Source organism: Bradyrhizobium dasycarpum (genome assembly GCF_042019905.1).
Classification (GTDB): Bacteria; Pseudomonadota; Alphaproteobacteria; order Rhizobiales; family Xanthobacteraceae; genus Bradyrhizobium; species Bradyrhizobium japonicum_B.
Genome location: NZ_CP169574.1, coordinates 1,635,687 through 1,863,980, shown reverse-complemented (window position 1 = coordinate 1,863,980; position 228,294 = coordinate 1,635,687). Strand labels below are relative to the sequence as shown.

Here is a 228,294-nt window from a genome sequence, read left to right as displayed (position 1 = left end):
GGGGCGCGAGACCTTTTAATCCCACCTTAAGCGACCTGCGCGCATCATCGCCCGCGCTTGGGGGACTGAACATGCGGTTGCGGCTGAAGGCGGACGGACGGGTCGTCGAGTTGCGGGACGGACAGGAATTTCCGGTCCAGCCGTCTGCGGTCCAGCCCACGGCCGCGCCGGCCGACACCTCTTCGCTCGCGGTGCGCGATCTGCGCCGCCGCGCCTGCCTGACCCAGATGGAGTTCGCTGCCAAGCTCGGCGTTCCCGTCGAGACCATCCGCAACTGGGAGCAGGGCAAGCGGGCTCCGCGGGGGCCCGCACGCGCACTGCTCGCGGTGATCGCGCACGCCCCGGAAACGGTGTTTCAGGCGCTTGCCAAAGCCTGACGTGACGGCCTGACGGACCGACCAGTCCTGACGCGAACCTCCCGTTAGTCTTGCGGCAAATATCCCGCCGAACTGCCACGGCTTCCGTTGGCAGCGTCCAGGGCCGGGTCCATAATGCCTCTGATGGCGATTGGGGCTGCCGCAACGAAAGAGGAGTCCTCATGCTGTTCGTCGAGGCCAATGGCGCACGAATCCCGGCGATCGGACTCGGGACCTGGGAGCTGAGCGGAAGGCTTGCCGCGCGCGTGGTCGAGCAGGCGCTGCGGCTCGGCTATCGCCACATCGACACCGCGCAGGTCTATGACAATGAGCGGGAGATCGGCGACGGCTTGCGCGCCTCGGGCGTGCGGCGCGACGACGTCTTTCTCACCACCAAGGTCTGGACCAACCATTTCGCGCCTCACGATCCTCGAGCGCTCGGTCAAGGAGAGCCTGGCGCGCTTGCGGCTTCCCTCCGTCGACCTGTTGCTGCTGCACTGGCCCAATTCGCACGTGCCGCTGGCGGAGACGCTTGGCGCACTGTCGCATGCCAAGACGATGGGCCTGACCCGTCACATCGGCGTCTCCAATTTCACGGTGGCGCTGATCGAACAGGCGGTGGCGGCTTCGCCCGAGCCGCTCGTCTGCAACCAGGTCGAATTCCACCCCTATCTCGACCAGGCGAAGGTGAGGGCGGCCTGCGACCAGCATGGCCTTGCCCTGGTCGCCTACAGCCCGATCGCCAAGGGGCGCATCAAGACCGACCAGACGCTGGCCGAGATCGGGCGCGCCCACCACAAGACGCCGGCGCAGGTCTGCCTGCGCTGGCTGGTGCAACAGAATGTCGCTGCGATCCCGCGCACCTCGCGCATCGAGCGCCTGTCCGAAAACATCGAGATCTTCGATTTCGAGCTGTCGGAGGACGAGATGAGCCAGATCGCCGCGCTCGCCAGTCCGAAGGGCCGCCTGACCGATTTCGGCTTCGCCCCGAAATGGGATTGAGGGGAGACCGCGGTATGCTAACAGCAGGGCGGCAATCCAAGATCTGGCGATGGAACTGCGGACAATCATACGGACGGACGTTGCTGCGTCGGCGATCGCCCATCTGACGCTGGTGGCGCTGATCATCCTGATCAGCGAAGTCCATCCGTTCCGCGCGACGCCGCCCGAAACCGTCACGGTAGACATCGTCACGCCCGAGGAGGTGAAGCGGGAGGAGGCCAGAGCGGAGGAGAACGTCAAGGAAGAGGTCAAGGAGAAGACCCCGGAGCCGCTTTCCGATCTGAAGCTGCCGAAGCTGGATTTCACCGACAAGGACAAGGCCCCCGAGGCGTCGAAGCCTGCGACCCCGCAGCCGGCCGCATCGCCGACGCCCGAACCGCAACGGCCGGCTCAGCCGCAACCGCAGCAACAGCCTTCGCCGAAGCCGCGCGAGGCCAACGCGCAGCCGCAAGCCCAGCCAATGCCGCCGCCGCCACAGCCACAGGCCGCGCCGCCGCCGGCCTATCAGGCGCCGCAGCCTGACGTCACCGTCAGGTACGGCGTCATGCTGGGGCTGCCGCCTGAATTGCCGCTGCCGCTGTCGAAAGACGGCCCCAAGGACGATGGCGGCGGCGCCACGGACTCGATCGCCGCGAAGCTTCCGGCCGAGGTCATTGCCGCGCTTCGCAGCCATTTGCGCAGCTGTGCCAAATTGCCGGCCGGGCTTGCGTCTACCGACAACGTTCACATCAAGCTGCGCACGGTGTTCGCGACCGACGGCACGCTGGCGCGTGAACCGATCCTGCTCGAAGCCCCGCCCTCCGCAAAAGGGGTCGCCCTCGTGAAGTCCGCAACGAGCGCGCTTCAGAACTGTCAACCTTACAAGATGCTGCCCGCCAATTTGTACCAGGAATGGAAGGTGCTCGACCTGCCGTTCAGCCCGCGGGATTTGGGAAGCTAGCTTTCGTAGCTCCTGTAGCCCGGATGGAGCGAAGCGTAATCCGGGGGCGCTCCCCCCGCATCCTCCACTTCCCCGGATTACGCTTCGCTCCATCCGGGCTACGACACCTTGCTGTGTCGCTCCGCTGTCAATCCCTTCAACAATAATATTCCACTTTACCGAAATTCGGAAATGGCGTATGTGTCGACCATCCCGGCTCAACCAGGAGGGGCGATCTCGAGGTCGTCTTGATCGCGGGCCGGGCTTGCGGTGGACGCGGCAGCGTCGGCACGAGAGGTGCGGGCAGGGCGGGTCGTCCCTGTGAGCCCGTGGCCGCGTGCGGACGAGCGGCGCTGCTAGGCTTCGTCTCGCCTGTAAGTTTCCGGCTTCGTCGACAGGGCTGGGAATACTGCGGCGATAGGGCGGGCCGTGCGTACGGCAAAACCGTGTGGTCCTGGCCGTCGTTGCTACGGTCAAGCCGGATCGAAGATGTGCGCGAGCCCGACCGGGCGGACGGCATCGCCAATTCGAACGGCGAGGGAGACCAGAAGGAAAGTTCGGCTCCCGGGAGAGCACGGCATAAGCCGTCCGACCATCGCGCAGGGAAGGCCGAGTGATCGGCACCACCTGTATGCTGCTGTGCGGTTCTTCCTGCGTGTGCATTTTCGCGCAGCGGACCGCGGGTGCGATGTCGGCACCCGGCCTTCCCTGCGCCCTCTTGGATTTAGAGGGACGAAGATGAAGCAAAAGCTCGGGCGGACAAGCCGCGAGGCCGCAAAGGCGTGTCTACGAGCGAGATGCGAACTGGAAGAGTGATGCTCTCGTGCCCCGGACGCAGCGCAGCGCTTCTTTAGCGGTGCGCTGCAGAGCCGGGCCCATGTCGCCGCATCGTGCCGCGTCGCCCTGGGTCCCGGCTCTGCGCTGCAACGCCAAGAGGCGTTGCATCTTGTCCGGGACACGGGAGTGCCTCAGTGACCCCGCTTCATCGCCCCATCGCCATCCGCCACCTCCGGCGCCATTGCGGCCCAGGCGCTGGATGCGAACTGGCGGCGCCAGGTCACGACCACCACGGCGGCGGTGGTGACGAACAGCACCCAGGGGCTGACGAACCAGCCGAGATAGCCGAGCGCGAAGAAGAACGCGCGCTGGCCGCGGTTGAAATGGCGGCCGGCGGATTCGAACAGGCGCGAGGTGCGGATGACATGGGCTTCGGCCGCCGGCGTGTCGCGCTGGTCCGCCGCCGGCATGCCGCCGAACAGGATCGCGACATAGTTGAACAGGCGATAGGCCCAGGCGAACTTGAAGAAGGCGTAGACGCAGATCAGCACGAGGCCGACGCATTTCAGCTCCCACATCGCCGGCGAGGTGCTGAGATCGATCGGCAGCTTGCTCAGAATCGTGATGGCGTCGTCGGTGGCGTGCAGCAGCGCCAGCGCGCCGCCGAGCGCGATCAGGCTGGTGGAGGCGAAGAAGGCGGTGCCGTTCTGCAGCGAGGTCATGATCTGCATGTCGACCATGCGGGTGTCGCGGTCGAGCATCCGGCGGACCCAGACCTCGCGATAGCGGTTCATGCGCGCCGACAGGCTGTCGCGGCCGTAGGCCGAACGTTCCAGCGTCAGGGCATAGGCCAGCCATTCGATGACGAAGAAGCCGACGGCGGCGATGTCGACCCAATGCCTGCTCATGTCTGTCTCCTGGCGCGGGCTGCAACGATTGCCACGCGTGAGCCGGCGCGGCAACGATTGATTGGCGGCAGGCGATGGCGTTAAAAGCGGCTCGCCTCGAGCACATCTCTGGAAGGACTGATGACATGGCTGCGCTGAAACTCGCCATCGGCAACAAGAACTACTCGTCATGGTCGATGCGGCCCTGGCTCGCGCTTCGCGCCAACGACATTCCGTTCGTGGAGACGCTGATTCCGCTCTACACCGACAATCCCGCGGACAAGGAGCAGATCCTGTCCTTCAGCCGCGCCGGCAAGGTGCCGGTGCTGGTCGACGGCGACGTCACCGTGTGGGATTCGCTCGCCATCATCGAATACGTCGCCGAGCGCTATCCGGAAGTGAAGCTGTGGCCCGACGACATCGCCGCGCGTGCGCATGCCAGGTCGGTGTGTGCCGAGATGCATTCCGGCTTCGTGGCGCTGCGCAACGAATGCGGCATGAACCTGCATCGGCCGATCCGCCCCGTGGCGCTGTCGGCGGACGCCAAGGCCAACATCGCACGCATCGAGGAGATCTGGCGCGAGTGCCGCACGCGGTACGGCGCGAAGGGTCCGTTCCTGTTCGGCCGCTTCGGCGCGGCGGACGCGATGTATGCGCCGGTCGTGCACCGCCTGCGCACCTACGCGATCGAGGTCGCGCCGGATACCAAGGCCTACATGGAGACGATGATGGCGCTGCCGGCGTTCCAGGAATGGACCCGGGACGGGCTCGCCGAGACGCTCGTCATCGCCAAGTTCGAGGACGCCTGACCGCCGGGCTGTCCGAGGCCGCCGGCCGGCCCTGAGAGTCGGCCGGCAGCGCCCGGCTGGAAATGGCGCCCCGGGGTGCGACAAGCTGTCTGACCGAACGGCCCACGCCGGTATCATCGGCCGCCGGTTCCGCCTCTATCATTCTGAAAAGACTGTCAAATATGCGTGTTTGCCATGCTGGCATGGCGCTGGCCAAAACCAAGGGTCGCGTGCTATACAGCGCTCGGGTTTCCGGCCGGCCGTCGTAGTGGGACCATGGACGAGGCAGGCGCTGTTTGAGTGATGGAGAGGGTGTTGAAGCACAAATTCCCGATTGGAACGCGCGTATTGTTCACGGCCAGCAACGTCGCGCGCCCGGCCGCCAGCGGCGCGTATGAGATCATCCGTCTGCTGCCGACCGATGGCGACGACTGCCAGTATCGGATCAAGAGCTCGACCGAAGCCTTCGAACGCGTTGCCAAGGAAAGCCAGCTCGCGCTGTCCTAAGCCGCTCGCGCTCCTGAAGGCTGACGCACCCCGCATTGCTGCCATCAGGGAATAGTATCCTGCCGCCGTCAAAAGGCCCGCTTCACCTTCAAAAGGTGGGCCGGGGCAGTTGCCGACTCGCGGTGCTCGCTTGACCATTCGCTCTCTGCTCGCGTGAGGGGACGTCGCGCATGAACTGGGCATGGGCTGCTTCGCTCGACCAAATCTGGCGCTCGCCGGCCTTTCCGATGTGGATGACGCTGGCCGCTGCGGGATTCTTCGGATTGATCCTGCTGATCACGCTGCTGCGCGCCGATAGATCGGTCGCCAACGGCGCCCTGACGGTGATCACGCTGCTCTCCATGGCGATCGCCGGAGCTGCCACCGTGCGCGTCTATGGCCCGGCCGCGCCGACCGAGACGCGCGCGCAAGGTCAAGGCGCGGTCGTCGCCAGCCTGCCGGCGCTGTCCTGCCTTGACGACCTCGCCGGCGATGCGGTCGCCATCGGCTGCGAGAAGGCGTTGTTCGGCTCGCCGGATGCGGTGGCGGCCTCCGTGTCCTACACCGCGGCCCGGATCGACCGGCTGACGGCGCTCGGCGATGCCGCGACCGCCGAGAAGAGCCTGACGGCGGACATGAAAGCGCTGCGCAAGGCGCTGGAGCGCGATCGCTACGGTTTCGTGGCGCAGGTGCTGGTCGTGCGCGACGGCTGCACCCAGTTCGACTGCGCCGCGTTCCGCTCGCTGACCGACCAGCAGCAGGTCGCTGCCAACATGGATTTCCATCTCTACGACACGCTGGTCGCGCGCCATGCGCCGACCTGGAACGCGCCGGCGATGGCGACGGCGCCAGCGGCGCTGCCACCGACTGCGACGCTTGCGGGTCTGCCGCCATCGATGCCGACGGGCAAGCCGACCAATGCTGAGTTTCCGAGCGCCTCGTCGACGCCGCCGGTCAGCATCATGAATCCGGAGCCCGCGGCGACGACGCGGCAGGCGGCCCCGGCCGCGAGCACGGCGGCAGCGCCGGCAGCTTCGCGCGCCCCGGCAGCTGCCGCGGCTCAGGCTTCCGCGCCCGCGGCACCTGCTGCGAAAAGGCCGCCGCCGCCGAAGGCTGCGCGTGCCCCCGCAGCACCGGTTCCGCTCGCGCCCCCGCCGTCGACCGCGGCGGCTCCCGCAGCTGCGGATAACGAGTAGTTCGGCATTCCAAATGCGGTGCCGCCCGGCTAATGCTGGGTCATGCCGCTACATCTGATCAAGCTCGCCGTCGGCTGCGACTCCGTCAAGGAATTGAAGGAGTGGATCGCCGAACGGATGCAGACCGCCAGGAAGAAAGGTCTGCCGCAACGTCACGTCCACATCACCCGCATGGTCCCCAAGCGCGACGCCGAGATCCTCGCCGGCGGGTCGCTGTACTGGGTGATCAAGGGCGAGATCGCCGCGCGGGAAAAGATCATCGGCATCGAGCCGTTCCGCGACAAGGACGGTATCGGGCGCTGCCGCATCGTGATGCAGCCGAAGGTGATCTCGGTCTCGCCGCGGCCGATGCGCCCGTTCCAGGGCTGGCGCTATTTCACGGAGGATTCCGTGCCGCCCGATCTCGGCAGGTCCGCCGCCGGCTCGATCGCGGCGATGCCGGAGCCGATGCGGCGGGAATTGCGCGATCTCGGGCTGCTCTAGGCAGCGATTCTAGACAGCGATATTGTCGATCAGCCGGGTGCTGCCGAGCTTGGCCGCGACCAGGATCCGCAACGGGCCGTCCTTGCGCGAGGCGACCTCCGCCAGCGTCTCGGCATGGCGGACCTCGTAATAATCCAGCGCAAAGCCCGCCGCCTTGATCATCTCGGCGCCGCCGGCCATCGCAGGCGCGATGGCATCGCCAGCCTTGATCCGCCGCGCGCTCTCCTTCATGGCCCGGTAGAGGATGGGGGCGGTCTGCCGCTCCTCGGGCGACAGGTAGACGTTGCGCGAGGACATCGCGAGCCCGTCGCGCTCGCGCACGGTGCGCGAGCCGATCACCTTGACGCCGAGGTCGAGGTCGCGCGCCATCTGCGTCACCACCCGCAGCTGCTGAAAGTCCTTCTCGCCGAAGATCGCGAAGTCCGGCCGGACTTGCGTGAACAGCTTGCCGACCACGGTGGCGACGCCGCCGAAGAAATGCGGGCGGAAGCGATCCTCGAGCCCGGCGAGCGCCGGCCCCTCCGGCACGATTCGGGTGGCGAAGCCCTCTGGATACATCGCCTTGACGTCCGGATGCCAGACGACGTCGACGTCCTCGGCCGCGAGCTTGGCGATGTCGGCTTTCCAGGTGCGCGGATAGGCGCCGAAATCCTCGGTCGGGGCGAACTGGGTCGGATTGACGAAGATCGAGACCACGACGCGGCTGGCGCGCCGCTTGGCGAGGCGGACGAGCGACACGTGCCCGTCATGGAGCGCCCCCATGGTTGGGACCAGCGCGATCGTGGCCTTTCGCTTGCGAAGATTGTCGGCGGCGCGGCGCAAGGTCGGGACCGTGCGGGCGATCAAGGGGCTTGATGACATCAGGACTCGGCAGGGTTGGGAATCGGCGCAGCGCGATCTGCGCCCGGTGCGGCTAACCTTAACAAGCGGCGATCATGGACGCCATGCACCCGGATGCGGCACAGCATCCCGCGCAAGGCCGCGCATGACATCGCGACATTGTGGGCTGGATCACAGACGAAGATTGGCGCCGCCATTCATGATGAAGATCGGCGCAATACGATTTGCAAGACCTGTCACGCATTTCACTTGACCGCAGACGCGGCCAACTCGAAGATATTCATCAGGGGTGTTGAGGATTGCCATGCTTGTGCAGGCTAGCCAAGGCCAATCCGGCTCGGCGCATGTGGTCGTGCTCGGCAACGAAAAGGGCGGCTCCGGCAAGTCGACCACCGCCCTGCACATCGCCGTTGCGCTCCTGAAAGCCGGCCAGCGCGTCGCCACCATCGACCTCGACTGCCGTCAGCAGAGCTTCACCCACTACATCAACAACCGCGCCGCCTGGGCGCGCCGCACCAAGCTCGACCTCGAACTGCCGGTGCATCGCTGCATCAAGCTCGGCGAGACCATGCAGATCGCCGACAACGAGAATTCCGAGTTCCAGCAGTTCATGGAGGCGGTCTCGGCGGTCGAGAGCAGCTTCGACTTCATCGTGATCGATACGCCGGGCACCGACAGCTACCTGATGCGGCTTGCGCATTCGATGGCCGACACGCTGGTCACGCCGATCAACGACAGCTTCCTCGATTTCGACGTGCTCGGCACCGTCGATCCCGCCAGCTACGCGGTGACCGGCGAGAGCCACTACGCCGAGATGGTGCGCGACGTCCGGCGCAAGCGCCGCCAGCTCGACGGCTCGACCACCGACTGGATCGTCGTGCGCAACCGCCTGTCGATGCTCGGCTCCCGCAACAAGCAGCTGGTCGCCGAGGGGCTGAAGGACCTGTCGCTGCGGCTCGGCTTCCGCTACGTCGACGGCTTCGCCGAGCGCGTCGTCTATCGCGAATTCTTCCCGCGCGGCCTGACCGCCCTCGACGAGATCGACGAGACCACGCTCGGCATGCGGCCCAATCTCGGCCATCTCACCGCTCGGGAAGAGGTGACGAGCCTGCTGCGTCAGCTCAAGCTGCCGCTCGACGAGCGCGGCCGCCGCCGCGCCGCCAACAGGGCCGAATGGTTCAACCAGATCGACAAGCCGCTCGAGGTCCACGACATCCTCGGCGCCTGAGGCGGTATATCGCTACTTTCGATCGATCTGACCGCAGGGTTCCTCCTGGAACTGTCACCGCGTTCAGCCGTTTTTAGTTGACGTTTACCGTGAAATTGAACCCGACCGAATCCGGCTGCGTCGGATGGTGAGCTGCGTCCGATGCGGCCGCTGGATACAGGTGCTCAGAAAACGTGTGCGCCGCACAACGAAAGGGCTGCCGGTTCACAATATTTGGCCTTCCTGTCACGCGCCTGTGACATATATTAGCGAATAGGCGACGAGGGGACGGAGAGCCCCGGAGAACACGATTTTCAACAGGGATTCAGGCCACAAGCGCCTGAGGCTGAGGACGAAAATGAAGCGTGGAATTGCCGTTCTGGTTTCGGTCAGCGCCCTCTGCGGCATCGCCTATTTCACGGCGAGCAAGTGGGCGATCAAGCACGAGACCATCACCTTCTACGACGCCTCGCGCGACAACCGCCCGGTGCCCGTCTACGTCGCGGTGCGCCGCGACAAGGAAATGCAGGCCAATGCCGGCATGATCACGCTGCCGGTGGCAGTGATCAACCACGGCAATACCGTCAAGAACACCGAATACGGCTTCCTCGCCAACATCTTCGCTGCGCGCGGCTACATGGTCGTCAGCCCGCAGCACGATTTGCCAACCGATCCTCCGATGGTCACCAAGCCCGGTGAGCTCTATGTCGGCCGGCTGCCGCAGATCCTGCGCGGCGTTGCCAACATCCATTACGCCATGCAGGAGTTGAAGAAGCTTCAGCCCAATGCCGACTACGCCAAGGTGACGATGGTCGGCCACTCCATGGGCGGCGACATCACGATGTATTTCGCCAAGCACTATCCGGACGAGGTCAAGAAGGTGGTCACGCTCGACAATCTGCGCGTGCCCTTCGTCACCGCCGGCAAGTTCAAGATCCTCTCGTTCCGCTCGCAGGATCCGCAGTTCAAGGCCGATGCGGGCGTGATCCCGACCGACGAGGAATGCGAGAAGGCGGGCATCCAGGTCGTGAAGACCGAATTCCAGCATAACGACATGCGCGACACTGGTCCGGATGTTGCCAAGAGCTCGATCCAGAGCATGCTCGACAAATTCCTGAGCGCGACCGATAGCGAGATCGCGCCGGTCGATACGCAATCATCGCCGCCCAATGTGCTCGAGCCTGGTCCGGTCGCGCTGATGGCGCCTGCCAAGAGCTGATGCGTTAGCGCTCATCGTCCGCCGCATTCGCAAAGCCCCCGCTGGCTCCGTCCGCGGGGGCTTTGCACATTGACCGGGCCGCCCGCGCTGACCACATTAACTGCCCACGCAAGGGTCAAGGGATGTCGGGCGAACCCATCAAGCCGCGCGGCGGCGATGCCGTCTCGGCAGACGCCGGCGGCGCACTGCCGCGGGCCGGAACGTCGACCGCGGATGACATCGCCGCTTTCGTCGCCAAGGCGCGGGCGCTGTCACCCCATGCGCCGGGCGCGAAGGGGCGGCTGATCTTCGCATTGGATGCGACGATGAGCCGGCAGCCCACCTGGGACATGGCCTGCGCGCTTCAGGCCGACATGTTTCGCGAGACCGCAGCGCTCGGCAGCCTGGATATCCGGCTGGTCTATTATCGCGGCCTGAACGAGTGCCGCGCCACGGGCTGGATCTCCGAGAGCGCCAGGCTGGCGGCTTTGATGAGCAGGATCGATTGCCGCGGCGGCGATACCCAGATCGGCAAGGTGTTGACGGAGGTGCGACGCGAAGCGATTGCGTCGGGCGTGCGGGCTGTCGTCTTCGTCGGCGATGCCATGGAGGAGAACGTCGACGAGCTCTGCGCCAAGGCCGGCGAGCTCGGCATGCTCAAGGTGCCCGTGTTCGTGTTTCAGGAAGGTCATGACGCGGTCGCCGAACAGGCCTTTCGCGAGATCGCGCGCCTGACCGGCGGTGCCTGGTGCCGGTTCGATCCGGGCGCGGCGGCGCAGTTGCGCGAGCTGCTGCGGGCAGCCGCGGCCTATGCCGCCGGCGGCCGCGAGGCCTTGTTGAGATTGGCGGCGTCCGCAAGCGGCGCGGCCAGGCTGATCAGTCAGATGAAGTAGCGTTCGGTCGTCCCGGCTCGTGGCGGCGTGTGCCATGCATTTTGCCGCGAGGGCGACTATATTCCTGCCATGACTCTGCTCGCCGGCGCTGTCGCCGTTATCACGCTCTACCTGCTGCTCCAGATGTTCCGCGCCGCCAACCCGGCGGTGCTGGCGCGCGCCGTCAGATTCGGTGGCGGCGTGCTGGCGCTAGCGGTCGCGGCGTTCACAGGCCTGCGCGGCGAGCTGGCGGTAGCGATTCCGCTGGGGATTTTCGGCGCCGGGCTGTTGGGCTGGACCCCGCTGGCAAACACCGGCTTCGGCAATATCGGCGGGCTGTTCGGCGGCGGCGGGGCCGCGCCCTCATCAGGGCAGACCTCGCGCGTGCGCTCGCAGTTTCTGGATATGCGGCTTGACCACGATTCCGGCCAGCTCGGCGGACAGATCGTCGCCGGCCCTCATGCCGGGCGCGATCTCGGCGAGTTCGATCTTGCGAGCCTGCTGGCGATGGTCCCGAGCTTCGACGCCGAGAGCGTGGCCTTACTTGAAAGCTATCTGGACCGCCGGTTTCCCGCCTGGCGTCAGAACGCGCAGGGCGATGCGGCAGGGGGCAGCGCCGCACGGCGGCGAGCGGCAAAATGACGGCGGAGGAGGCCTATCAGATCCTTGGCCTGCAGCCGGGGGCGGGGCGTGACGACATCACCCGGGCGCACAAGTCCCTGATGAAGAAACTCCATCCCGACCAGGGGGGCTCGAACTATCTCGCTGCCCGGGTAAACGAGGCCAAGGATACTCTGCTTCGTACGCATAACGGCTAACTCCGGCACCACGCCACAAACGTCCGTACCGTGTGAGCTCCGCTTGCTCCGTTTGCCGTCGCCCCGATGCCCGCCATTCCGGCGTGGTCGATCCCTTGAGCAAAGTTTTAACCGTAAATTCTTGACGAGAGGTTGTCGCGGAACGGCCTTGTCGCGATTGCGCGATCATCTCCGCATCACGAACGCCTCCCCAAAATGAAAATGCCCGCGCAAGGCGCGGGCATTTCGTTTGGAACGGGAACCGAGATCAGTTGCGGACGGTGATGCAGGAGATCTCGGCGCGCTTTAGGGTGCGGCAGACCGCCTCGGCCTGGTCGCGCTCCAGCCCGGCGAAACGGGCGCGATAGAGCTTGCGATTGTCCTTGGCGACAACGGGCTCGGTGAACGGATCGGCCTTGCTGAGCAGGCCGCGGGCCGAGCTGCGCGCGGCGTCGATACGCTGCTGGGCTTCGTTCTCGCTCTCGAGGCGCTCCGACCTGGACGATCCAGCCGCTGTGGGTGACGGCAGGCTTGGTGGTGGCGCTCATCTGGACCGGCATCGGATCGGCCGAGGCGAGCTTCGGAGCGGCCGGGGCGGGCGCGGCGGCCGTTGCGGCCGGCAGCACGCCAAGGATCCCGTTGCCGGTGCCGAAGCCGGCCGGCTGCCGCGGCAGCTCGGTGCGGGGGATCTCGGCCTTCGGCGCTTCCGGTTGGCTGGCGATCTCGGGCTTGTTGATGAGGTCGGCCCGGGCGACGACGGCGCCGGAGGTTTCCGCGACGTCGGAGCGGGACGCAATGGTATTGGTGACGGGCGGGCCGACCTGGACCGGGGCGGCGGAGGCGACCTTCACCGGGCCGGCCTTGACCTGAACCGTCTTGACCCGGACCGGCTTCATCGGCTCGGACGAGCCGGGAATGATGGAGAGCGGCTGGCTCGAGATCACGCCATTGGTGAGCGGCGCAGGCTCGACCCTGGATTCCATCGGCCGAACCTCAGGCTTGCTGGTTTCCGGCCTGGTCGGGGCCGGCGGCACCGCGGCCGTCGCGGCGGCCAGCGTCGCGAGGCGAGCAGCGAGACGAGACGGGGCAGGCTCGGGAGCAGGGGCCGCTGCCTGGACCGGCAGTGCGGGACGGGCCGGCTGTGTATCCGAAGCGGCGGCAACAGCGGTCGCGGTGTCGGCGCCGTTGCGCTCGGTGACCGCGGCAACGGTGTGGACCGTCGCACCCTTCTCGAGATTCTCCGCGAGCAGGTTGCGCATGATGGCATCGCGCGAGCCGCCACTGCGGCCGCCGAGCACGACGCCGATCAGATGGCGGTTGCCGCGGCGCATCGAGGTGACGAGGTTGAAGCCGGAGGCGCGGGTGTAGCCGGTCTTGATGCCGTCCACGCCCTCGACGCTGCCGAGCAGGTGATTGTGATTGCGGATCGACTGTCCACGCCAGTTGAACGTGGAGGTCGCGAAATAGCGATAATAGCGCGGGAAGCGTTCCTGGATGGCACGGCCGAGCGTGGCTTGATCGCGTGCGGTCGTGACCTGCTCGTCGTTGGGAAGGCCGTTGGCGTTGCGGTACACCGTCTTGGACATGCCGAGCGCGCGCGCCTTGCGCGTCATCATCTGGGCGAAGTCGTCCTCGTCGCCGGCGATCGCTTCCGCGATCACCACCGCGGCGTCGTTGGCGGAGCGGGTGACGAGACCCTTGATCGCGTCCTCGACACGAATGGTCTGGCCGGCACGCAGGTTCAGCTTGGTCGGATCCTGGTCGGCCGCGTGCTTGGACACCGGCATCTCGGTGTCGAGCTTCATCTTGCCGGACTCAAGGCGCTCGAACAGCAGATAGAGCGTCATGATCTTGGTCAGCGAGGCGGGGTGGCGGATTGCGTCGGGGCTGGTTGCCTGCAGCACCGCACCGGAATTGCCGTCGACGATGATGGACGCGAATTTCGAGCTGGAGCTCTCGGATACATCGCGCTGCACCCGATGGTGCACGTAGTGCCGGCGATGGCGCCGTGCCTCGGCGGCATCGATGGTGAAGATGACCGCGCTGGTGATGGTGAGAAGCCCAAAAACGCCAACCCGCGCCAAGCGCGAGGCAGACAAGTTTTTACGAAGCATGGAACCCCGTCCCCGTTTCTGACTAGATCACCGGCCCGTGAGGCGAAATTGTGCCCAACGGACCCGGGATCACTACCTGCTCAGGCTGTCCCTCCGCTGGTGTTCGCCGCGGGGGACCTTGGACCTGAACCGCTATTCTGGCTAAGGTGATGTTCTCAAACGGCTTTCGACCGTCTTCGGAAGCTGACCACGTCCGGGAATCAGGGTAGGGGCCCGCGGTTTCCAAAAGCTTAAGGAAACCTTGCGGGAAACCCCGGGAATTTGCGCGAATGACGCCAAATTTTGTGCGTCGCACAAATATTCTTGACTTATTTGTGCGCTGCACTAATTATGAGCAGAGTCAGGGAGCCGGGGCTTCCGACCAAAGCCAGGGAAAAGGATTCCGGAATGTTCAAGGTTGAAGACTTTCAGAGCTACGGGAAAGAGCAGTTCGAGCAGTGCGTCGCTTCCGCGACCTCGGTGCAGCACGGCCTCCAGGCGATCGCCAGTGCCTATGGCGACTACACGAAGAAGTCGTTCGAAGACACCAAGTCCTTCGTCGAGAAGCTTTCCGGCGTGAAGTCGCTGGACAAGGCCATGGAAGCGCAGACCGATTTCGCCCGTTCCGCCTACGAGACCTTCGTTGCGGAATCGCAGAAGATCGCCGGCCTCTACAGCGACCTCGCCAAGCAGGCGTTCAAGCCGGTCGAGACCATCGTGTCGAAGTTTACCCCGGCCGCCCAGTAACGCTTTCAGGACATCTTGGAATCGAAAGCCCGGCTGGATCAGCCGGGCTTTTTGTTTGCTGGCGGTCAATAGGTCAGCGCGCCACGCGCAGCTTCGACAGCGAGGTGCCGATGTCCTTGAACACCGATACGGTCTGGCTGGGCGACGTGACCAGGTAGAACTTGTCGGTGCCGCTGGCGCAATATTGCAGCACGCTCGAGGTCGGATCGCTGCCGGTGTTCACCTGCACTGTGTAGATCGTGATGTTGGAAGGCTGGGCCTTGGCGTTGTCGCACAGCTTCTTCTGCCGCGCGTCGATCTGCGCGGCGTTGTTATACCAGCGGTTCTGCGTATTGAGGCCGTCGGAAAGCAGCACGATGGCGTCCTTGTAGGTGTAGTTGGTATCCTTAGCCGGCGCGTTCATGGGATCGCCGGTCGACAGCGTCATCCATCCCCAGGCGAGGCCGATGCCCTGGTTGGTGTTGCCCGTGGGCTTCATGGCATCGATCCGGCCCTTGAGCGCAGTCCAGTCGTAGCTCAAAGGCATGATCGGTTGCAGGTAGGACCAGCTGGCCGTGTTGCAGTAGGAGTACTGATCGGCCGGGAACAGCGTCCCCACATTGCCGCTCGTCGGCGTGGTGTTCTTGGTATCGTAGTCCTGATCGCGATCGGTCACGCAACCGGTCCAGGTATCGCGGTTCGCCGGCGTCCATTTCCATTTGTTGCAATTGTTGGAATTGCCCGACGTGCAGCTCCAGCTGCCGTTGGCAGCATCCCAATCGCTGAAATCGATCCAGCTCTTGTTATAATTGCTGGCGCCGACGTTGACGTCCTTGGCGAACGGAACGATCGAGATGTAGACGTCGCCAGGATTCTTGGCGAGCGCGCTGAGTTGATCGACCAGGTTCTTCGCGGCCGTCTGCATCGCCCCCATCTTGCCGTCGCTGGCCATCGAGCCGGTGTTGTCGAGCACCAGGGCCACGCGCATGCGGACGTTGCCCCAGGCGCTGGTGGACGTGGTGCCGACGTCGAGCGTCGGAAAGCCGGCGATCTTCATGAAGGTGGTCGTATAGGTGCCGGTTCCGGTGAGCTGGATCGTCGAGCCCATGCTGCTGCTCGCCGCATAGGTGGCCGCGACGCTGACCGAGGGCAGGGCGGACTTCGCTGTAAACATCGCGTTGAAATAGGCCTGCGCCGCCGTGCCGAGCTGCGAGGCGGTGATGGTGCCGTTCGACAGATCCTTGGAGAGCATCAGAGCGGCGGAGTCGAGGGCCGCCTGCATGGACGTGCGGGCCTGGACGGCGCGGCTGTAGTCTATCGCCGCACCGATGAAGCTCAGCACCGGGACCAGGGCGATCGCGAAAATCATGGCGATATTGCCTTGCTCGGCCGCCGCGAAGCGGGCGAACTGTCGACCAATCAGGCGGACGAGCGGCGAGCGAAACATGACAGACCCCGAAATCGGTGGTTTTGCCCGATTTCGCGCCACGCCACTGAATGCTTGGTAAATCGCACCGTAGAAGACCGGGGCATCCCCGGGAAAACGTCGCAATCGTGTTAAATGGCTTGGTTCCTGGTCAACAGATTCTAGGCGATATGGGCATAAATTTTTGTCAAATCGGTCCGGATTGATTAACCTTGGCCCGGATCGCCCGGACCGGGAATCGGGACTGCCGCGGCCATCGGTCGGACCTTTGCACGCTTGCGGCGAGCCGGGGGCAGGCCCATATTGCTGGCGAACGATCCGGCCTCGACTGGATCTGTCGGGAGCGGCGATCCAACAAGGCGGCGCGCCTGCGCCAGGCTCCGAAGGGCGGGGTCGCGCGGTGACCGCCATTCGCTTCCGTGGGGAATTTGAACGCCTGAGCCATGCCGCAATTGACTTCCAGACTCGACCTGTCCGCGCCAGCCGCTGCCTCCGCTCCTCGCATGAGCAATGACGAGAACCGTTCGGGCAGCCCGTCGGGCCCGAACACGTCGGTCATCACCAAGGTCAAGCCCAAGACCAAGCGGCCGAACCTCTACCGCGTGCTGATCCTGAACGACGACTACACGCCGATGGAATTCGTCGTCCACGTGCTGGAGAAGTTCTTCAACAAGGATGTCGAGGCCGCGACCAAGATCATGCTTCACGTCCACCATCACGGCATCGGGGAGTGCGGTGTGTTCACCTACGAGATCGCCGAGACCAAGGTGACGCAGGTGATGGATTTCGCCCGCAAGCACCAGCATCCTCTGCAATGCGTGATGGAAAAGAAGTAGACGGTGCGTTCGATGCCGGCCCTTGTGTCGGTCGCCGTATGAGCGTCGCGTGACGCCGGTGCACACCACGTGTGTCGCAGTCGGCAAAACTACGGAATTCCGCGCCGGCCCCGCTCCCGCCCGATCGGAACGGGTTTTGCATCAAAAAATGCCTCAAGTGTGAGTCGCCCGAGTCGCGGAACCGGTCTTTCGCCGCGATCTTGTATAACTATATGTGACAAAGGTTGTTGTTGCCTGACCGGGCGATCACGACCATGATGGTGGGGGCCATAGAGGACGCGAATGCCGACTTTTTCCCAAAGCCTTGAACAATCCCTGCATCGTGCGCTGGCGATCGCAAACGAGCGTCATCACCAATACGCGACGCTCGAGCATCTCTTGCTCTCCCTGATCGACGATTCCGATGCAGCCGCCGTCATGCGCGCCTGTAGCGTCGATCTCGACAAGCTCCGCACGAGCCTCGTCAATTATCTTGAGACCGAATTCGAGAATCTGGTGACCGATGGCGCCGACGACGCCAAGCCGACCGCCGGTTTCCAGCGCGTGATTCAGCGCGCGGTCATCCACGTGCAGTCCTCCGGCCGCGAAGAGGTGACCGGCGCCAACGTGCTGATCGCGATCTTCGCCGAGCGCGAGAGCCATGCCGCGTATTTCCTGCAGGAGCAGGACATGACGCGCTATGACGCCGTCAACTACATCAGCCACGGCATCGCCAAGCGGCCGGGCGTCTCCGAGGCGCGCCCGGTTCGCGGCGTCGACGAGGAGACCGAGGCCAAGGGCAACGAGGACGCCAAGAAGAAGGGCGAGGCGCTCGAGACCTATTGCGTCAACCTCAACAAGAAGGCGCGCGACGGCAAGATCGATCCGGTGATCGGACGCAATTCCGAGATCAACCGTGCGATCCAGGTGCTGTGCCGCCGGCAGAAGAACAACCCGCTGTTCGTCGGCGAAGCCGGTGTCGGCAAGACCGCGATCGCCGAAGGCCTCGCCAAGCGTATCGTCGACAGCGAAGTGCCTGAAGTGCTTGCAGCCGCCACCGTGTTCTCGCTGGACATGGGTACGCTGCTCGCGGGCACGCGCTATCGCGGCGACTTCGAGGAGCGCCTGAAGCAGGTGCTGAAGGAGCCTCGAGGCGCATCCCAACGCGATCCTGTTCATCGACGAAATCCACACCGTGATCGGTGCGGGTGCGACGTCGGGCGGGGCGATGGATGCCTCGAACCTGCTCAAGCCCGCGCTCGCCTCGGGCACGATCCGCTGCATGGGCTCGACCACCTACAAGGAATATCGCCAGCACTTCGAGAAGGACCGTGCGCTGGTGCGACGCTTCCAGAAGATCGACATCAACGAGCCGACGGTCGAGGACGCGATCGCGATCCTCAAGGGTCTCAAGCCGTACTTCGAGGACTATCATCGGCTGAAGTACACCAATGAGGCGATCGAAGCTGCCGTTCAGCTCTCCTCGCGCTACATCCACGACCGCAAGCTGCCCGACAAGGCGATCGACGTGATCGACGAATCCGGTGCGGCGCAGATGCTGGTGGCCGAGAACAAGCGCAAGAAGACCATCGGCATCAAGGAGATCGAGACCACGATCGCCTCGATGGCGCGGATCCCGCCGAAGAGCGTGTCGAAGGACGATGCCGAGGTGCTCAAGCATCTCGAGCAGACGCTGAAGCGCACCGTGTTCGGCCAGGACAAGGCGATCGAGTCGCTCGCCGCTTCGATCAAGCTGGCGCGCGCCGGCCTGCGCGAGCCGGAGAAGCCGATCGGCTGCTATCTGTTCTCGGGCCCGACCGGCGTCGGCAAGACCGAGGTCGCCAAGCAGCTCGCGGCGTCGCTCGGCGTCGAGCTCTTGCGCTTCGACATGTCCGAATACATGGAGCGACACACCGTGTCGCGCCTGATCGGCGCGCCTCCCGGCTATGTCGGCTTCGACCAGGGCGGCCTCTTGACCGACGGCGTCGACCAGCATCCGCATTGCGTGGTGCTGCTCGACGAGATCGAGAAGGCGCATCCCGATCTCTACAATGTGCTGCTCCAGATCATGGATCACGGCCGGCTCACCGACCACAACGGCAAGCAGGTCAACTTCCGCAACGTGATCCTGATCATGACCACGAATGCGGGTGCGTCCGATCTTGCCAAGCAGGCATTCGGCTTCACGCGCTCGAAGCGGGAAGGCGACGACCACGAGGCGATCAACCGGCAGTTCGCGCCGGAATTCCGCAACCGTCTCGATGCTATCGTCTCGTTCGGTCATCTCAGCGTCGAGGTGATCGGCACCGTGGTCGAGAAGTTCGTGCTTCAGCTTGAAGCGCAGCTCGGCGATCGCGACGTCACCATCGAGCTGTCCGAGCCCGCCAAGGCCTGGCTGGTCCAGCATGGTTACGACGAGCAGATGGGCGCGCGGCCCATGGCCCGCGTGATCCAGGAGCACATCAAGAAGCCGCTGGCCGACGAGGTGCTGTTCGGCAAGCTCAAGGGCGGTGGTCACGTTCGGGTCGTTCTGGTCAAGGACGAGGCCGACGAGACCAAGGAGAAGATTGGCTTCGAATTCGTCGAGGGCCCGGTCACGCCGAAGCAGGAGAAGCTGCCCGGCGCCCGCAAGCGCCCGCCGGGCAAGTCCAAGCCGGGCGGTCCCGGCGGCTCGAAGGGGCCGACCAAGGGTCCGCTGGTCAAGGCTTGATCTGGCTGCATCATGAATCGAAAGGCCGGCTGCGAAGCCGGCCTTTTTGTTTCTGAGGCGGTGCGTAGGCCTACGTTCCGGCTTCGGGCGTCGCCGCTGGCGGACGCGGCTTGCGCGGGCCGGCTGGCCGTGGGCCGCGGGCAGGGGCCGACGGCTGCATCGTTACGATGACCGGGTTGGGCTTGTGATCGGTTGCGGCGCCCGTTGCGGCATCGACGCCCATGCCGACGACGCCACCCAGCAGAAGATTGCCGGCAAAGCCGGCGGCTCCACCGGTCTGGATGTCCCGGCTGAGTGGCACGATCTGCGGTTCATAGCCTTCCTTTTGGAAGGTAATCGAAATGTCGGCGTTCCGCTTGACGACCACGGAGCAGGGCGTCGTGCAGGTGGTCGGAACCTCCATTCCGCTCACGACGGCTTCCACGCCCGAAGGTGTCGATGAAATGCTGATGTTCTCGGTCGTGCCGCGCGTGACAGACGCGCAGCCGCCCAGCATGACGCTGAGCGCCACAATTCCCAATAAGCGCATGAACTGCCCCCATATTCCCCGCGTCTATCAAGCGCAACCGGAGCGTGAGGGCAATAGGTCATTGGTCCGGATAGTTAAGCCACGCAGGGGTTGTGCACGGGAATGGCAGGGACCTGAAGGTGGACGCCGTCAGTCGCCGCGCAGGCGCTGATCGTCCTGCACGCGGACATGCTCGGCGCCGCGCGCGCCGGCCGGAGACAGCCGCAGCATGCTCAGCACCGCGCCGCAGAGCGCAAAGCCGACGCCGGCGAGCAGGGCGTATCGGGTGCCGTCGACCGGATAGCGGCCGAGCAGCAGCGCCACCAGCGCTGCTCCGGTGGTCTGGCCGAGCAGGCGCGCCGTGCCGAGCATGCCGCTGGCCCCGCCGGCGCGCTCGCGCGGGGCGGCGGCGATCATGGTGCGGTTGTTGGGGGTCTGGAACAGGCCGAAGCCTGCGCCCGCCAGCGCCATGCGCCAGATCACGTCGAACGGCGTCGGGTCTGCCGGGAGCAAGGCGAGCGCGGCAAGGCCGCAGGCAAACAGCGTGAGCCCGATGCCGCCGAGCAGGCCGGCCGGATAGCGCTCGACCAGGCGGCCGGCGAGCGGCGCCGCGAACGCCACCGCGATCGGCCATGGCGTGATCAGGAGCCCCATATGCACCGCCGAATAGCCGAAGCGGCTCTGGAGATAGAAGGGGATCGCGACGAAGGCGAGCATCTGTCCGCAGAACGAGGCGATCGAGGTCGCGATCGACAGGGCGAACACCGGGATGCGCAGCAGATCGACCGGCAGCAGCGGCGAGGTCATGTGGGTTTCGCGCCAGATCAAGAGCGCCCCGGCGACGATGGCGATGGCGAACTGGATCAGGCAGACGATCGCCGCCTCGCCATGACCGACGCTGTCGATCGCTGCGATGCCGACGCCGAACGTGATCGCAGAAAGTCCCGCGCTCTGCCAGTCGAAGGAACGGCCGGCGGGCCTGGTATGCGGCAGGCTGCGCAAGCCGATCAGCAGCGTCACCGCGCCGAGCGGCACGTTGATGGCGAACAGCCAGGGCCAGCTTCCGACCGCGAGGATGCCTGCGGCGAGCGTCGGGCCGGCCGCAGCGGAGAAAGCGACGACGAGCGCGTTGAGCCCGATGCCGCGGCCGAGCAGATGGCGCGGATAAGTGAAGCGCACCAGCGCGGCGTTGACGCTCATGATGCCGGCCGCGCCAAAGCCCTGGAGGATGCGCGCGGCCGTCAGCAGCGGCAGCGTGTACGCCAGTGCGCAGAGGGCGGACGCCAGCGTGAACAGCACCAGCCCGACCAGATAGACGCGGCGATAGCCGACGATCTCGCCGAGCGAGGCCAGCGGCAGCAGCGAGATCGTGATCGCGAGCTGGTAGCCGTTGACGATCCAGATCGAGAAGGCCGGACTCGCGTCCAAGTCGGCCGCGATCGTCGGCAGCGCGACATTGGCGATGGCGCTGTCGACCACCGCCATGACGATGCCGAGCGCGATCGTCAGCACCGCCTGGTTGCGCTGCGGCTGCGGCAGGCCGTCGACATGCTCGATCGTGGTGGACGACATCGTGACGCGCGTTCGGTTGAGATGCGGTTGCTGGTCGCAACTTGGTCCGGCCCGGGATGGTTCCGGCCAGAGCGGCAGCCGCTTCAGCGCCTATTTCGGCTTCCGCGGCTCCTGAATCGCCCTGAGATAGCTTACCACGGCCTCGGCGTCGTCGCGGCCGAATCGGGCCGTCGGCATGGCGCGGTGAATGCTGCTGTAGCCGTCCTGGAGGCGCTGCGCGAAGTCGGGATCGTAAAGCTTATTCTCGCCCAGCGTCCGGAAAGGCGGTGCCAGCTCATTTGGGCTCGCGCCGCTTCTGCCGACCGCATGGCAGTCCGCGCACATCCGCTGCAGCATTGCTTCTGCGCGCCGCTGCTCGGCGTCCAGGGCTTGACTCGCTGTGCTCCACAGAACGCCAACGACCAGCCACGCCGGTGCGGCGCGGCTAAGACTGAGGGTCGTGAACAGAGCCTTCATGGCAAATTGACGCATCGGGGCCTCGCGATGGCCGCAGAATGCCACGGCCGAGGCCGGCGCGCTTGACGCAGCTCAACGGTCCCTAGACCGCCGGCGGGTTGCGGTCGATGAACGTCGTCCTCTGGTGCCAGTAGGGATAGGGCAGCGTCACCTTGCTCGCTGCGTCGAGTTTTGCGACCTGGTCCTCGGTCAGGGACCAGCCGACCGCGCCGAGATTTTCGCGGAGCTGCGTCTCGTTGCGCGCGCCGATGATCAGCGTCGACACCGTGGGGCGCTGCAGCAGCCAGTTCAGCGCGATCTGCGATACGCTCTTTCCCGTTTCCTTCGCGACCTCGTCGATCGCCTCGACGACGCGATAGACGTGCTCGTCCGGCACGGGCGGGCCGAACTCGGCGGTCTTGGGCAGGCGGCTTACCTCGGGCTTCGGCTGATTCCGGCGGATCTTGCCGGTGAGGCGCCCCCATCCGAGCGGCGACCAGACCACGGCGCCGAGGCCCTGGTCGAGGCCGAGCGGCATCAGCTCCCATTCGTAGTCGCGCCCGATCAGTGAATAATAGGTCTGGTTGGCGACGTAGCGCGGAAAGCCGTGCTTGTCGGCAAGTGCGAGCGACTTCATCAGGTGCCAGCCCGAGAAATTCGAAACGCCGACGTAGCGGATCTTGCCGGCGCGCACCAGCACGTCGAGCGTTGATAGCACCTCCTCGGGCGGCGTGAAGGCGTCGAAGCCGTGGAGCTGGAACAGATCGATGTAGTCGGTGCCGAGCCGGCGCAGCGAACCGTCGATGGCGGCGAGCAGATGCTGCCGCGACGAGCCGATGTCGTTGGGACCGTCGCCGAAGCGGAACGTGGCCTTGGTCGAGATCAGCACCTTGTCGCGGCGGCCCTTGATGGCTTCGCCGAGCACGCGCTCGGATCTGCCCAGCGAATAGACGTTCGCGGTGTCGAACATCGACACGCCGGCTTCGAGGCAGATATCCAGGAGACGCCGCGCTTCGGTCGCGTCCGTGCTCCCCCACGCAGCGAGGCGGCCGACGCCGCCGAAGGTGCCGGTGCCAAGGCTGAGAACTGGCACCATGAGGCCTGACCGGCCCAAGCGTCGGTGTTCCATCGATATGCTCCTCGGCTGACTGCTGATTGATGTGCGCGGCCCTGGTATCAACGTTAGCGCAAGCAGGCGCCTTGTCCTATCACGCCCTCACATACCGGACTTGCTTGGCGCAGCCGACTAGAACCAGCACCGCGAGCCGGAGCGCGACGTCTCCCAGCGAGCGCAGGCCCCGGCCGATGGCTGCGGATCAGTGCCGCAACTGGCTGTGCCGGAAGTCGCGCGGCGACATGCCGAAATGCGCGCGGAACGCGCGGCCGAAATGCGAGAGGTCGTTGAAGCCCCAGGCGAAGGCGATCTCGCTGATATGGCGGTGACCGAGCAGGGGCGAGGCGAGGTCGCGCCGGCATTGGGCGAGCCGTTCGGCAAGGACGAAACGTTGGAACGAGGTCTCCTCGTCGGCTAGCAGGTCGTTGACGTAGCGCGGCGAGATGCCGAGCGCGGCCGCGGTATCCGACAATGAAAGGTCGGGATCGGCGAGGTGGGCGCGGACGTGCGCCTTGAGCCGGTAGAGCAATGCAGAGCGGTGGGTCGAGGACGGCAGCGATGTCTTTCGAAGCCGTTCGCTCAGCGCCATCGCGAGCAGATCGACGGCTTGCTCCGACAATGCGGCGGCGCCGTCGGACGCGAGCCGGTCGGCGCTCTGGCAAAGCCGGAAGATGAAATCATAGGCGAGCCGCTCGAGCGGCGCCTCGCCGCCGAACGACATCGCGGTCAGCGTCTCGGTGCCGCCGAGCCGGCGCTGCAACATCTCCCGCGGCATCTTGAAGATGGACTGCGTGAAAGGATCGTTGAACTTCAGCTCATAGGGGCGCGTGGTGTCGTAGAGCGCGAACTCGCCGGGATGGATCACGGTCTCGCGGCCGTCCTGCACCACGCCGCCGTCGCCGCGATGGCCGAGCGCGACCAGGACGAAATCCTGATCCGAGCGCGCAATGCGCGAGGGTGTACGGAACACGTGCTGGCGATCGGAGCAGACCTCGGAGCATACGGCCTTGCCGAGCGCAGCTTGCGTGACCGAGCCGCGAAAGGCGCTGCCGAGATCGGACCTGCAGTCGAGCCCGACGAAGACGTCGCAGACGATGTCCTGCCAGAGCGCGAGCCGCCGATGGGCCGGGCTGCCGTCCGTCGTGAACTGGATTGGCATCTGGAAGCCTCCCTTGTCCCGTCCAGCAAAACTGCCAATGGACAGACCCAGCCTGACCGGAGGCAAATCCCGTACCCGGCAGGAATTCCGCCCGGTCGAGTTTTTGTTCCGTCGCGGTCGAGCGCTCGATCGCCCGCCTTGGTCCAATAGACTGCATCGGAGATGGCTTCCGATCAACCGGCTAGGGAGGCGGCAATGGGCATCGAACATCCGAAATACAAGGTGGCGGTGGTGCAGGCTGCGCCGGCCTGGCTCGACCTCGACGCCTCGATCGACAAGTCGGTCGCGCTGATCAGGGAGGCCGCCGAGAAAGGTGCCAAGCTGATCGCCTTCCCGGAGGCCTTCATTCCCGGCTACCCCTGGCACATCTGGATGGACTCGCCGGCCTGGGCGATCGGCCGCGGCTTCGTGCAGCGCTATTTCGACAATTCGCTGGCCTATGACAGCCCGCAGGCCGAACGGCTGCGCGATGCCGTGCGCAAGGCCAAGCTCACCGCCGTGATCGGCCTGTCCGAGCGCGATGGCGGCAGCCTCTATCTGGCGCAATGGCTGATCGGGCCCGATGGCGAGACCATCGCCAAGCGCCGCAAGCTGCGGCCGACCCATGCCGAGCGCACCGTTTATGGCGAGGGCGACGGCAGCGACCTTGCCGTGCACGCGCGGCCCGACATCGGCCGGCTCGGCGCGCTGTGCTGCTGGGAGCATCTGCAGCCGCTGTCGAAATACGCGATGTATGCCCAGAACGAGCAGGTGCATGTTGCGGCCTGGCCGAGCTTCTCGCTCTACGATCCCTTCGCGCCGGCGCTCGGAGCCGAGGTCAACAATGCCGCCTCGCGCGTCTATGCGGTGGAAGGCTCATGCTTCGTGCTGGCGCCTTGCGCGACGGTGTCGCAGGCGATGATCGATGAGCTCTGCGACCGACCGGACAAGCACGCGCTGCTCCATGTCGGCGGCGGCTTCGCCGCGATCTACGGCCCCGACGGCAGCCAGATCGGCGACAAGCTCGCGCCGGACCAGGAGGGGCTGCTGATTGCCGAGATCGACCTCGGCGCCATCGGCGTCGCCAAGAACGCGGCAGACCCGGCCGGGCATTATTCGCGACCGGACGTGACGCGGCTGTTGCTGAACAACAAGCCCTACAAGCGCGTCGAGCAGTTCGCGTTGCCGGCCGATAGCGTCGAGCCCACGGACATTGCCGCCGCGGCGAGCTGATCGCGGTGATCGAGGGGAGGGTACGGCCATGGAATCCGCAATTCCTCTGCATCTCGAAACCACGCGCACGCGCCACAAGCGCGTGCCGGACGATTACCAGCCGCCTTATCCGTCTTTCGTGGCGCGCTACAAGCCCGGCGTGAGCCGGGTCGTGATGGCCTATTTCGGCGTGCAGTATCGCGGTGCTGCGCCGGTGGCCGCGGCGGAGGCGCTTGTCGAGATCGCGGCGCGGTTCGCCGCGGCAGGCGGGCCCTCGCATTGGGACCGCGCGCACCATGTCGATCAGGCCGGATACGAGACCATCGTCTCGGTTGGCTATTGGGACGACATCGTGCGCTTCGACGCCTGGTTCGAACCGGTGCGCGCGGCCTGGACCGGGCGGCAGCGCGAGGGCGTCGGCACGTTCATCGAGGTGCTGCGTCCGACAGTGGCGCGGCACGAGACGCTGTTCTCATCGCCCGACCGGACCGAGGGCGTCGCGGCGGTTGCCGAGGGGATGAGCGGCGAGGTGCAGGAGCATGCCTATTGGGGTGGCATGCGCGACCGCATCCCGCTGTCGCAAACCGACGCGATGGCGCCCGGCGGCACGCTGAAGCTGGTCCGCGACGGCGCTCGGCTGCGGATCGTGGCGCACGACAATCTCTGCCTGATCCGGTCCGGGCAGGACTGGAGCGATACCGAAGCGTCCGAACGAAAGCTCTATCTCGACGACGTCGAGCCGGTGCTGCGCGAGGGCATGGATTTCCTGCGCGATGACGGTCTTGCGATCGGCTGCTATGCCAACCGCTACATGCGCCTGCTCTCGGCTGACGGCAGCGTGTGCGAAAAGTCCTACGGCCAGAGCTGGTGGAAGAGTCTGGCGGCGCTGGAGCGCTGGGCGGAGTCGCATCCGACCCACGTCAGGATCTTTGGCGCGGCGATGAAGTATCTGTCGACGCTTGGACCGTCAGCCAGGCTGCGACTGTATCACGAGGTCACGGTGGCCGCTGCGGACGAGCAGTTCTTCGAATATCTGAACTGCCACGACAGAACCGGCATGCTGGCCTCGGTGGAAGCGGCCAGCGCTTAAGCGACGCAATGCCCGAGCAGTTCGGGATGCGCGGCGCAGATGTGATGTGCGCCGGCATCCTTCAGCTCGGCCTCGCTGCCATAGCCGTAGAGCACGCCGATCGCGGTCATGCCGTTGGTGCGGGCGCCAACGACGTCATGGCTGCGGTCCCCGATCATGATCGCGCTCCCGGCATCGACTTTCGCCTCGTCCAGCGCGTAGCGCAGCAGATCGCGCTTGTCGACGCGCGTGCCGTCGAGCTCGGAGCCGAACACGTGCTCGAAGTAGGGTTTCAGGCCGAAATGATCGACGATGCGCCTGGCATAGACCGCGGGCTTGCTGGTCGCGACGAACATGCGCTGGCTGGTCGCGGCGAGCGCCGTCAGGGTGTCTGCGATACCGGCATAGGCCTCGTTCTCGAACAGGCCGATGTCGGAAAAGCGCTCGCGATAGAGCAGCAGGGCGCGGTCGGCGAGCTCGTCGGTTCCGGTGAGCTTCTTCAGGCTGGCATGCAGCGGCGGCCCGATGCACCAGGTCAGCTCGTCCTCGCTCGGCACCGCGAGGTCCAGCCGCGCCAGCGCGTACTGGATCGAGCGCGTGATCCCCGGCTTCGGGTCCGTGAGGGTGCCGTCGAGATCAAAAAAGATTGTCACCATCAGGCCGGACCTGCGTTGATACTGCCGTGTGTTGCTAGTTGGCTGGGGTTCCAAGTCAAGGTCCGATTTGTCCCGTTACGTCGATGCCATGCGAATAGCTCGGGTTATCGCTGTCTTGTGCCAGGCTCTCGTGCTGTCGCCGGCGCTGGCAGAGGAGACGCCGGCCCCGGATGGGCCTCCGAAGGCCGAGGAACCGGCGAAGCCGCCGGAGACGCCGAAGGATGCCCGCGAGAGCGATACACGGGAGTCGATCTGCCTGATCGTGGAGGCGGCGGCGCGCGATGCCGATCTCCCATTGGAATTCTTCGCCCGGGTGATCTGGCAGGAAAGCCGCTTCCAGGCCGATGCGGTCGGCCCCATGACGCGCAGCGGCGAGCACGCACGGGGCATCGCGCAGTTCATGCCGGGCACCGCGAGCGAGCGCGGGCTGCTCGATCCGTTCAATCCAGTGCAGGCGCTGCCGAAGTCGGCGGAATTTCTGAGCGAGCTGCGCAGCCAATTCGGCAATCTCGGCCTTGCCGCGGCGGCCTACAATGCCGGCCCGCGGCGCGTGCGGGAATGGCTCGCCGGGACCGGTGGAATGCCGGAGCAGACCCGCAACTACGTCTACGCCATCACCGGCACCAGCGTCGATGCCTGGGCCAAGGCAGGAGCGACCGGCAAGGGACCGCCGAGCTCACCGCCGACGAGCTGCCGCGATCTGATGGCGCTATTGAAGCGCGCACCGAATGCCTTCGTTGCCGAGCTCGAGCAGCACGTGGAGCTTGCGGCCGCCAAGGCCTGGGGCGTCCAGCTCGCCGCCGGCTTCGACCGCAACCGGGCGCTGGCGATGTACTCGCGTGCCGTCACGCGGCTGAGCGCGGTGATCGGCGAGCGCGACCCGAGCCTGCTGTCCTCGGTGATGCGCAGCCGCGGCACGCGCGCGTTCTACCAGGTCCGCATCGGCACCGAGACGCGCAACGAGGCGGATGAGCTGTGCAACCGGATCAGGAAGGCGGGCGGCGCCTGCTTCGTGCTGAGGAACAGGGGTGTGAGCGGGTAAGGCCGCATCCGCTTGGGCCGTCATTCCGGGGCGATGCGAAGCATCGAACCCGGGATCCATCGTAAGGCAATCTCTGTGGCCCGATGGATTCCGGGCTCGCGACTTCGTCGCGCCCCGGAATGACAGCGGTGGGTGGGTCGCGCATGCCAGCCCCGCCGCGTGTTTCCTTGACGCAGAACACTGCATCCCCCGTTATGCAGGCCCGATTCCACAACCCGGCCAATCCTTCCGTGGCGCTTCCCCCGCTCGATTCCCCGCAATGGAATAGCTCCTGGCTTGCCTTCGGCTGGGGCCTGCGCTCGATCACGCAGACGATCCTCACCATCGTGCTGTTCGTGACCTATCTCGGCATCGGCGCGCTCGCGCACGACACCCATTTCAGCCTGCTCTGGGCGCTCGCCTCGACGCTGTTCGTCTGGGCGGGGCCGGCGCAGATCATCCTGATCACCACGCTCGGCTCCGGCGCCACCATCATCCAGTCGGCGATCGCCGTCACCGTCAGCGCTATCAGGCTATTTCCGATGGTGGTCTCGGTGCTGCCGCTGATGCGCACGCCGACGACCAGACGGCGCGAGCTGGTCTTTGCGGCGCATCTCACCGCGGTCACGCTGTGGGTCGAGTGCCACCGCTTCCTGCCCCAAGTGCCGCGTGAGCGGCGCATCGCCTTCGTTCACGGGCTCGGCTGCGGCCTCGTCTCGGTCTGTCTCGTTGCCAACACGGTCGGTTATTTCCTCGCCGCCAATCTGACGCAGACGCTCGGCGCGGCGATCCTGCTGCTCACCCCGCTGTCGTTCCTGTTCTCGACGGCGCGCAACAGCCGCGAAATTGCCGATGTGGTCGCGCTCGTGCTCGGCGTGTTGCTGTATCCGCTGGCCGCGAAGCTGAGCTCGGGCGTCGATATCCTGGTCAGCGGGGTGGTGGCCGGCACCGTGGCCTATGGCGTGCATTGGTGGCGGGAGGTGCGCGCATGAGCTCGGCGCAGCTGATCGGCGACTGGCATGCGCTGGCGGTGCTGTTCGTCGCCGGCGTCGTTCCGAACCAGATCTGGCGCATGCTCGGCCTGTGGTTCGGCGGCGGCATCGACGAAGGCTCGGAGCTGCTGGTCTGGGTGCGGGCGGTCGCCACCGCCATCCTCGCCGGCGTGATCGCCCAGATCGTGGTCGAGCCGCCGGGCGCGCTCGCCGGCGTGCCGGATATCCTGCGCTACGGCGCGGTGGCCGCCGGCCTCGTCGTGTTCCTGCTGGCGCGCCGCTCGATCTTTGCGGGCGTCGTGACCGGCGAAGCCTTCATGCTGGCCGGCCAGTGGTGGTTGGGCTAAAACACGGCTCGACAGCAAGGATTTGGAAATATGGTTCGCAAGAACGAGCTCCGCGAGGGCGAGGTCGCCATCGAGCTGCCGCCCGCGGAAGATGCCGGCCTGATCTTCATCGGCCGCATCCGCACGCCCTGGACCTCGCGGCTGGAGACGCCGCGGCAAGGGCGTCAGGATGGCCCGATCTGCCGTCTCGAGATCTTCGAGCCGTTTGTGCCAGCCATCAAGGGCGTCGACTTCTACAGCAATCTCGAAGTGCTCTACTGGCTCGACCAGTCGCGCCGCGACATCATCCTGCAGAGCCCGAAGAACAACGACAAGACCCGCGGCACCTTCTCGCTGCGCTCGCCGGTGCGGCCGAACCCGATCGGCACGTCGATCGTGAAGCTGGTCGGCATCGAGGGCAATGCGATCCTGGTGCGCGGTCTCGACTGCCTCGACAACACGCCGCTGATCGACGTCAAGCCGGATCGGTGCGAGTTCACCCCGCTGGCCGCGCCGCAGAAGGGCGATTTCGAGACGGAGTGAGGTCCGTCATTCCGGGCGCGCGCGAAGCGCGAGCCCGGAATCCATTCCACCACCATCTCTGCCGCCCGATGGATTCTCAGGTGCGCAATCGCGCACCATAGTTCGCGCCAAGAGGCGCGCCCCGTAATGACGATCAGCCTTTCAACGCCGCGATCAGCTTCGCCGCGTTCTCCTGCAGCACCTTGTCGTCTTCCTTGCGGCTGGCCGGCGGCAGCATGGCGACGCCGTCGTGGCGCGGCATCACGTGCATGTGCAGGTGAAACACCACCTGTCCGCCGGCGGGCTCGTTGAACTGCTGCACGGTGATGCCGTCGGCCTTGAAGGCTTTCATGGCGGCGGCTGCGATCTTGTGCGCGCCGCGGGCGACATGGGCGTAATCGTCGGGCTTAATGTCGAGAATATTGCGGGCAGGGGCCTTCGGGATCACCAGCGTGTGACCGGGGACGCGCGGCATGATGTCGAGGAAGGCGAACACGTGGTCGTCCTCGTAGACCTTGTAGCAAGGCAGCTCGCCGCGCAGGATTTTCGCAAAGATGTTGTTGGTGTCGTAGGCGGTCATATTGGCGGCTCCCGAGAACTTTGCGCCTGGAATTTTGCGCTTACTGTCACCAGCAACGGCAAACCGTCAAGGCGCCTCGTCGGCGCCCTTGCGGAACGGGCCGAGCTCGGCGAGCTCCCGTCCGGCCTCGGCGACATAGGCGCGCTCGCGCTTGAGGTAATCGTCGATGGCACGGCGCAGGCCCGGATCGGCGATGAAGTGGGCGGAATGGGTGGTGCGCGGCAGGTAGCCGCGGGCGATCTTGTGCTCGCCTTGTGCGCCGGCCTCGACATGCCTGAGGCCGCGTTTGATGGCGAAGTCGATCGCCTGGTAATAGCAGACCTCGAAATGCAGGAACGGATGATGCTCGACTGCACCCCAGTTGCGGCCGAACAGCGTGTCCGAGCCGATGAAGTTGATCGCGCCGGCGATCCAGCGGTCGTTGCGGCGGGCCATCACCAGCAGCACGTCCTCAGCCATAGTCTCGCCGATCAACGAGAAGAATTCCCGCGTCAGATAAGGCCGGCCCCATTTGCGTGAGCCGGTCTCCATGTAGAATTCGAAGAAGGCGTCCCAGGCCTCCTCGGTGATATCCTTGCCGGTGAGCCAGTGGATGGTGATGCCCGCGGCCAGCGCATCGCGTCGCTCGCGCTTGATCGATTTGCGGTGCCGCGAGTTCAGCGTCGCCAGGAAATCGTCGAAGCTGGCAAAGCCTTCATTGTGCCAGTGGAACTGCTGGTCGGTGCGCTGCAGGAAGCCGTGCTCGGCGAGCAGCTTCCATTCCGCCTCCCGCGCGAAGGTGACGTGGACCGAGGAGGCCTTGCTGACGCCACACAACGCCACCAGCCCGCCAGCCAGCGCATCCATGATCCGCTCGCGGTCGACGCCGTCGCGGACCAGGAGCCGCGGCCCGGTCGCCGGGGTGAAGGGAACCGAAACCTGGAGCTTGGGATAATAGCGCCCGCCGGCGCGCTCATAGGCGTCCGCCCAGCCGCGGTCGAACACGTACTCGCCTTGGGAATGCGATTTCAGGTAGCAGGGCACGATGCCGGCGACGCGGCCGTCTATCTTGGCCACGAGATGCCGCGGGCCCCAGCCGGTGCGGATGGTCGCCGAACCCGATTTCTCAATTGCCGAAAGAAAGGCGTGGGAGACGAAAGGGTTATAGGCAGGTCTTGAGAGCCCGAGGGAATCGCCTGAAAGGGAAGATGAGGTTCCGTTGCCGGCCCCGGGGCACCGTCCGCCGGGATTGGCGCAGGCGTCCCAATCCTCCGGTGACACGTTGTCAATCGAAGGTACGGCCTCGAGCGTGATTTCGGATGATGCCATCGACCCCCAAGATCGTGCATTGCAGCAGCGACTTCAAGAGGGCGGAGGGAGGCTCGCTTGCCCCGGACGCTGCGCAGCACGCAGTGGTGCGTTGCTGAGCCGGGGCCCATTTCTCCGCATTGTCCTGTGCGGCTTGCTGGGTCCCGGCTCTGCGCAGCAGCGTTTCACGCTGCAGCGCGTCCGGGACATGGGCGAGGCCCTACGGCACGAATCCCTCGAAAATCATCTGGTCCGCGTATTGGCCGACCCGGGTCCGCTGCTCCGGCGTGCGGACGGTCCAGCCGAGCAGGGCGCAGCCGAAGATGTTGCGGGCGATCCAGGGGGCGGGGGCCGGGAGGTCGTCGACCCGAAAGGCCACGAAGTGGGGTTGGGTGCGAAAGCCGTGGCGCAGGTACAGCATGCTGTCGCGCTGCTCCCGCGTGAGCCTCGCCCAGTAATCGTCCTCATAGGTCCGCTGCGCGACGATGCCGCGCGGACGGGAGGGCAGCAGCTCGCGCAGCGCCAGCACCTGGTCGGGATCGAAGGACATGCCGACGGCTGGTCCGTCATAGGACGCCAGCACCTCGGCCATCCGCTTCACCAGCTTGCGGTCGCCGCCAAAATGGCTCTTCACCTCGATCACCAGCGGCACGCGACCGGCGACGAGGCTGCAGAGGTCGGACAGCGACATCATCCGCTCGGGCGTGTCCTTGAACCTGATCGCCTTCAGCTCGGCCGCCGTCTTCGAGATCACGTCGCCGGTGGCCTCGGTGAGGCGGCCGAGGGCATGGTCGTGATGCACCATGGCCTCGCCGTCTGCGGAGAGCTGGATGTCGACCTCGATCGCGAAATTGCCCGCGATCGCGGCTTGCACCGCGCCGGGCATGTTTTCGACGATGCCACGGGAGATGTCATGCAGGCCGCGATGGGCGACCGGCCGGGCTGTCAGCCAATCGGGCGCGCGCATGTCGCGTCAGGCGACCTCGAACACGCCGTCGACCTCGACCGCGGCATCGGCGGGCAGCGAGGCGACGCCGACAGTGGTGCGGGCATGGCGGCCCTTGTCGCCGAAGGCGGCGACCATCAGGTCGGAGGCGCCGTTGAGCACCTTCGGCCCGTCCAGGAAGTCCGGCGCCGAGTTGATGAAGCCGCCGAGCCGCACCACGCGCACCACCTTGTCGAGATCGCCGAGCGCCGCCTTGACCTGGGCCAGCAGGTTCACCGCACAGCCGCGTGCGGCCGCAGCGCCGTCCTCGATGGAGACGCCGGCACCCAGCTTACCCTTGGCGATCAGCTTGCCGGCGGGATCGAAACAGACCTGGCCGGAGACGAACAGCAGGTTGCCGGTGCGCACGAACGGGACGTAATTGGCGACGGGCGTAGGGGCCTCGTGCAGCTTGATGCCCTGTTCCGCCAGCTTCTGCTCGACCGTGCCCGCCATGTCCGACCTCGTTGTCCAAAAATCATTCGCCCCGGCGCGTCCGCAAAAGTGGCCGGGCGCGCCCTGTTTCGCCCATCGGGCCGCCACATGCAAGCAACCGCACGGGGCCTGTATTTGTTGAGATCGGACAGCAGGTTCAGCGCCAAGGGGGCAACTTTACGTGAAACGGCCTCAGTTGCGACGCAATGGAACGGTCATTAAAATGTCGAATCTGCGCTTTGCAGGGACGCGCCCCCAAGGAATAGACATGGTGCACCTTTTCCGGACTTCGCTCGGTGTGATGGCGCTCGCGGCGGCCAGCTTCGGCCTCGGCGAGGGCGCGCAAGCCGCCAACGGTCCGTTCCTGCCGCACCAGGCGCTCTATGACCTCAGCCTGGTGAAATCGCGCTCCAACTCGGTCAACAGCGCGCGCGGCCGCATTCTCTACAACTTCACCGGCAACGCGTGCGAGGGCTACACCTCCGAATTCCGCCAGGTCTCCGAGCTCGACAGCGGCGAGGGCAAGGTCACGCTCAGCGACCTCCGTTCCAATTCCTGGGAGGATGCCGCCGGCAAGAGCTACCGCTTCAAGATCGAGACGCGCATGAACGAGGCCGATGCCGGCCGGGTCGACGGCATGGCCGAGCGCGACGGCGACCACATCAACGTCAAGTTGAAGCTGCCGGCGCCGAAGAGTTTTACCCTCGACGGCAGCATCGTGTTCCCGACCGAGCAGATCCAGCGCATCATCGCCGCCGCCAGGGACGGCAAATCGCTGCTTGAGCTCTCGGTCTATGACGGCTCCGACGACGGCCAGAAGGTCTACAACACGCTGACCGTGATCGGCCAGCCGGTTCCCGCCGACCGCGCCACCTCCGCCGATCCCTCGACGTCGGACGAGCACATGAAGTCGCTCAAGCGCTGGCCGGTCACCGTCAGCTATTTCGACCGTGACGCCCAGCAGAAGGAGGGCGAGCAGACGCCGGTCTATGCGATGGCGTTCGAGCTGTACGAGAACGGCGTCTCGCGCCAGCTCGTGCTCGACTACAACGACTTCGTCATTTCAGGCGCGATGGGCAAGTTCGACGTCAAGGACAGCAAGCCCTGCAATTGAGGGCGATTTCCGCGCGCGGTGCCGTAGGGTTGGCAAAGCGTAGCGTGCCCACCATCTGTTGCCATTGAGAAAGATCGTGGGCACGGCGCTGCGCGTCTTTGCCCACCCTGTACCCTTCTGGCGTTCGGAGGCCAGTCGGTTTGGTGTAGGCTGGTCGGCCGGGCCGATCCGCCGGGAGCCGCCTTGCCCACCTGTGCCTTTGAGCACCGACGTAGGACCCGCGCCCCGGCGGAGCGGCTGCGATCGAGATCCACTAGGAGGTTTGCGCCGCGAGCGCCGGTACAGGGATTGATCAGGATCGCAGTTGGCCCGCCTTTTGGAAGCGAAGGAGGTCCATCAATGGTCGAGAATGTGCACTGGTTTGTCGGGATCGACTGGGCGAGGCAAAGCCATCGTGTTTGCTTGCTCGATGCTGAAGGAAGACGGCTGGGCGAGCGAGAGTTCGTCCATGGCGGAGCCGGTCTGGTGGAGCTGCGCGACTGGCTGCTCGAGAAGACGAAGGCTGCACCGGCGCAGATCGCGGTGGCGATAGAGATGCCACATGGTCCTGTGGTGGAGATGCTGCTCGAGCATGGGTTCCTGGTCTTTGCCATCAATCCTAAGCAGCTTGATCGCTTCCGTGATCGCTTCACGGTCGCAGGTGCCAAGGATGACAGTCGTGATGCTCTTGTCCTGGGCGGTTCCTTGCGTACCGATCGCAAGGCCTTCCGGCAGCTTGCCATCGACGATCCGGCGGTGATCAAGTTGCGCGAATGGTCGCGCTTGCTGGATGAACTGCAGCAGGAACGGACGCGTCTGTCTAACCGTCTGCGTCATCAGTTGTGGCGTTATTACCCGCAAGCGGCCGAGCTGGCCGATGATGTCGCAGACGACTGGTTCCTGAGCTTGTGGCAGAAGGTGCCGACACCTGCTGCGGCCGCCAAGGCCTCGGAGAAGACGATTGCGCGCATCCTCAAGGAGCACCGTATCCGCCGTCTCGACGCCGCCACCGTGCTGCAGACCCTGCGCAAGACGGCCTTGTTCGTCGCCCCAGGTACCACGGAGGCCGCCTGCGTCCATATCCGCAGCCTTGTCGCGCGCATGCGCCTGGTCAATCGGCAGATCAAGGAGGCCGGCGCTGCCCTGGACGGCCTTTGCGATAGTCTGGCGGCACAGGACGAGGAGAACTCGTCGGGGCAGAGCGATGAGCAGCGTGACGTGGCAATCCTTCGCTCCTGGCCGGGAATCGGCAGGATTGTTCTCGCCACGCTGCTCACCGAGGCAGCGCAACCGCTGCGCGCCCGAGATTACCACGCCTTGCGGGCTCTGGCAGGGGCCGCCCCGGTCACACGGCAAAGCGGCAAGCAACGCTTCGTGATCCGGCGCTTTGCCTGCAACAGGCGGCTGCAGACCGCTGTCCATCACTGGTCACGCGTTGCCGTGCAGCACGACCCGGCCGCTCGGCAACGCTATGACGCCTTGCGGCAGCGCGGCCACGGCCGTGCACGCGCCTTGCGAGGCGTCGGCGATCGCCTACTCTCGGCCTTGTGCGCAGCCCTCAGGAACCGAGCGCTGTACGACGCCAATCACGGGAGTGCTCAGGCCGGCACCAGTCAGTAAGCCTCATTCCTTTGTTCGGCCGCCTGTGACCATTCCTTCGTCCCGACTTGTCGAGCCCCACAGCGCGGCGCGATGTCGCTGTCCAGGATGCCATCGGCACCGGCGGAGCCGGCGCGAAGCGTCCTGGACAGCGGTGAGCACCGCGCTACCCTGATTGCACCAAGGCACAAAAGCTCTTGACCAAGGCTAGGAGGTCCTACGACTGTCATTGCGAGCGTAGCGAAGCAGCTTCGTCGCAAGAGCTTCTCGCAATGACGGGACTGGCTCTCTGCTCTCTCCCCGGCTACGCTCTTCCGCAACCAAGAACCTCAGGGAGCCAGTCCATGCCCAAGCTCGACCATCTCCGCCCCAGCGGCCTGCACCACAATCCCGCTTATTCCCACGTCGTCACCGCCTCGGGCGCGCGCACCATCTACATCTCGGGCCAGGTCTCGGTGGACGAGGAGGGACGGATCGTCGGCGAGGGAGATATCGCCGCGCAGACCACGCAGGTGATGCAGAACCTCGGCCACGCGTTGAAGGCAGCCGGCGCGAGCTATTCCAACATCGTCAAGATCACGACCTTCGTCGTGAACTACAAGCCGGAGCTGCGGCCGATCATCGGCAAGGCCCGCTCGGCCTTCTTCGAAGGCATGGAGCCGCCGGCGTCCACGCTTGTCGGCGTTTCCGCGCTCGCCGCGCCGGAATGGCTGATCGAGATCGAGGCGATTGCGGTCGCGGATTGAGGGACTGTAGGATGGGTAGAGCGTAGCGAAACCCATCGTCCTTGCCGCGTGGATGGAGCTTGATGGGTTTCGCAGCGCTCTACCCATCCTACGCTGCTACGGACAGCTCTTGCAGAATGGCTATCGCGTCATCCGCATGGTCAACGGGCACGAAGAGATGGTCATGATGGAACGCCGAAACGGCGTTCACGCTGATGCCGGCTTCGGCGAGGCGCGCCGTGATCGCCGCGAGGAAGCCGACAGCGTCGAGCGCGGAGTGAACCGTCAGGGTGAGCAGGCGCGAGGCGAACGCATAGCGCAGTCCCGCGGCTTCTGCCTCTTCACGAGGGATCACCAGCGTTGTGCCTTCCTGCTCGCGAAACGTCAGCAGGGGGCTGATCGCCGCCGGAATGCCTTCATTTGCCGGGATCGTGCAGAACACGAAGATGCCCGGCCGTAGCTCCGGCTTCATGCCTCGCAGCAGCACCTGGAGATCGCGTTCAGCCGCCATCACTCCGGTGCCTTTTCCGGGCCCTCATAGGCGATGCCGCGGATCACCGCAGCGCTGCCGAACTTCTTGCGCAGGCTGTCCACCGCGCGCTCGGCATGGGCGGCGCGGCGGTCGAGCATGTCGGTGTCGTCGGCGGGCGAGCCCTCGCGCAGCGCGCTGACGCCGGCGCCCATCAGGCGGAAGGCGGTGCCGTCGATCTCCTTCGCCAGCATCTCGCGGCAGATCGAGAAGATCTTCGCGGCGAGCTGCGTCGGGACGGCGATCGACTGCGAGCGCGTGCGCTGACGAAAGTCGGCGGTCTTCAATTTCAGCGTGACGGTCGAGCCGGCGAGCTCGCTGCTCTTCAGCCGCGACGAGGTCTTCTCGCACAGCCGCCACAGGATCTTCTCCAGCGCCGCGAAATCGCGGATGTCGGTCTCGAAGGTGGTTTCGCTGGAGATGGTCTTGGCGCCGCGGTCAGGCTCGACGCGGCGGTCGTCGATGCCGCGCGCGAGCCGCCACAGCCTGCGGCCGTCGCTCGGAAACTGCCGCATCAGCTCGATCTCGTCGGCCTTCTGCAGGTCGGCGATGACGCGGAAGCCGCGCTGCACGAGGCGCTCCTGCGTGGCGGGGCCGACGCCGAAGATGAAGCCGACCGGCTTGTCCGCCAGCATCACGCGCGCTTCCTCCTGGTCGAGTGCGGCAAAGCCGCGCGGCTTGTCGAGGTCGGAGGCGATCTTGGCCAGGAACTTGTTGCAGGACAGGCCGACCGAGACGGAGATGCCGATGTCGCGCTCGACCTCGCGGGCAAAGCGGGCCAGCACCTTGGCGGGGGCCATGCCGTGCACACGTTCGGTGCCGGAGAGATCGAGGAAGGCCTCGTCGATCGAGAGCGGCTCGACCAGCGGCGTCAGCGCCTGCATGGCCTGGCGCACCTCGCGGCCGACCCGGACGTACTTCGCCATGTCGGGCGGGATCACGGTCGCGTGCGGGCAGGCCTCCAGCGCCCGAAACATCGGCATCGCCGAGCGCACGCCATAGGTGCGCGCGATGTAGCAGGCGGCCGACACCACGCCGCGCTTGCCACCGCCGATGATGACGGGCTTGTCGGCAATGTCGGGATTGTCCCGCTTCTCGACCGTCGCGTAAAAGGCGTCGCAGTCGATATGGGCGATGGTCAGGGTGGACAGCGCGCGGTGGCGGACGAGACGGGGGGAACCGCAGGCCGAGCAGCGCCGCACCGCCAGATCCAGATCGGCCAGACAATCCCGGCAGAAGCAGCGGGGCCCGGCCGGGTCGGGGACGGTCACGGCACGTCGCGCTCCCAGGAGGGATCGCCGAGCGAGTCGCCGAGGACCTGCCGCGCTGCGGCAACGTTGGTCGGGTGCAGCTCGACCGAGCCGGCAAAGGCCTTCACGGTGGCGTCATCGCGCATCACGAAATCGAGCACGCTGAGCAGGAAATTGGGGTCCGCGGCGGCATTGCGCAGGGTCTCCGGGCCGACCCCTGTCTCGGCCAGGAACAGGCCCAGCCGCTCGGGCTCGCTCGCGACGAAGGACAGGGCCTGAATCGCAACGATTTCAGCGACTTCGCGGGGGTTGTGAACAGGCTTTTTCAAGGGGACGGTTTGCCTTTCCGTTAACTTTCGGTGTCTACTTTGCATCATGCCCGAGTCTCGCCCCTGAGTCTTCCGACCCCGGACAAGCAACTGGAAACCACATCGCAGAAAGTCGACCCTCGGGTTTAACGAAACTCAAGCGAATCTGAGGCTAGTTTGAATCCAGTTTTCGAAACGCCGGAAAGCGGCGTCTGAGGCGTCACATGTATCGGTCCTGCGGACCAATCAGGAGGGCGGGATGGCCAAGACCGTCCTGATCGTGGAAGACAACGAGCTCAACATGAAGCTCTTCCGCGACCTGTTGGAGGCGCACGGCTACCAGACCTCCGGGACCAGCAACGGCTATGAGGCGCTCGACCTCGTTCGCAAGATGCGGCCCGACCTCGTGCTGATGGATATCCAACTGCCGCAGGTCTCCGGGCTGGAGGTGACGCGCTGGATCAAGGACGATCCGGAGCTGCGTTCCATTCCCGTCGTCGCGGTCACCGCGTTCGCGATGAAGGGCGACGAAGAGCGCATCCGCGAGGGCGGCTGCGAGGCTTATTTGTCCAAGCCGATCTCGGTCGGCAAATTCATTGAGACGGTCCGGCGTTTTATCGGATAGGAAGTGAGTTCACAGTGTCTGCGCGTATCCTGGTCGTCGATGACGTCCCTGCCAACGTCAAGCTGCTCGAGGCCCGCCTGTCCGCCGAATATTTCGACGTGATGACCGCTTCGAACGGCACCGAGGCGCTGGCGATCTGTCATCGCGCCGAATGCGACATCATCCTGCTCGACGTGATGATGCCCGACATGGACGGCTTCGAGGTCTGCCGCCGCCTCAAGTCCGACCCCGCCACCCATCACATTCCCGTCGTCATGGTCACGGCACTCGACAGTCCCTCCGACCGCAATCGCGGGCTGGAGGCCGGCGCCGATGATTTCCTGACCAAGCCCGTCTCCGACGTCGTGCTGATCGCGCGCGTGCGCTCGCTGACGCGGCTGAAGATGATGACCGACGAGCTGCGCATGCGCGCCATCACCTCGCCTCGAGATCGGCATGCAGGCGCCCGAGCGCAGCGCGGTGGCTGACACCGGCAAGGGCGGCCGCATCCTCCTGGTCGACGACCGCCAGTCCTCCTACGAGCGGCTGGCGACGATCCTCGCCGCCGAGCACACCATCGACGTCGAGCCGAACCCGACGGAGGCGCTGTTTCACGCCGCCGAGGGCAATTACGATCTCCTGATCGTCTCGCTCGACCTCAACAATTTCGACGGCCTGCGCCTCTGCAGCCAGGCGCGCTCGCTGGAGCGCACGCGCCATGTGCCGATCCTCGCGATCGCCGACCCCGAGAACTCGACGCGGCTTCTTCGTGGGCTCGAGATCGGCGTCAACGACTATCTGCTGCGCCCGATCGACAAGACCGAGCTGCTGGCCCGCGCCCGCACCCAGATCCGCCGCCGCCGCTACACCGACCACCTGCGCGACAACGTGCAGAACTCGATCGAGATGGCGATCACCGACGCGCTCACCGGCCTGCACAATCGCCGCTACATGGAGAGCCATCTGGCGACGCTGGCCGAGCAGGCCTCGACCCGCGGCAAGCCGCTGGCGCTGATGATCCTGGACATCGACTTCTTCAAGTCGATCAACGACAATTACGGCCACGACGCCGGCGACGACGTGCTGCGCGAATTCGCGGTGCGGGTGCGCAAGTCGATCCGGGGCATCGATCTCGCCTGCCGCTATGGCGGCGAGGAGTTCGTCATCGTGATGCCGGAGACCGATCTCCACGTCGCCGGCATGGTCGCCGAGCGGTTGCGCCGCTCGATCGCCGGCGAGCCGTTCGCGATCCACAAGGGCGCCAAGCGCATCGAGGTCACGATCTCGATCGGCCTCACCACGCTGGAGCGAAAGGGCGAGGCGGTCGCCGACGTGCTCAAGCGCGCCGACACCGCGCTCTACCGCGCCAAGCACGACGGCCGCAACCGGGTGGTGTCGCAGGCCGCGTGAGGGCCGACTTCGCAAAATTTGCGAAAACAACCCCATGCACAGTAGCCGGCGCCAGTCGGATCAAGGACTTACGCGGGTGGCGAAAGCGCCTTTCGCGGGCGGTCGCGCCGTTTGACGTGTCGGGCAAAACAGGGGCATGTTGGTATCGAAGCGAAATGGCCTGACGCGTCGTCAGGCGTCCACGCTTCCTCCACAAACTCCGTCGTCATTCCCCGCGAAGGCGGGGAATCCAGTACGCCGCGGCTTCTCGGTTCTAACCTCACTGCCTCTGGAATACTGGATCACCCGCCTTCGCGGGTGATGACACCGGGCAACGCGGTGGCCGTGATCAGTGCCGCGGCCGCTTGCCCTTCTCCGCACCTTCCACATCCACCCCGGCATTCCGCAGCAGCACCTTCGCTGCGTCCTTCGCGGCGCGCGCCATCGCCGGGTCGTCGCGGACGAGGTCCTGGGCGATGGAGCCGTCGACCAGCAGCACGAGCTGCGTTGCGAGTGCGTCCGCATCGGCAACGCCGAGCTCGGTCAGGCGGTCGCGAAACCAGAGGCGGCGGCTCTCCTTGAATGCGACCGCGATCTTCTTCACGGCGCGGTCGGCGGGCCCCAGCTCGGCGACCGCGTTCACGAACGGGCAGCCGCGAAAATCCTTGGCCGCAAAACGCCGCTCCAGCGAATCGAAGGTGGCGAGGATCTGCTCGGCCGGCGGCTTGTCGGAGGGGGATGCATGCACGAAACGGCGCTCGAGGTAGGCCGCGATCAGCGCGTCCTTGGACGGGAAGTGGTTGTACAGCGTGCGCTTGCTGATGCCGATCTCGGCCGCGATGGTGTCGACGCCGATCGCGCGAATACCTTGCAGATAGAACAGCTTGTCGGCGGTCTGGAGGATCCGCTCTTTCATCGTCTGTGGGGCGGGCGGGGGAGCCATGCGGCAGAATGCGTCCTGTTCGCTTGACAGCACCCGCCGATCATAGCCTAAGTACACAGGTCTGTGTAACCAAAATCAGCGGCAAAAACGGACGGCGGCATCTGCGCCGTGCCCAAAAGGGAGAAGAAGAATGCCCCTGCTGCAGGTCCTGCGTCCGACCTTGCCGATCCTGATCGGTGCCTCGATCATGCTGACGCTGAGCATGGGGCTGCGGCAGTCGCTCGGCATCTTCATGCAGCCGCTGACGCGCGACATCCACATCTCGATCTCGGATTTCACGCTGGCGCTGGCGGTGCAGAACCTCGCCTGGGGCTTCCTGCAGCCGCTCGCCGGCGCGATGACGGTGCGCTACGGCTTCCGTGCCATCATGATCGCGGGCGCGCTGATGTATATCGCGGGGCTCGCGCTGATGGCGACCGCGAACGGGCTTGTCAGCGTCATGATCGGCGCCGGCGTGCTGATCGGAACGTCGCTGGCCTGCACCGCGGCCGCGATCGCGATGTCGGTAGCGGCACGCGCGGTGCCCGCCACGGTGCGCTCGACCGTGCTCGGCATCGTCTCCGGCGCGGGCTCGCTCGGCGCGCTGTTGTCGGCGCCGATCGGGCAGATGCTCAACGAGGGTTTTGGCTGGCGCGTCGGCCTTGCCGGCTTCGTCGTCATGTCCGTGCTGATGATCCCGGCGGCGTGGTACGCCGGCCGCGTCGATCAGGTCCCGCTGCCCAAGCCCGCCGCCGACGAGATCGTCGATGCGACCGCGGCGGCGGCGACGAAGGCGGCGTTCGGCAACGCCTCCTTCGTGGTGATGACCTGCGCCTATCTGGTCTGCGGCATGCAGCTGGTGTTCCTCACCACGCACCTGCCGTCCTATCTGGCGATCTGCGGCCTCGATCCGATGCTGAGCGCGCAGACGCTCGGCATGATCGGCGGCTTCAACGTGCTGGGCTCGCTGTTCTTCGGCTGGGCCGGCCAGCGCTGGAACAAGCTGGCGCTGCTCGGCGGCATCTACATCCTGCGCTCGCTGGCGCTCGCCTGGTACTTCACGCTGCCGGCGACGCCGTTCTCGACGCTGCTGTTCGGCGCGATCATGGGCTTCCTGTGGATGGGCGTCGGCCCGCTGGTCGCGGGCGCGGTCGCCGAGATGTTCGGCCTGCGCTGGCAGGCGATGATCCAGGGCCTCGCCTTCATGAGCCACCAGATCGGCAGCTTCCTCGGCGCCTATGGCGGTGGGCTGCTCTACGACGCGCTTGGCTCCTACACCATGGCCTGGCGCATCGGCGTCGCGCTCGGCCTTGCCGGCGGCATCGTGCAGGTGGCGTTCGCGCTGGTCAGACCCTCGCAGCCGCCGGCGCCGGTGCTGCGGACAGCGTGAGGGTAGGGGACCATGAACGTCCACTCCGTCGCATCTCACGCATTTTGCTTCCGGCCGGCAATCCTCATGACCCAGCCGGCCCCGCGGATGCGACCGCTTTAGTCGACGCCGGTCACGCAAGGTTCATGGGTTCCGGAAAATTTCGCCGCTCCTCAGCGCGCGCATGCGGTCATAGGATCGGTCTCTGCGGGCGATGTGACTCCAGCGCCAATCGGTTCAGATGCCTGCGTTGGCGCCGGAGGCTGCGCTGCTCGTCGAAGCCACAAACAACAACAAAGGGGGGACCGTCATGTCCGCGTTGTCACGCCGCGATTTCCTGGCACTTTCGACCTCCGCCGCCGCCCTCGGCCTCGCTGCGCCAGTGCGGGCCGCGATGGGGCCGAACGACAAATACGATCTGGTGATCCGCGGCGGCGAGGTGCTCGACCCCAGCCAGTCGCTGCGCGCCAGGCGCGATATCGGCATCCGCTGGGGCATGATCGAAACGGTGCAGGAGGCGATCCCGGCCGAGCGCGCGCTGAAGAGCATCGACGCCTCGGGCAAGCTGGTGATGCCAGGCCTCATCGATCTGCATAGTCACGTCTACCCCTACGGCTCGGCGATCGGGATTCCCGCCGACGAGCTCGTGCAATTCCAGGCGACGTCGACCGTCGTCTCGGCGGGCGATGCCGGGGTCAACAATCTGGCGGCGCTACGCCGCTTCATCGTGGCCCAGACGCGGGCTCGGATGTACGCCTTCGTCCACATCGCCAATAACGGCTTGTCGGCGTTCCCGGCCGCCGAGCTGTACAATATCGACGTCGCCCAGACCGAAGCCTGCGCAATGGCACTCGCCGAGAACCGCGATTTCCTGCTCGGGGTCAAAGTGCGGATGTCGGAGAACGTGATTTACAAGCACGGGCTCGAGCCGCTGAAGCGCGCCATCCAGGCGTGCGAGATGTGCGGCTGGCCGGCGAAGATGATGGTGCATATCGGCGGCGTCGAAACCAAGGAGCTGATGTCTGCGATCCTCGACTTGCTCCGGCCGGGCGACGTGCTGACGCACGCCTATTCAGGCGCCCCGAACATGTCCAACGTCTTCACCAACATCGTTCAGGACGGCAAGCTGCTGCCCGCGGCGCTCGCTGCCAAGCAGCGCGGTGTCATGTTCGACGTTGGTCATGGCGGCGGCAGCTTCGATTTCACCGTGGCGGAGGTTGCGATCGCCGGTGGCTGCGCGCCGGACACCATCTCCTCCGATATCCACGTCTTCTCCGGCAATTCGCCGGGCATTCCGTTCCTGCCCAATGTGATGAGCAAGTTCATGACGCTCGGCTTCACGCTGGAGCAGGTGGTCGCGATGGCCACCATGGCTCCGGCGAAGATCATCGATCGCGCGCCGAAGATCGGCACGCTGCAAGTCGGTGCGCCCGGCGACGTCGCCATCATGGAGCTGGCGGAGGGGCCGGTCAGCTTCGTCGACACCCGCAACAACAAGAGGGACGGCAAGGCCCATCTCAAGCCGGTCCAGACCGTGATCAATGGAGTCCCCTTCGGTCGGCCCTATCAGGCGCCGTTTGCGGTGAGATAGCGAGCCGGGCGAGGCCGGGTTGCCTATCCCAGCTCTCGTGCCCCGGACGCAGCGCAGCGTCACTTCGACGATGCGCTGCAGCGCCGGGGCCCATATCTCGGCAGGGCGCCATGCTGCTTTCTGGGTCACGGCTTCTCAGGCGCAGCGCTCCGCGCTGCCCCCGTCCGGGACACGCGCAGAAACGAAAACGGGGCCCAAAAGGGCCCCGCAAAAAACTTCAGCGTGTACCGCGATTACTTGATGGTCTTACTTGATCTTGGCTTCGCGGAATTCGACGTGCTTGCGCGCGACCGGATCGTACTTCTTCTTGACCAGCTTGTCGGTCATGGTGCGCGAATTCTTCTTGGCGACGTAGTAGAAGCCGGTGTCGGCCGAGGACACGAGCTTGACCTTGATGGTGACCGCTTTGGCCATGTTCTGAACCTCAGAAATATCGGGAATCTGGAGCCGGCCAAACGGCCCGCGTTGGCCGGCAACCTAGCCAGAAACGGCTGGAAGTCAAGGAGTTAGGCCTGGAAAACCACCCAAATCGGGCCGATCAGGCCTCGAAGAAGCGGTTTTTCGGCCGCGGCAGGCCCAGATTCTCCCTCAAAGTGGCCCCTTCATACTCCCTGCGGAAAATCCCGCGCCGCTGCAGCTCCGGGACCACCTTGTCGACGAAATCGTCGAGGCCGGCGGGCAGGAACGGGAACATGATGTTGAAGCCGTCGGAGCCGCGCCCGACCAGCCATTCCTCCATCTGGTCGGCGATGGTCTTGGCGGTGCCGACAAACGAGAGCCCGCCATAGCCGCCGACGCGCTGGGCGAGCTGGCGCACGGTGAGCTTGTCGCGCTTGGCGAGATCGACCATGCGCTGGCAGCCGCTCTTGCTGGCATTGGTCTCGGGGATCTCGGGCAGGGGCCCGTCGGGATCGAAGCCGGAGGCGTCGGTGCCGAGAATGACCGAGAGTGAGGCGATGGCGCTGTCGTAATGCACGCGGCTGTCGAGCAAAGCGCGCTTCTCCCTGGCTTCGTCGACGCTGTCGCCGACCACGACGAAAGCGCCGGGAAGAATCTTCAGATGCTCGGGGTCGCGGCCGACCTTCTCCATGCGGCCCTTGATGTCGGCATAGAGCTTCTGCCCGTCCGCAAGGCTGCCGCCGCCGGTGAACACGGCTTCCGCCGTCTCGGCCGCGAGCTGCTTACCGTCTTCGGAGGCGCCGGCCTGCACGATCACGGGCCAGCCCTGCACCGGGCGCGCGATGTTGAGCGGGCCGCGCACCTTCAGATATTTGCCGTGATGGTCGAGCGTGTGCATCTTGGCGGGATCGAAGAACAGGCCGCTCTCGACGTCGCGCACGAAAGCGTCGTCGGCAAAGGAATCCCACAGGCCCGTGACGACGTCGTAGAATTCGCGGGCGCGCTTGTAGCGCTCGGCGTGCTCCATGTGGTCGTCAAGGCCGAAATTCAGCGCGGCGTCCGGGTTCGACGTGGTGACGATATTCCACCCCGCGCGGCCGCCGCTGAGATGGTCGAGCGAGGCGAAGCGCCGCGCGACGTGATAGGGCTCGTCGAAGGTGGTCGAGCCGGTTGCGATCAGGCCGATACGCTCGGTGACGGCCGCGAGCGCCGATAGCAGCGTGAAAGGCTCGAACGAGGTCACGGTGTGGCTGCGCTTGAGCGCGTCGATCGGCATGTTCAGCACGGCGAGGTGATCGGCCATGAAGAAGGCGTCGAACTTGCCGGCCTCGAGCTTCCTGATCAGCTGCTTGATGTGCGGGAAGTTGAAATTGGCGTCGGGCCAGGCCCCGGGATAGCGCCAGGCGCCGGTGTGGATGCTGATCGGGCGCATGAACGCGCCAAGCTTGAGTTGCCGTTGTGCCATCGCCCGGTGTCCGTTCTTGGTGACGCTCGGAAAGACATAGGCATGCCGGGGAGCCGCGCCATCGGCAGCGGCGGGAAGATTATTTTGTTTTTCGATGCTCTCTCAGCACGTCATTCCGGGGCGCCGCGGAGCGGCGAGCCCGGAATCCATCGGAGTGCAGAGACGGTGGATGAATGGATTCCGGGCGGATGAATGGATTCCGGGCTCGCGCTGCGGACGTCCCGGAATGACGGAGGAGAGAACAGCGTCTCTGAATAAGACCTAGCCCAAAATATCCTTCTGCATCCTGCCGCCGTAGAAATGGAAGAACGGCACCGGCGCGTCATGGCGGAGCGGGCCGGTGGCAAGGCGGCTGTCGAGCTCGTTGAGCACGTTGCGCGTCATCGGATGCAGGTCGGCGAGCGGCTTCGAGCCGAGCTCGACCCAGACCAGCTCGACCAGCTCGGCATCGGCATGGATCACGCCGTCGACGCGGTGCGCGATCGCCGAGGCATCCGCGGTGAAGAAGCGCGTGTCGAAGCGCTTGACGCGGCCGGGCGGGGTGATCGCACGCGCGATCAGGAACAGGCTGGACGGATCAGGCAGCAGGCCGGCATCGGCGAACGGCTTCCACGGGCCGTCGAGCTTCGCCTTCACCTCAGCCTTGCGACCGAGACAGAGACCGGTCTCCTCGCAGGCCTCGCGGATCGCGGCAATGGCGAGTGACTTCGCGCGCGAGGCCGGCGTCTTCGGACTGCCCTTGGCGAGATTGGCCTCCAGCTCGGGCGTGATGGGCGCCGCACAGGGCACGCGATAATCGGCCTTGTCGACGCGCCCGCCGGGGAAGACGAACTTGCCGGGCATGAACACCACCTTGTCGTGGCGCTTGCCGACCAGCACTTTCGGAACGGCGCCGCTGCGATCGACCAGGATCAGCGTCGCGGCATCCTTCGGGCGGAAATAGGGATGGTGGTCGGCTTCCTTTTCCTCGTGGACCTTTGCCTTCTCCGCGACGTGCGCAATATCCGTCATGTCCTCACCCAGACTGTTCTTGCTTATGCTGCCTACACCGGCGGAATACCATCCGGAGGGTTGTCGTCAAACCCGTGCATGCGCAGAGCCCATTGCAAGCCGACCACAGCTCCCTTGACGGGCTGCAGCAGCGCAAGCGAGGCGACGAAGGTGAAGGGCAGATAGGCGGCGAAGCTGATCCAGACCGGCGTAGTGTAATTGGTCTCGATCCACAGAACGGCCGGCACCACGATGTGGCCGACGATGACGATGACGAGATAGGCGGGCAGATCGTCGGCGCGATGCGGCGTGAAATCGAGACCGCATGCGGCGCAATTGTCTGCCGTCTTCAGGAAAGCGCGGAACAGCTTGCCCTCGCCGCAGCGCGGGCAGCGGCCGCGAAAGCCGCGCCGCATCGCCGCAAAGAGGTCGCGCTTCTCGACGAGACCCGTCTCGCGCGTCCAGATTTTCGGGGCCGTGCTCATCGTTACCATGCCTTGCCCTTCTTGCCTTTGCCCTTGCTCTTTCCCTTGTCCTTGCCCGGTTTGCCGGATTTCGGCTTCGCTGGCTTGCGTTTTCTCTCCGGACTGCGTCCGGGAGAGGGCTTGGAGGATTTGCGCTGCGCGCCGAACGGCCGGCGCTGGCGTGGCGCGGTCTCGCTGGAGGATGACAGCAGCTCGAAGCGCAGCGCGCCCGCAATGGGTGCGGCTTCGATCAGACGGACATCGACGACGTCCCCGAGCTGGTACATGGTGCCGCTGCGCGTGCCGACCAGCGCGTGCCGGCTCTCGTCATAGTTGAAATATTCCGTGCCGAGGGATCGGATCGGAATCAATCCGTCGGCGCCGGTCTCAGAGAGCTTCACGAACAGGCCGGCGCGGGTGACGCCGGAGACGCGGCCCTGGAAGCTGGCGCCGATGCGGTCGGCGAGGTGATGCGCGATCAGGCGGTCGACGGTCTCGCGCTCCGCTTTCATGGCGCGCCGCTCGGTCAGCGAAATATGCGCGGCGACCTCGCTCAAGCTTTCCGGCGTCTCGCTGTCGGGCAGGGCGCCTTCGCCGAGGCCCAGCGCGCGGACCAGTGCGCGGTGCACCACGAGGTCGGCGTAGCGGCGGATCGGCGAGGTGAAATGCGCGTAGCGGCGCAAATTCAGGCCGAAGTGACCGTAATTCTCCGAGGAATATTCTGCCTGCGCCTGGGCGCGCAGCACCACCTCGCTGACCAGCGGGTAATAATCGTGGCCTTCAAGCTGGGCCAGCACGCGGTTGAACAGCGTCGGGCGCAGCGCGCCTGACTTGGTGAAGGGGACGTCGAGCGTCTCCAGGAACTCGGAGAGCGCGTGGACCTTCTCCAGCGTCGGCTCGTCGTGCACGCGGTAGATCAGCGGGAGCGATTTCTTCTCCAGCATTTCCGCGGCCGCGACGTTGGCGAGGATCATGAACTCCTCGATCAGCTTGTGCGCGTCGAGCCGCTCCGGCACCACGACGCGGTCGACCGTGCCGTCGCTCTTCAAGAGGATCTTGCGCTCAGGCAAATCGAGATTGAGCGGATCGCGCTCGTCACGGGCGCGCTTGGCACAGGCATAGGCGGCGTAGAGCGGTCTCAAGATTGGATCGAGCAGGGGGCCGGTGGTGTCGTCGGGCCGACCATCGATCGCGGCCTGCGCCTGCGCATAGCTGAGCTTCGCCGCCGAGCGCATCAGGATGCGATGGAAGCTGTGGGAGCGCTTGCGGCCGTCGGGGCCGAGCACCATGCGCACCGCGAGCGCGCCGCGCGGCTCGCCCGGCACCAGCGAGCAGAGATTGTTGGAGATCCGCTCGGGCAGCATCGGCACGACGCGGTCGGGGAAATAGACCGAATTGCCGCGATCGAGCGCATCGCGGTCGAGCGCCGAGCCGGGCCGCACGTAGAAGCTGACATCGGCAATGGCGACATTGACGATGAAGCCGCCCTTGTTGTTGGGATCGTCATCGGGCTGCGCATGCGCCGCGTCATCATGATCCTTCGCATCCGGCGGATCGATGGTGACGAGCGGCACGTCGCGCCAGTCCTCGCGGCCCTTCAGGTTGGCGGGCTCGGCGGCTTCCGCCTCGCGCTCCGCGGCGGAGGAGAATTGCAAGGGGATGTCGTGGGCGTAGATCGCGATCAGGCTGATCGCCTTCTCCGACTTGACCGAGCCGAGCTTCTCCTTGACCCGGCCCGAGGCAAGCCCAAAGCCGCGCGAGCGGACGATGTCGACGCTGACGAGATCGCCGTCCTGCGCGCCGGCGCTATCGGCCTTGGCGATGTTCAGCTCGCGGTCGGCGAACTTCTTGTCGACGGGCACGAGCCGCCCGCCACCTTCGGGAAGCTCGCGGAATACGCCGAGGACGCGGCTCTTGGCCTTGTCGATCACCTTGATGATGCGGCCGCGCCAGGCCGGGCCTTCGTCCTCGCCTGCCGGCTCGACGCGCAACAGCGCGCGGTCGCCGACGCCGGCGGCGGTGCCGGGCCTGGGCCGGCGCGGCATCTCGATCAGGATCCTTGGCGGCTCGCCGCTTTCGACCTCGTCCCATTCGGCGGGGATGGCGATCAATTCGCCGTCGGCGTCGCGTCCGGTAATGTCGGCGAGCAGCGTGGGTGGCAGCGCGTCCGGCTCGGACACCTTGTGGCGCTTCTTCTTGACGATCCCGTCGTCGGCGAGCTCGCGCAGCATGCGCCTGAGCTCGGCGCGATCGGCGTTCTTCAGGCCGAACTCGCGTGCGATTTCGCGGGTTCCGGCCTTTCCATGATTTGCCTTGATGAAGGCGACGATGGCTTGCCGGTCGGGAAAGCCATGGTCATTCTTGCGTTTCACTTAACCTCTAATTCTTGATCTCAAGTCTTGCCGGCACTCTTCTTGGCCGGAGCCTTGTTGGTCGATAATTTGGCGGCGGCGGCCTTGGTCGGCGACGTTTTTGCCGTCGACGGCACGGCAGCGCGCGCCTTGCTGGTGGATTCGGCTTTCGATTTGGCCGCTTTCTTTGCGGCCGGCTTCTTCGGCTTTGGCGGGGTGTCCCCGCCGTCCGCGGCCTTTTCTGCAGTCTTCCTGGCCTTGGCCGGCTTTGCCGCCTTCTTGGCTTTGGCCTTGCCGCCGCTCTTTCCGCCGCCTTTGGCCGCGCGCTCGTCGATCAGGGCGATGGCCTGGGCGAGCGTGACGGTGTCCTTTTCGAACTCGGCAGGGATCGTCGCGTTGACGCCGCCGGCGGTGACATAGGCGCCGTAACGGCCGCTCTTCACGGTGACGGTGCCGAGAGCGGGATGGTCGCCGAGCGCCTTGCCGGGATCGGCACCGAAGCGCCGGCTCGGGCCCTTGGCCACCTTCTCCGCGATCAGCGTCACCGCGCGGTTGAGGCCGATGTCGAACACCTCATCGCCGGCCTCGAGGCTGGCGTAGGTCTTCTCGTGCTTGACGAACGGTCCGAAGCGGCCGAGCCCGGCGGTGATCGGCTGGCCGGTCTCCGGATGCTTGCCGATCTCGCGCGGCAGCGACAACAGCTTCAGCGCGAGTTCGAGATCGACATCGGCAGGCGAGGTGCCTTTCGGAATGCCGGCGCGCTTGGGCTTCTCGCCTTCCTCATAATCCTTCGGCTCGCCGAGCTGGATGTAGGGGCCGAACCGGCCGGCCTTGACCCAGACATCGCGCCCGGTGTCGGGATCCTGGCCGAGCGAACGGTCGGCGCTGGCCTCGCCATCGGCGGCGAGCTGGCGGGTGTAGCGGCACTCCGGATAGTTCGAGCAGCCGACGAAGGCGCCGAACTTGCCGGCCTTGAGATTGAGCCGGCCGGTGCCGCAATTCGGGCACTGGCGGACGTCGCCGCCGTCGGCGCGGGGCGGATAGATGTGCGGCCCCAGCATCTCGTCGAGCACGTCGAGCACCTGCGCCACGCGCAGATCCTTGATCTCGTCGACGGCGCCGATGAAGCCGGTCCAGAAATCCTTCAGCACCTGCTGCCAGGAGATCTCGTTGTTGGAGATGCGGTCGAGCTGCTCCTCGAGGCCCGCGGTGAAGTCGTACTCGACGTAGCGGCTGAAGAAGCTTTCCAGGAACGCGATCACGACGCGGCCCTTGTCCTCGCCGTGCAGGCGCTTCTTCTCCAGCTTGACGTAGCCGCGGTCCTTCAGGACCTGCAGGATCGAGGCATAGGTCGAGGGACGGCCGATGCCGAGCTCTTCCATGCGCTTGACCAGCGAGGCCTCGGAGAAGCGCGGCGGCGGCTCGGTGAAGTGCTGGGTGACGGAGAGCGACTGCCGCTTCAGCGCGTCGCTCGGGCTCATCGCGGGCAGGCGGCGCGAATCCTCATCCTCCTCGTCGTCGCGGCCTTCCTGGTAGAGCGCGAGGAAGCCGTCGAACTTGACGACCTGGCCGGTGGCACGCAGCTCCAGCGTGCGGGAGCCTGCCTTTGCCGTGATGTCGACGGTGGTGCGCCTCGAGCTCGGCCGATTCCATCTGGCTCGCGATGGTGCGCTTCCAGATCAGCTCATAGAGCTTCGCCTGATCGGCATCGAGCCTGCGGCTCATGCTCGCGGGGCGGCGCGACATGTCGGTCGGGCGGATCGCCTCGTGGGCTTCCTGCGCGTTCTTGGCCTTGGCCTGGTACTGGCGCGGGGCATCCGGCACATAGGCGTTGCCGTAATCCTCGCCGATCACCTTGCGGGCCTGGGTGATCGCGGACGGATCGATCTGCACGCCGTCGGTTCGCATATAAGTAATGAGTCCGGTGGTCTCGCCGCCGATGTCGATGCCTTCATAGAGCCGCTGCGCGATCCGCATCGTGTGCGCCGGCGCAAAGCCGTATTTGCGGCTGGCTTCCTGCTGCAGCGTCGAGGTGGTGAAGGGCGCTTGCGGATTGCGCCGGGCCGGCTTGGCATCGACCGCGGTGACGGCGTAGGTCGCCGCTTCCAGCGCCTTCTTGAAGTCTTCAGCTTCCGCGCCGGTGCCGATGTCGAGGCGCTGGATCTTCTTGCCGTCGGCGCCGACGAGGCGGGCCTCGAACGCATCGCCGCGCGGGGTGAGCAGGGTGGCGATCAGCGACCAATATTCCCGCGCCACGAACTTCTCGATCTCGAGCTCGCGGTCGCAGACGAGGCGCAGCGCCACCGACTGCACGCGGCCGGCCGAGCGGGCGCCGGGCAGCTTGCGCCACAGCACTGGGGAGAGGGTGAAGCCGACCAGGTAGTCGAGGGCACGGCGCGCCATATAGGCGTCGACCAGCGCGCCGTCGATCTGGCGCGGATGCTTCATGGCGTCCGAGACCGCCTGCTTGGTGATGGCGTTGAACACCACCCGCTCGATCTTCTGATCCTTCAGCGCGCGCTTTTCCTTCAGCACCTCCAGCACGTGCCAGGAGATGGCCTCACCCTCGCGATCAGGGTCGGTGGCGAGAATCAGGCGGTCGGCACCCTTCAGGGACCTGGCGATGTCGTTGAGCCGGCCGGCCGCCTTGGGGTCGACCTCCCAGATCATCTTGAAATTGGCATCGGGATCGACGGAACCGTTCTTCGCGGGCAGGTCGCGGACATGGCCGAACGAGGCCAGAACCTCATAGGACGAGCCCAAATATTTGTTGATCGTCTTGGCTTTCGCCGGCGACTCCACGATGACGATATTCATGTAGTTCCAGTAACTTACGGGAAAATTTGAGGCCGAAAACGAAAGGATTCGGGTCGGCCGTTTCGACCCGAACATGGGTGGTGAGGCGGCCCCTGTCAAATCGGCGGGTGCCGAAGGGCCGCCGGATGGGAAAAGTTTCATATCGAAAAAGTTGCAAAACACCACCTTGGAGTTGCGGCCGATGTCGGCGTAATGTCGCGTGGGGCATGGATTCGGGTGGGGTCTGGTGACTAGGCCGGGGAAGAAACGGGCGCGCGCCCCTGTCGGCGCGCCGCGAGGCTCGCGTCACGAGGAACCGGGAGAGGGCGGCGCGGACGAGGCCGTCGCCTTCATCGCCGAGCAGGTCGGGGCGCTACGCAAGCTCGCCGAGCAGCACAAGCTCGCCGTGCTGCATTATCTGCTGGGCATGACCAAGCTCGAGGCCGACGAGCATCTGCGGCTGCGGAGCAAGCGCAAGCTGTCGTAGCGGCGCCGGCCATCTCACTCGTGTCCCGGACGCGCGGCAACGCTCTTGGCGTTGCTGGGCAGAGCCGGGACGAAGGGGACGCTGCGCTGCGTCCGGGGCACGAGACCTCGTGTCGTTCCCGGCGCGGTCACGCCGACCTCCGCCGTCGCGCCGGCCGCGGCTTCAGCGTGGTGTCGGCGGGACTGAGCAGGCGTCCATCCTCCGCGCGCATTTCCAGCTTCTTCACCGGGCGGCCTTTGGCACGATCGACCAGGATGGTCGCGATCTCCTCGGGGTGATCGTCGAACTCCTCGCTCCATTGCCGCAGCGCCACCAGGATCGGGAAGGTGCCGCGGCCCTTCGGCGTCAGCACATATTCCTGATACGCGCTGCCGTCGGAGGCGGGGGCGGTGGCCAGGATGCCGTGATCGATCAGCGATCGCAGGCGGGCCGACAGGATGTTCTTGGCCATGCCGAGCTTGTTCTGAAACTCGCCGAAGCGGCGCAGGCCGAACAGCGCCTCGCGGATGATCAGCAGCGACCACCAATCGCCGATCGCCTCCAATGAGCGTGCGATCGGGCATGAATCGCCCTCGAAGCTCGTTCGTTTCACCATCGTTCCGATCCTGCCGCGTTCGCACGATGCGAGCGCCGATCACGCGCTTGTGTGGTTGCATCATAAAACCATGCGCCCTAGATGGCAATCTAGTTTTATGATGCAACCACTGGAGGCGAGCGTGAGACTGACGAACAAGACGGCCCTGATCACCGGCGGCAATAGCGGCATCGGCCTTGCGACAGCAAGACTGTTCGTGGCCGAAGGCGCCAAGGTGGTGATCACCGGGCGCAACAAGGAGACGCTGGAAGCGGCCGCGAAAGAGCTCGGGCCGAACGCGCTCGCGCTCGCCGCCGATGCCACCGACATCGCCGCGACGGAAGCGGCGATCAGGCAGGGCGCCGAGAAATTCGGCAAGTTCGACATCGTGTTCGCCAATGCCGGCATCGCCGGCGGCACGCCGCTGGGTTCGACCGCGCTTGACGTGTTCGAGAAGGTCATCAGCACCAACCTGACCGGCGTGTTCTTCACGGTGCAGTCGGCACTGCCCTATCTCAACGACAACGCCTCGATCGTCCTCAACGGCTCGGTGATCTCGGTGCTCGGCATTCCCGGCTACTCCGCCTACGGCGCCGCGAAGGCCGGCGTGCGGGCGATGGCGCGGATCATGGCCTCGGAGCTGTCGCCGCGCGGCATTCGCGTCAACGTCGTGGCACCCGGCGCGATCCGCACGCCGATCTGGGGGGCTGCGACCGCGACGCCGGAAGCCGAGCGGGCGTTCGAGAAGCGGATCGCGCTGTCGACGCCGCTCGGGCGCATCGGCGAGACCGATCACGTTGCGAAGACGGTTCTGTTTCTCGCCTCCGACGATGCCGCGCACGTGCAGGGCCAGGAGATCTTCGTCGACGGCGGCGCAGTGGCCTCTCCAAGCGGCGCCCCGATCTACCTGGGCTGATGGTTGCACTACTCAATTCCGTCCGGCGCGGGACATCTGCTGCGCCGGACGGTTCCGACATCGCGAGTGCTATGCCGCGCGCAGGCTCGTTGCCGACTGGAGCGCTCCAGCGATCGCCTTTTCGCGGTGGTCTGGCCCGACCTGGATGCCGTCGGCGAGGATGAATTCGGGATTGCTGATGCCGATGAAGGCGAACACCCAGCGCAGATAAGTTTCAAGATGCTCGCCGGCGGCCGTCGGCATGTCCGCGCCGTAATAGCCTCCGCGCGAGATCGTCACGATCACGCGCTTGCCGCCGGCAAGGCCCTCGGCCCCGCGGCGCCATATTTAAATGTCTTCCCCGCCACCAGGATACGGTCGATCCATGCCTTGAGCTGGCTCGGGATGGTGAAATTGTACATGGGCGCGCCGATCACGACGACGTCGGCAGAAAGGAACTCGTCGAGCGCGGCCGCGCCTGCGGCAAGGTCGGGTTCGAGTTCCGCCGAGGCGGGCGCGCCTTGCGCGGCGGCCAGATGCGAGCCGGAGAGGTGGGCAAGCGGCGTCTCAGTCAGGTCGCGATAGGCCACTTCGAGCGAGGGCGTGGCCTGCTTGAGACGGTCGACGATGGCAGCGGAGACCTGCCTCGAGACGGAGTGCGGGCCGAGGACGCTGGAGTCGATATGGAGCAGTTTCATCTGGGGTCACCCATGGTATAGATTTGTAACTCGAACTACATGAGTGACTGTCGAAATCCCCGCAAGGACGCACTTTTTTGAGCCATGGGCACATTGTTGAAACCGACGCACGCCGATTTGCCTGCTCCGCCACGGCCCGATCCCGACCATGCCGATTGTCGCGGCGTGGCCTCGGTCCTGTCGCGTGTGGGCGACAAATGGAGCGTGTTCGTCATCATGATGCTGAGCGACGGACCCAGGCGCTTCAACGAGCTGAAGCGCATGATCAACGGCATTTCGCAGCGAATGCTGACCCTCACTCTGCGCGGGCTGGAGCGCGACGGTCTCGTCAAGCGCACGATCTTTCCGACCATTCCGCCGCGCGTCGACTATGAGCTGACCGAGCTCGGCCGTGGGCTTCAGGCGCCGGTGAAGGCGCTAGGGCAGTGGGCGATGGACCACCTGACGCAGATCGAGGCTGCACGTACGCAGTTCGACCGGCGCAACAACGGCTAGCGCATCCGACGATTTTCGCGGTCATTCCGGGGGCCGAGCGGAGCGAGGGAGCCCGGAATCCATTTGCCCCCGGCGTAGATGGATGAATGGATTCCGGGCTCGCGACTTCGTCGCGCCCCGGAATGACGTGCCCGCCGTGAATGGGAGTTCGAGGCACGGCTCTACAGCAGCGATACCAACCCGCCGCCGTGGCGTTCGAGCTTTCCGGCGAGCTCGAGGCTCCAGCAGCACCGTGCGCACGATCGCGGGCGAGGCGCCGGACATCCGCACGAGATCGTCGATCGAAACAGGCGCCGGGCCGAGCAGGGCGGTGATCTGGTCGCGGTCGTGGCCTTGCGGATCGCGCTCGAACGTCTCGCTGTCGGGCTCGCCCGCAGAAATCATCAACGGCCGCTCCATGATCGGCTGCACCGCGTTGATGACGTCGGCGGCTTCGGTGACGAGGGTCGCGCCCTGCTTGATCAGGTCGTTGGCGCCGGCGGCGCGCGGATCGAGCGGGGAGCCCGGCACGGCGAACACCTCGCGGCCCTGTTCGGCCGCCATGCGCGCGGTGATCAGCGAGCCCGAGCGGTGCGCCGCCTCCACCACGACGACGCCGAGCGAAGCGCCCGAGATCAGCCGGTTGCGGCGTGGGAAGTCGCGGGCACGCGGCTCATGGCCGAGCGGCATCTCGGAGATCGCCGCGCCTTCGTGATCGAGCATCGCCGCGAGCAGATCGCCATGCTCGGGCGGATAGATGCAATCATGGCCGCCGGCCAGGACGGCGACGGTGCCGCTCTCGACACTTGCGCGATGCGCGGCCTGGTCGACGCCGCGCGCGAGCCCGGAGATGACGACGAAGCCGGCTTCGCCAAGCTCGCGCGCGAGCAGGCCCGCGAATTTCAGCCCGGCGCCGGAGGCGTTGCGCGAGCCGACGATGGCGATCATCGGCCGCATCAGGGTCTTGGTGTCGCCGCGCACGGCGAGCAGCGGCGGGGCATCGTCGATCATCGCCAGCCGGGCCGGATAGCCGTCCTCGCCGGGCGCGCGCCAGGCGATGCCGAATTTGCGGCTTGCGGCCAGCTCGGTCTTGGCTTCATCGGCGCTGCAGATGCGGCCCGATCGCTGCGCACCGCCGCGGCGCGCCAGATCGGGCAGCCGCTCCAGCGCGGCGCGCGCGGTGCCGAAATGGTCGACCAATGACCGGAAGGTGCGCGGCCCGACATTGTCGGAGCGGATCAGCCGCAGACGGTCGATCCGATCGGCCTCGGTCAGCTCCACGCTCGGATTGATGGCGTCCACGGCGTCTCCTTGCAGGCGCAGCATGGAACAACCTGAGGGCGTTACGCAACAGCGACGTGCGCTTGCACGGCCTCGGCCCGATGCTAAAAGCGAGGCCAATAAGAAGGATGTTGCCATGATCTCACTCGCCGACCTCCAGCGCCGCATTGAAGCCGGCGAGTTGTCGCCCGATGCCGCCATTGCCCAATCGCACGCGGCGATCGAGGCCAGGGAGAAGGACGTCCACGCCTTCGTCCGCCACGACAAGTCGGCGAAGGCGCAAGGCTCCGGGCCGCTGCGCGGCATCGCGGTCGGCATCAAGGACATCATCGACACCGCCAACATGCCGACCGAGATGGGCTCGGAGATCTATCGCGGCTGGCAGCCGCGCGCCGATGCGCCGGTCGTGACGATGCTGAAGCGGGCGGGGGCCACCATCATCGGCAAGACCACGACCACGGCGTTCGCCTCGCGCGATCCGACGCCGACGCTCAATCCGCACAATCTCGGCCATTCGCCGGGCGGCTCGTCCGCGGGCTCGGCGGCAGCGGTCGGCGCCGGCATGATCCCGCTGGCGCTGGGCACTCAGACCGGCGGCTCGGTGATCCGGCCGGCGGCCTATTGCGGGACCGCTGCGATCAAGCCCTCGTTCCGCATGCTGCCGACGGTCGGCGTGAAGTGCTATTCGTGGGCGCTCGACACGGTCGGCCTGTTCGGCGCCCGCGCGGAGGATCTCGCGCGCGGACTCCTCGCAATGACGGGCCGCACCGAGTTTTCCGGCATCGTTCCGGCGAAGGCGCCGCGCATCGGCGTGGTCAGGCAGGAATTCGCAGGCAGCGTGGAGCCGGCGGCGGAAGAGGGGTTGCTGGCCGCGATCAAGGCAGCGGACCGCGCCGGCGCCAGCGTGCAGGCCATCGATCTGCCCGAGGCGGTGCAGGAGGCCTGGCGCATCCACCCCATCGTCCAGGATTTCGAGGCGCATCGCGCGCTGGCCTGGGAGTTTTCGGAGCGTCACGACGAGATTGCGCCGATGCTGCGGGCCAGCCTCGATGCGACGGCCCATCTGACGCCTAGGGAATATGACGAGGCGCGCCGGATCAGCCGCCGCGGCCGCCGCGAGCTCGGCGAAGTGTTCGAGGGTGTCGACGTGCTCTTGACCTATTCGGCGCCGGGCACCGCGCCGGCCAAGGAGCTCGCGACCACAGGCGATCCCCGTTACAACCGGCTCTGGACGCTGATGGGCAATCCTTGCGTCAACGTGCCGGTGCTGAAAGTCGGCGGCCTGCCTGTTGGCGTGCAGGTGATCGCACGTTTCGGCAACGACGCGCGCGCGCTCGCGACGGCGTGGTTCCTCGAGCAGGCGCTGGCGAGGTCAGGTTAGCGCAGCTTCGGAGGCAGTGAGAGCCTGTGCGGATGCCGAAGGCGCTGCGCCGGCCTTTGCATCCTGCCCGAGCCAGCGCTCGGCGGCCGCGCGACCGCTCCGGTGCAGCAGCCGGATGAAGCCGCGGCCGAGATCGGTCGATGAGCGCTGCGCCAGGCCGTCGACGGAGTCTTCCGCCGCGATCCGGGTGAGCCGCAGCGAAGTGGCTGCGTGCGACTGTGCCCATGCGAGTGCCGCGATCTCGGCATTGAGGGCGGCGTTGGCCGCGATCTGGTCGAGCCGGCGGTCGATCGCGGCGAGGGTGATGGGCACGTAGCTGTCGCGCGCCGGGGTGACCTGGACCAGCAGGACGTCGGCCGTCGTCGTCTCCTGCGCCAGCCGCAGCAAAGGCGGATTGCCGCCGAAGCCACCGTCCCAATAGGCCTCGCCGTCGATCTCGACGGCGCAATGAACCAGGGGCGGGCAGGTCGAGGCCAGCGCAACGTCGGCGGTGATGGCGTCGTTGCGGAAGATCTGCTGCTGGCCGTCGCGGATCCGCGTCGCCGCAATCAGCAGCTTTGGTGCTCTTGGATCTTGCAGCACCGTAAAATTAATGTCGCGCGACAGCGCCAGCCGCAGCGGATCGAGATCGAACGGATCGAACTGGCCCGAGCGCAGCGTCGGACCGAATGCGACCGAGCTTCCCGCCGGCGAGAAGCCGCCGAGCAGCATCAGCGAGCGGAACGAGGCCTCGTGCATCAGGCGGAGCCAGAACCGGTTCAGCCGTAACCGGGCCGCTTCGCGGCCGCCCTCCGCGAGGCCGGAGGCGAGCAGCAGCGCATTGATGGCGCCGGCGCTGGCGCCGCTGATGGCGTCGATCTCGATCGGCTCTTCCAGCAGCCGCTCCAGCACGCCCCATGTGAAGGCGGCAAAGGTACCGCCGCCCTGCAGCGCCAGCGACAATCGTCGCGGCGGCCATGGGGCCGGGCGCGCCTGCACTGATGCGGCCGGGGCGGCCGCAGGTCGGAGCTCGACCGAGACGGGAACTGGCGCGACGGGGGCAAGTGAGGGCGCCGGCGGCGGCACGGCAACGGGCGCTGGCGCAGGCGGCGGTGCGGGCGCATCGGACCAGATATTGGTCATCGACAACAACCGGCTTGCCGCAGTGCCCTGCGGGCCAGACTCCTCGTGCGTGCCGTCGTTCGTCTCGCCCATTCTGAGCAACCGCGTAACGCCATTCGCCTGTCAGGATGACAGGCGCGGAACCTGTTCGCTACCTCGCCTTGCGAGTCGGCGACGAGTTGCGAACAGGATTCGAGATATAATGCAGAGAAGGGGTTTCGGTATCCGTAGATGCCCTGGCTTGGCTCGCCTTGATGCGACTTAGGCCTTCTCTCCGATCCGGCTTTCCTTGCCGGCTTGCAGGCGCTTGATGTTCTCGCGATGCGCGTAGAACAACAGCAGCGTCAGCACCGCGAACAATGCTGCGAGCGCAAGGTGGCCGAACCACCACAGGAATATCGGCGTGATGAATGCCGCCACCAGTGCCGACAGCGAGGAGTAGCGGGTGGTGAAGGCGGTCGCCAGCCAGAGCAGGCAGAACACCACCATGCCGGGCCAGAACAAGCCAAGCAGGACGCCAATGTAGGTCGCGACGCCCTTGCCGCCCTTAAACTTGAGCCAGACCGGGAACAGATGGCCGAGGAAGGCGCCGAGCCCGGCCACCATGGCGGCGTTGGGACCTGCGATATAGCCGGCGATCACGACGGCCGCGGTGCCCTTGAGCGCGTCGAGCAGCAGGGTGCCGGCGGCAAGGCTCTTGCGCCCGGTGCGCAGCACATTGGTGGCGCCGATGCTGCCGGAGCCGATCGAGCGGATATCCTGCGTGCCGGCGAGCCTGGTCAGAACCAGGCCGAACGGAATCGAGCCGAGCAGGTAGCCGATGACGAAGGCCACCGGCAGGAATGCTTCAAGCCCCATGGCGGCCTCTCCAAAGACTGGATTTCAATGTCGCGGGATCGCGCAGGTCGAACATGCTCGTACACCGTCCGGCCGCCGACGATCGTGCGCACCACGCGGCCTGTAAAGCGGGCCTCGTCGAACGGGGTGTTCTTGCAGGGCGATTTGAGGTCGGCGGGATCGACCACCCAGGGCACATCGGGGTCGATCACGATGACGTCGGCCGGGCTGCCGGCGCGCAGGGTTCCGCCAGGCAGGCCGAGCAGCTCGGCCGGGCGGGTCGACATCGCCCGGATCAGCGTTTTCAGGTCCAGCTCGCCATTGTGCACGAGCCGCAGGCCCGCCGGCAGCATGGTCCCGAGACCGACAGCGCCGGGCGCGGCCTCGGCGAACGGCAGCCGCTTGACCTCGACGTCCTGCGGATTGTGGTCGGACATGATGACCTCGAGCAGGCCGGAGGCGACCGCCGCCACCAATGCCCGGCGGTCGTCCTCGCTGCGCAGCGGCGGCGACAGCTTCAGGAACGACCGGTAGGGGCCGATGTCGTTCTCGTTCAGCGCCAGATGGTTGATCGAGACCGAGGCGCTGACGGCGAGCCCGGCGTCGCGGGCGCGCTGGAGGATGTCGAGGGAATCGATGCAGCTCAGCGAGGCCGCGTGATAGCGGCCCCCGGTCAGAGCGACGAGGCGCATGTCGCGTTCGAGCATGACGGCCTCGGCGGCATTCGGGATACCCATCAGGCCGAGCCGCGAGGCGAACTCGCCTTCGTTCATCACGCCTTCGCCGACGAGATCGGGGTCCTCGGTGAAGTGCACGATCAGCGCATCGAAATCGCGCGCGTAGGTCAGCGCGCGGCGCATCACCTGCGCATTGGTCACGCTTCGGGCCGCATCGCTGAAGGCGACGGCGCCCGCGGCCTTGAGCAGGCCGAACTCGGTCATCTCCTGGCCGAGCATGCCCTTGGTGAGCGCCGCCATCGGCTGGATGTTGACGATCGCGGTGTCGCGGGCGCGGCGCATCACGAAGTCGACGGTCGCCGAATTGTCGATCACCGGCGAGGTGTCGGGCTGGCAGATGATGGTGGTGATGCCGCCGGTCGCGGCCGCCTGGCTCGCGGTGGCAAAGGTCTCGCGATGGCTGAAGCCGGGCTCGCCGACGAAGGCGCGCATGTCGATGAGGCCGGGCGCGACGATCTTGCCGGCGCAATTGACGATGTCGGTGCCTTCAGGGACGCCGGCCGCGCCGATGCCGCGGCGGGTCTCGCGGATGGTGCCGTCGGCGATCAGGACGTCGCCGACACTGTCGAAATCCCTGGAGGGATCGACGACGCGGGCGTTGGCGAGCAGGACGGGGCGGCGATCGATCAGCATCGGCATCACGCGTTCGGCAGGTTGCGGGCGAGCGCTTCCAGCACCGCCATGCGCACGGCGACGCCCATCTCCACCTGTTCGCGGATCAGGGACTGCGCGCCGTCGGCCACGATCGAGTCGATCTCGACGCCGCGGTTCATCGGGCCGGGATGCATCACGAGCGCGTCCGGCTTGGCGTAGGCGAGTTTCTTCTGGTCGAGCCCAAAATAGTGGAAATATTCCGACGACGACGGCACGAAGGAGCCGTTCATGCGCTCGCGCTGCAGCCGCAGCATCATGACGATGTCCGCGCCGTTGAGCCCCTCGCGCATGTCGCGCGCGACCTCGACGCCCATCCGCTCGATGCCGGGCGGCAGCAGCGTGGTCGGGCCGACCACGCGGACGCGGGCGCCCATCGTGTTGAGCAGGATGATGTTGGAGCGGGCGACGCGCGAATGCAGCACGTCGCCGCAGATCGCGACCACCAGCCCTTCGATCCGGCCCTTGTTGCGGCGGATGGTGAGGGCGTCGAGCAGGGCCTGGGTCGGATGCTCATGCGCGCCGTCGCCGGCATTGATCACGGAACCGTCAACCTTGCGTGCCAGCAGTTCCACCGCGCCGGAGGCGTGATGGCGCATCACCAGGATATCAGGATGCATCGCGTTCAGCGTCATCGCGGTGTCGATCAGGGTCTCGCCCTTCTTCATCGAGGAGGAGGAGACCGACATGTTCATGACGTCCGCGCCGAGCCGCTTTCCCGCGAGCTCGAACGAGGATTGGGTCCGGGTGGAGGCCTCGAAGAAGAGGTTCACCTGCGTCCGTCCCCGCAGGACGGTGCGCTTCTTGTCAACCTGGCGGTTGAGCTCGACATATTCTTCGGACAGGTCGAGCAGGCCGGTAATGTCGGCCGCGGACAGGCCCTCGATGCCCAGCAAATGGCGGTGGCCGAGGACGAAGGTGGATTTCGATGTCATTAAAAGCAGAGCTATAGGGGGGATGACGGGGGAGCAAGCTTCAAATCCGGCCTGCGGACTTATCCACGGTGCTTTGCGGGCAACAGAGCGCCGCCGCCCTGTGTTCGGGGCTGCCGCTTTGCGCTAGACTCGTGCCATTCGTTGCGTCACGGGCCGGATCATGACGAGCATGCGGTATTTCAATCGACTGGCGCGCAATGTCGCTGCGCTGGCGGCCGTGTGCCTCGTCGGCATCGCGACACCGGCGCTGGCGGAGAAGCGCGTCGCACTCGTGATCGGCAACGACCTCTATCCGAACTTGCCGCCGGACCGCCAATTGAAGAAGGCGGCCAATGACGCGACCAGCGTTGCCGACGCGCTGCGGGCACTCCAATTCGACATCGTGCTGGGGACCAATCTCGGCCGCCAGGGCATGATCGACCGGCTCGCCGATTTCACTGCGCGGCTCGCGCCGGGCGACACGGCGGCCGTGTTCTATGCGGGGCACGGTGTGGCGATCGCGGGGGTGAACTACCTGGTGCCGAGCGATGTTCCGGCCGTGAGCGAAGGCGCTGAAGCGCGGGTGCGGGGGGCCTCGATCGCCGAGCCTGACTTGCTCGCAGAGCTCCAGGCAAAGGCAGTGCGGGTCGCCTTCGTCATCATCGACGCCTGCCGTGACAATCCGTTTCCGCGCGCCGCCGGCCGGTCGATCGGCAATACGCGGGGGCTCGCGGATGCGCGGCCGGCGCGCGGCATCTTCACGCTCTATTCGGCCGGGATCGGCCAGACCGCGCTCGACCAGCTCGGCAGCAGCGATACCGCGAATAATTCGGTGTTCACGCGGATCTTCATCGAGCAGCTGAAGCGGCCCGAGCTGCATCTCGGCGATCTCGCTGTCGAGGTGCGCGAGCGCGTGGCGGCGTTGGCGCTGACCGCGACGGACGGTGGCGGCCAACCGGCACCGCATGAGCAGACGCCGGCCTATTACGACCAGACGCTCGGCGGACGCATCTATCTTTGGGAGGCGGCCCCCTCGACGTCGCGCGTGGCAGGCATGCTGGTGAAGCCGCCGGCAAAGCCCGCGGTCGCGGAGCGCGCGACGATGCGTCCGCCGCGTCCGTCCGCGGCGGGTGAAAGCTGCGCCCGCAGCGGCTTCGAGACCTATTGCGTCAGCTCGATGCTGAAGCCGCAATTCGGCAATTCATACGGCGCGACCAACCTGTTCGATGCCTCGACGGGGACGGCCTGGGTCGAAGGTGCAGCCGGCAACGGCATCGGCGAATGGATCACGGTCGAGTTCGAAGCCCCGCGGCGGGTCAAGTCGATCCATGTGCAGAACGGCTACCAGAAGAATCCCGACATCTTTTCCAAGAACAACAGGGTTCGTCAGATCCGGGTGCTGTTCTCCGGCGGCGAGTCGCAGGTCTTCATTCTCGAGGACAGGCTGTCGGCGCAATTGCTGACATTGCGGCCGCCGGTGACGGCCCATTGGATGCAATTCATCATCGACGACGTCTGGGCCGGCAACAAATACACGGACACCGCGATCACCAAGCTTCTGGTCAGCTCGGATCCGGTGCAATGACCGCAAGGACAGGAATCGCGGCGCGCGCGGCGCTCGGTGTGCTGCTTGCGATATCGGTGCTCGCGCCGGCGCGGGCGCAGAGCTTGCCCGGCGATTTCGTCTATCTGCGCGACATCGACCCCAGCATCATCCAGGACATTCGCTACGCCACCTCGAACAATTTCGTCGGCCGGCCGCTGGCCGGCTACAATGCCGGTGAATGCGTGGTGAAGCGCGAGGTCGGGCTGCGGCTGAAGGCGGTGCAGCAGGAGCTGGCCGCACAGAATCTCTCGCTCAAGATGTTCGACTGCTACCGCCCGGCGCGGGCCTCGCTCGACATGGTCAAGTGGTCGCAGAACGGTCACGAGACCGCCGCCGAGCGGCGTTACAATCCCAAAATCCCCAAGACCGAGCTGTTCCGCCTCGGCTACATCGCGAGCCGTTCGCAGCATTCCACCGGCGCGGCGCTCGATCTGACGCTGGTCGATCTGAAGGCTGACAATTCCGCCAAATACGACCCGTCGAGAACCTACGCCGATTGCACAGCGCCGGTCGAAGCGCGCGCACCCGAAGGCAGTGTCGATATGGGGACCGGCTACGACTGCACCGACACGAAGGGCCATACCGCGGCACCGTCGATCACGGCGGAACAACGCAGCTGGCGCAAGCGGCTGGTGGCGGCGATGGCCAGGCAAGGCTTTGTGAACTATTCGAAAGAGTGGTGGCATTTTTCCCTGCCTGGGGCCGGCGGGCCGGCCTATGATTTCCCGATCCAGCCGCGACGGAACTGATTTCGCGCCGAGGAAACGTGATGACCCAGCCGAGCTTTGCGACCCACGAAGTCTTCAACCAGTCACCGCCGTTCGAGGATATCGACCTGTTCGCCGTGGATCGGCCGCTGGTCGAGGCGGTCAAGGCCAATGGCGGCGCGGCAGCGGAATGCGAGCTCTCCGAGTTCGGCAGGCAATGGGGCTCGGCCGCGATGGCCGATCGCGGGCGCTTCGCGAACGAGAACACGCCGAAGCTGCGCAGCTTCGACGCCAAGGGCAATCGCCGCGACCAGGTCGAGTTTCACCCGGCCTATCACGAGCTGATGGCGCACAGCGCCCATGCCGGCATCCATAATTCGACGTGGACCGCGAACGGCAAACCGGCGGGCGATGCCGCCGAGGTCATTCGTGCGGCGAAATTCTACATGGCAGCCCAGGTCGAGACCGGTCACCTCTGTCCGATCACGATGACGCGCGCCTCCGTCGGCGCGCTGGCGATGCAGCCGGACCTGCTGGGCAAGGTGATGCCGGTGCTGTCGACCAGGAGCTACGACCCGAGCTTCGCACCGTGGTGGCAGAAGCGCGGCATGACGCTCGGCATGGGCATGACCGAGAAGCAGGGCGGCACCGACGTGCGTTCCAACATGAGCCGCGCGGTGCGCGATGGCGAGGCCTATCGCATCACCGGCCACAAATGGTTCATGTCGGCGCCGATGTGCGATGCCTTCCTGGTGCTGGCGCAGGCCGAGCAGGGCCTGACCTGCTTCTTCATGCCGCGCTTTGCACCGGATGGTTCGGTCAACGCGATCCAGTTCCAGCGGCTGAAGGACAAGCTCGGGAACCGCTCCAACGCCTCGTCCGAGGTCGAGTTCGCCGGCGCTTATGCCGAAAGGGTCGGCGAGGAAGGCAAGGGGCATCCGCACCATCATCCAGATGGTGCAGCTGACGCGGCAGGATTGCGCGATCGCCTCGGTCGGCCTGATGCGCTCGGGGCTGGCGCATGCGCTGCATCACGCCCGTCACCGTAGCGTGTTCCAGAAGCATCTGGCCGATCAGCCGCTGATGCAGTCGGTGCTGTCGGACATGGCGCTGCATGTCGAGGCCAGCACGGCCCTGGTGATGCGGCTCTGCCGCGCCTTCGATCGCACCCCGCACGACGCGGCGGAGGCGGCCTATATGCGGCTGCTCACGCCCGCGATCAAATACTGGACCTGCAAGAGCGCGCCGCCGTTCCTCTATGAGGCCATGGAATGCCTCGGCGGCAACGGCTATGTCGAGGACGGCATTTTGGCGCGGCACTATCGGGAGTCGCCGGTCAACGCGATCTGGGAAGGCTCGGGCAACGTGATGTGCCTCGACGTGCTCCGCGCGCTCTCGCGCGAGCCGGAGGCCGCGACGGCGGTGCTGCAAGCGCTTGCGGCCGAGACCAAGGGTCTGCCGGGAGCGGGGGAGGCGGCCAGCTTCATCGGCAAGACTTTCCGCCGCACCGACGGTGAGCGCGTCGCGCGGCTTGCCGTCGAGAAGCTGGCGCTGCTGGCGGCGGCCGCGGCGTTGAACGGCGTGTCGCCGCGCAATGCCGAATTGTTCGCGGCGAGCCGGCTCGCCACCAGCCACGCCAGCATGTACGGCGCCGTCGAGCTGGAGAGCGGCGAGGTGCGCGCGCTGCTGGAGCGGGCGCTGCCGTGAGTGCTTGATGTGTCATTCCGGGGCGATCCGAAGGATAGCCCCGGAATGACGGTGAAATTCCAACGAAAGCCTCCTGATGGATTCCCTCAATCCCGACCATCCGCCGCCGACCATCACGCCGGCGACGCCGCGCGTCTGGAAGTTCTGGGGCACGGCGCTGTGGGGCCTCTTCATTTTCGTCGCGATGTTCGTCGGACAGATCGGCGCCGTCGTCCTGGTGGCGGCGCAGCGCGGCCTGCCGATGGATCTCGCCTCGATCCAGGTCGTCGGCCGCGAGCCGCAGACGCTCGCGCTCTCGGTCATCATGGGCCTGCCGGCGACGCTTCTGGCGGTGTGGCTCGCCATTGCCCTCAAGAAGGCCTCCTTCGTCGACTATCTCGCGCTGCACTGGCCGTCCTGGAAGCAGCTGCTGTTCGGTGCCGTCGGGCTCATCCTGCTGGTGCTGGTCTGGGAGACGATGTCGCGCGCGCTCGGCCGCGAGGCGACGCCGGGCTTCATGACCGATCTGTTGAAATCGGGCCGCGACAAGGGCGCCGCGCTGCTGCTTCTGTTTGCCTTCAGCGTGGCCGCGCCGATGTCGGAAGAGATCTTGGCACGCGGCTTTCTCTACCGCGGCTGGTCGGCGAGCTTCCTGCGCGTGCCGGGCGCGATCCTGCTGTCGTCGCTGGTCTGGACCATCGTCCACCTGCAATACGACATGTACTTCCTCGCCGAGGTCCTCACCATCGGCCTCTGGTTCGGCTACATGCGCCATCGCACGGGTTCGCTCTGGCTCACCATCGTGCTGCACGCGCTGAACAATCTGACCGCGGTGGTGCTGACGATGTGGCTGGGGAGCTAGGCCACCAGCGCGATCGCAACCGGCATCGTGATCGCCGCCAGGATCGTCTGCAGCGTGATGATCTGCGCCAGCAGCGGCGCGTCGCCGCCCATCTGGCGGGCAAGGACATAGGCGCTCGACGAGGTCGGAACGGCGGAGCAGATCGCAACGATCGCGAGGCTGTTGCCGGAAAGCCCAAACCAGAGACCGAGCCCAATCGCGAGCGCGGGCATCAGCACCAGCTTGAAAACGACGCCGACGGCTGCGCCGAGGCTTGGACGGAAGAGCCCTTCGAGATGCAGCCCCGCGCCGGTGACGAGCAGGCCGATGGCGAGCGAGGAACTACCGAGCGCGTCTGCAACCTCATGCCAGAGCTTTGGTAGCGGCAGGTGGGTGACATTGAGGGCAAGGCCGATGATGCAGGCCCAGATCAGGGGATTGCGCACCAAAGTGATGACGATGGCGCGGCCGGATTGCTTTTCCGGCGATGCATAGCGAGCGAGCACCGAGACGCTGAACACGTTCACGAGGGGGATGATCGCCACCATCGCCACGGAGGCGAGCGCCAGCCCGACATCGCCGAACAAATTCGCGGCGATCGACAGCGCCACGAATGTCTGCCAGCGCGTCGCGCCCTGGAAGATCGAGGTGAAGGCGGGGCCGCCGATGCCGAGCCGCGCCAGGGCGGGGCGCAGCGCGAGGCACAGCAGCGACATCGCCAGCGCCGCCAATAGAAGCGCGCCGCCGACGCCGGCCACCGGTACCTTGGAAAGGTCGGCCTTCACCAGCGTCTGGATCAGCAGCATCGGGAACAGCACGAAATAGGTCAGCTGTTCCAGCCCGTGCCATTGCGTGTCGAGCCGCATCAGGCTGCGCTTCAGCACGACGCCGAGCACGATAAGGATGAAGACCGGCAGCAGCGCCGCGATGACGACCGGCATGGGTCAACCGTTGCGCAGATTGGCGAGACGGTCGAGCGCGCCTTGCAGGATGAAGATGGCGGCGTGCTCGTCGATCACCTCGGCGCGCTTGGCGCGGCTGACGTCCATGCCGATCAGCTCGCGCTCGACCGCCGCGGTCGAGAGGCGCTCGTCCCACAGGCCGATGGGAAGCGCGGTCAGACCGGCGAGATTGCGGGCGAAGGCGCGGGTGGATTGCGCGCGCGGGCCCTCGCTGCCGTCCATGTTGATGGGCAGGCCGAGCACGAATCCGGTCGCCTTGCGCTCCGCCGCAATCGCGAGCAGCCGGGCCGCGTCCCGCTTGAATTGCGTGCGCTGGACCGTCTCGACGCCGGTCGCCAGTCTTCGGTCCGGGTCGGACACGGCAACGCCGATGGTCTTGGTGCCGAGGTCGAGCCCGACCAGCGCGCCGCGCGCGGGCCAGTGGGTTGCAGCATCGACGAGAGGCAGGATAAGAGCCGGCATGCGTAGCGCATATCACGCGTCACGCCGCGGAGTGAACCCGAAACAATGGATGCGCTGACATTATTCGGCCTGTTCGCCGTCTCGGCGATGCTGGTCACCTACGCCCTGGAAGATCGCAGCCACTGGTTCGTGCTGCTGTTCGCCGCGTCCTGCGCGCTCGGCTCGGCCTACGGTTTTCTCCAGGGTGCCTGGCCGTTCGGCCTGGTCGAAGCGATCTGGGCTGTCGTGGCGCTGCGGCGGTGGCAGCTCAGGCCGTAGGCCGTCCGACGGCCCCACGACCCGCGAAATTGCGACAGGCGGCGACATCCATGATTTGTGGCAAATCTCACACTGATGACGCGCAGACCGTGGCATGATGCCTGTGGTTGCGTGTCAATGAATGTGCAGGTTTAGAGTAGTGCGGGGTATATGCCCGCGATTTTCCAGAACGATCGGCCGCGGCCCGCAATCCGACCGCGCTGCAACCTTGGCGCAAATTTTCTGGCGCCCCGACCGCGTCCCATATTCGCCCAGTCATTTGAGAGGTCACGATGCTCATCAAGCCAAGCCTGATCGCGGGCTCAGAAAGGCGATTCAAGCAAGCCGAGTTCTCACCCGAAGCCTTGAACCGGAAATTGGGCGACGGTCCGATCGAGATGTCGGTCGAAAAGATGCGCGTGCGCCAGCGCCAGCTGCTGGCCGAGACGCAGGACATGGAGAAGGCCGAGATCGGCCTGGAGCGGATCATCCAGGGCAATGATCTCGACAGCATCAATTATCTCGCCAAGGGGACCGCCGCCTCGCGCCCGGTCTGCCGCATCCAGCTCAGGGATCTCAAGTCGAACCTGCTCGGCTATGGCTCGGGCTTTCTGATCGGGCCGGGCCTGCTGCTGACCAACCATCATGTCTTCGGCAAGCCGGCCGATGCGGCCAATTCGATCGGCGACTTCAACTACGAGCTCGACATCTCGGGGCACGAGCGCGCGCCGGTGCGGTTCGGGTTCGAGCCGGGCAGATTCTTCTACACCAACGACAGGCTGGATTTTTCGGTGGTCGCGGTGGCGCCGACCTCGCTGTCAGGCGGGGAGGAGCTCGAGGACTTCGGATGGCTGCCGCTCAGCGCCGCACCCGGCAAGGCGGACCCCGGCGAGTACCTCACCATCATCCAGCATCCCAGCGGGCAGATGAAGCAGGTCTGCGTCCGCGAGAACAAGCTGCTCAAATATGTCGGCGACTTCCTCTGGTACAACACCGACACGACGGCAGGCTCGTCGGGCTCGCCGGCGTTCAACCGCTTCTGGCAGGTGGTCGCGTTGCACCACAGCGGTGTTCCCCGGAAGAATGCGCAGGGCCGCACCCTGACCAAGGACGGCAAGGTGTGGAAGCCGTCGATGGACGAATCCCTGATCGACTGGATCGCCAACGAAGGCATCCGCATCAGCGCGATCGTCGCCGATCTCAAGGTTGCCGTCGGCTCCCATCCCCTGATCAGGCCGGTGCTGGACGAGGAGGAGCCGCCGATCCGGCATGAGACTGCGAAGGTCCGGGCGCCGGCTGACGTGCCTGCCTTCGGCGCCAATGTCTGGGTCGAGCACTCCCTCGACGGGAGCTCGCTGGTGGTCCCGATCCGCGTGCCGTTGCCGATGTTCAGAAAGGACATCCCGTTCGCGCCGCTCGCACCCGTGCCGGGACCTGCGGGAGGCAACGGAGGGGCGCCGAACGGCGGCATGGCAAATGGCAGGGCGCCTTTGATCGCCCGCCCGGCCGGCCTGCTGCCGCACATCAGCGCGAACAACGGCCTGCCGATGGAAGCCGTGCATATCGATCAGAGCACGTTGAAATCGCGTCCCGGGTACAAGGCGAATTTCCTCGGCACCGGCAAATTCTCGGTGCCCTTGCCGAAGATTCCGGCCTCTCTCAAATCCAGGATCGCGATGCTCAAGGGAAGCTCCAGGCAATCCGAGCTGAAATATTTCAACTACAGCGTGGTCATGAACAAGGATCGCCGGCTGGCCTTCTTCAGTTGCGTCAATATCGACGGCGGCAAGCAGCAGGACGTCGGCAAGCGCGAGGGCGATTCCTGGCTGCGCGACCCGCGCATCGACGACGACGCCCAGATCGGCGACGAGTTCTACCGCAAGCAGGCCACGTTCGAGGCGGATCGCGGCAAGAATCCGTTCGACCGCGGTCATCTCGTGCGCCGTTTGGATGCGACCTGGGGCGACACCGTCGCCGCGGCCAAGCAGCATGGTGACGATTCCTTCCACTTCACCAATTGCGCGCCGCAGTTCTTCTCGTTCAACCAGGGCAAGCAGCTCTGGGCGGGACTGGAGGACTATACCCGTGACGTCCTGCTCGAAGGCGAGGAGAAGGGCATCGTCATGAACGGCCCTGTGTTCGACGGGCCGGACGCCGACGGGTCCGATCTGCCCAATCCGGCGGGCCGGTCGCACAAGGATCCGAGCTTCGGCGGCGTCCAGATCCCGAAATATTTCTGGAAGATCCTGATCCGGCGCAACGAGGACGACGACGCGCTCAAGGCGGCGGCCTTCCTGATGAGCCAGCGAAAGCTGGTCATGGAGATCGACCGCATCCAGGAGGTGGATCTGCGCGAGCGGATGTCGGAGGAGGACGTCAGCGTGTTTCAGGTCTCGATCGCGGACCTCGCGAAACTGACCAAGCTCGATTTCGGCAATCTCGCTGATGCGGATTCGCACGAGGCGACCGCGGTCGGCCCGCGGCGGATCGAGTCTTATGAGGATATCCGGCTCAAATAGGGGCTTTCTCGTACGGTGCGAAACGACGCGCAATCGGGTGAGGGCAGCGATGCTCAGCAGAGACACCGCATGACCTCACCCGATGATCTTCCGGACCCGTCGCGGCGTCAGCGGATCGCGATCGGGTTGATCATCGCCTGCACGCCGCCGGTCCAGCGCGGCTGTCCCAGCACGAACAGGAATTCATAACCCTTGTCGCGGGCCAGCGCGGCCGTATCCATGTTCTCGAGGATGTAGGTCCCGTTCATCGCGAGCAGGATCTGGTGCACCTCGAACACGTTCTTGGATTCGAACGGCAGCACCTCGAGTCCCCAGGTGTCGGCGCCGACGGCGACGACGCCCTTGCCAGTCAGATATTTTGCCCCCTCGACGCCGAGCCCGGGTTCGCCGGCCGAATAGCGCTTGTCGTCCTTGCCGAGCAGGCTGAGCCAGCCGGTGTGGAAGATGACGACGTCGCCCTGGCGGATCTCGACGTTCTGCTGCTTGGCGGCTTCCTCGATCTCCTTGACGTTGAAGGCGGTGCCTTCCTTCACCACGTCGGTCTTGAAATAGGCGGCCATGTCGAGCAGGACGCCGCGGGTGACCATCGGCGGCACCTTCTCGATGCCGAGCTTCTTCAGCCCGGTGGGATCGGCGAAGTCGGCGAGCTTGTTACCGTTGTAGTAGACATGTTCGACGCCGAGATGGCCGAGGCCGTCGAGCTGGCTGCCGATGCCGACCCAGGTGTCGAGGATGTCATCGTTATAGGTGGCCTTGTTCGGACCAAGTCCTGCGCTGCCGGCCTGTCCCGGCTGTACCACGGTGATCTTGTAGGTGCGCGGCGGATAGGCGGGCGTCTGCGAGGTGACGGGAATGCCAAGGGCGTAGGTCTTGCCGGTCTTCACCAGCGACGCCGCCTTCACCACGAGCTCGGGCGTCATGTAGTTAGCGGCGCCGACCTCGTCGTTCGGCCCCCATTTCGATTTGGTCCAGTCCTGTGCGCTTGCAGTTCCTGAGATCGCCGACAATACGGCGACACAGCACAACACGAGCGTATTGCGCATTCGATAGTCCTCCCGATGTTCTTGCCGATGTTTGGCTTCGTTATGGTTCTGCGCTGGCCAGTCATTCATCCTAACGTAGAATGATTGCGGGCTTCAAAGCTTTTTGATGTGCTGCGTTGCCGCGGAAGGCGACGTGGACTCCGCGATGGATTTGTGACGAATTTCGCGGAGTGGAACGCTCGCCTCAGGCGGCGATGACGTCGTGGTCCTTCTTCAGGCCGTCGGCAAAACCGCTCAGTGCGCTGGTTTGATGTCCGGCGCGGCGGTGGATGAACAGCGTCTCGACGCGCGCATGCGCCGGGCTCAGCGCGTGGATCGTGATGCTGCCATTCATCGCGCTGCGCTCGACGACCGCGCGCGGCAGCAACGTCACGCCCATGTCGGCGGCGACGCAGCCGATCATGCCGTCGAGGGTGCCGAGCTCGAAGCGCGCCGCCGACGGCCAGCCGAACTCGACGAACACTTGTTCGAGTCGCTGGCGGTAGGTGCAGCCGGTGCGGAACACCAGCGCGGTCGGACCGGATTCCGGCGTGCCGGCGCGCAGCTCGGCAAGCGAAGCCCAGCGCCGCGCGCTCACAAGCACCAGCTCTTCGCGGAACGCGCTCGTCACGATGAGCTCGGCATGCGCGATCGGGCCGGCGACGAAGGCGCCGTCGAGCGCACCGTCGAGCACGGCTGCGACGAGGTCGGCGGTCGGCGCCGTGCGCAAGGAGAGCCGCACGGCAGGAAAGCGGCGGTGGAATTCGGCGAGCAGGGGCGGCAGCCGCACCGCCGCGGTCGTTTCCATCGAGCCGATCGCAAGCGGTCCCTTGGGCTCGCCATCGTCCCGCGCGGCGAGTGCGGCCTCGCGTGAGAGCGCGGCCATCCGTTGCGCGTAAGGCAAGAGGCGCTTGCCGGCGCCGGTCAGCGTCATGCCGCGGCTGTGGCGTTCGAACAGCGGCGTGCCGATCTCCGCCTCCAGCGCCTTCACGCGCTGAGTGACGTTGGACTGCACCGTGTTCAGCTCCTCGGCGGCGCGGGTGATGCCGCCGGTGCGGGCCACAGTGGCAAAGGTCTGGAGATCGCTGAGTTCCATGGCGCCGTTCCGTTTTCGAGATGGCAGCGTTCGCAACAATTCATTTCTGGAGAATGCTAGTCGCGCCTAGTCTCGCTGTCCAGAGATCGGGGACAAGCCATGCCGATGACGACGTCGCTGACCACGCTGCTGGAGATCGCGCATCCGATCTTGCTGGCGCCGATGGATGTCGTCGCCGGCAGCCGCCTGGTCGCGGCTGTGAGCCGCGCCGGCGGGTTCGGCATTCTCGGCGGTGGCTATGGCGAGCGAGCGTGGCTGGAGCAGGAGACTGCGAAGCTCGCCGAACTGCGGGCGCCGTTCGGCATCGGCTTCATCACGTGGAGCCTTGCCAAGCGGCCCGAGCTTCTCGACATCGCGCTCGGCGCGAAGCCATCGGCGATCATGCTGTCGTTCGGCGATCCCGCGCCGTTCGCAGCGAAGATCAAGTCCGCCGGCGCGCGCCTGATCTGCCAGGTGCAGGACGAGGCGATGGCGCGGCAGGCGCTCGAGGCCGGCGCCGACGTCCTGGTCGCGCAGGGAACGGAGGCGGGCGGGCATGGTGCCTCGCGCACCACCGTCGATCTCGTGCCGGCGATCGTCGATCTTGCCGCCGGCCGTGTGCCGGCGGTCGCGGCCGGCGGCATCGCCGACGGGCGCGGGCTCGCCGCCATGATGATGCTGGGCGCAAGCGGCGTGCTGCTCGGCACACGCTTCTATGCCAGCCGGGAGGCCGACGGCGCTGAGGAGGCGAAGCGGCGCATCTGTGCGGCGAACAGCGGCTCGACGGTGCGCGGCATCATCTTCGATCTCTCGCGCAACAATGTCTGGCCGGCGCCCTTCACCGGGCGGTGCCTGGTCAACGACCACGCGAGGCGCTGGATCGGCCGCGAGGTCGAGCTGATGCAGAATGTCGCCGCAGTCGCGGCCGATTATGCGGCGGCAAAGGCCGCCGGCAATTTCGATGTCGCAGCCGTGATCGCGGGCGAGGCGGTCGGGCTGATTCATGATATCCCGCCGGCGGCCGAGATCGTCGGGCGGATTGCGGTGGAGGCGGAGCAGTTGCTCGCCGGGCGCAGAAACTCGGTGACAGCGGCGTAGAATTCTTCACCCTCCCCTGGAGGGGGAGGGTCGATCGCGCGAAGCGCGAGCGGGGTGGGGTGACAGTCTCTCCATTGAGGCGGTGCCCGTGTGGAGAGATCACCCCACCCCGCTTCGCATTTCGCTTCGCTACATGCGAACCGACCCTCCCCCTCCAGGGGAGGGTAAGAGAGAACGAGAGAGAACAACCATGTGGCCTGACCGTCGACTGATCGACCTTTTCAAGACCGAGTTTCCGATCGTGCTGGCGCCGATGGCCGGTGTGATGGATGCGGAGCTGGTGATTGCGGCGGCGCAGGGCGGCGCGCTCGGCTCGCTGCCGAGCGCGATGATCACGCCGGAGAAGGCGCGCGAGCAGGTTGCCCTGATCCGCCAGCGCGTCAAGGCGCCGGTCAACATGAACTTCTTCTGCCACACGCCGGTCGAGCTCACGGCGGGGGCCGAAACGCGCTGGAAGCAGCGGCTCGCGGGCTATTACGCCGAGCACGGTCTCGATCCCGCAGCGCCGATCGCGGCGGCGAACCGCGCACCGTTCGATGGCGCCTTCTGCGAGGTCGTCGAGGAGCTGAAGCCGGAAGTCGTCAGCTTCCATTTCGGCCTGCCTGAGCAGGCGCTGCTCAAGCGGGTGAAGGCTGCCGGCTGCCTCGTGATCTCGTCGGCGACGACGGTGAAGGAGGCGGTCTGGCTCGAACAGCGCGGCGTCGATGCCGTGATCGCGCAAGGCGCTGAGGCGGGCGGCCATCGCGGCATGTTCCTGACCGACAAGATCGCCGAGCAGCCCGGCACCTTCGCGCTGGTGCCGCAGGTCGTCGATGCCGTGAAGGTGCCGGTGATCGCGGCCGGCGGCATTGCCGACGGGCGCGGCATCGCCGCTGCCTTTGCGCTCGGTGCCTCCGGCGTGCAGATCGGCAGCGCCTATCTGCGCTGTCCGGAATCGAAGGTCAGCGCGGGCGGCCGCAAGGCGCTCGCCGACGCGGGCGATGAGTCCACCGTCATCACCAATGTGATGACCGGCCGGCCGGCGCGCGGGGTCCAGAACCGGCTGATGCGTGAGGCTGGCCCGGTGTCGCCGGATGCGCCGCCCTTTCCCCATGCCGCGACCGCGCTGGGGCCGCTCAAGGCGGCTGCCGAAAAGCAGGGCCGGGTGGATTTCACCAATCTCTGGGCCGGTCAGGCCATTGCCCTCGGCCGCGAGGTCCCCGCGGCCGAATTGACCCGGATCTTGCCAAATCGGCGCTGGAGCGCATGAAAGCGCTCGCCGGATAGGTCTCCAGGTTATTGTTTGCGCATGATCTTTTCGGAAAACCGCTTTGCACTTTCCGGATCATGCGCTAGCGCCGGTTGCGGCGCAAAAGCGGCCTCTGCTATACGGCACATGGGTTTTGCCGTGAGAGGCCTTATATAATGTCCGTCGACGCCGCTACCGTCCGCCGCATCGCGCATCTGGCGCGCATTGCGGTTTCCGAGGACGAGGTTCCGCATCTTCAGGGCGAGCTCAACGCCATGCTCGCCTTCGTCGAGCAGCTCTCGGAGGTCAATGTCGAGGGCGTGGAGCCGATGACCTCGGTCACCCCGATGCAGATGAAGAAGCGGCAGGACGTGGTCGATGACGGCGGCATCGCCGACGATATTGTCGCCAACGCGCCCGCGACCGAGGGGCACTTCTTCCTCGTGCCGAAGGTCGTGGAGTAAGTCTTCTATCCAGGACGTGGTCCGATGTGTCTGCTTTGCGACGATGAGAAGGCCTATCAGGCCTACATGAATTACCTCGACAAGATGGAGCGGCAGGGCAAGGCCGCCGATCCCAATGTCGCCGTCAATGCCGTGCTCGACGAGATCGAGGCCGCCGCGAATGCCGCGGCCAAGAAAAACGTCATGCAAGACGACCCGGCCAACGACAAGACCCTGTCTCCGTTCTTCTGCAGCCCGATCAATAAATGACCGATTTGACATCGCTGACGCTCGCCGAGGCCCGCAAGGGTCTCGCCGACAAGACTTTCACGTCCCTCGAGCTGACCGACGCGCATCTTTCCGCGATCGAAGCTGCGCGCGTGCTCAACGCCTTCGTGATGGAGACGCCGGACCAGGCGCGCAGCATGGCGAAGGCCGCGGACGAGAAGATCGCCAAGGGCGATGTCGGCCCGCTCGCCGGCATTCCGCTCGGTATCAAGGATCTGTTCGCGACCAAGGGCGTGCGGACCACGGCGTGCTCGAAGATCCTCGGTAATTTCGTGCCGACCTACGAATCGACCGTCACGTCGCAGCTGTGGCGCGACGGCGCCGTGATGCTCGGCAAGCTCAACAACGACGAGTTCGCGATGGGCTCGGCCAACGAGACCTCGTGCTTCGGCCCGGTCGGCAATCCCTGGCGGCGCGAGGGCAGCAACACGACGCTGGTGCCGGGCGGCTCGTCCGGCGGCTCGGCCTCGGCCGTGGCGGCGTTGCTGTGCATGGGTGCGACCGCGACCGACACCGGCGGCTCGATCCGCCAGCCGGCGGCGTTCACCGCGACCGTCGGCATCAAGCCGACCTATGGCCGCTGCTCGCGCTGGGGCATCGTCGCCTTTGCCTCCTCGCTCGACCAGGCCGGGCCGATCGCGCGCAGCGTGCGCGATGCGGCGATGCTGCTCCGCTCGATGGCCGGACACGATCCGAAGGACACCACCTCGGTGGATATCGCGGTGCCGGATTACGAGGCTGCGATCGGCAAGTCCGTGAAGGGCATGAGGATCGGCATCCCCAAGGAGTATCGTCTCGACGGCATGCCGGCCGAGATCGAGAAACTCTGGGAAGAGGGGGCGGCCTGGCTGAAGGCGGCGGGTGCCGAGCTGGTCGAGGTGTCGCTGCCGCACACCAAGTACGCGCTGCCGGCCTATTACATCGTGGCGCCGGCGGAGGCGTCCTCAAACCTCGCGCGCTATGACGGCGTCCGCTACGGCCTGCGCGAGCAGGGCAAGAACGTCATCGAGCTGTACGAGAACACCCGCGCGGAAGGGTTTGGCGCGGAAGTGCGGCGCCGCGTCATGATCGGCACCTACGTGCTCTCGGCCGGCTATTACGACGCCTATTATCTGCGTGCGCAGAAGGTGCGCACGCTGATCAAGAAGGATTTCGAGGATTGCTTCGCGAGGGGCGTCGACGCGATCCTCACCCCCGCGACGCCGTCGGCCGCCTTCGGCATCGGCGAGAAGGGCGGCGCCGATCCGGTCGAGATGTATCTCAACGACATCTTCACGGTGACCGTGAACATGGCGGGCCTGCCCGGCATCGCCGTGCCCGCCGGCAAGGACGCGCAAGGCCTGCCGCTCGGCCTGCAGCTGATCGGCCGTCCCTTCGACGAGGAGACGCTGTTCTCGCTCGGCGAGGTGATCGAGCAGGCCGCCGGCCGCTTCACGCCGACGAGGTGGTGGTGAATGTCGCCGATTTCATCGCGAGCCTCAACGGCGCGGCGCCTGCGCCGGACCTGAACGCGCCGCTCAGAGGTCTCTGGTGGGCCGCCAAGGGCGACTGGGACCGCGCGCACCAGATCGTTCAGGACGAAAGTAGCCGCGACGCCGCCTGGGTGCACGCTTATCTGCACCGCGTCGAAGGCGATCTCGGCAATGCCGGCTACTGGTACCGCCAGGCAGGCCGGCCGGTGGCGAAGGATTCATTGGAAGCGGAGTGGGAGCGGATGGTTTCCGCGCTGCTCGGGGATGGAAAATCATGAACGCGTCTGTCAGACAGGGAAAACTGATCAAGGGCCAGACCGGCGACTGGGAAGTCGTGATCGGCATGGAGGTCCATGCCCAGGTCACCTCGCAGTCGAAACTGTTCTCCGGGGCCTCGACCGAGTTCGGCGGCGAGCCCAACAGCCATGTCTCGCTGGTCGATGCGGCGATGCCGGGCATGCTGCCCGTCATCAACGAGGAGTGCGTCAGGCAGGCTGTCCGAACCGGGCTCGGCCTCAACGCCGCGATCAATCTGCGCTCGGTGTTCGACCGCAAGAACTATTTCTATCCGGACTCGCCGCAAGGCTACCAGATCAGCCAGTACAAGTCGCCGATCGTCGGCGAGGGCGAGGTCGTCGTTGAACTCGACGGCGGCAAGGTGGCCACCATCGGTATCGAGCGGCTGCATCTGGAGCAGGATGCCGGCAAATTGCTGCACGACCAGTCGCCGACCATGTCCTATGTCGACCTCAACCGCTGCGGCGTGGCGTTGATGGAGATCGTCTCCAAGCCCGACATCCGCGATGCCGAGCAGGCCAAGGCCTACGTGACCAAGCTGCGCTCGATCCTGCGCTATCTCGGCACCTGCGACGGCGACATGGAGAAGGGATCCTTGCGCGCCGACGTCAATGTCTCGGTGCGAAAGCCGGGCGGGCCGCTCGGCACCCGCTGCGAGATCAAGAACATGAACTCGATCACCTTCATCGGCCAGGCGATCGAGTACGAGGCGCGGCGCCAGATCGAGATCCTGGAGGAGGGCGGCCAGATCGATCAGGAGACGCGGCTCTACGATCCCAACAAGGGCGAGACGCGCTCGATGCGCTCCAAGGAAGAGGCGCATGACTACCGCTACTTCCCCGATCCCGACCTGCTGCCGCTGGAGTTCTCGCAGGGCTACGTCGATGAGCTGAAGGCTGAGCTGCCCGAGCTGCCGGACCAGAAGAAGATGCGCTTCGTCGCCGACTTCGGCCTGTCGGCCTATGATGCGAGCGTGCTCGTTGCCGAGCGCGAGAGCGCGGTGTTCTACGAGACCGTGCTGGACAAGCTCGGCAACCGTGCGCGCGACGGCAAGATGGCGGCGAACTGGGTGATCAACGAGCTGTTCGGCCGTCTCAACAAGGAAAGCCGGGATATTACGGGCTCCCCGGTGAGCGCCGAGCAGCTGGCTGCGATCGTCGATCTGATCGGCGAGGGCACGATCTCTGGCAAGATCGCCAAGGATCTGTTCGAGATCGTCTGGCAGGAAGGCGGCGATCCCCGTGCACTGGTCGAAAGTCGCGGCATGAAGCAGGTCACTGACCTCTCGGCGATCGAAAAGGTTGTCGACGACATCATCGCGGCCAATCCCGACAAGGCCGCGCAGGTCAAGGACAAGCCGCAGTCGCTCGGCTGGTTCGTCGGCCAGGTGATGAAGGCATCCGGCGGCAAGGCCAACCCGCAGAGCGTCAACGACCTGCTCAAGTCCAAGCTCGGCGTCTGACACCCGCGCGTTCGAGCGAGGTGACGGACAAGTCTCGTCACCTCGCTTTCGTTCCTCGATGCGACGTTCGCACGCATCCTCGGCGGCAAGCTTCATCCCGATCGGCGGCGATGTGACGACCGAATCGCCGTGACGCGATTCGCGCAAAACGGCGTCTCGCGCACGCTTCGACGAGCGCTCGCGCCGTTAAGCATGAAAATATTTTCGTTGCCAAAATTCGCGACTCAGAGTCCGCGAAGCGCCTTTGCGAGGTGATCGCGAGATTGCCGACGTCCGTCATCGCGACGATCGCGTGCGATGCGTGCGTGCAGGAAAATACTTGCTGCATAGTGTTTTTCTGCAATCGCATGTGCTGCGAACATCGATGTTGCGAGCACTCCCTGCGGTCGATCGCACGCGTCGGGCAGTGCGCTTGCATCGCGCTCGCCAAGCGCACGCGCGTTGCGTCGTCAACACTTCTTTAAGCGAGACGCTGTTTTTTTCTTTGTGTTGGTGTATTCGGGATGAAGTGCATTCGATCCCCGAGTGCACGCAGCGATTAAAGCCATCTCACACATCGGAGGGCAACATGGCCAAGAAAGCGAAGAAGGCGAAGAAGGCGAAGAGCGCAGTGAAGAAGACTGCGAAGAAGACCCGCAAGGTCGCCAAGAAGAAGAAGTAACTTCGACTTCTGAAGTTGCCGGCTCCTAGCCGGCACGTCATCAGCGCCTCATCGAGGTTCTGATCGACGATAGAGGGTGTCGGCGAGACATCAGGTCAACGGTCGGATCGTTCGCTTTGACGGTCCGGCAGAAGAAACGAGTTTTCTTCGTTCGGTGCGGCTCTCCGGAAAGGGGCTCCGCAATTTCACAGGCAGCCTTCGGGTCAACGTGAAATCTGGTCCTGACGTGTTCGCCGACGCCCTCGTTCTCCTGAGGCCGGGGTATTGCCGGCATTCCCATTCCCGACATTGCTGATCTGATACGCGAGGCGATCGCACTGCCACGGCTGCGCAGCCTGGAGCAGGCGAGGGGCCGCGGATTGATGGCGCGCTGCTTGCGCGCTCGCTTCTCCAATCCCGGTGTCGTTGCCCGGTGTCGTCGCCCGTCGCCGGCCGGGCCTTCCGGCACGCCGTACCCTCTCTGGAATCCTGAATCGTCCGCCTGCCGCCTTCGCCGAAGCTTCGGCGTCACGGAACTGCAAGTCCGGCGAAGCCTGGCGCGGCCGGGCCGCGGGTGACGACAGCGAGGATCGATGCCACACGACGCGCCCCACAGCGCGCGATGGTTATCGATGTCCCAAAATCCTTCAGTAAACGGAATCTGACAGAATCGCAGAAGTGCCTGCGAATCAGGGACTTCTTGAAATCCCCGCGTGGGCGTCGCGCGGGCGCGTTTACGTCTGCTTCATCGCGATACTTAAACTGCCATTCAAATTTGCCCGCCATCATCGCTCCAACAAGCCGGCAAACGGCAATGGGCAGCAAGCCTTGGGGATGAGTTGAACGGTGCACGATCCCGGGAAGGGTCATGCACATCAGAGTTGGACGGGAGCCGCGCTCGGGGGACGAGGCGGCATAAGAACAAAGGGGATGCGTTATGTTTCAGGGTACTTTCGATATGGAGACGGCAACGCCGGTCGACGCGAGCGCGTTGTCGGACGTGCTGTTCGAGCGCGGCATCTATTGGGCGAGCGGCCGCTCCGGCCTCGTCGATCTCGTCGCCGCGCACAAATGGTTCAATCTCGCCGCGCTGAAGGGCCGCAAGGACGCCGTGGCGCTGCGCCAGGAGATTGCCGGGCAGATGTCGGATGCCGAGATCGCCGCCGCGCAGCGCGAGGCGCGGGCTTGGGTTTCCGCCCATTGAATTGAGACTCGCATCCACACCCGTGTTCGCACGGGTGGGCCTGGTTGCGCTGAATCAAGTTCCTTCGTCGTGCCGCCACATAAGACCCGAGCGGCATGAGCGAGCCCGACACGAATGGACAATGGCTGCCGATTCAAATCGCGCCCGACGAGTGCGATCTGGAACTCGGACGTCCGCACAAGACCGGGATTCTGCCCTGGTCGTTCCCCTGCCGACGCCGGTCCGGCGTCTGGTTCAACGTCTGGGCCGATGAAGCCGTGCTGATTTCGCCCTCGCATTGGCGGATCTGGCGGTTCCACCGCTAGACGCGGACGCACACATATAAAGTCAGTGCAAATCGGGATGAATGCAGCCGCGCCGATCCTTGCCAGGCTTTCGCACCGGTCTCACGGTCGCTTTCAGGTGAAAGAACGCACCGACCTTGATTGATTCTGCCGCTGGGTGGCGGAGAGGGAGGGATTCGAACCCTCGATACAGCTTGAGACCGTATGACGCTTTAGCAAAGCGTTGCCTTCAGCCACTCGGCCACCTCTCCGGTGCGAGCCTTATGCATCTAATTGCTTGGGCCGGTCAATTTGGAAGCGTGTGCTTTCGCTCGAATATTCCCAGCGATCTTGGAAACGGGCGGTTTGCTGTCGGGCACCATCTCAAGACGGGCCTTTATATAGAGGCGTGGCTGGATTGCCGGGTGGTCGTCGGGGTGGGGCAGGCCCGTTGAGGTGCTGCGTTTCCGGCCTTTGAGTCTCGGTCCGATTCTACGATTCGCGCTTCCATCTGAGCTGCATCGCGCAGTGCCCGGTCCCCGGCGCCTCAAGTGAGGAGTTTTGGTGGCAAATGGAACCGCTTCAAAAAGATCAATAAAAACAATATGTTGCGAGGCCGCTGTGATCACATCTGCGTGTTATTTGTGCAACACCCGGCGGAAAACCAGCTCCCTCGGCCCGTTTGGAAGCGTTCTGTTGTTGTGTGTGCAAGGACGTTCGGTAATTGTGACTGAGCGACGGAGGGGGGCATCCCGAGGTCGTCCCGTTTAGGTCATTCGCTTAAGTCCCTCGCGTTCATGCGGGTGTGTCCGAAGGCGCGAAGGGGGCCAAAGCGGTGATTTAGAGGGGGTTGGGGAATTGGCCGTCCGGTCAGTAACCTTCCCTGAAGAGCAACTTGGAGGTTTAACATGAAGTTGGTTAAGAGCCTTTTGCTCGGCTCAGCGGCGGGTCTGATCGCCGTGAGCGGAGCTCAAGCAGCCGATCTGCCGGTCAAGGCCAAGGCGGTCGAATACGTGCGGATCTGCTCGCTGTACGGAGCCGGGTTCTACTACATCCCGGGCACCGACACCTGCATCAAGCTGGGTGGCTACGTGCGCGCTGACGCGCTCGCGAACACCAACGGCGACTACAGCATCGGTCAGGGCGCTCCGCAGGGCGGCAAGAACCGTCTGAGCGGTTACTACACGACCCGCGCTCGTATGGACTTCACCGTCGATACGCGTACGGCGACCGAATACGGTGTGGTTCGTACCTACGCCGACATGGTCTTCTCCTATGATACCCCGTCCGTCACCGGCACGGCTAACGGCGCGACCACCGCTCCGACCGGCGCGGCCTCGCTCGGCCTCTACCACGCGTTCATCCAGTTCGCTGGTTTCACCTTCGGCCGCACCGTCTCGATCTTCGACGCTCCGTGGCAGAGCTATCCGGCTGGCGGTCCCGACTTCCTCCCGGGCGGCACCAACTGGGTCACCGGTATCAACCAGGTCGCCTACACGGCTGACTTCGGCCAGGGCATCACCGGTTCGGTCGCCTTGCAGGATCAGTCGACGGGTGCCAACGGCCAGTCGAACCTCTGGAATGCTAGCGTGGTTGGTGTTGCCGGCGGCGTCGGTGGCTTCGCCACGGCTGCGGCCGCGGGCGCTGCCATGATCCAGGGCCAGTACGGCGTGTCCGCCTGGGGTGGCACGCGCGTGCCCGATATCGTCGGTTCGGTCCGTGTCGACCAGGCCTGGGGTCTGTTCCAGCTGTCGGCCGTCGCGCATAACATCCACTCGGGCTATTATGGCACAACCGAACTCACTGGCCATCCCGACGACAAGTGGGGCTGGGCGGTGCAGGGCGCCTTGTCGATCAAGAACATCCCGACTGGTGCGGGTGACTCGATCAACTTACAGGCGGTCTATACCGACGGTGCCTCGCACTACAACTTCCAGAGCCTGTTCCCGCAGACCCTGTTCATGTACGGCGGCAGCGGCGTTGCGTACCAGAGCCTTGCTTTCGCTGGCATCGCTGATGGCGTGTTCGGTACCGGCACGGGGATCGACACGGTCAAGACCTGGGGCTTCCGCGGTGGTTACACCCACAACTGGGCTCCGGGTTGGGCTTCGGGCATCTACGGCGCCTATGCTTCGCTTCGCTACGGCGATACGGGCAAGGCTCTGATCTGCGCGAACTTCGCCGCTGGTCTGGCTCCGTCGGCTGGTGCTACCTGTAACCCCGACTTCAACCTCGCGGTCATCGGCGGCAACATCGTCTGGACTCCCGTCAAGGGCCTCGCGTTCACGACGGACGTGAGCTACGTCTGGCTCGACCAGAAGTACTCGGGCACGATCTCGGGAGCCAACACCGCGAACGCCGCGGTTGCGAAGCCTGCAGCTACCTACGAGCTGAAGGACCAGGGCAACCTCCAGGTGCTGTTCCGCGCTCAGCGTAACTTCTAAGATCAATCTTCCGATTGATCGGAAAACCCCGGCAGGAAACTGCCGGGGTTTTTATTTGCGGGCAGTGCACCGAGCACCTAAATGGTGGGTTGCTCGAGCGCGCGGCGTTGCTCGAGAGCCGGCAGAAGGAGCTTCCGACCATGAACATTTCCACGATCTGGAGACGGATGCTCAGCGTGCTCGCCGCGACATCGATGGTCGCCGTGGTTAGCCCGGTGTTCGCGCCGGCGGCTGCTGCACCCGTGGACTCCAACTACCCGGTGTGCCTGCAGCAATGGGAGTGGGGCGGCAGCAACAGGATTTCCTGCAGCTACCGGACGTGGGAGGATTGCAAGGCTTCTGCGCTGGGATTGCCGGCGATGTGCGTGACGAACCCCTATTGGTCCGAGCCGACTTCAGCCCGCCCGCCTCATCGCCGATCCGCCCCCGACAGGATGTGGTAGGGATCGAATCCTGAGGTCACGGGACGGGGTCTGGGCGCGAGCTGCCGCTCTCTCGACGAGAGCGGTCAGGCGATTATCTTGCACCTCTGCCCTCACGGAAGGCATAGGTCGGGTTCAGCCCGCAGGCATCGATCGTGCCAGACGCAGTCGCCAAGCACTGCGCGTAAGTAGAGAACTGGCAGTTGCCGGGATAGCCCCAACGCCGCCCCTGCAGGCAATAGCGATCCTGAATGGCCTCGGCCTGCCGGGGCTGCTGGCGGTTCTTGCCGTAGGCAGCCGAGCCGCCGCCCGGAAGAGCCGACAAGAACACGGCCGCGATCGCGAATGCACCGACTATGCGCAACATGACACGTCTCCAGGTTTTATAGAGCCTACCAACCGATGGTCGCAATGCCGGTTCCTATTATATCGCAAGGGGATCGGACCGTCATGGAATCATGCCGAACGCCGGCCACACGATGACCTGAACGTCGAAGCGATGGCGATGTACCCTCGTCGCGCCTTGGGTCGCTTGTTTGAGCGTGTCCCGGAAAACCGCGGCGCACCTTCCCGGATCATCTCGCGGGGCAGGGTCTGCACATCGAGGCGCGCTATTCCACGCTTGCGGCGCCGCGACGCAGATCGGCCTCGATCTGCAAGCGCGTGCCGCCGCCGAAGCGGGCGCGGTAGACCTGAAGGTTCTCCATGATCCGCTGCACGTAATTGCGCGTTTCCGAGAACGGAATCAGCTCCACCCAGTCGACCGCGTCCACCTTCGGGTTGCGCGGATCGCCGTAGCGTTCGACCCACTTCTTCACGCTGCCGCGACCGGCATTGTAGGCGGCAAAGGTCATGATGTAGGAGCCGCGGTAATCCTCGAGCAGTCCGCCGAGCTCGGCCGAGCCGAGCGTGGCGTTGTAGACCGAATCGTTCTTCAGCCGGCCCAGATCGTAAGTGGCGCCGTGGCGCTTGCAGACGTAGCGTGCAGCGTCCGGCGTCACCTGCATCAGCCCGTAGGCCTGCGCCGGTGAAACCACGCGTGGGTTGAATGCGCTTTCCTGCCGCGCGATGGCGTAGATGATGCTGCGCTCGACCTCGGGGCCGATCGGCGTGAACTGCGGAATACCGTTGACGGGGTAGGCGTAGAAGTCGAACGGCAGGCCGCGGTTGAGCGCAGCCTTGCCGAGCAGGAGCATGCCGCGCGCGTCGCTGTAGCGTTGAGTGAGCTCGCCGAGGCCGGCGAGCGCTTCGGGATCGCCGTTCTCGCCCATGTCGGCCAGCAGCGGTATCGCCATCTCGCGCTCATCGAGCTCGTACAGCAGCTGCGCAGCGCGGACGATCTCCAGCCGGTCGGCGCCGCGGCCACGCGGCGGATTGTTGAGCTCGATCTGCGGCAGGCCGAGCTTGGCCCGCGCGAGCTGGCCGTAATAGCTGGTCGACTGTTCGGCGGCGCGCGCATAGGCGTTGCGCGCCTCCTGCTGACGACCCATCGCTTCCGCGGCGCGGCCCTGCCAATAGCCGGCACGCGCCAACGCGGTCGGATTGACGCTGCCGACGCCGATGCGGGCGAAATGCTGCGCGGCAGTCGCGGGATCGTTGAGGAAGCGCAGCGCGATCCACCCGGCGGTGAACTCCTGCTCGGTCTTGTAGATGTCGCGCGAGGGCAGGGCGGCATCGCGCGCGATCAGATAGGCGCTGCGGAATTCCTCGGTGTCGATCATCTTGCGCGCCAAAAGGCGCCGTTCGATCCACCATTCGTCGAGATTGTGGAGGCGGCCCGGATCCTTCGGCGCCGACAACATCAGCTGGGCGGCTTCAGTGAACTTCTCCTCGCGGCGCAGCAGCTGGATCTTGCTGAAGAGGAAGCCGGGATCGTTGTGCAGCTCGCGCGGCACCGCGTCGAGCAGCGCGCGCGCGTTCGGCGCTTTCTTGACCGCGGCGATGCGTGCCCTGGCGAGCGCGACATAGCCGGCGCCGAGGCGCTTGGCGGCGCGCAGCGCGGCCTCGTTCTCGCTGCCGTAGAGCAGGGTGTCCATCCGCGCCTTCTGGTCGCCCGGCGTCAGCAGGGCGCCGAACTGGTCGAGCGCGTTGTTCTCGGTGTCCTCCGACATCGGATCGCTGCGCCAGGCCTCGCGCACCAGCCGCTCGGCGTTGGCGCGGTCGCCGCGCGCCAGCATCGCCTTGGCGAGCATGAAGCGGCCCTTGGCGGAGATCGGAGATTCGTGCTCGAACCACGACCACGCTACGGAATCGTCGCGCCTGTCGTCCCACATCGCAGCTTCGAGGCGCCGGCGCAGGAAGGTCTGCGACGGCCAGCTCGGATTGGCGGAGAGGAAGGCGCGGTAGCGCTCCACGCTCGCGCCGTTGTCCTCGCTGCGCAGGATGATCCATTCGGCGAGCTTGCGCGCGACCGGATCCGAGATGCCGGCCGCCGCATTGGTGGCGTCAGCCGCCTTGCGCTTGCGCACCAGCTCGATGACGCTCTCGAGGCGTCTCCTTGTCGCCCTGCGACGTCGACGACGTCGCTGCGACTGCGGCCGGGACGACCGGCTTGCGCGGGGTGGCATGCTGGCGGGTCGCCGGAGCCAGCACGGGAGCTGCGGCGGGGCGTGGGGGAGGGGCGGAAGGTTTGACCGCGGCCGTCGCGGGGGCCGTTTTAGGGGGCGAGCCGCTGGCAGCCGGATGTGCCTTCGGCGCAGGCGCCGCTGCGGCAGGCGTTGGGGCAGACGTTGGAGCAGGCTTGGGCTTCTCCTTCGCCGCGTCCTTCCCGGCGCTCTTGCCAGCCTCCTTGCCGACATCCTTGGCCGGTTTCTTGACGGCGTCCTTGCCCGGCGCGGCGGCCGCGCCCTTGCTCGCGCCCTTGGCTGTATCCTTGGCTGTATCCTTGGCCGTGCCCTTGCCAGTTCCTTTGGTCTCCTTGGACGAGCCCTTGGCTGTATCCTTGGCTGCATCCTTGGCGGCCGGCTTTGCGGTTTCCGCAGGCGTCTCATTGGACTTGGCCAGGGCGGCACATCCTACCGACAGCCCTGCCATCAGGCACAGGACCAGGCCGGTGGACCGCCAGGCGGCACGAGGGAATGAGGTCACGGGTATCGTCGCCCCGAATCAGTCAAGTGGCTCAAGATTTAGCTGTATTTGATTGAATATGCGGACAAAATACCAACAGCCGCTTACCTCGGACCGATTTGCACCATCACCGCGGCAAAATCGCGGCCTAAACGGTGCGTCACACGGCAGCGGGTCTTTTACCGGCGGGACAGACCCGATATGAATGGCGCTTGCTTGAGAGATCGCCGCGTACGGGAGGAAGTCCATGGCAGCCAAGACGAAATTCCGGGGGTCGTTCACCGCCTTGGTCACCCCGTTCAAGAACGGCTCGCTGGACGAGGCCGCCTTCCGCTCGCTGGTCAACTGGCAGATCTCGGAGGGCACCAACGGCCTGGTCCCGGTCGGCACCACCGGCGAGAGCCCGACGCTCAGCCATGACGAGCACAAGAAGGTGGTCGAGTGGTGCATCGCTGAAGCCAAGGGCCGCGTGCCTGTCATCGCGGGCGCCGGCTCCAACTCGACCAAGGAGGCGATCGAGCTCTCCCAGCACGCCGAGAAGGCGGGCGCGGACGCCGTGCTGGTGGTGACGCCCTACTACAACAAGCCGACCCAGGAAGGCATGTACCAGCACTTCAAGGCGATCAACGACGCGATCGGGATTCCGATCATCATCTACAACATCCCGCCGCGCTCGGTGATCGACATGTCGGTCGACACCATGAAGCGGCTGTGGGAGCTGAAGAACATCGCCGGCGTCAAGGACGCCACGGCCAGCATGGTGCGCGTGTCGCAGCAGCGCGCCGCGATGGGCGAGGACTTCAACCAGCTCTCGGGCGAGGATGCCACCATCATCGGCTACATGGCCCATGGCGGCCACGGCTGCATCTCGGTGACGTCGAACGTCGCGCCGCGCCTGTGCTCGGAATTCCACGTCGCCTGGGCGAAGGGCGACACCAAGGCAGCCCTCGCGATCCACGACAAGCTGATGCCGCTGCACAACAACCTGTTCATCGAGAGCAATCCGGCGCCGATCAAGTACGCGATGTCGCTGCTCGGCAAGCTGGACGAGACGCTGCGCTTGCCGATGGTGCCGGTGTCCGAGCCGACCCGTGTTGCGGTCCGCAGCGCCATGGTGCACGCTGGCTTGATCAACTGAGGCGAGCAGTGCGGGGGAGCCGTTCATGAGCGTCGACGAGAAGGGCAGGAAGATGCTCACGGAGTTCCGTGAGTTCGCCATGAAGGGCAACGTCGTCGATCTCGCGGTCGGCGTCATCATCGGTGCGGCCTTCGGCGCCATCGTCACATCGCTCGTCGGCGACGTCATCATGCCGATCATCGGCGCCGTCACCGGCGGCCTCGACTTCTCGAACCACTTCATCCCCTTGTCGAAGGCGGTCACCGCCACCAACTTAGTGGATGCGAAAAAGCAAGGCGCCGTCCTTGCTTACGGCAGCTTCCTGACGTTGACGATCAACTTTATCATCGTCGCTTTCGTGTTGTTCCTGGTGATCCGCGCCATGAACACGCTGAAACGCAAGGAGGAGGCCGCGCCCGCCGCGCCGCCGAAGCCGTCGGCCGAGGTCGAGCTGCTGGCCGAGATCCGCGACCTCCTCAAGAAGTGACGCGCGCGCTTCATCCGAACTGTTAGCCTTGCTGCGCATCTCGATTGGGTATGTCCTCTCATGGCCGATAAAAACGAACGTCCAATCAAGGTCATGGCGGAAAATCGCAAGGCCCGCTTCAACTATGCGATCGAGGACACGATCGAGGCGGGCATTGCGCTGACCGGCACCGAGGTCAAGTCGATCCGCAACGGCAAGAGCACGATTGCGGAATCCTACGCCGATTCCAAGGACGGCGAGATCTGGCTGATCAACGCCACCATTCCCGAATATCTCCAGGGCAATCGCTTCAACCACGAGCCCAAGCGGCCGCGAAAGCTGCTGCTCCATCGCCGGCAGATCAACAAGCTGATGGGCGCCGTCGACCGCGAAGGCATGACGCTGATCCCGCTCAAGCTCTATTTCAACGAGCGTGGCCGCGCCAAATTGCAGCTGGCGGTTGCAAAGGGCAAGAAGCTGCACGACAAGCGCGAGACCGAGAAGAAGCGCGATTGGAGCCGGGAGAAGGGGCGCCTGATGCGGGCGAGGGGCTGACGAGATGACCCAGCGGAACCTGCTCGAGGTCGATTGGAGCCGGATTCCCGCGCCGGTCGATGACGGCGCGGCCGCGCATCTCACCGGCATGGTGGTGCCGCCGATCGGCCTGCTTGCCACCAACGACACCGCGGTGAGCCTGTCGGCGCTGCGCGGCCGGACCGTGGTGTTCGCCTATCCGCGCACCGGCGAGCCCGGCAAGATCGCGCTGGTCGATGATTGGGACATGATTCCGGGCGCGCGGGGTTGCACGCCGCAGACCTGTGCGTTTCGCGATCTGTTCGCCGAGCTGAAGGCCGCCGGTGCCGCCCACGTGTTCGGCCTCTCGACCCAGAGCAACGCCTACCAGACCGAGATGGCCTCACGGCTGCATCTGCCGTTCCCCGTGCTGTCGGACGAGAAGCTGGCGCTCACGCGCGCGCTGAAGCTGCCGACCATGGAGGTCGCGGGCCTGACGCTGATCAAGCGCCTCGCGCTGATCATCGACGACGCACGCATCACGCACGTCTTCTATCCGGTGTTTCCGCCCGACCAGAACGCCGGCGACGTGCTGGACTGGCTCAAGGCCAACCCCAGGAGCTAATCCAGGTCCGCCTTCACTTTCGCGAACACGCTGCGGAACATGTCCGGCGTCAGCACGCCGGTGTTCGTGTTGTAGCGCGAGCAATGGTAGCTGTCGTACAGCCTGAACGCACCGGCCTGGTGCACGGCGCCATGGCCGAACGGGGCCTCGGAGGCCTTCAGCTTCAGCGGCTTGAGCACGCTGTCGTGCGCAATTCGGCCGAGCGCGATGATCGCGCGCAGCTTCGGCATCGTCCGAGATTGGCGACCAGGAACCGCCGGCAGGTGTTGATCTCGGCCGGCAGCGGCTTGTTTTGCGGCGGCACGCAATGCACGGCATTGGCGATCCGGCAGTCAATCAGCTTCAGGCCGTCATCGGGACGCGCCTGATAGGTACCCCTGGCGAATCCGTATTCGAGCAGCGTGGCATAGAGCAGGTCGCCTGCATAATCGCCGGTGAACGGCCGTCCCGTGCGGTTGGCGCCCTGCATCCCCGGCGCGAGGCCGACGATCAGGAGGCGCGCCTTGATGTCGCCGAAGGGGGCGACCGGCGCATTGTGCCACAAGGGCTCGCGCGCGCGGTTTGCCTCGCGAAAGGCAACCAGGCGCGGACAGAGCGGGCAATCACGGTCGGGAACGACGGTGGTAGGCTGGCGGCTCGGCCGAGCCGCCTCACTCCTCGAAGTCGTCATCGCCCCTCGGCGCCATCGTGGTTGCGCGCTGGAGGAATTGCGGGGCGTGGTGACGGGCTTCGCGCTCGCCGCGGTCGCGCGGGGCGGGGCGTTCGGACGGATCACGGCCGAGCTTGGACTGCAGCTCGACCAGGTCGGTGAAGACGTCGGCCTGGCGGCGCAGCTCGTCGGCGATCATCGGCGGCTGGCTGGCGATGGTGGAGATCACCGTCACCCGCACGCCGCGGCGCTGCACGGCCTCGACCAGGGAGCGGAAGTCGCCGTCGCCGGAGAACAGCACCATCTGGTCGATGTGCTCGGCGAGCTCCATGGCGTCCACGGCGAGCTCGATGTCCATGTTGCCCTTGACCTTGCGGCGGCCGGAGGCGTCGATGAACTCCTTGGTCGCCTTGGTGACGACGGTGTAGCCGTTGTAGTCCAGCCAGTCGATCAGCGGGCGGATCGAGGAGTATTCCTGATCCTCGATGATGGCGGTGTAGTAGAACGCCCGGAGCAGCGTCCCGCGGCCCTGAAACTCCTTCAGCAGGCGCTTGTAGTCGATGTCGAAGCCCAGAGTTTTCGCCGTCGCGTAGAGATTGGCCCCGTCGATGAAGAGCGCGATCTTGTTGGTAGGAGAAGGTGACATTCAGTTGCTCGCGTAGTGTTCGTGTTTGATCGTTTTATTGTTGGCGCGGCGACAGCAAGCCGCGCGTTTCCGGAGTGCCGCTCAGACCCGTCGAAACCGCAAATCCGGAGAAGTCGGGGCAATCAAGGTATAGTTATGGCGGACTTGCATACACCCGGCGCTACCCTCGACGGCAGCCCGGGAAACCACCCATCCCAGCCCCAATGTGGGGGTAGCAGAGCCGTTTGGCGAGGCCAAATCACAAATTGGCCTTGCGAAACCGGCCCCATCCCTATAACTAGCCCCAATCATCCACATATTTCGTCCCACCCACAACGGAGCGACAGTCCATGGCTCGCGTCACCGTAGAAGATTGTATCGACAAGGTCGACAACCGGTTTGACCTGGTCCTGCTGGCCGCCCACCGTGCCCGCATGATCTCGTCCGGCTCACAACTAACGGTTGACCGCGATAACGACAAGAACCCTGTTGTGTCTTTGCGTGAAATTGCCGACACGACCATCTCGCCGGAGGACCTCCGCGAGGAGCTGGTGCACTCGCTCCAGAAGTTCGTCGAGGTCGACGAGCCCGAGCCGGATACGGTGCCGCTGATCGGTTCCGCGGGCGCGAGCGTCGATGCGGACGATACCGAAGTCGCGGTCGAGCGCATGACCGAAGAGGAGCTTCTGAAGGGTCTCGAAGGCCTTGCGCCGCCCGAGGAGCAGCCCGAGGAGGACGAGTAAATCGTCCGTCGCGATCATCGACTTCTTGTGATCTTATCAAAGGCCCGAACCGTCGTTCGGGCCTTTGCTTTTGTTGACGTTTTCGTGGTTACCATAGCGTTGTGGTCGGCGCGGCGTGCTGTCACTGAATTGATCGGACGCGGGCGCGATCGGAGCTAAGGTGTATACAACGGGCCGCCCCAGGCCCGTTTGAAGGCAGGACGGCATGGTATATCGGCGCCGCAGATCCACGCAGATGCAGGCCGCAACCGAATCGGTTGCCGTGGCCCCGACTGCGCCGGTCGCGCGCCCGGCCAAGCCCCGCGCGCGCATGATGCGTCAATATGACCTCGTCGAGCGCGTCAGGTCCTACAATCCCAACACCAACGAAGACCTGCTGAATCGCGCCTATGTCTACGCCATGAAGGCGCATGGGTCGCAGACCCGCGCCTCGGGCGATCCGTATTTCTCGCACCCGCTCGAAGTCGCGGCGATTCTCACCGACCTGAAGCTGGACGACGCCACCATCGTGGCGGCGCTGCTCCACGACACGATCGAGGACACCGAGGCGACGCGGGCCGAGATCGATCAGATTTTCGGGCCGGAGATCGGCGCGCTGGTCGAGGGCCTGACCAAGCTGAAGCGGCTCGAGCTGGTGTCGCGGGAGGCCAAGCAGGCCGAGAATCTGCGCAAATTGTTGCTGGCCATTGCCGACGATGTCCGCGTGCTTCTGGTCAAGCTCGCCGACCGTCTGCACAACATGCGCACGCTGGACTTCGTGCCGACGGAATCGCGCAGGCGCATCGCCGAGGAGACGCTCGACATCTATGCGCCGCTCGCGGGGCGCATGGGCATGCAGGAAATGCGCGAGGAGCTGGAGGATCTGTCCTTCCGCACCCTCGATCCCGAAGCCTATTCGGTGGTGATGCAGCGCCTCGACGCGCTCGCCGAACGCAACCGCAACCTGATCGGCGAGATCGAGGACCAGCTCTCCAACAATCTGCGCCACAGGGGCCTGGGGGCGCGGGTCTACGGCCGCCGCAAGAAGCCGTTCTCGATCTGGACCAAGATGGAGCGCAAGTCGGTCGGCTTCGAGCAGCTGTCCGACATCTTCGGCTTCCGCCTCGTCGTCAACGACATCGAGTCCTGCTATCGCGCACTCGGCATCGTCCACACCACCTGGCCGGTCGTGCCGGGGCGATTCAAGGACTACATCTCGACACCGAAGCAGAACGATTATCGCTCGATCCACACCACGGTAATCGGCCCCGGCAACCAGCGCGTGGAGCTGCAGATCCGCACCGAGGCGATGGACCAGATCGCCGAGCGCGGCATCGCCGCGCATGTGTTCTACAAAGAGGGCGTCGGCTCGCCGACCGAATTCCTCAAGCGCGAATCCAATGCCTTCGCCTGGCTGCGCCACACCATCGGTATCCTCTCGGAGAGCGCCAATCCGGAGGAATTCCTCGAGCACACCAAGCTCGAGCTGTTCCACGACCAGGTGTTCTGCTTCACCCCGAAGGGCAAGCTGATCGCGCTGCCGCGCCACGCCAACGTGATCGATTTCGCCTATGCCGTGCATACCGACGTCGGCAACAGCGCGGTCGGCTGCAAGATCAACGGCCAGTTCGCGCCGCTGTCCTCGGAGCTGCAGAACGGCGACGAGGTCGAGGTGTTGACCTCGGAGGCGCAATCGGCGCCGCCATCGGCCTGGGAGACGCTCGCCGTCACCGGCAAGGCCCGCGCCGCGATCCGCCGCGCCACGCGGACCGCGGTGCGCGATCAATATGCCGGTCTGGGACGGCGCATCGTCGAGCGCCTGTTCGAGCGCGCCAAGATCGAATATGCCGACGACAAGCTCAAGGGCGCGCTGCCGCGGCTCGCGCGCACCTCGATCGAGGACGTGATGGCGGCCGTGGGACGCGGCGAGATCAAGGCCTCCCACGTCGCGCGTGCGATGTATCCCGACTACAAGGAGGAGCGCATCGCGCGCTACGGCGTCAAGAAGGGGCTTGCCGCCAAGCTCAAGGAGAAGTCGTCGGAGCAGCCGCGCAGCCCAGTCGCGATTCCTGATCCGCGGTATCAACTCCGACCTGCCGATCAAGTTCGCGCCGAACGGCGGCGCGGTGCCGGGCGATCGCATCGTCGGCATCGTCACGCCGGGCGAGGGCATCACGATCTACCCGATCCAGGCGCCGGCCCTGAAGGATTTCGAGGAGGAGCCGGAGCGCTGGCTGGACGTCCGCTGGGACATCGAGGATTCTGCGCCGCAGCGCTTCCCGGCGCGCATCAGGGTCGAGAACGTCAACGAGCCCGGCGCGCTGGCGCAGATCGCGACCGTGATCGCCGAGCACGACGGCAACATCGACAACATCAGCATGCAGCGCCGCTCGCCGGACTTCACGGAGACGACGATCGATCTCGAGGTCTACGATCTGAAGCATCTGAGCGCGATCCTGGCCCAGCTGCGCGCCAAGGCGGTCGTCGCCAAAGTCGAACGTGTTAATGGATGATGCTTGTCGTTGCCGGGCTTGACCCGGCAACCCATCTCTTCGAAGAAGATAGATGCGCGGGTCGAGCCCGCGCATGACGAGCTGGGAAATGTCACTTCGCGAGTCCTGAAATGCCCGCTTCGAAGCTTCGCCTCGGTGTCAATATCGACCACGTCGCAACCGTGCGTAACGCGCGCGGCGGCCGCCATCCCGATCCGGTGCGGGCGGCGCTGCTGGCGATCGAGGCCGGCGCCGACGGCATCACCGCCCATTTGCGCGAGGACCGCCGCCACATCCGCGACGAGGACATGGCGCGGCTGAAGGCCGAGATTTCCAAGCCGCTCAATTTCGAGATGGCGGCGACCGACGACATGATGCGCATCTCGCTCGCCACCAGGCCGCATGCGGTGTGCCTGGTGCCGGAGCGCCGGCAGGAAGTGACCACCGAAGGCGGGCTGGATGTGGTCGGCCAGCGTGACGCGCTCGCGCCCCGTATCGCGCAGCTGAGCGATGCCGGCATCCGGGTCTCGCTGTTCATCGCTGCCGATCCCGCCCAGATCGAGATGGCGGCGCAGCTGCGCGCGCCCGTGATCGAGATCCACACCGGCGCCTGGTGCGACGCCGTGGTCGACGGCCACAGCGCCAAGGCCGAGGCCGAATGGCAGCGGATCGTGGCGGGAGTGAAGCTGGCCAAGGCCGCCGGGCTCGAGGTCCATGCCGGGCACGGGCTCGACTACGCGACCGCGGAGACGATCGCGGCCCTGCCTGAGATCATGGAGCTCAACATCGGTTACTACATGATCGGCGAAGCGCTGTTCGTGGGGCTGGCCGAGACGGTGCGCAGCATGCGCGCGGCCATGGACCGCGGCCGGGGCCGGGCATGATCATCGGTATCGGCTCCGACCTGATCGACATCACCCGGGTCGCCAAGGTGATCGAGCGCCATGGCGAGCGCTTCCTCGACCGCGTCTTCACCGCGGCGGAGCGGGCCAAGGCGGAGCGCCGCGCCAAGAACGAGAGGATGGTGGTGGCGACCTACGCCAAGCGCTTCGCCGCCAAGGAGGCCTGCTCCAAGGCGCTCGGCACCGGGATCCGGCGCGGCGTCTGGTGGCGCGATATGGGGGTGGTCAACCTGCCGGGCGGGCGGCCGACCATGCAGCTGACCGGCGGCGCCTTGGCCCGGCTCCAGGCCCTGACGCCGGAGGGGTGCGAGGCCCGGATCGACGTGTCGATCACCGACGACTGGCCGCTGGCGCAGGCCTTCGTCATCATTTCCGCCGTGCCGCTGCCGAAACCCTGACGCGGCGTCGCGGATTTTGTGATCTTCGTTGTAAATCAATATCTTACCAAGTCTTGATGCGATCCTTGATTGCGTGGCCTGCGACAACCGTCTAAAAGTCCGCGGACGCAAATCAGCCTGGGCGAGTTCGGCTTTACGCCGGAATTGGCCCTCACTGTCAGAATCAGGACAATCTCCTTGCGCCGCGAACCGGTGGGCCGTTCGCGGGAGGAGGGCGCTCTGTGATCGCCGGCCGGAATTGAGAGAGCAATGAGCGTGACTTCGGGAACGAAAACTGAGAGCGGCGTCGGCGAAACGATCCGAGTCGTGATCCACGCTCTCCTGATCGCGCTGGTGATCCGAACCTTCCTGTTCCAGCCCTTCAACATCCCGTCCGGCTCGATGAAGGCGACGCTGCTGGTCGGCGACTATCTGTTCGTCTCGAAATATTCCTACGGCTACAGCCATTATTCGATTCCGTTCTCGCCGCCGCTGTTCTCCGGCCGGATCTGGGGCTCGGACCCGGACCGCGGCGACATCGTCGTGTTTCGCCTGCCGAAGGACGATTCCACCGACTACATCAAGCGCGTGATCGGCCTGCCCGGCGACCGCATCCAGATGCGGGACGGGCTGCTCTACATCAACGACACGCCGGTCGAGCGGCAGCGGATGAGCGAATATGTCGGCGAGGAGCCCTGCGGCTCGGAAGGTGGCGGCATCTCCCGGGTCAAGCGCTGGAAGGAAACACTGCCGAACGGCGTGTCCTATGAGACGCTCGACTGCGCCGACAACGGCTACGTCGACAACACCAACGTCTACACCGTGCCGTCAGGCCATTTCTTCATGATGGGCGACAACCGCGACAACTCCACCGATAGCCGCTTTCTCGGCCAGGTCGGCTATGTGCCGAAGGAGAATCTGATCGGCCGCGCCCAGATGATCTTCTTCTCCATCGCCGAAGGCGAGCATGCCTGGATGTTCTGGCGCTGGCCGTGGGCGGTACGCTGGAATCGGTTCTTCAAAATCGTCCGATGAAAGACGAAGCCAAACACATCGCCATCCAACCGACCGAGGCGCAAGCCGCTCCCGAGAGCGAAGCTGCAGCGAAGACGCCTGCCAAGAAGAAGCGGGCGCGGAGCAGCAAGGCCAAGGGCACCGATGCGAATGCGGCGCTCGAGGCGCGCATCGGCCACAGCTTCACCGACCCGAACATGCTGATGCAGGCGATCACGCATGTCTCGGCGTTGAAGTCCGGGCGCAAGCGCGGCGACAGCTACCAGCGCCTGGAATTCCTCGGCGACCACGTGCTCGGGCTCGTCGTCTCCGACATGCTCTATCACGCCTTCCCGAACGCCGATGAGGGCGAGCTCTCCAAGCGTCTTGCCGAGCTCGTGCGCAAGGAAAGCTGCGCCGACGTCGCCAAGTCGCTCGGACTGCTCGACGACATCAAGCTCGGCTCGGTCGGCTCCAGCGCCGATGCCCGGCTGCGCAAATCCATCCTCGGCGACATCTGCGAGGCCGTGATCGGCGCCGTCTTTCTCGACGGGGGCTACGCAGCGGCGTCCGAGTTCGTCAGGCGCAACTGGACCGAGCGCATGCACAAGCCGCGCCGTCCCTTGCGCGATCCCAAGACCGTGCTGCAGGAATGGGCGCAAGGCAAAGGGTTGCCGACGCCGGTTTACCGCGAGGTCGAGCGCACCGGCCCGCATCACGATCCGCAGTTCCGCGTCGCCGTCGACCTGCCGGGCCTCGCGCCGGCCGAGGGCGTTGGGGGCAGCAAGCGCGCGGCAGAAAAGGTAGCAGCTTCGGTGATGATCGAACGCGAAGGCGTCGGCGGCAGCAATGACGGCTGAAGCAAGCGGCGAGGCGCCCATTGCGACGCGCTGCGGCTTCGTCGCGCTGATCGGCGCGCCGAATGTCGGCAAGTCCACGCTGGTCAATGCGCTGGTCGGGGCCAAGGTCACGATCGTCTCGCGCAAGGTGCAGACCACGCGCGCGCTGATCCGCGGCATCGTGATCGAGAACAACGCGCAGATCATCCTGGTCGACACGCCCGGCATCTTCCTGCCGAAGCGGCGGCTCGACCGCGCCATGGTCTCGACCGCCTGGAGCGGGGCGCATGACGCCGATCTCGTCTGCGTGCTGCTCGATGCCAAGACCGGCATCGACGAGGAGGCCGAGGCGATCCTCACCAAGGCTGCGAGCGTCAATCACGAGAAGATCCTCGTCATCAACAAGGTCGACCTGGTCCAGCGCGAGAAGCTGCTGGCGCTGGCGCAGGCCGCCAACGAGCGCATGAAGTTTGCGCGCACCTTCATGATCGCGGCGATCTCGGGCGACGGCGTCGATGATCTCCGCAGGACGCTCGCCGAGATGGTGCCGCCGGGTCCGTTCCTCTATCCAGAGGACCAGATGTCGGACGCGCCGATGCGGCAGCTGGCGGCCGAGATCACGCGCGAGAAGATCTATCAGAAGCTGCACCAGGAGCTGCCCTACCAGTCCACGGTCGAGACCGACAAGTGGGAGGAGCGCAAGGACAAGTCGGTACGGATCGAGCAGACGATCTTCGTCGAGCGCGAAAGCCAGCGCAAGATCGTGCTCGGCAAGGGCGGCGCCACCATCAAGTCGATCGGCGCTGACTCCCGGAAGGAGCTGATGCAGATCCTGGACGTGCCGGTGCATCTGTTCCTGTTCGTCAAGGTGCGCGAGAATTGGGGCGACGATCCCGATCGCTACCGCGAGATGGGTCTGGACTTTCCGAGAGAATAACCAAGAAAAGATCGGTATCCGATGAGCGTGCCCAGCAATGTCAGGCGCTTCGAAGCGCTGCTCTATGCATCGTTGATGCTGGACGCCTTGTCGGTGGCGGTGCAGGACCGCACGCCCAATGCCGAGATGACCGAGCAGATGATCATGACGGGGACCCTGCTCGCCGGCGGCATGATTTTGCTCCTTCTCTATTTCGTCCGGCTGGCCGCGCACGGGCGCAAGAACTGGCCGCGCTGGGTGCTGGCGGCAGCGCTCGTGCTGTCGGTGATCTCGCTCGGCCAGATCATCGGCGCGAAGGGCCTGGAGCTCGACAGCGCCATCGAGATCGTTTCCTGCGCGCTGACCGCGATGGGCCTGTATTTCTCCTTCACCGGCGACGCGCAGGGCTGGTTCAACGCGTGAGGACGCGTAGGGCGGATTAGCGAAGAGCGCAATCCGCCGCCTCCGTGCGCAAGCATAGGCGGATTACGCCTTCGGCTAATCCGCCCTACGATTGCGTGCCGGAATCCGTTACACTTGACCCCATGGAATGGACCGACGAAGGCATCGTGCTGGGGGTGCGGCGGCATGGCGAATCCAGCGCCATCGTCGAGCTCCTGACGCGCGCCCACGGCCGGCATCTCGGCCTCGTGCGTGGCGGGGCCAGCTCGCGGCTGCGGCCGCTCCTGCAGCCGGGGAACAGCGTCAGCGCGGTCTGGCGGGCGCGGCTCGACGAGCATCTCGGCACTTATACGATCGAAGGCCTGAAGCTGCGCGCGGCTACGCTGCTCGGTTCCTCCCACGGCGTCTACGGCATCACTCATCTCGCGTCGATCGCGCGCCTGCTGCCGGAGCGCGATCCGCACGAGGAGATGTTTGCCCTGCTCGAGCATGCGCTCGACGATTTCGAGGACATCGGGGGCGGCCGTGCACCTCATCCATTTCGAGCTGGCAATGCTCGCCGAGCTCGGCTTCGGGCTGGCGCTGGAAAACTGTGCGGTAACCGGCGAGACCGCCGAGCTGATCTACGTCTCGCCGAAATCCGGCGGCGCAGTGTCGCGCAGCGCAGGCGAGCCCTGGCGGGACCGCCTGTTGCGCCTGCCGCCGTTCCTGCGCCAGGGCGAAACCGCCAGCGACCTGACCGAGCAGGACCTCCAGGACGGCTTTCGGCTCACCGGCCTGTTCCTGCTGCGTCACGTGCTGGAGCCGCGGGGGCAGGGCCATTCCGACGCGCGCGCGGGCTTCATCAACGCCCTGATCCGGCAACAGGCGCGAGCCGCGATTCCCGCGCCATGAGTAAAATTGAACTCTGCCTTGTCCTATCTGACTGAGTTCCGCGGGAACGAAATCGGGGCCATCGAGTTCGCCCTTAGGTTCCACAACGGGGACAGCCCAAATGTTGATCAGGGGATTCGCCTTTTCCGCGGCGCTGCTCGCGTTCGCGCCCGAAGCCGGGGCTGGTGAGCCGCAACCCGGCGTGTTTCGCCGGGCGTCCTGCACTGTCGTGCGGTACTATGTGGCCAAATATTCCGCTGCCGCCGCAGAGGCATGGGCGCGGTCAAAGGGGGCGACGGAGGCCGAAATCGAGGCCGCCCGGCGCTGTCTGGCCAATGCGCCGGCGCCGGCCCAGGACAAGACCCAGACCGTGACAGCCGGCTGGGCAGGGCACTAAAGCGCGATGCGACGAGGATGAATCGTCATCGCGCTTTAGGTCGTTGTTTAAGCATGATCTTTTCGGAAAACCGCTGCGCACTTTCCCGGATCATGCTGTAGCCGCCGCGCCCACGGAACCAATCCATCCTTGCCCGATTCCCTTCCACGGTTTAACCGGGCGGCATGGGAAAACAGATCGTTCCGCCGGAAGAACCGGCCGAAATTCACGAGGTGCCGCTGCGTGAAGCGCTGGAAGAGCGCTATCTCGCCTATGCGCTCTCCACCATCATGCACCGCGCGCTGCCGGACGCGCGCGACGGCCTGAAGCCGGTCCATCGGCGCATCCTCTACGGCATGCGCCTGCTCAGGCTCGACCCCGGCACCGCCTTCAAGAAATCCGCCAAGATCGTCGGCGACGTGATGGGCTCGTTCCATCCGCACGGCGACCAGGCGATCTACGACGCCATGGTGCGCCTCGCGCAGGATTTCTCCTCGCGCTACCCGCTGGTCGACGGCCAGGGCAATTTCGGCAATATCGACGGCGATAATCCGGCCGCCTACCGCTACACCGAAGCGCGCATGACCGATGTCGCGCGGCTTCTGCTCGATGGCATCGACGAGGACGGCGTCGAATTCCGCGCCAATTACGACGGCCAGTCGAAGGAGCCGGTGGTGCTGCCCGGCGGCTTCCCGAACCTGCTCGCCAACGGCGCGCAGGGCATCGCGGTCGGCATGGCGACCTCGATCCCGCCGCACAACGCCGCCGAGCTTTGCGACGCCGCGCTGCACCTGATCGAGAAGCCCGACGCGAAGTCCAAGGCGCTGCTGAAGTGGGTGAAGGGCCCGGACTTCCCGACCGGGGGCATCATCGTCGATTCCAAGCAGGCGATCGCCGAGGCCTATGCCACCGGCCGCGGCTCGTTCCGTGTCCGGGCGAGGTGGGAGCAGGAGGAGGGCGCACGCGGCACCTGGGTCGTCGTCGTCACCGAGATCCCCTTCCTGGTGCAGAAATCGCGCCTGATCGAGAAGGTCGCCGAGCTGCTCGACCAGAAGAAGCTGCCGCTGGTCGGCGACATCAGGGACGAGTCGGCCGAAGACGTCCGCATCGTGATCGAGCCGAAATCGAAGAACGTCGACCCGGCGCTGATGATGGAATCGCTGTTCCGGCTGACCGAGCTCGAAAACAAGATCCCGCTGAATCTCAACGTGCTGATCAAGGGCAAGGTGCCCAGGGTCGTGGGCCTTGCCGAGGCCTTGCGCGAATGGCTCGACCATCTGCGCGACGTCCTGCTCCGCCGCAGCAACTACCGCAAGGCGCAGATCGAGCACCGGCTGGAAGTCCTCGGCGGCTTCCTGATCGCCTATCTGAACATCGACAAGGTGATCAAGATCATCCGCACCGAGGATGAGCCGAAGCCGGCGCTGATGAAGGTGTTCAAGCTCACCGAGGTGCAGGCCGAAGCCATCCTCAACATGCGCCTGCGCTCCTTGCGCAAGCTCGAGGAGATGGAGATCCGCACCGAGGACAAGAACCTCCGTGCCGAGCTCAAGGGCATCAACGCGGTGCTCGCCTCCGAGGCCGAGCAGTGGAAGAAGGTCGCCGAGCAGGTCGGCAAGGTCCGCGACATGTTCGGACCGAAGACGCCGCTCGGCAAGCGCCGCACCACCTTTGCCGACGCGCCCGAGCACGATCTCGCCGCGATCGAGGAGGCCTTTGTCGAGCGCGAGCCGGTGACCGTCGTCGTCTCCGACAAGGGCTGGATCCGCACCATGAAGGGCCATGTCGAGGATCTCTCGGGGCTCGCCTTCAAGCAGGACGACAAGCTCGGCTTCGCCTTCTTCGCCGAGACGACCTCGAAGCTCCTGCTGCTCGCCACCAACGGCAAGTTCTACACGCTCGACGTCGCCAAGCTGCCGGGCGGGCGCGGTCACGGCGAGCCGATCCGCCTGTTCATCGACCTCGAGCAGGAGGCGGCGCCGGTCGCGCTGTTCGTCAACAAGGGCGGGCGCAAATTCCTGGTCGCGAGCCACGAGGGCCAGGGTTTCGTCGTCAACGAGGACGATTGCGTCGGCACCACCAAGAAGGGCAAGCAGGTCCTCAACGTCGACATGCCGAACGAGGCGCGCGCGATCACCGAAGTGGTCGGCGACACCGTCGCGGTGATCGGCGAGAACCGCAAGATGCTCATCTTCCCGCTCGACCAGGTGCCGGAAATGGCGCGCGGCCGCGGCGTGCGCCTGCAGAAGTACAAGGACGGCGGCCTCTCGGACGTGACCGTGTTCGAGGCCAAGGCCGGCCTGACCTGGAAGGACTCCGCGGGCCGCGAATTCTCCGCGACCATGAAGGAGCTCGCCGAGTGGCAAGGCACCCGCGCCGACGCCGGCCGCCTGCCGCCGAAGGGTTTCCCCAAGTCGAACAAGTTCGGCAAGGTGATCGGGTAGGGGCTTGTGTCCCGGACGCGCTGCAGCGTGCAACGCTGCTGCGCAGAGCCGGGACCCACGCTGCACTGGATACTCGGAGACACGGGCCCCGGCTCAGCAGCGCACCGCCGAAGAAGCGCTGCGCTGCGTCCGGGGCACGAGATTGGTGCGCAACTGCATCCACATCGTCTTGCGAGCGCAGCGACGCAATCCAGAGTCTTTTCGCGGTGGCGGTCGCTGCGCTCGCAATGACGGGATGCGATGGAGTTGCGCTCCAACCCTGAAGTGCACATCCGCGCAAACGCGCGGCTGATAGCCGTGTGCGCATACGTGCTTCTGCCGTGTGGGCACGAACATTGCTTTTTGCTGGCGACCGTAACCGTTTCGCCAAGGCAAGAAGAAACCAATGTTCAAACTCAAGTCTTTCATCCCCGCGCTGTTCGGCCTCGCGCTGGCCGCGGCGCCTGCGCATGCGGCGGGGAATCTCGTCGCGGTGCTCGAGGCGGAAATCGTCACCCTCGATCCGCATTTCTCCACAGCCTATATTTCGCGCACGTTTGGCTACATGGTGTTCGATACGCTCTTTGCGAAGGACACCAAGGGCGACATCAAACCGCAGATGGTGCAGGACTGGAAAGTCTCGCCCGATGGCCTGACCTACAGTTTCACCCTGCGCGATGGCCTGAAGTGGCATGATGGCCAGCCGGTCACCGCGGCCGATTGCGTGGCCTCGCTGCGCCGCTGGGGCACGCGCAGCGCGCTCGGCCGCCGCATCTTCGCGATCACCGCTTCGCTCGAGCCCACCGATGCCAAAACCTTCGTGCTGACCCTGAAGGAGCCGTCGGGTCTTGTCATCGATGCGCTCGGCAATCCGGTCAGCCCCGTCGCCTTCATGATGCCCGAGCGCATCGCCAAGACGCCCGGCGATCAGCGCATCACCGAGATCATCGGTTCCGGCCCGTTCGTCTACAGCAAGGCCGATCACCGCACCGGCGATCGCATGATCCTGAAGAAGTTCGCCGACTATGTGCCGCGCCCCGAGCCCGCCGACTTCCTCGCCGGCGGCAAGCGAGTCAATGTCGACACGCTCGAGATCTGCGTCATTCCCGACGGTGCGACCGCAGCCTCCGCGCTCCAGGCCGGCGAGATTGACTTCATGCAATACGCCCCGTTCGATCTGTTGCCGCAGCTGGAGAAGAACTCCCGCGTCAAGCTCGTCAACTTCACCGGCGGCAACATGTTCGCAGGGGCCTACCGCCTCAACGCCGCGTCGAAACCGTTCGACGATCCCGCGATCCGGCGCGTGCTGTGGAAGCTGGTCGACCAGCGCGAGGTGCTGGATGCGCTCGGGCTCGATGCCAAATACGCCACGCCGTGCGCGACGTTCTTCACCTGCGGCACCACTTATGAAAGCAAGGCCGGCACCGAAGCGGCGGCAAAGCCATCGATCGAGGCGGCGAAGGCCGCGCTGAAGGCGACCAAATATGCCGGCGAGCCCGTCGTCGTCATGGAGGCCAACGATCTCGAAGCCCCGCGCGTCTCGGCGCAGGTGCTCGCCGAACGGCTGAAGGCTGCCGGCTTCAACGTCGATCTGCAGGTGATGGATTGGGCGAGCGTGCTGGCGCGCCGCGCCAAGAAGGAAGGCTGGAGCGCCTATGGCGTTCACGCCGGCGGCTTCGACCTGGGGTCGCCGCTGACCAACGTCATGGTTGCCTTCAACTGCGCCGACTTCACCGGCTGGCAATGCGATGCGCGCATCACGCCGTTGATGGAAGCCTTCGCCAAGGCGCCGGCCGAGGAGGACCGCAAGAAGATCGCGGGCGAGATCCAGGCCGTCATGTACGATCAGGCACCCGCAATTCCGTGGGGCCAGTTCGCGCAGCCGGCCGCCTATCGCGCGACGCTGCGCGGTCTGATACCGTCCGCCATCCCGGTGTTCTGGAACGTTGAGAAGTAACGCGATGTACGATGTCATTGTTGTCGGCGGCGGCTCCGCCGGCGCCGCTGTTGCGGCACGGCTGTCCGAGGATCCCGCACGGCGCGTGCTGCTGCTCGAAGCGGGGCGCGACTGGCGCGCCGACGAGGCGCCATGGGAAGTGCGAACGCCCAATCCGATCCCGATCATCCACAAGCGCGAATACCAGGAGAAATGGCAATGGCCTGACCTTCTGACGCGCCGGGTGGCGGGCCAGGAGCCTCGCTTCTACTGGCGCGGCAAGGGGCTCGGCGGCTCGTCGATGATGAACGGCCAGATCGCCATCCGCGGTGTTGCGGACGCCTTCGACGAATGGGCCGCTAATGGTTGCACCGGCTGGTCGGCCAGGGAGGTGATGCCGCTGTTCTCCGTGATCGAGGACGATCTGGAATTCGGCAACGCCGAGGGCCACGGAAGCGGCGGGCCGTTGCCGGTCTATCGCGCGCCACCCGAAAAGTGGGGTCCGATCGATCGCGGCTTGCGCGATGCGGCGCTCGCGGCCGGGTATCCCTGGTGTGCCGATGTCAACGGCCCGGACGGCGAGGGCGTCGCCTGCTATCCCATCAACAGCCGCGACAGCCGCCGCATCAGCACCAATGAGGGTTATCTCGAGGCCGGCGCGCGGCCGCTCAATCTGGAGATCCGCGGCCATGCGCTGGTCGATCGCGTGCTGATCAGCGACGGCCGCGCAACCGGCGTTCGCGTTCATGTCGAGGGGCAGGGCACAAGTGAGATCAGCGCGCGCCAGATCGTGCTGTGCGCCGGCGCCATTCACAGTCCGGCGATCCTGCTGCGCTCGGGCATTGGCCCCGCCGAGGAGTTGCGGGCGATGGGGATCGCGGTCGCGCGCGATCTGCCGGTCGGCCGCCATTTCTTCGACCACCCGCTGTTTCGCGCCACGATCCAGCTCCGGGAGGAGCTTCGCCCCACCGATCCCGATACGCGGCACACCAATTGCTGCGTGACCTACTCGTCGGGCCTCGCCAACGGCGGCAAGCGCGACATGATCCTGATCGCGTTCAATCACCGTGGCATCGGGGTAGCAGGCGCGATTGGCGCCGGGCTGTTCAACGCGTATTCCCGCGGCACGCTCAAATTGGCCTCGACCGACCCCGCGATCGATCCCGTCGTCGAGGAGAACATGCTGGCCGATCCCCGCGACATGCTGCGGATGATGGATGCGGTGAAACGCCTCGCCGTCATCACCTCGCAGCCGGCGCTGTCAGGCATCGCCGACTGGATCCGGCTGACCGACACCGACCTGACGCTGCCGCAGGCCGCCAGCCTGCCGGATCACGAGCTCGACGCGGTGCTGCGTCGGGAGACCGGCGACATCCAGCACGCCGCCGGCAGCTGCCGCATGAGCGGCGTCAATGACCCCGACGGCGTGGTCAATCCCGACGGCACGGTGAAGGGCATTTCCGGCCTGCGCGTCGCCGACGCCTCGATCATGCCGTCCGATTGCCGCGCCAATACGCATTTCACCACGGTGGTGATCGGGGAAGCGATCGCACGGATGATGATAAGGTAGCGGGCACGGCTTCGCGGCGGTCCCCTGGCACAACAGCAGTGTCATGCCCCGCGAAGGCGGGGCATCCAGTACGCCGCGGCCTCTCTTCTCAATCACGCCCGCCTCGGAGTACTGGATCGCCCGGTCGAGCCGGGCGATGACACCGAGTGTTTGGAAGTTAATACCAACACCGTCATTGCGAGCCAGCGAAGCAATCCAGAATCGTTCGCAGAGGAATTCTGGATTGCTTCGTCGCATCCGTGCAAAATTGCTGCGCAATTTTCTCACGAGCTCCTCGCAATGACGGAGCAAGGGGCCAGGCCCTCGCTCTCCAATTCACACTTCAAACAGCAGACGCAGGTTCGCCCTCTCGCGGCGCATTTCGCCCGAGTCTTGCTTCATGGCGCGCCCTTCAAAATAGACGAGGGCGCAGGGAAGGCCGGGCGCCGGCTGGCACCCGAGTCCGTGCGCGATAGAAGATGCACACGGGGTGGACCACAGGTGTTGCCGGTCGCCCGGCCTTCCCTGCGCGAATGGTTTTAACGGTGTCCTTCGTGCTCTCCTCGGGGAGCGTTGCACTATTGCCCCCGTCGCCTTGCGGCTGGTCGATGCGCGCGCCGGTCGGCCGCCACATCACCGCAAAGGCTTGACGCCAGAACCCCGGGCGCCGGGACCACACGACTTCTCCGTCCGCGCACGTCCTCGCATGTCGCTCCGAGGGGTGGCGTGTGCTCGCCCCCGGAGCCATGCGAAGACGCTGACAGCGCCGTGTCGTATGCGCGGCAAGCCATCGCTCACGGTGTCCCGCCCTGCAATGCCGATCACGCCCGACGCCGTCGCGTCCATCGCTGCCCAGCCCGCGGTTCGTGACGATCGCGATCCGCCCCTCGTCTCGGGCCAGGGTGTTTTGCTTGTACGACAAATCCGAATTTCGGTAAAGTGGAATATTTTGCAGGGCGGGGCTTGACAGGCGGCTTGGTCAAACTGACCGGGCTGTTTTGCCCGACGGTTAACGGTCTTCCCGACAGCCGAGGGAGCTCGGAGTTGTTCTCGATCTCGGAGGCGTGAATATCGGCTTTCGGACAACGGCTCTTTCCTGCTTGCATTCGGAACCATTCGGTCTATATTGATTGGATGAAAGCTGCCAATTCTCAACTCCCCGTAGGTCGCCCCCGCGAGTTTGATCTCGACGAGGCGATCACCCGGGCAATGCAGGTCTTCTGGGATCGCGGCTATCACGATACATCGTTGCCCGACCTCCTTGCCGGAATGAAGCTTTCGAAGGGCAGCTTCTACAAGGCTTTCGGCGACAAGAAATCAGTCTTCTTACGCGCCCTCAAACTCTATACGGACGATGGCGTACGAAACGTTCAAGAGGTTCTTCGATCGGATCCTTCGCCGAAGGCGGCAATACGCAACGCTTTGGTCCGGTATGCGGATTTGTCTTCTGGAAGCAAAGGTGTCCGCGGATGTTTCGGTGTATTGACCGCAGTCGAGATGTTGCCGGCAGATCCAGACATCGCGGACGTGATCAAGCGTCTTTTCACCAGGCTCCAAGACCTGTTCGCTGCCACGGTAGCGAAAGGGCAGGCTGCCGGCGAAATCAGGAATAGCTGCGACCCCAGGGTTATAGCGCACTTTATCGTTTCCCATGCCCAGGGCATGAGGGTTCTTGGAAAAGTTGGAGCACGTCGCGACGAAATGCTGAAAAATATCGATCTCCTGATGGAGACTATTCTCTAAAGCCTAATTAGGAACCGATTGGTCTATATTATGATTGTCGTGGTTCGCTTGCCGTCGTCTGAAAACAACTCGGAGAAGAGGTCATGAAAACTTGGTTCATCACAGGCTGCTCAAGCGGCTTCGGCCAGCGGCTTGCGCTCGCCGCAGCACGGCGGGGCGATCAGGTCATCGCGACGGCCCGCAACGTCAAGGCGATCGAGGAAATGGCCGAGCCTTTCGGTGGCCGCATGATCGCTTTGCCACTCGACGTGACCGATGCGGCGGCAGTCAAGGCCGCGGTCACAAAAGCGGCCGAGACCTTTGGCGGATTTGACGTGCTCGTGAACAATGCCGGCTACGGGCTGTTCGGCGCAATAGAGGAGGGCACGCCCGAGGAATATCGGCCGATGTTCGAGGTGAACGTCTTCGGTCTGATCGAAACCACCAGAGCCTCCTTGCCCATCCTGCGACGTTCGGGCGGAACGATCGTGAACATGTCGTCCGGCGCAGGCATCGCGGGCGCGGGCGGCGGAGGTTATTACAACGCCGCCAAGTTCGCCGTGGAAGGAATTTCCGAGGCGCTCGCAGGCGAACTGAAGCCGTTCGGCATCCGCGTGCTGATCGTCGAGCCTGGGCCGTTTCGCATCGATTTTCTTGGCCGTTCGATCACGATGGCGGCCAACGAGATGCCGGAATACGCCACGAGCTCGCGCAAGCACTATCGCGAAACCAACAATGGCAATCAGGCGGGCGATCCCGACAAGGCCGTCGCGGTGATCCTGCAGGCAGTCGACGCAGATGATGCCCCGCTTCATCTGCCGCTCGGCCCGATCGCGCACGCGATCGCCGAGCGAAAGCTGGCTGCCTTCCGCAGCGATATCGACGGCTGGCGCGACATCACGATCGCCACCGATTTCGACCAACCCTGAGCGCTGGCCGCGAGCTCTGTTTGGACGTCAACATCTGACTGGAAAGCGATCATGATCGCAACTTTGAAGGGGTTTACCCAGCAACTGGTGCCGGTGAATGGCATCAAGATCAACGCCGTCACGGGAGGCTCAGGCCCGCCGATCCTCATGCTTCACGGCTGGCCGGAAACATGGTGGGAATGGCACAAGGTGATGCCGCTGCTCGCTGAGCATTTCAGCGTGGTGGCCATGGATCTGCGCGGCGCGGGCTTTTCCGACTGCCCGCTCGGCGGCTATGACAAGGCGACGATGGCGCGCGACGCGCATGAAGTGATGATAGCCCTGGGGCATGAACGCTACGGCGTGTGCGGACATGACATCGGCGGAATGGTCGCCTTGCCGCAGGCCGCCATCTATCGGGAGTCCGTTACCCACCTGGCCGTCCTCGACGTTCCGCTTCCCGGCTGGACCGGATGGGAGGCGACGGCCGCAAGGCTTTGGCACTTCGGCTTCCATATGAACCGGGACCTGCCCGAGCGCCTGATTCATGGCCGTGAATATGACTATGTTTCGACCTTCATGGCAGAGCGGTTCTACGATCACAGCACCTTCAATCCGGCGGACATCGAGATCTACGCCAAGGCGATGGCGCTTCCTGGCCGCACGCGTGGCGGCATGGAATGGTACCGCACCCTCGCGGCCGATCATGCGACTGCGCTCGAGTACAAGAAGCAACCGCTCGAAATACCGGTGCTTGGCCTCGGTGGGGACCACCGGTTCGGTGCGCAGATGGTGCCGATGCTCAAGGAGTTCGCCACCAATGTGAGGGGCGGCTCGATCGCGCGGTGCAGCCACTATGTCGCGGACGAGCGGCCGGATGAAGTCGCAGCCGCTCTGATCGAGTTCCACAAGGCCAATTGAAACCCGGCGCCCGCGCCGCGTGGGCCGGGCGGATCGCGAGGCTGCGGGCAGATCGCGCCTGCGGCGATTGCGATGAATCTAACAAATAGCAAAGGAGACTGTCATGACCGCACCCGTCATTCGCGGCGTCAATCATATCGGCATCACGGTGCCCGACATCGAAGCAGCAAAATCGTTCCTGGTGGAAGCTTTCGGCGGCCAGGTGATCTACCAGTCTTTCGGACCGCAGGATTCGCCGCGGCAGGGACCCGAATTCGAGCGGGCCGTCGGCGCCTTTCCCGGAACGGTTGTGCGTGCGCAGGCGATGGTCAAGATCGGAACGGGACCCGATATCGAGCTCTTCGAAATGCACGGTCCCGAGCAAGTCAAGCCGATCCGGGCGAGCGACTTCGGCATCACGCACTTCGCTCTCTACACCGACGACATCGACGCATCCGTCGAGCGATTCCAGAAGGCGGGTGGAATGCCGCTCACGGCACCGCGGGCGATCCCCTATGCGACGGAGAAAGGCCCCGGCAACAAGGTCTGCTACTGCCAGATGCCTTGGGGCACGACGATGGAATTCATCACCACGCCCGACCGCATGCCCTACCACGATCAAACGGACTTGCGGAGGTGGCAAGACGAGGACTGAGAGGAGCGGGGAGGGCACCGGCTTCGAATAGTCGACATGCCAGATGCATGGCCCGTCTCGGCGCCGGAGCCTGCACGTACCTTTTGGAGACAGCGGTCCATCGGGCCCGCTGTCTGACCCGGATATGCTCAATCGTGATTATAAACAGCTGCGGCGCCCCAAGTGAAAACGGCGCAGGGTTCTAGAAGTCTACAATCCATCTTGAAATCCATCTTGATGAGTCAGAAAGCCGGCTTATGACAAATGCAACAATGATAGTGACCTGCAGCGGCGGCACATTTTTCGATCGCGACTATTACGTCGATGTGCACCTACCGTTGGCACTCGCAAGCTGGCAGAAGCACGGCCTCGAAAGTGCCGCCGCCTTCTTCCCCCGAGACGGCGATGCGGTAGATGTTTCCGTGGGAGTTTATCGGTTTCGCGATGAGGCTGCGCTTAACGCTGCCCTTGCATCCGCCGAAACAGGCGCAGTCATGGCCGACGTGCCCCGGTTCACTGACGCGAAGGTTTCCCGAATGATCGCAGCCCCGCTCTGATGACCTGCTGGCGCGATGCATAGGGCGGTCACACATCAATTTCGTATCGCAGTCTCAAGTCTGAGACCCAGCGGACTTCCGCTTCTGGCCGTCCCAAAGCCGCCGTGCACCTGGTAGGATGGGTTGAGCGTAAGCGAAACCCATCAATCCGTCCTCCGGTGACGACGCATGATGGGTTTCGCAAGAGCTCAACCCATCCTACGCACTAGACGGAACCGAGGCCCCATAGAACCTGGCCCACAAAGGCCGCCGCAAGCTCTTGCAGCGGCCTTTGCTTGTCCGTGGGGCATGTTCGGCGTTCAGATCGTCTGACCGCCTGATACTTCGATCCGTTGCCCCGTAACCCAGCGATTGTCCTCACTCAGCAGGCTCGCGATCATCGGACCGATATCATCGGGGACACCAACGCGGCCCAGAGCAGTCATGGCGGCGAATTGCTTGTTCACGTCGGGACTGTCGCGCACCAGGCCACCACCAAAGTCGGTTTCGATCGCGCCGGGCGCAACGCTGTTGACGCGGATGCCACGCGACCCAAGCTCCCTGGCCATGCAGACCGCCATCATGTCGGCGGCGGCCTTCGCCATGGTGTAGACGGCGAAGCCCGGATAGGTGACGCGCGTCAAGCCGCTGCCGATGGTGACGATCGAGCCACCGTCCGCCATCAGCGGCAACAGGGCCTGGGTGAGGAAGAATACGCCTTTGACATGGAGGTTCATCTGCTGATCGAACTGCGCTTCGGTGGTCTCGCTGAGCGGAGCGAAGAGGCCGTCGCCGGCATTGTGCACGAGGTAGTCGAAGCTCTCGCGGCCAAATGTCTCCTTCAGCGTCTGAGCGAGTCTTCGCGCGAAGGTGGGAAATCCGGCGACGTCGGCGCTGTCCAGTTGAAAGGCGACGGCCCGGCGTCCCAGCGCCTCGATCTCGGAAACGGCACTCTCCGCGAGATCCGCACGGCTCCGATAGGTGATGATGACATCGCTGCCCTTGCGCGCGATGTTGACGGCCATGTTGCGGCCAAGGCCGCGGCTCGCACCGGTGACGATTGCAATTTTAGCCATGTGATGTCTCCTTCGTTTGGCACGGCGAAGGTGGCACGCACCGCGGCATTCGAGTTGCCGGATCCTTGAGCCTTCTTGCCTATTCCTCCAAATGACCGCGAGCACCGCTCAGGCCGGGCCGTCGCTGCTTTGAACGATCAATGCACATGCCCAAAGTTGGAGCAGGCCGGCCATGTCCGGTTGCCGGAGCCCGCGGCTGGTATAAATTCGCGGAATGACAACGACCTTGCTCGAAACTGTTCGCCGCTATGCGGACTTGCATTCCGACCAGAACGGCACGGCCAGAACGCCGATCCCGGGCCTTACGGCCATACGGGCCCTGACGCAGGGCCAGCTTCAATACGCGATCAACCGCCCGCTCGTTGCGCTCGTCCTGCAGGGCCGTAAACGCGTGACACTGGGATCGCACAGCTTCGATTTCGGCGCGGGGAGTCGCTCCTGATCTCGGCGGATGTGCCGACCGTCAGCCAGATTACCCGCGCCAGCGTAAAGGCCCCATATTTTTCCCTGGTCGTTGAGCTCGACCCGGCGGTGATCGCGAGCCTGATCGTGGAGATGAACCTTGCTCCCGAGCAGCAAGGCATTCACGTGCGCGTCGATCCGACCGAATCCGAGGTTGCCGATGCCGCGCTCCGCTTGATGCGGCTGCTCGAGCGCCCGTCATCCCTGCCGGTTCTGCAATCTCAGTTCGTTCGCGAGATCCACTATTGGCTGCTGGCGGGTCGACACGGCGCGGCGATCAGGGCTCTCGGGGTCCCCGACAGCCACGCGCAACGCATCGCGCGCGCCGTCGCGATCATTCGTTCCGAATATGCAAGGCCGCTGCGCGTCGAACGCCTGGCGGAAGCGGCTGCCATGAGTCCGTCCTCGTTTCACCAGCACTTCCGGGCGATGACATCGCTCAGTCCCCTGCAATTTCAGAAGCAGCTGCGGCTCATCGAGGCGCGTCGGATGATGTTGTCGGAGGGCTCCGACGTGAGCAGCGCGGCCTTCGGGGTAGGTTACGAAAGCGTCTCGCAGTTCACGAGAGAATATGGGCGCTTGTTCGGGCTGCCGCCTGCCAAGGACATCAAGGCCGCGCTCGGTCAGCTGGACACCGCAGCCTGAGCCGAGCCGGGCGATCGACCACCCGGGACACGCAAGGCCGATGGCGTAGCGGCGATCTCCTCTTCCTAAATCACCCCCGCCAGCCTCAGCGCCACGCCCGCCGCGCAGCTTCCGGCTAGCACCGTCAGCATCCCCAGCTTGAACCGGAAGATCGCCGTCGCCGCCGCAATCGCCAGCAGCAGCGCGGGGATATCGACGCTCGTCAGCACCGGGCTATCGAAATTCAGCGGAAACGCCTGCACCGGCACCGTCTCGCGAAACAGCGTGTGCAGGGCGAACCAGATCGAGAGGTTGAGGATCACCCCGACCACGGCCGCGGTGATCGCGCTGAGCGCGCCGGCAAGGCCAATGTTGCCGCGCAGGCGCTCGATGTAGGGCGCGCCGACGAAGATCCAGAGGAAGCAGGGCGTGAAGGTGACCCAGGTCGCGAGCAGGCCGCCGAGCGTGGCCGCGAGCATCGGCGACAGCCCGCTCGGGTCGCGGTAGGCCGCCATGAAGCCGACGAACTGCAGCACCATGATCAACGGGCCCGGCGTGGTCTCGGCCATGCCGAGGCCGTCCAGCATCTCGTGCGGCTTCAGCCAGTGATAATGCTCGACCGCCTGCTGGGCGACATAGGCCAGCACGGCATAGGCGCCGCCGAAGGTGACGAGCGCCATCTTCGAGAAGAACAGCGCGATCTGGCTGAAGACGCTGCCGTGCCCGAGCGCAAGCAACAGCACGATGACCGGCACCAGCCACAGCGCCAGCCACAGCGCACCGACACGGATCGCGCGCGCGGTGTCGGGCTTGACGTGGTCGGGCACGGCTTCGCCGAGCATGCTGTCGATTGCGGCGCTGCCGCCGCCAGGGCCGTGACCGCTTGGTGCGAATTCCGGCCGGCCGCCGCGCGCGCCGGCATAGCCGATCAGGCCGGCGGCGATGACGATGATCGGGAAGGGCACCGCGAAGAAGAAGATCGCGACGAAGGCCGCGGCCGCAATCGCGATCATGATGCGGTTCTTCAGCGCGCGCTTGCCGACGCGAACCACGGCCTCGACCACGATGGCGAGCACGGCGGCCTTGAGGCCGAAGAACAGCGCCTCGACGAAGCTGACATTGCCGAAAGCCGCGTAGACGTAGCTGAGGCCCATGATGGCGATGATGCCGGGCAGGATGAACAGCCCCCCGCCATCAGTCCGCCGGCGGTGCGGTGCATCAGCCAGCCGACATAGGTGGCGAGCTGCTGCGCCTCCGGGCCCGGCAGCAGCATGCAATAGTTCAGCGCATGCAGGAAGCGGCCTTCGGAGATCCACTTCTTCTCCTCGACCAGGATGCGGTGCATCACCGCGATCTGGCCCGCGGGCCCGCCGAAGCTCAGACAGGCGACGCGAAGCCAGACGCGGAATGCCTCGTTGAAGCTGATGCCGTGACCGGCATCAGCTCCTGCTTGAACGTTGCGGATGTCCATCAAGCCTTCACCTTGTTGGTCGGCCAGTTGTGGGTCTCGGCCGTAGCATCGCGGCACCAGCGGTAGAAGGCATCATACAGCGTCATGCCGGCCTCGATCTGGGCGAGGTCGTCGTCATACATCCGCGACAGCCCGAGCGAGGCCGCGAGCAGGCCCGGCGCCTCCGGCGCCAGATCCGGCCGTGCGGTGTCGGCGCCGCGCACCAGCGTCGCGAGCCGGAGCAGGGCCGGGGTGGCGATGCCGAACTCCTCGATCATGACGTCGAAGGTACAGAGCTCGCCGCGGTGGCTCCAGAACACGTTCTCGATGTCGAACGAAGCGTTCGCTGACCGCGACCACCTCGGAGGGGGCGACATAGAGGAACACCGCGCCCGGATCAACGAAGCGGCGGATCAGCCAGGGGCAGGCGATGCGGTCGACCTTCGGCCGCGCCCGCGTCACCCAGACGGTACGCCCGCCGGCATCGCGTGGCGGCAGTTTTCGCGCGTCGACCAGCGGCAGCTTGGCCGCTTTCCAGCCCTCGAAGCCTCCTCCAGCGTCTCGGCCTCGACGCCGAGCTGGCGCAGCCAGGCCGCGGTGCCCTGGGCGAGCTTCTCACCGCGGAAGCATGCGACGACGGCCCGGCGGCCGGCGAAGTCGCCGCCCCAGTCCGTCACATTCTCGTGGCTGAGCTTGATGGAGCCGGGGATCAGCCGCCGGTCGGCGGCAAAATCCTCCTCGGTGCGCACGTCGATCAGGGCAGGCGTGTTCGCGGTGCCGATCAACCGTGCCAATTTGTCGGATGATATGGTCGTGAATGGTGACATGATGCGTCCTCGCAACAAACGAACGGGACGCGATGCTTGGGCTTGTCGCCTCGTGGGGAGATCGCTCAAATCCCCATGGCCCCGATTACAGCGAAACTAAGTTGCACTGTCAATCCGCAGGACGATTGGACCTTAGAAAATTGGTGCCCGCCGTCTATATTGCGCGCCGGCAGACCTGAATCTTCCGGAGAATTCGATGCATTCCCATTCCATCGAACAATGGACCCATGACCACGCCTTCCTGGGCGAGCAGCACGACGCGAACGAGCGGCGCACCTGGCTCGTTGTGGTGCTGACGCTGGTCATGATGGTCGGCGAGATCGTGGCCGGCTCGCTGTTCGGCTCGATGGCGCTGCTCGCCGACGGCTGGCACATGGGCACGCATGCCGCCGCGCTCGGCATCGCCGCCTTTGCCTACCGCTTCGCCCGCCGGCATCTGGGCAATGCGCATTTCACCTTCGGCACCGGCAAGTTCGGCGACCTCGCCGCCTTCGCCAGCGCGGTCATCCTGGGCCTGATCGCGGTCGAGATCGCCTATGAGAGCGTGCTGCGGCTGATCAATCCGGTGCCGATCGTCTATGGCGAGGCGATCGCGGTGGCCGTTCTCGGCCTCGGCGTCAACCTCGCCAGCGCCTGGCTGCTGCGCGGCAGCCACGACCATCACCATCACCATCACGACCATGGCCATGCGCACGATGACCACGACGATCATGACCACGATCACCATCACCATGGCCATCACCGCCATCATCACGACAACAACCTGCGCGCGGCCTATGTCCATGTCATGACCGATGCCGCGACCTCGGTGCTGGCGATCGCCGCGCTGGCGGTCGCCATGGTTTCGGGCTGGGTCTGGGCCGATCCGGCCGTAGGCCTGATCGGCAGCGTCGTGATCGCGAGCTGGGCGTTCGGCCTGATCAAGTCATCGGGGGCGGTGCTGCTCGACGTGCGGGCCGACGAGAAGCTGGAGCGGGTGATCCGCGCGCGCATGGAGGTCGGCGACGACCGCGTCACCGATCTGCATCTCTGGCAGGTCGGCCCCGGCCATTGTGCCGTGCTGCTCTCGGTGGTGTCGGACAAGCCGAAGCAGCCGGCCGTCTACAAGCGGCGGCTAGCGGGGCTGAAGGGCCTCAGCCACGTCACGGTGGAGGTCGAGACCTGCCCGCATTAAGCGGCTTCGACGCTCAATCCGGCAGCGGCCTGGTGCGGATCAGGAACAGCGCGGCCAGCGCCGAGAGGCTGAGCGCGGAGGAGACGATCAGCACCTTGGCGCCCATGAGATCAATCAAGAGGCCGAAGGCCAGCGGCGCCACCGCCTGCGCCATGCGGGCGGGCGCGCCGATGATGCCGAGACGGTAGCCGAAATCCTTCGGGCCGAAGATCGACAGCGGCAGGGTGCCGCGCGCGATCGTCAGGATGCCGTTGCCCGAGCCGTGGAACAGCGCGAACGCGCTCGCCGCGGCGCCGCCGAAGATCGCCACGATCACCGCGCCGATCGGATGGGTGAGGCTGGCCAGCCGCGTCGACCACAGCGGATGGAAACGGCTGAGGTAGCCCGCCTCCAACATGCGTGCACCGACTTGCGCCGGGCCGATCAGGGCGCCGGCCGCGATTGCCTCGGCCGGCGTTGCGCCTGTTGCCTCCAGGATGCGGGGGAAATGCGCGGCCATGGCGCCGGTGACGGTCCAGACCGCCGCGAAGATGAAGGCGAGCAGGAGCATGGTGCGGTCGAGCGGCAAATGCGGCTTCTCGGCCGTGGCCGCCGCCTGCTTGGCGCCCTTGATCGCCGGCAGCATGAAGAAATTGAGCGGCAGGCCGATCAGGATGTTGGCGGCAGCCCAGGCAAAGCAGGTCTCGCGCCAGCCGATATGGGCAAGGCCCCAGGCGGTGAGCGGCCAGCCGACGGTGGACGCAAAGCCCGCCATCAGCGTGATGCCGGTGATGGGCCTGCGCGCCTCGGTGCCGTAGATGCGCCCCAGCGCGGCGAAGGCGGCGTCGTAAAGCCCCATCGCCATGCCGATGCCGAGCACGAGCCAGGCGATCGCCATCACAGCGACGGACTGCGAGAGCCCGAGCAGAACGAGACCGCCAGCGATGGTCAGGTTCGAGACCGACAGCACCTGGCGGCCGCCGACGAGGTCGATCTGCCGCCCGATGCGCGGGCCGAGCATCGCCGAGATCACCAGCGAGGCCGAGAACGCGCCGAAGATCCAGTTGGAGGAGACGCCGAGGTCGCGCGCCATGGGATCGGCGATCAGCGCCGGCAGGTAATAGCTCGAGGCCCAGGCCAGGGTCTGCGTGGTGCCCAGCGCCAGGATGATCGGAAGCTGCCGCTGGCTCATCGGCGCGTGCTTCCGATTCTGGCCGACAAAATCATCATCGTCGGCATTTGCTCCCGTGCGGCGAGGGCGTCAACCGCAGCCTCGGCATATTCGACCTGCGCGGGACGGGGAGCCTTGCGTGCGCGGCTTTGCGCCTTTCGTCCGTCACGAATGCACGCCATAATAGCGCATGCAAACAGCTTCCCGCCTTTCCTTGATAAACTGGATCGCGAGCCAGGGGCTCACGGGCCTGCCCGAACAGGAACTGCTGCGCGGCTTCTGCGAGCGCTGCTGCGACGAAGGGCTCGAGCTGTCGCGCGGCCTCGTGATCATCGACACGCTGCATCCGATCTACGAGGGCCGCGCGTTCCGCTGGAGCGATACGCCGAGCAACGAGAGCGACGTCATCGAATACGGCTCGACGGCGGAGGGCGACGCGGCCAAGAACTGGCGCCGCTCGGTGTTCTATCATTTGCTCGAGCATGGCGACGACGAGATGGTGATCGATCTCGCTGAGGCGCCGTCGCTGGATTTCTCGCAGATCGGCGACCTCGCCGAAAACGGCCACCGCCACTTCCTGGCTTTCGTGCACCGCTTCGGCGAGAGCGGAGCGCTCGGGCAGATGGACTGTCTCTACTCCTACTGGACGACGCGGCGGGACGACGGCTTCACCGAGGCCGAACTCGCTGCGCTCCGCGATCTCGTGCCCGTGCTCGGTCTCGCGATCAAGTCAGCACAACAATTCGACATCGTGCGCACGCTCGGCCGGGTCTATCTCGGCCGCGACGCCTCCGAGCAGGTGCTGCGCGGACGCATCTCGCGCGGCGTCACCGAGCGCATCAATGCCGTGCTCTGGTACTCCGATCTGCGCGGCTCGACCGGGATCAGCGAGAGCATCGGCCCGGACGAGATCATCCCGTTCCTCAACGACTATGCGCAGGCCGTGATCGACGCCATCCACGAGGCCGGCGGCGATGTGCTCAAGCTGATCGGCGACGGCGTGCTTGCCATGTTCTGGGGCGAGGACATGGCGGATGCGCGGCGGGCGGCGCTGCGCGCCGAGCACCTGTTCCGCAAGAATATCGCGGCGCTCAATGCCCGCCGGGCAACGGAGGGGCGGCCGACCACGTCAGCCTATATCGGCCTGCATGTCGGCCAGGTCTTCTACGGCAATATCGGCAGCGAGGACCGGCTCGATTTCACCGTGGTCGGTCCGACCGTGAACGAGGTCAGCCGCATCGCCGCGATGAGCCGCTCGGTCGACCGCGAGCTGCTGGCGTCGTCCGAGTTCTACCAGGGTCTCGATGCCGCCGGGCGCCGCTATCTCGTCTCCACCGGCCGCTATGCGCTGCGCGGCATCGGCCGTGCGCAGGATCTCTACACCCTCGATCCCGAGGTCGACGCAAGCGAGCCGGTGACGGGAAGCTACGAGCGCTATCTGGCCGGTTAGGCCTCGCTGTTTCGACATACTCCGTCATTGCGAGGAGCTCTTGCGACGAAGCAATCCAGACTGTCTCCGTGGAAAGATTCTGGATTGCTTCGCTTCGCTCGCAATGACGGCGTGGTCAGCATTGCGCCGCCACTTCGTCCCCCACCATGTCCGGCTGCCGGTCGAGCGCCACGGCCGGCGAGAGCCAGATCACCAGGGCCTGCACGCCGAACACGGCGGCTGCCAGATAGAGGCATGCTTCCGCGCTCCAGAGCCCGCCGACCACCGCGCCCAGCACTGAACCGAGCGGGCGGGCGCCATAGCTCATGATGTTGATGGCGGAGACGCGTCCGAGCAGGCGCGGCGGCGTCACCGACTGGCGCAGCGTCGTGGTCGAGATCACCCACAGGATCGGCCCGACGCCGAGCAGGAAGAAGCTCAAGGCCGCGAGCCAGGGCGAGGGGACCAGCACCGTCAGCGCCATCACGACCGCGGCAACGAGGCCGGTGACCGGGCCGAGGCCGACCACGGTGCCGAAGGCGATGCGCCGCATCACGCGGGTGGCGAGCAGCGCGCCGATCACCATGCCGACGCCGTACATCGTCAGCACCGTGCCGACGCCCGCGGCGGTGAGGCCGAGATGACGCACGGCATAGGGCACGAACACGGCGATCTGCAGGAACCAGCCGGTGTTGAAGATGAATTGGGTGATGAACACCGGCCGCAGCAGCGGATGGTGAAACACGAATGCCGCGCCTTCGCGGATGTCCTGGAGCGGATGGCGGCGCGGCGCCGCTGCGCGGGCGGGTTCGAAGATGCCGGATAGCAGCACCACCGCGATCGCCGACAGCGCCGCGGCGAAGCCGAAGGCCGGGCTCGCGCCCCACCAGCCCACCAGTGCGCCGCCGAGCGCAGGTCCGCTGGCGAAGGCGACGGTGCGCGCCAGCTCGATCCGCGCATTGGCCGCCGGCAACAGCTCGGCGCTCACCAGCGAGGGCACCAGCGCCGGCGCGGCCACGCTGTAGACCACGGTGCCGCACACTGCCGCGAAGCCGAGCAGCGCCAGCAGCGGCAGATTGAGCGCGCCGAGCGCGAGCAGCAGCACGATAGCCGCGAGCGCCACGGCCCGCAGCGCCTCGGCTCCTGCCATCAGCGAGCGGCGCGAGATGCGGTCGGCGAGCAGGCCGGCGGGAATGGCGAACAGCACGAAGGGCAGGGTCAGCGCGGTCTGCAACAGGCCGGTCTGGCCTTCCGCGACCCCGAGCGTGAGCACCGCGACGATGGGGGCGGCCGCCAGGGCGATCTGTTCGGCCGACTGCGCCGCGAGGTTGGACCAGGCGAGGCGGCTGAAGGTGTCGGGGAGGCGAGGCGGGTTTGACATGGCTCATGTCCTGCAAAGTCGGGTTGGCGCCAGTATTCGGCGCCGGGGGCGGCCAAACCCACCCGCTTCCCGACAAGGAGGGCAGATGACAGCCAGGCCGAGAGCCCATGCCACCAGATGCAGTTGCAAATGAGTTGCAATAAGATCTGATTTCGGTATTCTCGCCGAATGGATGCCCGATCGCCTGATTTGACCCCCGACACCGCCGGCTGGCGCAGTGATGCGCCGGTCACCAAGAGCCTCGCCGAGGTCAACGCCACGATCGCCCTGCCGGTCGCCGGCCGCTGGTGGCGCCGGCTGCTCGCTTTCGTCGGCCCGGGCTATCTCGTCTCGGTCGGCTACATGGACCCCGGCAACTGGGCGACTGACCTCGCCGGCGGATCGAAGTTCGGCTACACGCTGCTCTCGGTCATCCTGCTCTCGAACCTGATGGCGATCCTGCTGCAATCGCTGGCGGCGCGGCTCGGCATCGTCACCGACCGCGACCTCGCCCAGGCCTGCCGCGCCACCTATTCGCCGGCGGTGAACTTCCTGCTCTGGATCGCCTGCGAGGCGGCGATCATCGCCTGCGATCTCGCCGAGGTCATCGGCACCGCGATCGCGCTGAAACTCCTGTTCGGCATTCCCCTGGTCGGCGGCGCGCTGCTCGCCGCGCTCGATGCCTTCCTGCTGCTGCTGCTGATGAACCGCGGCTTCCGTTTCCTCGAAGCCTTCGTCATCGCGCTGCTGGCGGTGATCGCGGTCTGCTTCGCGGTCCAGATCGCGGCCGCGGCGCCGCCGGTCGCCGAGGTGCTGCGCGGCTTCATGCCGAAGAGCGAGATCTTCACCAACCCCGAAATGCTCTACATCGCGATCGGCATCATCGGCGCGACCGTGATGCCGCACAATCTCTATCTGCACTCCTCGATCGTGCAGACGCGCGCCTATGAGCGCAACGACGAAGGCCGCCGCGAGGCGATCAAATGGGCGACGACGGACTCGACCATTGCCCTGATGCTGGCGCTGTTCATCAACGCCGCAATCCTCGTCGTCGCCGCTGCGACCTTCCACAAAAGCGGGCATTCGGATGTCGCCGAGATCGGTCAGGCATTCGAGCTGTTGTCGCCGCTGCTGGGCCTCGGCATCGCCTCGACGCTGTTCGCGGTGGCGCTGCTCGCCTCCGGCCTGAACTCGACGGTGACGGCGACGCTCGCCGGCCAGATCGTGATGGAAGGCTTTCTCGATCTGCGCCTGCCGAACTGGGCGCGCCGCCTCCTCACGCGCGGCATCGCCATCGTCCCCGTGATCATTGTCACCGCGATCTATGGCGAGCGCGGCACGGCGGATCTGCTGGTGTTCAGCCAAGTCGTGCTGTCGATGCAGTTGCCCTTCGCCGTCATTCCGCTGGTCCGCTTCGTTTCCGACCGGCGCAAGATGGGCAAGTTCGCAATACCGAGATCGGTCGCGGCGATCGCCTGGATCGTCGCGGGCGTGATCGTGGTCCTGAACCTGAAGCTGTTGTTCGATACGTTCTTTGGATGAGCGCAGGGACGGCCCGCTGCTTTGGTGCGGAGGCCCTGCGGCGGGCTGGTTCCCGCGCGAGCCCGGCCATATCCGTTACGCGCGCATCGCGCTGAGCCCTGTCCGAGTTCCGCACCGTGCGGCGGCTTTTGCCGCGAACTCGCGAAGTACGGCTTTTCAATTGGTGCGAAGAGGTTATACTACCTTCAATTGCTGATAAGCCGTAGATTGCTCATAGACTGCTCATGGGCCCTATTATGACATTGCGATTTTCAGGATTGATTTCTTTCCCGGCGGGATAATCGGCGGTCCCGCGCCGGAGTAAGTGCGCCGATCGCATCTTCTCCGGTTACGTCTATGGGTTGTGCGCGATGTCGGCGCGCGGAGCCAGTGGCGAGGCCATTGGCTTGATGGATTGATTATTGACTGCGCGGGTTCACGTCCGGAGAGGGACGATGATCAGGCCAGTAAACGTTGATTGCTGCGTTGAAGTCATTGATGAGTGAGTGCAGCCGTGACCAAGTGTCCCGCATGTTCGGCCCGTGTTTCTCGCGAGCATCGCTTCTGCTCTCAATGCGGCGCGCGCCTCGATCGTGCGCTGGAGCCGCCCTCCGTTCCATCGGTGGCCAGCACACCTGACCGCAAGGCGCGGGTCGTTCCGCTGCACGACTACACCGCGGTTCGGTCACAGATGCTGACTGAGAACAAGCAGGTCAGCGTTCTCTTCGTCGACGTATGCGACTCGACATCCCTGCTCCAGCACTCCGACCCCGAGGAATCCCGCAACTATCTCGGCAGGGCCCTCAACCATTTGGCCGAGGCGGTCGGGACCTATGGCGGCACGGTGAGCCAGTTGCTCGGCGACGGGCTGGTCGCCTTGTTCGGCGCGCCGGTGGCGCAGGAGGATCACGCGCTGCGGGCGTGCCTTGCCGCCCTCAAGATGCAGCGGGCAACCATTCCCGGCCACGCGGTTCAGGGCATGGCCAGCCCGACGCTGCGCATCGGCATCAATTCCGGCGAGGTCCTGGTCGGCGTCGTCGGACAATACGGCTGGTCGCACTACGGTGCGGACGGCAAGACGATTCATCTTGCATCGCGGCTCGAAAAGATGGCTCCGCCCGGCGGCATCCTGATCAGTGCCGCGACGCAGCGCCTCGTCGCGCAGCAGATCGACACGCGGCCGGTCGGGCTGCGCTCGGTGCGAGGGCTGGACGATCCGGTCGAACTCCATGAGGTCGTGGTCGCGACCGAAAGCTCGGCGGCGGCGCCGCTGACGCGCAAGCAGCGCTGGGCGCCCCTGGTCGGCCGCGAGGAGTCCTTGCGGATGCTGGCCGGGGATCTCGACATCGTTCGAACCGGCGCGATGCGAACGATCGGGCTGTGCGGCGATGCCGGCATCGGCAAGTCCCGCTTGATCGCCGACTGGATCGCCGCGCTTGCAGGTCAGGGCATCGACGTCTGTCTTTCGCAGGCGAGAGGTTATGCGAGCGCGCGCGCCTACAGTACCGCCGCGGACCTGATCGCGAGCCTGGCCAGGTTGCCGCAAACAGGCGGGACGGATGCCCAGTCCATTGGGCGGACCCTGGTCGCCGAATGGGCCCCGGAAGGTGCAGCGCATCTCGCGGCGATCAACGACTTGCTGGATCTTGCGGCGCCGGATCAGGCCTGGCTGGCGCTGAACCCGGTCCAGCGGCGACGTCGCATCGGCGAGGCATTGCTGTGGCTCGTGCGCAGACGCGCCGAGGCGGGCCCGTTCGTGCTCGTGCTCGAGGACGTTTTCCTGGCCGACCGCGAGAGCCGGCGGCTGTTCGAGGCCCTGCTTCCAAAGCTCCAGGAACTGCCGATCCTGGTCTGCGTCAGCTATCGACCCGATTTCGACCATCAGTGGCGCGAGGCCCCGTGGTTTGCAGAGCGGATGATCGAGCCTCTCCGCGACGGCGAGATGCTCAGGCTCGCGCGCGCCCTGCTGGGGGATGATCTGTCCGTGCTCGGCATCGTGAACGAATTGGTCGCGCGCGCCGACGGCAATCCCTTCTTCCTGGAGCAGTTGGTCATTACGCTGATCGACGACGGATCACTCGAGGGAACGCCGGGTGCATACCGTCTGCAGCAGCCGCCCGGAGAGCTGCGCGTGCCGGGCTCCATCGCCGCGGTGATCAGTGCGCGCGTCGACAGGCTGCCCGAGGCCGCCAAATCCGCGCTCGAGGCCGCGGCGATCCTTGGCGATCCCATCACGCGCGAACTGATCGCAGCGATGCAGGCCGTGGACCCGGGGCGAGCCGAAGAATTGCTGGGTCTGTGCGTTGCGTCCGGGCTGTTGGCGGGGCCGGATCAGGCGCGCGGTTCGCTCGAGCAGCACGCGTTCGCATTTCGCCACGCATTGGTGCGCGACGTCGTGCTCGCCGCTCTCACGCGCGCCCGGCTGAAGGCGCTGCACCGGCAGGCCTTCCTGGCGCTGCATGCGCGGCCAGGGGCCGCTGAAGCCGATGTCGCGCCGGCGCTGGCGCATCATGCCTTCAAAGGGGAGGAATGGGAGCAGGCGGCGAGATTCACCGTCAAGTCGATGGCCCGTGCCATCTCGCGTTCGGCCAATCAGGAAGCCCTTCAATCGTTCGAGAAGGGACTTCAGGCAGCCCGCCGTGTCGATGACGCCTCGATCGCGCAGACCCTGGAGCTCGCGCTTCGGCTGGAAGCGATCGGGGCGATGCTGGCTCTCGGCCAGATCGACGACATCTTCAGCAACATGGAGCGTGCGGAAGCCATCGCGGTGCAGCTGAACGATCAGCGCGCCCGAGCGGCGGTGTCGACCGAGACGGCGGTGTTTCTGTGGATGCGCGGACGCTTCGAGCAGGGCCTGCGGTACGCCTCACAGGGTCTGGAGGCGGCCCGCCTGGCGCAGCGCCGCCACATGATGATGGCGGCGCATCAGACCCGCCTGATGCACCTCCACGCTCTCGGTCGATATGCGGAGGCCGCCGTGGAAGGCCATGTTCTGCTCTCCGACTACGGACCGGAACTGTCGGCGCATGTCGTCCAATCCGGATGGGCCGCCATTCCCATCGTCAATCTCTATGCGTTCCATGCCAGCACACTCTGGCGACTGGGCGACAGTGCAACCGCCCACACGTTCTGTGCCAAGGCCTACGAGATCCTGTCGAACATCAACCATCCCTATTCGCGGCTGCTGATCGACACCGTCCAGTCGCAGATATGGATCGAGGGCAAGGAGCTCGATCCAGCCGAGACCTTGATGCGAGCCGGCGTGCAGCAATGCATGACGCACAACGTCCCGACCATGCTTTCGGTTTGCACCGGCGTTCTCGGCAGCGCGCTTGCGCGCAACGGCAAGGCCGCCGAGGCGGCGACGATGCTGGAGAAGGGGTTCGCCGATCGCATCTACGAGGCGGCCGGACCGTACGGCAGGACGTTCATGCGCGTGAGCCTGGGGGTCGCCTATCGCAAGCTCGGTCGGCTCGACGATGCGATCGCGGTCGGTCGCAAGGCCGTCGAGGAGACCGCCGAGGAATACGGTCACCAGACCGAAGCACTGTACGAGCTGGCGGAAACCTTGCGGCACGCGGGCGATCTGGCGGGCGCCGAAGCGAATGTCAAGCGAGCCGCCGAGGCGGCGGACCGTCTGGGCATGCCCCACTATCAAAGACAGGCCGCGGCGGTCCTCGCAGATTGGCGGAAGGGCGGGTATGCAGCATGAAACTCTCGACCTATGAACCCGACGCGTTGCCGCCGGGAGCACGCCGACTCTCCTATGGCCTGTTCTGCTGGCTCAACCGCCACACGACGGTCTTGCGCGCATTCGGCGCTCTGCTGCGACACTGGCCGTCGGTCGGTGGCCGGCTCGGCCTGGCGGCGCGCGCCAGTGCCGTCAGGGACGTGCTGACGCGTACGCGCAGCTTCTCCAACACGGCGCATGCCGCCAACATGGTGTCCGGCGACTATCTCATCGGGATGGATCCCGGCCCGACCTATTCGGCCGATCGGGATCTGGTCCATGCGCGGCTGGCCGCGCTGAACGTTCCCGCCGATTCCGATGCCGAGGCACAGCGACGGATCAAGGCCCTGAGTGGGCGCGGGGGCGAATTCGACCTGATCGAAGACTACCTGATGTGGGTCGTCTTCCACGCCATGCGGCCGCTGTTCGGCGCGGCCACGGGTGCGGTGGTGGCGGGGTCGGCGACCTCGGCCGCACAAGGCGACGTCGACGAAGGCTTGCAACGGCAGTACATGCTCGAAATCCGCTATGTCGCGGGGCAGCTCCTGGCTGGCGGCCTGGCGACGCTCGATCTTCGGCGACGGGCGGAAGCCTGCGGGGATGCGCTGCAGGCGCGGATCGATCGCGTGAGCGGCCCGATCGGCGCCGCCTGGGGCGTCAAGAGCGCCTCCGAGGACATTGAACGGAACGCGGTCGGCCTTGCCTGGATCTCGCATCCGGTCACCGTTCAGTCTGGAGCCCTCGCTGTCCAGGAGCTGCTGGGACGAACCAAGGTCTACGAGGAGCTGCGATCGAAGGCCGGCAAGCTCGGCGAGCCCGGCGTCTGGACCGATCCCGAGTTCCGCACGATCGTGCGCAACCATGTGCTGGAGCTGATGCGCTTTCGGCCGATCTTTCCGCTGCTGGCGCGCGACGTGCCGCGCGACACCGAAATGAAGACCGGAGCGCGATACAACGCCGGATGCCCGGGCGGCGGCAAGGTCTCGCTGCTGTCGATCGCAGCGCTGTTCGATCCCAGCGCCGTTCCCCAGAGCGGCCGCTTCTGCCCGGATCGGGATTGGGGCAAGAACGATGCCTTGCGGTATCTCATGTTCGGTTACGGCTACCGCCAATGTCCCGCGCGGGATCACGCGGTGGAGATCCTGACCAGCGCGCTGATCGGCCTGCTCACCTTGCCGCGGCTGCAACTGGCGCGCGGCGAAGGCAAGGCAATCGCCTATGACGGGCCGCTGATGCTGCGCATGCGCATGCGTACCACCTGAGTGAGCGGAGGACAGGGCCATGCTCGAGATCGTCCGGCAGCAGATGATCTGCATCGTTGCGCCAGGCTGGAGCGGCGGAGCGGAAATTCCAAAGCAACTTCACGATGCATTGGATGACCTGCTGGAGGACGTCGCGGTGGTGCACTTCGCCTCGATCGGGCTGCTCCCGGCCTTGGCTGGCGCCCCGAACCAGCAGCCGGTGCTCGTGCTCGAGCTTGCGGTGGAGGAGGGTCTGCGTCCCTACGACCTGCTGTACCGCCTCGTCTACCATCCCGACGGCGCGATGTGGACGCTGTTCGGCGGCATGGTCGCTCCCCATGTCGCCGTGCCCACAGCCAAGGACAAGGAGCAATTGCTGAACCAGCTGATGAGCTGGCACAGCATCGCCGCCGGCGGCTTCGTCGGCGCGCGCGACCGCTCGGTCCGGCAGATCAAGATGGAGAGCGATCTGCTGGATCAGACGCGCATCGAAGCGCGAAAGCTGAAGCCGAAATACGGCAACGACCGCACCGCATTCGCCCTGGCGCTGGCGCGGTGGGCGTACGCCAATCCCCGTTTCGAGTGGGCGGTCAAGCCTGCGCCGCGATCCTATTGGCGCGGGAAGGGGGCGAGCATCGGTGCGAAGCTCGCTTATCCCGTGGCGGCGATCGTGCTGTGGTTCGTCGTGCTCGGGATCGTCTGGGCGCTTCCGCGGGCCTACAACTGGTTCTTCGGCGAGCCGGGGCAGGTGGGGCGGGCCATTGAAGACGCCGTCACCAGGACGAGCGAATGCCTGCTGACGATGACCTGGCACGGGCTGCTGGCGTTCGCCGTGATCGCATTCCTCGTCTGGCTGTTCCTGGTGCCGCTGCCCGCTCAATTCGTGTCCTGGCGGCGCTGGCTGAACAGCGTCCAGCAGGAGCTCGATCGGCCAACCCAGACGCTCTCGTCGCTGGCCACCTATGTGGGGGGCTGGCTGATCGGCGTGCCGCTGCTGCTGGCCGTCGCCGCGTGCGCCCTTGCCTACACGTTCGCGCCGCTGGCCTATGCGGTGGCACCGGATTATATGGCTCATGTCGTCGAGCCGAAGCTGCCAAAGCTGACGGGATTGCAGATCATCGGCATCGCCGTCGTCGCGATCGCCGCGGTGCTTTGCATCGGCGCGCTGTTTCACTGGCTCAACCGCCGGTTCAAGAAGCTGAGTGAGCAGTTCTTTCATCCGCTCGAGGACGACGTTCCGCGCGCCCAGCAGATCCATCCGACGATCGAGCGATGCGAGGCCGATCTGGTCGATGGGACCCAGCATATGTTCAGCCTCACGGAGCTGCGCGGTCCGCGATGGTGGAGCGCCTGGTGCATCCGACTGGCGCTGCGCATCGTGACGTTTGCCGGACGCGTGTTCTTCACCCAAGGCTGGCTCGGCAACGCGCCAGGCATCCATTTCGGGCATTGGCACATCATCGACAACGGTCGCCGCTTTCTGTTCTGCTCGAACTATGACGGCAATTTCGGCGGCTATCTCGACGACTTCATCAACGGCGCGGCCGCCGGCACCACGCTGGCCTGGCGCTGGACCGAGCTGCGTCCACGTGCCCCGGCGCTGCCCGGACTGCCCGGCATCACCCAGCCGCGCAGCTTTCCGCCGACGCGCTTCGTGGTGTTTCGCGGCGTGAAGTGCGAGCTGAGATTCAAGTCCTATGCGCGCGACAGCATGCTGCCGCATCTCTACCATTTCGACGCCTGCAACCGGACAGTCGACCAGATCAATCTCGCCACGGGGCTGCGCGACGCCCTGTTCGGCGAGCGCAACGGGAAGAACGACGATCTGATCATGAGGGCCATCGAGACATGAGGCACGCTCCACGTCTCTCCGAACAAAGCCACGACATCCAGGGCATGTTGAAGAGCGGCTTCGGTTCGCTCACGACCAGCCGTTTCAGGCTGCTGACGATCCGCGACGAGAGGCTCGCGAAGACATGGCTGGCGCAATTGCTCGACACCGGCCTGGTCGCCAGCGCAGAACAGGTCGGCAAGCCGAAGCAGCAGAAACAGCAGAAGGCGCCTCTCGATGCCGTCGTCGCGATCGGCTTCACCTATTCGGGGCTGGCGAAGCTCGGTTGCCGGGAAACCAGCGAGCATCCGTTTCCGACGCCGTTCCGCAGCGGCATGGGCAGCGAATTGCGCGCCAAGCTGTTGCGGGACGAAGACCGGCATTGGACCTGGACCGATCGCGAAGGCCCCGGCGGCGGCGAGGTGGTGCACATCCTGCTGGCGGAATGGAAGATGCGCGGCGTGGCTTCGCGGCTGCCCGCGATCGATCCGAGCGCCTTCTCCGTTATCGAGGTCGGGGAGGATTCCGACTTCTTCGGCGCGGATGGCAAGCTGCGCGAGCCGTTCGGGTTTCGCGATGGGCTCGCCCAGCCGGTGATCCGGGGCCTCAGGGACCAGGATGGCGAGAGCTTCAAGCAGGCGCGAGAAGGAGCTCGCGATCTCTATGACGACCGGGTCGTGGAGCCCGGCGAATTCATCCTGGGCTATCGCAACGAATACGACGAGCTGACGTTCTGCCCGAACGTGGAGGGATGGAGCAGTGCCAGCGGGCGGTTCACCCTGAACGGAAGCTATCTTGCCGTACGTCAGTTCGCGCAGGATGTCGCCGCCTTTGAGGCGTTTGAGGCCGCGAATGCGGACTTCGCGGCGGCGAACGGCGTCTCGGCCGGCGAGAAGCTGATGGGGCGCCGGAAGAATGGGCTGCCGTTGTCATGGAAAGGCGATCCGAACGTGCCGGTGTCGGATTCGGCGGCCGATGCATTCCGCTATCGCGTCGAGGACGCCAACGGTTTCATGTGTCCCAAGGGCGCCCATGTGCGCCGCTCCCATCCCCGCGACTCGCTCGGCACCGACCTGCAGTCGAGCATCAAGTCATCCAAGCTGCACCGGTTGCTGCGGCGTGGGCGGCCCTATCGCGAGAAGTCGGGTCATCAAGGCATTTTCTTCATTGCCTGCAATGCGGACCTGGAGCGGCAGTTCGAGTTCATCCACCAGCGCTGGCTGCAGAACCGGAGATTTGGAACGCTCGAGAGCCAGGACGACCCGATCGTGGGATCGCAGCCGTGCCCGAAGACCTTCACCATTCCCGGCCAGCCGAGCGGCGGCGAAGTTTCGCTGCGGCAATTCACGCAGACGCTCGGCGGCGGCTACTTCTTCCTGCCGGGGATCGCAGCGCTGAATTTCATCGCGCGCGCTTGAGTGAACGAGGTTGTTGGCTACGGGTGAGCTTTGCGGACGACGCTTCGCGCCCTTCCGGATCGCGCCTCAATCCTGCGGCTCGGACGCGGCATCGCCCTGCGCGTCGATGCGCAGCCAGCCCGAGGGCGCGAGGCGCTGTTGCGGCAGGAAGCGGGCCTTGTAGTCCATCTTCTTGGAGCCCTCGATCCAATAGCCGAGATAGACGTAAGGCAGCCCTTGCCGGCGGGCGCGGGCGATGTGGTCGAGGATCATGAAGGTGCCCATCGAGCGGCTGACCTGGCTCGGCTCGAAGAACGAATAGACCATCGACAGGCCATCGCTGAGCACGTCGGTGAGGGCGACGGCGATCAGCTCCTCGCCGCGGCCGGTGACACCGCTGTCGGGGCCGCGCTTGCGGTATTCGATGATGCGGGTCTCGACATGGCTGTCCTCGACCATCATGGCGTAGTCGAGCACGGTCATGTCGGCCATGCCGCCGTGGCGGTGGCGGGCGTCGAGATAGGCCCGGAACACGGAATATTGCTCGGAGGTCGGCACCGCGCTGCGCTGCTCGCCGATGATGTCGGCGTTGCGCGCCATCACCTTGCGGAAGTTGCGCGAGGGCCGGAACTCGTTGGCGATGACCCGGACCGAGACGCAGGCGCGGCACTGGTCGCAGGCCGGTCGGTAGGCGATCGACTGGCTGCGGCGGAAGCCGCCATGGGTCAGGAGGTCATTGAGGTCGCCGGCCCGGTCCCCAACCAGATGCGTGAACACCTTGCGCTCATGCCGGCCCGGCAAATACGGGCAGGGGGAGGGCGCCGTAAGGTAGAATTGGGGGGTGTCGCGCGAGTGCTGGGTCAAGGGACGTCGTGGGCCTCCGAAGTGAATGTCAGCATCGCGCTACGGAAGCCCCTGGTCAATCGGTCTGCTCGGCGGGTCGGATCGGACAGCTTTAGTCGTTCCTGGTTGATAGGTCCTTGATCACCAGCTTCTGGCGCCCTGCGGCACCGGTGCACGGACGGAATTGTTGATCACGACCGTTCCCAGCACGAAATCGTGCAGCAGCCGCCGGCGGCCGTTGAACAGGCCGACCAGCACCACGAAAGGCGTCAGGAACGAGACCGTCACCCAGAACAGCACGGCATGGGTGGCGCCGAGCACGAAATAGCCGGGCGCGCCGTACCAGGTGCGCAGCTCCAGATCCATCAGGCGCATGCCGATGGTCGCCGACGAAGGACCGCCGATGCAGGCGCCGTAATAGACGATGGCCCAGACGACAGAGGCAGGCCAGGCCAGCCAGAACAGCGCCCAGCCGATGCCGAGCGTAACCACGCCGAACAAGGCGATGAAGATGTAGCCGAGGATCACCGGCACGGAGATCACGACCATGTCGATCAGGAAGGCGAATACCCGCCGCGTGGCAACGCCCCGGAACAGCTCCGGGTGCAGATAGGGATCGTAGGCGTGCGGCTGCACCCCGCCGTCATTGCGCCAGGCGCCTGAATTGCCCGAGTCGTACGACATGATCCGTCCTCCCAAGGGGAAACAGAGGGAAAACCCTCAAGGCAGGACATGGGAACAGGCCATCTCCGTGCCAAGGGTGCAGCAGGATTAACAAGCCGAAATATTCCGGCGATTCGGGGGCGGGAAGGCTGCAGACGCCAATGCTGGAGGGTGGGCAAAGGCGCGCGGCGCGGCGCCGCGCCCACCATTCTCTCAATTTCGATAGAGGTGGTGGGCACGCTTCGCTTTGCACACCCTACGGCACCTTAACCTTGGGCGCGCAGCTTCTCCGCCGCCTTCGGCGCGAAGTAGCTCAGCACGCCGTCGGCGCCGGCGCGCTTGAAGGCGAGCAGGCTCTCCATCATCGCGCGCTCGCCGTCGAGCCAGCCGTTGTTCGCGGCGGCCGCGATCATCGCGTATTCGCCCGAGACCTGGTAGGCGAAGGTCGGCATCGCGAACGTGTCCTTCACGCGGCGGACCACGTCGAGATAGGGCATGCCGGGCTTCACCATCACCATGTCGGCGCCCTCGGTGATGTCGAGCTCGACCTCGCGCAGCGCCTCGTCGCTGTTGGCGCTGTCCATCTGGTAGGTGCGCTTGTCGCCGGTGAGCGTCTTGGCCGAGCCGATGGCGTCGCGGAACGGGCCGTAGAAGGCCGAGGCGTATTTGGCCGCATAGGCCATGATCTGCACGTCGAGCAGGCCGGAGCGATCCAGCCCCTCGCGGATCGCGGCGACGCGGCCGTCCATCATGTCGGAGGGTGCGATGATGTCGCAGCCGGCCTCGGCCTGCACCAGGGCCTGACGCACCAGCACGGCGACCGTCTCGTCGTTCAGGATCTTGCCGTCGGAAATCAGGCCGTCATGGCCGTGGCTGGTGAACGGATCGAGCGCGACGTCGCAGAGCAGGCCGATCTCCGGAAACTCCTTCTTGATCGCGCGCACCGCCTGGCAAACCAGGTTGTTCGGGTTGGTCGCTTCGGTGCCTTCCTCGTCGCGCAAGGACGGCTCGGTGTAGGGAAACAGCGCGATGCAGGGGATGGTGAGCTTCATGGCGCGCTCGGCCTCGCGCACGGCCTGATCGACGCTGAGGCGCTCGACGCCGGGCATCGAGGCGACCTGCTCGCGCTTGTTGTTGCCGTCGATCAGGAACAGCGGCCAGATCAGATCGTCGGTGGTGAGCACGTTCTCCCGCACCATGCGCCGGGCCCATTCGGCCTTGCGGTTGCGGCGCGGCCGGACGGTCAGATCGAGGGCATGGGGCACCGCAGTGCCCTCGCGGCGCGAGACCTCGCGCAATTCGATCGGACGTCCGTATTTGATCGCCATCACTCTTCCTCCGGCTGGAATTATTCTTATACCAGCTCGCACGGTTCCCGTCACCGCGGCTTGACCTGCCGCAAGGGAGGGGCAGCCGATTGATTTTGCGGGGCGAAGCAGCCAGAAGGGGGCCATGTCCGAGATCTCCACCCGCGATGCGGCCCGCGACAGCGCCAGGGACACGACCAGGGACCATGCGATCTCTGTCGCTGCGATCTCGTCCGAGCGGGCCGAGTCCGACGACAATGTCTGGACGCGCCGCCTGGTGCTGTTCCTGCGGGTGATGGCGCTGCTCTCGATCCTGAAAGGCCTCTATCACTGGGCGCAGGTGACGGGCTTTGTCGGCGGCGAGGACGAGGCGTTCGAGAACCAGTCGATGGCCTGGCAGGCCGCCACCGTCTACTTCGCCGTGATCGAGCTCGTTGCCGCGGTCGGCCTGTGGCTGGCAACGCCGTGGGGCGCGGTGGTGTGGCTGACCACCGTGGTCTCGATGGCGGTGATCGAGCTGATGTTCCCCGGCATCTACGGCGGCAGCCTGATCGTCGTCGGCGTCGAAGCCGTCATGCTCGCCGCCTATCTCGCGCTGGCCTGGATGGCCGCGCGCGAACGGCCGCCGTAGCGACAGCGTCGATACATGGATGCTCTGGTGCCCCCGACGCTGCGCAGCACGCAGTGATGCGCTGCAGAGCCGGGGCCCATCTTCTTCCCAGCATCTCGTTTGTGGCTCCTGGGTCCCGGATCTTCGCTTCGCTTGTCCGGGACACGAGCGCGGCGTTGTGCGCGTTTGGTTGACCGCTGGTTGCCTAAAATTTGCGGTAAGTTTTCGTTGACCAGCCGGCGCCGCCACAGCTGTTACGCGCCCGTTTCGAAACCGGGCAGGCCTGTTCTGGAATGCGACAACAGGGGCGGACGGAGGGTGAACAGGACCTTGCGAAGGTCAACAGAGGCTTTCGAAAAGTGCTTGTGGCACAGGCTTAATCCGCAATTCACTGTCTTAAATTCATGATCTCTTTATTCTCTTATTTAAGCCGATCTTCAAACGCGCCCCTTAAGTTGCACCTATCAGGCGGGACACAAGTTTCGTCGAATAAGTGTCGACAAAAACGACAACAGGGGAAGTGTCATGATGAAAGCCGTCGCAACTGCGGCAGATACCGCAGAGCGCGTCTCCGGCCAGCAGGGTTCGGTGCAGTCGCTCTATCTGGAAGCTTTGACTCTGGTGGAGCGGCTGCATCGCCGGCTCCTCGACGTGATCAAGGACGAATTCGATCGCCGCGGCCGTGCGGACATCAACTCGGTGCAGGCGCTGCTGCTCTACAACATCGGCGACAAGGAGCTGACCGCGGGCGAGCTGCGCACGCGCGGTTACTATCTCGGCTCCAACGTCTCCTACAATCTGAAGAAGCTCGTCGAGCTCGGCTTCCTCGATCATCAGCGCTCGCGCGTTGATCGCCGCTCGGTGCGCATCCGCCTGACCCCGCAGGGCCAGGAAGTCCGCCGCATCGTCGATGCGCTCTACCAGAAGCACGTCAAGACGGTGGAGCAGGTCGGCGGCATCTCGGGCGAGGAATTCTCGACCCTCAACAAGTCGCTGCATCGCCTCGAGCGGTTCTGGACCGACCAGATCCTCTATCGCCTCTGAGCTTTCGAAAAGGGATCAAGGCCAAGCCGGCCCGCAACAAGACCGGCAAGCCTGCCCTCGACGTGCCTGACTTCCCCAGCGCGCCGTCCCGGAGTTGCCCCCGGGCCGGTGCGTTTCCATTTTGTGCACCTGCGAAAAAAATCGCGGATGCGAGGAACCAGTTCCGTGTTCCGCGCTTATCTCCTTCGGATCGGAGACAGGGCGATGCTGGTCGAGCGCGGGCTTCAGGCGATGAACGTGGAACTCGTGAGCGAGGCCTATGCCATCGCCGCGAACTACCTTCGCCGCTCCGGCGCGATCCCGGATACTCTCGTTACCGACGAACGCCTGCTCGGGATCATCGTCAAGCTGCTCCAGCATAGCGAATTCAACAAGATCAGGCTCGCCAACAAGGCCATCGCCCAATTCCAGGCGCAGTCCGGGGCCCGCGCGGTTGCCTGATCAACCATCTCAGACCACCGACCAACCAGAGGGTGCCATGGAAGCCGCCATCGACCGCATCATGCAGACCTATGACCTGCTCGCCAACCGCACCGCCGCGGCCAGCGAGGAGGCACGCATGAAGGTGACCAACTACCTGACCACCCTGATGGAAGCCGGCGAGAAGGACCCCCACAGGTTGACGGTGTGCGGCCTGACCTATCTGCGCCAGCTCGACGGCAGCGTGGACCCGGTCAAGGCGGGGTATACGGGGCAGTGACGCGATCCCTGCCGTAGCCCGCGGCTCCAGGCAGGAGCAGCTAAGGCCCGAAGCGGCCCCATTCCGGATGAGGCGGACGGGGCGCCTGCGAACGGCTCGATCGCCGAAAATCTCCTCTCTCCACCATATCTGGCATAAATATTAGGCCCGACCCGCAAACCCTTGGCCTGTTGCGGGCGATGTGGTAGATCGCGCCTGCTTCCGACCGCCACACCAGACCCGCCCGCAGCCCGCCAAAAGGCTGCGGCGGTGGAGATATTCTCAAGATGACCGCACCCAAGACCGCCTCCGCGCCCGATTCTGTTTTTCACCGCCTCGCTCGAGCAGGCCGACCCCGAAATCGCCGCCGCCATCAAGGGTGAGCTCGGCCGGCAGCGCCATGAGGTCGAGCTGATCGCCTCCGAGAACATCGTCAGCCGGGCCGTGCTGGAAGCGCAGGGTTCGGTGATGACCAACAAATACGCAGAGGGTTATCCGGGCGCGCGTTATTACGGCGGTTGTGAGTGGGTCGACGTCGCCGAGAACCTCGCGATCGATCGCGCCAAGAAGCTGTTCGGCGCCAACTTTGCCAACGTGCAGCCGAATTCCGGCAGCCAGATGAACCAGGCGGTGTTCCTGGCGCTGCTGCAGCCCGGCGACACCTTCATGGGCCTCGATCTCGCCGCCGGCGGCCATCTGACCCACGGCTCGCCCGTCAACATGAGCGGCAAGTGGTTCAAGGCCGCGCACTACACCGTGCGCCGCGAGGACCAGATCATCGACATGGACGCGGTGGCCAAGCAGGCCGAGCAGGTCAAGCCGAAGCTGATCATCGCCGGCGGCTCGGCCTATTCGCGCGCCTGGGACTTCAAGCGCTTCCGCGAGATCGCGGACAGCGTCGGCGCCTACCTGCTGGTGGACATGGCGCACTTCGCCGGGCTCGTCGCCGGCGGCGTGCATGCCTCGCCGGTGCCGTATGCGCACGTCACCACGACCACGACGCACAAGTCGCTGCGCGGTCCGCGCGGCGGCCTGATGCTGTGGAATGACGAGACGCTGACCAAGAAGCTCAACTCGGCGATCTTCCCGGGCCTGCAGGGCGGCCCCCTGATGCACGTCATCGCGGCGAAGGCGGTCGCCTTCGGCGAGGCGCTGCGTCCGGACTTCAAGGTCTACGCCAAGAACGTCGTCGAGAACGCCAAGGCGCTGGCCGAGACCCTGAAGGGCCATGGCCTCGATATCGTCTCGGGCGGCACCGACAATCATCTGATGCTGGTCGATCTCAGGCCGAAGGGCCTCAAGGGCAACGTCTCGGAGAAGGCGCTGGTCCGCGCCGCCATCACCTGCAACAAGAACGGCATCCCGTTCGACCCCGAGTCGCCCTTCGTCACGTCGGGCATCCGGCTCGGCACGCCGGCGGCGACCAGCCGCGGCTTCGGCGTCGCCGAATTCCAGCAGGTCGGCGGCATGATCGCCGAGGTTCTCAACGCGATCGCGCAGTCCGCCGACGGCAAGGCGCCGCTGGTGGAAGCTGCGATCAAGGACCGGGTCAAGGCGCTCACCGACCGGTTCCCGATCTACCAGTGAGGCCAGACAAACTGGTCAAGACAAACTGATCAAGGCAAGCGGATGCGCTGTCCGAACTGCAACAGTCTCGATACGCAGGTGAAGGACTCGCGTCCGACCGAGGACTCGTCCGTGATCCGCAGGCGGCGCGTATGCGTCGCCTGCAATTTCCGCTTCACCACCTTCGAGCGCGTGCAGCTGCGCGAGCTCACGGTGATCAAGCGCAACGGCCGCCGCGTGCCGTTCGACCGCGACAAGCTGATGCGCTCGGTGCAGATCTCGTTGCGCAAGCGCCAGGTCGAGCCGGAGCGCGTCGAGAAGATGGTCTCCACCATCGTGCGCGAGCCTCGAGACCGGGGGCGAGGCCGAGATCTCGTCCGAGGTGATCGGGGAGACCGTGATGGAGCATCTGCGCACGCTCGACGACGTCGCCTATGTGCGCTTCGCCTCGGTCTATCGCAATTTCCGCGAGGCCAAGGATTTCGCCGAGGTGCTCGGCGAGCTCTCCGGCGAGGAGGAAGCGCGGCTCGCCGCGATCCGCAAATGATCTTCCGCATCCTGGAAGACCAGTTCGCGCAGAAGGCCCGCGAGGCCAAGGACGCCGATCTTCGTTTCATGCAGCTTGCTTTGGCGCTGGGCAGGCGCGGGCAGGGACGCACCTGGCCCAACCCGGCCGTCGGTGCCGTCGTGGTCAGGGATGGCGCGATCGTCGGTCGCGGCTGGACCCAGCCAGGCGGGCGTCCGCATGCCGAGCCCGAAGCCTTGCTGCGGGCCGGCGAAGCCGCACGCGGTGCCACGCTCTACGTCACGCTGGAGCCGTGCTCGCATTTCGGCAAATCGCCGCCTTGCGCCGATGCGGTGATTGCGGCCGGCATCAAGCGCGTGGTGGCGGCGATCGAAGATCCCAATCCTGAGGTCGCGGGCCAGGGTCATGCGCGCCTGCGCGCCGCCGGCGTCCATGTGGACGTCGGCCTGTGCGCGGCGGAGGCCGCATTCGATCATGCCGGGCATTTCCGCCGCATCCGCGATAAGCGCCCGCATGTGATCCTGAAGCTCGCGGTTTCTCCCGACGGAAAGATCGGTGCGGCCGGCGGCAAGCCGGTCGCGATCACGGGGGAGGCGGCGCGCAATCGGGTGCATCTGCTCCGTGCGCAAAGCGATGCGATCCTGGTCGGCATCGGAACGGTGCTGGCGGACGATCCGCTTCTCACCTGCCGCCTGCCAGGCATGGCGGCGCGCTCGCCGGTGCGCGTCGTGCTCGATCAGAGCCTGCGGATTCCCGGCGCGAGCAGGCTGATAGGCTCCGCGCGCGAGACGCCGCTCTGGGTGGTGGGTTCTGAGCTTGCGGAAGCCGCAGCCGCGACGCGGCTTGGTGCAACCGGCGCGCAAGTGATCCGCACCCCGCCGGCAGGCGCCTCCGGGCTCGATCTGCCGGCCGTGCTGCAGGCGCTGGCCGGGAAGGGCATCACCCGCCTGATGGTCGAGGGCGGTAGCCGGGTGGCGTCCTCGTTTGTCGCGGCCGACCTCGTCGACGAGATCTGGCTGTTCCGCGGCGCGGAAGCAGTGGGCAATGGCGGCGTCGATGCGCTCGATGCATTGCCCCTGTCGAAAATCACGCAGTCGCAGGCCTACAAGGTTCATGCTAGCGAAACATTCGACAAGGATACTCTCACCGTCTACGAGCGCGCGTAATGTTCACCGGCATTGTCACTGATATCGGCGAGGTCGTCGGCTTCACGCCTGTGGCGCAGGGCCAGTTGCACCGGCTGCGCATCGCCTGCCGCTATGATCAGGCCACGATCGCCGACGGCGCCTCGATCGCCAGCAACGGCGTCTGCCTGACGGTGGTCGCCTCCGGCGTCGCAAATGGCAAGACTTGGTATGAGGTCGATACAGGGGCCGAGACACTGGCGCTGACGACGGCGAAGCACTGGAAGCTGGGCACCAGGCTCAACCTCGAGCGTGCGCTGAAGATCGGCGACGAGCTCGGCGGCCACATCGTCGCCGGCCATGTCGACGGCATCGCGACCATCGTCAGCCGCGAGGACCTGCCCGACATGGCGCGGTTCGAGCTCTCGACCACGCGGGAGCTGGCGCGGTTCATCGCCACCAAGGGCTCGATCACGCTCGACGGCGTCTCGTTGACGGTCAATACGGTGAAGGACGCGACCTTTTCGGTGCTGATCATTCCGCACACGCTGACGGTCACCACGATCGGTGGCTGGAAGGCGGGGGACGAGGTCAATATCGAGGTCGATCTGATGGCCCGCTACGCGGCGCGGCTGACCGAAATGAAGTGATCGGCAAGGCCGTCATTCCGGGGCGGCTCGAAGAGCCGAACCCGGAATCTCGAGATTCCGGGTTCGATGCTTCGCATCGCCCCGGAATGACAGTCTCTTTCTAACTTGGCTTACGTGCTTCCGGCGACTACATAGCGCCAACCCCTTTCGAAACGGATTGAACGATGGCAGACGCGCGCCGCGCACCCTGAAGGACCAGACCGACATTTCCGGCGCGCGCGCGCTGATTGTCGAGGCGCGGTTCTACGACGATCTCCAGGACGCGCTGCTGGACGGCGCGGTGACCGAGCTGAAGGCGGCCGGCCTGACGCATGACGTGATCACGGTTCCCGGTGCGCTGGAAATCCCGGCGGCGGTCGCCATCGCGGTCGATGCCGCGGCGGCGAAGGGCAAGCCCTATGACGCCGTGATCGCGCTCGGCTGCGTGATCCGTGGCGACACCATTCATTTCGAGATCGTCTCGCAGGAATCCTCGCGGGCGCTGATGGATCTCGCGGTTTCGCGCAAGCTGCCGCTCGGCAACGGCATCCTCACCGTCAATACCGAGGCGCAGGCCTGGGCGAGGGCGCGCGCCAGCGAGCTCAACAAGGGCGGCGATGCTGCGCGCGCGGCGCTTGCGATGCTGCGCATCAAACGCCGCCTGGCGCAGGCCTGAGCCATGGCCGACAACACCAGGAAGCCGGCAGGCCCTGCCGAGAAGAAGGCGAACCGGCGCGGTGCGGCGCGGCTCGCGGCCGTGCAGGCGCTGTACCAGATGGATATCGCCGGCGCTGGCATCAACGACATCTTCGCCGAGTTCGAGAGCCATTGGCTCGGCAACGAGGTCGAGGGCGAGACGTATCTGCCGGCGGAAGCCGCCTTCTTCCGCGACGTCGTCTCGGGCGTCGTGCGCGACCAGAAGAAGCTGGATCCGCTGATCGACGAGGCGCTCTCGAAGGGCTGGCCCTTGAAGCGGATCGAGGCGATCCTGCGCGCGGTGCTGCGGGCGGGGGCCTACGAATTGGAGCATCGCAAGGATGTGCCGGGCCGCGTCGTCGTCTCCGAATATGTCGACGTCGCCAATGCGTTCGTCGACCGTGAGGAGACCGGCATGGTGAACGCCGTGCTCGACCAGATCGGCCGCCAGTTTCGCGGCGACGAGTTCGGGCGGGGGTAGTTTCCCGCGAGGGCGGTAGAAGTGATGCGATACGGCTGCCCCATTCTCCACTGTCATGCCCCGCGAAGGCGGGGCATCCAGTACGCCGCGGCCTATCGATTTCACACGACCGTCTCTGGAATACTGGATCGCCCGGCCAAGCCGGGCGATGACAGTGGTGGAGGTGGCTGGCGCTGATGGCAAACAATCCCTCCGCCGAAGACGCCCTCATCGCGCGCTATTTCAAGCCGCTGGCGACCGATCCCGGGGCGTTCGGGCTGGTCGATGACGCCGCCGTGCTGTCGGCGTCCGGCGACGACATCGTCGTCACCACCGACGCCGTCGTCGAGGGCGTGCACTATCTTGCCAGCGATCCGCCTGACACCATTGCGCGCAAGGCGTTGCGGGTGAACCTGTCCGATCTCGCCGCCAAGGGCGCGGTGCCGGCCGGCTTCGTGCTGACGCTGGCGCTGCGCAGCAAGGAGGATGCCTGGCTGCGGCCGTTTGCCGACGCGCTGGGCGAAGACGCACGAGAATTCGCGTGTCCGCTGCTCGGCGGCGACACGGTCTCGACGCCGGGTCCGCAGATGATCTCGATCACGGCTTTCGGCCGCGTGCCGCAGGGACGGATGGTCGGCCGCACCGGCGCGAGGCCGGGCGATCGCATCCTGGTGACGGGCACGATCGGCGACGCCGCGCTCGGCCTCGACGTGCTCAAGGGCGGCGCTGCCGCAACGGCGCTCGCGGGCAGTCCCGCTGCGAAGGACGCCCTGGTCTCGCGTTATCGCGTGCCGCAGCCGCGCAATGTGCTGGCGCGGGCCGTGCGCGATCATGCGACCGCGGCGATGGACGTCTCCGACGGGCTCGCCGGCGATCTGGTGAAGCTCTGCGCGGCGTCCGGGATCTCGGGCACGGTCGACGTGGCAAGCGTGCCGCTCTCGGCCGCGGCAGCGAGCCTGATCGCCCGCAATGTCGTTGGCATCGAGGCGCTGCTCGCGGGAGGCGACGATTACGAGGTGCTGTGCACCGTGCCGCCGGCGCAAGCCGACGCGCTGATTGCCGCGGGGCGGGCGGCCGGCCTTGCCGTCACGGCGATCGGCACCATCGTCGCGGGGAAGGAGAGGCCGCGCTTCCTGGACAAGCAGGGCCAGGAGCTGGCTTTGACGCGGTTGTCCTACAGCCACTTCTAGAATCGCTCCAAACCGGCATCTTAGTTCTCGGCACTTGGTTCTAAATACCTGCCGAGATCGGCGGTTTCGGCCTTATCCGGCGTTGCACCCTCAATTTGATTTTGGCAAGCTCGCGGCCGACTGAGGCCGCCCCTTTTGGGCAAGGGGCGGCTTTGTTCGAAATCAAGGCGCCGCACCGCACAACGGACAACAAGAGGCGCCGGGGATACATCAAGGATCTGAGGCAAACATCACATGACAGCATTATGGTTGATAGTGCTCTGCGGAGTGCTTTCTGTCGTCTACGCGATTTGGGCGACGTCTTCGGTGTTAAGCGCGGATGCGGGGTCGCCGCGCATGCAGGAGATCGCAGGGGCGGTGCGTGAGGGCGCACAGGCCTATCTGCGGCGCCAGTACACCACGATCGGTATCGTCGGCATCGTCATCTTCGTGCTGCTTGCCTATTTCCTCGGTCTCTATGTCGCGGTTGGTTTTGCCATCGGCGCCATCCTGTCGGGAGCGGCCGGCTTCATCGGCATGAACGTCTCGGTCCGCGCCAATGTGCGCACCGCCCAGGCCGCGACGACGTCGCTCGCCGGCGGCCTCGAGCTCGCCTTCAAGGCGGGCGCGATCACCGGCCTTCTGGTCGCGGGTCTCGCACTGCTGGGGGTGACGCTTTATTTCGCCTTCCTGGTCCATTCGCTGAAGCTTGCGCCTGACAGTCGTGTCGTCGTCGACGCCCTGGTGGCGCTCGGCTTCGGCGCCTCGCTGATCTCGATCTTCGCCCGTCTCGGCGGCGGCATCTTCACCAAGGGTGCGGACGTCGGCGGCGATCTCGTCGGCAAGGTCGAGGCCGGCATTCCCGAGGACGATCCGCGCAATCCGGCGACCATCGCCGACAACGTCGGCGACAATGTCGGCGACTGCGCCGGCATGGCCGCCGACCTGTTCGAGACCTATGCGGTGACCGCGGTCGCCACCATGGTCCTGGCGGCGATCTTCTTCGCCAAGACGCCGATCCTCGCCAGCATGATGACGCTGCCGCTCGCGATCGGCGGCATCTGCATCATCACCTCGATCATCGGCACCTTCTTCGTCAAGCTCGGGCCGAGCCAGTCGATCATGGGCGCGCTCTACAAGGGCCTGATCGCAACCGGCGTGCTGTCGCTGATCGGCATCGCGCTGGTGATCTACTACCTGATCGGCTTCGGCAAGCTCGAGGGCGTCAACTACACCGGCATGGCGCTGTTCGAGTGCGGCGTGGTCGGCCTCGTCGTCACCGCGCTGATCATCTGGATCACCGAGTACTACACCGGCACCGACTACCGTCCGGTGAAGTCGATCGCCCAGGCCTCGGTGACCGGCCACGGCACCAACGTGATCCAGGGCCTCGCCATCTCCATGGAAGCGACCGCGTTGCCTGCGATCGTCATCATTGCCGGCATCCTGGTGACCTACAGCCTCGCCGGGCTGTTCGGCATCGCGATCGCGACCGCCACCATGCTGGCGCTGGCCGGCATGATCGTCGCCCTCGACGCCTTCGGCCCCGTCACCGACAACGCCGGCGGCATTGCCGAGATGGCGGGACTGCCCAAGGAGGTGCGCAAATCGACCGACGCGCTCGACGCGGTCGGCAACACCACCAAGGCGGTGACCAAGGGTTACGCGATCGGTTCGGCCGGTCTCGGTGCTCTCGTGCTGTTCGCGGCCTACAACGAGGACCTCAAGTTCTTCGTCGCCGGCTCCGCACAGTATCCCTACTTCGCCGGCGTCAATCCGGACTTCTCGCTCAACAACCCCTACGTCGTGGTCGGTCTGCTGTTCGGTGGCCTGTTGCCGTATCTGTTCGGCGCGATGGGCATGACGGCCGTGGGACGCGCCGCCAGCGCGATCGTCGAGGAGGTGCGGCGTCAGTTCCGCGAGAAGCCGGGCATCATGCAGGGCACCGACAAGCCTGATTACGGCAAGGCGGTCGACCTGCTGACCAAGGCGGCGATCAAGGAGATGATCATCCCCTCGCTGCTGCCGGTGCTGTCGCCGATCGTCGTCTACTTCGTGATCTACTTCATCGCGGGCGGCGGCGCGGTCGGCAAGTCGGCGGCGTTCTCCGCGGTCGGCGCCATGCTGCTCGGCGTCATCGTGACGGGCCTGTTCGTCGCGATCTCCATGACCTCGGGCGGCGGCGCCTGGGACAACGCCAAGAAGTACATCGAGGACGGTCATTTCGGCGGCAAGGGCTCCGATGCCCACAAGTCGGCGGTAACAGGCGACACCGTCGGCGATCCCTACAAGGACACGGCGGGTCCTGCGGTGAACCCGATGATCAAGATCACGAACATCGTGGCCTTGCTGCTGCTGGCGATCCTGGCGCACTGAGGGACGATAAGGTGAAAGAAGAAACCCCGCGGCGCGAGCCGCGGGGTTTTTGTTTCGGTTGTCATTCCGGGATGGTCCGAAGGACCAGACCCGGATCTCGAGATTCCGGGTTCGATGCTGCGCATCACCCCGGAATGACGCTGCGCGTCACTGCACGTCCATCTGCAGCCCTTCCTTCTGGATGATGCCGGCGAACTTCTTGGTCTCGGCATCCACGAAGGCGGCGAATTGCTGCGGCGTGCCGTAGTCGGCGCGGGCGCCCATGGCGGCGATCTGCTTCTTGACGTCGTCGCGCTCGAGCATCGCCTTGATCTGGAGATTGAGCGCGTTCAGCACCTCCGGCGAGACGCCCTTCGGCAGGAACACCGCGAACCACGACGACACGTCGAAACTGGCCAGCTCCGGCGCGCTCTCGCGCATGGTCGGCAGGTTCGGCGCGAGCTCGCTGCGCTCGGTCGTGGTGACGCAGAGGCCGTTGAGCGTGCCGCTCTGCACCTGCGGCAGGCTCGGATAGAGGTTGTCGAACAGGATCTGGATGTCGCCGGCAAGCGCGGCCTGGAGCGCAGGGCCGGCGCCGCGGAACGGATGTGCGTCATCTTCAGGCCGGTGAGCTGGAGAAACCAGGCACCGGTGAGGTGAGGGCTCTGGCCGACGCCGGAGGAGGCGTAGCTGAGCTTGTCCGGATTGGCCTTGAGATAGGCGATCAGCTCGGGGATCGACTTGATGCCGGTCTTCGGATGCGCCGACACGATGTTCGGAATCCGGATCATGTTGGTGACAGGCTGAAGCTGGTCGGACTTGTAGGAGAGATTCTTGAAGATGCTGTAGGCGATCGCGTTCGGGCCCGGATTGCCGACCAGGATGGTGTGGCCATCAGGCTTGGCGCGGACCACCTCGGCCGTGCCGATGGTGCCGCCGCCGCCGGAGCGGTTTTCCACGACGGCCGACTGGCCCCATGCGTTTTGCAGATGCGCGGCCAAAAGCCGGCCCATCACGTCGGTCGAGCCGCCGGCTGCGGCCGGCACGACCAGACGGACGGTCTCGGTCGGCTTCCAGTCCGCAAGGCTCGATCGCGGCAGAATCGCTGCGGCCGAAAGGCCGGCAGCAGCGGTAAGCACGCGACGTCTGGAAAAAGTTTTAGGCACGAATCCACTCCCTGCTTCTTTCTTTGCAGAGAGCGTAGGGAACCGCAGATGCGACGGCAAGTCGTGCGCGAGCGCAAGTGCCGCATGGAGGGCGGCACGACGCCGCAGGCGAGGGCGATTTACCTTCCGGCGGAATTGGAAGGCGCTTCAGACACTTGTTCTGCAGCGCCGCGTTGCCTCGAGGCGAGCCGGTCCTCGACGTCGCTCGAAAACGCTTTCGCGACTCAGTTGAAGCTGAGCAGCTTGAACAGCGGCGTGAGGTAGCTCATCTCCTGACCCGACGTCGGCGTGGTGCGGCTGATGAAGTCGAAGATCTTGCCGTCCTGCAGGCCGTAGTTCGCCAGCCGCCGCACGCGCCGGTTCTTGTCGAAATAGACCGCGATCACGCGCTGGTCGACCACCTTCTGGTTCATGAACGCGACCGTGCGCTCCGAGCGCTGCGAGATGTAGTAGAAGACTTCGCCGTCGAGCGTGGCGACGGTGGAGGGCGTGCCCATCACGATCAGCACCTGATCCTGGCTCGCGCCGATCAGGAATCTGCTCCAGCGCGCCGGGCGGCAGGATGTAACCCTTCTGGAATTGTTCGCCGGTGCAGCCGGCGAGCGCGGCGCCGACCAGGGTCGCGGCGGCGAGCATGCGCAAGGCGCGCCAGCGTGCGTGGAGGCCGCGTCGCGTGTTCGCGCGCAGGCTGGTCTGGTTCGTTGTCGTCATAGCGGAACTGATTCCGTCCCCTTGCGTCGCGCGAGGCGCTGAAGTACCGGGCTGGGCGTCTGAATGCAACTCGCGCGCGCCCGCTTGCGGAAACCACAATGCTTTGGCCGTTCAATCACTTCAGGAACCCCCGGCTCACCCCGCCGGACACCATTGAAGCCATCTATGGCATGATCGTGACGCAGGCGCGAGAACCCATATTTTACCGCGACTTGGCCGTGCCCGATACGGTTAACGGGCGTTTCGACCTGTTGCTGATGCATCTGTGGCTGCTGCTGCGCCGCCTGCGCACGGCTCGGGACGCCAGCGAGTTGTCGCAGGCGCTGTTCGACCGATTCTGCGAGGATATGGACGACAATCTGCGCGAGATGGGGGTGGGCGACCAGACTGTGCCGAAGCGGATGCGGGCCTTCGGCGAGGCCTTTTACGGTCGCGTCCAGGCCTATGACCAAGCCATCGAGGCCGGCGGCAAGGCCCTGGCGGAGGCGATCTGCAAGAATATCTTGAACGGGACCGGCTTGGACCAGGCGGAGCGGCTCGCGGCCTATGCCCGGGCCAGTGAGGCCGCTCTCGTCCGGGCCGACGAGGCTGCGCTGCTGCAGGCCTCCTTCCGGTTTCCTCCAGCGCTTCCCGAGGATGTCACGCCATGAGCCGACCAGCGACCGGATCCCAGCCCGATCCTTGGCGGGCACCTGTCATCGTTGCCCAGATCCCCGACACCGGCCTGCACCGCAAGCTCGAGGCCTCGGCCGGCGAGCGGCAGGCCATCGCCGAGGTCGGCGGCGTGCGGGAGGTCCTGTCCGCCAGCGCCGACCTCGACGTGGTGCCCAGGAGCGGCGGCCGGGTTCAGGTGACCGGCACCGTCCGGGCCAGGGTCGGGCAGACCTGCGTGGTCACGCTGGATCCGATCGAGAGCGAGATCGAGGAGGAGGTGGACCTGATGTTCGCCCCCGAAGCCGAGGCGCGGCGCCTCGCCGATCTGATCGAGGAGGGCCAGGACGACGCGGCGGCGCCTGAAGTCGCCGATCCGCCGGAGGCGATCGTGGGTGGCATCATCGACCTCGGCCGGGTCGCCACCGACGCCCTGTTCCTCGCCATCGATCCCTATCCGCGCAAGGAGGGGGCCGTGTTCGAGCCTGACGTCACCGCCCCCGATCCGGAGGACCATCCGTTTGCCGCGTTGAAGGCGCTCCAGGACAAGAAGAAAGGCCGATAGCCGGGCCCTTCCACGTCGGATCGCCTTGCGAGGGTGCGCGAAGCATTTGCCTGGATGGTTTCACAGAATCCTTTATTCAACTGATTTCAAAGGATTTCTTGCAAGTTACGGGCTTTCCCAGCCGGATCGCCCGGAAAGCAAAAGGCTGGGGGCAAGAGGTTGTTTCGGGGTAACAAAACGCTATTGTCGCGCCCCGGTCGGGGCGCGGCGTGGTGCCTGACCGGTCGCCACGTCCGTGGCGAACCCATTCCGCGGCCCCGCTCGTTCAGGACCGCACCAGACCAGGTTTTCCAGGACTTTTATGCCAAGCAAGGTTCGCATTGCGCTTGACGCCATGGGGGGCGACGGCGGCGCCGCCGTGGTCATTCCGGGCGCGGCCATCTCGCTTGGCAGGCATCGCGGCACCGAGTTCCTGCTGGTCGGGGACCGCGCCAAGATCGAGCCCGAGCTCGACCGGCACCCCCAGCTCAAAGCCGCCTCGAAGATCATCCACACCGACGTGGCCGTCAGTGGTTCGGACAAGCCGAGCCAGGCGCTGCGGCGCGGCCGCAAGACGTCCTCGATGTGGCTTGCCATCGACGCGGTGAAGAAGGGAGAGGCGGATGTCGCGGTCTCCGCCGGCAATACCGGCGCGCTGATGGCGATGTCGCGCTTCCCACCTGCGCACGCTGAAGGGGATCGATCGCCCGGCGATTACCGGGATCTGGCCGACCCGGCGCGGCGAGTCCGCCGTGCTCGACCTCGGCGCCACCATCGGCGGCGATGCGCACCATCTGGTGGCGCTGGCGCTGATGGGCGCCGCGATGGCGAGCGTGCTGTTCGACAAGAAGCGGCCCACGGTGGGGCTGCTCAATATCGGGACCGAAGAGATCAAGGGTCACGAGGAAATCCGCGAGGCCGGGGAGATCCTGCGGGCCAGGAACCTGCCGGAGCTCGACTATATCGGCTTCGTCGAGGGCGACGGCATCGGCAAGGGGCTGGCCGACGTCATCGTCACCGAAGGCTTCAGCGGCAACATCGCGCTCAAGGCCGCCGAGGGAACCGCCAGGCAGATGGCCGAATTACTCCGCGACGAGATGAAGCGGAGCTGGCTGTCCAAGCTCGGCTATCTCTTTGCCCGCAGCGCCTTCCAGGCCCTGCGCGACAAGATGGACCCGAACAAGTCCAATGGTGGCGTGTTCCTGGGTCTGAACGGCTTGGTTGTCAAAAGCCACGGCGGAACCAGCGCCGAAGGCTTTGCCTATGCGATCGATGTTGGCTATGAGATGGCTCACTACGATCTCCTGAACAAGATCAATCAGATGCTCAACCGCGAGGGTGGTGCACTCAATTCGGTGCAGGCCGCGCAGGAGGTTGTTTCGTGACTCAAATTCGTTCGGTCGTGCTCGGCTGCGGCTCCTATCTGCCGGAGCAGGTGGTGACCAACGCCCAATTGGCGGCGCGCATCGACACCTCCGACGAGTGGATCGTGCAGCGCACCGGCATTCGCGAGCGCCACATCGCGGCCGAGGGCGAGTTCACCTCGCATCTGGCGATCAAGGCGGCGCAGGCCGCGCTCAGCGACGCCGGCATGGATGCGCAGTCGATCGACCTCATCGTGCTGGCGACCTCGACGCCGGACAACACCTTTCCCGCCACCGCGGTCGCCGTGCAGAACGCGCTCGGCATCAACCACGGCGCGGCCTTCGACCTCCAGGCGGTCTGCTCGGGCTTCGTGTTCGCGCTCGCCACCGCCGACAATTTCCTGCGCACCGGCGCCTTCAAGCGCGCGCTGGTGATCGGGGCCGAGACCTTCTCGCGCATCCTCGACTGGAACGACCGCGGCACCTGCGTGCTGTTCGGCGACGGTGCCGGCGCGGTCGTGCTGGAGGCGCAGGAGCAGCCGGGCAATGCCGCCACCGACCGCGGCGTCGTGACCACCCATCTGCGCTCCGACGGCCGCCACAAGGCCAAGCTGTTCGTCGACGGCGGGCCATCCTCGACCCAGACCGTCGGCCACCTGCGCATGGAGGGCCGCGAGGTCTTCAAGCACGCGGTCGGCATGATCACCGACGTCATCGTCGATGCTTTCCAGGCGACCGGGCTCAATGCCGACAGCATCGACTGGTTCGTGCCGCACCAGGCCAACAAGCAGATCATCGACGCCTCCGCCCACAAGCTCCATATCGCACCGGAGAAGGTGGTGCTGACGGTGGACCGTCACGGCAACACCTCGGCGGCCTCGATCCCGCTGGCGCTGTCGGTGGCGCGCAAGGACGGCCGCATCAAGAAGGGCGACATGGTGCTGCTGGAAGCCATGGGCGGTGGCTTCACCTGGGGCTCGGCGCTGGTGCGCTGGTAGAGCCACACTCGATAAAATTTTGCCGGAATCAGCCGCGATTATCGATGCGCCTGCATTGATGAGCGCTGTTGACCGCCGTATCGTAAGCTCATAATTTCAGACAACAATTGTTCGCCGTGAGGTGGGGCAGGGCGATGACCGATCAAAGTAAAACCGTAACGCGAGTCGATCTGTGCGAAGCCGTCTACCAGAAGGTGGGCCTGTCGCGCACGGAATCGTCCGCCTTCGTGGAACTGGTGCTGAAGGAGATCACCGACTGCCTGGAGAAGGGCGAGACGGTGAAGCTGTCCTCATTCGGGTCCTTCATGGTGCGCAAGAAGGGCCAGCGCATCGGCCGCAACCCGAAGACCGGCACCGAGGTGCCGATCTCGCCGCGCCGGGTCATGGTGTTCAAGCCGTCGGCGATCCTGAAGCAGCGGATCAACGGCCAGCACCGCGCCAACGGCGACGCCACCAGCAAGGCTCAGCAAGAGGCGTAACCCGCCTTTTCGGAAAGGACTGGCATTTGGACAAGGCGCCGGATGCGTTCCGAACCATCAGCGAAGTAGCGCAGGAGCTCGACATCCCGCAGCACGTGCTGCGGTTCTGGGAGACCCGCTTCTCGCAGATCAAGCCGATGAAGCGCAGCGGCGGCCGCCGCTATTACCGTCCTGATGACGTCGACCTGCTCAAGGGCATCCGCCGCCTGCTCTACGGCGAGGGCTATACCATCCGCGGGGTGCAGCGGATCCTGAAGGAGCACGGCGTCAAATCGGTGCAGGGCCTCGCCGACAGCGCCGCCGCGGTCTCGTTCGGCGCCATCGAGGACGCCATCGGCGCCAGCCTGATGGAGCCCGAGGACGAGGAGGCGCCGATCAAGGGCGTCACCGACACCGACGATGACGATTACCAGGGCGACGAAGAGGAAGGCATCGACTTCCGCTTCACGGAGGTCGATGACGAGGAGATCCTCACCACTTTCCGCAAGGGCGGCACCCCCGCCGGGCCCACTGGTCCCAGCGCGCTGGACCGGGAGCGCCTGGGACGGGCGCTCGCCGACCTCGTCGCCTGCCGCGAGATGCTGGACCAGGCGCTGAAGGACGGGTAGGGGCCGCATCCGGCCGGCTTGCGGGCAGTTCCAGGGCCGTGGGCGGCTGGCACCAAAATGCTGCGGCCTCGCCTTGCGCATCGCGCCGATCCTAGCTAATGGAACGACGTTCGGAGCGTGGCGCAGCCCGGTTAGCGCACTAGTCTGGGAGACTAGGGGTCGGAGGTTCAAATCCTCTCGCTCCGACCATTTTATCCAAATCATTTTTCGGGCGGATCGACCGTGCGCAAGGCTCACGCCGGCGGGGCCGCGTGCGCGACGATCGGCAGCGGCTGGCTGCTTCGATGGGGCGGCAAACTAAAATGCCTGAAAACAACCCCATGCACAGTAGCGATGTCATTGATGGGATGATGGTTTTCCGAATCGCTTCGAGGCGTCGGGCAGAACTGACTTTTGATGTTATGAGGATAAAGCAGGCGCGTGTCGGGATGCCGGAAGTGGTCAAGCGCGAAGTGACGCGGCATCTGGTCAATGGGTCAGCGACTTAATTGCTCAAAGCCGAGATGGTCATCAGCGGTTAGTGCGGATATTTGGCTCGGCTACGGAGCTTATCCTTCCTTCAGAGGCCGACCAGTTAGGAGCTGAAGGCAGAGCGGGTTATCCTAAAATCCGACGCGAGAACAGGTCGATCACCGCCGCCACATAGAGTCAGCCCTCGGCGGTCCAGAGACAGGTGAAGTCGGCGATCCACTTCTGGTTCGGCCGCTCGGCAGCGAACTGCCGGTCCAGCAGGTTCGGCGGCTGAATTGCCTCACAGCAGTTTAACCGTTACCTTCGCTTTGCCTCCGTTGTTCGGGTAAAACGTGTCGCTGAGCCACGGCAGGCCGATCACCGCGTCGTTGACGTAGAGAAACAGCTCGCCGCTGCGTGCAGCCTTGAACGTTGCTTTGTACGTCTGCGGTGTCGTGTTCGGAAGCGGGATCGGATCGAGGAAATACTCGTCCACGCCGGTCTCGCCCACCCGCGCAATGATGCGGTACCAGGGTCTGAACAGGATGCGGCGAAGGAAAATGGCGCTGCGAAACTTCCACCGGTTGGCAAGCTCGACCGTGGAGGTTCGGAAACCAGCAGGTGTCGTCGGCCGCTCGGCGTCGGTCCAGGGCTCGGTGACCGCGATTCTGATCTCATACGATCGACCGGAAAAAACCTTCAGGCCTGTTGGCGCACAGATCGCCGACGTCGCAAGGTCCGCGCCGTCCTGGTCGATGCCCTTGTTGACCGGGATAAGCGTTGCCTCCGCCGTGCCCTTGCAGAATGCTCCCATCGAATCCGCAACATTGAACAGGAAATGGCTCGCGACCGTCGCGCCGAACCAGACCATCACCACCACCAAAAACAGGGGCAGGACGTGCCGCTTCGCGGCGCGGATGACAAACTGATAGGCCGGGTGGGTCCTGAACGCGTAAATGGCGTCGTGCATCAGGCCGGAGAGCGGCACCGGCGCCGCCCGGTCCCGCCACAGCAGGCGCATCCGGTCCTTGATTTTGGCGCTGAGGCTACCGCCAAGAACCATAAGCAGGATCACGGCGGCGATGCCCCCGGCGAACCATTCAGGGTTTGCGGCGTACCAGTCTGTCCACCAGTGGAGTGATTTCGGCAGGAAGGACTCGATGAACCGCACGAGTTCGGAGACCATCCGGATCGGCGACTCGAACTCATGCTCCTTGATGCGGTCGTGGAACAGCCAGAATGCCGCAAGATGCAGCGTGGCGGCCAGGGTGGCGAAATACGCCAACCGACGCATCCAGACGAAATTCCAGAGCTTTTCCTGTGCCGCAAAACGGGCGGTTGCGCCCGCTGGCGTTTCGAATGTCGTCGTCCCGAGCGGCGTGAGCTTGCCGTTGCGGGAAACCACAAGGTATTCCGGCGGCAAGCCGATCGGAGCATAGGCATTGCAGCCGCTGTCGATACGGTCGAATACACTCCGTGGATCTTCGGCAACTTGACGCTGACGCCGACATCCGGGTCATTGCACAGGTCAGAGACCTTCCGCGGGCCATAGCGATAGTAAGAGCCGAGGCCGGAACGCGAGTCGTAGAGGCGGCCGTCCTTGTCCTGCGCCGAATTGATCAGTTTGATGGAGTCTGGGTCTGCGAAGGGTGCCTCCTTAAAAACGAGACCGCGCTTGATGGACTCGTCCACAAGCCAAGACAGCGGTACGAACGAAACGGCATCGTCGGGATAACCTCCGCCCACGTTCGCGTGCATACCGACGAACCAGACCTGGACCAGGCGCTCGTCGTCAATGGTGGTGGGCAACGCCGGCTTGGATTCGCCTTCCTCGGTCCAGAGCACGGGATGGAACGTCGTCCGCTCATCGTCGAGCGCAAGCGCATGCCTTGCGCATTGGACACGTTGGCTCAAGATGCGATTCGGGAGCTCAAGCGGCCATATCCAGTTGCTGACGCCCCGCGTCATCTCATCCATCGGCAGGCCGTAGGCCGCGACCGTGTCCCACACGCCGATGAACTCTATGGATGGGATGTCCTTGCGGACGATTTTGGCATAGGGCTTGTTGCCCTGCAGGAAGTCCAGCACCGGCACCAGGACGTAGTCGCGCACGGCGCGGAAGAGCACCTCGATCCGTAGGATCGAATGGTAGCCCTTGGCCCGGTAGGCCCTGTAAGCCTTGACCGCGCCATTGTGCAGCTCTGCTTCGGTATCCGCCACCACCAGGCCCTGCTGAAGAATGAGCGCGCCGAGGACGCGCACGGTGAACGCGCCACGGCTGAAGCCGAAGAGGTAGATCTTCGAGTGGTTCTGGTGATCGTAGTTGCGGCAGATGAACTTGTAGGCGTCGAGAATGTTGCGCTTGAGACCGTATCCGAATGCGCCGCCCAGCACTGCGAGCGGCACGAAGGACGAGGTACCTACGCCATCGTCGTATTTCGCGGCCTGGCTGTTGCCTTCCAGGTCGAGTGCCTGGAACATCCGCCAGACGTTGGTGCGCCAGACGCTTGAGGCGGCATTGCCGGTGCCGTCAGACAGGATAATAATCTTGGGGCTGGCCATACGAGCGCCCTCCCTGAAAACTGATCGACGAATGCAGTGAGCGTAACAGGTGCCGACAAGAGTTCAACCTGGGATAGTCGCTGTTCAAATCTAAAATGTTAGACAAACGTCTGGGCGACTGCCTCTCAGAGATCACCCCCGTTAGAAATCAAAAGCGGAATGCGCCCATCGCCCTTCATGCGGAGATCGATCGTAGTGAAGCAGGTTGTTTCGACCGAAACTGCAGGCCTGCATTCTTCTCGTTCGATAGCTGCCGCGAAGTGGAACGGCGCGAACACCATGAAACTCCTCAGAGACAATGATACTGACCAGAACAGCCACCCGAAACGCGTGCGCCTAGCCTGAGCGCTGGCTTCCTCAAGAAAAACAACCCGTTTTGCGGATACGACTATTTTCCTATGAGCCGGTCGCATCCCGCTAGAGATTCAATGCCCCCCGAGGAGGAGTGCAGGAAAGGCGTGGACCTCGCCGTTGTAGGCTTGACCTCCGCGAGCTGGCCGGTGCGGGGGAATCTGCTCGGCGAGCACGCGACGCAGTTCGGGGTCGATGCGATGGGCTTCCATCGCGACCGTGATGGCCGGCGCGGTTGTCAAACGTCCGTCAAGGCGGCTGCCGCGAATCCGCCCCGCGAGCGGCCTGCGCCACCGTTTCGGCGCCGCGCAATACCAGATGTTCGAGGGCGCCGGTGACTTCCGGCGCTCTCTTTTCATCCACCAGACTCTCATGTGGAGATTTCTCCACGCGCTTCGACCAGGATCTGTAGTAGGCAACCGCGGTCATGATCGCGATTCCTGCGGCTCCGACGAGCAGTTGAGCGGGGATGCCGTTCCCTGCCAACTGCAGGATGAAGTAGCCGATGAAGGCCAGGAGAATGCCCACACAAAACACTTCGAGGGAGTGCTGGCCGCACTTCACCAGGGGGTGCCAGATGGCGGCTTGTAGCCCGCTCGCATCGATCGGTATGAACCGGGCACCAAGGATGATCAGCACCATCAAATGAAGATAGCGGTAGGGCGCCAGATTGGTCTTGTCGTTGGGATTGAAAAGCTCGAACACGGCCGGCGCAAACAAGGCCCGCAGCTGGGGCTGGTGACCAGCCAGCGTCATGAGCGCCGCAAAAATCAAATAGGCGATCGCAGCAACCAGCACGATCCTGGACCGCAGCAGGAAATGCAGGCGCCCCGCACCCGTCAATGCGAGCCACGCGCCCGTCACAAACAGAAGCTGCCACGCCAGTGGATTGAAGTACCAGCCTCCCGACGGATAGGACGGCAGGTTCCAATGGAATTGCCGCGCAGCCAGATACAGCAGCACCGACCCGATCATGACGGCATCGGGAAATCTCAACATCAACCAGAGGATCGGAGGAAACAGGCCCATCAAGACGACGTAGAGCGGCAGCACGTCCAGGTTCAGAGGCTTGTATCTCAGCAGGAGCCCCTGCGTCATCATCTCGCTCGGCGCGCTGGTGACCGGTGCGGCGTTGAACAGATCGATCAGATCAGGCGCGTTGAACCTCTCCGACAGGAAATGGACGAAAGCCAGGTAGATCACGAATAGCAGGATATGCGCCGTGTAGATTTGCCATACGCGCCTGTATAGCCTGCTGGCGCCGAACACAAAGCCCCGCTCCATCTTTCGCGTATAGACGAGCGCGGAGGTGTAGCCGGAGATGAACACGAACAGGTCGGCCCCGTCGCTAAATCCATAATTTCGGAACGAACACCACGCCAGCACCGTGCCGGGGACATGGCCGAGAAACATCGCCCAGTTGGCGAGGCCGCGAAACAGGTCGAGACGCAAGTCACGTTGATGCGGTGGCAGCGCAAGCGCGGGCTTCATTCTGCTTTCCATCGTGTAACGATTCACGATCGATGTCCGCGATCCAGCATTGAGAAGCCGCCGAGACGCTCACGCTAGATGGCAGGCTGAGAGCCTCGTTTCAAAAGGATCAAACGTGTCTTCGCCCAAGGCAACCGGCAGTCGTCGGCAAAATCCTTAGCGGCCTTCCGCGAGTTCAGTTTGATGCGGCCAGTAGAACAATGTTGGCGCGCTGAGGCCAGCGGGATATTGACCTGAGTCAAGCGGCCTGCCGGGAGCCCCCGGTATTATGTATAACAGCTTAGTCCCGAGCAAAACGCGCGCGCGGTGTTATCGGGCCAGGCGAGGTGGGCGTTTCCTCGATCCGTCGTGTTCGGATCAGTAGTTTTGCGGGGCCGTCAGGCGTGGCCCTTGATCTCGTAGTGGCCCGGCACGCATTTGTAGCGCTCGAGGCGCCAATTGGCGTGATAGATCGGATGCTCGCCCATCCATTTCGCGAGGGGGCCTGTGCGCCGACCGCGCACTGCATCATCGAAATCTCGGGCGTCATGTTGCTGTCGGTCACGATTTCCTCGACACAACTGCCCGAGCTGGCTGCGCTCAGCCGGCAGAGCACGGCTACGACGGTCACGAACATTCCTGTCACCTCATCGGTTGCTTCTGACCACGACAAGGATGCAAGCGGAGTGCCAGAGCCTGTGACACGCAAACAACACGCTGGCCTGGCCGACTCGACCCAGCGTCCGAAAGTCCATTTGGCGATTCGGATTGTAAAAAACCTGCCCCTAAACCGAAGCCGGGCAAATACGGGAACCGGGTGAATACGGCTCCGCCCCAGCCGGCGCGCCTGGCAACGGTGCTCCCCGTGACGACGGAGCAAGCGCCTCGTCCTTCGAGACGACCGCTTTCAGCGGTCCCTCAGGATGAGGCTGACAAGCATCGCCGCGTGTTGAAACTGGCGCAACGCACTCCGCCCTCATCCTGAGGGCCCGCCAACGGCGGGCGTCTCGAAGGATGTGCCGCGGGCGAGGCGCCCAGATGCAGAGAGCGTCATCACGTGAGCTCCCTTTAGTCCGCACGCCGAAATATGTGATGCCGGAGGTTGCATCGCCGATCCGCTTTCATTTGCCGATGCAGGGCTGCTACATTTTGCGCGCGCCGGCGGGCGGCGCTGCGTCGAAGAAACATACCGACAAGGGAGGGGCCGAAAGTCCCATGAAGGATTTTGCTGGAAAGATCGCGGTCATCACCGGCGGCGGCACGGGCATGGGGCGCGAGCTCGCACGGCAACTGGTCGCCGAGGGCTGCAACGTCGCGATGTGCGACGTCTCCGAGGCCGCGATGGCCGAGACCAAGCGGCTGTGCGAGAGCGAGAAGCTGCCGCAGGGTCTGCGCGTCACGACCCATGTCGCGGACGTTGCGATCGAGGATCACCTGAAGCGTTTCCGCGACGAACTCGCCGAGCAGCAGAAGACGGACAAGATCCATCTGCTGTTCAACAATGCCGGCATCGGCGGCGGCGGCAGCCTGTTCACCAACACGCGCGAGCAGTGGGAGCGCACCTTCAACATCTGCTGGGGCGGCGTCTATCTCGGCGTGCGCACCTTCCTGCCGATGCTGGTGGCGGCGGACGAGGCCCACATCGTCAACACCGCGAGCGTCAACGGCTTCTGGGCCTCGATCGGCATGAACCAGGCGCACACCGCCTACAGCTCGGCGAAATTCGCGGTGAAGGGCTTCACCGAAGCGCTGATCAACGACCTGCGCCTGCATGCCCCGCACGTCAAATGCTCGGTGGTGATGCCCGGCCACATCGGCACCTCTATCGTCTCCAACTCGCGCAAGGTGCAGAGCGCCGACGGCTCGGAGCGGCTCAGCGACGACGAGGTCGCCCTGACGCGCAAACGCATGATCGCGGCCGGCGTGCCGGATGCCGACAAGATGTCGGACGAGGATGTCCAGGCGGTGTTCGCCGAGCGCGCCCGCAGCTTCCTGGAGGATGCGCCGACGACGGCGGCACAGGCTGCCAAGATCATCCTCGACGGCGTCAAGGCCGAGCGCTGGCGCATCCTCGTCGGCGAGGACGCCAAGCGCCTCGACGAGCGTGTGCGCGCAACGCCCGAGCAGGCCTATGACCGCGCCTTCTACGAAAGCTTTACACAGGAGGTCGGCTGGCGGCTCGGTTGAGGGCCTTGGTTGAGAGTCTTGATTGAGAGCCTTGGCGGACGCGCCAATGTAGGTAGGATAATCATCATGACAAGAGGTGCGCGTGCGATGATGCGTGCCACCTCTTGCCAATGTCCGGCCTTCATGCCGGATTGGAATGACACGCATGCGGCGTGACCATTCGTTCAAGCGATGGTGATCTCGAACGGCGCTCATTCGGTGCGCGGCTGCTTGGTCAGCGAACTGAAATGGTTTAGTAAGTCAGGGATAACGCGATGATAGAGCGTAGCTCCCGATGATGCCCGCATGCCTCTCCGACGACTGGACCCTTTGCCCGGAGCGAGAGGACATCTCCGCTGAGTTCACGCGGCTGCTGACCGCGGCCCAGGAGGGCGGCGCCACCATCGCCGAATGCCTGATGATCGCGCGGCAGCTGAAGCGGGGCGACGACGGCTCCTGGCATCGGGAGTGGAAGAAGCTGGCGCAAGCCAACCGGCACCGCGCCGAGGCCGCCTTCGCGGACGGCCACATGGCGAGCGCACAGCGCAACTGGCTGCGGGCCATGAACTATTATGGTGCGGCGGCGATGCCGCTGGAGCCGGACGACGAGCGCCGCTGGGTCGCCGTGCTCGCGATGCAGGAATGCGCTCGCCGCTACCTTTCGGCGCGCAGCCCGGCGGGCGAGGTCGTGACCATTCCCTGGCTCGAGGGACATGCGCTGCAGGGCTACTTCGTCCCCGCGCCGTCGGGCAGTGTGCGGGCGCCGACCGTGATCTGCATCGGCGAGCCCGGCCATCGCAAGGAAGAATTCCTGTTCAAGCTCGTGCCGCACGCGCGCGAGCGCGGATTCTCGTTGCTGGCGCTGGATCTGTTCGGCGAGCAGCGCGACGATTACATCGAGGCGCTGTTGCGGCGCCGCGATCTCGAGAGCGCGATTCCCTGCGTCATGGACTATCTGGAGGCGCGCAGCGACATCGATTTCGCGCGCGTCGGCATCATTGCCGATGGCTGGGGCTCTTCCTTCGTGGCGCGCGCGGTGCTGCAGGAGCCGCGGTTTGCCGCCGCGGTCTGCGACGGCGGCCTGTGGGATCTGCACGAGCGGGCTTTCTTTGCCAGCCGATTCGCGCTGAGTGACGTCAGCATCGTGCCGGTGCCGCATGCGCCGCTGATGGCCTCCAGCGCCGACTGCCCGGTGCTGATCACGCTCGGCGAGGACGGCTGGCTCAAGGCCGACCGGGCGCGTCAGATCGTCCAGAGCTCCCGGCTCGGCAGCTCGAACGTGGCGTTGAAGGTGTTCACTGCGGCCGAGACCGGCGCGGCGCAGTCCCATGCGGACAATCCGAGCCTTGCCAACGAATACATCTTCGACTGGCTCGAATCGCGGCTCGGCGCCGTCGCCCGGCGGATCTGAGCGCCTGAGGGCTAGAAGTCGAGGGAGATCCGGACGCAGGCCTTCTCGAGGCGATTCTTCAGTGTCGCGAGCTTGCCGGTGAATTCCGTCAGCTCGTCCTCGTCGAACTCCTGGAAGACGAATTCGCGGATCGACTTGTATTGCTCGTTGAGGCTTGCGATGTGCTTCTGCGTCTTCTCGGCCAGCGACAACCGCACCACGCGGGCATCGGTCGGCGAGGGACGACGGCGCAACAGGCCCTTCTTCTCGAGCAGCTTGGACTGGGTGGTGACGAAGGACGGATCGACGTGGAGGAGCTTGGAGACGACGTTGACCGGGATGCCGTCGTCCTTGTCGAGGTCGGAGATGGCCATCAGGATCAGCCATTGCGGGCCGCTGATGCCGAGCGTCTTCGCCCAGAACTGACGCAACTCCTCCAGATACATGTTGATCGACGAGATCTCCCAGGTGAAGCGCCTGATGATATCCAGATTGCCGGTCGAGCGCAGGCGCGCTCCTTCTTTCCTCGTCGCGGACACAGCGTCACTCCCGTGAACCGATTGTTCAGGCCGGTGTTCGTGGAAGGCCATAGTCCACGCAAGCCTGCCCTGACGCAAGTGCAGAGCAGGGTAATTTCGTCACGAAAACTACAAATATGACCAGCTCAGCAGATCGGCTGGGGCCCTCGAGTGTTGCCCGCGGGGCACACGGTTAGTGAAACCACAAAGCTTAGTAGATAAAGTATTTTGAGTAGCTGTTTGGCGCAGTTATGTTGCTCGTGGCGGTGGGGGGTACTCGATCGTCCCGTTGCAGGTGGTTCGCTCACGTCCCTCGCGCCGAAAGCGAGTGTGTCCGAAAGCGCAAAGTGGCCGGGCGGATTTGGAGAGACGGGGATCTGGGGGCCTCACGGTCCAGTCTCCGTAAAATGAGCAACTTGGAGGTTTTAAATGAGAATGGTGAAGAGCCTTTTGCTCGGCACTGCGGCGGGACTGATCGCCGTCGGCGGAGCTCAGGCGGCTGATCTGCCCGTGAAGGCCAAGGCGGTCGAATACGTGCGGATCTGCTCGCTCTACGGTGCGGGTTTCTACTACATGCCGGGCACCGACACCTGCATCAAGCTGGGTGGTTACGTCCGCGCCGACATGATCCTCGGCGGCGCCGGCGACTACGGCTTCCAGAACAGCACCACCAGCGTGAACGGCGGATCAAACAACCGTCTGACCAACTACTACTACAGCCGCGCTCGTCTGGACTTCAACGTCGATACCCGCACTGCGACCGAATACGGCGTTGTTCGCACCTACGCCGACCTGGTCGTCAGCTACGACACCACGAACGTCACCGGCAGCAGCCCGTCATCGGTCTCGACCAGTGCGGCTTCGCTCGCTCTCTACCACGCGTTCATCCAGTTCGCCGGCTTCACCTTCGGCCGCACTGTCTCGATCTTCGACGCTCCCTGGCAGAGCTATATGGCGGGCGGGCCCGACACGATTCCGGGCGGCTCCAACCACGTCAACGGCGTCAATCAGGTTGCCTATACGGCCGACTTCGGCCAGGGCATCACTGCTTCGTTCGCGCTGCAGGACGAGACGTCGGCGAACAATGGTCAGTCGAACCTCTGGAACGTGTCGTCGGGTACGGCGGCGCAGTTCGTGACCGGCGTCTATGGTGCCAACGCCTGGGGCGGCACGCGGTCGCCCGACATCATCGGTCAGGTTCGTGTCGATCAGGCCTGGGGTCTGGCTCAACTGTCGGTTGCCGCGCATGACATCCATGCCGCCTATTACGGCGCGAATGAAGCCACCGGTCATCCCTCCGACAAGTGGGGCTGGGCCGTCGCGGGTGCCTTGTCGATCAAGAACATCCCGACCGGCGCGGGTGACGCCATCAACCTGCAGGCCGTCTACACCGACGGTGCGACTCGCTACAACTTCCAGAGCCTGTTCCCGCAGAGCTTCTTCATGTTCAGCGGCAGCAGCAACGGCGCGTATCAGAGCACCGGCTTCGCGGGTCTTGCTGACGGCGTGTTCGGAACGGGTACCGGCATCGATACCGTCAAGACCTGGGGCTTCCGTGGTGGCTACACCCACAACTGGAGCCCGAACTGGGCGAGCGGAGTGTACGGTGGCTATGCCCAGCTGAAGTATGGCGATTCGGGCAAGGCCCTGATCTGCACCAACTTCGCTGCGATCGCCGTGGCCGGTTCAACCTGTAATCCGGACTTTAACTTCGCGGTGGTCGGTGTGAACACGGTGTGGACCCCAGTCAAGAACCTGGCGTTCACTGCCGACTTGAGCTGGTCGCGTCTGGACCAGAAGTACTCGGGCGCAATCAACAGCCCGGGCATTGCCAGCGCAGCCAAGCCGGCAGCCGTGTACGAGCTGAAGGATCAGAACTCGGTCAGCATGCTGCTCCGCGCTCAGCGTAACTTCTAAGATCGATCCCGTTGATCGACCAGAGAACCCCGGCGATAAACCGCCGGGGTTTTCGTGTGCTTTCAATCCGGTTTTCTCCGAGCCTGAGCGAAGCTCCGGCGCACGAGCAATTCGATTTCCTGTGACAAAAAATCCCGGAAATTTCGCTGCGTCTGCTCCTGATAGTTATTTACTTACGTGAGTTACTAAGCTATATAGAGCCAAGCTGACAATGCGAATTGCGGCTCCTGGCTTCATGCTAGGCCTCCGAAACCTCCGGCAATGCCCTGCCGGAGGTTTTTCGTTTTGCGGCGAGCCTTCCGCATCGCGCTTTAGACGCGTGCGACACGCAGGCGGGCGTTCGGCCGGTAGGCGAGGCGGCTGTGGCCGGCGCAATAGGGCTGGCCGTCGGGCGCGGAATTGCCGCAGAAGCAGAAATCCTCGGCGCCTGGGCTCGAGGATCGGCCAGCGGCAGCGGTTCTCGGTCAGCTCCAGCAGCGAGCAGCGGTTGGCCTCGTCGATCGGCCCGGCGACGGGAGCGTCGCTGTCGCCATAGATCGTGGCGAGCATCTGATATTGCAGCCGCGGCACGGCCTTCGCCCGCGCCGCGCCTCGGTCCTGAACCTTGCGCTCATCACCGCTGCGGCCGCGCGTCAGGTTGAGGCGGGACAGCTTGCCGATCACGGCATTGCGGCTGACGCCGATACCGGCGGCGATCTCGCGGCAGGAGAGGCCGGCCTCGAAGTGCCGCTTCAGAAGCTCGATGCGTTCGTCGGTCCAAGTGGGTGAGAGAACAGGCATTTGTAAACGGTCCCAGGTTGCAGGTGCCGGCCAACCGCCGCGAGATCCGTCCGCCTCACGCCCCGAGCGCGCTCACGTCCTGCCATTGTCGCGGATCGACAAAAGTCCGTCCTTGATGGCGAGACGGATGCCTTCCTCGATCAAGGTACGAGCGACGCCGGGAACGCTGGTGCCGTGGGTGCCCTGTCTCACCAGCTTCTCCAGGTAGGTGATGGTCGAGAGCGCCAGGGTTACGGGAATGCGGTCAGTCTCGGCTTTTTCGGTGGCCATGGCCCGAACGCTAGCCTCTTACTCGGGTACATAAAAGTAACGATTAAGACTCTATTTAGGTTCAGGGGTGGAAGTCAAATGCAGGCTGTGCTTGACGCCCAGCATATTGGAATCGCTCCGGAAATTACCCATGCCGCAGCGCGCCGCGCGGCAGCCCGGTCGGCGTCGGGGCTTCAACAGGTCGAGGAAGGGCTGCTTGGCTCAGCCGTGCACGATGGCCTTTTCGATCATGCAATGGATGCCCTTGGCGCCGTTGACGGTCTGGGTCACCCTGAGGTCGGCGGCGAGGCTGCACAGCGTGTAGGCATCCTCGCGCGACAGGTTTCGCCTCTCGCCGAGCAGCGCGATCATGTCCCGTAGCGCGCGCACCACGCATTGGTCGAGGTCGGGGTCCATCGCCATGGTCATGTAGTGGGTCGCCGTCTCGGCGCGCGGATAGTCGAACCTGAGATCCTTGCGCAGCGTCAGGCGGAAGCGGCCCTGCAGCGCGGTCTCGATCGCGGTAACGCAGACCTCGCCGTCGCCCTGCACGCCATGGCCGTCGCCGCAGGAGAACATCGCGCCGGGCACGAACACCGGCAGATAGAGCGTCGCGCCGGCGCCTAACTCCTTGTTGTCGAGATTGCCGCCCATGGCGCGCGGGATCAGCGAGGAGATCCGTCCCCAGGCTGGCGGCGGCGACACGCCCATCACGCCGAAGAACGGCTTGAGCGGCAAGTCGAGGCCCCACGGCATGCGGCCGGTCATCCGGGTACGGTCGAGCGGGATGTTCAGGATACGCGTCTCGTGGAAATCGTCGGGCAGGGTGCCGGCCAGCGGCTTGATCATGTTCCAGCCCCAATCCTGCCGAAGCTGAACGTCGAGGATCTCGACCGCGAGCACGTCGCCGGGCTCGGCGCCCTCGACCGCGATGGGGCCGGTGAGAATGTGGCCGGGCAGCATGCGCTCGTTCTTCGCATGAACCTCGAACATTTCGGGCGGAATGTGAAACTTGTCGCGGTCGGGCAGCATGTCCGGACCGCCGCTGATGGTGTCGACCGTCACTTCGTCGCCGCTCGCGACGGTGAGGACGGGCTTCAGCGCGGCTTCGAAGAAGCCCCAATGGCAGGTCCTGGGGCTGGAATGCAGGTGGTGATGGGTCATTTGCCGCGTCCGCTCGCTGTGATCAGGCCGGGCTTGACCCGGCGATCGATCCTCTTTCAAGAAGCTGTCTGAAGATCGCCGGGCAGGTCAAGCCCCGCGCAGACCGGCCAGCTCATTCCCGCGAGGCTCCCCTGTTTTTCGTTCTGTCCAAGACAATCGGTACCGCGCTGCTGCCGATCAACCTTCTGGTCGAGCTCGGCATCGTCTCGCTGGTGCTGATGGCGACACGCTATGCCGCGCTCGGCCGCAGGCTGGCCGCGACCACGCTGGTGCTGCTGGCGCTGGCGGCGTTCTCGCCGCTCGGCAATCTCCTGATCTATCCGCTGGAATCGCGCTTTCCGGCGTGGGACGGCTCGCGCGGGGCGCCCGACGGCGTCATCGTGCTCGGCGGCTCGGTCGACACCGATCTCTCGGCGGCGCATCGCACGCCCGTCGTCGCGCACGCCGCCGATCGTCTGTTCGCGCCGGCCGAGCTCGCGCGCCGCTATCCGAAGGCGCGCATCGTGTTTACCGGAGGCAGCGCGAATCTCGTCTCCACCGATGCCAGGGAAGCTGACTATTCCGCGCCGATCCTGGAGAATCTGGGCATCGCGAAAGAGCGCCTGATCCTCGAGGCGGAATTCGCGGAACACCTGGGAGAACGCGGTCTTCACCAAGCAGCTGGTGACGCCGAAGCCGGGCGAGCGCTGGCTTCTCGTGACGTCGGCCTTCCACATGCCGCGCTCGGTGGGAATTTTCCGCAAGGCCGGATTTGACGTCGAGGCCTATCCGGTCGACTGGCGGATGGGCGGGCGTGACGATCTGTTCTCCTTCACCAACATGGCCGCGGACGGGCTGCGACGGACCGAAGTGGCCGTCCGTGAGTGGATCGGCCTCGTCGCCTACCGCCTGATGGGCAGGACCGGCGAGTTGCTTCCGGGACCTGCGAAGGACTAGAACGAGACCGCACAACAAGAACACGCGGCGCACGATCGCTGCGGCCGGAGGAAGCCATGCAACAGCACAGTGCAGACCGCATCGATCTTGCCGGCCTCGTCGCCGACCTCAACAGCCTGCTGCGGCTGAAGACAACTGTGATCGGCATGAAGCTGTTCGCGCAAGCGGCGGAGATGGAGGCGATCCCGAAAATCCGGCGGCCGAACGCGATCCACACCACCGACCAGATCGTCAGCATGGCGGCGCGCCTCGGCTGGACCGTCGGCATCACCGCCGACGACCTCGTGGGCGCCCAGTGCCGCGCGGTGATCGGGCTTAGCCCGCAGGATGACAAATGGCTCGCCGGCGAAAATTACGTCGGGGTCTGGCACGGCACGGCGGAGGACGCGCGCAAGCGCCAGGAGGCGCTGGACGTGGTTCCGTTCGGACAATATCAGGCGCTCGCCGTCAGTCCGCTCGCGAGCGGCCGGCTCGATCCGCCCGACATCTGCCTCGTCTATGCGACGCCCGGGCAAATGATCATCCTGATCAACGGGCTGCAATACACCGGCTACAAGAAGTTCGAATGGGGCGTGGTCGGCGAGACCGCCTGCGCCGATTCCTGGGGGCGGGCGCTCAAGACCGGGGAGCCCAGCCTGTCCTTGCCATGCTATGCCGAACGGCGCTATGGCGGCGTGCCGGACGAGGAGATGCTGATGGCCTTGAAGCCCGCGCATCTCGCCAAGGCGATCGAGGGCATGAAGGCGCTGGCGAAGAACGGCCTGCGCTATCCAATCCCGCCCTATGGCATTCAAAGCGACGTCCGCGCCGGCATGGGCGTGAGTTACGCGAAAAAGTAAGGGACGAGCATGAGCTCTGCGAAATTCGACATCGTCGTCTACGGCGCGACCGGTTTCACCGGCCAGCTCGTCGCCGAATATCTGGCGGCGCATTACAAGGACGACAAGTCCCTGGCATGGGCGATGGCCGGCCGCAGCCTCGACAAGCTGAAATCGGTGCGCGATGCCATCGGCGCGCCCGCCGATACGCCGCTGATCGTGGCGGATGCGTCGGACGCGGCGTCGCTGAAGGCGATGGTGGCGCAGACGAAGTCGGTGATCACGACGGTCGGGCCTTATCTGCTTTACGGCAATGAGCTGATCGCCGAATGCGCAACCACCGGGACGGACTATTTCGACCTGTGCGGCGAGGTGCCGTGGATGCGCCGCATGATCGACGCCCATCTCGCCACCGCGCAAAAATCGGGCGCGCGGATCATGTTCTCCTGCGGCTATGATTCGATTCCATTCGAGCTCGGCACATTCTTCGTTCAGGAAGAGGCGAAGCGTGCGTTCGGCGCCGCCGCTCCGCGCGTCAAGGGCCGCGTCCGTGCGATGCGGGGGACCTTTTCCGGCGGCACTGCGGCAAGCAGCAAGGCGATCTTCGAGGCGGCCTCGAAGGACGCGAGCCTGCTCGCGCTGCTGCGCGATCCCTTCGCGCTGACGCCGGACTTCCAAGGTCCGAAGCAGCCGCCGGGCAACAAGCCGGTCTATGACGAGGATCTGAAGACCTGGCTGACGCCGTTCTTCATGGCCAACATCAACACCCGCAACGTCCATCGCTCCAACATGCTGCTGGGTTTCCCTTACGGCCGCGACTTCGTCTACGACGAGATGCAGATCTCCGGGCCGGGCGAAGAGGGTGAGGCGATGGCGAAGCAGATCGTCGCTGCCAACAACCGCTTGGCCACGCAGGCGCAGCCGAAGCCGGGCGAGGGCCCGTCGAAGGAGGAGCGCGAGAACGGCATGTACGATTTGCTGTTCGTCGCGATCGCGCCTGATGGCCGCCAGGTGCGCGCATCGGTGAAGGGCGACCGCGATCCCGGCTACGGCTCGACCTCGAAGATGATGGCCGAATGCGCGATCTGCCTGTTGCGCGACGCCACCGACGTGCCAGGCGGGATCTGGACGCCGGGCGCGGCGATGCAGCACAAGCTGATCAAGCGGCTGGTCGATCACGCCGGGCTGAAATTCGAGGTGGAAGGCTAGGTCGACTCTCGTTGGATGGGCAGTGCGAAGCGTGCCCACGATTGTCGCGATTGGAGAGAGATCGTGGGCACGGCGGGCAAAGGGCGCGCCTTTGCTCACCCTACGGCAGCGTTCGTGCTGCTACACCGCCCGTGCGTCATAGGCGTACATGAAATCCATGCCTTTGGCTCCGAGCGGCAACAGCCATTTCAGCATCTGATTTCTGACCCACGCGCCGGTGGCGCTGAACTCGCGCTTGTTGTTGCCGTTGCGGCGAGCGATGGCGACGATCTTTTCCGTGCGCGGGCGGCGCTCGACTTCGAAGGCTTGGAAGGTGGCGCCGAGCTCCTGACCCTCCTTCATCAGGCGGGCGAGCCGCATCGCATCTTCCAGCGCCAGCGAAGCGCCCTGGCCGGCGTGGGGGCTGGTCGCGTGCGCGGCGTCCCCGATCAGCAGCGAGCGCTTGCGGGACCAGGCCGGCAGGGTCGCGACGTCGAGCGTGTCGGTGACCACGATGTTCTCGGCGGCCTCGATGATCGCGGGGATCGGATCGTGCCAGCCGCGATGGAAGCCGCGCAGGTGCTGCTGCAACGTCGCGTGGTCGAGCGCGCGAAACATTGCCGCGTCCATGCCGTGCGCGGGCTGGGTGCTCCACCACATCACGCCGTCGTTCGGACCCGGACTGCAATAGCCGTAGCCGAAGAAGCCGCTGCGGCCGAAGGTGGTCTCGACGTGGCGGCCGATCGACCGGCCGTTGAGGACAGCGTGCGGCACGAAGCCGCCAAAGCCGATCAGTCCGGTGTCGAACGGCTGCGGCCCATCGGGCACGACCTGGCGGCGCGTGACGGAATGGACGCCGTCGGCGCCGATCAGGAAGTCACCTTCGGCGGTGGTGCCGTCGGCGAAGTAGGCGATGATCGGCTGGTCGCCGCGATCCTCGATCTTGATCAGGCGCTTCTCGAAATAGAGCGAGACGCAAGCGCACCAGGCCTTGTCGATCAGGATCTCGTTCAGCGTCGCACGGGAAATGTTGACGGCCGGCTGGCCGAAGCGCCGCGCCATGTCGCGGTTGATCGAGCCGAGCTTCTGGCCGCCTTGAGAATAGAAGTCGAAGGCCTCAGCGACCGAGCCGCGGCCGGTCAGCTCGTTCGCCAACCCGATCTCGTCCATCACCTTCATGCCGTTCGGCGCGATCTGAAGGCCGCTGCCGCTGCCCTTCGAATAGGGCCAAGCCTCGTAGATCGCGGATTCGATGCCGGCGCGCCGCAGCAGGATCGCGGCCACGGGCCCGGCAATGCCGGCGCCGATGATCAGCGCCTTGCGGGGACGATAGGACATGGCTTGCTCCCAACGTTTCCGTGGTGCTAGGAGAAATTACGGCCACTAAATCTCTTAGTGGCTAAGATATATATCGACTAAGATATGAGGCCGACCTTGTCAAGGACGAAGGCGCGCGCGGCGCTGTTGCAGGAGCTCGAGGATGCGATGCGCCGGTCGTCCGCGCAGGGCGTGCTCTACGGGCAAACTGTTGCCAACGTTGCCGGAATTGCCAATTCCGACCTCGAATGCATGGACATCCTCTATCTCGAAGGCCGCGTCACCGCAGGCAGGCTCGCCGAGGTCACGGGCCTGACGACCGGCGCCATCACCGGAGTGGTCGACCGGCTCGAGAAGGCCGGTCTGGTGCGCCGCGAGCGCGACGACAAAGATCGCCGCAAGGTCTTCATCGCCGTCGTGCCGGAGGCGGCGATGAAGGTCGGCAAGTTCTACGTGCCGATGCAGCAGGCGATGGAAAAGGTGTTGGCGGCTTACTCGGACGAGGAATTGCGCCTGCTGCTGCGTTTCGCCAATGAGGGCTACAAGGGCGTGCTCGCGGCGACGGAGGCGCTGAAGGGTCTGCTCGACACGCCACCGGAAAAGCGGCCCGCGCTCAAGCTGAAGACGCGTCGTCGTCAGCCCTGATCTTGTAGATCTGTGCGGCCGCGATCATGCCCCACATCGCGCCCAGCATCATCCAGAAGTGCCGCCAGTGGTCGGTGTCGATCACGAAGCTTTCGCCGACGGTGCCGAGGAAGGCGGAGAAGACCGCGAGATAGGCCCGCTGCCAGGGAACCCGCACGAAGACGTGGCGGAAGCCCATGATCACGGTGGTGAAGACCAGCGCGGGATAGCACACGCCGGACAGCCAGCCGCCGGACATGAAGGCGTTGAGATAGGAGTTGTGGGTGTCCTCGGGGAAAAAGCGGTGGAATTGCAAGGGACCGATGCCGAACGGCAGGCCGAGCGCCATCTCCGCACCGAGGATGTGACGACCGAACCGGCCGAAGCGGCCTTCGTCATAGCTCTGGCCGAAGCTTGCGCGCTGCTTGAACATCTCGGCGGTGGCGTCGAATGATAGCAGCACCGCGATCAGCGCCAGCCCTAGCACCGCGGCCACGATCGCCATGATGATGATGCGCGAGCGCTGTGCGTTGGTGCGGCCGGTCAGCACCATCAGCGCTAGCATGAAGGCCGAGGTCAGCACGAGGCCGCCCCAGGCGGCGCGCGAGAAGGCGAGCAGGATCGCCAGCGACATGATGGCGAAGGCGATGACGTTGCGGAACGCCTTGGCCAGCTTGTCCGAAACCACGCTCTGCAGCGCAAACAGCGCCGGCAGGATCAGGAAGGCGCCGAGCACGTTGGGGTCCTTGAACGTGCCGCGCGCGCGCCCGTAGAGCGTGAGGAGGTCGTTGCCGCCAGGCACCAGGTGGAAATAGCCGGCGACCGCCAGGAGCGAAGCCACCATCGCGCCGACCACGAGCCCGCGGCGGAGCATGTCGAGCCGGGCCGCGGTGTCCTCGGACATCACCATGGCAAAGAACACGACCGTGACCGCCATGTACCAGGAGGTCGCGATCCAGCTCACCACCTCCGGCTGTTCGTACAGCGGGATCGCGCTGATCGTGTAGCCGACATTGAGCAGCACCAGCATCAGCACCATCGGCATCAGCGCGAGCCGCAAGCGCAGGCCGGTGGCGAAGAAAATGACCGTGGCGAGCAGCGTCGCGATCTCGTAGGGGCTCGGCTCGATGAAGACGACCGCGCCGAAGGCGCCGACCAGCCACACCAGCGCGCGCTGCAGCGCCAGCACGCCGGGCGCGGCCGGTGCGGACAGTTTCACTCCATCGGCTGTCGCCGCATACGCCATCACATGCTCATACGCTTACGCAACTCGTACGCCACAATCGCCGCTGTCATCGCCCGGCTTGACCGGGCGATCCAGTAATCCGCGGCGCCGATTGTTGAAAATAACTACCGCCGCGGCGTACTGGATGCCCCGGTCAAGCCGGGGCATGACTGAGAGATTCAACTCAATACGCGTTCTCGTTCTTGGTCAGCAGCGAGATCGGTGTCTTCAGGAGAATGTAGAGGTCGAACAGCACCGACCAGTTCTCGATGTAATAGAGGTCGAACTCGACCCGCTTCTGAATCTTCTCTTCGTTGTCGATCTCGCCGCGCCAGCCGTTGATCTGGGCCCAGCCGGTGATGCCCGGCTTGACGCGGTGGCGGGCGAAATAGCCGTCGACGGCCTCGTCGAACAGGCGGCTCTGCAGCTTGCCCTGTACCGCATGCGGTCGCGGGCCGACCAGCGAGAGATTGCCTGCAAACACCACGTTGAAGAGCTGCGGCAGCTCGTCGAGGCTGGTCTTGCGGATGAAGCGGCCGACGCGGGTGACGCGTGGATCGTTCTTGGTCACGACCTTCGATGCGGTCGGATCGGCCTGATGGTGGTACATCGAGCGGAACTTGTAGACGTCGATGCGCTCGTTGTTGAAGCCGAAGCGCTTCTGGCGGAACAGCACCGGTCCCGGGCTGTCGAGCTTCACCGCGAGCGCGACGAGGCCCATCACCGGCAGCGCCGCGAGCAGCGCGAGGCTGCCGACGAGGCGGTCGAACAGCCATTTCATCACCAGGTCCCAATCGGTGATCGGCGCCTCGAACACGTCGAGCGTCGGCACCTCGCCGAGATAGGAATAGGAGCGCGGGCGGAAGCGCAGCTTGTTGGTGTGCGCGGAGAGGCGGATGTCGACCGGCAGCACCCAGAGCTTCTTCAGCATCTCCAGAATGCGCGTCTCCGCCGAGATCGGCAGCGCGAACAGCACGAGATCGACGCGGGTGCGGCGGGCGAACTCGACGATGTCGTCGACCTTGCCGAGCTTGCGCGCGCCGGCGCAGGTGTCGAGCGCGCGGCTGTCGTTACGGTCGTCGAACACGCCGAGCACGTCAATGTCGGAATCCTCCTGCGCCTTCAGCGCCTCGACCAGCTGCTCGCCGTTGCTGTCGGAGCCGACGATGATGGTGCGGCGGTCGAGCCGGCCCTCGCGCGCCCAGCCGCGCACCAGCTGGCGCAAGACCAGGCGCTGGGCGAGCAGTGCCCCGAGCCCGAGGACATAGAAGGCGGCAGCCCATAGCCGCGATACCTCGCTGCCGAACTTGGCGAAGAACGAGATGCCGATGAACAGCAGGAAAACGAACGACCAGGACGAGATCATCCGTGTCATCTGCCGCAGCTGCCCGCGGAACAGCTGCACCTGGTAGATATCCGCGGCCTGGAAGCAGACCACGGCGGCGACGGCGATGGCGACGACTGCCGTGGGATAGACCCAGCTGAAGGCGCCCGCGAGCGGCATGACATAACCGAGATAGAGCGCAATGCCGACGAGACTCAGCAGCGCGAAGTCGGCGAGGCGAACGAAGCCCGCGATCACGATCGGCGAATAGGGGCGGGCGACCTTCTGGTTGACGACCTCGAGCGCCGCAGGCGACAGCCGTCGCCGGCGCTCGACAAAGGGCTGGTCATCAGGCTTTGCCGCGGCGCTGGCCGCGGCGTCGAGCATCGAGCGTGCGTTGAGCGGTTCCACGGGCTTCCACGTCCATTCCAAATTCCGCCGCACGGCCTTGCGCCCGGGCAAGCATCCCCCGGCGTCTGGATTATCGGACAAATCGGAAGATTTTCTAAAGCGCGCTTAAGGATGGTTAATGATTGATGAATGCGTCGCGATAGCCGGCGAGCACGCCCTCGACCATCGCGGCTTGCGAGAAGTGCGCCGAGATGCGATCGCGCAATGACACCGCACGCTGCGCCGTTGTCTGCGGATCGTCGAGTGCCGCGGCGATCGCTTCCGCCATGGCTTCGGAATTGCTGGCCGCGAACAGGGCCGGGCTTTCGGCGCCGAAGATCTCCGGGATGCCGCCGATTCTGGACGCGATCATCGGGATGCCGGCAGCGCCCGCTTCGATCACGACATAGGGCATGGAATCGCCGCGCGAGGGCACGACGAGCAGCCGCCCCTTGGAGAAGCCGTAGCGCGCCTTGACGTGGCCGATGAAACGGATCGCATCGGTGAGGCCGAGCGTCTCGACCTGCGCCTTCAGCGCCGCGGTCTCCTCGCCGTCGCCGCCGAGCGTCAAGGTGACCTTCTTGCCGCCCTCGTGCAGGCGCGCCACGGCATCGACCAGCAGATCCGCACCCTTGATGTGCCTGAATTCACCGACATAGCAGAGGTCGGTGGCATCGTCGGCCGTCGCGACAGGCTCGAACTCCTCGGGCGTAACGCCGTTGAAGACGCAACGCACCACGCCCTTGGGCGTGCCGACGATACGTTGATAGGTGTCGCGGGCGAACGCGCTCTCGAACAGGAACAGGTCGGTCGAATCCATCAGCGCACGCTCCAGCCGCGCGTAGAACTCGCCCTTGAGGGTGTTGAGCGGATAATGCAGCGAGCCGCCATGCGGGGTGTAGATGCGGATGGTGTCGTCGGAGCGCCGCCGCATCCGGATGAAGGCGCCGGCCTTGGCGCCGTGGCCGTGCATGACGTCGGGCTTCAGCGTGGCGATCAGGCGCCGCATGCGAAGCCACACCAGCACGTCGTCCGGCGAGGGTTCGCGGCGGATCGCGAGCCGATGCACGCCGAGCTTCAGCCGCGGCGCGAGCTCGGCAAGGGCCTTGTCGGCACGCTCGCCGCCGGTGAGGCTGTCGGCGAGAATGCCGACATGATGGCCGCGGTCGACCTGGCCGTTGGCGACGTCGAGGATGTGGCGGAAGATGCCGCCGACCGGAGCGCGCACGGCGTGGAGAATACGAAGCGGCCGGTCAGGAGAGGGGGGCATGCATCAAAACCAGCGCTCGACGGCGAATGCCGAACAATTCCTTGGAAATATCGAGACGGATTAAGAGCCCTCGTGGTTAACAAACGGTGACGAGCGCGCGTGCGGCGCTCGCTGACGCCGCGATTAACCCAGCGGCAACCTTAATGGAGTGTAATCGCCCCGGTTGAGGTAGCTTGGTGGCGTTGCCCCTGCGGGAGTGTTCGATGCGTTTAGCGTTCTGGCGTTCCGGCAAGGACAAGGCGGTGGTCGCGCGGGCCGTGTCGAAGCCCAAAGCCGACGTCGCGCCCAAGGCCGAGAAGGCTGAAGTCAAGGCCGAGCCCAGGATTGAAGCAGCGCCTGCGCCGATCGTCACGAAGCAGGCGCAAGTCGAATCCGGCGACATCGACCTGCACGCGCTCGGCGCGGCATTGGCGCGCAAGCGCAGCTGGATCGTCGTGCCGACGGTGCTGGCGCTCGTCGCCTCGATTGCCGCTGTCAGTCTCGTCACGCCGCGTTACAAGTCCGAATCGCGCATCCTGATCGACGGCCGCGAGAACGTATTCCTGCGCCCGAACAGCGATCGCACCGAGGAGCGCCAGGCGCTCGATGCCGAGGCCGTCACCAGCCAGGTGCAGCTCGTGCTGTCGCGCGATCTCGCGCGCGAGATCATCAAGAAGAACAAGCTCGCCGAGCGTCCCGAGTTCGACCCGGTCTTGCAGGGCATCTCGCCGCTGAAGTCGCTGGCAGCGCTGGTCGGTATCGTCCGCGATCCGTTCGCGATGACGCCGGAAGAGCGCGTGCTCGATGCCTATTACGAGCGCCTGCAAGCCTACGCCGTCGACAAGTCGCGCGTGATCGTAGTCGAATTCCAATCCGCCGATCCCGAGCTTGCGGCGCGCGTCGCCAACTCCATCGCGGACGGCTACCTCGTGCTGCAGCAGGCGGTCCGCCAGGAGCAGGCCAAGAACGCCAGCCAGTGGCTCGCCGGGGAGATCGAGAATCTGCGCAAGAAAGTGTCCGACGCCGAGGCCAGGGTCGAGGACTTCCGTTCCAAGTCGAGCCTGTTCATCGGCACCAACAACACCACGCTGTCGAACCAGCAGATGGGCGAGGTCAACACCCAGCTCAACAATGCGCGCTCGATGAAGGCGGATGCGGAATCCAAGGCGCGGCTGATCAAGGAGATGCTCCAGAGCGGCAAGCCGATCGAGGCCTCGGAGGTGCTGAACTCCGAACTGGTGCGGCGGCTGTCGGAGCAACGCGTGACGCTGCGTGCCCAGCTTGCCGAGCAATCCTCGACCTTGCTCGGCAACCATCCGCGCATCAAGGAATTGAAAGCCCAATTGGGCGATCTCGACACCCAGATCCGCGACGAAGCCAGCAAGATCTCGCGCTCGCTGGAGAACGACGCGCGGATCGCCGGTGGCCGGGTCGACGGCCTGATCGTGAGCCTGGAGCAGCTCAAGAAGCAGGCGGCCTCGACCAACGGCCAGGACGTCCAGCTCCGCGCGCCTCGAGCGCGAGGCCAAAGCGCAGCGCGATCTGCTCGAGACCTATCTCGCCAAGTACCGCGAGGCCAACACCCGCGAAACCATCGACACCGCACCGACCGACGGCCGCATCATCTCGCGTGCCATCGTCTCGAACACGCCGGCCTACCCGAAGAAGCTGCCGATCGTGCTGATCGCGACGATCGCGACGTTGTTGCTGTCGTCCGGCGTCGTCGTCACCGGCGAGCTGTTGCGCCAGACCGCGCCGCGCGCAGTGGCGGCGGTTTTCCCGGCCCAGGCGGCGGTGCGGCAAGAGCCGACGGTCCGACCGGCCGTCGAGCCGGCCTTCGATCCCGGCATCGAGCCCGTTGTGGCCGAGCCCGCGCCGCTCCAGCCGGAGATGGCGGTCGATAGCGACGTCACCGAATTCACCGAGATCGAACGTCTGGCCGAGGACCTGCACGCCGCCGGCGCGGCCGCGAAGAAGGTCACCGTACTCGGCACCGCCTCGGGCGAAGCCATCACGCTGTCGACGCTGACGCTGGCACGGCATCTGGCGCGCGAGGCGCGTGTCGTGGTGGTCGATCTCGCCGCGTCCTCGCCGACGATCGCCGCGGTGTCCGTCGATGCTTCGGCGCCTGGCCTTGCCGAGCTGATGCAGGGCGAGGCGTCGTTCGCGCAAGTGATCACCCGGGACAAGCTGTCGCGGCTGCATCTGGTCATGGCCGGCCGTCCCGGCTTCGACCGCAGCCTGCTGCAATCGCCGCGGGTGACGCTCGCCATCGACGCGCTGCTGCGCGCCTACGATCACGTGTTGATCGATGCCGGCAGCGCCTCGGACCTTCCGGCCGAGCTGCTGACGGCGCATGCCCGCGCCGTCGTGGTGCCCGATGCCGGGATGGCGCCGGATGCTCGCATACTGATGTGCGAGCAGCTCCGTGCCGTCGGCTTCAGCGAGGTGACCATGCTGAACAACCCGGTGCAGCCATCGAATGCGGCGGAAGCGCCGCGCGTGGTGGCGGCGTAGACTCTCTCCGCGCACGTAGAATCGTAGGGTGGGCATTTGCGTCGTGCCCACCACCTGTCCAATGCAGTCACAGGACGTGGGCACGCTTCCGCCTTGCCCACCCTAGGATATCTTTGCGGCGAAGTCCTACCCGAACGCCTGCCGCAGCCGGCGGGCCAGGTCGAACAGCATCTGGTTCTGCTTCACCAGCCGCTTGCCGCGGCTCAGCGACGACATCGCCATCGCAGCGAGTGTTCCGCGCGAGGTCAGCGGGACGAAACTGTCGAAGATGTCTTCGTCGTCCTTGCAGAACATCCGCTTGTACTCGTCCGAGCCGATGCCGAGGTCGAGCGAGCGGTAGCCGCGCTCGCCGTAGCGGTCGATGATGTAGCGCATCAGGATCAGGCCGGGACTGTAGCGGGCGTGCTCGGACATCGTGTAGGTGTTGAACATCATCGAGAAGCGCTCGCCGTCGGCGACGCCGGCGAAGATCGCGATCACCTCGTCGTCGCATTCGAGCGCATGGATGTCGATGACCCGGCCTTCGCCGCGCGGCGCAAGGCAGGCACTGCGGACGAATTGTTCGACGCCCGGCTCGGCAAAGACGTTCGGGAGCTTCTGCTCCGCCATCCGCACCGGCTTGACGCGAAAGAACCAGTCGAGCAGGCGGATAATGTCGGCGTCGGTGGTGGCCAGGTGGTAGCGATAACCGGCGAGCGCCTGGAGCTTCTTTTCCTTGCTCTTGAGACGGCGGCGAAGCGAATTGCTGATCCGCGATGCCGGCGGCCCGCCCGGCTCCATCACCAGCCGCGGACAGCCGTTGATGGCGCTCTGTCGCGGCAGCAGCGCAAACGGGTTCGGCTGGTCGTGCCAGCGCAGCGGCTGCTGCGTCAGCGCGAGCACGTCGATGTGCTGGCGCAGCGGCACCAGCAGCGCCTCGAGATCGGCGGCATTGGTCTGCGCAGCGCAGGCGGCGTCCCACAGGCCCATGTTGAAGGTCGTATGCTTGCCGCCCATGAAGCTGGCCGTGCGCACGCCGTGGCTTTGGCGCAGCGAGAGCGGCAGCAGCAGCAGCGGATTGTGATCGGCATCATGGGCGATCACCACGAACGGGCGCGCGCCCTCATGCGTGCCGACCAGCCGCTGCCAGGGGCTCAGCAGATCGAAGCGCTGATAGGGCGTGAAGAGGTGACCGGGCTCCTCGAAGCTGCGCCAGACCGCCTCGGCGGCGTCGAGATCGGTGACGATGTCGACCTGCGCGATACGGCTCGCTTTCGACCGCGCTGGCGCTTCTGCCGTCCGGCTTTGCATCGCCGCAGCCATGGTCATTCGCGAAACCTGTCGAGAAATCAGAAATAGACGTCAATCGGCCTGTGGCCGACCTTTGCAAAGAAAGGTCAACAAAGGGTAAGGACTAGGGGAGCGGGAACGGGCGCCTCGAGGGCGCCAAGGGGTGGGGATGCCAAGGGTGGGGATATTGGCCTCCGATGGCAGATGGCTGGAACGGCTGCGCCGCGAGCTGACCTGGTTCACGGGCCGGGCCGCGCTGGGCGGCCGCGGTGCCGGCGCCATCCTGCGCTTTGAACGGGTGCGGCCGCGGCGGCGCGGCGGGTTTCAGCCGCTGCGCGCGCACGAGATCACGCCGCAATTCCTCGATCGCGCCATTGGCGCGCTGAAGCGCTGGGGTTACGATTTTATCGGCATGGACGAGGTCTGCCGGCGCGCGGTGACGTTGCCGGAGCCGCGGCGCTTCGTGGCGCTCACCTTCGACGGCGCGCCCAAGGATCTCATCGAATTTGCCTACCCGGTGCTGGCACATCACGCGGTGCCCTTCACGATCTACGTGCCCACGGCGTTTCCCGACGGCGTCGGACAGGCCTGGTGGCTCGGGCTCGAACAGATGATCGCGCGCGAGAGCCGCATCAGCCTGATGATGGGCGAGAAGGAGCAGCGCTTCGTCGTCACCGATCGTGCCGAGAAGCAGGCGCTGTTCTCGCATATCGAGAGCTGGTTGCGCTCGCTGCCGCCGTCGGACCTGGCGGCGGCGGTCGCCGATCTCTGCACGCGCTACCGGATCGATCTTGCCGCGCTCGCGCGAGGCGTCGATGGATTGGGAGGATCTGGCGAAGCTCGCTGCCGATCCGCTCGTCACGATCGGCAGCGCGACCGTGAACTATCCCGTTCTCGCCAATATGAAGGACAGTGCGGCGCTGCGGGAGATGACGATGGGCAAGGCCGTTGCGGAAGCGGCCTTCCGCCGCGAGGTCGGGCATTTCGCCTTTCCGTTCGGCGATCGCGCCTCGTTCCGGCGCAGTCATGTCATCATGGCGGAGGAGGCCGGCTTTGTCAGCGCGGTGTCGACCATCCCGGGCATCGTGGATGCGGAGGGCCGGACCAATTTGCACGCGCTGCCGCGGATCGCCTGGGACGGGCGTGTGCGCTCGCTGCGCATGTTGCGCGTCCTGGTGTCGGGCGCCGCCTTTGCGCCGGTGAAACCGACCGGCAGCACTACCGGCCAGACCTGACGCGGTCGGGACGCTGCATCCAGCTCACGATCGGCATCGCCGGCAGCACCCAGCCGATCCCGACGACCACGTAGTAGATCGCCTGCCGCCAGCCGGACTCGGCGATCCACGGCATCTGCGCCGCGGCCATGCCGAGCAGGGCCCAGACCGTAGCCAGCACCAGGAGCAGGATGGCGCCGAGGAACTTGCGGGTGCGGATCGTCATGACGTGAGCTTGTCGTTGTCGCGTAACTTGCGCTGCGGGAGCGGGGGACTATAAGGGGCACGCAGTCCGGTTCAAGCCCTGGTTTCAACCCCTGACATGACGACGAATTCCGTTCCAACCAATCCGCATCGCGCCGTGCGCTGGTGGCTGATCTCCGTCGCCGCGCTGATCGCGTTGATGGTGCTGGTGGGCGGCGCGACGCGGCTGACGGAATCCGGCCTTTCGATCGTCGAGTGGAAACCGGTCACCGGCAGCGTGCCGCCGCTGTCGGAGGCGCAGTGGACCGAGGCGTTCGAGGCCTACAAGAAGATCCCGCAATATCGCGAGCTCAACGCCGGCATGAGCCTGTCCGAGTTCAAGGAGATCTTCTGGTGGGAGTGGAGCCACCGCTTGCTCGGCCGCTTCATCGGCGTCGCCTATCTGTTGCCGTTCCTGTTCTTCCTGTGGCGCGGCGGTCTGTCCGGTGAGTTGAAGCGCCGGCTGTGGCTGCTGTTCGCGCTCGGCGGGCTCCAGGGCGCGGTGGGCTGGTGGATGGTCGCCTCGGGCCTGACGGAACGGGTCGAGGTGTCGCAATATCGGCTGGCGACGCATCTGCTGCTCGCGCTGCTGATCTTCGCCGGCATCGTCTGGACGGTGCGGCGGCCTCGAGGAGCGGCCGCAGATCGCCGCACCGGCGCGGCTGCGGTTCACGAGCGCGCTGCTGCTGGCCGTGACGTTGGTGCAGATCTATTTCGGGGCGCTGGTCGCGGGCTTGCGCGCCGGGCGCGTCTACAACACCTGGCCGCAGATCGACGGCGCGTTCATTCCCTCGGCCGAGCGGCTGTGGTTCGAGACGCCGTGGTGGCGCAACATGTTCGACAACGTGCTCACGGTGCAGTTCGAGCACCGCATGACCGCTTACGCGCTGTTCGTGCTGGCGTTGCTGCACGCAATCGACGCCGTGCGCTCGCGCGCAGGGGCGGCCGCCGGCGGTGCGCTGTGGCTGCTCGCCGCGGTGAGCGTGCAGGCGGTGCTCGGCATCCTCACGCTGCTCAACCAGGTGCCGATCGACCTTGCGCTGTCGCACCAGGCGGTCGCGATCGCAGTGCTCGCGCTTGCGGTGATGCAGGTGGAACGGCTCGCCTCGCGCCAGCAGACGCATGCGCAGCCGCGCGCGGTTCCGCTCGGTCAGGTCGGCTGATCACATCGGCCGGCTGATCAGCAATAGCCGTACACGCCGCACGCGTAGGGCAGGCGCCAGAAATAATCGACCTGCTTCCCGCCATAATACGCGCCCTGGTAGTCGTAGTCCCAGGGACGGCCGTAATAGCCGGGCAGCGTGTGGGAGCCGGGCAGGAGCGGGGTGCCCGGCAGGTTGCGGATGTAGCTGCCGATGCCATAGGCCGGCGAGATCAGTGCGTCCGGGTCGGTCTCGACATAGACCTGCGGCGGCGGCGCGGCGGCCCGCCGCTTCGGCGTGGCCGGCAAGTCGGCGGCGAGCGCGCCTGACACCGTCAGCATCGCCGCAAGGGCAGGTACCATCCAGCGCAGCATCGTCGGCTCCGAATCAAAAGGGGCGATCCAAGGACGATGTATGGGGCAGATGTGGTTAATGACTGTTAACTGACGACGGCCAAAGCGGCCGCCGGGGCGGTGCGAAGCACCAAACCCGGAATCTCGAGCTGGATCAGACAAGATCGAGGTTCCCCGGTGCGCAATTGCGCACCTGAGGTTCGCGCTTCGCGCGCTCCGGAACGACAGCGACTACGCCCCCAGCGCCTGCTCCAGATCCGCGATCAGGTCTTCCTTGTCCTCGATGCCGACCGAGAGCCGCACCACGTCGGGGCCGGCGCCGGACTTCACCTTGGCGGCGTCGTCGAGCTGGCTGTGCGTGGTCGAGGCGGGGTGGATCACCAGCGAGCGGGTGTCGCCGACATTGGCGAGGTGCGAGAACAGCTGCAGCTTCGACACCAGATTGACGCCGGCGTCATAGCCGCCCTTCAGGCTGAAGGTGAACACGGCGCCCGCGCCCTTCGGGGCGTATTTGCGCGCGAGCGGGTGGTACTTGTCGCTCGGCAGGCCGGCATAATTGACCGAGGCCACCGCCGGATGTCCGGCGAGGAATTCGGCGACCGCTTTGGCATTGTCGCAGTGCTTCTGCATGCGCAAAGGCAAGGTCTCGATGCCGGTCAGGATCATGAAGGCGTTGAAGGGCGACAGCGCGGGGCCGAGATCGCGCAGGCCGAGCACGCGGCAGGCGATCGCGAAGGCGAAATTGCCGAAGGTCTCCTGCAGGCGGATGCCGTGATATTCCGGCCGCGGCTCCGACAGCATGGGATATTTGCCGCCGATGGACCAGTCGAAGGTGCCGGCATCGACGATGATGCCACCGAGCGAATTGCCGTGGCCGCCCAGGAATTTCGTCAGCGAGTGCACGACGATGTCGGCGCCGTGGTCGATCGGGCGAATGAGGTAGGGCGAGGCCAGCGTGTTGTCGACGATCAGCGGCACGCCCGCCTTGCGCGCCACCGTCGAGATCGCCTCGATGTCGGTGATGCTGCCGGCGGGATTGGCGATGGATTCGATGAAGACGGCTTTCGTGCGCGGCGTCACCGCGCGCTCGAAGCTCGCGATATCGTCGGGATCGGCCCACACCACGTTCCAGCCGAAGCTCTTGAACGCGTGCGTGAACTGGTTAATCGAGCCGCCATAGAGCTTTCGCGCGGCGATGAACTCGTCGCCGGGCTGCAGCAGCTGCTGCAGCACCACGACCTGTGCGGCATGGCCCGAGGCCACGGCCAGCGCGGCCGTGCCGCCTTCGAGCGCCGCGACACGCTCCTCCAGCACCGCATTGGTGGGGTTGCCGATGCGGGTATAGATGTTGCCGAATGCCTGCAGGCCGAACAGCGAGGCGGCGTGGTCGGCGTCGTTGAAGACGAACGAGGTGGTTTGATAAATCGGAGTCGCGCGCGCGCCGGTGGTGGGGTCGGGCTGTGCACCGGCATGCACGGCGAGAGTTGAAAATCCCGGAAGGCGATCGCTCATTGAGGGCGTCCTGTACTTGTGGCCTGAAATCGCGCGGCATGCTGATGGGCGCCGCGCTCGCCGTCAAGGCGCCACGTCAGCGCGGAATGATCTTGCTACGCATTGCCGCGTTCGCGAAACGAATCCTTCGCGATTGCGTCAGCTTTGCTCGCTCTTGTTCTTGGCGGCCCGATCGGATGCCGCGGTGTCGCCGCCGCCGACGCTCATCCGATTGAGGGAGAGCCGCATGCCTTGCGTCGGTGCCGGCGCGCGCTTGAGCTCAGCGTGCGCGAATTCACGCCCATCCAGGAGATCTCCGACGACAGGCGGCCATATTCGATCTTGGGGCAGCGATTCATCACCACCTTGATACCGACCGATTCCGCCTTCGCCGCCGCGGCATCGTCACGCGCGCCGAGCTGCATCCAGATCACCTTCGGCAGCGGACCGAGCGTGAGCGCCTCTTCGACCACGGGCATGATGTGGCTGGAGTTGCGAAAGATGTCGATCATGTCGATGGGACGCCCGATGTCCGAGAGTGAGGCGACAAAGGGTTTTCCGAGCAGCTCCTTGCCGACATGGCCCGGATTGACCGGGATCATGTCGTAGCCGCGCTGCGCCAGATATTTGAATGCGAAATAGCTCGGCCGCACGTTGACGGGCGAGGCGCCGACCATCGCGATCGACTTCACGCTGTTGAGAATGCCGCGGATGTAATTGTCGGGATAGGCGTCGTGGTTCATCGGATATCTTTCACTTGTCATTCCGGGATGGTCCGAAGGACCAGACCTCAGGTGCGCAATTGCGCACCGGGAATCCCGAGATTCCGGGTTGCGCTTCGCGCCCCCGGAATGACGCTATCACTCATCCCGCCAGGTCGGCGTGCGCTTCTCGATGAAGGCGCCGATGCCTTCCTCGGCGTCGCGTGCCATCATGTTCTCGGTCATCACCTCTGCCGCATAGCGATAGGCGTCCGCAAGGCTCATCTCGGCTTGGCGGTAGAACGCTTCCTTGCCGAGCTTGACGGTGTAGGCGGATTTCAGCGCGACCTGTTGCGCGAGCTCGATCGCGGCGCCGAGCTCGGTACCGGCCGGCACCACGCGGTTGACGAGGCCGATCTCGCGGGCACGCTCGGCGGTGACAGGCTCACCCGTCAGCAGCATCTCCATGGCCTGCTTGCGCGGGACGTTGCGCGACAGCGCCACCATCGGCGTCGAGCAGAACAGGCCGATGTCGACGCCGGGCGTGGCGAACTTCGCGTCCTCCGATGCGATCGCAAGATCGCAGCTGGCAACCAGCTGGCAACCGGCTGCGGTCGCGATGCCCTGGACGGCCGCGACCACGGGCTTCGGCAGATGCACGATCGCCTGCATCATCGCGCTGCAGGCATTCATCATCTCGGCAAAGAAGGCACGGCCGCGATCAGCGTCGGTGCGGCGCGCGGTGAGCTCCTTCATGTCGTGGCCGGCCGAGAAGGCCGGGCCGTTGGCGGCGATCACGACGCCGCGGACGGCCTTGTCGTCGCGGATATCATTGAGCTGCGCATGCAGGCCCGCGATCATCGCCGCCGACAGGCTGTTGCGCGCGGCTGGCCGGTTCAGCGTCAGGACCGCGATGGAGCCCACGGTCTCGCGCAGCAGGATCGGCGGTTGCGGGGAGGGCGCGGGCGGCCTGGCCGGACATCGAAGCGTTTCCGTTGGATTATTGCATTTGAATGACGCAGATAACTTAATGTAACAGGGCAAGTGAAGCGAGGGTGGGGAACAGCATGGCGTTAGCGAAAATGAGCGTGGCAGAGGTGGAGCAGTTCCTCCGTCACGAGTTTCCCCAGGCCTTCAGCGGCGGCGACATCACGATCGAGAGCGCCGACGGCCAGACCTGCCTTTTGCGGCAGCGATACAGCGAAAAGATGCTGCGGCCGGGCGGTACCGTGTCCGGGCCGACCCTGATGGCGCTGGCCGATTTCGCGATGTACGTGGTGCTGCTGTCCGCGATCGGGCCGGTCGGGCTCGCAGTGACCACCAATCTCAACATCAATTTCCTGCGCAAGGGCGGGTCCGGGCAGGACGTGCTGGCCGAGGCCCGGCTGCTCAAGCTCGGCAAGCGGCTCGCGGTCGGGGAAGTGAAGCTGTTGTCCGGCACCTCGCCCGATCCGATCGCCCATGTCACCTCGACCTATTCCATTCCAAATGTTTGAGCTTTTTGCAGGTAATATGACACCATATTTTTAAGCTGTTGATATAAAACGAGTAATTTGCGTCGCTTGGCATTGACCCTGGCGCGTCTCTTCTCTAGAACCCGCGCAGTCCGGTGCGGTGTTCGCGCCGATGCTCCCCGTCCACGGAAACTCTGACATGAAAACCTTTTTCGGCAAAGCCGGCTGAGGTGACGAAGAAGTGGGTGCTGATCGACGCCAAGGGTCTGGTCGTCGGCCGTCTCGCCACCATCGTCGCCATGCGCCTGCGCGGCAAGCACCTCCCGACCTACACCCCGCACGTCGATTGCGGCGACAACGTCATCATCATCAACGCGCAGCATGCGGTCCTCACCGGTCGCAAGCGCGAGCAGAAGACCTACTACAAGCACACCGGCTATGTCGGCCACGTCAAGGAGCGCACCGCGCGCCAGATCCTCGAGGGCAAGCATCCCGAGCGCGTGCTCGAGAAGGCCGTCGAGCGCATGATTCCGCGTGGTCCGCTCGGTCGCGTGCAGATGGGCAACCTGCGTGTCTACGGCGGGGCCGATCATCCGCACGAGGCGCAGCAGCCCGAGAAGATCGACATCGCCAAGTTGAACCGCAAGAACACGAGGGCCGCATAACATGGCCGAATCCATCCAGTCGCTCGACCAGCTCTCGCAGCTCAAGACGGCGGCCGCGCCTGACGCGCCCAAGCACGAGAAGAAGGTCGACAAGTTCAACCGCGCCTATGCCACCGGCAAGCGCAAGGACGCGGTCGCCCGCGTGTGGATCAAGCCGGGCGCCGGCAAGGTCACCGTCAATTCGCGCGAGGTCGAGGTCTATTTCGCCCGTCCCGTGCTGCGGATGATGATCGAGCAGCCGTTCTCCGTGGCCCAGCGTTCGGGCCAGTACGACGTGATCTGCACCGTCGCCGGCGGCGGCCTGTCCGGCCAGGCCGGCGCGGTCCGTCACGGCATCTCCAAGGCGCTCACCTATTTCGAGCCGGAGCTGCGCGGCGTGCTCAAGAAGGGCGGCTTCCTGACCCGCGACTCCCGCGTGGTCGAGCGGAAGAAGTACGGCAAGGCCAAGGCCCGCCGTTCCTTCCAGTTCTCGAAGCGTTAATCGCTTCTGTCGCATTCGCCGCGAAAGCGGCTTCAATGAGATGCAAAAGGGCGCTGATTTCAGCGCCCTTTTTGCTGTTCGTTTGTATGCAAATTGATGGCGTGTTTCCGGAAAACTTGGCCTCCCGCGAAAACCTGAATGGAACTCGCCAGACCTAGCGTCGTCTTCGGAAGGGCGCGCAAATCGGATCTACCGATCGCGTACTGCTATGTTCTAGAGGGGGCCGACATGATGTCGCTCGATAGCATCACGCTCTATTTGGTCGCCACCATGGTTGCCGCATTGCTCGGCGCGATGATGGTGTTTTTTGGCAGGCAGGAAAACAGCCTTGCACTGAAATGGTGGGGCACCGCCTATCTGCTCGGTGCCGCATCCGTCGCGCTATGGACCGCCGCCGGCGACAGGCTCGGCCCGCATCTCTATCTGGCGCTGAATGCCGTCGGCTTCGTCGCCTGCGGCATGGTGTGGAACGCGGCGCGCGTCTTCCATGGCCGCAAGCCGAACTGGCCGGGCCTCGTGCTCGGCGCGCTCGCCTGGGTCGCTGCCGTGACATTGCTGGATCCGGCGGCATCCATGCTGCGCATGATCGTCGGTGCCGGCATCGTCTCGGTCTATGCGGCGCTGACCGCCAGCGAGCTCTGGACCGAACGGCGCAAGAGCCTGCAACGACGCTGGCCGGCCATCATCATGCCAGTGATGCACGGCTGCGTGTTGATGCTGCCGATCCTGATCGGCAGCTTCCTGCGTCCGAACGATGCGGGCTTCTCCGGCAGCATCTGGGTCACCGTATTCGCGGTCGAGCTCATCCTCTATGCCGTCGGCACCGTCTTCGTGATCTTCATGCTGGTGTCCGAGCGCACGGTGACCGCGCACCGGACCGCCGCTTCCACCGATCCGCTGACCGGCATGCTCAACCGCCGCGGCTTCTCGAGGCCTGCGGCCGCGTGATCGAGCGCGAGGCCAAGGCCGGGCGCCCCGTGACCGTGATGATCTTCGACATCGATCACTTCAAGTCGATCAACGACCGCTTCGGCCATCCCGCCGGCGACGAGATGCTGAAGCTGTTCTCGACTGTCGTCGTCAGCAATCTACGCATCTCCGACCTGTCGGGCCGCATCGGCGGCGAGGAATTCGCAGCGCTCTTGCCGTGCTCGCTGGCGGAGGGCGTGCTGGTCGCCGAGCGCGTGCGCGAGGCTTTCGAGACCTCCGGCGTCGTGGTCGATGAAGGTCCGGTCGATACCACTGTCAGCATCGGCGTCGCCGGCGGGCCCGCCGGGACCGAGCTCGAGGTGCTGCTGGCGTCCGCCGACACCGCGCTCTACCAGGCCAAGCGCGGCGGCCGTAACCGCGTCGAGGCGGCGGAGGAGCTGCCGTTGTCGCTGGAGAACTGGCGCCGCCAGAGCGCCGCGCGGATCGGCGCATCGCAGGCGCGGCCGGCCACCGCCTGAGACGGCGTTGCGGGTAATGCTCTGTTTACCACTCGATCCCTACCATTGCGGCCATGGAATCGATCCGCCGACAGAACCCGCAAGCCGCCCTGATGTCGCTTGAAACCGCCGCGGCCTCGGCGCGCAGCGGTTTCGCCTGCCTGTTCTCGACCGCGGACGAATACGAAAGCGCGCTGATCAGCGAGCGCCGCGCGCAGGGGCGTTATACTCAGAGCCGCCGTAGCGCCTGGCCGCTCGCGCTGTTCGTCGGTTGCGCCCTCATCGTGGCGGGCACGGTCCTGCTGCTGATCTGAGAGATCTGCATGTTTGGACCGACCAGGGCGCCGCTTCGGTGCCTTTTTCTTTTTCGTCGGCTGCGGTAGACACGCCCATCGAGCAAAAAGGGTGGAAACCGATGATCACCGAGATCGCGCAAATCGACGTCAAGCCGGGCAGCGAGAAGGACTTTGAGGCCGCCGTCGCCAAGGCCAAGGCCGCTTTCGGCCGCTCCAAGGGCTTTCACGGCTTCGAATTGCACAAATCGATCGAGAAAGCCGCAGCGCTACCGGCTGATGGTGAAGTGGGCGACGCTGGAAAACCACACCGTCGATTTCCGCGGCTCGGAGAATTTCGCCGAATGGCGCGGCCTCGTCGGCCAGTATTTCGCCTCGCCCCCGGAGGTCGAGCACACCGAGACCGTGCTGACGAGCTGAACTGAGTGAGGCCGCTTCACGCCGCCTCCATCAGCGGCGGCGCCTCATAGGTCTTGAAATGGTCGATCATGACCTTGGCGATGGCGACCAGCGGCAGCGCCAGGGCCAGGCCCCAGATTCCGAACACGACGCCGAGCAGGATCTGGAACGCGAACAGCGTGGCCGGCGGGATGTCCAGCGCCTGCCGCTGCAGGATCGGCGTCAGCGCATAGCTCTCCATGGCGTGCACGCCCATGAAGAGCAGAAAGGCCGACAGTGCCGGAATCCAGCCCGAGGCGAGGCTTGCCAGCACCACGATGACACCGGCGATGATGGCCCCGACGGTCGGAATGAAGGCGAGCAGGCCGGCCTGAATCCCCAGGATGAACGAGCCGGGGATGCCGATGACGGCCAACCCGACCCAGGTCACTACGCCGACCGCGAGCATGACGATGATCTGCGCGACCAGCCAGCGCCTCGAGGGTCTCGGCTATGCGGTCGATGACGAGGGCGACGCGGGTGCGGTGCCTGGCCGGCGCCAGGAACAAGAGACCGTCGTGATAGGCGGCCGGCTGGGCGGCGAAGGCGAAGCCCAGGAACAGCACGATGAAGATGTTGCCGACACCGTGGATGGTGCCGAGCAGCAGCTTGAAGGTCTGGCTCACGATCGCCCCGCCGCTGGAGGCCAGCGCGCCCGCGCCGGGCAAGGCACTGCGCGGGGGCGTCACCGGCGAGGGGCTCGTCTCCGCCGGCGGGCTGACCGCGGACTCGGCTCCGCCATTGCCGAGATCGAAGAAGCTGGTGTCGATGCCGTGGCTGTCCAGGAGCGACCTGACATTGGCGAGCTGCGACTTGAGGGTCTTGCTCAGCAGCGAAGCCTGCTCGGCAATGGTGGCGCCGCCGAGATAGGCGACGCCGGCGAGCATCAGGGCAAGCGCGGTGCAGACGATGGCGAGCCGCACCGCATGCGGCAGAGGCACGCGGCGGCCGAGCGCGATCGTCAGCGCGTTGAGGCCGAGACCGAGCAGCATGCCTGTGAAGATCAGCAGCAAGGTGGCGGCGAAATACCAGGTGAAGGCGAGCAGCGCGGTGAACAGCACGACGCCGATGCCCCCGACCGAAACCGCCCAGGCAAGGTCGCCGCGGGAGAGGGAGCGTCCGTCTGCGGGTCTCGTCACGTCACATCTTCTTTCTGGTTTCTGGCCTTGCGCCATGCCTGGGATGATCGACCGGGGCAGGGTTTGCCGGAAGGGCGCCCGGGAGCCAAGCGTTTTTGTGGAACCAAAGTCAAGGCACCCGCAGGCCACAGGCACGATGTGTTCGGGGCGGGTCATTCCGAACGATCAACCTGAACGCGATGTGGAGGCCGAACGCCCTTGAGAAACAGGCCTCGTCCTGCTAATTCGCCTGTAGGAAAGGGCAGGTTTCATGGTCCAGATCTCTCGTCCGCTTCGGCCTGTCCCGATCGACGCGCTCAAGACTGGGGCAGATACCTATTCCAGCGCGATTGCGGATGCGCAGAACTACATGAACTGGGTCATCGACCAGTTCCGCCCTTATCTGCGGGGACAAATCGTCGAAGTCGGATTTGGTCACGGGCACTACAGCAAGGCGCTGGGCGAGCTCGGAGATTATTGCGGCGTGGACCACGACCGCGACAGCGTCGAGCAAGCCACGCGGCAGATGCCCGGCCGCAAGTTTGCCGTCTGCGATATCCTGGTCCGGGATCAGTTGCGGTCGCTGTTTCCTGAAGGCGTCGATGCGGTGTTCACCATCAACGTGCTCGAGCACATCGAGGACGACGCGACCGCGATTGCCAACCTGGTCGACGTGCTGAAGCCGGGAGGTCATCTCCTGATCAGCGTGCCGGCCCTGATGCTGCTCTATAACGATCTCGATCGCCTGGCGGGACACTGCCGTCGCTACACCACGACGCGTCTGGCCGATCTGCTGAAGGATCAGCCGGTCGAGCTCGTCCGGCTGAGCTATTTCAATCCCGTCGGCGGATTGGGCTGGCTTGCCAATCGCCTGAAACGGCATCACTCGCTCAACGATGACGCCGTGAATGGGCAGATTGCATTGTTCGACAAATACATTGTGCCGCTGTCGCGGGCGCTCGATCCGCTTTCGCGAAGCTTCTTCGGGCAATCCGTTACCTGTATCGCACGTCGCTTATGATTTCAGTCATCATTCCCGCGCTCAACGAGCGCAACGGCATCGTTGAAACCATCGATCGGGGCAGGGCGGCTCTCGAGGGCGCTCAACTCACCCCCTACGAAATCGTCATCGTCGACGACGGGTCGGTCGATGGCACCGGCGCGCTCGCCGAACAGGCGGGTGCCAGGGTGATCAGGCATCCCCACAACATCGGCTATGGCCGCTCGCTGAAGGATGGAATTCGCGCCGCGTCCTACGATACGATCGTCATCAGCGACGCGGACGGCTCCTATCCGATGGAGGCGATCCCCGGACTTGTCGCCCGTTACAACCAGGGTTTCGACATGGTCGTCGGCGCCCGGACCGGGCCCAACTACCGGGAGTCGATGTTGAAGTCGCCGCTGCGCGCAATCCTGAAGGCGATCGTCGAATTCACCGCCAACCGGGACATTCCCGACATCAATTCCGGCCTTCGCGTGTTCGACAGGAAGGTTGCCATCTCCTATTTCGAGCATGTCAGCGACCTCTTCAGCTTCACGACGTCGCTGACGCTTGCCTACATGATGAACGCGAAATTCGTCGACTACGTCGAGATCGACTACAAGGAACGGATCGGCCGCTCCAAGGTGAACCTGTTCCGCGACTCCATCCGGACCCTGCAATACGTCCTGGAGGCCTGCACCTACTACAATCCGCTGAAGATCTTCGTGCTGCTGGCGATGATGTGCACGGCGCTTGCCCTGGTCTCCCTGATCGGCGGCATCGTGCTGCAGCTCGTCAGTGCTTCGTCCTGGGCGTCGGCGCGATCCTGCTCAGCATCCTCGTCGTCGCCATGGGGCTGCTCGCGGTGCTGCTGAAGCAGATCATGAATCAGCGACCATGACCTCCCTCGGCAGAGGAACGCAATGTGCGGCATAGCCGGCATCTTTCATCGTGACGGCCGCGCCGCAGATCCGCGCGCGGTTGCGGCGATGTCGGCTGCGCTGGTCCATCGCGGTCCGGACGGCGAGAGCACCTGGCTGGAAGGACCCGTCGGCCTGGCTCACCGCCGGCTCGCCATCCGCGATCTCTCCGAGGGCGGCCATCAGCCGATGCTCGATGCCTCCGGCCGCATCGTCGTCACCTATAACGGCGAGATCTACAACGACCGCGAACTGCGTAGCGAGCTCGAGCGATCCTTCGGCTTCCGCTTTCGCAGCACTTGCGACACCGAAATCCTTCCCTACGCCTACCTCGCCTGGGGCGAAGCGATGTTCGAGCGGCTCGAAGGCTTTTTCGCCATCGGCCTGTGGGATCGCCGGGAACGTCGCCTGATCCTTGCGCGCGACGGCATCGGGATCAAGCCGCTGCATTATTTCGAGAGCGACGGCAGCGTCCTGTTTGGCAGCGAGATCAAGGGAATCACCGCCAGTGGCGAGGTCGCGGCGCAGATCGATCCCGTCGCGCTCCACACCTATCTCGCCGCGGGCCACACCGGCACGCGGCAGAGCCTGTTTCAGGACGTCAAGCAGGTCCCGCCCGGCACGGCGATCAGTTTCACCGACCGGGAGCGGACCGAGCGGCGCTTCTGGCGGCCGGTGCGCGCGCCGGAGATCGACGACCTCGACGAAGCGGTCGTCCGGCTGCAATCGACCATCGAGACGGTGGTGAAGAGCCAGATGGTGAGCGACGTGCCGCTCGCCGTGCTCCAGAGCGGAGGGCATCGACAGCTCGCTAATCAGCCTCACGCTCGGGCGGCTCGGCCTGAAGCCGCCCTTGTTCACGGCGGGCTTTAGCGAGAAGAGCCACGACGAAACGTCGGTCGCGCGGCAGATCGCCGCCGCCGCCGGCCTGCCGCTCAACGTCATCGACGGCGAAGCGGGCGAGGGGGCCGAGGCTGCGCTGCGGGCCGTGGTCTATCATTTCGACGGCCAATGCGCCGATACCGGCGCGCTCGGCTTCTATCACCTTGCCGGTGCGGTCCGGCGGCATTCCACCGTGGTGCTCTCGGGCGATGGCGGCGACGAGTTCTTTGCGGGATACGAGACCTACGCCGCGACCATGATGGCGGAGGGCGCGCGTCATCTCGTGCCGCGCCGCGTCGCAGGCCTGACCGGGCGCCTTGCCTATGCGTCGGTGCGCGGCAACGAGAAGCGGCTTCCGGCAGCCGCGCAACTCGCCCGCTTCGCGCTCGGTCTCGGCGACGGCGGCAGCAGCCCGCATCTGCAATGGCGGCGGCTCGTTCCCCGGTTTCTCGCCGAGAGAATCTATGACCGCGGCATGGCCGATCTTGCCTCGACCGACCCGTTTGCGGAATACGCCGAGTACTATGCGGAGCCGCACGAGAAGGTGCTGGATCGGGCGCTGATCGCCGACCAGCGCTTCCACCTCCAGAGCGTTCTCACCAAGGTCGATGCCATGAGCATGGCGCATGGTCTCGAGGTGCGCGTTCCGATCCTCGACCGGCGGGTCATGGACCTCGCCGGCAGGCTCGATGTCTCGCTGCTCAATCCCTGGCCCAAGGGCGCGCCGAAATACGTGTTGCGCAAGCTGGCCGAGCGCCTGGGCATGCCGGCCGAGGCCGCATGGTCGCGCAAGCGCGGCTTTAACGTGCCGATCGCGCAATTGATGCGGCGCGGCGGGCTGCGGCCGATCTGCGAACGGGTGCTCGACCGCGAAGCTGACGTTTTCGCGCCCTTGATGAAGCCGGACGCGATCCGGCAGCTGTGGAAGGCGCATCGCGAAGCCAGCAGCGACAACGCATTTGCGCTCTGGCCGATCCTGACGCTGGGCATCTGGTTGGCGGGGCTGGCAGCGCCGGCGCCGCGCCAGGCATGAGCGGCTAGGTGGACGCATGCCCGACCTGAAGGATCAGACGATCAGCGATTTTGGCGAGCAATGGACCGCCTTCCGCGACAATCCCGGCTATTACGGGTCGGCCGATCTCCTTGCCGATCTGTTCGGTCCGCTGCTCGCCCTTGAAGATGTCGCGGGCAAGCGGATCGCCGACATCGGAAGCGGCACCGGACGCATCGTCAACATGCTGCTCGATGCGGGGGCGGCCCGCGTCGTTGCGGTGGAGCCGTCCGACGCCATGCTGGTCCTGAAGGACAACACGGCGGCACGTGCCGACCGCATCGACTATTTGCAGGCACCCGGCGACCGGCTGCCGCCCGATCTCGGGCTCGACTACGTGGTTTCGATGGGGGTCCTGCATCACATCCCCGAACCGGCGCCCGTGGTTCGCGCCGCGTTCGCTGCCCTGCGTCCGGGAGGACGCTGCATCGTCTGGCTCTATGGCTACGAAGGCAACGAGACCTACCTGTCGCTCGCGATCCCGCTGCGCAAGCTCACGGTGCTGCTGCCGCACCGATTGCTCGTGGTGCTGTCTCACGGCCTCGAATGGGCACTGACGGCCTATATCGGGCTGTGCCGGATCTTGCCGCTTCCGATGAGGTCCTACATGCGCTCGGTGCTTGCGAAATTTCCCCGCAGCGTCCGCCGCTTGACCATCTACGACCAGCTCAATCCCGCTTACGCAAAATATTACACCCGCGCCGAGGCAGAAGCGCTGTTGGCGGATGGCGGGTTCAGTGACGTCAGGCTCTACCACCGCCACGGCTATAGCTGGACGGTGTCCGGCACCCGTCCGGCATGATCTGATCTTCCTGGCGCACGGCCGCCGCCGCCTTCGCGCCGCCAGTGCATTTGGAGAATCAATTTGCCTGCTATCGACATCGGAGGTGAGTGGGGACCAAGTCAGAAGTGGCGGGCGCTCCTCGCTTGGGCAAGCCGTCTCACGTGGCTCGGGATCTGGGTCTGGGCGATCGGTCTTGCACTGATGGTTCATCTGGCATTTCTGGTGGCCTGGCCCGATCATTTCGTCCACGAGGATAGCGATGCCTATCTGGACGAAGCGCAGGCCATTCTGAACGGCCATTACATCGATAATACCGGGAAGCGGCCGTACGGCCTGGCGGTGTTCCTGGTGCTGCTGTCCAAGCTGTTCGGGCCGCATATCGTGGTCTTCGTCATCGTCCAGCATCTGATGAGCATCGGCACGGCTCTTCTCGTCGCCGCGACGGTGCGCTTTGCCGGTGCGCCCCGAATCCTGTCGGTCCTGGCCTTTCTGATCGCCGCGCTCTATGCGCGCACGGTTCACTACGACAACACGATCGGCGCCGAGAGCATCTCGAACTTTCTGGTCAGCCTTGCGGCCTTCCTCGCCGCAGGCATCGCCTTCAGGAGGTGGTCGCCATTTGTCGCCGCAGCGGCGCTCGGGGCAAGCCTGGGAGCCGTCATGACGTGCCGGTCGGCCGCGGTCGGACAAGCTGCGATCATCCTGCTCTGGTTGGTCGTGGTGCTGGACGCCGGATGGCTCCGCCGACTGAGCGTGGTCGCGCTGGCAGGCGGCCTCGCCACGGCCGTGTACCTGATCCCCACCGCGGTCAATTACGCGATTGGAAAACGTCCGGCCGGCAGCGAAAGCGTGGCGGTGATGGCATTCGTGGTCGGCTATTCCGGCGACTTCGATCACGGGGTCCATCTCGACCGGAAAGCCAAGGCGCGGGCCTATGTCGAGCGGATGCGGGCGCTGGATACGCCCACCGGCTGGTCCGACATCGTGGTCTATCAATGGCCCTTCGGCGCCCTGGAGGAGTTGAAGAAGCCAGACGACAGCCCGGAAGAATTCGAGAAGGTGGTTCGCGACATCTTCATCGAGACGCTGACGACACCGTCGACGCTGTACCGGCACATCAGCAAGCATTTCCTGCGCGAAATGTACTTCCTGCTGTTTGACGCCAATGGCGCGGCGCGGCGCGCCGTCAATCCGCAGGGCTACGAATTCTTCGTGCGCCGGGACGCCTATCCCATGTTTGGAAGCCCGACCGGGCTCAAATATCGGCGGCTGATCTACGACTATTACAAGCCTCACTGGCGGCCTCGAGGCGGTGGCTGTTGCCGTCGCCGGACCAGGTGCAGGTGAAACTGGACCGTCTCCTGACGTTCGGCTACCAGCCGCGGCCGGATCTGGCCGATCTCTGGTACGGGCTGACCATATCGAGCGAGTACGATGAGCTCCCGGGACCGATCCGCTGGGTGTCCGCGGCAACCCTGATCCTCGCTTTCGTCCTGGTTGCAGGTGCCATCGGCGCCCGCCTCGGATTCCTGCGCCCGCTTCCCGCCAATCTGGTCGCCGGCGGCAGCCTGATGATCCTGCTCGCACTCGTCAGCCTCGCGTTTCCAGCGTTTCTGGTCTACGGCTTCAACCGCTACGCCTATTATGCCGTCCCGTTTCTGGGCGGCGCGAGCGCCATTCTGGCGGCGGTTCTGTTTGACCGGATCCGGCTTTTCGTCGCGGGAGCGTGGCAGCATCTGCGAGCCGGCCGGGCGGCCGAGGCGGCATTTGCGCGAAAATAGCATTGCCGTCCCGCGATCCCTTCGGTTGAATTTGTTCCATCCGAGGGGCATGTTACGAGAATCTTCTGACGGGAGGCGCGGAACGACAGATGAGAAAGCCGGTCGTCGGCGTGATCGGGAATGCCCATCGCGTCGAAAATCGATTTCAGGTCCAGATGGTGGGCGAGCGAAACTTGCGCGCCGTGGCCGAGGTCTCCGGCGGCTTGCCGGTGATGTTCGCGGGCTCGCCCGACATCACCGATATCGCGGCACTGCTCGACACCGTGGACGGCATCATCCTCACCGGCGCCCGGGCCAACGTGCACCCGACCCGTTTCAACGTCGACCCCTGCGAGAAGCACGAACCCTACGACATCCACCGCGACGAGGTGGCGCTGGCCCTTTCGGTCGCCTGCGTATCCCGCGGCATCCCGCTGTTCGGCATCTGCCGCGGCCTGCAGGAGATGAATGTCGCGTTCGGCGGCTCGCTGCATCCCGAGATCCGCGAAATTCCCGGCCGCATGAACCATCGCATGCCCCGGCCTCGAGAACGGCGAGATCCATCCCGATCCGACCGTGGTGTTCGCCGACCGCCACGATGTCGACCTGACGCCGGGCGGGGCGTTCGCAAGGATTCTCGGTTGCGAGAAGATCAGGGTCAATTCGCTGCACGGCCAGGGTATCCTCGATCCCGGCAAGCGCGTGCTGATCGAGGGCGTCGCCGAGGACGGCACCATCGAGGCGATCCGGATCGCGGACGCTCCGACCTTCGCGCTCGGCGTGCAATGGCACGCCGAATACGATCCCCAGCACAATCCGGTCAACCGCAAGCTGTTCGAGGCCTTTGGCGAGGCCCTGGTGGCGCGGCAGAAGGCGGCGGCGTAGGGCGCGTTCGTGTCCCGGACAAGCTGCAACGCGGAGCGTTGCGGCGCAGAGCGGGAATCCAGCTTCTGCCACGTTGCGCACTCGGCTTGACTGGGAAGGGCGGATTAGCCGAAGGCGCAATCCGCCATCTTTACTTCATGGGGCAGCTGCAATGCCGAACTAGCGCCGTGCATTTGTTCCAGGTGGCTGCTGCTTCTTCACGATCAATCTTCATGATCGTAGGCAGCGGCTGCTCAGATCGCAAGACGGGAGCGTGGCGTATGGCAGAACCGGTTCTGGGAGCACCTCATCCGCGACGAAACCGACGATGCACGCCATCTCGGTATTGCTACATCAACCCAGTCAAGCACGGATATGTGACCCGCGTGTTGGATTGGCCGCATTCGTCATTTCACCGGGATGTCGAGGCCGGACTGTTTCCGGCGGATTAGGCGGGAGATAGCAACGTGAATGGCAACTTTGGCGATCGTGCGTGAGCGTCGTACGCATTTGGCGGATTACGCCTTCGGCTAATCCGCCCTACGAGGACTGTCTATCCAAGGTGCATCCCGAATTTCTGACGAGATAAACCAATCAGTAGGAATTGGTCCGCCCTGATTTTTGCGGCTCTGATTTGTTCTTTGAGAACGAAGTGGAGTCAGATGCAGAACGAAAGCTGACGCGCCCGAGACACAAGCTGCACGGCCGCTACGCGGACGAAGCGCAAGCGTGCCAGCCGATCGTCCGGCTTCAGCGTGATCCAAGCTTTTCAACGCGCCTTGGTTGAAGGCGGGTGCCTGAGTTCAATGTCGCTGAAACGAAAAGGCGCCTCCTTTCGGAAGCGCCTTTTGCTGTCGCGGACAGGTCGGGCCGCTCAGCCCGAATAGTACATCTCGAACTCGACCGGGTGCGGGGTCATTTCGAAGCGGGCGACCTCGGTCATCTTCAGCTCGATGTAGGCGTCGATGAAGTCGTCGTCGAACACGCCGCCGGCCTTGAGGAAGCCGCGGTCCTTGTCGAGGTTCTCGAGCGCCTCGCGGAGCGAGCCGCAGACGGTCGGGATCTGCTTCAGCTCTTCCTTCGGCAGGTCGTAGAGATCCTTGTCCATCGCCGGACCCGGATCGATCTTGTTCTTGATGCCGTCGAGGCCGGCCATCAGCATCGCGGCGAAGCCGAGATAGGGATTGGCCATCGGATCGGGGAAGCGCACCTCGACCCGCTTGGCCTTGGGCGAAGCGGTGTAGGGGATGCGGCAGGAGGCCGAGCGGTTGCGCGCGGAATAGGCGAGCAGCACGGGGGCCTCATAGCCCGGGACCAGACGCTTGTAGGAGTTGGTCGAGGGGTTGGTGAAGGCGTTGATCGCCTTGGCGTGCTTGATGATGCCGCCGATGTAGTGCAGGCAGGTCTCCGACAGGTCGGCGTATTTGTTGCCGGCGAACACCGGCTTGCCGTCCTTCCAGATCGACTGGTGCACGTGCATGCCCGAGCCGTTGTCGCCGAAGATCGGCTTCGGCATGAAGGTGGCGGTCTTGCCGTAGATGTGCGCGACCTGGTGGATGCAGTACTTGTAGATCTGCATGTGGTCGGCCATCAGCGTCAGCGTGTCGAACTTCATGCCGAGCTCGTGCTGGGCGGAAGCGACTTCGTGGTGATGCTTCTCGACCTTGACGCCCATCTTGGCCATGGCCCCCAGCATCTCGGAGCGCATGTCCTGCACCGAATCCTGCGGCGGAACCGGGAAGTAGCCGCCCTTGGTGCGGATGCGGTGGCCGAGATTGCCGCCTTCATATTCGGTGTCGGAATTGGTCGGCAGCTCCGAGGAGTCGAGCCGGAAACCGGTCTTGTAGGGGTCGGCCGAATAGCGCACGTCGTCGAACACGAAGAACTCGGCTTCGGGGCCAACGAACACGCTGTCGCCTACGCCCATCGACTTCACCATGGCCTCGGCCTTCTTGGCGATGCCGCGGGGGTCGCGGTTGTAGGGCTCGCCGGTGGTCGGCTCGAGCACGTCGCAGGTGATGACCATGGTGGTCTCGGCGAAGAACGGGTCGATCGTCGCGGTGACCGGATCGGGCATCAGGCACATGTCGGACTCGTTGATCGCCTTCCAGCCGGCGATCGAGGAGCCGTCGAACATCGTCCCTTCGGCGAAGATGTCTTCATCGATCATGCTGACGTCGAACGTCACATGCTGCCACTTGCCGCGCGGATCAGTGAAGCGCAGGTCGACGTACTTGACGTCGTTGTCCTTGATCGATTTCAGGACGTCTTTGGCGGTCTTCATGCATACCCCTTTTGGCTCTGCGGGTCGGTTTCCAGATGAGCAAATTGTTCTCGCTGAGGGCGAGTTTTGCGCGACCGCACAAACGAAATCAGGCCGCCGAAGCAGCCTTCATTCTAGTCGGAGTGTCGCAAAATTCGGGATAGCACCCGGCTCAGATAGCGTCCAGCCCGGATTTGCCGGTTCGGATGCGGATCGCCTCTTCGATGTTGGAGACGAAGATCTTACCGTCGCCGATGCGCCCGGTTTGCGCGGCGCGGCGGATCGCGTCGATGGCGCGCTCGACCAGATCGTCGCCGATCACGATCTCGATCTTCACCTTGGGCAGGAAGTCGACGATGTATTCTGCGCCGCGGTACAGCTCGGCGTGCCCCTTCTGCCGGCCAAAGCCCTTGGCCTCGGTCACGGTGATGCCCTGAAGGCCGACTTCCTGCAGCGCTTCCTTCACCTCGTCGAGCTTGAATGGCTTGATGATGGCTTCGATTTTCTTCACTGCGCGCCTCCGGCCTTTCGATCAAATCGCAACGTCTTCGTCAGGATGCGCTTCTCTAACGCACGATCTTGTCTTCGCTATGCCGGAAGTCCTGACCTGTCCGGCACCAACGGCCGGCGACACCCTGAAAAATGCCAGTGAGCACGACGAACCGAAGCGGCTTCCTCGAAAGCAGGGTCTATGCCAAGTTGCAAATGCCCTGATTATTGGAGCGTTATCAGCCTTTTAACGAGCATCTCTGAGTGGTGGCGCCGACTTGCACAAAATACCGAAGACTACGAAATAGGCAAACGGTTCAATCTGTGTGCAGATCGTTGTTCCCCACGTCTTATCCGCGCCGAAGATGCCTGCTGAAAAGGCGATTGTACTAGGGAATTGGCATGGAAGTTCTGACCAACGCCGAAATGCAGCGGGCGGACCAGCTCACCATCGCGGCCGGCACGCCCGGTTTCAAGCTGATGCTGAGCGCGGGCCAGGCCGTCGCCGAGGCCGCCCAGGCACTGGTGGAGGAGGGGCCGATCCTGATCGTGGCCGGGCCCGGCAACAATGGCGGTGACGGCTTTGTCGCAGCCGCCGAGCTCGCCGCCCAGGGGCGCGAGGTCTCGGTGATCCCGATGTGCGAGCGCGACCAGCTCCAGGCCGATGCGGCCTCCGCCGCGCGCGGCTGGAAGCACCCGGTGCTTCCGTTCAATCCGCAGGCGATCGGAAGGCCTGCGCTGATCATCGATGCGCTGTTCGGTGCGGGCCTCAGCCGCCCCGTCGATGGCGAGGCGCGCGCGATGATCGAGGCGATCAACGCCAACGGTGCCCCGGTGCTCGCGGTCGACCTGCCGAGCGGCATCAACGGCACCAGCGCGGCCGTAATGGGCGCTGCGGTAAACGCCACCGAGACCGTCACCTTCTTCCGCAAGAAGCCGGCGCATTTGCTGCTGCCCGGCCGGATGCATTGCGGCCGCGTGCGCGTCGTCGACATCGGCATCGACGCGCAGGTGCTGGACGAGATCGCGCCGCAGACCTTCGAGAACGATCCGGAGGTCTGGGGCGCCACCTTTCCGCTGCCGCGCATCGACGGCCACAAATACGCGCGCGGGCACGTGCTGGCGGTCTCCGGCGATGCGGCCGCGACCGGGGCCGCGCGGCTTGCCGCGCGCGGCGCGTTGCGGGCAGGGGCGGGCCTGGTGACGCTGGCGAGCCCGCGCGATGCGCTCGCGATCAACGCGGCAGCGCTGACTGCGGTGATGGTTCGCGCGGTCGACACCGTCGTCGAGTTCGGCGAGCTGCTCGCCGACAAGCGCTACAGCACCTGCATCATCGGTCCCGGCGCGGGCATCGGCGAACGCACCTGCGATCTCGTCCACACCGCGCTGAGCGCGCAGCGTCATCTGGTGCTCGATGCCGATGCGCTGACCAGCTTTGCCGCAACCCCCGAGCGCCTGTTCGAATCGGTCAAGTCCTCAGCTGACAATGCAGTGGTGCTGACCCCGCACGAAGGCGAGTTTCCGCGCCTGTTCTCGGACCTCAGCAACAAGTTCCCGGGCCGTTCCAAGCTGGAGCGGGTGCGCGCCGCCGCCGAGCGGTCCGGCGCCGTCGTGCTGCTGAAGGGGCCCGACACCACGATCGCCGCTCCCGACGGCCGCGCCACCATCGCCGCCAACGCGCCGCCCTGGCTCGCCACCGCCGGCGCCGGTGATGTGCTGTCCGGCATCATCGCAGGGCTGCTGGCTCAGGGCGTGCCGGCGTTCGAAGCCGCCAGCATCGGCGTCTGGATGCATGGCGAGGCGGCAAGCGAAGCCGGGCCGGGACTGATCGCGGAGGATCTCACCGAGACGCTGCCGGCGGTGCACCGGCGGATCTATTCCGCGCTGGGGGTGGAGTACTAGTGCTCAGGCAGCCGAGTAGGGATGGGGAGAGCGCAGCGAAACCCATCATCCCAAACCTTGACGTGATGGCGATGGGTTTCGCTGCACTCTACCCATCCACAAGAGCTTCACTCCACCGCGTACCAGCGCACCAGCCGCGGCGCGGCCCAGTCCGTTGCAACCGACTCGATCAGCCATCGCCCGGGCGCGGTCGCCGCGAAGGCGACGCGCTGAGTCTGGCCGGGCTCGAGCGCGAGCGTGTCGAGCCAGTAGGGCTTCCAGCCGTCGTCGAGCCTGTCGAGCAGCCGGAAGGGGTGGCCGTGCAAGTGGAACACGGTGGTGACTGAGCCGGGATTGCTCAGGGCCAGCACGACGGTGCGGCCGGTCCTGGCCCGGAAGGCGGGTGCGGAGGCCGTGGAGAAGTTCGCGGGCCGGGCCCAGCCCGCATTGGGGGCGCCGGGCGCGACATCGAACCGCAGGGCGCCTTTCAGATCGAGCATCTCGGCAAGGTCGTTCGGAGCGAGCGGCTGCGGCGGGGCCAGCGGAACGCGCCGCGCCAGCTGGTCGGAGATCTTGAGGCTGCCGACACGGTGCGCCGCCTTGCCGTCGTGCAGCAGGAACGGGGCTGATGCGGCCGCATCCACGACGGCGTCGGCCCGTGCGCCGGGCGCCAGCACCAGGGCGCCGTTGCGCGCCGAAAACGGCTCGGCGGGCTGCCCGTCCAAGGCCAGCACGCGGACGTCGTGGCTTTCCAGTTTGATAGCCAGAACAGTGCGTTGCGAGCCGTTGATAAAACGCAGCCGCAGCCGTTGATGGCCCAGGGCTGAGAGTTCGAATGAAGTCTGACCGTTGATCGTATAGGCCGGCGTCGCGTCCTTCGGGTCCTGGCCCGGCGGGACGGCGGTGCCATCGGGGCGCAGGCGCCATTCCTCGATCAACAGCACCTCGTCACGATCGACAACGGCCGGGCTGGTCTCGGCCGCGACGATCGCCAGCGGGCGTGCCGGCTGCTTCAGGCCGTCCTCGAACAGGCGGAAGTCGGCCAGCAAGGTTCCGGCATGAGGTATTGAAATAATTGATGTTTCGACCGCGTTCGGGGGCGCGGGCGCGCGTCCTCGCAGCGGATCGGCCGGAACGGGACCAGTGAGGCCGTACCAGACTGGCGCAAGCGGCACAGCAAGGTCGTTTCGAAACACCACCTCGCAGCGGTCGCCGCGCTTGAGCCGGACGTCCCGGAGATGGCTGACGGCGGCGAGCTCCCAGACGGGTGTAGCAGGCTGACCCGGTCTGAGAGCCAGCGTTGACGCCCTTGCCTGTAGGGCAAGCTGGGCAGTCACTGGCGGGGTTGCGCCGCCCGCGATGACCGCGGCCGCGGAGGCGCCAAGCCCGGCCAGAACCTCGCGCCGATTGGGGACAAAGATCCGCGGTTTCATGGGGCAATCCGGACCACGCCGTGCTGGATAAGTCCAGCCATCGTACCTACTTGAAGCCTGCCTCCATCAGACCATTTTTTTGCTGCGAACAGTCAGGCACATGTTATAAGCCCGGCCGCCCGCGGCATCGCGGCCGGTCTTGATGCAACTTCACGCGGGCGTGGCGGAACTGGTAGACGCGCTGGATTTAGGTTCCAGTGACGAAAGTTGTGGGGGTTCGAGTCCCTCCGCCCGCACCAAGCGCTGATCGCGTTTGCACGGATTACGAGGGCCTGCTTTCGCGCGGATGTCTGTCCGCTGAAGCCGGTCCGATGCAGCACCGGCGTCGAGGGTTTGCCTCGCGCCGGATCGATTAATGACAGCGTCCCGACGCATGCGCGCCGGGACCGAACGAGAAGAAGATTGGACGCCATGCAGGTCACAGAGACCCTCTCGGAAGGTTTGAAGCACGAGTTCAAGATCAGCGTTCCCGCGTCTGATCTCGACGCCAAGGCCGGCGCCAAGCTCGTCGACCTCAAGGACAAGGTCCGCATCAACGGCTTCCGTCCCGGCAAGGTGCCGGTCTCGCACCTGAAGAAGGTCTACGGCCGCTCGGTGATGGCCGAGACCATCGACCAGACCATCCGCGACACCAACACGCAGCTGTTCTCCGAGCGCGGCTTTCGCCTCGCGACCGAGCCGAAGATCACCATGCCGAGCGAGCAGGCCGAGGTCGAGGAGCTCCTGAGCGGCAAGACCGACCTGACCTACACGGTCGCGATCGAGGTGGTGCCGGCGATCGCGCTCGCCGACTTCAAGACCTTCGAGGTCGAGAAGCCCGTCGCCGAAGTCACCGACGCCGACGTCAACGAAGCCATCAAGCGCATCGCCGACAGCAACCGCACCTATGCCGCGAAGGCCGAGGGCGCCAAGGCCGAATCCGGCGACCGCGTCACCATCAACTTCAAGGGCACCATCAACGGCGAAGTCTTCGAGGGCGGCACCGGCGAGGGCATCCAGGTGGCGATCGGCTCCAACACCTTCATTCCGGGCTTCGAGGAGCAGCTGATCGGCATCGGCGCCGGCGAGACCCGCACGCTGAAGGTGTCGTTCCCGCAGAACTACATGAGCGACAAGCTCGCCGGCCAGCCGGCCGAGTTCGAGACCACCGCGACCTTGATCGAGGCGCCGCAGGACGTTGCGATCGACGACGAGTTCGCCAAGACGCTTGGCCTGGAATCGCTGGACAAGCTGAAGGAAGCCGCGCGCGAGCGTCTGGTTGCCGAGTTCGCGACCGCGACGCGCCAGCGCGTCAAGCGCGCCTTGCTCGACCGCCTCGACGAAGCGCATCGCTTCGAGGCGCCGCCCTCGCTGGTGGACGAAGAGTTCAATCTGATGTGGAACTCGGTCAAGGCCGAGATGGCCTCCGCCGGCAAGACCTTCGCCGACGAGGACACGACTGAAGACAAGGCCCAGGAAGAGTACCGCAAGATCGCCGACCGCCGCGTGCGGCTTGGCCTCGTGCTCTCCGAGATCGGCGAGAAGAACAAGATCACCGTGACGGATGACGAGGTCGGCCGCGCCGTGATCGAGCGCGCGCGCTCGATGCCGGGCCGCGAGAAGGAGGTCTGGGACTATTACCGCAGCAACGCCCAGGCGTTGGCCCAACTCCGTGCACCGATCTATGAGGACAAGGTTGTCGACTTCATCCTCGAGCTCGCCAACGTGACCGAGAAGAAGGTCTCGCGCGAGGATCTCTACAAGGACGACGAGGCGGAAAAGACCGCGGCCTGAGGGCTTTGAGACAGCCATCTGTTAAGGATGATCAGCGAAGGGGCCCAGCTAGCCAGATGGCCGGCTGGGCCTCTTTGTGCGAATCAGCTTCAACTGCCCGACGGATTAAGCCTTAATGCGCGCCGCACTTGTCAGAAGCGAATTGGGCTATATCTGTCGGTACGCCTTCCATCCTACCAAGTTCCTGCATCACAGGACGTCCATTCGCCCTTCCGGCGGTTCCAGCCAAGCCGGCAAGCCTTGCCCGGCGATGGCCGTCTCCGAAAACCCTAGGTGACTCATGCGCGATCCGGTTGAAACCTACATGAACCTCGTGCCCATGGTGGTCGAGCAGACCAACCGTGGCGAGCGCGCCTACGACATCTTCTCGCGCCTCCTCAAGGAGCGCATCATCTTCGTGACCGGCCCGGTCGAGGACGGCATGTCGACGCTGATCGTCGCGCAGCTCCTGTTCCTCGAGGCGGAAAATCCGAAGAAGGAAATCTCGATGTACATCAACTCGCCGGGCGGCGTGGTGACGTCGGGCCTTGCAATCTACGACACCATGCAGTTCATCCGCCCGCCGGTCTCGACGCTGTGCACGGGGCAGGCCGCCTCGATGGGCTCGCTGCTGCTCTGCGCCGGCGAGAAGGACATGCGCTTCTCGCTGCCGAACGCGCGCATCATGGTGCACCAGCCCTCCGGCGGCTTCCAGGGCCAGGCCACCGACATCATGCTGCACGCCCAGGAAATCCTGAACCTGAAGAAGCGGCTCAACGAGATCTACGTGAAGCACACCGGCCAGACCTACAAGTCGATCGAGGATGCGCTGGAACGCGACAAGTTCCTGACCGCGAACGACGCCAAGGAGTTCGGCCTGGTCGACAAGGTCATCGACAAGCGCGCCGAGGAAGCCGCGCCGGCGAAGACCCAGTAACACTACCGGGGTGACGGCGGTCCCTCGGCAACCCCCGAGGAGATCGCCTGTCACCTTCAGGTGGCGTTCACGCTATGGACGCATATGCGCGCTGCAAAACGCAGTTTTCCGCCCTGCGACAGGCAGAAGGTTCCGCTTTCGTGCCTGTTTTTCGTGGCAATCCAGCAACGCCGTGGTGATTTCGGTCACTTCGCCCATGCCAAGACCGGAAATCACGGTATTGTCACGGGTAGCCGGCGACCCCCGATTAGCGAATTCTTGATAGTCGGGTGACAGCATGGTTGGCTACGATTGATCGGCTATGATCGCGGAGAATCGAGCGACCGTGATCTGCACGGGATGTAATGCGTAGGGTCTTTTTTGGTACGGAATTTGCTCTACTTAAGCTTCATGCCGACCATCGTGTCGGAATGGAGCGATCAAGCGGAACGGGATCGAACCGCGGACGGAGACATGAATGAGTAAGGTCGGCACGAGCGACTCCAAGAACACGCTATATTGCTCGTTCTGCGGCAAGAGCCAGCACGAAGTCCGCAAACTGATCGCGGGTCCCACGGTCTTCATCTGCGACGAGTGCGTCGAGCTCTGCATGGACATCATCCGCGAGGAGAACAAATCCTCGCTGGTCAAGTCGCGCGACGGCATTCCGACGCCGAAGGAAATCTGCAAGGTCCTGGACGACTACGTGATCGGCCAGAGCCATGCGAAGAAGGTCCTGTCGGTCGCGGTGCACAATCACTACAAGCGCCTCAACCACCAGACCAAGCACAACGACGTCGAGCTCGCGAAGTCGAATATCCTGCTGATCGGTCCGACCGGTTCGGGCAAGACGCTGCTCGCGCAGACGCTCGCGCGCATCCTGGACGTGCCGTTCACCATGGCGGATGCGACGACGCTGACCGAGGCCGGCTATGTCGGTGAGGACGTCGAGAACATCATCCTGAAGCTGCTCCAGGCCGCCGACTACAATGTCGAGCGGGCCCAGCGCGGCATCGTCTACATCGACGAAATCGACAAGATCAGCCGCAAGTCCGACAATCCCTCGATCACGCGCGACGTGTCGGGTGAGGGCGTGCAGCAGGCGCTGCTGAAGATCATGGAAGGCACGGTGGCGTCGGTTCCCCCGCAGGGCGGCCGCAAGCATCCGCAGCAGGAGTTCCTGCAGGTGGATACCACCAACATCCTGTTCATCTGCGGTGGCGCGTTCGCGGGCCTCGAGAAGATCATCTCCGCGCGCGGCCGGTCGACCTCGATCGGTTTCGCAGCCCAGGTGATGGCGCCGGAGGACCGCCGGACCGGCGAGATATTCCGTCACGTCGAGCCCGAGGACCTGCTGAAGTACGGCCTCATCCCCGAGTTCGTCGGCCGTCTTCCGGTCGTGGCGACGCTCGAGGACCTCGACGAGACCTCGCTGAAGAAGATCCTGACCGAGCCGAAGAACGCGCTGGTGAAACAGTACCAGCGGCTGTTCGAGATGGAGAACATCGAGCTGACCTTCGCCGACGAGGCGCTTGGCGCGGTCGCCCGCAAGGCGATCGAGCGCAAGACCGGCGCGCGCGGCCTGCGTTCGATCCTCGAGGCGATCCTGCTCGAGACCATGTTCGACCTGCCGGGCCTGGAAGGTGTGGAAGAGGTCGTGATTTCCCGCGAAGTCGTGGAAGGCACGGCGCGTCCGCTCTACATCTACGCCGATCGGTCCGATCGCGCCGTCGAGAACGCCAGCGCCTGACCCGGCGGCGCCGGAACGCTTCAATTGGACCTTCAAGTTGGGCTGCGGAAGAATATCTCCGCAGCCGGTGTTGCGTCGCTTACCGCGTTGCGTAAGCGCCTGATGGCGCGCGTTTTTCAATGACTTGACACCCCCCGGGTCGATAGCCACCTAATGTCGGCGGCGAGCGAAAAATTCTCTTCCAGATCTCGCCTCAGATCCGATCCGGCGAGCCGGTCCAACTCGTAACAGGACCGACCGGCCTTGCGGATCACCTCGGCACCTTGTGGCGGTTGCGCATGAGCATGGCGGGCTGCGTGCAAGGGGGCAAAGCAAAAGGAAAAGGCCATGACTAATCCAAAACCCCGGCCAACCATCGTCCATGGCGAAACGCACGCCTATCCGGTGCTGCCGCTGCGCGACATCGTCGTCTTCCCGCACATGATCGTTCCGCTCTTCGTCGGCCGCGAGAAGTCGATCCGCGCGCTCGAAGAGGTGATGAAGAACGACGCGCTGATCATGCTCGCGACGCAGAAGAACGCGTCCGACGATGATCCGGCGCCCGATGCCATTTACGAGACCGGTACGCTCGCCAGCGTGCTGCAGCTCTTGAAGCTTCCCGACGGCACCGTGAAGGTGCTGGTCGAAGGGCTCGAGCGTGCGCGCGTGTCGAAATACACCGATCGCGCCGACTATTACGAGGCGACGGCAGTCGCGCTCGCCGACACCGATGCGAAGTCGGTCGAGGCGGAAGCGCTGGCCCGCTCGGTCGTGTCCGACTTCGAGAGCTATGTGAAGCTCAACAAGAAGATCTCGGCCGAGGTCGTCGGCGTCGTGCAGGCGATCACCGATTTCGCCAAGCTCGCCGACACTGTTGCCTCGCATCTCGCGGTCAAGATCGCGGATCGGCAAGGCATCCTGGAGACGCTGTCCGTCACCACGCGCCTGGAGAAGGTGCTGGGCCTGATGGAGAGCGAGATCTCGGTGCTGCAGGTCGAGAAGCGCATCCGCTCGCGCGTCAAGCGCCAGATGGAGAAGACCCAGCGCGAGTATTATCTCAACGAGCAGATGAAGGCGATCCAGAAGGAACTCGGCGACGACGACGGTCGCGACGAGCTCGCCGATCTCGAAGAGAAGATCTCCAAGACCAAGCTCTCCAAGGAAGCGCGCGAGAAGGCGCAGCATGAATTGAAGAAGCTGCGCCAGATGTCGCCGATGTCCGCGGAAGCGACCGTCGTGCGCAACTATCTGGATTGGCTGCTGTCGATCCCGTGGAACAAGAAGTCCAAGGTGAAGAAGGACCTGGAGCAGGCGCAAGCCATCCTGGACCTGATCATTACGGGCTTGAGAAGGTCAAGGAACGCATCGTCGAGTATCTCGCGGTGCAGTCGCGCGCCAACAAGCTGACGGGCCCGATCCTGTGCCTCGTTGGGCCCCCCGGCGTCGGCAAGACCTCGCTCGGCAAGTCGATCGCGAAGGCGACGGGGCGCGAATTCGTGCGCGTCTCGCTCGGCGGCGTGCGCGACGAGGCCGAGATCCGCGGTCACCGCCGCACCTATATCGGCTCGATGCCCGGCAAGATCATCCAGTCGATGCGGAAGGCGAAGTCGTCCAACCCGCTGTTCCTGCTGGACGAGATCGACAAGATGGGCGCCGATTTCCGCGGCGATCCGTCCTCCGCCTTGCCTCGAGGTGCTCGACCCCGAGCAGAACGGGACGTTCAACGACCACTATCTCGAGGTCGATTACGATCTGTCCAACGTGATGTTCATCACCACCGCGAATACGCTCAATATTCCGGGGCCGCTGATGGACCGCATGGAGATCATCCGGATCGCGGGCTACACCGAGAACGAGAAGGTCGAGATCGCACGCAAGCATCTGATCCCGAACGCGGTGTCCAAGCATGGCCTGGACTCCAAGGAGTTCTCGATCGACGACGACGCGCTGCTGCTGCTGATCCGCCGCTACACCCGCGAAGCGGGCGTGCGTAACCTGGAGCGTGAGCTCTCCACACTCGCCCGCAAGGCGGTGAAGGAGCTGATGATCTCCAAGAAGAAGTCGGTCAAGGTCACCGAGAAGACTCTGGAAGAGCTGCTCGGCGTGCCGAAGTACCGCTTCGGCGAGATCGAGAGCGAGGCGCAGGTCGGCATCGTCACCGGCCTTGCCTGGACCGACGTCGGCGGCGAGCTGTTGACGATCGAAGGCGTCATGATGCCCGGCAAGGGCAAGATGACGGTCACGGGCAATCTGCGTGACGTGATGAAGGAGTCGATCTCGGCGGCGGCATCCTATGTCCGCTCGCGCGCGATCAACTACGGCATCGAGCCGCCGATGTTCGACCGCCGCGACATCCACGTGCACGTGCCGGAAGGCGCGACGCCGAAGGACGGTCCGTCCGCGGGCGTGGCGATGGCCACCGCGATCATCTCGGTCATGACCGGCATCCCGGTCCGCCACGATGTCGCGATGACCGGCGAGATCACGCTGCGCGGCCGGGTGCTGCCGATCGGCGGCCTGAAGGAGAAGCTGCTGGCTGCGGCCCGCGGCGGCATCAAGACGGTGCTGATCCCCGAGGACAACGCCAAGGATCTCACGGAGATTTCCGATGCGATCAAGGGCGGCATGGAGATCATCCCGGTCTCCCGCCTCGACGACGTCATCGCCAAGGCCTTGGTGAAGAAGCCGACGCCGATCGTCTGGGAAGAGGACACCAAGGTGACGGTGAAGCCCGATGGCGACGAGGCCGCCGGCGGCCTGACCGCTCACTGAGTGTGCGGCTCGAAAAGATGATAAAACGGCGCCTTCGGGCGCCGTTTTTATTTGGGGCAGGGAGAGAGGGGCGATGCAGATCGACGGGCAATGCCATTGCGGCAAGATCGCCTATCAAGCCGAGATCGACCCCGATTCCGTGTCGGTTTGCCACTGCACCGATTGCCAGACCCTGACCGGCTCGCCGTTCCGCGTGACCGCCATCTGTGCGGGGGCCGACATCCGCCTGACCGCCGGCACGCCAAGAATCTACGGCAAGCGCGGCGACAACGGCCGGATGCGCTTCCAGCACTTCTGCGCCGATTGCGGTTCCCCGCTGTTCACCAGCGGTGAGGGCGACCAGGCCGACGATTGGGGCATCCGCTGGGGTTCAATCCGCCAGCGCGACCAGCTGCGGCCCGTCCGGCAGATCTGGTGCCAGTCGGCCGCGGTGTGGATCGACGCGGTGCCGCTGCTGCCGGGGCGGCCGCAGGATTGAGCCTGGAATGACGTTCCGCGCTTGCCCGTCCGGGGCCTGGGAGGCTAAAGAGGCGGCGAGGGCGGTTAGCTCAGCTGGTTAGAGCATCTCGTTTACACCGAGAGGGTCCGCGGTTCGAATCCGTGACCGCCCACCAGCCTTGAACCCGTTGCGTCGGGTCACCCGATCGGCAAGTCCTGGCGCGCGACGTCGCCGCTGCGCTCTGTGGCCTTGTACCCGCCTCGCGCCATTGCCGGCTGCCATTGCCGAAGCCAGCCGAGCGGATCGGCCAGGAAACGGGTCAGCGGCTTGATGGTGGGTTTTTCGACCAGCACGTAGACCAGCCAGGCGACGGCAGCGAGGAATGCGGGAAGCACGAACGCGCGGATCAGCATGTCGCCCGCGGAGTCACGGCCCACATGCGCCCAGTGCAGGATCATCATCCCGACGTCCTGATGAATCAGATAGAGCGGATAGCTGATGACGCCGATGAAGGCGAGGGCGCTCGACCACCGTGGCAGAAGGTGGTCATACCGCGCGGCAAGATAGACGGCGGCCGTGCCAAACCACAGCAGCAGCGACCGGTACAGCTCGATCTGGGCGGACGGCTGCTTGACGCCCATCTTCAGATGATAGAGCTCCACCGAGAACGCCACGATGATCCCGCGATCGCCTCCCTGGTGCGTCCCCTGACAAGGGCAGCCACGCTCATGCCGGCGATGAAGAACGGAAAGAAATCGTTGGAGGTGTAATAGTCCGTGCTGGTGGTCACCGTCCGGAAGATGGTCACGGCGCACAGCAGCGCCAGCAGCCGTTGCTTGAGCCCCAGCTCCATCATCAGGAAGCAGAAGAGGTAGAATTGAAACTCGATCTGCAACGACCAATAGGCACCGTCGGGCAGATTATAGTTCACCTGCAGGATGTTGAGCGTCGGAAGCGCGATCAGCGTGTAGACGTAGTGGACCCATTTCAGCCCACGGCCGGGTTCGACCAGCTCGGGCGCCAGAAACTTGAACAGCGTCGTCAGGAAGCCGCAGACGATCAGCGCGGGAAGCAGTCGGCCGAGCCGCTTGGCATAGAAGTGCCAGGCCGTTTGCGACGTCTCGGCGCTGAATGCGATGCAATAGCCGCTGATGATGAAGAACAACAGCACGCCGAACGTGCCCCGGTTGAAGGCCTGCAGCGGGACAAAATGGTAGAGCAGCACCCAGATGATGGAGATGGCGCGCAGGCAATCGATGCCGACCGATCGTTCGGATTTCAAAGGGTTTCCTCAGGTTTCCGAAGTTAGAACAGTGGCTTCCCATTGTGTCAACTCTGGACCCCGTGCTCGCGCCGGTCCCGTGCCTGACTGCGCGCGACGGCGGCGGCACTCGGATAGTCTCGCCGGAATTGGTCTTGCGTCCGGGAACTGCATGCGGATAAGCGTCTTCTGGTTTGGCGGACGACCGGCGGTTCGAGGGAGAATGCGATGCAACAGCCTGGCCACGAGCAAAACGCCGACCAGATCGCCTATTGGAACGGCCCGAGCGGGCAGCGCTGGGCCGATCGCCACGCGGCCCAGGAAAACCTGCTCGGACCCATTGCCGACGTGCTGATCGACCGTGCCCGGCCCAAGCCGGGTGAGCGCGTCCTCGACGTCGGCTGCGGCTCCGGCGCGACGACGTTCGCTTTCGCCAGGGCTGTTGCGCCGAACGGCTTCGCGCTCGGCCTCGACGTGTCCGAGCCGATGCTGTCGCAGGCCCGTGCACTGGCACCAAAGGGCCTGCCGCTTGATTTCGTGCTGGCGGATGCGACGGTCCATCCGTTCGAGCCGGCCAGCTTCGATCTGCTCGCCTCACGCTTCGGCGTGATGTTCTTCGCCGATCCCGTTGCGTCCTTCACCAACCTCCGCCGAGCGCTGAAGCCGTCCGGCCGGCTCGCCTTCGCCTGCTGGCGCGAGCCGAAGGAGAATCCCTGGATGATGGCGCCGCTGATGGCGGTCTACAAGCACGTGCCGAAGATGCCGCCCGTCGGGCCGGAGGAGCCCGGCCCGTTCGCCTTCGCCTCGGAGGAGCGCGTAATGCGAATCCTCAAAGGGGCCGGCTTCGTCGACGCGGCGATGGAGCCGCACAATCTGCCGATGGATGTCGCGATCGGCGGTGGGCTCGATGCGGCGGTCGACGGCGCGTTGCAGATCGGCCCGGCCAGCCGCGCCCTGCAGGGCCATCCGCCCGAGACATATGAGGCCGCCAAGACTTCGATCCGCGAGACGCTCGCGCCGTTCCTGAAGGGGCAGCGCGTTGAGCTGCAGGGCGCGATCTGGATCGTCACGGCGAAGGTGGGGTGAGGCTGCCGCGGCGGCGCCGATCTATGACAGATGGGCGAGGAGAATGAGCTGAATTGCGCGATCCGACGTGAAAGCGTTGTGGTTGTGCCGGTCCGTGCATTCTGCTAAGCGCTGCCTCAAATGTCCGATCATCAGCTTCATGGGCGGCTGCCAGGCATCCAGCTCGGGCGCGCAATCGCCGCCCTGGCGGTCTTTTACTTCCATACGCATCTCGCGCTGAAATACTTTGATCCGGCGGGGCTCTATACATGGCGGTTCTTGGCCGATCGCGGTGCGGCCGGCGTCGATCTTTTCTTTGCGATTTCCGGTTTCATCGTTTGCTACGTCTCGAAGGCGCCGGGCTATACGCCCACCAGCTTCCTCGCCAAACGATTCTTCCGGATCTATCCGCTCAATGCCCTGGCCACGCTCGTCATGGTCGTGCTCTTCAGCCGCAGCATTGGTGGCCCGCCGCATGAGATCGAGTTCGGCCGGGTGTTGAAGTCGCTCCTGATTATCCCGCAACAGACACCGATGAATGCGGTGGGCTGGACACTCGAATACGAAGTCATTTTCTACATCGTCTCCGCCATCCTCATCCCTATCGGCGGCGTCAGGCTGTTGTTGCTGTGGTGCATTGCCGCTGCTGCTATCGGAACTGAAATAGCGCCACAGCCTCCGCAGATCTCGCGTTTCGGTGACGATCACTACGCCGACTTTGCCGCAGGGGTGTTCGCCTACATGACGGTTTCGCGACTTCAGCCTCGCTGGAGCTCCAGTCTGGCATTGTTGGCGCTCGCGATCTGGGTTTACGCATTCGGGCTGCCCTTGACGTCATGGATGACACCGGTCGCATGCTGGCTCGCCGTTGCCGGGCTTGCGCTCTTGCCGGCTGCGCCGCGCCTCGGCGTCAAGCTTGGCGACATCTCTTATGGCCTCTACATCTGGCACTGGCCGTTGTTCTTGATCCTGCCCTGGCTGGCGCTGCGAAAGCAGCTCGACCCGGGCACCGGCGAGATGTGGCGCTGGATTCTGCTCGCGCTTCTCCTCGCCATCGCGTCCGCGTCATGGATGTGCTTCGAGCGCCCGATCAATCGCTGGGCGGCGCGCTGGCTCGCGCAGCGCCTCGAGGACCGGCGGTGTCGTCGCCGACCGACAGCGCCCCGACGCGGTGACATAGCCGGCGTCCTTACCGCGCCATCGGTGTCGTCCCTGCGAACGCGGAAATTGGTGCGGGCAGCGCAATGGCTCACACCACATCATCCGGCGCCAGCGCGCAGCCGTTGTCGGGATGGGTCTCGACCTGAAGCGTGGTGTGGCCGATGCGGAACGACGTCTTCAAGAGCTGCGCTGTCTCCATCAGGAAGGCATCGCCGGTGCCGGCGGGCATGACGAGGTGGCAGGTCAGCGCCGTCTCGGTGGTCGAGATCGGCCAGACATGGAGATCGTGAATCCCCGAGACGCCCGGGCGGGCCAGCAGGAACGCCCTGATCGCGGCGAGGTCCGTGCCCTTGGGCGCTGCGGCCATCGACATGTCGACGGAGCCGCGCAAGAGGCTGGTGGTGCTCCATAGGATCGTCGCGCAGATGACGAGGCTGGTGACGGGATCGAGCCAGAGCCAGCCGGTCCAGATGATCAGCGCCGCAGAGATCACGACGCCGAGCGAGACCGCGGCGTCCGCGGCCATGTGCAGGTACGCGCCCTCGATGTTGATGTCGTCCTCGCGTCCGCGCGCGAACAGCAGCGCGGTGAAGCCGTTGATGAGGATGCCGATGCCGGCGACCGCCATCACGGTGACGCCCGCGACCGGCTCCGGCTCACGCAGGCGCAGGATCGCCTCCCAGCCGATCGCACCGGTTGCGACCAGCAGAAACACCGCGTTGGCCAGCGCGGCCAGGATGGTGGAGGCACGAAAACCGTAGGTGAAGCGGCCGCTCGGCGCGCGGCGCGCCGCGATCGAGGCGCCCCAGGCGATGACGAGGCCGAGCACGTCGGACAGGTTATGGCCGGCGTCGGCGAGCAGGGCGGTGGAGTTGCCGATGTAGCCGTAGATCGCCTCGGCCACGACCAGCGCGATGTTGAGCGAAATGCCGAGCGCGAACGCCTTGCCGAAATTGGCGGGGGCATGGACATGGCCGTGCCCATGACCATGGCCATGCCCATGACCATGATCATGCGAATGACCGGCATGGTCATGGTGGTGATGACCGTGGTGGTCGTGGTCCAATTCTAGCGCTCCCCGGACGCTGCCAAATGAGGCGTCATTGTAGGCGTTTCGCGCGTCCCGTCACGGCGGAACAGCACGTAGAGCGCCGGCAGCACCAGCAGCGTCAGGATGGTCGACGAGATGATGCCGCCGATCACCACGGTCGCGAGCGGCCGCTGCACCTCGGCGCCGGCGCCGGTGGCGAGCGCCATCGGCACGAAGCCGAGCGAGGCGACGAGGGCCGTCATCAGCACCGGCCGCAGCCGCGTCAGCGCGCCTTCGCGAACAGCCTCGATAACGGATCGTCCCTCGCTGCGCAGCCGCTCGATGAAGGCGATGATGACGAGGCCGTTGAGCACCGCGACGCCCGACAGCGCGATGAAGCCGACGCCGGCGCTGATGGAGAGCGGAATACCGCGCAGCAACAGCGCCGCAACGCCGCCGGTCAGCGCCAGCGGCACGCCGGAGAACACCAGCGCGGCGTCGGCCGCCGATCCCATGCTCATGAACAGCAGCAGGAACACCATCAGCAGCGCCACCGGCACCACGATGGTCAGCCGCTTGGTCGCCGAGACCAGCTGCTCGAACTGGCCGCCCCAGCCGATGAAATAGCCCGGCGGCAGCTTGACCTTCTCGGCCACCGCCGCCTCGGCCTCGGCCACGAAGGAACCGAGGTCGCGGGCGCGGACATTGGCGGTGACGACGATCCGTCTCTTGCCGTTCTCGCGGCTGATCTGGTTGGGCCCGGGCGTCGCATCGACGGTGGCGACCGACGACAGCGGCACGTAGCGCATCTGGGCGAGGGGAGAGGCGACGAGCGCGGTGCGAACCGCGGTGCCGGAGCCGGCCTCCTCGCCGGGCGGCAATGGAATCGGGATCGCCCGGATCGCCTCGAGATTGCCGCGCAAATGCTCGGGCAGGCGGACCACGATGTCGAAACGGCGGTCGCCCTCGAACAGCTTGCCCGCGGACTTGCCGCCGACGGCGATCTCGACGATGCCCTGCACCTCACCGACGCTGAGGCCGTAGCGGGCGAGCGCCTGGCGGTCGAGGCGGACGGTGAGGATCGGCAGGCCCGCCACCTGTTCGATCTTGACATCGCTGGCGCCTCGGATGCCGCGGATCGCGGCCTCGACCTGCTTTGCGGCACCTTGCAGGATGTCGAGGTCGTCGCCGAAAATCTTGACGCCGACATCGCTGCGCACGCCGGAGGTCAGCTCGTTGACCCGGAACTGGATCGGCTGGGAAAGTTCATAAGCGCTGCCCGGAATGTCGTCCGCGGCATGGTCGATGGCCTCGACCACCTCCGATTTCGGCTTGTCCGGGTCGGGCCATTCGCTGCGCGGCTTGAGCATGATGTAGCCGTCGGTCTGCGCCGGCGACATCGGATCGGTCGCGATCTCGGCGGTGCCGATGCGGGTGAAGAACTCCTTCACCTCCGGAATCTGCGTGACGCGCTTTTCCAACGCCTTCTGCAGGTCCAGCGATTGCGTCAGGCTGGTGCCGGGAATCCGGATCGAGGCAAGCGCGACGTCGCCTTCGTCCAGGCTCGGAATAAACTCGCCGCCCATGCGCGAGGCGGCGATCCCGCTGGCGATGACGATGAGCGCGGCCATGATGGCAACGGCCGCGCGGTTGTCGATGGCCCAGCGAAGCAGGGGGAGATAGCCGCGCTTGGCCATCCGCATGAACAGGTTTTCGTGCTCGGACACCTTGCCGGTGACGAAGATCGCCACCGCCGCCGGCACGAAAGTGACGGAGAACAGCACGGCGGCGCCCAGCGCCATCAGCACGGTCAGCGCCATCGGCGTGAACATCTTGCCCTCGACGCCGGTCAGCGTCAGCACGGGCAGATAGACCACCGCGATGATCAGCGTTCCGAACAGGCTCGGCTTGATGACTTCGCCCGATCCGCGCAGGATCGCGCGCAGCCGCTCCGTGGTCGTGAGCAGGCCGCCTTTCTCGCGTTGAGCCGCAGCCAGCATGCGCAGGCAATTCTCGACAATAATCACGGCGCCGTCGACGATGATGCCGAAATCGATCGCGCCCAGGCTCATCAGGTTGGCGCTGACCTTGGTCTCGACCATGCCGGTGATCGTCATCGCCATCGACAGCGGGATGACGCAGGCCACCACGAGCGCGGCGCGGATGTTGCCGAGGATCAGGAACAGCACCGCCACCACCAGCGCCGCGCCCTCCAGCAGGTTGTTCCTGACGGTGCGGATGGTGGCTTCGACGAGGTCGGTGCGATCGTAGACGGTCCGCGTCACGACGCCCTCGGGCAGTGACTTGGCGATGTCCTCGAGCCGGGCTGCGACGCGGCGCGCCACCGTGCGGCTGTTCTCGCCGATCAGCAGCATGGCGGTGCCGAGCACGGTTTCCTCGCCGTCGCGTGTCGCGGCTCCGGTACGTAGATCGCGGCCCTCGGCCACAGTCGCGACGTCCCTGATCCTGACGGGATTGCCGCCGCGCGAGCCGATCACGACGTCCTGGATCTCGGCGATGTTGCCGACCTGGCCCGGCGAGCGCACCAGATATTGCTCGCCATTGCGCTCGATATAGCCGGCGCCGACATTGGCGTTGTTGGCGGCCAGCGCCGTCATCACGTCGCGGAAGCCGAGCCGGTAGGCCATCAGCTTGCCGGGATCAGGCAGCACGTGGAATTGCCGTTCGAAGCCGCCGATGGTGTTGATCTCGATCACGCCGGGCACGTTGCGGAGCTGCGGCTTGATGATCCAGTCCTGCACGGTGCGCAAATCGGTGAGCGAATAATCGTGGCCGCCTTGCGTCTTCGCGCCCGTCTTGTCGTCCCTTTTGGCTTCGACGGTGTACATGAAGATCTCGCCGAGCCCGGTCGAGACCGGGCCCATCGCGACCTCGACGCCCACAGGCAGCTGGTCCTTCACCTGCTGGATGCGTTCGCCGACGAGCTGGCGGGCGAAGAAGATGTCGGTGCCGTCCTTGAAGACGACCGTCACCTGGCTGAGGCCGTAGCGCGACAGCGAGCGGGTGTAGTCGAGTTTCGGCAGCCCTCCCATCGCGGTCTCGACCGGGAAGGTGATGCGTTGCTCGGTCTCGAAGCGGCGAATAGCCGGGCGCGCGGGTGTTGATCTGGACCTGAACGTTGGTGACGTCCGGGACGGCGTCGATCGGCAGGCGTTGGAAGTTCCAGGCCCCGAAAGCGACGGCGCCGAGCGCGAGCAGGAGGACCAGCCAGCGCTGGGCAAGCGAGGCTGCGATGAGGCGCTCAATCATGCTCGGCCTCGCCCTTGCCCATTTCCGCTTTCACGACGAAGCTGTTCTCTGCGACATAGTGCTCGCCGGCTGCGAGCCCGGCCTTGATCTCGACGAATCTCGGATCGGAGTCGCCGAGTTCGACCGGGCGGGCCTCGATCTTGTCGCCGTCCTCGCGGACGAACACGATGGTCCGGCCCTCCAGCGTCTGGATCGCGCTCCGGCGCACGGCGACCGCGACGTTGCGCGCGGCGAGGATCAGCCGCGCCGTGACGAACAGGCCGGGACGCAGGCGGCCGTCCGGGTTTTGCAGCACCACGCGTGCCAATGCGGTCTGGGTCTCGCTCGAGCCGATCGGCGCCATGTAGGAGATCGTGCCCTTGATCTCGCCGCGGCCGTCGTCAGGATCGATCAGCACCTCGTCGTTGATGCGGACGCGCCGGAGGTCCTGCCGGTAGATCGACAGATCGACCCAGATGGTGGAGAGGTCGGCGACGACGAAAGCCGGCTTCTGCTCGGAGGCGTATTCGCCGAGCGAGATCTGCCGCTCGATGACGGTTCCGGCCATCGGCGCCTTCAGCTCGTAGACGGTGAGGCTCTGGTTGCTCTCGATCGCGGCCAGCAGGTCGTCCTTGGCGACCTTGTCGCCGATGCGCTTCAGGATCGATTTGGCGAGGCCCGGAAAGCGCGGCGTCACCTGGACCACGGCTTCCTGGTTCGCGCGCAGGATGCCGTTGAAGGCGAGGGTGTCGGTGAGCGTCGCGCTCGCGGCTTCCGCCAGCGTGACGCCGGCCGCCGCCAGCTTGACGTCGGAGATGCGGATGCGGTCGGCGCCGTGCTCGTCCTGCTCGACATGGTCGTTCGGCTTCTTGTGTTCGGAATGCTCGGCATGCTCGGTGTGCGCGACCTTGGCCGGCGCGAGCAGGGAGTAACCGTAAGCGCCGAGCGCGGCGGCAACGAGTGCGACGAGAACGGTGGAGGACATCTTCATCGTGCGCTCTCCCGCGCCAGCGTAAAGGGATTGCCGACGAGGCCTTCGATGGTCGCCACCCCTGCATGGAAGTTCTGCAGCGCCTCCTGCTCGCGCAGTCGCGCCTGGGTGACGCTGGCCTGGGCGTCGAGCACCTCGAGCAGGGTGAAGCGGCCCTGGCCGTAGCCTTGCGAGATCGCCTCTGAGGCCTCAACCGCCTTGGGAATGGCGGTCTCGCGCAGCACCGCGAGCTCGCGCAGTGAGCCCTGCAGCGAGTCGTAGGCGCGGCCGGCAATCACGATCAGCGTGTTGCGGTTGGCCTCGCGCTCGGCCTTGGTCTTGGCAAGGCTCTCCTGCGCCGAGAGGATGTTGCCCTGGTTGCGGTCGAACACGGGAATGGGCACCGAAAGTGTGAAGCGCACGGCATCGTCATTGGTTTCGTTGAAATGACGCCAGCCGGCCGCGATCCGCACGTCCGGATAGGGCTTGAGCCGCGCCAGCAAGAGCTCGGCGTTGCGCTGGGCAAAGACCGCGGTCCAGCGCACCAGCTGCGGATTGGCGTCGATGGCGGCGACGACGGATTGGAACGTCGGCGGCTTGCCCATGGTGTCGAGCCGGCCGGAGACCTCACCGAATTGCGTGGCGGGATCGCCCATCAGCACCGCGAGCTCGCGTCGGGCGCTGGCCAGCGTCGCCTTGAAGCGTTCGCGGTCGGCCTTCACCAGGGCGGAGGCGACCTCGGCGCGGCCGGTCTCGGCCGGTGAGGAGGCCCCGGCCTCGACGCGGCGGCGCAGCAGCGGGGTCAGCCGGTCGATGGCGGCAATCTGCTCGTCGAGGATCTGGATGCGGCGCTGCGCGCCGAGCACGCTGAGGAAGGCGATCGCGGTCTCCGACAGCACCTCGAGCCTGACGGCCTTGCGCTGGATCGCCGCGACTTCGACGCCGGCCGCTCCGGCGGCGATCCGCGCGTCGCGCTTGCCGAACAGCTCGAAAGCCTGGCTGATCTGGAGCGTGGTCTCGGCCGATCGCGTCCCGCGATATTTGCCGGAGCCGAGTGAATCGTCCTGCTCGTAGGACAGCTCCGGATTGAGCAGCGCGCCGGCCTGGATGCGCTGGCCTGTGGCGATGCCGACGTCGCGCTCCGCCGCCGTCAGCCGCGGGCTCGCGGCCAGCGCGCGCGACAGTGCACTGCGCATCGTCAAAGTCTGGGCCTGCGCCGGCGGCGCAAGCGCCCCTCCGGCAATCAGGCACGCTGCCGCGCACGCCAGGCGCGCAGCCGTTCCCCTGCGAAACATGAAACCGACCTGTGAAGGATGAACTCAATGGGCGCGGAACGCCCGACCAATCCGTTCAGGCAATGTGTTTGGGAGGCGGAGAATCGGTATCGGGGATAATGCCGGCGAGTCGGGAGGCATGTTGCGGACGTGTTGCCGGCACAGGCGCGACCAATGCCGCCGATGGCGCCGGCTGGGTGACGGTCAACGAGAAGCAGCCATGGCAATGATGTCCGCCGATGGCCCTGTCGTCGCCATGGTCCGAGGGTCCGTCCAGGACCGCGGCGATCTCTGAGCCGCCGCCGGGCGTGGTGACGTCGATATCGTGCGAGCCGTGCAGCGCGCCCGCGAGCAGATAGATCACCGCGATCAGCACGGACAGCACTCCGCGCCAAGGGCGCGGACGGCAGGTTCCTGAGGGCTGGCGGTTGGCGAGCACGACGTCACTCTCGTTACGGTCGGTGCCCGGCCTAGCATGGCGGCCGGAACAGTGTCGACCCGCAACATTGTTACGTCCCTGGAACAATTGCCGCAGCGGCGCGTGCGTCGTGATCGGCTCTTACTGGCGGGCGATGATGCGGCGATGCGAAACCGTGGTTTCGATGAGCGGCGTACGGTTCGCCTCCGGACCGTGGCTGCCCACGTCGGTCTCCACGGCAATCGCGGCGCGACAACCGGCCTCCCTCGCCCGTTCCAGCCACTTGATGGCTTCGTCGATCCATTGGTCGTGGTGCTCGGGATCGGCAAGGGCCTTCTCCCGGAATGCATCCGCCTGATGCAGGCACGCCGTTCTGCGATCCACGCGGCTCTCCCGATCTACAGGTTCCGCCCCGATCGCATCTTCGATGATCCCGAGCTTGGCGTCGTTAACATAGGACAGGAGGCGGTGGTCGCAGACACGGAAAGGCCCCAGCCGGATCTCACCGGCTGAGGCCTTGTGCTCACAATCTTCATCCTCGGGACTCCAGCACTCAATTCGCATCTCGCGCCTTCGTTCCCGCCGATCTGTCCTATTTGGAACGTTCCTCATACGTCGCGATTAGCGGTCAGAAGAAACTGAGGAGGACGGACAATGGACGGATTGATTTACCTGATCGGCTTGATCGTCGTCATCATGGCGATCCTGTCGTTCTTCGGCCTGCGCTGAGAGCGCCGCGATGACGGTTGAAACGCTCATGCGGGAAGAAATCATCGAAGGCGGCCTGGAGGGCGACGCCCCCCGACCCATCCAGTGGAGCTCGGTGTTCGCAGGCGCTCTCGCCGCCAGCGCAATGTCGTTCATCCTGGTCGGATTTGGTGTCGCGGTCGGCTTGGGGGTCAGTTCGGCCTCGCCGACCTGGCGTGATGCCTCGGCAGCGCTGGCGCTGCTCTCCGGGCTCTATTTGATCATCCAGGCGATCATCAGCTTCGGCTTCGGCGGCTACATCGCCGGTCGGACGACCCGACCGGCGCCTGCGCTGGCAACGATCGAGGATGATGGCGAGCGGCGGGACGGCCTGCACGGGCTGACCTCCTGGGCCCTGGCGGTGCTGGCCGGCGCGGCTCTGCTCGCGCTTCTCGGCGCTGCCGCGCTCGACCGCTCGCCGATGCGGAGCTCCGCCAGCAATACGTCCGCGGCCGAGCCCCTCTTGAGCTATGAGCTCGACAAGCTGTTCCGCGCGCCCCGCCGCGCGCCGAACATCGATCTGAGGGAGCCGCGCGCTGAAGCTGGCCGCATTCTGATGACGTCGTCCAGCCACAGCGGCGTCAGCGCCGATGACCGGACCTATCTGGTGCAACAGGTTGCTGGTCTTACAGGGCTGGCGGCCCCCGACGCCGAGCGGCGCGTCGATGCGCTGATCGCGGACTCGAAGACGGCGATCAACCGTGCGCGGCGCAACTCGATCATCGTCGCATTCTCGGTCGCAGCCGCGACCCTGATCGGCGCCGCGGTGGCCTGGGCGGCGGCGGTTGCCGGCGGACGGCATCGCGATGGAGAGCCGTTGCCGAACTGGATGTCGAGCTCAAATCGCTTCCATCGCAATCCGCGCGCGATGCCGGTGTCGTAAGCTCGAAAACCAATGGCCGGGCGCCAGCCCGGCCATGACGGATGCCGTCGAGGAGCCTCAGGCCTTCTCCTCCCAGATCATCGCGAGATGGACGATGGTCTGCACCGCCTTTTCCATGTCCTGCCGGCTGACCCATTCGAGCCGGGAGTGAAAGGCGTGCTCGCCGGCAAAGATGTTGGGGCAGGGCAGGCCCATGAAGGACAGGCGCGAGCCGTCGGTGCCGCCGCGGATCGCGGTGCGCATCGGGCGAAGCCCGGCGCGGCGGATCGCCTCGATGGCGTATTCGAGCACGTGCGGGTGACGGTCAATCACCTGCTTCATGTTGCGGTATTGCTCCTTCACCTCGAATTTGTAGGTCGAGCGCGGATAATCCTTCATCACGTCCTTGACGATGCTCTCGAGCAGGTCCTCCTTCTCCTTCAGCCCTTCCTCGGTGAAGTCGCGGACGATGAAGGACAGCGTCGCCTGCTCCAGCGCGCCCTCGATGCCGATCGGATGCAGAAAGCCCTGCTTGCCCGAGGTCGTCTCCGGCGAGCAGCCTTCGCGAGGCAGCCGCTCGACGATGGCGGCCGCGATCTTGATGGCGTGCTCCATCTTGCCCTTGGCGTAGCCGGGATGAGCGCTGACGCCTGATATGGTGATGGTGGCGCCGTCGGCCGAGAAGGTCTCGTCCTCGACGCAGCCGGCGCTTTCGCCGTCCATGGTGTAGCCGAAATCGGCGCCCAGCTTGTTCAGATCGACGTTGTCGACGCCGCGGCCGATCTCTTCGTCCGGCGTGAACAGGATCTTGATGGTGCCGTGCTTCACGTCGGGATTGTTGATGAAGAAATGCGCGGCATCCATGATCTCGGCGACGCCGGCCTTGTTGTCGGCGCCCAACAGCGTCGTGCCGTCGGTGGTGATGATGTCGTTGCCGATCTGGTTCTTCAGCGCCGGATGCTCATTGAAGCGGATCACCTGGCTGGGGTCGCCGGGCAGGGTGATGTCGCCGCCGCGATAATTCTTCCAGATCTGCGGCTTGACGTCCTTGCCGCTCACGTCGGGCGAGGTGTCCATATGCGAGCAGAAGCAGATCACCGGCACCTTCTTGTCGGTATTGGCCGGGATGGTGCCGTAGACATAGCCGTAATCGTCGAGATGCGCGTCCGCGACGCCCATCGCCTTCAGCTCGGCGGCAAGGACGCGGCCGAGATCCTTCTGCTTCTCGGTCGATGGCGAACGGGGGGATGCCGGATCGGACTGGGTGTCGATGGTGACGTAGCGCAGGAAGCGCTCGGTCACGGTATGCGAAAAGCTGAGGGAGGACATTTCTGGTCAAACCACCGGGTCAGGGGATGACAGGCGGTATACCAGAAAAGCGGGCCGCGTCGCCGGTGGATCGAGATGAGATCAGGCCTAACGAAACCTTGCCCTCAGATCGCCTCTTTCAGTTCCTTGACCGGACGGAAGGTGACCTTCTTGCTGGCCTTGATGTGGATCGCCTCGCCGGTGGCGGGATTGCGGCCGGTGCGGGCGGCGCGCTTGCGGACCTGGAGGATGCCGAGGCCGACAATGCGGACGCGGTCGCCCTTCCTCAGGTGCTTGGCGATCAGGTCGACCATGTCGGTCAGGACCGCCTCGGCGTGCTTTTTCGAGAGGTCCTGGCTCTCGGCGATATCGGCGGCGAGGTGCTTGAGCGTGATCGTGGCGGCAGTGGCTGCCTTCTTGGCCGCATCCTTCTTCGCCGAATCCTTCTTAGCCAAATCCTTCTTGGACACGTCTGGCCTCCTCGATTCCTGGCGGCCATGAGGCGCGAGCCCGGGAACCGCACAAGTCACGGAAGCCGTAGACGATTCGGGCCCGAATTGACTACGTCGCGCGCGTGGAGGGGGCAGCCGCGCGACGCGATCGTGACGAGACGGGAGTATTCCGGCTTTGGGTGCCAACGTCCTTGACTTCACCCGGGCCCGCCTTTAATTCCCCCTCGTTCCGCGCGGACACATACGCGTCACGCGGGAGTAGCTCAGTTGGTTAGAGCGCCGGCCTGTCACGCCGGAGGTCGCGGGTTCGAGCCCCGTCTCTCGCGCCATTTTTGGCAAACAAATCAAACAGTTGTTCTTTGACCTCCTAGCCGCCTCCAGGGCTGTTTCGCCGCCGTGGCCGCGCCGCCCCGCCGGATGTCGCCTATCGCGCTTTGGGTTCGACATGAGCCAGGATGCGCCGGGCGTCCGCGCTGCCGGCCTGCGCCGCCTTGGCCAGAAGCCGTCTGGCCTGGCTTAGGTCGCGCAGGCCGCCGATCCCGTTGGCGTGGCATCGGGCGAGATTGACCATGGCTTCGAGTTCGCCCATCGCGGCGCTCTTCTGGTAGAAGGCCCGAGCCGATTTCAGGTCCTGCCTGGTCCCCAGTCCTTTCTCGGCCAGCTCGCCCATCCTGTTGAGGGCGGTCGCATCGCCGAGCTCGGCGGCCCGCTGGTACAAGGCATAGGCAAGTGCAGGGTCGCTCGCCGTGCCGATTCCGCGCTCCTGTTGCAGGCCGAGGCTGACGAGCGCCGGCGCAATCTTTTTCTCGGCGGCCATCTCGTAGTAGAAGCGGGCGCGGGCGGGATCTTTCTCGACGCCGTTGCCGCTCTCGTACATCAATCCGAGCTCGTAGAGCGCCCGCGCGTTGCCGAGTTCGGATGCCGCCTTGTAGCTCGCCATCGCCCCGGCGTAGTCGCGCGCGGCGTGCAGTGAGCGCCCGAGCTGATAGTGCAGCCGGTCCGCTCCCGGAGACAGCTTGACCGCATCCGAGCAGGCCGCAACCGCTGCGACCGCCATCGGGTTCTCTCGCGCTTTGCCCTGGTCGGCGCCGATCGCCCTCGCTTCCGCCAGGCCAGCAACGGAATTGTCGCAGCGCTGCATGACGGCGGGATCACCGTGCGCGACCTGCTTCACGGGATTGAGATAGATCCTCTCCTTGGAGAGCTGGCCATACATGTACGGCGTCTGCTTGCGCCGCGTTGCCAGCCGGACGTCGTCGCGAACGTTGCGAAACATGAAGTTGATCTCGAGGTCGGCTTGCGGCAGGTATTTGAGCAGCGCAGCAGCAAAAGGGCTGTTGCGGCCTTCGCCTTCGTCCACCGTCCGACCCGGCTCCGCCGGAAAGAACGTCAGCGTGTTACGGATCGGTGCTCGTACGGCCGAGGCAACGGAAGCGCCGTTGCGGCGGCCATCCGGCGTGGCAGGAAACGGGTTCTCCCGCAGGGCATCCAGGATCACCAGGCCCAGCCGGCGGGCCCGCGCCGCGGCGGCCGTCACCGCAGCCAAGGGAACGGTCTCCGCGATCGCGGACTGAGCCGTCGCCAGATGCGCATCGACAGGGATCAGGTAACCGCCGACACCGGCAGCTGCGCTGTATCCGGCAAAATAGAAGATCGCGATGTCCGCGCCGGCGGACTTTTCGGTGAAGGCGCCAAGTCCCGCGCGCAGGTCGCTAATGGTCGCGTCCTTGCGCAGATCGACGTCGAAGCCGAGGCCGACGAGAGCTGCGGCAATGTCCTCGGCATCGTTGACGGGCGTGCCGAGCCGCGGCGCATTCGCGTAGCTCGCGTTTCCAACGACCAGGGCGATGCGGCTGCTGGAGGCATCTGCTTCGGCGTCGAAGAGGAGCCCGATGGCGATGAACAGGACCAGCCAGCGCACGATCAAGTCGCGTCCCTCAGTCGATATCGGAATGGGATTGCCGCCCGATCCAGTCGCGATAGGTCAGGAAATCGAGGCCGAGCAGACCATAGTCAACGCGCAGGAACCCGTCTACTCCCGATGACACCGCTGCGGGAGCCAGCCGTGCGACCTCCTGCGCCATCACGCCGACATAGAACGTCGCATCGCCCTTGTATCTGTAGCGATAGAGGTTGAGACCGCCGGCCGTCCGGCCGAGAGCCGTGATGTCCTCCTTGAGCCGGACGTCGGACGGAATGGTGACACGGCTCGCCGCATTCGAGGCGGCCGCAGACGCGGCTCTGCTGGCCGCGCTCGATGCGGCACTCGACGCCGAGCGGCCGGCGGCGTTCGCCGCGGCAGACGAGGCGGCGCGGCTGGCCGCATTTGATGCGGCCTGCGATGCTGCGCGGCTGGCGGCGCTGGATGCGGCGTTGCTGACCGCCGTCGAGACGGCATTGCTGACGACGTTGCCGACCACATTGCTGACGACGCCGCTGACCACGTTGCCGACATTCTGATTCACGCGGGCAACGACGCGCCGATATTCGCGATTGCGAACCTTTTCCTGTTCCGACCGGGTATAGGCAGAAACCAGGAGCCCGCGCCTGCGCGCCTCGGCCACCGCGTTGGCCATGCATCCCCTGGGATTGCCCTTGGACCGGCACAGCTGGAATTGCAGCTGGACGTAGTCAGGGTATGTCTTGATGGATCTGACGCAAGCCGCGGCATCGCCGTCGAAGCAGGCGTTCACGTCGCCGTCCTGGGCTGATCGCAGCATCAGTTCGGTGGAATTGACGGGGCGCAATGCAAGGTCGCTGCCCGGCGGCAGCCGGTCGTGGCGCGAGCTCGGGTAGCGCTCGGCAAACCGGCCGACCACGCTCTTGTCGCGCGACTCCTTCAAGACGTCCCATGCCTTCTCGATCGCCTCCGAATTGCCGGCGCTCGTTGCGGCCGATGCGAGCTGATAGCTCGCGGGCGGCGGCGCGGGCATGTCGATCTGGCCACCGGCCTGGCCCGGCTTGGCCGACTTCTCGAGCGCGGCCAGCGTGACCCGCGCGCTCTCGACATGCTCGCCGAACGGATAGAGATCCAGATAGGCACGGTAGGCCGCGGGCGACTTCTGTCGCTCGACGATGGTCCAGGCATTGGCTTCGGCGGTCTGCAACTGCGCAATGCGCTGATCGATTGCGGCGGCATGGGGGCTCGCCGGGAATTGCTGGACGAAACGACGCAAGGTCGCGATCTCGTTGGTCGAGCGGACGAATTCCCAGGCGAGCTGCTCGGCATCGGCTCCGCCATCGCCGTGTGCCGCGGCGGCTTCGCCGTAGAGATAGATGTCGTCCTTCGGGAGCGTCCCATAGATCGCGGGCTCCTGCGTCCCGGTCTCTTTCCAGACCTCGTCGTGCACGATCCGGAAGAGATAGTTGATCTCGAGCTGCGGCGTTTCGACATGACGCAGCAGTGAGCCGGAGTAGGGGCTGTTGCGCCCGGCGCCGTCGTTCGCCGTCGTGCCGGCAGCGGCCGCGAAGGCAACGAGCACGTTGTCGCTGACCTCGACAGGGGCGAGGCCGCGCGCGCCGGCCGCGAGCGGCGTCGGGGCACCGGACGGGCCGGATGCCGCCTTGGGCGGCCGCGGCGACAGCGCGCGCCCCGCAGCGGCAACCTTGGTCGTTTCGAACGGATCATTGCGGCAGGCGTCGAGAACCACGAGGCCGATCGTCTTCGGCATCACCGAGATGTCGATCAGGGTCTCCAGATTGATCGCCTCGGCATAGACGTCGATCTCGGACTTGATCTCGGCATCGACCGGGATCAGCCAGTTCTTGCCGTCCATCTCGACGCCGTGGCCGGCGAAGAAGATCACCGCCTTGTCGGCCGTCTTCGCGGCATTGCCGAATTCGATGAGGGTCTGCCGGAAATGATTGTAGTCGAGGTCGGCGAGGTGCCTGACGGAATATCCCAGACGACCCAGCGACGCCGCCATGTCGGCGGCGTCGTTGGCGGGGTTGATGAGTTTTGGGACCTTGCGATAGTTGCTGTTGCCGACGACGAGCGCGATCCTGTCTCCAGCGGCCGTCTGCAGCGTTGTCGATACGAGCATCGACAACGCTACGCAGCCGAGAACGGCGATCCGGCGTGCCAGATCCTGCAACGTGAAGAGGGGACGCGCGCTTGCGAGAACGAAAATCCCGAAATGGGCAGGCATCGGCAGAAACTCAGAAAATGAAAATCGCAGAAACGGGCCAAGGCGGCTTGTTCGTGGAATTTACATCAAGGGATGCTGGATGACGACATCAAAGGCCTCCGTATTCATGATTTCGTGAACCGGGAGTGGCGAGGCTTCGACCAAGAGGCTGCACGCCGCGAGCGGTGAAACCAGTCGCGCTACGCTGGTGTTGATGGCTCGGGCGGTCGAGGCCGGCGACATGTTCGGAGACTGCGGATGACCAGGACAGTCAAGTTCGCCCGTGCGCCGATTCTGGCTCTGCCGCTGCTCGTCGCTTTGTGCAGCGTGGCACGCTGCAATGATCCGGCCGAGTCGTCACGCGACTCGATCATCCAGAACGTTCGAGAGGACGTGCGGCGGCACATCCGGGCACGGGAAGCAGGCAAGCCTAAGAAAAGTCCGGAGCTGAGCCAGGCGACAACGCCGCGTGGGGGCACGAAGAAGCGAAACCACTCGACGACGAAGTAGAGGGATTTCGGCGCGAACCCTGCGTCGGGTTGCGTCTCATAACCTGGAGTGTTGCTCGGCGCGCAGAGCGGCCCGGGAAAGTGTTGCAAATGAGCATCAACTGGGCGCGCTTGACGGACCGGACCCCCCATTCAACCAATCGGGTGAAGACGCCGGGGGTGCTGTGCGAATAAATTCGACGCCAGAAGCTTGCGGGAATTTGTCCCGCCAAGGCTCGGGCTGAACCAGCAGGGGGCTGATCGAAGACCATGAGGGCAGGAATTCTCCGCCGCGGCTTTGCCGTGGCCGTACCTTTTTTGCTTAGTCTGTTTGCGACGCGACCTGCCTCGGCACAGGAGGTCA

The 228,294-nt window shown here is 65.3% G+C and carries 181 protein-coding genes, 5 tRNA genes and 37 pseudogenes (1 of these 223 cut by a window edge); 138 read left to right on the top strand and 85 right to left on the bottom strand.

Annotated features, from left to right (window positions below; translation table 11 throughout):
* The first annotated feature begins 65 nt into the window (after positions 1-65).
* From ACETMP_RS09350 to ACETMP_RS09340, 3 genes and pseudogenes are all read left to right on the top strand, one after another.
* Positions 66-377, top strand: a complete 312-nt coding sequence (locus tag ACETMP_RS09350) for a helix-turn-helix domain-containing protein (protein ID WP_375161871.1) — start codon at positions 66-68, stop codon at positions 375-377.
* A 161-nt stretch (positions 378-538) separates the two neighbouring features.
* A pseudogene (locus tag ACETMP_RS09345) lies at positions 539-1,358 on the top strand (aldo/keto reductase).
* Positions 1,359-1,407: 49 nt separating this feature from the next.
* The gene (locus ACETMP_RS09340) at positions 1,408-2,298 is read left to right on the top strand and encodes a hypothetical protein (protein ID WP_375160698.1); all 891 of its coding nucleotides are present in this window, start codon (positions 1,408-1,410) and stop codon (positions 2,296-2,298) included.
* A 947-nt stretch (positions 2,299-3,245) separates the two neighbouring features.
* On the opposite strand, the gene ACETMP_RS09335 is transcribed toward ACETMP_RS09340, so the two are convergent.
* Entirely contained in the window at positions 3,246-3,962 is a 717-nt protein-coding gene (locus ACETMP_RS09335) for a DUF599 domain-containing protein (RefSeq protein ID WP_375160697.1), read from the bottom strand.
* A gap of 125 nt (positions 3,963-4,087) precedes the next feature.
* On the opposite strand from ACETMP_RS09335, the gene ACETMP_RS09330 reads away from it, so the two are divergent.
* From ACETMP_RS09330 to ACETMP_RS09315, 4 genes are all read left to right on the top strand, one after another.
* Positions 4,088-4,750, top strand: coding sequence for a glutathione S-transferase family protein (locus ACETMP_RS09330; protein ID WP_375160696.1), 663 nt, complete (start codon positions 4,088-4,090; stop codon positions 4,748-4,750).
* 282 nt (positions 4,751-5,032) lie between these two features.
* A complete protein-coding gene (locus ACETMP_RS09325) occupies positions 5,033-5,236 on the top strand; it encodes a hypothetical protein (RefSeq protein WP_126258634.1) in 204 nt (67 codons plus the stop codon).
* 170 nt (positions 5,237-5,406) lie between these two features.
* Positions 5,407-6,411: a hypothetical protein gene (locus ACETMP_RS09320; RefSeq protein ID WP_375160695.1), complete on the top strand. Its 1,005-nt coding sequence runs from the start codon at positions 5,407-5,409 to the stop codon at positions 6,409-6,411.
* 42 nt (positions 6,412-6,453) lie between these two features.
* On the top strand, positions 6,454-6,894 hold the full coding sequence (locus tag ACETMP_RS09315) for a DUF1489 family protein (RefSeq protein WP_375160694.1): 441 nt from the start codon (positions 6,454-6,456) through the stop codon (positions 6,892-6,894).
* 9 nt (positions 6,895-6,903) lie between these two features.
* On the opposite strand, the gene panC is transcribed toward ACETMP_RS09315, so the two are convergent.
* Entirely contained in the window at positions 6,904-7,755 is an 852-nt protein-coding gene (gene panC, locus ACETMP_RS09310) for a pantoate--beta-alanine ligase (protein ID WP_375160693.1), read from the bottom strand.
* Positions 7,756-8,038: 283 nt separating this feature from the next.
* Here panC and ACETMP_RS09305 point away from each other — a divergent pair, with 283 nt between their 5' ends.
* The 4 genes and pseudogenes from ACETMP_RS09305 (at position 8,039) to ACETMP_RS09290 (ending at position 11,829) form a co-directional block, all read left to right on the top strand.
* Positions 8,039-8,962: a division plane positioning ATPase MipZ gene (locus tag ACETMP_RS09305; protein ID WP_375160692.1), complete on the top strand. Its 924-nt coding sequence runs from the start codon at positions 8,039-8,041 to the stop codon at positions 8,960-8,962.
* A 337-nt stretch (positions 8,963-9,299) separates the two neighbouring features.
* On the top strand, positions 9,300-10,160 hold the full coding sequence (locus ACETMP_RS09300) for an alpha/beta fold hydrolase (RefSeq protein ID WP_375160691.1): 861 nt from the start codon (positions 9,300-9,302) through the stop codon (positions 10,158-10,160).
* Between the two features lie 122 nt (positions 10,161-10,282).
* Entirely contained in the window at positions 10,283-11,032 is a 750-nt protein-coding gene (locus tag ACETMP_RS09295; RefSeq protein WP_375160690.1) for a VWA domain-containing protein, read from the top strand.
* Between the two features lie 69 nt (positions 11,033-11,101).
* Positions 11,102-11,829, top strand: a pseudogene (locus tag ACETMP_RS09290) (DnaJ domain-containing protein).
* 247 nt (positions 11,830-12,076) lie between these two features.
* On the opposite strand, the pseudogene ACETMP_RS09285 reads toward ACETMP_RS09290, so the two are convergent.
* Positions 12,077-13,922: pseudogene (locus ACETMP_RS09285) on the bottom strand (D-alanyl-D-alanine carboxypeptidase).
* A 387-nt stretch (positions 13,923-14,309) separates the two neighbouring features.
* Here ACETMP_RS09285 and ACETMP_RS09280 point away from each other — a divergent pair.
* Positions 14,310-14,648, top strand: coding sequence for a phasin family protein (locus tag ACETMP_RS09280; RefSeq protein WP_028135884.1), 339 nt, complete (start codon positions 14,310-14,312; stop codon positions 14,646-14,648).
* A gap of 73 nt (positions 14,649-14,721) precedes the next feature.
* Here ACETMP_RS09280 and ACETMP_RS09275 read toward each other — a convergent pair whose 3' ends face one another.
* Positions 14,722-16,074, bottom strand: coding sequence for a pilus assembly protein TadG-related protein (locus ACETMP_RS09275; protein WP_375160689.1), 1,353 nt, complete (start codon positions 16,072-16,074; stop codon positions 14,722-14,724).
* 482 nt (positions 16,075-16,556) lie between these two features.
* Between ACETMP_RS09275 and clpS the strand changes: the two genes are divergently transcribed.
* Both clpS and clpA read left to right on the top strand, forming a co-directional pair.
* Positions 16,557-16,889 carry an ATP-dependent Clp protease adapter ClpS gene (clpS, locus tag ACETMP_RS09270; RefSeq protein WP_028135886.1) on the top strand — a complete coding sequence of 111 codons (333 nt, stop codon included), beginning with the start codon at positions 16,557-16,559 and terminating at the stop codon, positions 16,887-16,889.
* Positions 16,890-17,171: 282 nt separating this feature from the next.
* Positions 17,172-19,578 (top strand): annotated as a pseudogene (gene clpA / locus ACETMP_RS09265) (ATP-dependent Clp protease ATP-binding subunit ClpA).
* 70 nt (positions 19,579-19,648) lie between these two features.
* On the opposite strand, the gene ACETMP_RS09260 reads toward clpA, so the two are convergent.
* The 5 genes from ACETMP_RS09260 to ACETMP_RS09240 form a co-directional block, all read right to left on the bottom strand.
* Positions 19,649-20,107 carry a PEGA domain-containing protein gene (locus tag ACETMP_RS09260; RefSeq protein WP_375160688.1) on the bottom strand — a complete coding sequence of 153 codons (459 nt, stop codon included), beginning with the start codon at positions 20,105-20,107 and terminating at the stop codon, positions 19,649-19,651.
* A 129-nt stretch (positions 20,108-20,236) separates the two neighbouring features.
* Positions 20,237-21,658: an MFS transporter gene (locus tag ACETMP_RS09255; RefSeq protein WP_375160687.1), complete on the bottom strand. Its 1,422-nt coding sequence runs from the start codon at positions 21,656-21,658 to the stop codon at positions 20,237-20,239.
* 90 nt (positions 21,659-21,748) lie between these two features.
* The gene (locus ACETMP_RS09250; protein ID WP_375160686.1) at positions 21,749-22,129 is read right to left on the bottom strand and encodes a c-type cytochrome; all 381 of its coding nucleotides are present in this window, start codon (positions 22,127-22,129) and stop codon (positions 21,749-21,751) included.
* A 67-nt stretch (positions 22,130-22,196) separates the two neighbouring features.
* On the bottom strand, positions 22,197-23,222 hold the full coding sequence (locus ACETMP_RS09245) for an aldo/keto reductase (protein ID WP_375160685.1): 1,026 nt from the start codon (positions 23,220-23,222) through the stop codon (positions 22,197-22,199).
* Between the two features lie 187 nt (positions 23,223-23,409).
* Positions 23,410-24,366 carry a helix-turn-helix domain-containing protein gene (locus ACETMP_RS09240; protein ID WP_375160684.1) on the bottom strand — a complete coding sequence of 319 codons (957 nt, stop codon included), beginning with the start codon at positions 24,364-24,366 and terminating at the stop codon, positions 23,410-23,412.
* A gap of 195 nt (positions 24,367-24,561) precedes the next feature.
* Here ACETMP_RS09240 and ACETMP_RS09235 point away from each other — a divergent pair, with 195 nt between their 5' ends.
* Together ACETMP_RS09235 and ACETMP_RS09230 are read left to right on the top strand one after the other, a co-directional pair.
* The gene (locus ACETMP_RS09235; RefSeq protein WP_375160683.1) at positions 24,562-25,578 is read left to right on the top strand and encodes a carbon-nitrogen hydrolase family protein; all 1,017 of its coding nucleotides are present in this window, start codon (positions 24,562-24,564) and stop codon (positions 25,576-25,578) included.
* A gap of 28 nt (positions 25,579-25,606) precedes the next feature.
* Entirely contained in the window at positions 25,607-26,647 is a 1,041-nt protein-coding gene (locus tag ACETMP_RS09230) for a phenylacetaldoxime dehydratase family protein (protein ID WP_375160682.1), read from the top strand.
* Here the strand turns inward: ACETMP_RS09230 and ACETMP_RS09225 are convergent.
* Positions 26,644-27,282, bottom strand: coding sequence for an HAD family hydrolase (locus ACETMP_RS09225; protein ID WP_375160681.1), 639 nt, complete (start codon positions 27,280-27,282; stop codon positions 26,644-26,646). The genes ACETMP_RS09230 and ACETMP_RS09225 overlap by 4 nt on opposite strands.
* 88 nt (positions 27,283-27,370) lie before the next feature.
* Here ACETMP_RS09225 and ACETMP_RS09220 point away from each other — a divergent pair, with 88 nt between their 5' ends.
* From ACETMP_RS09220 to tsaA, 4 genes are all read left to right on the top strand, one after another.
* A complete protein-coding gene (locus ACETMP_RS09220) occupies positions 27,371-28,324 on the top strand; it encodes a transglycosylase SLT domain-containing protein (RefSeq protein WP_375161870.1) in 954 nt (317 codons plus the stop codon).
* Positions 28,325-28,554: 230 nt separating this feature from the next.
* Positions 28,555-29,295 carry an AzlC family ABC transporter permease gene (locus ACETMP_RS09215; protein ID WP_375161869.1) on the top strand — a complete coding sequence of 247 codons (741 nt, stop codon included), beginning with the start codon at positions 28,555-28,557 and terminating at the stop codon, positions 29,293-29,295.
* Entirely contained in the window at positions 29,292-29,642 is a 351-nt protein-coding gene (locus tag ACETMP_RS09210) for an AzlD domain-containing protein (protein WP_375160680.1), read from the top strand. The genes ACETMP_RS09215 and ACETMP_RS09210 overlap by 4 nt, the downstream gene beginning before the upstream one ends.
* A gap of 30 nt (positions 29,643-29,672) precedes the next feature.
* A complete protein-coding gene (gene tsaA, locus ACETMP_RS09205; protein ID WP_375160679.1) occupies positions 29,673-30,164 on the top strand; it encodes a tRNA (N6-threonylcarbamoyladenosine(37)-N6)-methyltransferase TrmO in 492 nt (163 codons plus the stop codon).
* 133 nt (positions 30,165-30,297) lie between these two features.
* Here tsaA and ACETMP_RS09200 read toward each other — a convergent pair whose 3' ends face one another.
* The 4 genes from ACETMP_RS09200 to ACETMP_RS09185 form a co-directional block, all read right to left on the bottom strand.
* Positions 30,298-30,723, bottom strand: coding sequence for an HIT family protein (locus ACETMP_RS09200; protein ID WP_375160678.1), 426 nt, complete (start codon positions 30,721-30,723; stop codon positions 30,298-30,300).
* A gap of 66 nt (positions 30,724-30,789) precedes the next feature.
* Complete coding sequence (locus ACETMP_RS09195) at positions 30,790-32,031, bottom strand: GNAT family N-acetyltransferase (RefSeq protein ID WP_028135900.1); 1,242 nt, start codon at positions 32,029-32,031, stop codon at positions 30,790-30,792.
* 199 nt (positions 32,032-32,230) lie between these two features.
* Complete coding sequence (locus ACETMP_RS09190; RefSeq protein ID WP_375160677.1) at positions 32,231-32,977, bottom strand: glycerophosphodiester phosphodiesterase; 747 nt, start codon at positions 32,975-32,977, stop codon at positions 32,231-32,233.
* 6 nt (positions 32,978-32,983) lie between these two features.
* On the bottom strand, positions 32,984-33,451 hold the full coding sequence (locus tag ACETMP_RS09185; protein WP_018321130.1) for a RidA family protein: 468 nt from the start codon (positions 33,449-33,451) through the stop codon (positions 32,984-32,986).
* A 247-nt stretch (positions 33,452-33,698) separates the two neighbouring features.
* Here ACETMP_RS09185 and ACETMP_RS09180 point away from each other — a divergent pair, with 247 nt between their 5' ends.
* From ACETMP_RS09180 to ACETMP_RS09170, 3 genes are all read left to right on the top strand, one after another.
* Positions 33,699-34,544, top strand: a complete 846-nt coding sequence (locus ACETMP_RS09180) for a cell envelope integrity EipB family protein (RefSeq protein WP_375160676.1) — start codon at positions 33,699-33,701, stop codon at positions 34,542-34,544.
* 339 nt (positions 34,545-34,883) lie between these two features.
* Positions 34,884-36,143, top strand: a complete 1,260-nt coding sequence (locus tag ACETMP_RS09175; protein ID WP_375157113.1) for an IS110 family transposase — start codon at positions 34,884-34,886, stop codon at positions 36,141-36,143.
* A 323-nt stretch (positions 36,144-36,466) separates the two neighbouring features.
* The gene (locus tag ACETMP_RS09170; protein WP_135163700.1) at positions 36,467-36,868 is read left to right on the top strand and encodes a RidA family protein; all 402 of its coding nucleotides are present in this window, start codon (positions 36,467-36,469) and stop codon (positions 36,866-36,868) included.
* Positions 36,869-36,956: 88 nt separating this feature from the next.
* Here ACETMP_RS09170 and ACETMP_RS09165 read toward each other — a convergent pair whose 3' ends face one another.
* Genes ACETMP_RS09165 through ACETMP_RS09155 form a run of 3 tightly spaced genes read right to left on the bottom strand, consistent with a single transcriptional unit; the run spans position 36,957 to position 38,955 of the window.
* Entirely contained in the window at positions 36,957-37,358 is a 402-nt protein-coding gene (locus ACETMP_RS09165; RefSeq protein ID WP_375160675.1) for an ACT domain-containing protein, read from the bottom strand.
* Entirely contained in the window at positions 37,358-38,647 is a 1,290-nt protein-coding gene (locus ACETMP_RS09160; protein WP_375160674.1) for a DNA polymerase IV, read from the bottom strand. The genes ACETMP_RS09165 and ACETMP_RS09160 overlap by 1 nt, the downstream gene beginning before the upstream one ends.
* Entirely contained in the window at positions 38,644-38,955 is a 312-nt protein-coding gene (locus ACETMP_RS09155) for a DUF3572 domain-containing protein (protein WP_028135907.1), read from the bottom strand. Before ACETMP_RS09155 ends, ACETMP_RS09160 begins: the two co-directional genes overlap by 4 nt.
* A 238-nt stretch (positions 38,956-39,193) precedes the next feature.
* Here ACETMP_RS09155 and ACETMP_RS09150 point away from each other — a divergent pair, with 238 nt between their 5' ends.
* Together ACETMP_RS09150 and ACETMP_RS09145 are read left to right on the top strand one after the other, a co-directional pair.
* Positions 39,194-39,559, top strand: coding sequence for a response regulator (locus tag ACETMP_RS09150; RefSeq protein ID WP_008130064.1), 366 nt, complete (start codon positions 39,194-39,196; stop codon positions 39,557-39,559).
* Between the two features lie 14 nt (positions 39,560-39,573).
* Positions 39,574-40,948 (top strand): annotated as a pseudogene (locus tag ACETMP_RS09145) (PleD family two-component system response regulator).
* 328 nt (positions 40,949-41,276) lie between these two features.
* Here ACETMP_RS09145 and ACETMP_RS09140 read toward each other — a convergent pair.
* Entirely contained in the window at positions 41,277-41,870 is a 594-nt protein-coding gene (locus ACETMP_RS09140; protein ID WP_375160673.1) for a TetR/AcrR family transcriptional regulator, read from the bottom strand.
* A gap of 130 nt (positions 41,871-42,000) precedes the next feature.
* Here ACETMP_RS09140 and ACETMP_RS09135 point away from each other — a divergent pair, with 130 nt between their 5' ends.
* Together ACETMP_RS09135 and ACETMP_RS09130 are read left to right on the top strand one after the other, a co-directional pair.
* On the top strand, positions 42,001-43,239 hold the full coding sequence (locus tag ACETMP_RS09135) for an MFS transporter (protein WP_375160672.1): 1,239 nt from the start codon (positions 42,001-42,003) through the stop codon (positions 43,237-43,239).
* A gap of 289 nt (positions 43,240-43,528) precedes the next feature.
* Complete coding sequence (locus ACETMP_RS09130; RefSeq protein WP_375160671.1) at positions 43,529-44,809, top strand: amidohydrolase family protein; 1,281 nt, start codon at positions 43,529-43,531, stop codon at positions 44,807-44,809.
* A gap of 246 nt (positions 44,810-45,055) precedes the next feature.
* Here the strand turns inward: ACETMP_RS09130 and rpmG are convergent, their stop codons facing one another.
* From rpmG to topA, 6 genes and pseudogenes are all read right to left on the bottom strand, one after another.
* Positions 45,056-45,223 carry a 50S ribosomal protein L33 gene (gene rpmG / locus ACETMP_RS09125; RefSeq protein ID WP_007603295.1) on the bottom strand — a complete coding sequence of 56 codons (168 nt, stop codon included), beginning with the start codon at positions 45,221-45,223 and terminating at the stop codon, positions 45,056-45,058.
* Positions 45,224-45,347: 124 nt separating this feature from the next.
* Positions 45,348-46,673: an LLM class flavin-dependent oxidoreductase gene (locus tag ACETMP_RS09120; RefSeq protein ID WP_375160670.1), complete on the bottom strand. Its 1,326-nt coding sequence runs from the start codon at positions 46,671-46,673 to the stop codon at positions 45,348-45,350.
* Between the two features lie 261 nt (positions 46,674-46,934).
* Positions 46,935-47,684 (bottom strand): NUDIX hydrolase, encoded by a 750-nt coding sequence (locus tag ACETMP_RS09115; protein ID WP_375160669.1) that lies wholly within the window; start codon positions 47,682-47,684, stop codon positions 46,935-46,937.
* 32 nt (positions 47,685-47,716) lie between these two features.
* Positions 47,717-48,157: a DUF983 domain-containing protein gene (locus tag ACETMP_RS09110; protein ID WP_257195114.1), complete on the bottom strand. Its 441-nt coding sequence runs from the start codon at positions 48,155-48,157 to the stop codon at positions 47,717-47,719.
* Positions 48,151-50,499, bottom strand: coding sequence for a ribonuclease R (gene rnr / locus ACETMP_RS09105; protein ID WP_375160668.1), 2,349 nt, complete (start codon positions 50,497-50,499; stop codon positions 48,151-48,153). The genes ACETMP_RS09110 and rnr overlap by 7 nt, the downstream gene beginning before the upstream one ends.
* Before the next feature lie 20 nt (positions 50,500-50,519).
* A pseudogene (gene topA, locus ACETMP_RS09100) lies at positions 50,520-53,295 on the bottom strand (type I DNA topoisomerase).
* A gap of 226 nt (positions 53,296-53,521) precedes the next feature.
* Here topA and ACETMP_RS09095 point away from each other — a divergent pair.
* Complete coding sequence (locus tag ACETMP_RS09095) at positions 53,522-53,761, top strand: hypothetical protein (RefSeq protein ID WP_028135921.1); 240 nt, start codon at positions 53,522-53,524, stop codon at positions 53,759-53,761.
* A 127-nt stretch (positions 53,762-53,888) separates the two neighbouring features.
* Here ACETMP_RS09095 and ACETMP_RS09090 read toward each other — a convergent pair whose 3' ends face one another.
* Positions 53,889-54,356: a winged helix-turn-helix transcriptional regulator gene (locus tag ACETMP_RS09090; protein ID WP_375160667.1), complete on the bottom strand. Its 468-nt coding sequence runs from the start codon at positions 54,354-54,356 to the stop codon at positions 53,889-53,891.
* 121 nt (positions 54,357-54,477) lie between these two features.
* Here ACETMP_RS09090 and ACETMP_RS09085 point away from each other — a divergent pair, with 121 nt between their 5' ends.
* On the top strand, positions 54,478-55,251 hold the full coding sequence (locus ACETMP_RS09085) for an SDR family oxidoreductase (RefSeq protein WP_375160666.1): 774 nt from the start codon (positions 54,478-54,480) through the stop codon (positions 55,249-55,251).
* 69 nt (positions 55,252-55,320) lie between these two features.
* Here the strand turns inward: ACETMP_RS09085 and ACETMP_RS09080 are convergent.
* Positions 55,321-55,928 (bottom strand): annotated as a pseudogene (locus tag ACETMP_RS09080) (FMN-dependent NADH-azoreductase).
* Between the two features lie 84 nt (positions 55,929-56,012).
* Between ACETMP_RS09080 and ACETMP_RS09075 the strand changes: the two are divergent.
* Complete coding sequence (locus ACETMP_RS09075) at positions 56,013-56,423, top strand: winged helix-turn-helix transcriptional regulator (RefSeq protein ID WP_375160665.1); 411 nt, start codon at positions 56,013-56,015, stop codon at positions 56,421-56,423.
* Positions 56,424-56,584: 161 nt separating this feature from the next.
* On the opposite strand, the pseudogene dprA reads toward ACETMP_RS09075, so the two are convergent.
* Positions 56,585-57,728: pseudogene (dprA, locus tag ACETMP_RS09070) on the bottom strand (DNA-processing protein DprA).
* Positions 57,729-57,819: 91 nt separating this feature from the next.
* Here dprA and ACETMP_RS09065 point away from each other — a divergent pair.
* Entirely contained in the window at positions 57,820-59,064 is a 1,245-nt protein-coding gene (locus tag ACETMP_RS09065) for an amidase (RefSeq protein WP_375160664.1), read from the top strand.
* Here the strand turns inward: ACETMP_RS09065 and ACETMP_RS09060 are convergent.
* From ACETMP_RS09060 to ACETMP_RS09045, 4 genes and pseudogenes are all read right to left on the bottom strand, one after another.
* Positions 59,056-60,258, bottom strand: coding sequence for a patatin-like phospholipase family protein (locus ACETMP_RS09060; RefSeq protein ID WP_375160663.1), 1,203 nt, complete (start codon positions 60,256-60,258; stop codon positions 59,056-59,058). The genes ACETMP_RS09065 and ACETMP_RS09060 overlap by 9 nt on opposite strands.
* A gap of 168 nt (positions 60,259-60,426) precedes the next feature.
* On the bottom strand, positions 60,427-61,023 hold the full coding sequence (gene plsY, locus ACETMP_RS09055; protein WP_375160662.1) for a glycerol-3-phosphate 1-O-acyltransferase PlsY: 597 nt from the start codon (positions 61,021-61,023) through the stop codon (positions 60,427-60,429).
* 50 nt (positions 61,024-61,073) lie between these two features.
* Positions 61,074-62,372 (bottom strand): annotated as a pseudogene (locus ACETMP_RS09050) (dihydroorotase); the annotation flags it as partial.
* A gap of 5 nt (positions 62,373-62,377) precedes the next feature.
* The gene (locus ACETMP_RS09045; protein ID WP_028135931.1) at positions 62,378-63,325 is read right to left on the bottom strand and encodes an aspartate carbamoyltransferase catalytic subunit; all 948 of its coding nucleotides are present in this window, start codon (positions 63,323-63,325) and stop codon (positions 62,378-62,380) included.
* A 169-nt stretch (positions 63,326-63,494) separates the two neighbouring features.
* Here ACETMP_RS09045 and ACETMP_RS09040 point away from each other — a divergent pair, with 169 nt between their 5' ends.
* The 4 genes and pseudogenes from ACETMP_RS09040 (at position 63,495) to ACETMP_RS09025 (ending at position 68,165) form a co-directional block, all read left to right on the top strand.
* Complete coding sequence (locus tag ACETMP_RS09040) at positions 63,495-64,889, top strand: caspase family protein (protein WP_375160661.1); 1,395 nt, start codon at positions 63,495-63,497, stop codon at positions 64,887-64,889.
* Entirely contained in the window at positions 64,886-65,659 is a 774-nt protein-coding gene (locus tag ACETMP_RS09035) for a M15 family metallopeptidase (protein ID WP_375160660.1), read from the top strand. Before ACETMP_RS09040 ends, ACETMP_RS09035 begins: the two co-directional genes overlap by 4 nt.
* Positions 65,660-65,679: 20 nt before the next feature.
* Positions 65,680-67,324: pseudogene (locus ACETMP_RS09030) on the top strand (acyl-CoA dehydrogenase family protein).
* Between the two features lie 76 nt (positions 67,325-67,400).
* Positions 67,401-68,165, top strand: coding sequence for a lysostaphin resistance A-like protein (locus ACETMP_RS09025; RefSeq protein WP_375160659.1), 765 nt, complete (start codon positions 67,401-67,403; stop codon positions 68,163-68,165).
* On the opposite strand, the gene ACETMP_RS09020 is transcribed toward ACETMP_RS09025, so the two are convergent.
* The gene (locus ACETMP_RS09020; protein WP_375160658.1) at positions 68,162-69,085 is read right to left on the bottom strand and encodes an AEC family transporter; all 924 of its coding nucleotides are present in this window, start codon (positions 69,083-69,085) and stop codon (positions 68,162-68,164) included. The two genes, ACETMP_RS09025 and ACETMP_RS09020, sit on opposite strands and share 4 nt — an antisense overlap.
* 3 nt (positions 69,086-69,088) lie before the next feature.
* Positions 69,089-69,568: a Holliday junction resolvase RuvX gene (ruvX, locus tag ACETMP_RS09015; protein ID WP_028135936.1), complete on the bottom strand. Its 480-nt coding sequence runs from the start codon at positions 69,566-69,568 to the stop codon at positions 69,089-69,091.
* 45 nt (positions 69,569-69,613) lie between these two features.
* On the opposite strand from ruvX, the gene ACETMP_RS09010 reads away from it, so the two are divergent.
* Together ACETMP_RS09010 and ACETMP_RS09005 are read left to right on the top strand one after the other, a co-directional pair.
* Positions 69,614-69,826: a hypothetical protein gene (locus tag ACETMP_RS09010; protein WP_028135937.1), complete on the top strand. Its 213-nt coding sequence runs from the start codon at positions 69,614-69,616 to the stop codon at positions 69,824-69,826.
* Positions 69,827-70,170: 344 nt separating this feature from the next.
* On the top strand, positions 70,171-72,324 hold the full coding sequence (locus ACETMP_RS09005) for a DNA/RNA non-specific endonuclease (RefSeq protein ID WP_375160657.1): 2,154 nt from the start codon (positions 70,171-70,173) through the stop codon (positions 72,322-72,324).
* A gap of 107 nt (positions 72,325-72,431) precedes the next feature.
* On the opposite strand, the gene ACETMP_RS09000 is transcribed toward ACETMP_RS09005, so the two are convergent.
* Both ACETMP_RS09000 and ACETMP_RS08995 read right to left on the bottom strand, forming a co-directional pair.
* Positions 72,432-73,367, bottom strand: a complete 936-nt coding sequence (locus ACETMP_RS09000; protein WP_375160656.1) for a cyclase family protein — start codon at positions 73,365-73,367, stop codon at positions 72,432-72,434.
* Positions 73,368-73,551: 184 nt separating this feature from the next.
* The gene (locus ACETMP_RS08995; RefSeq protein WP_028135939.1) at positions 73,552-74,442 is read right to left on the bottom strand and encodes a LysR family transcriptional regulator; all 891 of its coding nucleotides are present in this window, start codon (positions 74,440-74,442) and stop codon (positions 73,552-73,554) included.
* Between the two features lie 99 nt (positions 74,443-74,541).
* Here ACETMP_RS08995 and ACETMP_RS08990 point away from each other — a divergent pair, with 99 nt between their 5' ends.
* From ACETMP_RS08990 to ACETMP_RS08950, 9 genes and pseudogenes are all read left to right on the top strand, one after another.
* The gene (locus ACETMP_RS08990; RefSeq protein WP_375160655.1) at positions 74,542-75,519 is read left to right on the top strand and encodes an NAD(P)H-dependent flavin oxidoreductase; all 978 of its coding nucleotides are present in this window, start codon (positions 74,542-74,544) and stop codon (positions 75,517-75,519) included.
* Positions 75,520-75,709: 190 nt separating this feature from the next.
* A pseudogene (locus ACETMP_RS08985) lies at positions 75,710-76,785 on the top strand (NAD(P)H-dependent flavin oxidoreductase).
* Positions 76,786-76,923: 138 nt separating this feature from the next.
* On the top strand, positions 76,924-77,211 hold the full coding sequence (gene gatC / locus ACETMP_RS08980) for an Asp-tRNA(Asn)/Glu-tRNA(Gln) amidotransferase subunit GatC (RefSeq protein WP_025036738.1): 288 nt from the start codon (positions 76,924-76,926) through the stop codon (positions 77,209-77,211).
* Positions 77,212-77,235: 24 nt separating this feature from the next.
* Positions 77,236-77,460, top strand: a complete 225-nt coding sequence (locus ACETMP_RS08975; RefSeq protein WP_126258562.1) for a hypothetical protein — start codon at positions 77,236-77,238, stop codon at positions 77,458-77,460.
* Positions 77,457-78,932 (top strand): Asp-tRNA(Asn)/Glu-tRNA(Gln) amidotransferase subunit GatA, encoded by a 1,476-nt coding sequence (gene gatA, locus ACETMP_RS08970; RefSeq protein WP_257180129.1) that lies wholly within the window; start codon positions 77,457-77,459, stop codon positions 78,930-78,932. The genes ACETMP_RS08975 and gatA overlap by 4 nt, the downstream gene beginning before the upstream one ends.
* Positions 78,923-79,228 carry a hypothetical protein gene (locus ACETMP_RS08965; protein WP_375160654.1) on the top strand — a complete coding sequence of 102 codons (306 nt, stop codon included), beginning with the start codon at positions 78,923-78,925 and terminating at the stop codon, positions 79,226-79,228. Before gatA ends, ACETMP_RS08965 begins: the two co-directional genes overlap by 10 nt.
* The gene (gatB, locus tag ACETMP_RS08960) at positions 79,225-80,709 is read left to right on the top strand and encodes an Asp-tRNA(Asn)/Glu-tRNA(Gln) amidotransferase subunit GatB (protein WP_028135946.1); all 1,485 of its coding nucleotides are present in this window, start codon (positions 79,225-79,227) and stop codon (positions 80,707-80,709) included. Before ACETMP_RS08965 ends, gatB begins: the two co-directional genes overlap by 4 nt.
* A 1,577-nt stretch (positions 80,710-82,286) precedes the next feature.
* Complete coding sequence (locus tag ACETMP_RS08955) at positions 82,287-82,553, top strand: hypothetical protein (protein ID WP_375160653.1); 267 nt, start codon at positions 82,287-82,289, stop codon at positions 82,551-82,553.
* 95 nt (positions 82,554-82,648) lie between these two features.
* The gene (locus ACETMP_RS08950; RefSeq protein ID WP_375160652.1) at positions 82,649-82,858 is read left to right on the top strand and encodes a hypothetical protein; all 210 of its coding nucleotides are present in this window, start codon (positions 82,649-82,651) and stop codon (positions 82,856-82,858) included.
* 137 nt (positions 82,859-82,995) lie between these two features.
* Here the strand turns inward: ACETMP_RS08950 and ACETMP_RS08945 are convergent.
* Positions 82,996-83,088 (bottom strand) — tRNA-Ser (locus tag ACETMP_RS08945).
* A gap of 636 nt (positions 83,089-83,724) precedes the next feature.
* Between ACETMP_RS08945 and ACETMP_RS08940 the strand changes: the two genes are divergently transcribed.
* Both ACETMP_RS08940 and ACETMP_RS08935 read left to right on the top strand, forming a co-directional pair.
* On the top strand, positions 83,725-85,260 hold the full coding sequence (locus tag ACETMP_RS08940) for a porin (RefSeq protein WP_375160651.1): 1,536 nt from the start codon (positions 83,725-83,727) through the stop codon (positions 85,258-85,260).
* 140 nt (positions 85,261-85,400) lie between these two features.
* Positions 85,401-85,703 (top strand): DUF3551 domain-containing protein, encoded by a 303-nt coding sequence (locus ACETMP_RS08935; protein ID WP_375160650.1) that lies wholly within the window; start codon positions 85,401-85,403, stop codon positions 85,701-85,703.
* Between the two features lie 73 nt (positions 85,704-85,776).
* Here the strand turns inward: ACETMP_RS08935 and ACETMP_RS08930 are convergent, their stop codons facing one another.
* Both ACETMP_RS08930 and ACETMP_RS08925 read right to left on the bottom strand, forming a co-directional pair.
* Positions 85,777-86,049: a DUF3551 domain-containing protein gene (locus tag ACETMP_RS08930; protein WP_375160649.1), complete on the bottom strand. Its 273-nt coding sequence runs from the start codon at positions 86,047-86,049 to the stop codon at positions 85,777-85,779.
* A 244-nt stretch (positions 86,050-86,293) separates the two neighbouring features.
* Positions 86,294-88,715, bottom strand: a pseudogene (locus ACETMP_RS08925) (lytic transglycosylase domain-containing protein).
* Between the two features lie 280 nt (positions 88,716-88,995).
* On the opposite strand from ACETMP_RS08925, the gene dapA reads away from it, so the two are divergent.
* Genes dapA through ACETMP_RS08905 form a run of 4 tightly spaced genes read left to right on the top strand, consistent with a single transcriptional unit; the run spans position 88,996 to position 91,469 of the window.
* On the top strand, positions 88,996-89,886 hold the full coding sequence (gene dapA / locus ACETMP_RS08920; RefSeq protein WP_375160648.1) for a 4-hydroxy-tetrahydrodipicolinate synthase: 891 nt from the start codon (positions 88,996-88,998) through the stop codon (positions 89,884-89,886).
* A gap of 52 nt (positions 89,887-89,938) precedes the next feature.
* Positions 89,939-90,352, top strand: a complete 414-nt coding sequence (gene mscL / locus ACETMP_RS08915) for a large conductance mechanosensitive channel protein MscL (RefSeq protein ID WP_375161868.1) — start codon at positions 89,939-89,941, stop codon at positions 90,350-90,352.
* 60 nt (positions 90,353-90,412) lie between these two features.
* Positions 90,413-90,886 carry an SsrA-binding protein SmpB gene (smpB, locus tag ACETMP_RS08910; protein WP_027530006.1) on the top strand — a complete coding sequence of 158 codons (474 nt, stop codon included), beginning with the start codon at positions 90,413-90,415 and terminating at the stop codon, positions 90,884-90,886.
* 4 nt (positions 90,887-90,890) lie between these two features.
* Positions 90,891-91,469, top strand: coding sequence for a peroxiredoxin (locus ACETMP_RS08905; RefSeq protein ID WP_375160647.1), 579 nt, complete (start codon positions 90,891-90,893; stop codon positions 91,467-91,469).
* On the opposite strand, the pseudogene ACETMP_RS08900 reads toward ACETMP_RS08905, so the two are convergent.
* Positions 91,466-92,139: pseudogene (locus tag ACETMP_RS08900) on the bottom strand (uracil-DNA glycosylase). The gene ACETMP_RS08905 and the pseudogene ACETMP_RS08900 sit on opposite strands and share 4 nt — an antisense overlap.
* Positions 92,120-92,764: an NYN domain-containing protein gene (locus ACETMP_RS08895; protein ID WP_028135957.1), complete on the bottom strand. Its 645-nt coding sequence runs from the start codon at positions 92,762-92,764 to the stop codon at positions 92,120-92,122. The pseudogene ACETMP_RS08900 and the gene ACETMP_RS08895 overlap by 20 nt, the downstream one beginning before the upstream one ends.
* A 329-nt stretch (positions 92,765-93,093) precedes the next feature.
* Between ACETMP_RS08895 and rpoZ the strand changes: the two genes are divergently transcribed.
* The 18 genes and pseudogenes from rpoZ to ACETMP_RS08805 all read left to right on the top strand — a co-directional run bounded on the left by rpoZ (position 93,094) and on the right by ACETMP_RS08805 (position 112,264).
* The gene (gene rpoZ, locus ACETMP_RS08890; RefSeq protein WP_008133017.1) at positions 93,094-93,486 is read left to right on the top strand and encodes a DNA-directed RNA polymerase subunit omega; all 393 of its coding nucleotides are present in this window, start codon (positions 93,094-93,096) and stop codon (positions 93,484-93,486) included.
* Between the two features lie 205 nt (positions 93,487-93,691).
* A pseudogene (locus tag ACETMP_RS08885) lies at positions 93,692-95,978 on the top strand (RelA/SpoT family protein).
* 110 nt (positions 95,979-96,088) lie between these two features.
* Entirely contained in the window at positions 96,089-96,841 is a 753-nt protein-coding gene (locus ACETMP_RS08880) for a pyridoxine 5'-phosphate synthase (RefSeq protein ID WP_375160646.1), read from the top strand.
* The gene (gene acpS, locus ACETMP_RS08875) at positions 96,838-97,257 is read left to right on the top strand and encodes a holo-ACP synthase (protein ID WP_375160645.1); all 420 of its coding nucleotides are present in this window, start codon (positions 96,838-96,840) and stop codon (positions 97,255-97,257) included. Before ACETMP_RS08880 ends, acpS begins: the two co-directional genes overlap by 4 nt.
* 249 nt (positions 97,258-97,506) lie before the next feature.
* Positions 97,507-98,271 (top strand): signal peptidase I, encoded by a 765-nt coding sequence (gene lepB / locus ACETMP_RS08870; protein WP_375160644.1) that lies wholly within the window; start codon positions 97,507-97,509, stop codon positions 98,269-98,271.
* Positions 98,268-99,089 (top strand): ribonuclease III, encoded by an 822-nt coding sequence (gene rnc, locus ACETMP_RS08865; RefSeq protein WP_375160643.1) that lies wholly within the window; start codon positions 98,268-98,270, stop codon positions 99,087-99,089. The genes lepB and rnc overlap by 4 nt, the downstream gene beginning before the upstream one ends.
* Positions 99,079-100,005: a GTPase Era gene (gene era, locus ACETMP_RS08860; protein WP_375160642.1), complete on the top strand. Its 927-nt coding sequence runs from the start codon at positions 99,079-99,081 to the stop codon at positions 100,003-100,005. The genes rnc and era overlap by 11 nt, the downstream gene beginning before the upstream one ends.
* A gap of 21 nt (positions 100,006-100,026) precedes the next feature.
* Positions 100,027-100,407, top strand: coding sequence for a hypothetical protein (locus tag ACETMP_RS08855; RefSeq protein WP_375160641.1), 381 nt, complete (start codon positions 100,027-100,029; stop codon positions 100,405-100,407).
* A 122-nt stretch (positions 100,408-100,529) separates the two neighbouring features.
* Positions 100,530-101,280: pseudogene (recO, locus tag ACETMP_RS08850) on the top strand (DNA repair protein RecO).
* Positions 101,281-101,380: 100 nt separating this feature from the next.
* Complete coding sequence (locus ACETMP_RS08845; protein WP_375160640.1) at positions 101,381-101,656, top strand: hypothetical protein; 276 nt, start codon at positions 101,381-101,383, stop codon at positions 101,654-101,656.
* A gap of 164 nt (positions 101,657-101,820) precedes the next feature.
* Complete coding sequence (parC, locus tag ACETMP_RS08840; protein WP_375160639.1) at positions 101,821-104,079, top strand: DNA topoisomerase IV subunit A; 2,259 nt, start codon at positions 101,821-101,823, stop codon at positions 104,077-104,079.
* Between the two features lie 385 nt (positions 104,080-104,464).
* On the top strand, positions 104,465-106,015 hold the full coding sequence (locus tag ACETMP_RS08835; RefSeq protein ID WP_375160638.1) for an ABC transporter substrate-binding protein: 1,551 nt from the start codon (positions 104,465-104,467) through the stop codon (positions 106,013-106,015).
* A 4-nt stretch (positions 106,016-106,019) separates the two neighbouring features.
* Positions 106,020-107,564: a GMC family oxidoreductase gene (locus ACETMP_RS08830; RefSeq protein ID WP_375160637.1), complete on the top strand. Its 1,545-nt coding sequence runs from the start codon at positions 106,020-106,022 to the stop codon at positions 107,562-107,564.
* Positions 107,565-108,677: 1,113 nt separating this feature from the next.
* The gene (locus ACETMP_RS08825) at positions 108,678-109,286 is read left to right on the top strand and encodes a TetR/AcrR family transcriptional regulator (protein ID WP_375160636.1); all 609 of its coding nucleotides are present in this window, start codon (positions 108,678-108,680) and stop codon (positions 109,284-109,286) included.
* 83 nt (positions 109,287-109,369) lie between these two features.
* Positions 109,370-110,194, top strand: a complete 825-nt coding sequence (locus tag ACETMP_RS08820; protein WP_375160635.1) for an oxidoreductase — start codon at positions 109,370-109,372, stop codon at positions 110,192-110,194.
* A 51-nt stretch (positions 110,195-110,245) separates the two neighbouring features.
* Positions 110,246-111,094 (top strand): alpha/beta fold hydrolase, encoded by an 849-nt coding sequence (locus ACETMP_RS08815; protein WP_375160634.1) that lies wholly within the window; start codon positions 110,246-110,248, stop codon positions 111,092-111,094.
* A 103-nt stretch (positions 111,095-111,197) separates the two neighbouring features.
* Positions 111,198-111,728 (top strand): VOC family protein, encoded by a 531-nt coding sequence (locus ACETMP_RS08810; RefSeq protein WP_375160633.1) that lies wholly within the window; start codon positions 111,198-111,200, stop codon positions 111,726-111,728.
* A gap of 236 nt (positions 111,729-111,964) precedes the next feature.
* On the top strand, positions 111,965-112,264 hold the full coding sequence (locus tag ACETMP_RS08805) for an EthD family reductase (RefSeq protein WP_375160632.1): 300 nt from the start codon (positions 111,965-111,967) through the stop codon (positions 112,262-112,264).
* 299 nt (positions 112,265-112,563) lie between these two features.
* Here ACETMP_RS08805 and ACETMP_RS08800 read toward each other — a convergent pair whose 3' ends face one another.
* Entirely contained in the window at positions 112,564-113,319 is a 756-nt protein-coding gene (locus tag ACETMP_RS08800) for an SDR family NAD(P)-dependent oxidoreductase (protein ID WP_375160631.1), read from the bottom strand.
* Positions 113,320-113,533: 214 nt separating this feature from the next.
* Between ACETMP_RS08800 and ACETMP_RS08795 the strand changes: the two are divergent.
* Positions 113,534-113,994 (top strand): annotated as a pseudogene (locus ACETMP_RS08795) (AraC family transcriptional regulator); the annotation flags it as partial.
* A 180-nt stretch (positions 113,995-114,174) separates the two neighbouring features.
* Positions 114,175-114,426, top strand: coding sequence for a helix-turn-helix domain-containing protein (locus ACETMP_RS08790; RefSeq protein WP_375161867.1), 252 nt, complete (start codon positions 114,175-114,177; stop codon positions 114,424-114,426).
* 65 nt (positions 114,427-114,491) lie between these two features.
* On the opposite strand, the pseudogene chrA reads toward ACETMP_RS08790, so the two are convergent.
* The 4 genes and pseudogenes from chrA to ACETMP_RS08770 form a co-directional block, all read right to left on the bottom strand.
* Positions 114,492-115,876, bottom strand: a pseudogene (gene chrA, locus ACETMP_RS08785) (chromate efflux transporter).
* Entirely contained in the window at positions 115,876-116,232 is a 357-nt protein-coding gene (locus ACETMP_RS08780) for a chromate resistance protein ChrB domain-containing protein (protein WP_375160630.1), read from the bottom strand. Before ACETMP_RS08780 ends, chrA begins: the two are co-directional and overlap by 1 nt.
* Before the next feature lie 31 nt (positions 116,233-116,263).
* A pseudogene (locus tag ACETMP_RS08775) lies at positions 116,264-116,317 on the bottom strand (chromate resistance protein ChrB domain-containing protein); the annotation flags it as partial.
* Positions 116,314-116,682, bottom strand: coding sequence for a rhodanese-like domain-containing protein (locus tag ACETMP_RS08770; RefSeq protein WP_375160629.1), 369 nt, complete (start codon positions 116,680-116,682; stop codon positions 116,314-116,316). The pseudogene ACETMP_RS08775 and the gene ACETMP_RS08770, both read right to left, overlap by 4 nt.
* 196 nt (positions 116,683-116,878) lie before the next feature.
* Here ACETMP_RS08770 and dmeF point away from each other — a divergent pair, with 196 nt between their 5' ends.
* Entirely contained in the window at positions 116,879-117,856 is a 978-nt protein-coding gene (dmeF, locus tag ACETMP_RS08765; protein WP_375160628.1) for a CDF family Co(II)/Ni(II) efflux transporter DmeF, read from the top strand.
* 13 nt (positions 117,857-117,869) lie between these two features.
* On the opposite strand, the gene ACETMP_RS08760 is transcribed toward dmeF, so the two are convergent.
* On the bottom strand, positions 117,870-119,027 hold the full coding sequence (locus ACETMP_RS08760) for an MFS transporter (protein WP_375160627.1): 1,158 nt from the start codon (positions 119,025-119,027) through the stop codon (positions 117,870-117,872).
* 169 nt (positions 119,028-119,196) lie between these two features.
* On the opposite strand from ACETMP_RS08760, the gene ACETMP_RS08755 reads away from it, so the two are divergent.
* Positions 119,197-120,456 (top strand): adenylate/guanylate cyclase domain-containing protein, encoded by a 1,260-nt coding sequence (locus ACETMP_RS08755; protein ID WP_375160626.1) that lies wholly within the window; start codon positions 119,197-119,199, stop codon positions 120,454-120,456.
* Positions 120,457-120,571: 115 nt separating this feature from the next.
* Here ACETMP_RS08755 and ACETMP_RS08750 read toward each other — a convergent pair whose 3' ends face one another.
* Complete coding sequence (locus ACETMP_RS08750) at positions 120,572-121,816, bottom strand: MFS transporter (RefSeq protein ID WP_375160625.1); 1,245 nt, start codon at positions 121,814-121,816, stop codon at positions 120,572-120,574.
* Between the two features lie 168 nt (positions 121,817-121,984).
* Between ACETMP_RS08750 and ACETMP_RS08745 the strand changes: the two genes are divergently transcribed.
* The 5 genes from ACETMP_RS08745 (at position 121,985) to ACETMP_RS08725 (ending at position 131,536) form a co-directional block, all read left to right on the top strand.
* Complete coding sequence (locus ACETMP_RS08745; protein ID WP_375160624.1) at positions 121,985-123,337, top strand: Nramp family divalent metal transporter; 1,353 nt, start codon at positions 121,985-121,987, stop codon at positions 123,335-123,337.
* Positions 123,338-124,007: 670 nt separating this feature from the next.
* Positions 124,008-127,028: an adenylate/guanylate cyclase domain-containing protein gene (locus tag ACETMP_RS08740; protein ID WP_375161866.1), complete on the top strand. Its 3,021-nt coding sequence runs from the start codon at positions 124,008-124,010 to the stop codon at positions 127,026-127,028.
* Positions 127,025-128,308 (top strand): hypothetical protein, encoded by a 1,284-nt coding sequence (locus tag ACETMP_RS08735; protein ID WP_375160623.1) that lies wholly within the window; start codon positions 127,025-127,027, stop codon positions 128,306-128,308. Before ACETMP_RS08740 ends, ACETMP_RS08735 begins: the two co-directional genes overlap by 4 nt.
* A 19-nt stretch (positions 128,309-128,327) precedes the next feature.
* Entirely contained in the window at positions 128,328-130,139 is a 1,812-nt protein-coding gene (locus tag ACETMP_RS08730; protein WP_375160622.1) for a hypothetical protein, read from the top strand.
* The gene (locus tag ACETMP_RS08725; RefSeq protein WP_375160621.1) at positions 130,136-131,536 is read left to right on the top strand and encodes a Dyp-type peroxidase; all 1,401 of its coding nucleotides are present in this window, start codon (positions 130,136-130,138) and stop codon (positions 131,534-131,536) included. Before ACETMP_RS08730 ends, ACETMP_RS08725 begins: the two co-directional genes overlap by 4 nt.
* Positions 131,537-131,602: 66 nt before the next feature.
* On the opposite strand, the gene ACETMP_RS08720 is transcribed toward ACETMP_RS08725, so the two are convergent.
* From ACETMP_RS08720 to hemB, 3 genes are all read right to left on the bottom strand, one after another.
* Complete coding sequence (locus tag ACETMP_RS08720; protein ID WP_028135983.1) at positions 131,603-132,379, bottom strand: arginyltransferase; 777 nt, start codon at positions 132,377-132,379, stop codon at positions 131,603-131,605.
* A 120-nt stretch (positions 132,380-132,499) separates the two neighbouring features.
* Complete coding sequence (locus tag ACETMP_RS08715; protein WP_028135984.1) at positions 132,500-133,042, bottom strand: RDD family protein; 543 nt, start codon at positions 133,040-133,042, stop codon at positions 132,500-132,502.
* A gap of 245 nt (positions 133,043-133,287) precedes the next feature.
* Positions 133,288-134,349 (bottom strand): porphobilinogen synthase, encoded by a 1,062-nt coding sequence (gene hemB, locus ACETMP_RS08710; protein WP_375160620.1) that lies wholly within the window; start codon positions 134,347-134,349, stop codon positions 133,288-133,290.
* Between the two features lie 124 nt (positions 134,350-134,473).
* Between hemB and ACETMP_RS08705 the strand changes: the two genes are divergently transcribed.
* From ACETMP_RS08705 to ACETMP_RS08650, 12 genes and pseudogenes are all read left to right on the top strand, one after another.
* On the top strand, positions 134,474-134,959 hold the full coding sequence (locus tag ACETMP_RS08705; protein ID WP_375160619.1) for a DUF6163 family protein: 486 nt from the start codon (positions 134,474-134,476) through the stop codon (positions 134,957-134,959).
* A 504-nt stretch (positions 134,960-135,463) separates the two neighbouring features.
* Positions 135,464-135,982, top strand: coding sequence for a transcriptional regulator LdtR (gene ldtR / locus ACETMP_RS08700; protein WP_018320040.1), 519 nt, complete (start codon positions 135,464-135,466; stop codon positions 135,980-135,982).
* Between the two features lie 204 nt (positions 135,983-136,186).
* Entirely contained in the window at positions 136,187-136,423 is a 237-nt protein-coding gene (locus ACETMP_RS08695) for a hypothetical protein (protein WP_375160618.1), read from the top strand.
* 37 nt (positions 136,424-136,460) lie between these two features.
* Positions 136,461-136,682 carry a hypothetical protein gene (locus tag ACETMP_RS08690; protein WP_375160617.1) on the top strand — a complete coding sequence of 74 codons (222 nt, stop codon included), beginning with the start codon at positions 136,461-136,463 and terminating at the stop codon, positions 136,680-136,682.
* A gap of 266 nt (positions 136,683-136,948) precedes the next feature.
* Positions 136,949-138,248, top strand: a pseudogene (gene glyA, locus ACETMP_RS08685) (serine hydroxymethyltransferase).
* A 42-nt stretch (positions 138,249-138,290) separates the two neighbouring features.
* Positions 138,291-138,774: pseudogene (gene nrdR / locus ACETMP_RS08680) on the top strand (transcriptional regulator NrdR).
* The gene (ribD, locus tag ACETMP_RS08675) at positions 138,771-139,919 is read left to right on the top strand and encodes a bifunctional diaminohydroxyphosphoribosylaminopyrimidine deaminase/5-amino-6-(5-phosphoribosylamino)uracil reductase RibD (RefSeq protein WP_375160616.1); all 1,149 of its coding nucleotides are present in this window, start codon (positions 138,771-138,773) and stop codon (positions 139,917-139,919) included. Before nrdR ends, ribD begins: the two are co-directional and overlap by 4 nt.
* Positions 139,919-140,527 carry a riboflavin synthase gene (locus ACETMP_RS08670; RefSeq protein ID WP_375160615.1) on the top strand — a complete coding sequence of 203 codons (609 nt, stop codon included), beginning with the start codon at positions 139,919-139,921 and terminating at the stop codon, positions 140,525-140,527. The genes ribD and ACETMP_RS08670 overlap by 1 nt, the downstream gene beginning before the upstream one ends.
* Before the next feature lie 164 nt (positions 140,528-140,691).
* Positions 140,692-141,182: pseudogene (gene ribH, locus ACETMP_RS08665) on the top strand (6,7-dimethyl-8-ribityllumazine synthase).
* 3 nt (positions 141,183-141,185) lie between these two features.
* Positions 141,186-141,683, top strand: a complete 498-nt coding sequence (gene nusB / locus ACETMP_RS08660; RefSeq protein ID WP_375160614.1) for a transcription antitermination factor NusB — start codon at positions 141,186-141,188, stop codon at positions 141,681-141,683.
* 176 nt (positions 141,684-141,859) lie between these two features.
* Complete coding sequence (gene thiL / locus ACETMP_RS08655; protein WP_375160613.1) at positions 141,860-142,852, top strand: thiamine-phosphate kinase; 993 nt, start codon at positions 141,860-141,862, stop codon at positions 142,850-142,852.
* Between the two features lie 234 nt (positions 142,853-143,086).
* Positions 143,087-145,207, top strand: a complete 2,121-nt coding sequence (locus tag ACETMP_RS08650) for a sodium-translocating pyrophosphatase (protein ID WP_375160612.1) — start codon at positions 143,087-143,089, stop codon at positions 145,205-145,207.
* A 147-nt stretch (positions 145,208-145,354) separates the two neighbouring features.
* Here the strand turns inward: ACETMP_RS08650 and ACETMP_RS08645 are convergent.
* Positions 145,355-146,352, bottom strand: a pseudogene (locus ACETMP_RS08645) (Bug family tripartite tricarboxylate transporter substrate binding protein).
* A gap of 224 nt (positions 146,353-146,576) precedes the next feature.
* Positions 146,577-147,063: pseudogene (locus ACETMP_RS08640) on the bottom strand (outer membrane protein assembly factor BamE).
* Between the two features lie 98 nt (positions 147,064-147,161).
* On the opposite strand from ACETMP_RS08640, the gene ACETMP_RS08635 reads away from it, so the two are divergent.
* The 8 genes and pseudogenes from ACETMP_RS08635 (at position 147,162) to ACETMP_RS08600 (ending at position 152,195) form a co-directional block, all read left to right on the top strand.
* Positions 147,162-147,713, top strand: coding sequence for a ubiquinol-cytochrome C chaperone family protein (locus ACETMP_RS08635; protein WP_375160611.1), 552 nt, complete (start codon positions 147,162-147,164; stop codon positions 147,711-147,713).
* Positions 147,710-148,279: a DUF177 domain-containing protein gene (locus tag ACETMP_RS08630; protein ID WP_375160610.1), complete on the top strand. Its 570-nt coding sequence runs from the start codon at positions 147,710-147,712 to the stop codon at positions 148,277-148,279. Before ACETMP_RS08635 ends, ACETMP_RS08630 begins: the two co-directional genes overlap by 4 nt.
* Positions 148,280-148,580: 301 nt before the next feature.
* A pseudogene (gene plsX, locus ACETMP_RS08625) lies at positions 148,581-149,643 on the top strand (phosphate acyltransferase PlsX).
* Positions 149,640-150,620 carry a beta-ketoacyl-ACP synthase III gene (locus ACETMP_RS08620; RefSeq protein ID WP_375160609.1) on the top strand — a complete coding sequence of 327 codons (981 nt, stop codon included), beginning with the start codon at positions 149,640-149,642 and terminating at the stop codon, positions 150,618-150,620. Before plsX ends, ACETMP_RS08620 begins: the two are co-directional and overlap by 4 nt.
* Before the next feature lie 134 nt (positions 150,621-150,754).
* Positions 150,755-151,099, top strand: coding sequence for an integration host factor subunit alpha (locus ACETMP_RS08615; protein WP_028136003.1), 345 nt, complete (start codon positions 150,755-150,757; stop codon positions 151,097-151,099).
* A 26-nt stretch (positions 151,100-151,125) separates the two neighbouring features.
* A complete protein-coding gene (locus ACETMP_RS08610; protein WP_375160608.1) occupies positions 151,126-151,707 on the top strand; it encodes a MerR family transcriptional regulator in 582 nt (193 codons plus the stop codon).
* 111 nt (positions 151,708-151,818) lie between these two features.
* Positions 151,819-151,896, top strand: a tRNA-Pro gene (locus tag ACETMP_RS08605).
* Between the two features lie 62 nt (positions 151,897-151,958).
* Entirely contained in the window at positions 151,959-152,195 is a 237-nt protein-coding gene (locus ACETMP_RS08600) for a hypothetical protein (protein ID WP_375160607.1), read from the top strand.
* Between the two features lie 263 nt (positions 152,196-152,458).
* Here ACETMP_RS08600 and ACETMP_RS08595 read toward each other — a convergent pair whose 3' ends face one another.
* From ACETMP_RS08595 to ACETMP_RS08585, 3 genes are all read right to left on the bottom strand, one after another.
* Positions 152,459-153,232 (bottom strand): hypothetical protein, encoded by a 774-nt coding sequence (locus tag ACETMP_RS08595; RefSeq protein ID WP_375160606.1) that lies wholly within the window; start codon positions 153,230-153,232, stop codon positions 152,459-152,461.
* On the bottom strand, positions 153,229-154,719 hold the full coding sequence (locus ACETMP_RS08590; protein ID WP_375160605.1) for a DUF2235 domain-containing protein: 1,491 nt from the start codon (positions 154,717-154,719) through the stop codon (positions 153,229-153,231). Before ACETMP_RS08590 ends, ACETMP_RS08595 begins: the two co-directional genes overlap by 4 nt.
* Positions 154,720-155,319: 600 nt before the next feature.
* Positions 155,320-156,561, bottom strand: a complete 1,242-nt coding sequence (locus ACETMP_RS08585; RefSeq protein WP_375160604.1) for an OpgC domain-containing protein — start codon at positions 156,559-156,561, stop codon at positions 155,320-155,322.
* 455 nt (positions 156,562-157,016) lie between these two features.
* Between ACETMP_RS08585 and ACETMP_RS08580 the strand changes: the two genes are divergently transcribed.
* The 3 genes from ACETMP_RS08580 (at position 157,017) to ACETMP_RS08570 (ending at position 160,117) form a co-directional block, all read left to right on the top strand.
* Complete coding sequence (locus tag ACETMP_RS08580) at positions 157,017-157,361, top strand: hypothetical protein (protein WP_375160603.1); 345 nt, start codon at positions 157,017-157,019, stop codon at positions 157,359-157,361.
* Between the two features lie 394 nt (positions 157,362-157,755).
* On the top strand, positions 157,756-158,727 hold the full coding sequence (locus tag ACETMP_RS08575) for an SDR family NAD(P)-dependent oxidoreductase (RefSeq protein WP_375161865.1): 972 nt from the start codon (positions 157,756-157,758) through the stop codon (positions 158,725-158,727).
* Positions 158,728-159,001: 274 nt separating this feature from the next.
* Complete coding sequence (locus ACETMP_RS08570) at positions 159,002-160,117, top strand: alpha/beta hydrolase family protein (protein WP_375160602.1); 1,116 nt, start codon at positions 159,002-159,004, stop codon at positions 160,115-160,117.
* An 11-nt stretch (positions 160,118-160,128) separates the two neighbouring features.
* On the opposite strand, the gene ACETMP_RS08565 is transcribed toward ACETMP_RS08570, so the two are convergent.
* Positions 160,129-160,635, bottom strand: a complete 507-nt coding sequence (locus ACETMP_RS08565) for a MarR family winged helix-turn-helix transcriptional regulator (RefSeq protein ID WP_375160601.1) — start codon at positions 160,633-160,635, stop codon at positions 160,129-160,131.
* Positions 160,636-161,043: 408 nt separating this feature from the next.
* Here ACETMP_RS08565 and ACETMP_RS08560 point away from each other — a divergent pair, with 408 nt between their 5' ends.
* The gene (locus ACETMP_RS08560) at positions 161,044-162,531 is read left to right on the top strand and encodes a porin (RefSeq protein ID WP_375160600.1); all 1,488 of its coding nucleotides are present in this window, start codon (positions 161,044-161,046) and stop codon (positions 162,529-162,531) included.
* A 311-nt stretch (positions 162,532-162,842) separates the two neighbouring features.
* On the opposite strand, the pseudogene ACETMP_RS08555 reads toward ACETMP_RS08560, so the two are convergent.
* The 3 genes and pseudogenes from ACETMP_RS08555 to ACETMP_RS08545 form a co-directional block, all read right to left on the bottom strand.
* A pseudogene (locus tag ACETMP_RS08555) lies at positions 162,843-163,311 on the bottom strand (GcrA family cell cycle regulator).
* Between the two features lie 72 nt (positions 163,312-163,383).
* Positions 163,384-163,581: a hypothetical protein gene (locus ACETMP_RS08550; protein WP_007603456.1), complete on the bottom strand. Its 198-nt coding sequence runs from the start codon at positions 163,579-163,581 to the stop codon at positions 163,384-163,386.
* A gap of 201 nt (positions 163,582-163,782) precedes the next feature.
* A complete protein-coding gene (locus ACETMP_RS08545) occupies positions 163,783-164,724 on the bottom strand; it encodes an acetamidase/formamidase family protein (RefSeq protein WP_375160599.1) in 942 nt (313 codons plus the stop codon).
* 167 nt (positions 164,725-164,891) lie between these two features.
* On the opposite strand from ACETMP_RS08545, the pseudogene ACETMP_RS08540 reads away from it, so the two are divergent.
* From ACETMP_RS08540 to ACETMP_RS08530, 3 genes and pseudogenes are all read left to right on the top strand, one after another.
* A pseudogene (locus tag ACETMP_RS08540) lies at positions 164,892-165,660 on the top strand (YdcF family protein).
* A gap of 56 nt (positions 165,661-165,716) precedes the next feature.
* Positions 165,717-166,499, top strand: coding sequence for a DUF169 domain-containing protein (locus ACETMP_RS08535; protein WP_375160598.1), 783 nt, complete (start codon positions 165,717-165,719; stop codon positions 166,497-166,499).
* Positions 166,500-166,508: 9 nt separating this feature from the next.
* Positions 166,509-167,687 (top strand): saccharopine dehydrogenase family protein, encoded by a 1,179-nt coding sequence (locus ACETMP_RS08530; RefSeq protein ID WP_375160597.1) that lies wholly within the window; start codon positions 166,509-166,511, stop codon positions 167,685-167,687.
* 120 nt (positions 167,688-167,807) lie between these two features.
* Here the strand turns inward: ACETMP_RS08530 and ACETMP_RS08525 are convergent, their stop codons facing one another.
* Positions 167,808-169,004, bottom strand: coding sequence for an FAD-dependent monooxygenase (locus tag ACETMP_RS08525; RefSeq protein ID WP_375160596.1), 1,197 nt, complete (start codon positions 169,002-169,004; stop codon positions 167,808-167,810).
* Between the two features lie 147 nt (positions 169,005-169,151).
* Between ACETMP_RS08525 and ACETMP_RS08520 the strand changes: the two genes are divergently transcribed.
* The gene (locus tag ACETMP_RS08520) at positions 169,152-169,628 is read left to right on the top strand and encodes a MarR family winged helix-turn-helix transcriptional regulator (RefSeq protein ID WP_049820270.1); all 477 of its coding nucleotides are present in this window, start codon (positions 169,152-169,154) and stop codon (positions 169,626-169,628) included.
* On the opposite strand, the gene ACETMP_RS08515 is transcribed toward ACETMP_RS08520, so the two are convergent.
* The 3 genes from ACETMP_RS08515 to ACETMP_RS08505 all read right to left on the bottom strand — a co-directional run bounded on the left by ACETMP_RS08515 (position 169,597) and on the right by ACETMP_RS08505 (position 173,816).
* The gene (locus tag ACETMP_RS08515; RefSeq protein ID WP_375160595.1) at positions 169,597-170,853 is read right to left on the bottom strand and encodes an O-antigen ligase family protein; all 1,257 of its coding nucleotides are present in this window, start codon (positions 170,851-170,853) and stop codon (positions 169,597-169,599) included. The two genes, ACETMP_RS08520 and ACETMP_RS08515, sit on opposite strands and share 32 nt — an antisense overlap.
* Positions 170,854-171,016: 163 nt before the next feature.
* Positions 171,017-172,567, bottom strand: a complete 1,551-nt coding sequence (locus tag ACETMP_RS08510) for an undecaprenyl-phosphate glucose phosphotransferase (protein WP_375160594.1) — start codon at positions 172,565-172,567, stop codon at positions 171,017-171,019.
* 115 nt (positions 172,568-172,682) lie between these two features.
* Positions 172,683-173,816 (bottom strand): glycosyltransferase family 4 protein, encoded by a 1,134-nt coding sequence (locus ACETMP_RS08505; protein ID WP_375160593.1) that lies wholly within the window; start codon positions 173,814-173,816, stop codon positions 172,683-172,685.
* Between the two features lie 203 nt (positions 173,817-174,019).
* On the opposite strand from ACETMP_RS08505, the pseudogene ACETMP_RS08500 reads away from it, so the two are divergent.
* Positions 174,020-176,312 (top strand): annotated as a pseudogene (locus ACETMP_RS08500) (GumC family protein).
* Between the two features lie 126 nt (positions 176,313-176,438).
* On the opposite strand, the gene ACETMP_RS08495 reads toward ACETMP_RS08500, so the two are convergent.
* Positions 176,439-177,620 (bottom strand): GNAT family N-acetyltransferase, encoded by a 1,182-nt coding sequence (locus ACETMP_RS08495; protein WP_375160592.1) that lies wholly within the window; start codon positions 177,618-177,620, stop codon positions 176,439-176,441.
* Between the two features lie 148 nt (positions 177,621-177,768).
* Here ACETMP_RS08495 and ACETMP_RS08490 point away from each other — a divergent pair.
* Positions 177,769-178,816 (top strand): annotated as a pseudogene (locus ACETMP_RS08490) (polysaccharide deacetylase).
* Here ACETMP_RS08490 and ACETMP_RS08485 read toward each other — a convergent pair.
* Positions 178,800-179,021 carry a DUF2842 domain-containing protein gene (locus ACETMP_RS08485; protein WP_375160591.1) on the bottom strand — a complete coding sequence of 74 codons (222 nt, stop codon included), beginning with the start codon at positions 179,019-179,021 and terminating at the stop codon, positions 178,800-178,802. The pseudogene ACETMP_RS08490 and the gene ACETMP_RS08485 overlap by 17 nt on opposite strands.
* A 96-nt stretch (positions 179,022-179,117) precedes the next feature.
* Between ACETMP_RS08485 and ACETMP_RS08480 the strand changes: the two are divergent.
* A pseudogene (locus tag ACETMP_RS08480) lies at positions 179,118-180,201 on the top strand (COX15/CtaA family protein).
* A 17-nt stretch (positions 180,202-180,218) separates the two neighbouring features.
* Here ACETMP_RS08480 and ACETMP_RS08475 read toward each other — a convergent pair.
* The 4 genes and pseudogenes from ACETMP_RS08475 to ACETMP_RS08460 all read right to left on the bottom strand — a co-directional run bounded on the left by ACETMP_RS08475 (position 180,219) and on the right by ACETMP_RS08460 (position 183,649).
* Complete coding sequence (locus ACETMP_RS08475) at positions 180,219-180,554, bottom strand: hypothetical protein (protein ID WP_375160590.1); 336 nt, start codon at positions 180,552-180,554, stop codon at positions 180,219-180,221.
* A gap of 210 nt (positions 180,555-180,764) precedes the next feature.
* Entirely contained in the window at positions 180,765-182,045 is a 1,281-nt protein-coding gene (locus ACETMP_RS08470; protein WP_375160589.1) for an O-acetylhomoserine aminocarboxypropyltransferase, read from the bottom strand.
* A 138-nt stretch (positions 182,046-182,183) separates the two neighbouring features.
* A pseudogene (locus tag ACETMP_RS08465) lies at positions 182,184-182,767 on the bottom strand (CoA-binding protein).
* A 117-nt stretch (positions 182,768-182,884) separates the two neighbouring features.
* Positions 182,885-183,649 carry an enoyl-CoA hydratase gene (locus ACETMP_RS08460; protein ID WP_375160588.1) on the bottom strand — a complete coding sequence of 255 codons (765 nt, stop codon included), beginning with the start codon at positions 183,647-183,649 and terminating at the stop codon, positions 182,885-182,887.
* 143 nt (positions 183,650-183,792) lie between these two features.
* On the opposite strand from ACETMP_RS08460, the gene ACETMP_RS08455 reads away from it, so the two are divergent.
* From ACETMP_RS08455 to ACETMP_RS08430, 6 genes and pseudogenes are all read left to right on the top strand, one after another.
* Positions 183,793-184,221, top strand: a complete 429-nt coding sequence (locus tag ACETMP_RS08455; RefSeq protein WP_375160587.1) for a PaaI family thioesterase — start codon at positions 183,793-183,795, stop codon at positions 184,219-184,221.
* Positions 184,222-184,409: 188 nt separating this feature from the next.
* Positions 184,410-184,844, top strand: coding sequence for a 50S ribosomal protein L13 (gene rplM / locus ACETMP_RS08450; protein WP_375160586.1), 435 nt, complete (start codon positions 184,410-184,412; stop codon positions 184,842-184,844).
* 1 nt (position 184,845) lies between these two features.
* Entirely contained in the window at positions 184,846-185,325 is a 480-nt protein-coding gene (gene rpsI / locus ACETMP_RS08445; RefSeq protein ID WP_028136031.1) for a 30S ribosomal protein S9, read from the top strand.
* Positions 185,326-185,553: 228 nt separating this feature from the next.
* Positions 185,554-186,773, top strand: a pseudogene (locus ACETMP_RS08440) (diguanylate cyclase).
* Between the two features lie 53 nt (positions 186,774-186,826).
* Positions 186,827-187,066 carry a hypothetical protein gene (locus ACETMP_RS08435; protein ID WP_375160585.1) on the top strand — a complete coding sequence of 80 codons (240 nt, stop codon included), beginning with the start codon at positions 186,827-186,829 and terminating at the stop codon, positions 187,064-187,066.
* Positions 187,067-187,167: 101 nt separating this feature from the next.
* Positions 187,168-187,465 (top strand): annotated as a pseudogene (locus ACETMP_RS08430) (antibiotic biosynthesis monooxygenase family protein).
* Positions 187,466-187,481: 16 nt separating this feature from the next.
* Here ACETMP_RS08430 and ACETMP_RS08425 read toward each other — a convergent pair.
* Positions 187,482-188,622, bottom strand: a pseudogene (locus tag ACETMP_RS08425) (AI-2E family transporter).
* 250 nt (positions 188,623-188,872) lie between these two features.
* On the opposite strand from ACETMP_RS08425, the gene ACETMP_RS08420 reads away from it, so the two are divergent.
* The 8 genes and pseudogenes from ACETMP_RS08420 to ACETMP_RS08385 all read left to right on the top strand — a co-directional run bounded on the left by ACETMP_RS08420 (position 188,873) and on the right by ACETMP_RS08385 (position 195,865).
* The gene (locus ACETMP_RS08420) at positions 188,873-189,622 is read left to right on the top strand and encodes a class I SAM-dependent methyltransferase (RefSeq protein ID WP_375160584.1); all 750 of its coding nucleotides are present in this window, start codon (positions 188,873-188,875) and stop codon (positions 189,620-189,622) included.
* Entirely contained in the window at positions 189,619-190,458 is an 840-nt protein-coding gene (locus ACETMP_RS08415; protein ID WP_375160583.1) for a glycosyltransferase family 2 protein, read from the top strand. Before ACETMP_RS08420 ends, ACETMP_RS08415 begins: the two co-directional genes overlap by 4 nt.
* A gap of 48 nt (positions 190,459-190,506) precedes the next feature.
* Positions 190,507-191,376 (top strand): asparagine synthetase B family protein, encoded by an 870-nt coding sequence (locus ACETMP_RS08410; RefSeq protein WP_375160582.1) that lies wholly within the window; start codon positions 190,507-190,509, stop codon positions 191,374-191,376.
* Positions 191,357-192,418 (top strand): asparagine synthase-related protein, encoded by a 1,062-nt coding sequence (locus ACETMP_RS08405; protein WP_375160581.1) that lies wholly within the window; start codon positions 191,357-191,359, stop codon positions 192,416-192,418. The genes ACETMP_RS08410 and ACETMP_RS08405 overlap by 20 nt, the downstream gene beginning before the upstream one ends.
* A 16-nt stretch (positions 192,419-192,434) precedes the next feature.
* On the top strand, positions 192,435-193,238 hold the full coding sequence (locus tag ACETMP_RS08400) for a class I SAM-dependent methyltransferase (protein WP_375160580.1): 804 nt from the start codon (positions 192,435-192,437) through the stop codon (positions 193,236-193,238).
* Between the two features lie 63 nt (positions 193,239-193,301).
* On the top strand, positions 193,302-194,567 hold the full coding sequence (locus ACETMP_RS08395) for a hypothetical protein (RefSeq protein ID WP_375160579.1): 1,266 nt from the start codon (positions 193,302-193,304) through the stop codon (positions 194,565-194,567).
* Entirely contained in the window at positions 194,540-195,001 is a 462-nt protein-coding gene (locus ACETMP_RS08390; RefSeq protein ID WP_375160578.1) for a hypothetical protein, read from the top strand. The genes ACETMP_RS08395 and ACETMP_RS08390 overlap by 28 nt, the downstream gene beginning before the upstream one ends.
* Before the next feature lie 89 nt (positions 195,002-195,090).
* Positions 195,091-195,865 (top strand): annotated as a pseudogene (locus tag ACETMP_RS08385) (gamma-glutamyl-gamma-aminobutyrate hydrolase family protein).
* 853 nt (positions 195,866-196,718) lie between these two features.
* Here the strand turns inward: ACETMP_RS08385 and glnA are convergent.
* Entirely contained in the window at positions 196,719-198,128 is a 1,410-nt protein-coding gene (gene glnA, locus ACETMP_RS08380; protein WP_375160577.1) for a type I glutamate--ammonia ligase, read from the bottom strand.
* Between the two features lie 151 nt (positions 198,129-198,279).
* The gene (locus tag ACETMP_RS08375) at positions 198,280-198,618 is read right to left on the bottom strand and encodes a P-II family nitrogen regulator (RefSeq protein ID WP_375160576.1); all 339 of its coding nucleotides are present in this window, start codon (positions 198,616-198,618) and stop codon (positions 198,280-198,282) included.
* Positions 198,619-198,998: 380 nt separating this feature from the next.
* On the opposite strand from ACETMP_RS08375, the gene ACETMP_RS08370 reads away from it, so the two are divergent.
* Entirely contained in the window at positions 198,999-200,498 is a 1,500-nt protein-coding gene (locus tag ACETMP_RS08370) for an NAD(P)H-hydrate dehydratase (protein ID WP_375160575.1), read from the top strand.
* Positions 200,499-200,605: 107 nt separating this feature from the next.
* Here the strand turns inward: ACETMP_RS08370 and ACETMP_RS08365 are convergent, their stop codons facing one another.
* Positions 200,606-201,910 carry a multicopper oxidase domain-containing protein gene (locus ACETMP_RS08365; RefSeq protein WP_375160574.1) on the bottom strand — a complete coding sequence of 435 codons (1,305 nt, stop codon included), beginning with the start codon at positions 201,908-201,910 and terminating at the stop codon, positions 200,606-200,608.
* A 154-nt stretch (positions 201,911-202,064) separates the two neighbouring features.
* Between ACETMP_RS08365 and ACETMP_RS08360 the strand changes: the two genes are divergently transcribed.
* The 7 genes and pseudogenes from ACETMP_RS08360 (at position 202,065) to ACETMP_RS08330 (ending at position 209,693) form a co-directional block, all read left to right on the top strand.
* A tRNA-Leu gene (locus ACETMP_RS08360) sits at positions 202,065-202,149 on the top strand.
* 172 nt (positions 202,150-202,321) lie between these two features.
* Entirely contained in the window at positions 202,322-203,683 is a 1,362-nt protein-coding gene (gene tig / locus ACETMP_RS08355; protein ID WP_375160573.1) for a trigger factor, read from the top strand.
* Positions 203,684-203,963: 280 nt separating this feature from the next.
* Positions 203,964-204,599 carry an ATP-dependent Clp protease proteolytic subunit gene (locus ACETMP_RS08350; protein ID WP_128917433.1) on the top strand — a complete coding sequence of 212 codons (636 nt, stop codon included), beginning with the start codon at positions 203,964-203,966 and terminating at the stop codon, positions 204,597-204,599.
* Positions 204,600-205,056: 457 nt separating this feature from the next.
* Positions 205,057-206,328 carry an ATP-dependent Clp protease ATP-binding subunit ClpX gene (clpX, locus tag ACETMP_RS08345; protein ID WP_018320118.1) on the top strand — a complete coding sequence of 424 codons (1,272 nt, stop codon included), beginning with the start codon at positions 205,057-205,059 and terminating at the stop codon, positions 206,326-206,328.
* A gap of 327 nt (positions 206,329-206,655) precedes the next feature.
* Positions 206,656-209,079: pseudogene (gene lon, locus ACETMP_RS08340) on the top strand (endopeptidase La).
* A gap of 73 nt (positions 209,080-209,152) precedes the next feature.
* Positions 209,153-209,557 (top strand): GFA family protein, encoded by a 405-nt coding sequence (locus ACETMP_RS08335; protein ID WP_375160572.1) that lies wholly within the window; start codon positions 209,153-209,155, stop codon positions 209,555-209,557.
* A gap of 59 nt (positions 209,558-209,616) precedes the next feature.
* Positions 209,617-209,693: transfer RNA gene (locus tag ACETMP_RS08330), tRNA-Val, on the top strand.
* Positions 209,694-209,715: 22 nt separating this feature from the next.
* Here ACETMP_RS08330 and ACETMP_RS08325 read toward each other — a convergent pair.
* Positions 209,716-210,192: an acyltransferase family protein gene (locus tag ACETMP_RS08325; protein WP_375160571.1), complete on the bottom strand. Its 477-nt coding sequence runs from the start codon at positions 210,190-210,192 to the stop codon at positions 209,716-209,718.
* Entirely contained in the window at positions 210,162-210,800 is a 639-nt protein-coding gene (locus ACETMP_RS08320) for an acyltransferase family protein (protein ID WP_375160570.1), read from the bottom strand. The genes ACETMP_RS08325 and ACETMP_RS08320 overlap by 31 nt, the downstream gene beginning before the upstream one ends.
* A 207-nt stretch (positions 210,801-211,007) precedes the next feature.
* On the opposite strand from ACETMP_RS08320, the gene ACETMP_RS08315 reads away from it, so the two are divergent.
* A complete protein-coding gene (locus ACETMP_RS08315) occupies positions 211,008-211,865 on the top strand; it encodes a methyltransferase domain-containing protein (RefSeq protein ID WP_375160569.1) in 858 nt (285 codons plus the stop codon).
* A 120-nt stretch (positions 211,866-211,985) separates the two neighbouring features.
* A pseudogene (locus tag ACETMP_RS08310) lies at positions 211,986-212,897 on the top strand (acyltransferase family protein); the annotation flags it as partial.
* 196 nt (positions 212,898-213,093) lie between these two features.
* Here ACETMP_RS08310 and ACETMP_RS08305 read toward each other — a convergent pair.
* The 6 genes and pseudogenes from ACETMP_RS08305 to ACETMP_RS08280 form a co-directional block, all read right to left on the bottom strand.
* Positions 213,094-214,071: a cation diffusion facilitator family transporter gene (locus tag ACETMP_RS08305; protein WP_375160568.1), complete on the bottom strand. Its 978-nt coding sequence runs from the start codon at positions 214,069-214,071 to the stop codon at positions 213,094-213,096.
* A gap of 2 nt (positions 214,072-214,073) precedes the next feature.
* A pseudogene (locus ACETMP_RS08300) lies at positions 214,074-217,305 on the bottom strand (efflux RND transporter permease subunit).
* On the bottom strand, positions 217,298-218,275 hold the full coding sequence (ihpB, locus tag ACETMP_RS08295) for a divalent metal ion exporter adaptor subunit IhpB (RefSeq protein WP_375160567.1): 978 nt from the start codon (positions 218,273-218,275) through the stop codon (positions 217,298-217,300). The pseudogene ACETMP_RS08300 and the gene ihpB overlap by 8 nt, the downstream one beginning before the upstream one ends.
* The gene (gene ihpA, locus ACETMP_RS08290; protein ID WP_375160566.1) at positions 218,272-219,549 is read right to left on the bottom strand and encodes a divalent metal ion exporter subunit IhpA; all 1,278 of its coding nucleotides are present in this window, start codon (positions 219,547-219,549) and stop codon (positions 218,272-218,274) included. Before ihpA ends, ihpB begins: the two co-directional genes overlap by 4 nt.
* 55 nt (positions 219,550-219,604) lie before the next feature.
* Positions 219,605-219,967: a hypothetical protein gene (locus ACETMP_RS08285; RefSeq protein ID WP_375160565.1), complete on the bottom strand. Its 363-nt coding sequence runs from the start codon at positions 219,965-219,967 to the stop codon at positions 219,605-219,607.
* Positions 219,968-220,087: 120 nt separating this feature from the next.
* Positions 220,088-220,510, bottom strand: coding sequence for a hypothetical protein (locus ACETMP_RS08280; protein ID WP_375160564.1), 423 nt, complete (start codon positions 220,508-220,510; stop codon positions 220,088-220,090).
* 175 nt (positions 220,511-220,685) lie between these two features.
* Between ACETMP_RS08280 and ACETMP_RS08275 the strand changes: the two genes are divergently transcribed.
* Positions 220,686-221,576 (top strand): hypothetical protein, encoded by an 891-nt coding sequence (locus ACETMP_RS08275; protein WP_375160563.1) that lies wholly within the window; start codon positions 220,686-220,688, stop codon positions 221,574-221,576.
* A 57-nt stretch (positions 221,577-221,633) separates the two neighbouring features.
* Here the strand turns inward: ACETMP_RS08275 and pepT are convergent, their stop codons facing one another.
* Together pepT and ACETMP_RS08265 are read right to left on the bottom strand one after the other, a co-directional pair.
* Positions 221,634-222,884 carry a peptidase T gene (gene pepT, locus ACETMP_RS08270; protein WP_375160562.1) on the bottom strand — a complete coding sequence of 417 codons (1,251 nt, stop codon included), beginning with the start codon at positions 222,882-222,884 and terminating at the stop codon, positions 221,634-221,636.
* Positions 222,885-222,988: 104 nt separating this feature from the next.
* Positions 222,989-223,318, bottom strand: coding sequence for an HU family DNA-binding protein (locus tag ACETMP_RS08265; protein WP_375161864.1), 330 nt, complete (start codon positions 223,316-223,318; stop codon positions 222,989-222,991).
* A gap of 249 nt (positions 223,319-223,567) precedes the next feature.
* On the opposite strand from ACETMP_RS08265, the gene ACETMP_RS08260 reads away from it, so the two are divergent.
* Positions 223,568-223,644, top strand: a tRNA-Asp gene (locus tag ACETMP_RS08260).
* A gap of 95 nt (positions 223,645-223,739) precedes the next feature.
* On the opposite strand, the gene ACETMP_RS08255 is transcribed toward ACETMP_RS08260, so the two are convergent.
* Both ACETMP_RS08255 and ACETMP_RS08250 read right to left on the bottom strand, forming a co-directional pair.
* Positions 223,740-225,236 (bottom strand): caspase family protein, encoded by a 1,497-nt coding sequence (locus tag ACETMP_RS08255; RefSeq protein ID WP_375160561.1) that lies wholly within the window; start codon positions 225,234-225,236, stop codon positions 223,740-223,742.
* A 16-nt stretch (positions 225,237-225,252) separates the two neighbouring features.
* The gene (locus ACETMP_RS08250) at positions 225,253-227,358 is read right to left on the bottom strand and encodes a caspase family protein (protein WP_375160560.1); all 2,106 of its coding nucleotides are present in this window, start codon (positions 227,356-227,358) and stop codon (positions 225,253-225,255) included.
* 342 nt (positions 227,359-227,700) lie between these two features.
* Between ACETMP_RS08250 and ACETMP_RS08245 the strand changes: the two genes are divergently transcribed.
* Both ACETMP_RS08245 and ACETMP_RS08240 read left to right on the top strand, forming a co-directional pair.
* Entirely contained in the window at positions 227,701-227,952 is a 252-nt protein-coding gene (locus ACETMP_RS08245) for a hypothetical protein (protein WP_375160559.1), read from the top strand.
* 248 nt (positions 227,953-228,200) lie between these two features.
* On the top strand, positions 228,201-228,294 hold the beginning of the coding sequence (locus tag ACETMP_RS08240; RefSeq protein ID WP_375160558.1) for a hypothetical protein. Its footprint extends 740 nt past the window's final position; only the first 94 of its 834 coding nucleotides appear in the window; it begins with the start codon at positions 228,201-228,203; its stop codon lies off the right edge, out of view.

Bases quoted from the DNA above. Each gene is read 5' to 3' on its own strand.
- ACETMP_RS09340 (WP_375160698.1), top strand. From the start codon at position 1,408: ATGGAACTGCGGACAATCATACGGACGGACGTTGCTGCGTCGGCGATC.
- ACETMP_RS09335 (WP_375160697.1), bottom strand. From the start codon at position 3,962: ATGAGCAGGCATTGGGTCGACATCGCCGCCGTCGGCTTCTTCGTCATC.
- ACETMP_RS09330 (WP_375160696.1), top strand. From the start codon at position 4,088: ATGGCTGCGCTGAAACTCGCCATCGGCAACAAGAACTACTCGTCATGG.
- ACETMP_RS09325 (WP_126258634.1), top strand. From the start codon at position 5,033: ATGGAGAGGGTGTTGAAGCACAAATTCCCGATTGGAACGCGCGTATTG.
- ACETMP_RS09320 (WP_375160695.1), top strand. From the start codon at position 5,407: ATGAACTGGGCATGGGCTGCTTCGCTCGACCAAATCTGGCGCTCGCCG.
- ACETMP_RS09315 (WP_375160694.1), top strand. From the start codon at position 6,454: ATGCCGCTACATCTGATCAAGCTCGCCGTCGGCTGCGACTCCGTCAAG.
- panC (WP_375160693.1), bottom strand. From the start codon at position 7,755: ATGTCATCAAGCCCCTTGATCGCCCGCACGGTCCCGACCTTGCGCCGC.
- ACETMP_RS09305 (WP_375160692.1), top strand. From the start codon at position 8,039: ATGCTTGTGCAGGCTAGCCAAGGCCAATCCGGCTCGGCGCATGTGGTC.
- ACETMP_RS09300 (WP_375160691.1), top strand. From the start codon at position 9,300: ATGAAGCGTGGAATTGCCGTTCTGGTTTCGGTCAGCGCCCTCTGCGGC.
- ACETMP_RS09295 (WP_375160690.1), top strand. From the start codon at position 10,283: ATGTCGGGCGAACCCATCAAGCCGCGCGGCGGCGATGCCGTCTCGGCA.
- ACETMP_RS09280 (WP_028135884.1), top strand. From the start codon at position 14,310: ATGTTCAAGGTTGAAGACTTTCAGAGCTACGGGAAAGAGCAGTTCGAG.
- ACETMP_RS09275 (WP_375160689.1), bottom strand. From the start codon at position 16,074: ATGTTTCGCTCGCCGCTCGTCCGCCTGATTGGTCGACAGTTCGCCCGC.
- clpS (WP_028135886.1), top strand. From the start codon at position 16,557: ATGAGCAATGACGAGAACCGTTCGGGCAGCCCGTCGGGCCCGAACACG.
- ACETMP_RS09260 (WP_375160688.1), bottom strand. From the start codon at position 20,107: ATGCGCTTATTGGGAATTGTGGCGCTCAGCGTCATGCTGGGCGGCTGC.
- ACETMP_RS09255 (WP_375160687.1), bottom strand. From the start codon at position 21,658: ATGTCGTCCACCACGATCGAGCATGTCGACGGCCTGCCGCAGCCGCAG.
- ACETMP_RS09250 (WP_375160686.1), bottom strand. From the start codon at position 22,129: ATGCGTCAATTTGCCATGAAGGCTCTGTTCACGACCCTCAGTCTTAGC.
- ACETMP_RS09245 (WP_375160685.1), bottom strand. From the start codon at position 23,222: ATGGAACACCGACGCTTGGGCCGGTCAGGCCTCATGGTGCCAGTTCTC.
- ACETMP_RS09240 (WP_375160684.1), bottom strand. From the start codon at position 24,366: ATGCCAATCCAGTTCACGACGGACGGCAGCCCGGCCCATCGGCGGCTC.
- ACETMP_RS09235 (WP_375160683.1), top strand. From the start codon at position 24,562: ATGGGCATCGAACATCCGAAATACAAGGTGGCGGTGGTGCAGGCTGCG.
- ACETMP_RS09230 (WP_375160682.1), top strand. From the start codon at position 25,607: ATGGAATCCGCAATTCCTCTGCATCTCGAAACCACGCGCACGCGCCAC.
- ACETMP_RS09225 (WP_375160681.1), bottom strand. From the start codon at position 27,282: ATGGTGACAATCTTTTTTGATCTCGACGGCACCCTCACGGACCCGAAG.
- ACETMP_RS09220 (WP_375161870.1), top strand. From the start codon at position 27,371: ATGCGAATAGCTCGGGTTATCGCTGTCTTGTGCCAGGCTCTCGTGCTG.
- ACETMP_RS09210 (WP_375160680.1), top strand. From the start codon at position 29,292: ATGAGCTCGGCGCAGCTGATCGGCGACTGGCATGCGCTGGCGGTGCTG.
- tsaA (WP_375160679.1), top strand. From the start codon at position 29,673: ATGGTTCGCAAGAACGAGCTCCGCGAGGGCGAGGTCGCCATCGAGCTG.
- ACETMP_RS09200 (WP_375160678.1), bottom strand. From the start codon at position 30,723: ATGACCGCCTACGACACCAACAACATCTTTGCGAAAATCCTGCGCGGC.
- ACETMP_RS09195 (WP_028135900.1), bottom strand. From the start codon at position 32,031: ATGGCATCATCCGAAATCACGCTCGAGGCCGTACCTTCGATTGACAAC.
- ACETMP_RS09190 (WP_375160677.1), bottom strand. From the start codon at position 32,977: ATGCGCGCGCCCGATTGGCTGACAGCCCGGCCGGTCGCCCATCGCGGC.
- ACETMP_RS09185 (WP_018321130.1), bottom strand. From the start codon at position 33,451: ATGGCGGGCACGGTCGAGCAGAAGCTGGCGGAACAGGGCATCAAGCTG.
- ACETMP_RS09180 (WP_375160676.1), top strand. From the start codon at position 33,699: ATGGTGCACCTTTTCCGGACTTCGCTCGGTGTGATGGCGCTCGCGGCG.
- ACETMP_RS09175 (WP_375157113.1), top strand. From the start codon at position 34,884: ATGGTCGAGAATGTGCACTGGTTTGTCGGGATCGACTGGGCGAGGCAA.
- ACETMP_RS09170 (WP_135163700.1), top strand. From the start codon at position 36,467: ATGCCCAAGCTCGACCATCTCCGCCCCAGCGGCCTGCACCACAATCCC.
- ACETMP_RS09165 (WP_375160675.1), bottom strand. From the start codon at position 37,358: ATGGCGGCTGAACGCGATCTCCAGGTGCTGCTGCGAGGCATGAAGCCG.
- ACETMP_RS09150 (WP_008130064.1), top strand. From the start codon at position 39,194: ATGGCCAAGACCGTCCTGATCGTGGAAGACAACGAGCTCAACATGAAG.
- ACETMP_RS09140 (WP_375160673.1), bottom strand. From the start codon at position 41,870: ATGGCTCCCCCGCCCGCCCCACAGACGATGAAAGAGCGGATCCTCCAG.
- ACETMP_RS09135 (WP_375160672.1), top strand. From the start codon at position 42,001: ATGCCCCTGCTGCAGGTCCTGCGTCCGACCTTGCCGATCCTGATCGGT.
- ACETMP_RS09130 (WP_375160671.1), top strand. From the start codon at position 43,529: ATGTCCGCGTTGTCACGCCGCGATTTCCTGGCACTTTCGACCTCCGCC.
- rpmG (WP_007603295.1), bottom strand. From the start codon at position 45,223: ATGGCCAAAGCGGTCACCATCAAGGTCAAGCTCGTGTCCTCGGCCGAC.
- ACETMP_RS09120 (WP_375160670.1), bottom strand. From the start codon at position 46,673: ATGGCACAACGGCAACTCAAGCTTGGCGCGTTCATGCGCCCGATCAGC.
- ACETMP_RS09115 (WP_375160669.1), bottom strand. From the start codon at position 47,684: ATGACGGATATTGCGCACGTCGCGGAGAAGGCAAAGGTCCACGAGGAA.
- ACETMP_RS09110 (WP_257195114.1), bottom strand. From the start codon at position 48,157: ATGGTAACGATGAGCACGGCCCCGAAAATCTGGACGCGCGAGACGGGT.
- ACETMP_RS09090 (WP_375160667.1), bottom strand. From the start codon at position 54,356: ATGGTGAAACGAACGAGCTTCGAGGGCGATTCATGCCCGATCGCACGC.
- ACETMP_RS09075 (WP_375160665.1), top strand. From the start codon at position 56,013: ATGGGCACATTGTTGAAACCGACGCACGCCGATTTGCCTGCTCCGCCA.
- ACETMP_RS09065 (WP_375160664.1), top strand. From the start codon at position 57,820: ATGATCTCACTCGCCGACCTCCAGCGCCGCATTGAAGCCGGCGAGTTG.
- ACETMP_RS09060 (WP_375160663.1), bottom strand. From the start codon at position 60,258: ATGGGCGAGACGAACGACGGCACGCACGAGGAGTCTGGCCCGCAGGGC.
- plsY (WP_375160662.1), bottom strand. From the start codon at position 61,023: ATGGGGCTTGAAGCATTCCTGCCGGTGGCCTTCGTCATCGGCTACCTG.
- ACETMP_RS09045 (WP_028135931.1), bottom strand. From the start codon at position 63,325: ATGACATCGAAATCCACCTTCGTCCTCGGCCACCGCCATTTGCTGGGC.
- ACETMP_RS09040 (WP_375160661.1), top strand. From the start codon at position 63,495: ATGCGGTATTTCAATCGACTGGCGCGCAATGTCGCTGCGCTGGCGGCC.
- ACETMP_RS09035 (WP_375160660.1), top strand. From the start codon at position 64,886: ATGACCGCAAGGACAGGAATCGCGGCGCGCGCGGCGCTCGGTGTGCTG.
- ACETMP_RS09025 (WP_375160659.1), top strand. From the start codon at position 67,401: ATGGATTCCCTCAATCCCGACCATCCGCCGCCGACCATCACGCCGGCG.
- ACETMP_RS09020 (WP_375160658.1), bottom strand. From the start codon at position 69,085: ATGCCGGTCGTCATCGCGGCGCTGCTGCCGGTCTTCATCCTTATCGTG.
- ruvX (WP_028135936.1), bottom strand. From the start codon at position 69,568: ATGCCGGCTCTTATCCTGCCTCTCGTCGATGCTGCAACCCACTGGCCC.
- ACETMP_RS09010 (WP_028135937.1), top strand. From the start codon at position 69,614: ATGGATGCGCTGACATTATTCGGCCTGTTCGCCGTCTCGGCGATGCTG.
- ACETMP_RS09000 (WP_375160656.1), bottom strand. From the start codon at position 73,367: ATGCGCAATACGCTCGTGTTGTGCTGTGTCGCCGTATTGTCGGCGATC.
- ACETMP_RS08995 (WP_028135939.1), bottom strand. From the start codon at position 74,442: ATGGAACTCAGCGATCTCCAGACCTTTGCCACTGTGGCCCGCACCGGC.
- ACETMP_RS08990 (WP_375160655.1), top strand. From the start codon at position 74,542: ATGCCGATGACGACGTCGCTGACCACGCTGCTGGAGATCGCGCATCCG.
- gatC (WP_025036738.1), top strand. From the start codon at position 76,924: ATGTCCGTCGACGCCGCTACCGTCCGCCGCATCGCGCATCTGGCGCGC.
- ACETMP_RS08975 (WP_126258562.1), top strand. From the start codon at position 77,236: ATGTGTCTGCTTTGCGACGATGAGAAGGCCTATCAGGCCTACATGAAT.
- gatA (WP_257180129.1), top strand. From the start codon at position 77,457: ATGACCGATTTGACATCGCTGACGCTCGCCGAGGCCCGCAAGGGTCTC.
- gatB (WP_028135946.1), top strand. From the start codon at position 79,225: ATGAACGCGTCTGTCAGACAGGGAAAACTGATCAAGGGCCAGACCGGC.
- ACETMP_RS08955 (WP_375160653.1), top strand. From the start codon at position 82,287: ATGTTTCAGGGTACTTTCGATATGGAGACGGCAACGCCGGTCGACGCG.
- ACETMP_RS08950 (WP_375160652.1), top strand. From the start codon at position 82,649: ATGAGCGAGCCCGACACGAATGGACAATGGCTGCCGATTCAAATCGCG.
- ACETMP_RS08940 (WP_375160651.1), top strand. From the start codon at position 83,725: ATGAAGTTGGTTAAGAGCCTTTTGCTCGGCTCAGCGGCGGGTCTGATC.
- ACETMP_RS08935 (WP_375160650.1), top strand. From the start codon at position 85,401: ATGAACATTTCCACGATCTGGAGACGGATGCTCAGCGTGCTCGCCGCG.
- ACETMP_RS08930 (WP_375160649.1), bottom strand. From the start codon at position 86,049: ATGTTGCGCATAGTCGGTGCATTCGCGATCGCGGCCGTGTTCTTGTCG.
- dapA (WP_375160648.1), top strand. From the start codon at position 88,996: ATGGCAGCCAAGACGAAATTCCGGGGGTCGTTCACCGCCTTGGTCACC.
- mscL (WP_375161868.1), top strand. From the start codon at position 89,939: ATGCTCACGGAGTTCCGTGAGTTCGCCATGAAGGGCAACGTCGTCGAT.
- smpB (WP_027530006.1), top strand. From the start codon at position 90,413: ATGGCCGATAAAAACGAACGTCCAATCAAGGTCATGGCGGAAAATCGC.
- ACETMP_RS08905 (WP_375160647.1), top strand. From the start codon at position 90,891: ATGACCCAGCGGAACCTGCTCGAGGTCGATTGGAGCCGGATTCCCGCG.
- ACETMP_RS08895 (WP_028135957.1), bottom strand. From the start codon at position 92,764: ATGTCACCTTCTCCTACCAACAAGATCGCGCTCTTCATCGACGGGGCC.
- rpoZ (WP_008133017.1), top strand. From the start codon at position 93,094: ATGGCTCGCGTCACCGTAGAAGATTGTATCGACAAGGTCGACAACCGG.
- ACETMP_RS08880 (WP_375160646.1), top strand. From the start codon at position 96,089: ATGCCCGCTTCGAAGCTTCGCCTCGGTGTCAATATCGACCACGTCGCA.
- acpS (WP_375160645.1), top strand. From the start codon at position 96,838: ATGATCATCGGTATCGGCTCCGACCTGATCGACATCACCCGGGTCGCC.
- lepB (WP_375160644.1), top strand. From the start codon at position 97,507: ATGAGCGTGACTTCGGGAACGAAAACTGAGAGCGGCGTCGGCGAAACG.
- rnc (WP_375160643.1), top strand. From the start codon at position 98,268: ATGAAAGACGAAGCCAAACACATCGCCATCCAACCGACCGAGGCGCAA.
- era (WP_375160642.1), top strand. From the start codon at position 99,079: ATGACGGCTGAAGCAAGCGGCGAGGCGCCCATTGCGACGCGCTGCGGC.
- ACETMP_RS08855 (WP_375160641.1), top strand. From the start codon at position 100,027: ATGAGCGTGCCCAGCAATGTCAGGCGCTTCGAAGCGCTGCTCTATGCA.
- ACETMP_RS08845 (WP_375160640.1), top strand. From the start codon at position 101,381: ATGTTGATCAGGGGATTCGCCTTTTCCGCGGCGCTGCTCGCGTTCGCG.
- parC (WP_375160639.1), top strand. From the start codon at position 101,821: ATGGGAAAACAGATCGTTCCGCCGGAAGAACCGGCCGAAATTCACGAG.
- ACETMP_RS08835 (WP_375160638.1), top strand. From the start codon at position 104,465: ATGTTCAAACTCAAGTCTTTCATCCCCGCGCTGTTCGGCCTCGCGCTG.
- ACETMP_RS08830 (WP_375160637.1), top strand. From the start codon at position 106,020: ATGTACGATGTCATTGTTGTCGGCGGCGGCTCCGCCGGCGCCGCTGTT.
- ACETMP_RS08825 (WP_375160636.1), top strand. From the start codon at position 108,678: ATGAAAGCTGCCAATTCTCAACTCCCCGTAGGTCGCCCCCGCGAGTTT.
- ACETMP_RS08820 (WP_375160635.1), top strand. From the start codon at position 109,370: ATGAAAACTTGGTTCATCACAGGCTGCTCAAGCGGCTTCGGCCAGCGG.
- ACETMP_RS08815 (WP_375160634.1), top strand. From the start codon at position 110,246: ATGATCGCAACTTTGAAGGGGTTTACCCAGCAACTGGTGCCGGTGAAT.
- ACETMP_RS08810 (WP_375160633.1), top strand. From the start codon at position 111,198: ATGACCGCACCCGTCATTCGCGGCGTCAATCATATCGGCATCACGGTG.
- ACETMP_RS08805 (WP_375160632.1), top strand. From the start codon at position 111,965: ATGACAAATGCAACAATGATAGTGACCTGCAGCGGCGGCACATTTTTC.
- ACETMP_RS08800 (WP_375160631.1), bottom strand. From the start codon at position 113,319: ATGGCTAAAATTGCAATCGTCACCGGTGCGAGCCGCGGCCTTGGCCGC.
- ACETMP_RS08790 (WP_375161867.1), top strand. From the start codon at position 114,175: ATGAGTCCGTCCTCGTTTCACCAGCACTTCCGGGCGATGACATCGCTC.
- ACETMP_RS08780 (WP_375160630.1), bottom strand. From the start codon at position 116,232: ATGTCGCCCCCTCCGAGGTGGTCGCGGTCAGCGAACGCTTCGTTCGAC.
- ACETMP_RS08770 (WP_375160629.1), bottom strand. From the start codon at position 116,682: ATGTCACCATTCACGACCATATCATCCGACAAATTGGCACGGTTGATC.
- dmeF (WP_375160628.1), top strand. From the start codon at position 116,879: ATGCATTCCCATTCCATCGAACAATGGACCCATGACCACGCCTTCCTG.
- ACETMP_RS08760 (WP_375160627.1), bottom strand. From the start codon at position 119,027: ATGAGCCAGCGGCAGCTTCCGATCATCCTGGCGCTGGGCACCACGCAG.
- ACETMP_RS08755 (WP_375160626.1), top strand. From the start codon at position 119,197: ATGCAAACAGCTTCCCGCCTTTCCTTGATAAACTGGATCGCGAGCCAG.
- ACETMP_RS08750 (WP_375160625.1), bottom strand. From the start codon at position 121,816: ATGTCAAACCCGCCTCGCCTCCCCGACACCTTCAGCCGCCTCGCCTGG.
- ACETMP_RS08745 (WP_375160624.1), top strand. From the start codon at position 121,985: ATGGATGCCCGATCGCCTGATTTGACCCCCGACACCGCCGGCTGGCGC.
- ACETMP_RS08740 (WP_375161866.1), top strand. From the start codon at position 124,008: ATGCTGACTGAGAACAAGCAGGTCAGCGTTCTCTTCGTCGACGTATGC.
- ACETMP_RS08735 (WP_375160623.1), top strand. From the start codon at position 127,025: ATGAAACTCTCGACCTATGAACCCGACGCGTTGCCGCCGGGAGCACGC.
- ACETMP_RS08730 (WP_375160622.1), top strand. From the start codon at position 128,328: ATGCTCGAGATCGTCCGGCAGCAGATGATCTGCATCGTTGCGCCAGGC.
- ACETMP_RS08725 (WP_375160621.1), top strand. From the start codon at position 130,136: ATGAGGCACGCTCCACGTCTCTCCGAACAAAGCCACGACATCCAGGGC.
- ACETMP_RS08715 (WP_028135984.1), bottom strand. From the start codon at position 133,042: ATGTCGTACGACTCGGGCAATTCAGGCGCCTGGCGCAATGACGGCGGG.
- hemB (WP_375160620.1), bottom strand. From the start codon at position 134,349: ATGGCGATCAAATACGGACGTCCGATCGAATTGCGCGAGGTCTCGCGC.
- ACETMP_RS08705 (WP_375160619.1), top strand. From the start codon at position 134,474: ATGTCCGAGATCTCCACCCGCGATGCGGCCCGCGACAGCGCCAGGGAC.
- ldtR (WP_018320040.1), top strand. From the start codon at position 135,464: ATGATGAAAGCCGTCGCAACTGCGGCAGATACCGCAGAGCGCGTCTCC.
- ACETMP_RS08695 (WP_375160618.1), top strand. From the start codon at position 136,187: ATGCTGGTCGAGCGCGGGCTTCAGGCGATGAACGTGGAACTCGTGAGC.
- ACETMP_RS08690 (WP_375160617.1), top strand. From the start codon at position 136,461: ATGGAAGCCGCCATCGACCGCATCATGCAGACCTATGACCTGCTCGCC.
- ribD (WP_375160616.1), top strand. From the start codon at position 138,771: ATGATCTTCCGCATCCTGGAAGACCAGTTCGCGCAGAAGGCCCGCGAG.
- ACETMP_RS08670 (WP_375160615.1), top strand. From the start codon at position 139,919: ATGTTCACCGGCATTGTCACTGATATCGGCGAGGTCGTCGGCTTCACG.
- nusB (WP_375160614.1), top strand. From the start codon at position 141,186: ATGGCCGACAACACCAGGAAGCCGGCAGGCCCTGCCGAGAAGAAGGCG.
- thiL (WP_375160613.1), top strand. From the start codon at position 141,860: ATGGCAAACAATCCCTCCGCCGAAGACGCCCTCATCGCGCGCTATTTC.
- ACETMP_RS08650 (WP_375160612.1), top strand. From the start codon at position 143,087: ATGACAGCATTATGGTTGATAGTGCTCTGCGGAGTGCTTTCTGTCGTC.
- ACETMP_RS08635 (WP_375160611.1), top strand. From the start codon at position 147,162: ATGCTTTGGCCGTTCAATCACTTCAGGAACCCCCGGCTCACCCCGCCG.
- ACETMP_RS08630 (WP_375160610.1), top strand. From the start codon at position 147,710: ATGAGCCGACCAGCGACCGGATCCCAGCCCGATCCTTGGCGGGCACCT.
- ACETMP_RS08615 (WP_028136003.1), top strand. From the start codon at position 150,755: ATGACCGATCAAAGTAAAACCGTAACGCGAGTCGATCTGTGCGAAGCC.
- ACETMP_RS08590 (WP_375160605.1), bottom strand. From the start codon at position 154,719: ATGGCCAGCCCCAAGATTATTATCCTGTCTGACGGCACCGGCAATGCC.
- ACETMP_RS08585 (WP_375160604.1), bottom strand. From the start codon at position 156,561: ATGAAGCCCGCGCTTGCGCTGCCACCGCATCAACGTGACTTGCGTCTC.
- ACETMP_RS08580 (WP_375160603.1), top strand. From the start codon at position 157,017: ATGCTCGCCCATCCATTTCGCGAGGGGGCCTGTGCGCCGACCGCGCAC.
- ACETMP_RS08575 (WP_375161865.1), top strand. From the start codon at position 157,756: ATGAAGGATTTTGCTGGAAAGATCGCGGTCATCACCGGCGGCGGCACG.
- ACETMP_RS08570 (WP_375160602.1), top strand. From the start codon at position 159,002: ATGATGCCCGCATGCCTCTCCGACGACTGGACCCTTTGCCCGGAGCGA.
- ACETMP_RS08560 (WP_375160600.1), top strand. From the start codon at position 161,044: ATGAGAATGGTGAAGAGCCTTTTGCTCGGCACTGCGGCGGGACTGATC.
- ACETMP_RS08550 (WP_007603456.1), bottom strand. From the start codon at position 163,581: ATGGCCACCGAAAAAGCCGAGACTGACCGCATTCCCGTAACCCTGGCG.
- ACETMP_RS08545 (WP_375160599.1), bottom strand. From the start codon at position 164,724: ATGACCCATCACCACCTGCATTCCAGCCCCAGGACCTGCCATTGGGGC.
- ACETMP_RS08535 (WP_375160598.1), top strand. From the start codon at position 165,717: ATGCAACAGCACAGTGCAGACCGCATCGATCTTGCCGGCCTCGTCGCC.
- ACETMP_RS08530 (WP_375160597.1), top strand. From the start codon at position 166,509: ATGAGCTCTGCGAAATTCGACATCGTCGTCTACGGCGCGACCGGTTTC.
- ACETMP_RS08525 (WP_375160596.1), bottom strand. From the start codon at position 169,004: ATGTCCTATCGTCCCCGCAAGGCGCTGATCATCGGCGCCGGCATTGCC.
- ACETMP_RS08520 (WP_049820270.1), top strand. From the start codon at position 169,152: ATGCGCCGGTCGTCCGCGCAGGGCGTGCTCTACGGGCAAACTGTTGCC.
- ACETMP_RS08515 (WP_375160595.1), bottom strand. From the start codon at position 170,853: ATGGCGTATGCGGCGACAGCCGATGGAGTGAAACTGTCCGCACCGGCC.
- ACETMP_RS08505 (WP_375160593.1), bottom strand. From the start codon at position 173,816: ATGCCCCCCTCTCCTGACCGGCCGCTTCGTATTCTCCACGCCGTGCGC.
- ACETMP_RS08495 (WP_375160592.1), bottom strand. From the start codon at position 177,620: ATGACCATGGCTGCGGCGATGCAAAGCCGGACGGCAGAAGCGCCAGCG.
- ACETMP_RS08485 (WP_375160591.1), bottom strand. From the start codon at position 179,021: ATGACGATCCGCACCCGCAAGTTCCTCGGCGCCATCCTGCTCCTGGTG.
- ACETMP_RS08475 (WP_375160590.1), bottom strand. From the start codon at position 180,554: ATGCTGCGCTGGATGGTACCTGCCCTTGCGGCGATGCTGACGGTGTCA.
- ACETMP_RS08470 (WP_375160589.1), bottom strand. From the start codon at position 182,045: ATGAGCGATCGCCTTCCGGGATTTTCAACTCTCGCCGTGCATGCCGGT.
- ACETMP_RS08455 (WP_375160587.1), top strand. From the start codon at position 183,793: ATGGCGTTAGCGAAAATGAGCGTGGCAGAGGTGGAGCAGTTCCTCCGT.
- rpsI (WP_028136031.1), top strand. From the start codon at position 184,846: ATGGCCGAATCCATCCAGTCGCTCGACCAGCTCTCGCAGCTCAAGACG.
- ACETMP_RS08435 (WP_375160585.1), top strand. From the start codon at position 186,827: ATGGAATCGATCCGCCGACAGAACCCGCAAGCCGCCCTGATGTCGCTT.
- ACETMP_RS08420 (WP_375160584.1), top strand. From the start codon at position 188,873: ATGGTCCAGATCTCTCGTCCGCTTCGGCCTGTCCCGATCGACGCGCTC.
- ACETMP_RS08415 (WP_375160583.1), top strand. From the start codon at position 189,619: ATGATTTCAGTCATCATTCCCGCGCTCAACGAGCGCAACGGCATCGTT.
- ACETMP_RS08410 (WP_375160582.1), top strand. From the start codon at position 190,507: ATGTGCGGCATAGCCGGCATCTTTCATCGTGACGGCCGCGCCGCAGAT.
- ACETMP_RS08400 (WP_375160580.1), top strand. From the start codon at position 192,435: ATGCCCGACCTGAAGGATCAGACGATCAGCGATTTTGGCGAGCAATGG.
- glnA (WP_375160577.1), bottom strand. From the start codon at position 198,128: ATGAAGACCGCCAAAGACGTCCTGAAATCGATCAAGGACAACGACGTC.
- ACETMP_RS08370 (WP_375160575.1), top strand. From the start codon at position 198,999: ATGGAAGTTCTGACCAACGCCGAAATGCAGCGGGCGGACCAGCTCACC.
- ACETMP_RS08365 (WP_375160574.1), bottom strand. From the start codon at position 201,910: ATGAAACCGCGGATCTTTGTCCCCAATCGGCGCGAGGTTCTGGCCGGG.
- tig (WP_375160573.1), top strand. From the start codon at position 202,322: ATGCAGGTCACAGAGACCCTCTCGGAAGGTTTGAAGCACGAGTTCAAG.
- ACETMP_RS08350 (WP_128917433.1), top strand. From the start codon at position 203,964: ATGCGCGATCCGGTTGAAACCTACATGAACCTCGTGCCCATGGTGGTC.
- clpX (WP_018320118.1), top strand. From the start codon at position 205,057: ATGAGTAAGGTCGGCACGAGCGACTCCAAGAACACGCTATATTGCTCG.
- ACETMP_RS08335 (WP_375160572.1), top strand. From the start codon at position 209,153: ATGCAGATCGACGGGCAATGCCATTGCGGCAAGATCGCCTATCAAGCC.
- ACETMP_RS08315 (WP_375160569.1), top strand. From the start codon at position 211,008: ATGCAACAGCCTGGCCACGAGCAAAACGCCGACCAGATCGCCTATTGG.
- ihpB (WP_375160567.1), bottom strand. From the start codon at position 218,275: ATGAAGATGTCCTCCACCGTTCTCGTCGCACTCGTTGCCGCCGCGCTC.
- ihpA (WP_375160566.1), bottom strand. From the start codon at position 219,549: ATGTTTCGCAGGGGAACGGCTGCGCGCCTGGCGTGCGCGGCAGCGTGC.
- ACETMP_RS08280 (WP_375160564.1), bottom strand. From the start codon at position 220,510: ATGCGAATTGAGTGCTGGAGTCCCGAGGATGAAGATTGTGAGCACAAG.
- ACETMP_RS08275 (WP_375160563.1), top strand. From the start codon at position 220,686: ATGACGGTTGAAACGCTCATGCGGGAAGAAATCATCGAAGGCGGCCTG.
- pepT (WP_375160562.1), bottom strand. From the start codon at position 222,884: ATGTCCTCCCTCAGCTTTTCGCATACCGTGACCGAGCGCTTCCTGCGC.
- ACETMP_RS08250 (WP_375160560.1), bottom strand. From the start codon at position 227,358: ATGCTCGTATCGACAACGCTGCAGACGGCCGCTGGAGACAGGATCGCG.
- ACETMP_RS08245 (WP_375160559.1), top strand. From the start codon at position 227,701: ATGACCAGGACAGTCAAGTTCGCCCGTGCGCCGATTCTGGCTCTGCCG.